The sequence below is a fragment of the Caballeronia sp. dw_276 genome (assembly GCF_018449635.1).
In the GTDB taxonomy this organism is placed as follows: domain Bacteria; phylum Pseudomonadota; class Gammaproteobacteria; order Burkholderiales; family Burkholderiaceae; genus Caballeronia.
On record NZ_JAAVUV010000002.1, the window covers coordinates 343,510 to 574,195 of the forward strand.

211 protein-coding genes and 4 pseudogenes (2 of these 215 running past the window's edge) are annotated in these 230,686 nt (G+C 60.1%); 121 read left to right on the forward strand and 94 right to left on the reverse strand.

The window, feature by feature from the left end; all coding sequences use genetic code 11:
• Together HB633_RS04510 and HB633_RS04515 are read left to right on the forward strand one after the other, a co-directional pair.
• On the forward strand, positions 1 to 614 hold the 3' portion of the coding sequence (locus tag HB633_RS04510; protein WP_213776861.1) for a glucose 1-dehydrogenase. 136 nt of this gene lie to the left of the window's left edge; the window shows 614 of its 750 coding nt (coding positions 137-750); the start codon falls outside the window, past its left edge; it ends in the stop codon at positions 612 to 614.
• Positions 615 to 700: 86 nt separating this feature from the next.
• Entirely contained in the window at positions 701 to 1,162 is a 462-nt protein-coding gene (locus HB633_RS04515) for a tautomerase family protein (RefSeq protein ID WP_213776862.1), read from the forward strand.
• Here HB633_RS04515 and HB633_RS04520 read toward each other — a convergent pair.
• Complete coding sequence (locus tag HB633_RS04520) at positions 1,152 to 1,817, reverse strand: class I SAM-dependent methyltransferase (protein ID WP_213776863.1); 666 nt, start codon at positions 1,815 to 1,817, stop codon at positions 1,152 to 1,154. The two genes, HB633_RS04515 and HB633_RS04520, sit on opposite strands and share 11 nt — an antisense overlap.
• A gap of 96 nt (positions 1,818 to 1,913) precedes the next feature.
• Here HB633_RS04520 and HB633_RS04525 point away from each other — a divergent pair, with 96 nt between their 5' ends.
• Positions 1,914 to 2,540 carry a TetR family transcriptional regulator gene (locus HB633_RS04525; protein ID WP_213776864.1) on the forward strand — a complete coding sequence of 209 codons (627 nt, stop codon included), beginning with the start codon at positions 1,914 to 1,916 and terminating at the stop codon, positions 2,538 to 2,540.
• Positions 2,541 to 2,666: 126 nt separating this feature from the next.
• On the forward strand, positions 2,667 to 3,113 hold the full coding sequence (locus tag HB633_RS04530; protein ID WP_213776865.1) for an SRPBCC family protein: 447 nt from the start codon (positions 2,667 to 2,669) through the stop codon (positions 3,111 to 3,113).
• Positions 3,114 to 3,189: 76 nt separating this feature from the next.
• Here HB633_RS04530 and HB633_RS04535 read toward each other — a convergent pair whose 3' ends face one another.
• Positions 3,190 to 3,903: a dienelactone hydrolase family protein gene (locus tag HB633_RS04535; protein WP_213776866.1), complete on the reverse strand. Its 714-nt coding sequence runs from the start codon at positions 3,901 to 3,903 to the stop codon at positions 3,190 to 3,192.
• A 221-nt stretch (positions 3,904 to 4,124) separates the two neighbouring features.
• Between HB633_RS04535 and HB633_RS04540 the strand changes: the two genes are divergently transcribed.
• Positions 4,125 to 4,847 (forward strand): ABC transporter substrate-binding protein, encoded by a 723-nt coding sequence (locus HB633_RS04540; RefSeq protein ID WP_213776867.1) that lies wholly within the window; start codon positions 4,125 to 4,127, stop codon positions 4,845 to 4,847.
• A gap of 13 nt (positions 4,848 to 4,860) precedes the next feature.
• Here HB633_RS04540 and HB633_RS04545 read toward each other — a convergent pair whose 3' ends face one another.
• Positions 4,861 to 7,275, reverse strand: coding sequence for a PAS domain-containing protein (locus tag HB633_RS04545; RefSeq protein ID WP_213776868.1), 2,415 nt, complete (start codon positions 7,273 to 7,275; stop codon positions 4,861 to 4,863).
• A 184-nt stretch (positions 7,276 to 7,459) separates the two neighbouring features.
• On the opposite strand from HB633_RS04545, the gene HB633_RS04550 reads away from it, so the two are divergent.
• Positions 7,460 to 8,077, forward strand: a complete 618-nt coding sequence (locus HB633_RS04550) for an ATP-binding cassette domain-containing protein (RefSeq protein ID WP_213776869.1) — start codon at positions 7,460 to 7,462, stop codon at positions 8,075 to 8,077.
• A 21-nt stretch (positions 8,078 to 8,098) separates the two neighbouring features.
• Here the strand turns inward: HB633_RS04550 and HB633_RS04555 are convergent, their stop codons facing one another.
• Positions 8,099 to 8,737, reverse strand: a complete 639-nt coding sequence (locus HB633_RS04555; protein WP_213776870.1) for a TetR/AcrR family transcriptional regulator — start codon at positions 8,735 to 8,737, stop codon at positions 8,099 to 8,101.
• 161 nt (positions 8,738 to 8,898) lie between these two features.
• Between HB633_RS04555 and HB633_RS04560 the strand changes: the two genes are divergently transcribed.
• Positions 8,899 to 9,189, forward strand: a complete 291-nt coding sequence (locus HB633_RS04560; protein WP_213776871.1) for a hypothetical protein — start codon at positions 8,899 to 8,901, stop codon at positions 9,187 to 9,189.
• Positions 9,190 to 9,390: 201 nt separating this feature from the next.
• Here the strand turns inward: HB633_RS04560 and HB633_RS04565 are convergent, their stop codons facing one another.
• Positions 9,391 to 10,893 carry a Dyp-type peroxidase gene (locus tag HB633_RS04565; protein WP_213776872.1) on the reverse strand — a complete coding sequence of 501 codons (1,503 nt, stop codon included), beginning with the start codon at positions 10,891 to 10,893 and terminating at the stop codon, positions 9,391 to 9,393.
• 158 nt (positions 10,894 to 11,051) lie between these two features.
• The gene (locus tag HB633_RS04570; RefSeq protein ID WP_213776873.1) at positions 11,052 to 11,825 is read right to left on the reverse strand and encodes a DUF4148 domain-containing protein; all 774 of its coding nucleotides are present in this window, start codon (positions 11,823 to 11,825) and stop codon (positions 11,052 to 11,054) included.
• Positions 11,826 to 12,297: 472 nt separating this feature from the next.
• On the opposite strand from HB633_RS04570, the gene HB633_RS04575 reads away from it, so the two are divergent.
• From HB633_RS04575 to HB633_RS04590, 4 genes are read left to right on the forward strand one after another with little or no spacing between them, the layout of a single operon-like run.
• Positions 12,298 to 13,077: an amino acid ABC transporter substrate-binding protein gene (locus tag HB633_RS04575; RefSeq protein ID WP_213776874.1), complete on the forward strand. Its 780-nt coding sequence runs from the start codon at positions 12,298 to 12,300 to the stop codon at positions 13,075 to 13,077.
• Between the two features lie 45 nt (positions 13,078 to 13,122).
• Positions 13,123 to 13,800 (forward strand): amino acid ABC transporter permease, encoded by a 678-nt coding sequence (locus HB633_RS04580; protein ID WP_213776875.1) that lies wholly within the window; start codon positions 13,123 to 13,125, stop codon positions 13,798 to 13,800.
• Positions 13,800 to 14,543, forward strand: coding sequence for an amino acid ABC transporter ATP-binding protein (locus HB633_RS04585; protein ID WP_213776876.1), 744 nt, complete (start codon positions 13,800 to 13,802; stop codon positions 14,541 to 14,543). The genes HB633_RS04580 and HB633_RS04585 overlap by 1 nt, the downstream gene beginning before the upstream one ends.
• A gap of 25 nt (positions 14,544 to 14,568) precedes the next feature.
• The gene (locus tag HB633_RS04590) at positions 14,569 to 15,936 is read left to right on the forward strand and encodes a tetratricopeptide repeat protein (protein ID WP_213776877.1); all 1,368 of its coding nucleotides are present in this window, start codon (positions 14,569 to 14,571) and stop codon (positions 15,934 to 15,936) included.
• A gap of 102 nt (positions 15,937 to 16,038) precedes the next feature.
• Here the strand turns inward: HB633_RS04590 and HB633_RS04595 are convergent, their stop codons facing one another.
• From HB633_RS04595 to HB633_RS04615, 5 genes are all read right to left on the reverse strand, one after another.
• The gene (locus HB633_RS04595) at positions 16,039 to 18,009 is read right to left on the reverse strand and encodes a family 2A encapsulin nanocompartment cargo protein cysteine desulfurase (protein WP_213776878.1); all 1,971 of its coding nucleotides are present in this window, start codon (positions 18,007 to 18,009) and stop codon (positions 16,039 to 16,041) included.
• Positions 17,984 to 18,916 carry a family 2A encapsulin nanocompartment shell protein gene (locus HB633_RS04600; RefSeq protein WP_213776879.1) on the reverse strand — a complete coding sequence of 311 codons (933 nt, stop codon included), beginning with the start codon at positions 18,914 to 18,916 and terminating at the stop codon, positions 17,984 to 17,986. Before HB633_RS04600 ends, HB633_RS04595 begins: the two co-directional genes overlap by 26 nt.
• Before the next feature lie 106 nt (positions 18,917 to 19,022).
• On the reverse strand, positions 19,023 to 19,250 hold the full coding sequence (locus tag HB633_RS04605) for a helix-turn-helix transcriptional regulator (RefSeq protein ID WP_213776880.1): 228 nt from the start codon (positions 19,248 to 19,250) through the stop codon (positions 19,023 to 19,025).
• Entirely contained in the window at positions 19,247 to 20,173 is a 927-nt protein-coding gene (gene epsC / locus HB633_RS04610; protein WP_213776881.1) for a serine O-acetyltransferase EpsC, read from the reverse strand. Before epsC ends, HB633_RS04605 begins: the two co-directional genes overlap by 4 nt.
• A gap of 41 nt (positions 20,174 to 20,214) precedes the next feature.
• Entirely contained in the window at positions 20,215 to 20,682 is a 468-nt protein-coding gene (locus tag HB633_RS04615) for a rhodanese-like domain-containing protein (RefSeq protein ID WP_213776882.1), read from the reverse strand.
• A 329-nt stretch (positions 20,683 to 21,011) separates the two neighbouring features.
• On the opposite strand from HB633_RS04615, the gene HB633_RS04620 reads away from it, so the two are divergent.
• The 7 genes from HB633_RS04620 to HB633_RS04650 all read left to right on the forward strand — a co-directional run bounded on the left by HB633_RS04620 (position 21,012) and on the right by HB633_RS04650 (position 28,203).
• Complete coding sequence (locus HB633_RS04620; RefSeq protein WP_213776883.1) at positions 21,012 to 22,427, forward strand: putative sulfate exporter family transporter; 1,416 nt, start codon at positions 21,012 to 21,014, stop codon at positions 22,425 to 22,427.
• A gap of 391 nt (positions 22,428 to 22,818) precedes the next feature.
• The gene (locus HB633_RS04625) at positions 22,819 to 23,841 is read left to right on the forward strand and encodes an aliphatic sulfonate ABC transporter substrate-binding protein (protein WP_213776884.1); all 1,023 of its coding nucleotides are present in this window, start codon (positions 22,819 to 22,821) and stop codon (positions 23,839 to 23,841) included.
• Positions 23,842 to 23,860: 19 nt separating this feature from the next.
• Positions 23,861 to 24,688, forward strand: coding sequence for an ABC transporter permease (locus HB633_RS04630; protein ID WP_213776885.1), 828 nt, complete (start codon positions 23,861 to 23,863; stop codon positions 24,686 to 24,688).
• Complete coding sequence (locus tag HB633_RS04635) at positions 24,688 to 25,452, forward strand: ABC transporter ATP-binding protein (protein ID WP_213776886.1); 765 nt, start codon at positions 24,688 to 24,690, stop codon at positions 25,450 to 25,452. The genes HB633_RS04630 and HB633_RS04635 overlap by 1 nt, the downstream gene beginning before the upstream one ends.
• Positions 25,453 to 25,828: 376 nt before the next feature.
• Positions 25,829 to 26,800: an ATP-grasp fold amidoligase family protein gene (locus HB633_RS04640; protein WP_213776887.1), complete on the forward strand. Its 972-nt coding sequence runs from the start codon at positions 25,829 to 25,831 to the stop codon at positions 26,798 to 26,800.
• A gap of 75 nt (positions 26,801 to 26,875) precedes the next feature.
• Positions 26,876 to 27,481: a DUF6875 domain-containing protein gene (locus HB633_RS04645; RefSeq protein WP_213776888.1), complete on the forward strand. Its 606-nt coding sequence runs from the start codon at positions 26,876 to 26,878 to the stop codon at positions 27,479 to 27,481.
• The gene (locus HB633_RS04650; RefSeq protein ID WP_213776889.1) at positions 27,478 to 28,203 is read left to right on the forward strand and encodes an MBL fold metallo-hydrolase; all 726 of its coding nucleotides are present in this window, start codon (positions 27,478 to 27,480) and stop codon (positions 28,201 to 28,203) included. The genes HB633_RS04645 and HB633_RS04650 overlap by 4 nt, the downstream gene beginning before the upstream one ends.
• A 22-nt stretch (positions 28,204 to 28,225) precedes the next feature.
• Here the strand turns inward: HB633_RS04650 and HB633_RS04655 are convergent.
• Positions 28,226 to 28,546: pseudogene (locus HB633_RS04655) on the reverse strand (LysR substrate-binding domain-containing protein); the annotation flags it as partial.
• Between HB633_RS04655 and HB633_RS30770 the strand changes: the two are divergent.
• Positions 28,545 to 28,673 (forward strand): annotated as a pseudogene (locus HB633_RS30770) (flavodoxin family protein); the annotation flags it as partial. The pseudogenes HB633_RS04655 and HB633_RS30770 overlap by 2 nt on opposite strands.
• On the opposite strand, the gene HB633_RS04660 reads toward HB633_RS30770, so the two are convergent.
• Entirely contained in the window at positions 28,674 to 29,579 is a 906-nt protein-coding gene (locus HB633_RS04660; protein ID WP_213776890.1) for a DUF72 domain-containing protein, read from the reverse strand.
• A 115-nt stretch (positions 29,580 to 29,694) separates the two neighbouring features.
• On the opposite strand from HB633_RS04660, the gene imuA reads away from it, so the two are divergent.
• From imuA to HB633_RS04675, 3 genes are read left to right on the forward strand one after another with little or no spacing between them, the layout of a single operon-like run.
• Positions 29,695 to 30,402, forward strand: coding sequence for a translesion DNA synthesis-associated protein ImuA (imuA, locus tag HB633_RS04665; RefSeq protein ID WP_213776891.1), 708 nt, complete (start codon positions 29,695 to 29,697; stop codon positions 30,400 to 30,402).
• Positions 30,332 to 31,822 (forward strand): DNA polymerase Y family protein, encoded by a 1,491-nt coding sequence (locus tag HB633_RS04670; protein ID WP_213776892.1) that lies wholly within the window; start codon positions 30,332 to 30,334, stop codon positions 31,820 to 31,822. Before imuA ends, HB633_RS04670 begins: the two co-directional genes overlap by 71 nt.
• A 6-nt stretch (positions 31,823 to 31,828) precedes the next feature.
• The gene (locus HB633_RS04675; protein ID WP_213776893.1) at positions 31,829 to 34,978 is read left to right on the forward strand and encodes an error-prone DNA polymerase; all 3,150 of its coding nucleotides are present in this window, start codon (positions 31,829 to 31,831) and stop codon (positions 34,976 to 34,978) included.
• Here HB633_RS04675 and HB633_RS04680 read toward each other — a convergent pair.
• Positions 34,959 to 35,141: a hypothetical protein gene (locus HB633_RS04680; RefSeq protein ID WP_213776894.1), complete on the reverse strand. Its 183-nt coding sequence runs from the start codon at positions 35,139 to 35,141 to the stop codon at positions 34,959 to 34,961. The genes HB633_RS04675 and HB633_RS04680 overlap by 20 nt on opposite strands.
• A gap of 33 nt (positions 35,142 to 35,174) precedes the next feature.
• On the opposite strand from HB633_RS04680, the gene HB633_RS04685 reads away from it, so the two are divergent.
• Positions 35,175 to 35,978 (forward strand): hypothetical protein, encoded by an 804-nt coding sequence (locus tag HB633_RS04685; RefSeq protein WP_213776895.1) that lies wholly within the window; start codon positions 35,175 to 35,177, stop codon positions 35,976 to 35,978.
• 58 nt (positions 35,979 to 36,036) lie between these two features.
• Here the strand turns inward: HB633_RS04685 and HB633_RS04690 are convergent, their stop codons facing one another.
• From HB633_RS04690 to HB633_RS04710, 5 genes are read right to left on the reverse strand one after another with little or no spacing between them, the layout of a single operon-like run.
• Positions 36,037 to 37,461: an amidohydrolase family protein gene (locus HB633_RS04690; protein ID WP_213776896.1), complete on the reverse strand. Its 1,425-nt coding sequence runs from the start codon at positions 37,459 to 37,461 to the stop codon at positions 36,037 to 36,039.
• Between the two features lie 10 nt (positions 37,462 to 37,471).
• Positions 37,472 to 38,284, reverse strand: coding sequence for an ABC transporter permease (locus tag HB633_RS04695; RefSeq protein WP_255580768.1), 813 nt, complete (start codon positions 38,282 to 38,284; stop codon positions 37,472 to 37,474).
• A 32-nt stretch (positions 38,285 to 38,316) separates the two neighbouring features.
• The gene (locus HB633_RS04700; protein ID WP_213776897.1) at positions 38,317 to 39,120 is read right to left on the reverse strand and encodes an ABC transporter ATP-binding protein; all 804 of its coding nucleotides are present in this window, start codon (positions 39,118 to 39,120) and stop codon (positions 38,317 to 38,319) included.
• Between the two features lie 3 nt (positions 39,121 to 39,123).
• Complete coding sequence (locus tag HB633_RS04705) at positions 39,124 to 40,158, reverse strand: aromatic ring-hydroxylating dioxygenase subunit alpha (protein WP_213776898.1); 1,035 nt, start codon at positions 40,156 to 40,158, stop codon at positions 39,124 to 39,126.
• A 26-nt stretch (positions 40,159 to 40,184) separates the two neighbouring features.
• Positions 40,185 to 41,165, reverse strand: a complete 981-nt coding sequence (locus tag HB633_RS04710) for an ABC transporter substrate-binding protein (RefSeq protein WP_213776899.1) — start codon at positions 41,163 to 41,165, stop codon at positions 40,185 to 40,187.
• A gap of 443 nt (positions 41,166 to 41,608) precedes the next feature.
• Here HB633_RS04710 and HB633_RS04715 point away from each other — a divergent pair, with 443 nt between their 5' ends.
• Complete coding sequence (locus HB633_RS04715; RefSeq protein ID WP_213776900.1) at positions 41,609 to 42,631, forward strand: substrate-binding domain-containing protein; 1,023 nt, start codon at positions 41,609 to 41,611, stop codon at positions 42,629 to 42,631.
• On the opposite strand, the gene HB633_RS04720 is transcribed toward HB633_RS04715, so the two are convergent.
• From HB633_RS04720 to HB633_RS04730, 3 genes are read right to left on the reverse strand one after another with little or no spacing between them, the layout of a single operon-like run.
• Positions 42,626 to 43,480, reverse strand: coding sequence for an aldo/keto reductase (locus HB633_RS04720; protein WP_255580747.1), 855 nt, complete (start codon positions 43,478 to 43,480; stop codon positions 42,626 to 42,628). The genes HB633_RS04715 and HB633_RS04720 overlap by 6 nt on opposite strands.
• Positions 43,481 to 43,491: 11 nt before the next feature.
• Entirely contained in the window at positions 43,492 to 44,718 is a 1,227-nt protein-coding gene (locus HB633_RS04725; RefSeq protein WP_213776902.1) for an MFS transporter, read from the reverse strand.
• A gap of 13 nt (positions 44,719 to 44,731) precedes the next feature.
• Positions 44,732 to 45,841 (reverse strand): alkene reductase, encoded by a 1,110-nt coding sequence (locus HB633_RS04730; RefSeq protein WP_213776903.1) that lies wholly within the window; start codon positions 45,839 to 45,841, stop codon positions 44,732 to 44,734.
• A gap of 177 nt (positions 45,842 to 46,018) precedes the next feature.
• On the opposite strand from HB633_RS04730, the gene HB633_RS04735 reads away from it, so the two are divergent.
• A complete protein-coding gene (locus tag HB633_RS04735; protein ID WP_213776904.1) occupies positions 46,019 to 46,903 on the forward strand; it encodes a LysR substrate-binding domain-containing protein in 885 nt (294 codons plus the stop codon).
• A gap of 132 nt (positions 46,904 to 47,035) precedes the next feature.
• Positions 47,036 to 48,160 (forward strand): Gfo/Idh/MocA family oxidoreductase, encoded by a 1,125-nt coding sequence (locus HB633_RS04740; RefSeq protein ID WP_346730262.1) that lies wholly within the window; start codon positions 47,036 to 47,038, stop codon positions 48,158 to 48,160.
• 136 nt (positions 48,161 to 48,296) lie between these two features.
• Here the strand turns inward: HB633_RS04740 and HB633_RS04745 are convergent, their stop codons facing one another.
• Positions 48,297 to 49,091: an SDR family oxidoreductase gene (locus HB633_RS04745; protein ID WP_213776906.1), complete on the reverse strand. Its 795-nt coding sequence runs from the start codon at positions 49,089 to 49,091 to the stop codon at positions 48,297 to 48,299.
• 106 nt (positions 49,092 to 49,197) lie between these two features.
• Between HB633_RS04745 and HB633_RS04750 the strand changes: the two genes are divergently transcribed.
• The 8 genes from HB633_RS04750 (at position 49,198) to HB633_RS04785 (ending at position 57,834) form a co-directional block, all read left to right on the forward strand.
• Complete coding sequence (locus HB633_RS04750) at positions 49,198 to 49,758, forward strand: MarR family transcriptional regulator (protein ID WP_255580748.1); 561 nt, start codon at positions 49,198 to 49,200, stop codon at positions 49,756 to 49,758.
• 224 nt (positions 49,759 to 49,982) lie between these two features.
• Positions 49,983 to 50,927: a substrate-binding domain-containing protein gene (locus HB633_RS04755; RefSeq protein WP_213776908.1), complete on the forward strand. Its 945-nt coding sequence runs from the start codon at positions 49,983 to 49,985 to the stop codon at positions 50,925 to 50,927.
• Positions 50,928 to 50,937: 10 nt separating this feature from the next.
• Complete coding sequence (locus HB633_RS04760) at positions 50,938 to 51,726, forward strand: ATP-binding cassette domain-containing protein (protein ID WP_255580749.1); 789 nt, start codon at positions 50,938 to 50,940, stop codon at positions 51,724 to 51,726.
• A 1-nt stretch (position 51,727) separates the two neighbouring features.
• The gene (locus HB633_RS04765; protein ID WP_255580750.1) at positions 51,728 to 52,729 is read left to right on the forward strand and encodes an ABC transporter permease; all 1,002 of its coding nucleotides are present in this window, start codon (positions 51,728 to 51,730) and stop codon (positions 52,727 to 52,729) included.
• Positions 52,730 to 52,732: 3 nt separating this feature from the next.
• Positions 52,733 to 53,818 (forward strand): phosphotriesterase-related protein, encoded by a 1,086-nt coding sequence (locus tag HB633_RS04770; protein ID WP_213776909.1) that lies wholly within the window; start codon positions 52,733 to 52,735, stop codon positions 53,816 to 53,818.
• A gap of 75 nt (positions 53,819 to 53,893) precedes the next feature.
• A complete protein-coding gene (locus HB633_RS04775) occupies positions 53,894 to 54,652 on the forward strand; it encodes a glutamine amidotransferase (protein ID WP_213776910.1) in 759 nt (252 codons plus the stop codon).
• A gap of 90 nt (positions 54,653 to 54,742) precedes the next feature.
• Positions 54,743 to 57,172, forward strand: coding sequence for a penicillin acylase family protein (locus HB633_RS04780; RefSeq protein ID WP_213776912.1), 2,430 nt, complete (start codon positions 54,743 to 54,745; stop codon positions 57,170 to 57,172).
• 182 nt (positions 57,173 to 57,354) lie between these two features.
• Positions 57,355 to 57,834: a DUF2501 domain-containing protein gene (locus HB633_RS04785; protein ID WP_213776914.1), complete on the forward strand. Its 480-nt coding sequence runs from the start codon at positions 57,355 to 57,357 to the stop codon at positions 57,832 to 57,834.
• An 83-nt stretch (positions 57,835 to 57,917) separates the two neighbouring features.
• Here HB633_RS04785 and HB633_RS04790 read toward each other — a convergent pair whose 3' ends face one another.
• Positions 57,918 to 59,783 carry an ABC transporter ATP-binding protein gene (locus HB633_RS04790; RefSeq protein WP_213776916.1) on the reverse strand — a complete coding sequence of 622 codons (1,866 nt, stop codon included), beginning with the start codon at positions 59,781 to 59,783 and terminating at the stop codon, positions 57,918 to 57,920.
• 477 nt (positions 59,784 to 60,260) lie between these two features.
• Between HB633_RS04790 and HB633_RS04795 the strand changes: the two genes are divergently transcribed.
• From HB633_RS04795 to HB633_RS04830, 8 genes are all read left to right on the forward strand, one after another.
• Complete coding sequence (locus HB633_RS04795; RefSeq protein ID WP_213776917.1) at positions 60,261 to 60,845, forward strand: RNA polymerase sigma factor; 585 nt, start codon at positions 60,261 to 60,263, stop codon at positions 60,843 to 60,845.
• The gene (locus tag HB633_RS04800) at positions 60,842 to 61,285 is read left to right on the forward strand and encodes a hypothetical protein (RefSeq protein ID WP_213776919.1); all 444 of its coding nucleotides are present in this window, start codon (positions 60,842 to 60,844) and stop codon (positions 61,283 to 61,285) included. The genes HB633_RS04795 and HB633_RS04800 overlap by 4 nt, the downstream gene beginning before the upstream one ends.
• Entirely contained in the window at positions 61,282 to 61,755 is a 474-nt protein-coding gene (locus HB633_RS04805; protein ID WP_255580751.1) for a periplasmic heavy metal sensor, read from the forward strand. Before HB633_RS04800 ends, HB633_RS04805 begins: the two co-directional genes overlap by 4 nt.
• A gap of 63 nt (positions 61,756 to 61,818) precedes the next feature.
• On the forward strand, positions 61,819 to 63,213 hold the full coding sequence (locus HB633_RS04810) for a DUF1800 domain-containing protein (RefSeq protein ID WP_213776921.1): 1,395 nt from the start codon (positions 61,819 to 61,821) through the stop codon (positions 63,211 to 63,213).
• A 4-nt stretch (positions 63,214 to 63,217) separates the two neighbouring features.
• Positions 63,218 to 64,366 carry a DUF1501 domain-containing protein gene (locus tag HB633_RS04815; protein ID WP_213776923.1) on the forward strand — a complete coding sequence of 383 codons (1,149 nt, stop codon included), beginning with the start codon at positions 63,218 to 63,220 and terminating at the stop codon, positions 64,364 to 64,366.
• Positions 64,367 to 64,539: 173 nt separating this feature from the next.
• The gene (locus tag HB633_RS04820) at positions 64,540 to 65,169 is read left to right on the forward strand and encodes a cysteine hydrolase (RefSeq protein ID WP_213776924.1); all 630 of its coding nucleotides are present in this window, start codon (positions 64,540 to 64,542) and stop codon (positions 65,167 to 65,169) included.
• Between the two features lie 29 nt (positions 65,170 to 65,198).
• The gene (locus HB633_RS04825) at positions 65,199 to 65,714 is read left to right on the forward strand and encodes a helix-turn-helix domain-containing protein (protein WP_213776925.1); all 516 of its coding nucleotides are present in this window, start codon (positions 65,199 to 65,201) and stop codon (positions 65,712 to 65,714) included.
• Between the two features lie 139 nt (positions 65,715 to 65,853).
• The gene (locus HB633_RS04830; protein WP_213776926.1) at positions 65,854 to 66,924 is read left to right on the forward strand and encodes a beta-eliminating lyase-related protein; all 1,071 of its coding nucleotides are present in this window, start codon (positions 65,854 to 65,856) and stop codon (positions 66,922 to 66,924) included.
• A gap of 12 nt (positions 66,925 to 66,936) precedes the next feature.
• Here HB633_RS04830 and HB633_RS04835 read toward each other — a convergent pair whose 3' ends face one another.
• Positions 66,937 to 67,746, reverse strand: coding sequence for an AraC family transcriptional regulator (locus HB633_RS04835; RefSeq protein WP_213776927.1), 810 nt, complete (start codon positions 67,744 to 67,746; stop codon positions 66,937 to 66,939).
• A 192-nt stretch (positions 67,747 to 67,938) separates the two neighbouring features.
• Here HB633_RS04835 and HB633_RS04840 point away from each other — a divergent pair, with 192 nt between their 5' ends.
• Both HB633_RS04840 and HB633_RS04845 read left to right on the forward strand, forming a co-directional pair.
• Positions 67,939 to 68,475, forward strand: a complete 537-nt coding sequence (locus tag HB633_RS04840) for a hypothetical protein (protein ID WP_255580752.1) — start codon at positions 67,939 to 67,941, stop codon at positions 68,473 to 68,475.
• A gap of 32 nt (positions 68,476 to 68,507) precedes the next feature.
• Positions 68,508 to 69,653, forward strand: coding sequence for a sensor histidine kinase (locus tag HB633_RS04845; protein ID WP_346730263.1), 1,146 nt, complete (start codon positions 68,508 to 68,510; stop codon positions 69,651 to 69,653).
• 4 nt (positions 69,654 to 69,657) lie between these two features.
• Here HB633_RS04845 and HB633_RS04850 read toward each other — a convergent pair whose 3' ends face one another.
• Entirely contained in the window at positions 69,658 to 71,151 is a 1,494-nt protein-coding gene (locus HB633_RS04850) for an MDR family MFS transporter (RefSeq protein WP_213776928.1), read from the reverse strand.
• Between the two features lie 185 nt (positions 71,152 to 71,336).
• Between HB633_RS04850 and HB633_RS04855 the strand changes: the two genes are divergently transcribed.
• Positions 71,337 to 71,762: a GFA family protein gene (locus HB633_RS04855; RefSeq protein ID WP_213776929.1), complete on the forward strand. Its 426-nt coding sequence runs from the start codon at positions 71,337 to 71,339 to the stop codon at positions 71,760 to 71,762.
• Positions 71,763 to 71,790: 28 nt separating this feature from the next.
• Here HB633_RS04855 and HB633_RS04860 read toward each other — a convergent pair whose 3' ends face one another.
• From HB633_RS04860 to HB633_RS04870, 3 genes and pseudogenes are all read right to left on the reverse strand, one after another.
• Positions 71,791 to 75,264: a response regulator gene (locus tag HB633_RS04860; protein WP_213776930.1), complete on the reverse strand. Its 3,474-nt coding sequence runs from the start codon at positions 75,262 to 75,264 to the stop codon at positions 71,791 to 71,793.
• A gap of 226 nt (positions 75,265 to 75,490) precedes the next feature.
• Positions 75,491 to 76,201, reverse strand: a pseudogene (gene mnmD / locus HB633_RS04865) (tRNA (5-methylaminomethyl-2-thiouridine)(34)-methyltransferase MnmD); the annotation flags it as partial.
• A gap of 20 nt (positions 76,202 to 76,221) precedes the next feature.
• Positions 76,222 to 77,685, reverse strand: coding sequence for a PLP-dependent aminotransferase family protein (locus HB633_RS04870; protein ID WP_213776934.1), 1,464 nt, complete (start codon positions 77,683 to 77,685; stop codon positions 76,222 to 76,224).
• 145 nt (positions 77,686 to 77,830) lie between these two features.
• On the opposite strand from HB633_RS04870, the gene HB633_RS04875 reads away from it, so the two are divergent.
• Together HB633_RS04875 and HB633_RS04880 are read left to right on the forward strand one after the other, a co-directional pair.
• Positions 77,831 to 78,541 carry a GNAT family protein gene (locus HB633_RS04875; protein WP_213776936.1) on the forward strand — a complete coding sequence of 237 codons (711 nt, stop codon included), beginning with the start codon at positions 77,831 to 77,833 and terminating at the stop codon, positions 78,539 to 78,541.
• Positions 78,542 to 79,003 (forward strand): GNAT family N-acetyltransferase, encoded by a 462-nt coding sequence (locus HB633_RS04880; protein WP_213776937.1) that lies wholly within the window; start codon positions 78,542 to 78,544, stop codon positions 79,001 to 79,003.
• Between the two features lie 52 nt (positions 79,004 to 79,055).
• Here HB633_RS04880 and HB633_RS04885 read toward each other — a convergent pair whose 3' ends face one another.
• The 6 genes from HB633_RS04885 to HB633_RS04910 form a co-directional block, all read right to left on the reverse strand.
• Complete coding sequence (locus tag HB633_RS04885; RefSeq protein WP_213776939.1) at positions 79,056 to 80,858, reverse strand: NAD(P)/FAD-dependent oxidoreductase; 1,803 nt, start codon at positions 80,856 to 80,858, stop codon at positions 79,056 to 79,058.
• An 84-nt stretch (positions 80,859 to 80,942) separates the two neighbouring features.
• A complete protein-coding gene (locus HB633_RS04890; RefSeq protein ID WP_213776941.1) occupies positions 80,943 to 82,085 on the reverse strand; it encodes a helix-turn-helix domain-containing protein in 1,143 nt (380 codons plus the stop codon).
• A 141-nt stretch (positions 82,086 to 82,226) separates the two neighbouring features.
• Positions 82,227 to 84,173: a sigma-54-dependent Fis family transcriptional regulator gene (locus HB633_RS04895; RefSeq protein ID WP_213776942.1), complete on the reverse strand. Its 1,947-nt coding sequence runs from the start codon at positions 84,171 to 84,173 to the stop codon at positions 82,227 to 82,229.
• 107 nt (positions 84,174 to 84,280) lie between these two features.
• A complete protein-coding gene (locus HB633_RS04900) occupies positions 84,281 to 84,673 on the reverse strand; it encodes a DUF779 domain-containing protein (protein ID WP_213776943.1) in 393 nt (130 codons plus the stop codon).
• Between the two features lie 78 nt (positions 84,674 to 84,751).
• Positions 84,752 to 86,272 carry an aldehyde dehydrogenase gene (gene adh / locus HB633_RS04905; RefSeq protein WP_213776944.1) on the reverse strand — a complete coding sequence of 507 codons (1,521 nt, stop codon included), beginning with the start codon at positions 86,270 to 86,272 and terminating at the stop codon, positions 84,752 to 84,754.
• Between the two features lie 201 nt (positions 86,273 to 86,473).
• Complete coding sequence (locus HB633_RS04910) at positions 86,474 to 87,823, reverse strand: hypothetical protein (RefSeq protein WP_213776945.1); 1,350 nt, start codon at positions 87,821 to 87,823, stop codon at positions 86,474 to 86,476.
• A gap of 216 nt (positions 87,824 to 88,039) precedes the next feature.
• Here HB633_RS04910 and HB633_RS04915 point away from each other — a divergent pair, with 216 nt between their 5' ends.
• From HB633_RS04915 to HB633_RS04925, 3 genes are read left to right on the forward strand one after another with little or no spacing between them, the layout of a single operon-like run.
• Entirely contained in the window at positions 88,040 to 88,588 is a 549-nt protein-coding gene (locus HB633_RS04915; protein WP_213776946.1) for a lysozyme, read from the forward strand.
• Between the two features lie 13 nt (positions 88,589 to 88,601).
• Positions 88,602 to 89,636 (forward strand): hypothetical protein, encoded by a 1,035-nt coding sequence (locus HB633_RS04920; RefSeq protein WP_213776947.1) that lies wholly within the window; start codon positions 88,602 to 88,604, stop codon positions 89,634 to 89,636.
• 36 nt (positions 89,637 to 89,672) lie between these two features.
• Positions 89,673 to 90,875: a DUF2235 domain-containing protein gene (locus tag HB633_RS04925; RefSeq protein WP_213776948.1), complete on the forward strand. Its 1,203-nt coding sequence runs from the start codon at positions 89,673 to 89,675 to the stop codon at positions 90,873 to 90,875.
• A gap of 224 nt (positions 90,876 to 91,099) precedes the next feature.
• On the opposite strand, the gene HB633_RS04930 is transcribed toward HB633_RS04925, so the two are convergent.
• The 5 genes from HB633_RS04930 to HB633_RS04950 form a co-directional block, all read right to left on the reverse strand.
• Positions 91,100 to 92,167, reverse strand: coding sequence for a LacI family DNA-binding transcriptional regulator (locus tag HB633_RS04930; protein ID WP_213776949.1), 1,068 nt, complete (start codon positions 92,165 to 92,167; stop codon positions 91,100 to 91,102).
• A 52-nt stretch (positions 92,168 to 92,219) separates the two neighbouring features.
• A complete protein-coding gene (locus HB633_RS04935) occupies positions 92,220 to 93,551 on the reverse strand; it encodes an MFS transporter (protein WP_213777199.1) in 1,332 nt (443 codons plus the stop codon).
• Positions 93,551 to 94,282 (reverse strand): ribonuclease activity regulator RraA, encoded by a 732-nt coding sequence (locus HB633_RS04940; RefSeq protein WP_213776950.1) that lies wholly within the window; start codon positions 94,280 to 94,282, stop codon positions 93,551 to 93,553. The genes HB633_RS04935 and HB633_RS04940 overlap by 1 nt, the downstream gene beginning before the upstream one ends.
• A 22-nt stretch (positions 94,283 to 94,304) precedes the next feature.
• Positions 94,305 to 96,053, reverse strand: a complete 1,749-nt coding sequence (gene araD, locus HB633_RS04945; protein WP_213776951.1) for an L-arabinonate dehydratase — start codon at positions 96,051 to 96,053, stop codon at positions 94,305 to 94,307.
• A gap of 253 nt (positions 96,054 to 96,306) precedes the next feature.
• Positions 96,307 to 96,765: a hypothetical protein gene (locus HB633_RS04950; RefSeq protein ID WP_213776952.1), complete on the reverse strand. Its 459-nt coding sequence runs from the start codon at positions 96,763 to 96,765 to the stop codon at positions 96,307 to 96,309.
• 339 nt (positions 96,766 to 97,104) lie between these two features.
• Between HB633_RS04950 and HB633_RS04955 the strand changes: the two genes are divergently transcribed.
• Positions 97,105 to 98,217, forward strand: coding sequence for an alkene reductase (locus tag HB633_RS04955; RefSeq protein ID WP_213776954.1), 1,113 nt, complete (start codon positions 97,105 to 97,107; stop codon positions 98,215 to 98,217).
• A 65-nt stretch (positions 98,218 to 98,282) separates the two neighbouring features.
• Here HB633_RS04955 and HB633_RS04960 read toward each other — a convergent pair whose 3' ends face one another.
• Complete coding sequence (locus HB633_RS04960) at positions 98,283 to 99,335, reverse strand: hypothetical protein (RefSeq protein ID WP_213776955.1); 1,053 nt, start codon at positions 99,333 to 99,335, stop codon at positions 98,283 to 98,285.
• 210 nt (positions 99,336 to 99,545) lie between these two features.
• Here HB633_RS04960 and HB633_RS04965 point away from each other — a divergent pair, with 210 nt between their 5' ends.
• Both HB633_RS04965 and HB633_RS04970 read left to right on the forward strand, forming a co-directional pair.
• On the forward strand, positions 99,546 to 99,770 hold the full coding sequence (locus tag HB633_RS04965; RefSeq protein WP_213776956.1) for a hypothetical protein: 225 nt from the start codon (positions 99,546 to 99,548) through the stop codon (positions 99,768 to 99,770).
• Between the two features lie 124 nt (positions 99,771 to 99,894).
• Complete coding sequence (locus tag HB633_RS04970; RefSeq protein ID WP_213776957.1) at positions 99,895 to 100,641, forward strand: glucose 1-dehydrogenase; 747 nt, start codon at positions 99,895 to 99,897, stop codon at positions 100,639 to 100,641.
• A gap of 307 nt (positions 100,642 to 100,948) precedes the next feature.
• Here the strand turns inward: HB633_RS04970 and HB633_RS04975 are convergent, their stop codons facing one another.
• Positions 100,949 to 101,341 (reverse strand): helix-turn-helix domain-containing protein, encoded by a 393-nt coding sequence (locus HB633_RS04975; protein ID WP_213776959.1) that lies wholly within the window; start codon positions 101,339 to 101,341, stop codon positions 100,949 to 100,951.
• Between the two features lie 53 nt (positions 101,342 to 101,394).
• On the opposite strand from HB633_RS04975, the gene HB633_RS04980 reads away from it, so the two are divergent.
• Positions 101,395 to 101,988 (forward strand): NADPH-dependent FMN reductase, encoded by a 594-nt coding sequence (locus HB633_RS04980; RefSeq protein ID WP_213776960.1) that lies wholly within the window; start codon positions 101,395 to 101,397, stop codon positions 101,986 to 101,988.
• A gap of 37 nt (positions 101,989 to 102,025) precedes the next feature.
• Positions 102,026 to 102,862: a class III extradiol ring-cleavage dioxygenase gene (locus HB633_RS04985; protein ID WP_213776962.1), complete on the forward strand. Its 837-nt coding sequence runs from the start codon at positions 102,026 to 102,028 to the stop codon at positions 102,860 to 102,862.
• 148 nt (positions 102,863 to 103,010) lie between these two features.
• Here the strand turns inward: HB633_RS04985 and HB633_RS04990 are convergent, their stop codons facing one another.
• On the reverse strand, positions 103,011 to 103,895 hold the full coding sequence (locus HB633_RS04990; RefSeq protein ID WP_213776963.1) for a LysR family transcriptional regulator: 885 nt from the start codon (positions 103,893 to 103,895) through the stop codon (positions 103,011 to 103,013).
• Positions 103,896 to 103,989: 94 nt separating this feature from the next.
• Between HB633_RS04990 and HB633_RS04995 the strand changes: the two genes are divergently transcribed.
• Positions 103,990 to 105,102 (forward strand): Gfo/Idh/MocA family oxidoreductase, encoded by a 1,113-nt coding sequence (locus tag HB633_RS04995; protein WP_213776964.1) that lies wholly within the window; start codon positions 103,990 to 103,992, stop codon positions 105,100 to 105,102.
• Positions 105,103 to 105,221: 119 nt separating this feature from the next.
• Here HB633_RS04995 and HB633_RS05000 read toward each other — a convergent pair whose 3' ends face one another.
• Positions 105,222 to 105,560 (reverse strand): hypothetical protein, encoded by a 339-nt coding sequence (locus tag HB633_RS05000; protein WP_213777214.1) that lies wholly within the window; start codon positions 105,558 to 105,560, stop codon positions 105,222 to 105,224.
• 337 nt (positions 105,561 to 105,897) lie between these two features.
• Here HB633_RS05000 and HB633_RS05005 point away from each other — a divergent pair, with 337 nt between their 5' ends.
• The 3 genes and pseudogenes from HB633_RS05005 (at position 105,898) to HB633_RS05015 (ending at position 109,330) form a co-directional block, all read left to right on the forward strand.
• Complete coding sequence (locus HB633_RS05005) at positions 105,898 to 106,158, forward strand: hypothetical protein (RefSeq protein WP_213776965.1); 261 nt, start codon at positions 105,898 to 105,900, stop codon at positions 106,156 to 106,158.
• A 215-nt stretch (positions 106,159 to 106,373) separates the two neighbouring features.
• Positions 106,374 to 107,861 carry an esterase-like activity of phytase family protein gene (locus HB633_RS05010; RefSeq protein ID WP_213776967.1) on the forward strand — a complete coding sequence of 496 codons (1,488 nt, stop codon included), beginning with the start codon at positions 106,374 to 106,376 and terminating at the stop codon, positions 107,859 to 107,861.
• A 535-nt stretch (positions 107,862 to 108,396) separates the two neighbouring features.
• Positions 108,397 to 109,330, forward strand: a pseudogene (locus HB633_RS05015) (MBL fold metallo-hydrolase).
• A gap of 218 nt (positions 109,331 to 109,548) precedes the next feature.
• Here HB633_RS05015 and HB633_RS05020 read toward each other — a convergent pair.
• On the reverse strand, positions 109,549 to 109,830 hold the full coding sequence (locus HB633_RS05020; RefSeq protein ID WP_213776968.1) for a hypothetical protein: 282 nt from the start codon (positions 109,828 to 109,830) through the stop codon (positions 109,549 to 109,551).
• A gap of 583 nt (positions 109,831 to 110,413) precedes the next feature.
• Here HB633_RS05020 and HB633_RS05025 point away from each other — a divergent pair.
• Positions 110,414 to 112,984, forward strand: a complete 2,571-nt coding sequence (locus HB633_RS05025; RefSeq protein ID WP_213776969.1) for a bifunctional diguanylate cyclase/phosphodiesterase — start codon at positions 110,414 to 110,416, stop codon at positions 112,982 to 112,984.
• Between the two features lie 176 nt (positions 112,985 to 113,160).
• Here the strand turns inward: HB633_RS05025 and HB633_RS05030 are convergent, their stop codons facing one another.
• The 3 genes from HB633_RS05030 to HB633_RS05040 all read right to left on the reverse strand — a co-directional run bounded on the left by HB633_RS05030 (position 113,161) and on the right by HB633_RS05040 (position 115,503).
• A complete protein-coding gene (locus HB633_RS05030) occupies positions 113,161 to 113,439 on the reverse strand; it encodes a hypothetical protein (protein WP_213776970.1) in 279 nt (92 codons plus the stop codon).
• Positions 113,440 to 113,679: 240 nt separating this feature from the next.
• On the reverse strand, positions 113,680 to 114,660 hold the full coding sequence (locus tag HB633_RS05035; RefSeq protein ID WP_213776972.1) for an aldo/keto reductase: 981 nt from the start codon (positions 114,658 to 114,660) through the stop codon (positions 113,680 to 113,682).
• A 165-nt stretch (positions 114,661 to 114,825) separates the two neighbouring features.
• The gene (locus HB633_RS05040; RefSeq protein ID WP_213776973.1) at positions 114,826 to 115,503 is read right to left on the reverse strand and encodes a TetR/AcrR family transcriptional regulator; all 678 of its coding nucleotides are present in this window, start codon (positions 115,501 to 115,503) and stop codon (positions 114,826 to 114,828) included.
• Between the two features lie 282 nt (positions 115,504 to 115,785).
• Between HB633_RS05040 and HB633_RS05045 the strand changes: the two genes are divergently transcribed.
• Positions 115,786 to 116,136 (forward strand): response regulator, encoded by a 351-nt coding sequence (locus HB633_RS05045; RefSeq protein WP_213776974.1) that lies wholly within the window; start codon positions 115,786 to 115,788, stop codon positions 116,134 to 116,136.
• Positions 116,137 to 116,144: 8 nt separating this feature from the next.
• Here the strand turns inward: HB633_RS05045 and HB633_RS05050 are convergent, their stop codons facing one another.
• Positions 116,145 to 116,990 (reverse strand): phytanoyl-CoA dioxygenase family protein, encoded by an 846-nt coding sequence (locus tag HB633_RS05050; protein ID WP_213777200.1) that lies wholly within the window; start codon positions 116,988 to 116,990, stop codon positions 116,145 to 116,147.
• Between the two features lie 210 nt (positions 116,991 to 117,200).
• Between HB633_RS05050 and HB633_RS05055 the strand changes: the two genes are divergently transcribed.
• The 3 genes from HB633_RS05055 to HB633_RS05065 all read left to right on the forward strand — a co-directional run bounded on the left by HB633_RS05055 (position 117,201) and on the right by HB633_RS05065 (position 119,827).
• Positions 117,201 to 118,223 (forward strand): TcdA/TcdB catalytic glycosyltransferase domain-containing protein, encoded by a 1,023-nt coding sequence (locus tag HB633_RS05055; RefSeq protein WP_213776976.1) that lies wholly within the window; start codon positions 117,201 to 117,203, stop codon positions 118,221 to 118,223.
• A gap of 118 nt (positions 118,224 to 118,341) precedes the next feature.
• Complete coding sequence (locus tag HB633_RS05060) at positions 118,342 to 118,875, forward strand: YbaK/EbsC family protein (RefSeq protein ID WP_213776977.1); 534 nt, start codon at positions 118,342 to 118,344, stop codon at positions 118,873 to 118,875.
• 97 nt (positions 118,876 to 118,972) lie between these two features.
• Positions 118,973 to 119,827, forward strand: coding sequence for a CmcJ/NvfI family oxidoreductase (locus tag HB633_RS05065; RefSeq protein WP_213776978.1), 855 nt, complete (start codon positions 118,973 to 118,975; stop codon positions 119,825 to 119,827).
• 22 nt (positions 119,828 to 119,849) lie between these two features.
• On the opposite strand, the gene HB633_RS05070 is transcribed toward HB633_RS05065, so the two are convergent.
• Positions 119,850 to 120,824 (reverse strand): sulfonate ABC transporter substrate-binding protein, encoded by a 975-nt coding sequence (locus HB633_RS05070; protein ID WP_213776979.1) that lies wholly within the window; start codon positions 120,822 to 120,824, stop codon positions 119,850 to 119,852.
• A 220-nt stretch (positions 120,825 to 121,044) separates the two neighbouring features.
• On the opposite strand from HB633_RS05070, the gene HB633_RS05075 reads away from it, so the two are divergent.
• A complete protein-coding gene (locus tag HB633_RS05075; RefSeq protein ID WP_213776980.1) occupies positions 121,045 to 121,866 on the forward strand; it encodes a MetQ/NlpA family ABC transporter substrate-binding protein in 822 nt (273 codons plus the stop codon).
• Between the two features lie 12 nt (positions 121,867 to 121,878).
• Here HB633_RS05075 and HB633_RS05080 read toward each other — a convergent pair whose 3' ends face one another.
• On the reverse strand, positions 121,879 to 122,778 hold the full coding sequence (locus HB633_RS05080; protein ID WP_213776981.1) for a LysR family transcriptional regulator: 900 nt from the start codon (positions 122,776 to 122,778) through the stop codon (positions 121,879 to 121,881).
• A gap of 108 nt (positions 122,779 to 122,886) precedes the next feature.
• Between HB633_RS05080 and HB633_RS05085 the strand changes: the two genes are divergently transcribed.
• Complete coding sequence (locus HB633_RS05085) at positions 122,887 to 123,810, forward strand: NmrA family NAD(P)-binding protein (protein ID WP_213776982.1); 924 nt, start codon at positions 122,887 to 122,889, stop codon at positions 123,808 to 123,810.
• A gap of 51 nt (positions 123,811 to 123,861) precedes the next feature.
• Here the strand turns inward: HB633_RS05085 and HB633_RS05090 are convergent, their stop codons facing one another.
• From HB633_RS05090 to HB633_RS05105, 4 genes are read right to left on the reverse strand one after another with little or no spacing between them, the layout of a single operon-like run.
• Positions 123,862 to 124,668, reverse strand: a complete 807-nt coding sequence (locus HB633_RS05090; protein WP_213776984.1) for an ABC transporter permease — start codon at positions 124,666 to 124,668, stop codon at positions 123,862 to 123,864.
• Positions 124,665 to 125,423 carry an ABC transporter ATP-binding protein gene (locus HB633_RS05095; RefSeq protein ID WP_213776985.1) on the reverse strand — a complete coding sequence of 253 codons (759 nt, stop codon included), beginning with the start codon at positions 125,421 to 125,423 and terminating at the stop codon, positions 124,665 to 124,667. Before HB633_RS05095 ends, HB633_RS05090 begins: the two co-directional genes overlap by 4 nt.
• Positions 125,420 to 126,715, reverse strand: a complete 1,296-nt coding sequence (locus HB633_RS05100; protein WP_213776987.1) for an acyl-CoA thioesterase/bile acid-CoA:amino acid N-acyltransferase family protein — start codon at positions 126,713 to 126,715, stop codon at positions 125,420 to 125,422. The genes HB633_RS05095 and HB633_RS05100 overlap by 4 nt, the downstream gene beginning before the upstream one ends.
• Entirely contained in the window at positions 126,712 to 127,815 is a 1,104-nt protein-coding gene (locus HB633_RS05105; RefSeq protein WP_346730264.1) for an ABC transporter substrate-binding protein, read from the reverse strand. The genes HB633_RS05100 and HB633_RS05105 overlap by 4 nt, the downstream gene beginning before the upstream one ends.
• Positions 127,816 to 128,008: 193 nt before the next feature.
• Here HB633_RS05105 and HB633_RS05110 point away from each other — a divergent pair, with 193 nt between their 5' ends.
• Positions 128,009 to 129,169 (forward strand): SGNH/GDSL hydrolase family protein, encoded by a 1,161-nt coding sequence (locus HB633_RS05110; RefSeq protein WP_213776989.1) that lies wholly within the window; start codon positions 128,009 to 128,011, stop codon positions 129,167 to 129,169.
• 31 nt (positions 129,170 to 129,200) lie between these two features.
• On the opposite strand, the gene HB633_RS05115 is transcribed toward HB633_RS05110, so the two are convergent.
• Positions 129,201 to 130,883: a metallophosphoesterase family protein gene (locus HB633_RS05115; protein ID WP_213776990.1), complete on the reverse strand. Its 1,683-nt coding sequence runs from the start codon at positions 130,881 to 130,883 to the stop codon at positions 129,201 to 129,203.
• Between the two features lie 111 nt (positions 130,884 to 130,994).
• On the reverse strand, positions 130,995 to 131,906 hold the full coding sequence (locus HB633_RS05120; protein ID WP_213776991.1) for an AraC family transcriptional regulator: 912 nt from the start codon (positions 131,904 to 131,906) through the stop codon (positions 130,995 to 130,997).
• A 156-nt stretch (positions 131,907 to 132,062) separates the two neighbouring features.
• Between HB633_RS05120 and HB633_RS05125 the strand changes: the two genes are divergently transcribed.
• Positions 132,063 to 132,830 carry an SDR family oxidoreductase gene (locus HB633_RS05125; RefSeq protein WP_213776992.1) on the forward strand — a complete coding sequence of 256 codons (768 nt, stop codon included), beginning with the start codon at positions 132,063 to 132,065 and terminating at the stop codon, positions 132,828 to 132,830.
• 26 nt (positions 132,831 to 132,856) lie between these two features.
• On the opposite strand, the gene HB633_RS05130 is transcribed toward HB633_RS05125, so the two are convergent.
• Complete coding sequence (locus HB633_RS05130; RefSeq protein ID WP_213776994.1) at positions 132,857 to 133,741, reverse strand: LysR substrate-binding domain-containing protein; 885 nt, start codon at positions 133,739 to 133,741, stop codon at positions 132,857 to 132,859.
• Positions 133,742 to 133,827: 86 nt separating this feature from the next.
• Between HB633_RS05130 and HB633_RS05135 the strand changes: the two genes are divergently transcribed.
• Entirely contained in the window at positions 133,828 to 135,129 is a 1,302-nt protein-coding gene (locus HB633_RS05135; protein WP_213776995.1) for an aminotransferase class III-fold pyridoxal phosphate-dependent enzyme, read from the forward strand.
• Here HB633_RS05135 and HB633_RS05140 read toward each other — a convergent pair whose 3' ends face one another.
• Complete coding sequence (locus HB633_RS05140) at positions 135,130 to 136,062, reverse strand: LysR family transcriptional regulator (protein WP_213776996.1); 933 nt, start codon at positions 136,060 to 136,062, stop codon at positions 135,130 to 135,132.
• 146 nt (positions 136,063 to 136,208) lie between these two features.
• On the opposite strand from HB633_RS05140, the gene HB633_RS05145 reads away from it, so the two are divergent.
• Positions 136,209 to 136,613, forward strand: coding sequence for a RidA family protein (locus HB633_RS05145; protein WP_213776997.1), 405 nt, complete (start codon positions 136,209 to 136,211; stop codon positions 136,611 to 136,613).
• 4 nt (positions 136,614 to 136,617) lie between these two features.
• Here the strand turns inward: HB633_RS05145 and HB633_RS05150 are convergent, their stop codons facing one another.
• Both HB633_RS05150 and HB633_RS05155 read right to left on the reverse strand, forming a co-directional pair.
• Complete coding sequence (locus HB633_RS05150) at positions 136,618 to 136,905, reverse strand: helix-turn-helix domain-containing protein (protein WP_213776998.1); 288 nt, start codon at positions 136,903 to 136,905, stop codon at positions 136,618 to 136,620.
• Positions 136,906 to 136,951: 46 nt separating this feature from the next.
• On the reverse strand, positions 136,952 to 137,701 hold the full coding sequence (locus HB633_RS05155; protein ID WP_213776999.1) for a glucose 1-dehydrogenase: 750 nt from the start codon (positions 137,699 to 137,701) through the stop codon (positions 136,952 to 136,954).
• Positions 137,702 to 137,960: 259 nt separating this feature from the next.
• Here HB633_RS05155 and HB633_RS05160 point away from each other — a divergent pair, with 259 nt between their 5' ends.
• The gene (locus HB633_RS05160) at positions 137,961 to 138,644 is read left to right on the forward strand and encodes a peroxiredoxin-like family protein (protein WP_213777000.1); all 684 of its coding nucleotides are present in this window, start codon (positions 137,961 to 137,963) and stop codon (positions 138,642 to 138,644) included.
• Here the strand turns inward: HB633_RS05160 and HB633_RS05165 are convergent.
• The 3 genes from HB633_RS05165 to lpxA form a co-directional block, all read right to left on the reverse strand.
• Entirely contained in the window at positions 138,641 to 139,552 is a 912-nt protein-coding gene (locus HB633_RS05165) for a LysR substrate-binding domain-containing protein (RefSeq protein ID WP_213777001.1), read from the reverse strand. The two genes, HB633_RS05160 and HB633_RS05165, sit on opposite strands and share 4 nt — an antisense overlap.
• Before the next feature lie 102 nt (positions 139,553 to 139,654).
• Positions 139,655 to 140,128, reverse strand: coding sequence for a VOC family protein (locus tag HB633_RS05170; protein WP_213777003.1), 474 nt, complete (start codon positions 140,126 to 140,128; stop codon positions 139,655 to 139,657).
• A gap of 140 nt (positions 140,129 to 140,268) precedes the next feature.
• Positions 140,269 to 141,057 carry an acyl-ACP--UDP-N-acetylglucosamine O-acyltransferase gene (gene lpxA, locus HB633_RS05175; protein ID WP_213777004.1) on the reverse strand — a complete coding sequence of 263 codons (789 nt, stop codon included), beginning with the start codon at positions 141,055 to 141,057 and terminating at the stop codon, positions 140,269 to 140,271.
• Between the two features lie 219 nt (positions 141,058 to 141,276).
• Between lpxA and HB633_RS05180 the strand changes: the two genes are divergently transcribed.
• The 3 genes from HB633_RS05180 (at position 141,277) to HB633_RS05190 (ending at position 143,411) form a co-directional block, all read left to right on the forward strand.
• Positions 141,277 to 141,729 (forward strand): MarR family transcriptional regulator, encoded by a 453-nt coding sequence (locus HB633_RS05180; RefSeq protein ID WP_213777005.1) that lies wholly within the window; start codon positions 141,277 to 141,279, stop codon positions 141,727 to 141,729.
• 102 nt (positions 141,730 to 141,831) lie between these two features.
• Positions 141,832 to 142,161, forward strand: coding sequence for a hypothetical protein (locus HB633_RS05185; protein WP_213777007.1), 330 nt, complete (start codon positions 141,832 to 141,834; stop codon positions 142,159 to 142,161).
• Positions 142,158 to 143,411 (forward strand): MFS transporter, encoded by a 1,254-nt coding sequence (locus HB633_RS05190; protein ID WP_213777008.1) that lies wholly within the window; start codon positions 142,158 to 142,160, stop codon positions 143,409 to 143,411. The genes HB633_RS05185 and HB633_RS05190 overlap by 4 nt, the downstream gene beginning before the upstream one ends.
• A gap of 24 nt (positions 143,412 to 143,435) precedes the next feature.
• Here the strand turns inward: HB633_RS05190 and HB633_RS05195 are convergent, their stop codons facing one another.
• Together HB633_RS05195 and alaE are read right to left on the reverse strand one after the other, a co-directional pair.
• A complete protein-coding gene (locus HB633_RS05195) occupies positions 143,436 to 144,071 on the reverse strand; it encodes a LysE family translocator (protein ID WP_213777009.1) in 636 nt (211 codons plus the stop codon).
• Positions 144,072 to 144,419: 348 nt separating this feature from the next.
• Positions 144,420 to 144,884, reverse strand: coding sequence for an L-alanine exporter AlaE (gene alaE, locus HB633_RS05200; protein WP_213777010.1), 465 nt, complete (start codon positions 144,882 to 144,884; stop codon positions 144,420 to 144,422).
• Between the two features lie 144 nt (positions 144,885 to 145,028).
• On the opposite strand from alaE, the gene HB633_RS05205 reads away from it, so the two are divergent.
• From HB633_RS05205 to HB633_RS05230, 6 genes are all read left to right on the forward strand, one after another.
• Positions 145,029 to 146,090: a catalase family peroxidase gene (locus HB633_RS05205; protein ID WP_213777011.1), complete on the forward strand. Its 1,062-nt coding sequence runs from the start codon at positions 145,029 to 145,031 to the stop codon at positions 146,088 to 146,090.
• Positions 146,087 to 146,653 carry a cytochrome b/b6 domain-containing protein gene (locus HB633_RS05210; RefSeq protein WP_213777012.1) on the forward strand — a complete coding sequence of 189 codons (567 nt, stop codon included), beginning with the start codon at positions 146,087 to 146,089 and terminating at the stop codon, positions 146,651 to 146,653. Before HB633_RS05205 ends, HB633_RS05210 begins: the two co-directional genes overlap by 4 nt.
• 159 nt (positions 146,654 to 146,812) lie before the next feature.
• Entirely contained in the window at positions 146,813 to 148,435 is a 1,623-nt protein-coding gene (locus tag HB633_RS05215; protein ID WP_346730265.1) for an ABC transporter substrate-binding protein, read from the forward strand.
• Entirely contained in the window at positions 148,428 to 149,441 is a 1,014-nt protein-coding gene (locus HB633_RS05220) for an ABC transporter permease (protein WP_213777014.1), read from the forward strand. Before HB633_RS05215 ends, HB633_RS05220 begins: the two co-directional genes overlap by 8 nt.
• Positions 149,442 to 149,511: 70 nt before the next feature.
• On the forward strand, positions 149,512 to 150,327 hold the full coding sequence (locus tag HB633_RS05225) for an ABC transporter permease (RefSeq protein WP_255580753.1): 816 nt from the start codon (positions 149,512 to 149,514) through the stop codon (positions 150,325 to 150,327).
• Positions 150,328 to 150,345: 18 nt separating this feature from the next.
• Positions 150,346 to 150,888 (forward strand): carboxymuconolactone decarboxylase family protein, encoded by a 543-nt coding sequence (locus HB633_RS05230; protein WP_213777017.1) that lies wholly within the window; start codon positions 150,346 to 150,348, stop codon positions 150,886 to 150,888.
• 5 nt (positions 150,889 to 150,893) lie between these two features.
• Here the strand turns inward: HB633_RS05230 and HB633_RS05235 are convergent, their stop codons facing one another.
• The gene (locus HB633_RS05235) at positions 150,894 to 152,609 is read right to left on the reverse strand and encodes an ABC transporter ATP-binding protein (RefSeq protein WP_213777018.1); all 1,716 of its coding nucleotides are present in this window, start codon (positions 152,607 to 152,609) and stop codon (positions 150,894 to 150,896) included.
• A gap of 202 nt (positions 152,610 to 152,811) precedes the next feature.
• On the opposite strand from HB633_RS05235, the gene HB633_RS05240 reads away from it, so the two are divergent.
• From HB633_RS05240 to HB633_RS05255, 4 genes are all read left to right on the forward strand, one after another.
• Positions 152,812 to 154,194, forward strand: a complete 1,383-nt coding sequence (locus HB633_RS05240) for an NtaA/DmoA family FMN-dependent monooxygenase (protein ID WP_213777019.1) — start codon at positions 152,812 to 152,814, stop codon at positions 154,192 to 154,194.
• Between the two features lie 127 nt (positions 154,195 to 154,321).
• Positions 154,322 to 154,615, forward strand: coding sequence for a co-chaperone GroES (locus HB633_RS05245; RefSeq protein ID WP_213777021.1), 294 nt, complete (start codon positions 154,322 to 154,324; stop codon positions 154,613 to 154,615).
• Between the two features lie 13 nt (positions 154,616 to 154,628).
• Complete coding sequence (gene groL, locus HB633_RS05250) at positions 154,629 to 156,269, forward strand: chaperonin GroEL (protein WP_213777022.1); 1,641 nt, start codon at positions 154,629 to 154,631, stop codon at positions 156,267 to 156,269.
• A gap of 138 nt (positions 156,270 to 156,407) precedes the next feature.
• Entirely contained in the window at positions 156,408 to 157,355 is a 948-nt protein-coding gene (locus tag HB633_RS05255; protein ID WP_213777023.1) for a D-isomer specific 2-hydroxyacid dehydrogenase family protein, read from the forward strand.
• Between the two features lie 5 nt (positions 157,356 to 157,360).
• On the opposite strand, the gene HB633_RS05260 is transcribed toward HB633_RS05255, so the two are convergent.
• Positions 157,361 to 158,803: an NAD(P)/FAD-dependent oxidoreductase gene (locus HB633_RS05260; RefSeq protein WP_213777025.1), complete on the reverse strand. Its 1,443-nt coding sequence runs from the start codon at positions 158,801 to 158,803 to the stop codon at positions 157,361 to 157,363.
• Positions 158,804 to 158,901: 98 nt separating this feature from the next.
• Complete coding sequence (locus HB633_RS05265; RefSeq protein ID WP_213777027.1) at positions 158,902 to 159,246, reverse strand: DUF3088 family protein; 345 nt, start codon at positions 159,244 to 159,246, stop codon at positions 158,902 to 158,904.
• Positions 159,247 to 159,489: 243 nt separating this feature from the next.
• Here HB633_RS05265 and HB633_RS05270 point away from each other — a divergent pair, with 243 nt between their 5' ends.
• On the forward strand, positions 159,490 to 160,848 hold the full coding sequence (locus HB633_RS05270) for an LLM class flavin-dependent oxidoreductase (RefSeq protein ID WP_213777029.1): 1,359 nt from the start codon (positions 159,490 to 159,492) through the stop codon (positions 160,846 to 160,848).
• Positions 160,849 to 160,907: 59 nt separating this feature from the next.
• Here the strand turns inward: HB633_RS05270 and HB633_RS05275 are convergent, their stop codons facing one another.
• From HB633_RS05275 to HB633_RS05285, 3 genes are all read right to left on the reverse strand, one after another.
• On the reverse strand, positions 160,908 to 161,564 hold the full coding sequence (locus tag HB633_RS05275) for a methionine ABC transporter permease (protein ID WP_213777031.1): 657 nt from the start codon (positions 161,562 to 161,564) through the stop codon (positions 160,908 to 160,910).
• The gene (locus HB633_RS05280; RefSeq protein ID WP_346730266.1) at positions 161,545 to 162,624 is read right to left on the reverse strand and encodes an ATP-binding cassette domain-containing protein; all 1,080 of its coding nucleotides are present in this window, start codon (positions 162,622 to 162,624) and stop codon (positions 161,545 to 161,547) included. Before HB633_RS05280 ends, HB633_RS05275 begins: the two co-directional genes overlap by 20 nt.
• Positions 162,625 to 162,736: 112 nt before the next feature.
• Complete coding sequence (locus tag HB633_RS05285) at positions 162,737 to 163,549, reverse strand: MetQ/NlpA family ABC transporter substrate-binding protein (RefSeq protein WP_213777032.1); 813 nt, start codon at positions 163,547 to 163,549, stop codon at positions 162,737 to 162,739.
• 461 nt (positions 163,550 to 164,010) lie between these two features.
• On the opposite strand from HB633_RS05285, the gene HB633_RS05290 reads away from it, so the two are divergent.
• The 12 genes from HB633_RS05290 to tolR all read left to right on the forward strand — a co-directional run bounded on the left by HB633_RS05290 (position 164,011) and on the right by tolR (position 179,314).
• Positions 164,011 to 165,267, forward strand: a complete 1,257-nt coding sequence (locus HB633_RS05290) for an acyl-CoA dehydrogenase family protein (protein ID WP_213777033.1) — start codon at positions 164,011 to 164,013, stop codon at positions 165,265 to 165,267.
• 342 nt (positions 165,268 to 165,609) lie between these two features.
• Positions 165,610 to 168,138, forward strand: a complete 2,529-nt coding sequence (locus HB633_RS05295) for a TonB-dependent receptor (protein WP_213777035.1) — start codon at positions 165,610 to 165,612, stop codon at positions 168,136 to 168,138.
• A gap of 20 nt (positions 168,139 to 168,158) precedes the next feature.
• A complete protein-coding gene (locus HB633_RS05300; RefSeq protein WP_213777036.1) occupies positions 168,159 to 169,286 on the forward strand; it encodes an LLM class flavin-dependent oxidoreductase in 1,128 nt (375 codons plus the stop codon).
• 38 nt (positions 169,287 to 169,324) lie between these two features.
• On the forward strand, positions 169,325 to 170,362 hold the full coding sequence (locus HB633_RS05305; RefSeq protein ID WP_213777037.1) for an aldo/keto reductase: 1,038 nt from the start codon (positions 169,325 to 169,327) through the stop codon (positions 170,360 to 170,362).
• A 156-nt stretch (positions 170,363 to 170,518) separates the two neighbouring features.
• Positions 170,519 to 171,610, forward strand: a complete 1,092-nt coding sequence (locus HB633_RS05310; RefSeq protein ID WP_213777038.1) for an ABC transporter substrate-binding protein — start codon at positions 170,519 to 170,521, stop codon at positions 171,608 to 171,610.
• 104 nt (positions 171,611 to 171,714) lie between these two features.
• Positions 171,715 to 173,247 carry an ABC transporter substrate-binding protein gene (locus tag HB633_RS05315; RefSeq protein WP_255580773.1) on the forward strand — a complete coding sequence of 511 codons (1,533 nt, stop codon included), beginning with the start codon at positions 171,715 to 171,717 and terminating at the stop codon, positions 173,245 to 173,247.
• Positions 173,248 to 173,262: 15 nt separating this feature from the next.
• The gene (locus HB633_RS05320) at positions 173,263 to 174,255 is read left to right on the forward strand and encodes an ABC transporter permease (protein WP_213777041.1); all 993 of its coding nucleotides are present in this window, start codon (positions 173,263 to 173,265) and stop codon (positions 174,253 to 174,255) included.
• An 11-nt stretch (positions 174,256 to 174,266) separates the two neighbouring features.
• The gene (locus HB633_RS05325; protein ID WP_213777042.1) at positions 174,267 to 175,295 is read left to right on the forward strand and encodes an ABC transporter permease; all 1,029 of its coding nucleotides are present in this window, start codon (positions 174,267 to 174,269) and stop codon (positions 175,293 to 175,295) included.
• Positions 175,292 to 177,064, forward strand: coding sequence for an ABC transporter ATP-binding protein (locus tag HB633_RS05330; RefSeq protein WP_213777043.1), 1,773 nt, complete (start codon positions 175,292 to 175,294; stop codon positions 177,062 to 177,064). Before HB633_RS05325 ends, HB633_RS05330 begins: the two co-directional genes overlap by 4 nt.
• A 196-nt stretch (positions 177,065 to 177,260) precedes the next feature.
• Positions 177,261 to 178,019, forward strand: a complete 759-nt coding sequence (locus tag HB633_RS05335; RefSeq protein ID WP_213777044.1) for a TonB family protein — start codon at positions 177,261 to 177,263, stop codon at positions 178,017 to 178,019.
• A 45-nt stretch (positions 178,020 to 178,064) separates the two neighbouring features.
• A complete protein-coding gene (gene tolQ / locus HB633_RS05340; protein ID WP_213777045.1) occupies positions 178,065 to 178,880 on the forward strand; it encodes a protein TolQ in 816 nt (271 codons plus the stop codon).
• 2 nt (positions 178,881 to 178,882) lie between these two features.
• Positions 178,883 to 179,314 carry a protein TolR gene (tolR, locus tag HB633_RS05345; RefSeq protein WP_213777047.1) on the forward strand — a complete coding sequence of 144 codons (432 nt, stop codon included), beginning with the start codon at positions 178,883 to 178,885 and terminating at the stop codon, positions 179,312 to 179,314.
• Positions 179,315 to 179,374: 60 nt separating this feature from the next.
• Here the strand turns inward: tolR and HB633_RS05350 are convergent, their stop codons facing one another.
• From HB633_RS05350 to HB633_RS05370, 5 genes are all read right to left on the reverse strand, one after another.
• Entirely contained in the window at positions 179,375 to 180,415 is a 1,041-nt protein-coding gene (locus HB633_RS05350) for an ABC transporter substrate-binding protein (RefSeq protein ID WP_213777048.1), read from the reverse strand.
• A 55-nt stretch (positions 180,416 to 180,470) separates the two neighbouring features.
• A complete protein-coding gene (locus tag HB633_RS05355; RefSeq protein WP_213777049.1) occupies positions 180,471 to 182,084 on the reverse strand; it encodes an ABC transporter substrate-binding protein in 1,614 nt (537 codons plus the stop codon).
• Between the two features lie 146 nt (positions 182,085 to 182,230).
• Positions 182,231 to 183,454 (reverse strand): cupin domain-containing protein, encoded by a 1,224-nt coding sequence (locus tag HB633_RS05360; protein WP_213777050.1) that lies wholly within the window; start codon positions 183,452 to 183,454, stop codon positions 182,231 to 182,233.
• Positions 183,447 to 183,830, reverse strand: a complete 384-nt coding sequence (locus tag HB633_RS05365; protein WP_213777051.1) for a 2Fe-2S iron-sulfur cluster-binding protein — start codon at positions 183,828 to 183,830, stop codon at positions 183,447 to 183,449. Before HB633_RS05365 ends, HB633_RS05360 begins: the two co-directional genes overlap by 8 nt.
• A gap of 17 nt (positions 183,831 to 183,847) precedes the next feature.
• The gene (locus tag HB633_RS05370) at positions 183,848 to 185,578 is read right to left on the reverse strand and encodes an FAD-dependent oxidoreductase (RefSeq protein ID WP_213777052.1); all 1,731 of its coding nucleotides are present in this window, start codon (positions 185,576 to 185,578) and stop codon (positions 183,848 to 183,850) included.
• 331 nt (positions 185,579 to 185,909) lie between these two features.
• Between HB633_RS05370 and HB633_RS05375 the strand changes: the two genes are divergently transcribed.
• Positions 185,910 to 187,037: a rhodanese-like domain-containing protein gene (locus HB633_RS05375; RefSeq protein ID WP_213777054.1), complete on the forward strand. Its 1,128-nt coding sequence runs from the start codon at positions 185,910 to 185,912 to the stop codon at positions 187,035 to 187,037.
• Between the two features lie 171 nt (positions 187,038 to 187,208).
• Positions 187,209 to 188,165, forward strand: a complete 957-nt coding sequence (locus HB633_RS05380; RefSeq protein ID WP_213777056.1) for a sulfonate ABC transporter substrate-binding protein — start codon at positions 187,209 to 187,211, stop codon at positions 188,163 to 188,165.
• A 57-nt stretch (positions 188,166 to 188,222) separates the two neighbouring features.
• Here HB633_RS05380 and HB633_RS05385 read toward each other — a convergent pair whose 3' ends face one another.
• Entirely contained in the window at positions 188,223 to 189,731 is a 1,509-nt protein-coding gene (locus HB633_RS05385) for an amidohydrolase family protein (protein ID WP_213777058.1), read from the reverse strand.
• A 419-nt stretch (positions 189,732 to 190,150) separates the two neighbouring features.
• Between HB633_RS05385 and HB633_RS05390 the strand changes: the two genes are divergently transcribed.
• Positions 190,151 to 191,887, forward strand: coding sequence for an NPCBM/NEW2 domain-containing protein (locus HB633_RS05390; protein ID WP_213777059.1), 1,737 nt, complete (start codon positions 190,151 to 190,153; stop codon positions 191,885 to 191,887).
• 227 nt (positions 191,888 to 192,114) lie between these two features.
• Entirely contained in the window at positions 192,115 to 192,756 is a 642-nt protein-coding gene (locus HB633_RS05395) for an OmpW family outer membrane protein (RefSeq protein ID WP_213777061.1), read from the forward strand.
• 398 nt (positions 192,757 to 193,154) lie between these two features.
• On the opposite strand, the gene HB633_RS05400 is transcribed toward HB633_RS05395, so the two are convergent.
• On the reverse strand, positions 193,155 to 193,862 hold the full coding sequence (locus tag HB633_RS05400) for a GntR family transcriptional regulator (protein ID WP_213777062.1): 708 nt from the start codon (positions 193,860 to 193,862) through the stop codon (positions 193,155 to 193,157).
• A 226-nt stretch (positions 193,863 to 194,088) separates the two neighbouring features.
• Between HB633_RS05400 and HB633_RS05405 the strand changes: the two genes are divergently transcribed.
• The 10 genes from HB633_RS05405 to HB633_RS05450 all read left to right on the forward strand — a co-directional run bounded on the left by HB633_RS05405 (position 194,089) and on the right by HB633_RS05450 (position 205,643).
• Complete coding sequence (locus tag HB633_RS05405; protein WP_213777063.1) at positions 194,089 to 195,573, forward strand: MmgE/PrpD family protein; 1,485 nt, start codon at positions 194,089 to 194,091, stop codon at positions 195,571 to 195,573.
• 147 nt (positions 195,574 to 195,720) lie between these two features.
• Positions 195,721 to 196,083, forward strand: coding sequence for a metalloregulator ArsR/SmtB family transcription factor (locus HB633_RS05410; RefSeq protein ID WP_213777065.1), 363 nt, complete (start codon positions 195,721 to 195,723; stop codon positions 196,081 to 196,083).
• Positions 196,080 to 197,162, forward strand: a complete 1,083-nt coding sequence (arsB, locus tag HB633_RS05415; protein WP_213777066.1) for an ACR3 family arsenite efflux transporter — start codon at positions 196,080 to 196,082, stop codon at positions 197,160 to 197,162. Before HB633_RS05410 ends, arsB begins: the two co-directional genes overlap by 4 nt.
• Positions 197,159 to 197,923: an arsenical resistance protein ArsH gene (arsH, locus tag HB633_RS05420; RefSeq protein WP_213777067.1), complete on the forward strand. Its 765-nt coding sequence runs from the start codon at positions 197,159 to 197,161 to the stop codon at positions 197,921 to 197,923. The genes arsB and arsH overlap by 4 nt, the downstream gene beginning before the upstream one ends.
• The gene (locus HB633_RS05425) at positions 197,920 to 198,162 is read left to right on the forward strand and encodes an AraC family transcriptional regulator N-terminal domain-containing protein (protein ID WP_213777069.1); all 243 of its coding nucleotides are present in this window, start codon (positions 197,920 to 197,922) and stop codon (positions 198,160 to 198,162) included. The genes arsH and HB633_RS05425 overlap by 4 nt, the downstream gene beginning before the upstream one ends.
• A gap of 46 nt (positions 198,163 to 198,208) precedes the next feature.
• On the forward strand, positions 198,209 to 198,610 hold the full coding sequence (locus HB633_RS05430) for a GFA family protein (RefSeq protein WP_213777070.1): 402 nt from the start codon (positions 198,209 to 198,211) through the stop codon (positions 198,608 to 198,610).
• A gap of 271 nt (positions 198,611 to 198,881) precedes the next feature.
• Positions 198,882 to 199,442, forward strand: a complete 561-nt coding sequence (locus HB633_RS05435; protein ID WP_213777072.1) for a DUF2760 domain-containing protein — start codon at positions 198,882 to 198,884, stop codon at positions 199,440 to 199,442.
• Positions 199,439 to 201,292, forward strand: coding sequence for an Hsp70 family protein (locus HB633_RS05440; RefSeq protein ID WP_213777074.1), 1,854 nt, complete (start codon positions 199,439 to 199,441; stop codon positions 201,290 to 201,292). The genes HB633_RS05435 and HB633_RS05440 overlap by 4 nt, the downstream gene beginning before the upstream one ends.
• Positions 201,293 to 201,298: 6 nt before the next feature.
• Complete coding sequence (locus tag HB633_RS05445; RefSeq protein ID WP_213777075.1) at positions 201,299 to 204,094, forward strand: Hsp70 family protein; 2,796 nt, start codon at positions 201,299 to 201,301, stop codon at positions 204,092 to 204,094.
• A 52-nt stretch (positions 204,095 to 204,146) separates the two neighbouring features.
• On the forward strand, positions 204,147 to 205,643 hold the full coding sequence (locus tag HB633_RS05450; RefSeq protein ID WP_213777076.1) for a lyase family protein: 1,497 nt from the start codon (positions 204,147 to 204,149) through the stop codon (positions 205,641 to 205,643).
• Here the strand turns inward: HB633_RS05450 and HB633_RS05455 are convergent.
• The gene (locus tag HB633_RS05455) at positions 205,637 to 205,930 is read right to left on the reverse strand and encodes a hypothetical protein (RefSeq protein WP_213777077.1); all 294 of its coding nucleotides are present in this window, start codon (positions 205,928 to 205,930) and stop codon (positions 205,637 to 205,639) included. The two genes, HB633_RS05450 and HB633_RS05455, sit on opposite strands and share 7 nt — an antisense overlap.
• 322 nt (positions 205,931 to 206,252) lie before the next feature.
• Between HB633_RS05455 and HB633_RS05460 the strand changes: the two genes are divergently transcribed.
• Positions 206,253 to 206,450, forward strand: coding sequence for a hypothetical protein (locus HB633_RS05460; protein ID WP_213777079.1), 198 nt, complete (start codon positions 206,253 to 206,255; stop codon positions 206,448 to 206,450).
• 21 nt (positions 206,451 to 206,471) lie between these two features.
• Here HB633_RS05460 and HB633_RS05465 read toward each other — a convergent pair whose 3' ends face one another.
• The 6 genes from HB633_RS05465 to ugpC form a co-directional block, all read right to left on the reverse strand.
• A complete protein-coding gene (locus HB633_RS05465) occupies positions 206,472 to 206,996 on the reverse strand; it encodes a DUF6622 family protein (RefSeq protein WP_213777080.1) in 525 nt (174 codons plus the stop codon).
• Between the two features lie 171 nt (positions 206,997 to 207,167).
• Positions 207,168 to 208,019 carry a carbohydrate ABC transporter permease gene (locus tag HB633_RS05470; RefSeq protein WP_056366310.1) on the reverse strand — a complete coding sequence of 284 codons (852 nt, stop codon included), beginning with the start codon at positions 208,017 to 208,019 and terminating at the stop codon, positions 207,168 to 207,170.
• 17 nt (positions 208,020 to 208,036) lie between these two features.
• A complete protein-coding gene (locus HB633_RS05475) occupies positions 208,037 to 208,945 on the reverse strand; it encodes a sugar ABC transporter permease (RefSeq protein ID WP_056366309.1) in 909 nt (302 codons plus the stop codon).
• A gap of 61 nt (positions 208,946 to 209,006) precedes the next feature.
• Positions 209,007 to 210,218 carry an ABC transporter substrate-binding protein gene (locus HB633_RS05480; RefSeq protein ID WP_255580774.1) on the reverse strand — a complete coding sequence of 404 codons (1,212 nt, stop codon included), beginning with the start codon at positions 210,216 to 210,218 and terminating at the stop codon, positions 209,007 to 209,009.
• A 43-nt stretch (positions 210,219 to 210,261) separates the two neighbouring features.
• Positions 210,262 to 212,217: a beta-galactosidase gene (locus tag HB633_RS05485; protein WP_213777083.1), complete on the reverse strand. Its 1,956-nt coding sequence runs from the start codon at positions 212,215 to 212,217 to the stop codon at positions 210,262 to 210,264.
• 11 nt (positions 212,218 to 212,228) lie between these two features.
• Entirely contained in the window at positions 212,229 to 213,371 is a 1,143-nt protein-coding gene (gene ugpC / locus HB633_RS05490) for a sn-glycerol-3-phosphate ABC transporter ATP-binding protein UgpC (RefSeq protein ID WP_213777085.1), read from the reverse strand.
• A gap of 281 nt (positions 213,372 to 213,652) precedes the next feature.
• Between ugpC and HB633_RS05495 the strand changes: the two genes are divergently transcribed.
• On the forward strand, positions 213,653 to 214,672 hold the full coding sequence (locus HB633_RS05495; RefSeq protein ID WP_213777086.1) for a LacI family DNA-binding transcriptional regulator: 1,020 nt from the start codon (positions 213,653 to 213,655) through the stop codon (positions 214,670 to 214,672).
• A 1-nt stretch (position 214,673) separates the two neighbouring features.
• Here the strand turns inward: HB633_RS05495 and HB633_RS05500 are convergent, their stop codons facing one another.
• Positions 214,674 to 216,059 carry an FAD-dependent oxidoreductase gene (locus HB633_RS05500; RefSeq protein WP_213777087.1) on the reverse strand — a complete coding sequence of 462 codons (1,386 nt, stop codon included), beginning with the start codon at positions 216,057 to 216,059 and terminating at the stop codon, positions 214,674 to 214,676.
• A 172-nt stretch (positions 216,060 to 216,231) separates the two neighbouring features.
• Here HB633_RS05500 and HB633_RS05505 point away from each other — a divergent pair, with 172 nt between their 5' ends.
• Positions 216,232 to 217,146 carry an AraC family transcriptional regulator gene (locus HB633_RS05505; protein ID WP_213777088.1) on the forward strand — a complete coding sequence of 305 codons (915 nt, stop codon included), beginning with the start codon at positions 216,232 to 216,234 and terminating at the stop codon, positions 217,144 to 217,146.
• Positions 217,147 to 217,153: 7 nt separating this feature from the next.
• Here the strand turns inward: HB633_RS05505 and HB633_RS05510 are convergent, their stop codons facing one another.
• Together HB633_RS05510 and HB633_RS05515 are read right to left on the reverse strand one after the other, a co-directional pair.
• Positions 217,154 to 217,504 carry a DOPA 4,5-dioxygenase family protein gene (locus tag HB633_RS05510; RefSeq protein WP_213777089.1) on the reverse strand — a complete coding sequence of 117 codons (351 nt, stop codon included), beginning with the start codon at positions 217,502 to 217,504 and terminating at the stop codon, positions 217,154 to 217,156.
• A 102-nt stretch (positions 217,505 to 217,606) separates the two neighbouring features.
• Positions 217,607 to 219,118 (reverse strand): CoA-acylating methylmalonate-semialdehyde dehydrogenase, encoded by a 1,512-nt coding sequence (locus HB633_RS05515; protein WP_213777090.1) that lies wholly within the window; start codon positions 219,116 to 219,118, stop codon positions 217,607 to 217,609.
• A 112-nt stretch (positions 219,119 to 219,230) separates the two neighbouring features.
• Between HB633_RS05515 and HB633_RS05520 the strand changes: the two genes are divergently transcribed.
• Positions 219,231 to 220,172, forward strand: a complete 942-nt coding sequence (locus HB633_RS05520; RefSeq protein WP_213777091.1) for a LysR family transcriptional regulator — start codon at positions 219,231 to 219,233, stop codon at positions 220,170 to 220,172.
• A gap of 27 nt (positions 220,173 to 220,199) precedes the next feature.
• On the opposite strand, the gene HB633_RS05525 is transcribed toward HB633_RS05520, so the two are convergent.
• The gene (locus HB633_RS05525) at positions 220,200 to 220,706 is read right to left on the reverse strand and encodes an Rrf2 family transcriptional regulator (protein WP_213777092.1); all 507 of its coding nucleotides are present in this window, start codon (positions 220,704 to 220,706) and stop codon (positions 220,200 to 220,202) included.
• A gap of 252 nt (positions 220,707 to 220,958) precedes the next feature.
• Here HB633_RS05525 and HB633_RS05530 point away from each other — a divergent pair, with 252 nt between their 5' ends.
• Positions 220,959 to 222,179, forward strand: a complete 1,221-nt coding sequence (locus tag HB633_RS05530) for an NAD(P)/FAD-dependent oxidoreductase (protein ID WP_213777093.1) — start codon at positions 220,959 to 220,961, stop codon at positions 222,177 to 222,179.
• Here HB633_RS05530 and HB633_RS05535 read toward each other — a convergent pair.
• Entirely contained in the window at positions 222,176 to 223,384 is a 1,209-nt protein-coding gene (locus HB633_RS05535; RefSeq protein WP_213777094.1) for a diaminopropionate ammonia-lyase, read from the reverse strand. The two genes, HB633_RS05530 and HB633_RS05535, sit on opposite strands and share 4 nt — an antisense overlap.
• Complete coding sequence (locus HB633_RS05540; protein WP_213777095.1) at positions 223,384 to 224,559, reverse strand: M20 aminoacylase family protein; 1,176 nt, start codon at positions 224,557 to 224,559, stop codon at positions 223,384 to 223,386. Before HB633_RS05540 ends, HB633_RS05535 begins: the two co-directional genes overlap by 1 nt.
• Positions 224,560 to 224,705: 146 nt before the next feature.
• Between HB633_RS05540 and HB633_RS05545 the strand changes: the two genes are divergently transcribed.
• On the forward strand, positions 224,706 to 225,185 hold the full coding sequence (locus HB633_RS05545; RefSeq protein ID WP_213777096.1) for an Lrp/AsnC family transcriptional regulator: 480 nt from the start codon (positions 224,706 to 224,708) through the stop codon (positions 225,183 to 225,185).
• Here the strand turns inward: HB633_RS05545 and HB633_RS05550 are convergent.
• Positions 225,182 to 226,360, reverse strand: coding sequence for a pyridoxal phosphate-dependent aminotransferase (locus HB633_RS05550; protein ID WP_213777097.1), 1,179 nt, complete (start codon positions 226,358 to 226,360; stop codon positions 225,182 to 225,184). The genes HB633_RS05545 and HB633_RS05550 overlap by 4 nt on opposite strands.
• 45 nt (positions 226,361 to 226,405) lie before the next feature.
• Positions 226,406 to 227,329: a LysR family transcriptional regulator gene (locus HB633_RS05555; protein WP_213777098.1), complete on the reverse strand. Its 924-nt coding sequence runs from the start codon at positions 227,327 to 227,329 to the stop codon at positions 226,406 to 226,408.
• A gap of 77 nt (positions 227,330 to 227,406) precedes the next feature.
• On the opposite strand from HB633_RS05555, the gene HB633_RS05560 reads away from it, so the two are divergent.
• From HB633_RS05560 to HB633_RS05575, 4 genes are all read left to right on the forward strand, one after another.
• Positions 227,407 to 228,078 carry an HAD-IA family hydrolase gene (locus tag HB633_RS05560; RefSeq protein WP_213777099.1) on the forward strand — a complete coding sequence of 224 codons (672 nt, stop codon included), beginning with the start codon at positions 227,407 to 227,409 and terminating at the stop codon, positions 228,076 to 228,078.
• A complete protein-coding gene (locus tag HB633_RS05565; protein WP_213777100.1) occupies positions 228,075 to 229,205 on the forward strand; it encodes a DSD1 family PLP-dependent enzyme in 1,131 nt (376 codons plus the stop codon). Before HB633_RS05560 ends, HB633_RS05565 begins: the two co-directional genes overlap by 4 nt.
• A gap of 185 nt (positions 229,206 to 229,390) precedes the next feature.
• Positions 229,391 to 230,488 (forward strand): catalase family peroxidase, encoded by a 1,098-nt coding sequence (locus tag HB633_RS05570; RefSeq protein WP_255580756.1) that lies wholly within the window; start codon positions 229,391 to 229,393, stop codon positions 230,486 to 230,488.
• 138 nt (positions 230,489 to 230,626) lie between these two features.
• Positions 230,627 to 230,686: the 5' end (the start) of an RNA polymerase sigma factor gene (locus HB633_RS05575; protein WP_213777101.1), read on the forward strand. Its footprint extends 486 nt past the window's final position; 60 of the gene's 546 nt are visible here — the first part of the coding sequence; its start codon is at positions 230,627 to 230,629; the stop codon falls past the right edge of the window.

Genomic DNA, 230,686 nt, shown 5'->3' on the forward strand with positions numbered 1-230,686 from the left:
CGGAACTCGTCGCGCTCGGTGCAGAAGCGCAATTCATTCAGGCCGATGTCCGCATTGAAGAAGACGTTCGAAAGCTGGTGGACGGCACGGTCGAGCGTTTCGGCCGGCTGGACATCGCCGTCAACTCCGCTGGTTCGGAAGGTGAATCGGCGCCGGTGATGGAACTGACGCCGGAACGCTACGCGGCCGTCTTCGATACCAACGTGCTCGGCACCCTGCTCGCCATGAAACACGAACTGCGCGTGATGTCGGCGCAGGGCGGCGGCAGCATCGTGAATATCTCTTCCACGATGGGTGCGCGCGGCGCCGCGAACGCATCGTTATATGTGGCGAGCAAGCACGCGGTCGAGGGCCTCACCAAATCGGCGGCGCTCGAAGCGGCCGCATTCGGCGTGCGCGTCAACGCGGTCGCGCCTGGTCCGGTGGAGACCGCCATGCTCGATCGGCTTACCGTGAACGCGGAGCGCAAGGCCGCTTTTCTTGCCGCCGTGCCGCTCAAGCGGGCAGGAACGCCGGATGAAATTGCTGACGCCATACAGTTTGTATCGTCCGATAAAGCGAGTTTCATGACCGGCGAGGTTTTGCGCGTCAATGGCGGCCGAACCGCTTCATGACGAATTTCGATCGATCTACGCAGCGACACCTGCAGTCAACCGGCCGACGCTGTCTCTTGAACAACGACCCAAAACTGGAGCTTCAAATGCCAACCTACATTGTGTCCACCGCGACCGGGCGGTTCAACGACGACCTCAAGCACCAAATTGCCGATGGCATCACCAAAGCGCACAGCCGCGCCACGGGCGCACAAGGTTTCTTCGCCCAGGTGATCTTCAACGAAATCCCTGCGGGCAACCACTTCATCGGCGGCGGCCTGTTAAAGGCGGAACAGGTCTTCGTTCACGGTCACATTCGCGCCGGACGAACGCCCGGGCAAAAACGGCAACTGCTGGAATCGATTGTGGCGTTAATCATCGATACCACCGCGCTCGAACGCAGGTACGTCTGGGCCTATATCTCGGAACTGCCGCCGTCGCAGATGGTTGAATACGGGCGCGTATTGCCCGAACCCGGCGCGGAGGAAGACTGGCTCAAGTCGATGGACGAAGCCGACCGTGACTACCTATTGGGGTTGGGGTCGTCACCGCTCCCACCTACAGCCTGACCGATACCTCCACGTCTTCGTGCAAGGCTTGCGAAAAGTACCTGCCGCTCGATCGCACGATTTCAAGGTACTCGGGGCTCCAGTCGGCGTTATCGGCGACGAGCACCGAGCCGGCGTGCAATCGCGATTCGAGCAGCGAGAGAACCGCCGGGTACAACGCCTTGGCGCCATCGAGCAAGACCAAATCGATGCTTTCCGGCAGTCCGCCCGCAAGCGTCTCCTGCGCGTCGCCTTCGCGTACCTCGACCAGATCGCTCAAACCGGCCGCCGCGATATTCCTGCGCGCCGCCGCAACCTTCGACGATTCGAACTCCGCGCTGATCAGCAATCCGCCGCCGTTGTCCCTCAATGCAGCGGCGAGATGCAACGTCGATACCCCGAACGATGTCCCGAACTCAACAACTGAGCGCGCCCTTGTCATGCGCGCATACATGTAGAGCAACGCGCCGGTCTTGCGCGAAACCGCGAGATGAAACGCCTTCGCGCGCGTATAGAAAGCTTGATAGTCGGCGGATCGCGCGCTCGCCATCAATGCTGCGCGTTCCTCGGATGAGAGGGCGCCCATCTGTTGCATGAGAAGGGCCTGGGACGCGTCGGCATCGGCAAATAATCGTTCCAGCACGGTCGAGACCGGAGCCTGAGTCAGTGTGTTCATGGATGAGCCTTTTTGATGAAATTTGACGTTGTTGCGCATAGATCTAGAATACGAATAATTCGTCGCATTTACTATTCGCGTTCCAAAGGCGCAACCATGAAAACCCGGCAAAGCCCCGTCGTATCAGCCCGCAAGCGCCCTCAGCAGGAACGTTCAACGCGCCTCGTAGCGGACATTCTTGAAGCGGCAGTTCGCGTTCTGGTACGGGAAGGCGCGCCTCGTTTCACGGCGGCGAGGGTCGCGGAAGCGGCTGGCGTGAGCGTCGGCTCGCTTTACCAGTACTTCCCGAACAAGGAGGCGATGCTCTTCCGGCTGCAAACCGAAGAATGGGCAAGGACGCGGGCGCTGGTAGGAAACATCCTCAACGATCAAACCCGCCCTCCTCTGGACCGCCTGCGCTCGGCCGTGGCAAAGTTTTTCGAAACCGAATATGAGGAAGCGGCGTTTCGCACGGCGCTGGAGGACGCAGCGCCGCTTTATCGAAATTCGCCGGAAGCCCAGGAACAACGAGATGCCGCGATGCGTATTGCGGTCGCATTCATGGACGAGGCGCTTCCCAAGCTCGGAGCAGAGCGCCGCTTGCTTGCCGCCGAGGTGCTGATTACAACCATGTCGAAGGTCGGGGAGACCGTTTCCATCAACGCGAAGTCACGAGCCGATGTCGACCGGTGGTCGGCTGAAGTGGGCGGCATGCTGTGCGCGTATATCCGGCAGTTGGCGTAGCGCGCGTTCGCACCCGGGTAAAATTCGTCGACGCCTACGGGTCTTCGCTCGTCCCAACATGTCGAAACCGGCTATGCCGGATCGTCGTAGGGGTATGTCCAACTTATAGTGAAAGGTGAACCCGCCATGGCTACCGGAACCGTCAACCTCCACCGCGTCCTGCGCGCCACACCTGAACGCGTTTACAGAGCGTTCCTCGAAGCCGATGCGATCGCGAAGTGGCTGCCGCCCTATGGATTCACGTGCCAGGTCCACCACATGGATGTGCGCGTTGGCGGCACGTTCAAGATGTCCTTCCGTAACTTCAGCTCCGGCAGCAGCCATTCGTTCGGCGGCGAGTACGTCGAACTCGTGCCGTTCGAGAAGATTCGCTACTGGGACAAGTTCGATGACGCCAACCTGCCCGGGCAGATGGACGTCACCATTTCGTTGCGGCAGGTTTCGTGCGGGACCGAGATCAACATCGTGCAAGCAGGCATACCCGAGGTCATTCCGGAGGAGATGTGCTACCTCGGCTGGCAGGAATCGCTTATTCAACTGGCTAAGCTGGCCGAGCCTGAAATCCCGGGCTGAGCGGAGAGCACACCCGGCGGCGGCAGCTCGGCATCATTTCGGGTAGCCCGCACAAGCTACCCGAAAGAACTCGCTTTTACTTCCGCGTCCACATCGTTTTGCCGAAGAACGTCAGCGTACGATCCCACGCCATTTGCGACCAGACGGGATCGTACTGCGTTCGCGATATACGGCCTGGCCCGACCGCTGTTTCATTGGCGAACGCGTGGTGCGCGAGGTATCGGTGAAACTCGACATCGACGTTCGCATCGCCGAGCAGCTTTTCGAGCTGATCCACCGTTTCACCCGGGAAGAACTCGTCCTGCGTGGCCCAGTGCCCGAGGACCGGAACCTTGATTTTCGATGCATCGATGTACTCCAGCGGCGGGAAGCCATACCACACCGCGCCCGCCGATACCTCCGGAATATTACTGAGCGCAAGCAGCGTCAACGCGCCGCCCATGCAATAGCCGGTCACAGCCACGCGCTCGGATTGTGTCTTCAGATATTGCACGGCGCCGCGAATGTCCTGGCCGGCAGCATCGCCGAAATCGAGTTCGGTCAGCAAGTGATTCGCCTCCGCTTCTTCAACCGTGGTCTTGCCGCGAAACAGATCCGGCACCAGCGCAATGTAGCCGGCCTGCGCGTAGCGGTCCGCGACGCCACGAATCTGGTCGTTCAAGCCCCACCATTCCTGGATCACGACAATCGCCGGCGCACCTTCGAGCTTCTGCGGCTTTGCGAGATACCCCTGGATTTCCTGCCCGTCGGGGCGCTTAAAGCTGATCATTGATCCTGGTGTCTGTTTCATGATTGGGTCCTCGGTTGGACGGGTGAACGGAACCGGTAGCATAGCGCCGGCAACGGAATATTGCGTGCGAGTCGATACCGCCAGGACGGCGATGCGGTCGTGCTGATTGCAGGCGATAGATATTCGTCTAGGTGATAAGGTAGCTTTCGATGCCGCGCCCCAAACGGCCACACATTTGATGCGCTATCCAATATCAGCAATATCCTTGAGCCTTGACGACCATGACAATCGACGCTTTCACCCCGGCCGGGCGCCTTCGTGCATCCATCAACCTGGGCAATCCGATCCTTGCCAACGCGGACCCATCGACGGGAAAACCATTTGGTGTATCGATTGATCTCGCCCATGAATTCGCCAGGCGGCTGGGCGTGGAACTCGAACTGGTCGTATTCGATACCGCCGGCAAATCAGTCGAAGCCGTCGCCGACGAGCGCGCCGATTTCGGCTTTTTTGCCATCGACCCGGTGCGCGGCGCGAACATCGCGTTCACGGCGCCGTATGTGTTGATCGAGGGGTTCTATCTTGTGCGCAATGCTTCGCCGATCCGTTCGAATGCCGATGTGGACCAGGCAACGAACCGCGTCGTGGTTGGCAAAGGCAGCGCGTACGACCTGTTTCTCACGCGCGAACTGAAGGCCGCGCAGATCGTGCGCGCGCCGTCATCACCCGCGGTGGTGCAGACGTTCATCGATCAGAATCTCGAGGTCGCGGCCGGCGTCAAGCAGCAACTCGAAGCCGATGCCGCAAAAACATCCGGCCTGCGTCTGCTCGATGAACGCTTCATGGTGATTCAGCAGGCCATGGGCACGCCGAAAAGTCGTGGTGAGGACGCCGCCAGGTTCTTGGCGGCGTTTGTGGAGGAAATGAAGGCGTCGGGGTTCGTCGCCGATGCGTTGAAACGGCACGGGATTGCAGGAGCTTCCGTGGCGCCGGGGAGTGCGTAAGAGATAACCCCGCTCAAGCCCCCAGCAACCCCTGCACCCTGTTCACGATCGCCTCGATGCTGAACGGCTTGGTGATCATCTGCATGCCCTCGCCAAGGAACCCGCCCGGCGCGACCGCCATTTCCGCATAGCCCGTCATGAAAAGGATGCGCAAATGGGGCCGCAAAAGCTTCGCGGCATCGGCCATCTGTCGGCCATTCATGCGCGGCAAACCAACGTCCGACACCAGCAGGTCGATACGCACCGAGGACCTCAGGATGTCGAGCCCGGATGGACCATCGGTTGCCTGCAAAACGCTGTAGCCGGCGTCCGAAAACACCTCCACAAGCAAACTCCGGACGTCATCCTCGTCCTCCACGACCAGAATGGTTTCGCCCGAACTTTCGTGAAGCAGCGCGGATGGGGCGAGGGCGTTATCCGAATCGTCGTCGCGGTCGGTTTCGGGCAAATACAGACGGATCGTCGTGCCCTGCCCGAGCTGGCTCGAAATGGACGCGAACCCGCCGGACTGGCCGGCAAAACCATATACCATCGATAACCCCAGCCCCGTCCCCTGCCCAAGCGGTTTGGTCGTGAAAAACGGGTCGAAGGCTTGCCTCGCGACATCAGGCGGCATGCCCTCGCCCGAATCGGTCACCGCGATGCAAATAAACCGGCCTGGCTTCAACTCGCGCTGCGCGGCGGCGTAGCTTTCATCGATCGATTCGTGCGAGGTGGCGATGGTCAATGTTCCGCCATCGGGCATGGCGTCGCGTGCGTTGATCGACAGGTTCAGCAACGCGCTTTCAAGCTGGTTGGCGTCGCAAATAGTCTTGCACGGCGCCTCGTCCAACGCGAGAACCACGTCGACCATCTCGCCGGTGGTACGCGTAAGCAAGTCTTCAAGCGATGCCACGAGCTCGTTGGCGTCGACCGGCTTCGGGTCGAGCGGCTGTCGGCGTGAAAACGCAAGCAGGCGATGCGTCAGCGCCGCAGCTTTCTGCGCCGACGACATTGCCATCGAACAATAACGATCGAGGCCGTCCGTGCGCCGCATGGACACGAGCCGCTGGATGAGCTCCAGCGGCCCCAGGATGCCCTGCAGCATGTTGTTGAAGTCGTGCGCGAGACCGCCGGTCAGTTGGCCGACCGCCTCCATTTTCTGGCTCTGGCGAAGCTGTTGCTCGAGCAGGCGCTGCTGCGTCATATCGATACCAATGCCCGTTCGCCGCAAGGGCACGCCGTCGAGATCGAAATACGTGTGGCCGCGCGACAGGACCGAGCGCACCGATCCATCGGGATGGTTGATGCGGTATTCGAGTTCCAGGTCGCCCGAGCGCAACAACCCGCCCGACATGGTGGCGCCGAGCGCTTTCAGGTCGTCCGGATGCACGTTGGCCAGGAACCACTCGCGCTTGATGCCCTTCGCCGCCTGTTTTGCGTCGATCCCGTAGACCTCGGAGATGGCTTCATCGCAGAAAAACTTGTCGCTCGCCACGTCGTACGTCCAGGCGCCGACACCGCTCACCGCCGATAACGCCAGCCGGGCAAAATCCATCGAATCACGCAGCGCGATCTCGCGCTCCATTTCCTCGGTGATGTCGCGGCCCGTGCCGATCATCCGCTCGTTGTTCGGCTCGGGCGCGAGCTTCCAGGAGACCCATCGCAAGGTTCCGTCCGACGCTATGAGCCGGTTCTGGAACTGGACCGGCGTACCGCTCGCACGCATCTTCAACAGCGCGTCCATGGACGCGCCAATGTCTTCCGGATGCGTAAGTTCGGCGTACGGGCGCGACGTCAGCTCTTCTTCCGTGTAACCGAGCAGGCGGCTCCACGCATTGCTCGCCCGATAAATGCGACCCTCGTAATCCGCGCTGACCAGCAGGTCGTCCGTCAATTCCCACAATCGATCGCGCTCGGCGGTGCGTTCGAGCACGCGTTGCTCGAGCGTTTCATTCAGCCTGACTTGGGCCGTGGTTTCAACGCCGACGTTATACAGCCCTACGATCGCGCCGGTTTCATCGCGAATGGGCGTGGCGCTGAAGTCCCACCAGGTGGTTTCCAGTACACCGTTGCGCACGAACCTGAGCTGGACGTTCTTGTTTTCGAATCCCGTGCCGTCCTGCATGGCCTGGTGAAAGTCCGGCGCGACGACATCCCACGCCGCGTCCCAGACTTCGGCAACGGGCTTGCCGAGCGCTGCCGGATGGCGATCGGCAAGCGACACCGAGTAGGCGTCGTTGTAGAACATGCACAACTGCGGTCCCCACAGCACCGTGCTTAGAAGCGGTGAATTGATGCACATGCCAACGGTCAGCCGCAGTGCTTGCGGCCACGTGCGCGGCGCGCCATGCGGCGTATTTTCCCACTGGCGAGACCGCATCAACTCCCCGACCTTGCCCCCTCCCTGCAGGAATTCGGAGCCGTCGAGGCTTAAAACCTTGGTCAAGATTCCACTCCGTTTACTCACGTTCCAGCCGGCGCGTGCGGAACACGTTGCCGACAAATACTGTACGACCCGACGTTCACGATCGCCTTCGTACCGATAATATGCATTATCAGCAGGTTCACCGCGCGATGGCGAACCTGACGCAGCATTCCACAACTTTTCGCGATTCTCCAAACTACAACTCATGCTTCGATTCGAGAACCTTGGCAAACGCTACGCCGACCGCATCATCTTCGAAGGACTGAACTATCGTGCAGGCACAGGTTGCATCGCGCTAAACGATGAAAGCGGCAGCGGCAAAACCACCTTGCTCGGCATTCTCGCCGGATCGATTCTGGCTGATCAAGGCGATGTGTGGATCAACGGGCATTCGCTGCGCGCCGCCCCGGCCCTGGCGAAGTCAGCCGTTGCGTACATACCCGATGACTGCCTGCCAGGTTCCATGCTAACCGGGCGCGCGTATCTGGAGCAGGTGGCATTCGAGAGGGACACGACCGTGGGTCATGACGCGCTCGGGCTTGCGGATCGCTTCGGACTGACGCCGCATCTGGAAAAGCGCTTCGAGCAAATGTCGTTCGGCACGCGCAAAAAGATTTGCCTGACGGCTGCCGCCATTGGCGACGTCAAGGTGGTCATCGCGGATGAGCCTGTCGCCGGCCTGGACGCACCCGCACGCGGCGTTCTGGTCGACTTGTTCAGGACGCTGGCGGAAACGCGGGTGGTGTTGTTCTCGAGTTACGACGCCGCGTTTTCAGAAGCATGCGGCGCGCAAACGATCACCTTTGCCGATCTCCGCGCATAACGCATCACGGCCTTGAGACTGTCACGTTACCGATGCTTCCCGTACCGGTAACGTGACAAGGAAAGCATCGATGGCCGAGTTCAGCTTCGCCCGGCTGGCGCCGTCGTGGGCGTGAACCGCCAGGCCCGTGAACAGAACCGCGCACATCATGGACAATCCGTCGATATCTGCCGATGCCGCGAATTCACCGTCATCGACCGCCATCGCCATGCGCTTCCTGATCAAGTCGAGGATCTGCTTCTGGCGCTTGTGCAACAGCGTACGAAGACTTTTCTGGTCCGCGCTCACGTTCATTGCGCCGAGCATCACCATGCAGCCGCGTGGTTGCGGACCACGCGTGAACATGTCGACACTACGCTTGAGCATGGCGCCGAGTGCATCGCGAATGTTGCGCGGTCCAGCCAGCGCGCGCTCGGTCGCGTCTCCCTCCAGAGCGCCATAGAGGTCAACCGCCTCGCGAAACAAGTCTTCCTTGCTACCGAACGCAGCGTAGAGACTGGGTGAATTGATGTTCATGGCCGTAGTCAGGTCGCTGATCGCGCAGCCGTCGAAACCCTTCAGCCAGAACGTTTCCATCGCGCGCGTAAGCGCGACGTGCCGGTCAAATGCCCGCGGCCTGCCCCGCCCTCTCGAAGCCGCCGCGTCAACTGAGTCATTCATCATATTTCTCCGCGTCTCCCGATCAGCCACGATCGTGATTTCTATTTTGTAACGACCATAACAAAAAACTGGACACGGGTCAATTTTGGCGCTTTAATATTTGTATCGATCGACACATATTTAAGGCATACGTCCTTCCCGAATCGAAAATGGAGTTCAAAATGAAACCTGTAATTCGCGGCTTGATTGCTGCAGCTTTAGTCGTAGGCTCCTCTGCCGCCATCGCACATACAGCTGCCGACACCGCTCAGATGGACGCTGTGGCGTCAGCGAAAGACTTCTCTGTGTTTGTAGACACGCCGACAGGCTTCACCTTCGTGAAGCTGCCGGGCGGATGGAAGTTTGCGGGCAAGGTCGGCCCGAACGAGGTGAAGCATCTGCCTTCCACCGTCTTGACGTCGATCGTTCCCGATGAGTCCGTGCAGATGGCGGACGACCATACGAGCAAGTGAGGCGGTTGCTACACGCTGCACGGGGCCGCGATCGGCAACGCGCCGCCGGAAAGAATCAGCGTTGAACCCGTAGTTATTTACGCGACGTATTCGCCGCCGGTCGTGGTGCGGTGAGCATCGTGGTGATCGCGAGGGGCAAACTTCCACGCAGGCTTTCTTTATCGAACACGATTGGCGCGTTACGGCCGGAACTCGACTTCGCTATAGGGATCTGACTGCGCTTAAGCTGGGCGCAAAGAAATATGCTCCCCCTTCCAGATGCACAAAGCTCCGGAGATTGATCGAAGGTTTGTCGGCGACATTCGTTGTTGTGGGTGCCGCGCCGAGGAACGGATTCGATGGGTTCGCCGATTGCCCGATGATCGGATCGACCCCGCTTCCCGGCTGGACGAAATTGCCGTTGTTGCACCATGTCTTTTGCACGAATTCGAACTGGTCTTCAATCGATGTGACATAGCACTTGAAAAGAAGACCTCGTTTTTTATCGTCCGACGAGTGGCCGCTCAACGCTTCGTGTTCCGTCACCTCGGGCCCAAATGCAATTCCCCGGCGCAACATCCGGTGGGACTGCGTAAAGGCTTCGGCCTTATCTGACTCCTCGTCGGTCGGTGTCGTATTGTTAATCACGTCGTCTCGCGGATAAGCCTTCCTGATATGCGCCGCGAACGGACAGGTCACGCCGGTGCGATCACCACCAAACTCGAATGCGTTGGTGACATCGGTATCTTCTGCGAAATCCAGATTGTCTTCGGTCGGGGCATTGATCAATGACGCGCCGCTTTTCCAGCGTCCGACCAGTTGTGCTCCGAACCGATCCGGCCTTGACGGATTTTCCGTTGTACTGATGCTTTCAGAAGCGGCTTTGACAGAGTGATTGAACTCCGGGACCAATTGCGCAAGCCGGCGAAAAATGAGGAACGCCCCGTTGTTCATGAACGGCGCCGGAGGCACTGCGTCCGGACCTTTTTCCGTGAACGAAGCGGCGGCTGGATTTTGACCGGCGTAGCCGAACACGAACTCTCCGGGCCAGAGCAGATCCTGCCCCTGCTGGCCTTGCGAGTCTTCGGCGCCAGGCAAGGTCGGTGTCAGCGGCGTATTTGCCGCGACAAGTCCTCTTACGCCGGGTTGCGACACGCCATCGGCATACCCAAAGTGTTCGTGACCGTTGGTCGGCGCGGGCCTTACCTGACCGACTTCGGTATGAAGCAGTTTCCAGCCATTGTCGCTTGCCGGCGAAAGGCGCAACGAGACGACGTCCACCACTTCCTCATGCGTCGCCCCCGTGACGATAAAGACGCCATGCAAGGCGCCCGAGGGACGCAGGATGCGCCATTGCGACGACGGCACATCGCTCAACGCTTGCTGGCTTTTATCCATGCCGTTTGCAAACGCCTGGACGCTGGTCGTGTCGAAGTTCGTAGTGTCCAGTTCGCTCAGACCTTCGAAAGTGAACGCGAGATTCAGTCCGGGCGCAGGAAACAGCCTCGAACTGCCTTCGGCTTTTTTCTTGTCGACGAAAGCGCGCTGTGCCAGGCATTCCTGCGCGCTGGTAAGCGATAAGGTCTTCAGAAAGTTGCGGAACCGCTGCTTGTCGACGATCTGAAAAAACATCAGGTGTTCATGCTGTTTCAACAGGCCGACGAGAATGTCCCCTTGGATGTCGTCGACTGCGAGTTGCGGCTCTACGGTCAGATCACGTGCCATTGCCATCTCCATGCGCCTCGGCGCTTTGCTTACCACATGAACCGCGTTGCGAATCGCAATCGAGCTTTGCGATACAACCGGTTCGTCCTGTGTGGTAAACGAATGGAAATTGACGGTTTTGAAAGTTAGGCTTACTAGCTGTTTCTTGCCGCCGGGCTTTATCGATTCGGCGTCGACGGCAGCGGTTTTGAGATTGTTGCCACGCCGGGGCCGGCCGGATCGGGGTTGCCGAAGCGCGGCAGGCTGCCATCCGCGCGAGCGCGTTCCAGCTCTGCGCGGACCTGCTCGCGGCTCTTTGGTCCTTGCGACGATTCGACTACAGGCGCAGGCGCGGGCCGTACCGCTTGTTGCACGACTGGAGAAGGCACGACCACAGGTGCGGGCGTATGCACAACTTCGGGGGCGGCTTCGACTACTGCGGCCTTTGGCTTCTCGATCACTTCGGGAGTTGTAGGAACGGTTTCGGCCGGCGTGTTCCCGGTGCTTGCCGCTTGGGCATCAACGCGTGCTTCGCGTGCGTGAGGCGGTGCAGGGTGGATGCGTTCGCGTATCTGCGGGGTCCGATTGACTGCGCGGCTTGCCCTTGGGATCTCACGAGATTCTGCTCGCGGAGTCGTGACCACGCCCTTCGTCGATGTCACCGGTGGTGCGCTTTGCGCGATGCGGGCATCCAGATCGTGCTGGAGCGCAATGGCTTGCGGGTTGTTGATGTCGAGCGTGCGCGCCGCCCTAAGCAGCACCTCAGCCGACGCAAGATCATTGCGCTGCAGGCTGTCGCGAACTGCCTGAAGAATGCGGGCCGGCGACTCGTCGCCGCGCGTACCAGCCGATACCGCTCCGGACACCGGCGCGCCGTCGGGCATGCCGCCGGCGGAACCGGCGTCATCGTAGGCATCGTTTGCGGACTGGTTGTGATGAAGTCCGGTTTGCATGAGTCGCGGCAAATATGAAGTAACTGCAAGCGCCGCAACGAAGATCCCTGCAAAGACCAGCCTCTTGGGATGAGTAACCATGGTGTATGCCCTGTAATGCGCGGACATCCGCGTCCGCCAGACCGCAGCAAAGCACGGTCCCAGGAAAGGCTGACAGAGGCGACGTCGATCCTGGCCCGCGAAAGGCCGGCGCCCTGCCGCGAGCAACCTAATCGAGTAACTACGCGCCCAGCCGGCGTATGGATGCGCCAACATCCAGTGACTTTCGGACAATGATGGTATGAACATTGGCGACCGAACCGCGCCGCATCCGCGTAGTCTCCCGTGCCCCTTTATTCGATTTGCGCATTACCTTCGGCTTGGATGTGCTTTGTGGAACTGCCGCTCCTTGATACAGTCGCGCCGAAGCAATTCGGCCACACTTGCCGATCCGCGAAACGACCAACAATCAAGCTTTTAAGGAGTCGCTATCATGAAAATTCTTCAGTGCCTGTTAATGGCGGGCGTCGTACAGCTGGCGGCTCTTTCAACCGCGTTCGCGGCGGGTGATCTGGCGGGCATCAAGAGCGCCGGCGTCTTCAAGATCGGCACCGAAGGCACCTATGCTCCGTTCACTTACCACGATGCATCGGGCAAGCTGACCGGCTTCGACGTCGAAATCGGTGAGGCGATCGCCAAGCGCATCGGCGTGAAGCCGGAGTTCGTGGAAGGCAAGTGGGACGGCCTGATCGCAGGACTCGATGCCAACCGCTACGACGCCGTGATCAACGAGGTGTCCATCACCGACGCCCGCAAGGCGAAGTATGATTTCTCGACGCCGTACATTGCGTCGCACGCGGCGCTGATCGTGCGTTCGGACAATACCTCCATCAAAAACTTCGATGATTTGAAGGGCAAGAAGTCCGCCAATACGCTGACCAGCAACTTCGGAAAAATTGCCAAGGATCATGGCGCCGACGTAGTGGGCGTGCAGGGTTTCAACGAGTCGATCGATCTGCTGACCTCCGGCCGCGTGGACGCGACCGTCAACGACAGCCTGTCCTTCCTGGACTTCAAAAAACACAAGCCGGACGCGAAGGTGAAGATCGCAGCCATCAGTGATTCGGCCGACGCCGAGTACTCCGGCGTCATCATCCAGAAGGGCAATCCGCAGCTGCTGGCCGCCATCGATAAAGCGCTTGCAGATATCAAGGCGGACGGCACCTACGAAAAAATCTCGCAGAAGTATTTTGGCAAGGACGTGTCGAAGTAATATCGCGATCAGCTTAAACACCGTTTCTTTTCAGAGATTCCCGATATGCCGGCGTGGCTGCACTTGATGGGCGAGTCGCTGTGGCCGCTCCTGTACGCAGGACTGGTGTTCACCGTGCCGCTCACGATTGCATCGTTTGCACTGGGCCTGGCGCTGGCGTTCGCAGTCGCACTCATCCGGCTGTTCGGTCCGCGGTGGGCCGTGAAAATCGTACGTTTTTATGTCTGGCTGATTCGCGGCTCGCCATTGCTCGTTCAGCTCTTCGTGATCTTCTACGGCCTGCCGAGCGTCGGCATCGTGCTCGATCCGCTGACCGCCGCGATCATCGGCTTCACGCTCAACGTGGGCGCATACAACTCCGAAGTAATCCGCGGCGCGATCGAATCGATTCCAACCGGACAATGGGAAGCCGCGTATTCAATGGGCATGACGCGCTCGCAAGCGCTGCGGCGAACCATCATGCCGCAGGCGTCGCGCATTGCGTTGCCTGCGCTCGCCAATGCGTTCATCGCGCTCGTCAAGGACACGTCGCTTGCCGCGGTCCTGACGGTGCCCGAGATCTTTCAGGCGGCTCAGCGCATTGCATCGGTTACGTATGAACCGCTCATCCTGTACACGGAAGCAGCTTTGATCTATCTCGTGTTCAGTTCGGTGCTGTCGTCCGCGCAGGTTCAGCTCGAAAAAAGACTCGGTCAACATGCGCTTTTCAAGCGGAGCCAGTGATGATCGCGCTCGATAAAATCCAGAAGTCCTTCGGCGCGCATCAGGTACTCAAATCGGTCGACCTGGCGATTGCACAAGGGACGGTCACGGCGCTCATCGGGCAATCGGGAAGCGGCAAGAGCACGCTTTTGCGTTGCGTGAACCTGCTTGAAGTGCCCGAGGCCGGATCGCTCACGCTCGGCGACGAGCGCATCGAATTCAGCCGCACGGAACAGCCTTCCCGCGAATCGGTGCTGAGAGTTCGCCGCAAGACAGGCATGGTGTTCCAGAACTTCCAGCTGTTCCCGCATCGCACCGTTATCCAGAACGTGATGGAAGGCCTCATTACCGTCCAACGATGGGACAAGGAGCGCGCACGTGTACGCGCGGGCGCGCTGCTGGAAAAGGTGGGCATATCGCAAAAGGCGGACGCGTGGCCTGTTACCCTGTCCGGGGGGCAACAGCAGCGGGTCGCCATTGCACGCGCGCTGGCGCCCTCTCCCGACATTCTTCTGTGTGACGAGCCGACCTCGGCGCTGGACCCCGGCCTCGCGGCCGAAGTCATCGATGTATTGAGCCAGCTCGCCCGCGAGGGCATGACCATGCTGTTCGCCACCCATGATCTGCGTCTTGCTGCAGCCATTTCGCACGAGGTCGTTTTCCTGAGCGGAGGCACGGTGATCGAGTCGGGCTTATCGGAAGAAGTTTTTGCACGGCCAAGGCATCCTGAAACAGCAGCGTTTATTTCAGTGCTTGGCCGATAGAAGCAATTGTGCTCAAGGTGACCACATGTCGTACGACGCACAAGGGCTGTTGATCTCGACCAGTACCGGTGACCGAGCGAGCGATGCGTACCGCTTCGTCATCGATGGCTACACCCACTACAAAGCCGACCTCGGTGCGCGTCTTGCAACGCTCCTCGCGGACGACCCCGGGTTCGCGATGGCGCATGTCCTGACCGGCTACTTCGCGATGATGCCGCTCAACGCCTCGCAGCTCGGCACCGCCCGGCAGGCGCTTGCACAAGCACAACGGTTCGCCGTTCACGCAACGCATCGCGAGCGTTCGCATGTTGCGGCGCTCGCGTACTGGATCGAAGGCGACCTCGACCGCGCCCTTTCGGTATGGGAGGAAATTCTTGCGGTCCATCCGCGCGATCTGCTTGCCTTGCGCGTTCACCACAACACAGCGTTCTGGTACGGGCTTCCGCAGCGCATGCTTCATCAAGTCACGAACGTCATGCCGCATTGGAGCGATCAGCTTCCCGGCAACTCAACGGTGCTGGCCTGCAGCGCATTTGCAAACGAGGAATGCGGTCAATACGATGCCGCCGAAAAAGCCGGGTGGGCGGCAATCGAGAGCGAGCCGGGCAACCTGTGGGCGACGCATGCGCTGACCCACGTGATGGAAATGCAGGGGCGGCGCGACGAGGGTATCGATTTTCTCAACGGGCTCGAGCCGCATTGGGACGCTGCGAACAATTTCAAGCATCACCTCTGGTGGCATCGTGCGATGTTTCATCTCGAACGGCGCGAATTCGATCAGGTCTTGGATCTCTACGATCAGCGTTTTCGCAACCTCGCTTCGCCGTTACTGCAAGCAGTTCCTGACTTGTATAACGATGTGCTGAACGCCACCTCCATGCTGTCACGGCTCCAGCTTCATGGCGTAGCTGCGGGGGACCGGTGGGAAGAGCTTGCGGATCTGGGCGAGGCGCGCATAGGCGACACGCTCGCGACCCTGACGCTCCCGCACTGGATGATGGCGCTCGCCGGTGCAGAACGTTGGCAAGCAGCGGAGCGATTGCTTAAGGAGATCACGGATGCCGTACCGATGCAGCGCGGCGAGCGGCAATCGATCCTGCAAGAAGCCGCGTTGCCGGTAAGCCGGGCCGTGCTGTTTCACGCGCGGCGGGACTACGCGGCAAGTGTCGATGCAATGCTTCCGGCGCTGCCCAAAATGCAGCGGCTCGGCGGCAGTCATGCCCAGCGCGATGTCTTCGAGCAGGTGTTTATCGACGCCGCCATGAAGTCAGATCAGGACGATCTTCTTCGGCATCATCTGGACCGAGCGCTCGCCACGCATCCTGTAGCGCCGGTGCATCGCATTGGTTACACCGCGGCGGCACGGCGCGTTGGCGGTTCGTACATCCAGTGATCGTGGTTTATGGCCGCTCGCCGGACGTACAAATTACGCAAAAAAGAGCTTCGTACCCGCAGATACGAAGCTCTTTCTGATGCCACTTACGTCCCGAGCTACCTACCGGCGTGACGACAGGCGTCGCACAACCGAAACCATCCGGTCGACTTCTTCCCGCGTGTTGTAGAACGCAAGCGAAGGACGCACGGTTGTCTCGACACCAAAACGCCGAAGTATCGGTTGCGCGCAGTGGTGACCCGAACGCACGGCGATCCCCTCCTCGTTCAGCGCCCGACCGACCTCTTCCGTTTCATAGCCCTTCAGTACGAACGACAACACACTCGCCTTGTCCTTTGCCGTCCCGATCAACCGGACACCCGGTACTGGCTGCAACACGCTCGTCGCGTATTCAAGCAGTTCGTGTTCATAGCGACCGATATTTTCGATACCCACCCGCGTCACGTAATCGATAGCCGCAGCCAGGCCAACCGCATCGGCTATGTTGCCCGTGCCCGCTTCAAACCGGTTTGGCGGCGGCTGGAATTCAGTGCGATCGAACGTGACATCGGCGATCATGTTGCCGCCGCCTTGCCACGGAGGCATGTCTTCGAGCAACTGACGCTTGCCGTACACAACGCCTATGCCCGTGGGTCCGAACAGTTTATGACCCGAGAACACGAAGAAATCGGCATCGATTTCCTGCACGTTCACGCGCATGTGCGAGACCGATTGCGCGCCGTCGACCAGCGCACAGGCGCCGGCGCGATGCGCCATTGCCACGATCTCGCGCACGGGAACGACCGTGCCAAGCGCATTCGATACTTGCGTCACTGAAACGATCTTCGTGCGGCTATTGAGCAGCTTCTGGTATTCATCGAGACGAACCTGACCGGAGTCATCGACTGGAATCACGCGCAGCTTTGCACCTTTTTGCGCGGCCAGTTGCTGCCACGGCACGATGTTCGCGTGATGCTCCAGATTGGACACGATGATCTCGTCGCCTTCGCCGACGTTCTGCACACCCCAGGTCTTGGCAACCAGGTTGATGCCCTCGGTCGTACCGCGAACGAAGATGATTTCATCCGGTGAACTTGCACCAATGAAGCGCTTCACCGTATCCCTCGCGCCCTCGTACGCATCCGTGGCGCGGCCCGCCAGTTCATGCGCCGCGCGATGGATGTTGGAGTTTTCGTGCGCATAGAAGTACGACAGCCTATCAATCACCGACTGCGGTTTTTGCGTCGTCGCGGCGTTGTCGAACCAGACCAGTTGCCGGCCGTTCACGCGCTCCTGCAGGATCGGAAAGTCACGGCGGATTGCGTTGACATCGAAAGGCGGGTGCGCCGAAGCAGCGTGCAATCCAGGCTCGCGATTTTTTGGCGCACTCGCGTGGTCCAGAAAATAGAACGAATCTGTTTTGCGCGATTCGTTCGATGTCTCGGCAAGACGTCTTTCCGGCGTGCGTAACTGCAGGCTTTCAACGCTTGGCAATCCGAACTGTTCCGCTGTGGTAGCGCCGGACCCTGGCAGCGGAATCTTGTCAGTTCCGTTCAGACGCGCGTCAGAATCCCGAAGGAAATAAAACGGCGACGCCTCGGTACCGGCCCCGAGCGTATGGCTGCCAAATCGCGGCTCCACTGCCGGGGCTGTTGTGACGACCGTATCGGGAAGATTGTTCTGCGCCACGGCATGAGGCGCCAGCGCCGGCACGCGATTTCCCAGCGACAACACATGCGTGGGCGATGACGGCAGCAAGTTGGCGCCGGCTACTTGCCCCTGGGGAACAGAAAGCCCCGGCACGCCAGTGCCCGCGCCCCCCGGACCCGCGAACGGCGAGCCGGGAGGTACGGGATTGGACGCGGAGGCCAGCACGGGAGCGGTGAACGGCAACGTCGCCGATAACGATTCACCTCCGCCGCTTCCAAGACTGGCCGCTGCGGGCGTCGCGCTTCCAGGGACGGCGGAGAAAAACTCCGAGGCCATCCGGGCAAGCGTCGCGACATCCGGCAAACCTGCGGGCGGCAAGCCTTGCGGCACGTCTGGAAGCGCTGCGCGATCCACGGGATTACTTGTAGGTATCTGGATAGTCATGGTACTTCGCGATCTCCACGTCATCCAGAACCGCCAGTGCGTCAGGCGAATGCACCGCGAGCGAGCAGTACAGCGAAATCAGATACGAAGCGATGGCGTGGTTGTTGATACCCATGAAGCGCACCGACAAACCCGGCCCTTGCTCACCGGCTACGCCCGGTTGAAACAGTCCGACCACGCCCTGGCGTTTGTCGCCCACGCGCAGCAAGAGGATCTTGGTCTTGCCGTCCGCAACCGGAACCTTGTCCGACGGAATCAGCGGAATGCCGCGCCACGTAAGAAACTGCGATCCGAACAGGCTGACGGTCGGCGGCGGCACACCGCGCCGCGTGCACTCGCGCCCAAACGCCGCGATGGCAAGCGGATGCGTGAGAAAGAATGCGGGCTCTTTCCAGACGCGTGTCAGCAGTTCGTCAAGGTCATCAGGCGTCGGCGCGCCGGTCAGCGGAAACACGCGCTGTTCTTCGGCTACGTTTGCAAGCAGGCCGTAGTCGGGATTGTTGATTAGCTGACTTTCCTGCAGCTCCTTGATCGTCTCGATCGTCAGGCGCAACTGCTCCTTGATCTGGTCATGCGGGCTGCTGTACAGATCGGACACGCGCGTTTGCACGTCGAGCACGGTGCTGACCGCGTTCAGGAAATACTCGCGCGGGTTTTCTTCGTAGGGCACGAAAGTGCGCGGCAGCATGCTTTCATCTTCGCGCTGCGTGCACGCCGCCTTCACGGCTTCCGGATTCTTGACCTGATTCAAACGGTAGATGCCCGCTTCGACCGGCACCCATTGCAAGAGGTGCGTCAGCCATCGTGGCGTGATGGTCGCAAGTTGCGGAACGGTCTTGGTGGCATTGGCTAGTTGCCGTGCTGCGTTATCGCCGAGCGCCGTCTGGCCGCCCACTGTTGCCGTCATGCGTAGCTCCGAGGTCTATAGAAGAAAAACGGGAATACTTAGAAGAGGAATTCATTATCAAGACCTCCCGGCGCCCGCTCAACATGCTATAGACCACTTTCGGCAATTATCGGTGAGGGAAAACGCGGCCCTCCAGTAAATTCGCCATGGGTATATCGAAAGCGCGGGCCAGCTTGTCGATGGTCACAATCGACGCCGTCACCTTGCCGCGTTCGATCTCACCCACATACGAACGGTTGAGTCCCGCCTGCTCGGCCAGTTGTTCCTGCGACCAGGCCTTCGCCTCGCGCAACTGCCTGACGGTCAAACCAAAGACATGGACGACGGTCGTCATGCCGGAACCTGCGTGAGTCGAGCCTGGCCCTCGCTGCGCGTGACGGCCTGCGTCACGTTCGCGCCCGGCGGAACATCGTGCGTGAGCCAGACGTTCCCGCCAATCACGGCGCCACGTCCCAGCGTCACGCGGCCAAGGATGGTCGCCCCGGCATAGATCACAACCTCGTCTTCCACGATCGGGTGCCTGGCAAGCCCTTTCTCCAGATGTCCTGCGGCATCGCGCGGAAAACGCTTGGCGCCAAGCGTCACCGCCTGATAGACACGCACGCGGTCGCCAATGACCGCAGTCTCGCCGATCACCACACCCGTCCCGTGATCGATGAAAAAGCCCGAGCCGATCTGCGCGCCCGGATGTATATCGATGCCCGTTTCCGAATGCGCCAGTTCAGCGACGATGCGCGCGAGCAGATGCAGGTCGAGCTTGTAGAGCTCGTGCGCAAGCCGATGATGGATCATTGCGAGGATGCCGGGATAGCACAGCAACACCTCATCCACGCTGCCCGCCGCGGGATCGCCGTGGTACGCCGCGAGCACGTCGCTGTCGAGCAGCGAGCGAATCTGCGGAAGCTTCGCCGCGAAGGCGCGCACGGCGGCGCTGGCCCGGTCTTGCACGGCGGCATCGTCACGCGCCAGATGGCGGCCGCGATACTGCAGTTCGAGCTGGGCCTGCCCGAAGAGGCCGTGCAAGGCCGAGTCGAGCGCATGGCCTACATAGAAGTTCTCGCTTTCCTGACGCAGGTCGGGCGGCCCGAGCCGCATGGGAAACAGCACGCCCTTGAGCGTCTCGACAATGCCGGCGAGCGCTTCGCGCGCCGGCAATTCGCGCCCGCCTGGTTCAAGCGAGCGCTTCTGGACTTCGCGCCATTGCTGGCGGACCGTCTGAAGCGACTGGACGATGTCGTCGATGTCAAATGCAGCCACAGTTGAATCCCTATCGGCGTTTTGCCGTGATGAACGACGACTTAATCCTGCACCCACGGAAGGCCGAGAAAACGCCAGCCGTCTTGTGTGCCGCGCCTTTGTTGTGCATCGAGTTGGCCTTCGAAACCTTCCAGAACATTGAACGCGTTCGAGAAGCCCGCTTTGGTGGCGGCCTCGGCTGCAAGCGCCGAACGGTTGCCGCTGCGGCAGAGCAACAGCACCACTGCGTCCTTGCCCGTCTTCGCCTCGAGTTCGCGCACAAAACGCGGATTGCGCGTGAGACTCGTCCCCGTCGCCCAGGGCACATGCACGCTGCCGGACACATAACCTACGAATTTGCGTTCCTCCGCCGTGCGAACATCGACCAGCACCGCATGGCCCGATTCCACCAGGGCCAGCGCATCGCGCGGCGCAATTCCGCCGGCGAAGGGCAGACCCGCGGCGGAAGCGGCGGCGCGCGCTGCATCGAGTACCGGGCTGTTGACGCGTTCTATGAGTTCCACTGTCATGCAAGCTCCTTGTTTTCCAGTCTTAAGCACTTGATGCCCTGGCAATCTGCAGGAGATTGCAACCGTCTATAGCCATCAGTTGCCACTATGCGAGAACCCCGTGGAAAGCCGAACCAATAAAAACTCATTTCTAAAGAAGGGTTGGCGAACGCCCGGAGCGCGGCACCTGAACACGTAATCCCGGTTCACTGAAATCTTTCTAATGAGATTTCGCGATATACGAATAGCGAATCGATATTGGCGCCCGCCGTTTCGATCCGCCAATAATGGTTTTCAGTAATCCATACATTGGCGAAATACAGCTTTTCTTTCCTCTTCTCAGAACTGCAATGAGCGATACACAAACAACAAACGCCCCTTACAAAGCTGAAGGCCGTTCTCAAGACTCCGCGAGCGGACCGTTCCGGACCGAAGACTGGTGGGCAGTCTGGATCGGCCTGGGAATCATCGTCGTCGCCTATCTGTTGTTCGCTTCGGGAACGAGCATCAAGTGGCTGGCCGTGGCTCCGGCCAAATGGGCGCATCTGGGACAAGCCTCCTCCGACCTCGGCCAGCATCTGCCGAACTACATCGCACTGTTCGTTCTGTTCGCCATCTTGTTCAGCGTCGCGGCCGCGGCGCTCGGGCAACGCGTCACGCAGTTCCTGCCGGGCTTTCTCGTCGTCTTCGTGGTTTCAACTCTGATCTTTGTCGCTGGGGCGTGGGTGAACTCATCGACCTATAACCTTGAACCGCCGCTAATCGCGCTGGCGTTGGGGCTGGTCGTATCGAACGTGGTGAAACTCCCTGCGTGGCTCGTACCGGCGTTGCGGGTCGAGTTCTATATCAAGGTGGGTATCGTGCTACTGGGCGCGACGCTGCCTTTCACCTTGCTCGTATGGGCGGGGCCGGTTGCGATCGGACAGGCGACCGTGGTCTCGCTCGTCACGTTTTTCGTGATCTTCCTGGTTGGCCGCGCCATCGGACTGGACAAGCGATTTGCTGCCGTGCTCGGCGTTGGCGGCGCCGTTTGCGGCGTGTCCGCGGCCATTGCCATTGCGGGCGCTGTCAGGGCGAAACGCGAACAGGCGTCGGTGGCGATCACCCTCGTTGTGGTCTGGGCGATTGTCATGGTGTTTGCATTGCCGTTCGCCTCGCGCGCGCTTGGTCTGCCGACGGGCGTGGCCGGCGCGTGGATCGGCACGTCCGAATTCGCCGATGCCGCCGGCATCGCAGCCGCACAAGCGTATGGCGATCTCGCGAAGCACGCCGGAAACGCCATCGCCGGAGCACCCGAAGCGTCGTTGCAAGCCTTCACCCTGATGAAGGTGGTCGGCCGTGATATCTGGATCGGCATCTGGGCCTTTGTGCTCGCCATAGTTGCGACCACGCGCTGGGATCGTGACGAACCCGGCGCCGTAAAAACCGAAACGACAGCAAAGGAGATCTGGACGCGTTTCCCCAAGTTCGTGTTCGGCTTTCTTGTTGCATCGGCGCTCGTCACGTGGATAGGCAGCCACTATTCCCTCGCGCAGTACCGGAGCGTCGTGACGCCCGCCTTCGTTGCGCCGATTACAGCGCTGCGGACCTGGGCGTTCACGTTCTGCTTCCTGAGTATCGGATTGACCACGCGGCTGGGACGTCTGTCGGCTACGGGCGCGAAGCCGTTTCTCGCGTTCACTGCAGGCGTCGTGGTGAATGTGGTGATCGGCTATCTGCTTTCCGTGCACGTGTTTGCAGGCTATTGGAGTTCACTCGGTCAATGAACAGGGCAGCGGTTCAAGCGCCTTCCAGCGACGCCGTCACACAGCTGTGCCGCAACTGCCGGCATTGCGCGCACGACCGCGCCTCGCTCGAATCGCTGATTCCAGGGCTCAGCTCGTTCGGATCCGCGTTCGGCGCCAGTGTCGGCGAGTCACGGCTTTGCCGGCTTCATGATCAATTGGTATCGCCACGAGACTCCTGCGCGCAATTCATCCCGGAATGAATTTGGTTGCGTGCGTGAGTCGCCCGCTAAGCCAGCCGCCACAAAAAGCTCAGATGTATTCCCGGCCATATGTTGCGGGCTGCTTTCGTTGTGAACTTTAATTGGTTCTCGCTGACGCCCACCGCCATTAGATTAATGGGCTACTCAAAAGAAGCGTCAGGGACCAATCCATGAAATTCAGCCGGGGCGCAGTACTGTTCCATTCGCTCAGCCGTTTGACGGCTTTTTGCGCCACATTGCTTGCCGCCGTGGCCGTGTCGTACCCGGCGATCGCGCAAGCTGCCGGGCCCGAGGAGATCAAGCTCGACTATGCCTATTATTCGCCCGAGAGCCTGGTGATCAGACAGCAGGGCTGGCTCGAGCAGGAGTTCGCGCCGGATCACACGAAGATCAAGTGGGTGCTGAGCCTTGGCAGCAATCGGGCGCTGGAATACCTTAACAGCGGCGCAATCGATATCGGCTCGACAGCCGGTCTCGCCGCCGTGCTCGGCCGTGCAAACGGCAATCCCATCCGCGCCGTGTACATCTTCTCGCGTCCTGAATGGACGGCGCTGGTCGTGCGCGAGGATTCGCCGCTCAAATCAGTGGCCGATCTCAAGGGCAAGAAGATCGCGGCAACCAAAGGCACCGATCCGTTTCTCTTTGCATTGCGTGCGCTGCATACCGCCGGCCTGACGCGCGATGACGTGGAGATCGTGAATCTGCAGCACCCCGATGGCCGCACCGCGCTGGCAAGCGGACAAGTCGATGCCTGGGCCGGACTCGATCCTCACATGGCCGCCGCACAGGTCGACGACGGTGCGCGCCTCTTGTACCGGAACGTTGATTTCAATACTTATGGATTCCTGAACGCGCGCGAAGACTTCATCAAGGAACACCCGGATACGCTCGCGCGCGTGTTGAAGGTGTACGAGCATGCACGCGTGTGGATCGGTACTCATCCGGATGAAACGGCGAAGATCATTTCGCAAGAATCAAAGGTGTCGCTGCCGGTTGCGAAACTGCAATTGAGCCGCAACGACTTCAGCCAGCCGCAACCGGGCGAAAAGCAGATCGATGCGCTAAAGGCCGCAGCTCCAATTCTTACCCAGGAGCAACTGGTCAAACCAGGGACGGACCTGAACCAGGTGATCGATGCCCTGATCGATACCAAGGTTGCCCAGCCGGTCATTGCTTCGGCTGGTGGCAAGTAAGCAGGCCGGGACACAGGCGATGGCATCTGATGATTCGTTAGCGCTTCCCCGGCCGCTCGCCAAGCCGGAACGCCGGCCAAGTTCTGCGCTGCAACGCTGGCGGATCGCGGGGCTGTTGCTGCCCATCGTATTCCTCGCGCTGATGGAAGTACTTGTACGTCTTCAAGTCGTTCCCGGACATCTCGTGCCGGCACCGAGCACCATCGCCGAAGCGCTCTGGCAGCTTGGCGGCGAACGGCTTGCGCGGCACATCGGCGCGAGCAGCTTGCGGGTTTTAGCAGGATTCATGATTGGGGCGGCAGCCGCTATTGCGTTCGGTGCGGCAATGGGCTTGAGCCGCCGGCTCGACGCGTTGTTCGACCCGAGCTTCCAGGCGCTGCGCTCCATTCCTTCTCTCGCGTGGGTGCCCGTCCTGCTTCTATGGATGGGTATCGACGAAGCGCCAAAGATTACGCTTATCGCCATTGGCGCGTTCTTTCCCGTTCACCTCGCAGTGGTCGCGGGTATTCGCGATGTCGACCGCAAGCTTGTCGAACTTGGCGAAGTGAACCGTCTGAGCCACGCGGAATTGTTCGTGCGCATCTTGCTGCCCGCGTCATTGCCGCAAATCTTTACGGGCTTGAGAACCGGCTTGAGCCTTGCATGGATGTTCATGGTGGCCGCCGAGCTGATCGCGGCGACACGCGGCCTAGGATATTTGCTGAGCGACGGCCGTGAAACGGGCCGTCCCGACCTTGTGTTCGGCGCGATCCTGCTGCTGGCTTTGCTGGGGAAACTCAGCGACACCGTGCTCAAGTTCGCCGAGAACCGTGTGCTTTCCTGGCGCGACACCAGCCTCTCCAACTGATGCTGACCCTACCCCGCACAGCCGACGCCTTGCTCGACGTCCGCGTTTCCGGCAAGCGCTACGACACGCGTGTTGTGCTGGACAGTATTTCGCTGACGATCAAGGCGGGCGAGATCGTCAGTCTCGTGGGTCCGAGCGGCTGCGGGAAAAGTACGCTGCTGCGTATCATCGCCGGGCTTGATCGTAATTACGACGGCGACGTCCTGCTCGACAGCCAGCGTCAGCAAGGACCGTCCAGCCGGGTGGGCGTGGTTTTCCAGGAACCGCGCCTGTTGCCCTGGCTCGATGTCGCCAACAACGTCGCATTTCCGGCGGGACCTCGCCGGGGCAGCGACCCGCGCGTTGGTGAACTGCTTGCGCAGGTTGGCCTCGCAAACGCGCGTTCTTCGCTTCCCAAGCATTTGTCCGGTGGCATGGCGCAACGTGTGGCGATCGCGCGCGGGCTGTTCACGAACCCTGATCTTCTGCTGCTCGACGAACCGTTCAGTGCTGTGGACGCCATTACCCGAATGCGTTTGCAGGACCTGCTGTTATCGCTTGTAAGCGGTGGCAAGACGGCGACGCTGCTTGTCACCCATGATCTCGATGAGGCTCTTTACCTGGCCGATCGCGTGCTGCTGATGACACCGTCGGGACATGGCGGCGCCGGCCGCATTGCCCGCGAGATTGCAATTCCGGATGGACGGCCACGCGATCGCAACGGTCCATGGCTCGCCGCCGCACGAGGCAAATTACTCGAGAGCCTCGGAGTAAGCGGTTCGTGAGGGTTCGTGACTGGCAGCGCCGGTGCTTGCTGAGCGTCCAAACCTGACAAACCATTTCAGTTAGCGAGCACTCGGCAACAGCGAAATCGCCGGTCAAACAGCACCAATATTCTGCAGCGTAACCGATAAGTGCGTCGCAACAAAAATCCGCTTTCGCAATTGCGCCAAGACCTCAAGACTTTCGGACAGGTCAGCTCCGAGGCGCATTTGATCGCCTATGCTTCATTGCAGCATAAAACAGGTTGAGAGAACGAGAGCGAACCATTCCTCGCGGCACTTCGTGCAATCTCCAGAGGAATCCTGCGTGGGGCGTTCTTCCCGCTTGGCCTGAGCGCCAGATTCATTCTCTTGTTTACCCAGGCGATGAGGCATTCCAATGAGCACTCCAAACAATCTGGCGAAGCAAACGCTTTTTCCTGCCAACGCGGTTGAAATTAAAAAGCGCCCTTCGCTCCTCAAGCGTGTGCTTCGGGGCGTGAAGTATTTTCTTCCTGATTACGTGTTCCTGCTCCTGTCGCATCGTAAAAGAGTTGGACGGTTTCCCAACCTGAGAAACGCCACGACATTCAATGAAATCATCCTCGATCGTTGCCTTCATCCTGATCCGCTGTGGACCACGTTGACCGACAAGCTCGCCGTTCGCGACTACGTGAAAAGCAAGGTCGGAGAGAAGTATCTGATCCCTCTGCTTGCAGCGCCCGATGTGTTCACGCAAGAAGTGTTCGATTCGCTTCCGGCTGCATTCGTCATGAAAGCAAACCATGGATGCGGGTTCGTCAAGGTGGTCCGGGACAAGTCTACTGTGTCGTTCGAACAACTCAGCCAGCTCGCGGATGAATGGCTGTCGACCAACTTCTACGACGCCTCACGTGAACGGCATTATCGGCCGATAAAACCGCGCATCTACTTCGAGAAGTTGCTGCTCGACAGCAGCGGCGCAGTGCCGGCTGACTTCAAGATGAATATCTTCGGGCGCAAAGATGGCGACCCTATCATCTATACGGGCGTGGTGTCCGACCGGTTCGGCAGCCCAAGACATGATTTCTACGACGCCCAGTGGAACCGGCTGGATGTCGTGCTGGGCGAATACCCTTGCAGCACGGTCCCTGCCGCGCCGTTGCCCAACTGGGATGAGGTTGTGAGGATCGCCACGTTGCTTGCCGACGGCCTCGGTTATGTTCGCGTGGACCTTTATGCACCGGACAACGAAATATTCTTCGGCGAACTGACGTTCACGCCAGGTGCGGGCGTCTCGCGCTTTTTGCCCGACCGACATGACTATGATTGGGGGCGGCTCATAAAAGAAATGCCCTCATCGACAACACCTGCTGGACGGACGAGCGCCTGACGGCTGCGCCAGATCCTGACAAGGCTTGAATCCCCTTTTTCAGTTATCCGAAATCAGCCATCGATGAGGTTGACCATGGCATCAAGCCTGTCAGATTCAGAACGTCTGTCTCTTGACGAAGCATCAGTCGACGAAGGCTTCTCCAGCGTCATCGAGTGGATCGAACGTTTTCTTTGCGCGCCCAACACCGAACTGGGAAGGCTGGGCGACGTCTGCCCGTTCGCCAAAACAGCGATGCTGAAAAGATCCGTCGAGTTCTACAGGAATCGATCCAAAAGCGTTTCATGTCTATTGGCGGACGTGGAGTTGCACATGGAGGAGTTCTTGCAAAGCGGTGCAAACCAGGACGTGTACCGGTGCAGGATTATTGTGCCGGCTAATTTCGACGATGCCGTAGCCGCAGTAGAATATGTTCAAAAGCAGCTAAAGCCGGCGTTTGTGGAACGACACTTGATGATTGGCCAATTCTTCCAGGATTGCGAGGAACCCGGGCTGTGGAACAAGAATTTTCGTCCGCTGCAAGCACCGGTTCCATTGATTGCCATCCGAAACATGGTGCCAACAGATATTGCGTTTTTGTACGGCGAAGAGAGCTACGTGCGCGCATACCTGGAGAAATTCGGAAGACGCGGAAGTATCGCCCTTCGCCAATTCGAAACTGCAATGGAGACACATAAATGAAGTCGTCGAAAGTTGATATCTTCGCGGACCAGATCTACAGACATAATATTTTTATCGAAAAACTGGATCTTGGCTTCTCGCAGTTTTTTGTCAGAACTCCATCTGGCGAAACTCTTTGTATAGAGACTGGCATGAGGGGCGATTTCCCCTTGCTGAAGTCGAACCTGCTTTCTGCGGGGATAGATGTCGGTTCGGTAAGCAGCGTCGTTGTTCCTCACTTCGAGGCCGATGAAATGGGGGCTCTTCCTGAGTTCATCGCGCACAATAAAAATCTGGTGACGTACGCACACCCCATTTGCGCCCATGCGCTTGCAGACATTTTTTCAGTCAAGACAAAACCGTTGAAGGACGAGGTGCCGATCAACATCAACGGCGAACAGGTTGTTCCGATCTTCGTTAAGCATGTGCATCAGTGGGACGCATTGGTTGTCTATCTTCCTCGCTTCAAGGCGCTTTTTTCATCCGACATTTTCATGCGATATGGACCTGTGGAAGAAAGGTCAGGCAGCCCGGTGCGGGAGATCGTGGCATCGATAGAAAACTCCGGATATCTTCCCTCCCTCGATCATCTGCATGATGCCTTGGTCAAGATCAGGAAATACGATATCGAATGGATATTCCCGATGCACGGACCGGCAATTCATAATGACGCTGCGGCAACAATCGATGGTCTCATCGAGTATTGCCAGAAGGACCGGCACAAGGAAACGGTTGAGGGGTGATAGAGACCGGACATGGGTCCGCTCAAACGCCCTGCGCAATGAACTTCCGCAACCACCTGTGCGCAGGATCCCGATGCGACCGCTCATGCCAGAGCATGGCCAGCTCGTAGCCGGGAACATCCACGGGCGGCTCGACCACGCGTAGCGTGCTCGTGTTGCGAACGAGCCGCGACGGCATCATTGCAACCAGGTCCGTGCTCGCCAGCACCTGCATCATGAAGAGGAAGTGCGGCACCGAAAGCACGACGCGCCGCGTGAGACCCGCCTCGGCAAGCGACTCATCCGTAATGCCGCGAAAGCCGCCGCCATCCGTCGATACGATCACATGTTCAAGGGCGCAAAACTAACTCTGGACCGCCGAGCCAATCGCATTTCGCCGCCAAAATGCCGGCGCGTATGACATCCCGGCACTTACGCTACGTGCCGATATCGCGCCGGACCAAGTCGGCTTTGGCGTGCATACCGAGTAATCACGCCTGATCCAGAAACCCCATCAGTTTCAACGCATTCCTCTGACCCTGGTCTTCGTAGTTGGTGTTGAAGACCACGTGGGTCATATCGACGGCTTTCGAGATTTCGATGATCTGGCTGGCGATGGGATCGAGTTCGTCGTCGTTGTACTCGTAGTTGAATCTCGACGACGACGCCACCGCGCCCTTGATATTCCACGTCTCGTGATTGCGCCCGTGCAGACGGATCAGCGCCAGCCCGGGATGCGTGGTCTCCCAAATGGCCGGAATGCTGTTGCTCGATCCTTGCGGTTCGTCGACCACCACGTTTACCAGCCCGCGCTCGCGTTCCATGGCGAGCGTGGATTCGCGGCGCTTTTCATCGAACCACGTCTGGTTGCGAAATTCGACCGCCATGGTGTAGCCGTCCATGGCGCTCATGACGTCCGCGCAGTGCTCGACATGGCGGATCCCGTGCGGATTGCAGATCACCCACGGCGCAAACTGGAAATGCACCGCACCGAGCTTGCCGGAAACACGCAATGGCTCGATGGCTTCGAAATACCGGCACCACAATTCCCGCTGCAATTCCCCCGATAAATCCTTGTAGTACAGGCTCGTCTTGCCGTTTTGCGGCAAGTGCGGCTGCATGTCCGCCGGAAACATGTCGCGCGCGGTCTGGTGCCCTGTGAACAAGCGGAACGCCTTGATATTGAACACGAATCCAGGCGGCGTTCGCTCCGCCCAGAGCACGGAATTTGCCGCATTCGGCATGGCGTAATAGCTCGAATCCACTTCCACGATAGGAAAAACGGACGCGTAATGCCGCAAGCGCGCCTCCGCGCTGGAGCACCCCGGCGGATAAAAACGCTTGCACTTGATGAGCGTGGGATCTGTCCACGAAGCCGTCCCGACCAGAATGCTCACCGCATCTACTCCCCACGTTTGTTGGCGATGATTTCCTGCCCGCGTTTAAAAAGGGGCAGTTCCCGTTGAATCAAATTCAAGTAAAGTACTGTACATCCATACAGTTAAATTTGCCATGTCAGCCCTGCCCAAAAATGTCGAAGAGATTCACCCCGCCCTGTGGCGCGGGTCGCAGCTCGCACGCTTGCACGGGCAGACGGTCGACACGGGCTATGCCGTGCTCTCCGCCGAGTTGCCGGGCGGCGGCTGGCCAGTGGGAACGCTGATCGAGTTGCTGGTACAGCAACCGGGCGTGGGCGAAGTGCGACTGCTGCGACCGGCGCTCGCCGCCGTGAGCAAACGTCCCATCGCGCTCGTGCAGCCGCCTCATATCCCGAACTCCCTTGCATTCGCCTATCTGGGCGTGCCCCTGGACAAACTGCTGCAGTTGCGCGCGGCAAAAATGGCCGATGCCCTCTGGTCGGCCGAGCAAATTCTCAAGACCGGCAGCTGTGGCGCGCTCGTTTTCTGGCAGCAACATATACGCCCCGAGTCGCTGCGGCGCCTGCATCTGGCCGCGCAATCGTCTGAAACACTGTTCCTGGTGGTGCGCCCGCTCGCCTGCGCACCGGATTCGTCGCCGGCTACGTTGCGGCTGGCGGTGCGTCCGGCGGGCAGCGGCATTGTTGTCGATGTCATCAAGCGCAAAGGCCCGATCCGTGCCGAAAGACTGTCCGTCACCCTGCAACCTTCTCCCATTTTGCTGAGCCCTCATGCCCGTGTACGTCGGCATTCATCTACCGCGGTTGTCGCTGGAAGTGTTCCGTCCACGCTGGTCGCTTAGGCCAGAACACGGCTGCGTCGTCCTCGACCACGACAAGGTCCTGATCGTGGACCCGGGCGCGCGCGAGGCCGGCGTGTGCGTGGGCATGAAGCGCGGCGGCGTGCTGACTTTATCGCCCGACACGCTCATGTTCGAGCGCGACCTGGTCAAGGAACAGGACGTGATGCGCGAGGCCGCTTTTTCGCTGATGAAATTCTCGCCCATGGTCGCGTTGTGCGACGAGGAAACCATCGTTATGGATGTGACGGCGAGCTTGCGGCTGTTTGGCGGTATCGTGAAGTTGTGTCAGCAGATGCGGAATATCGTCGATGCAATCGGCCTCACCGCGCGCGTGAGTACATCGCCTACGGGTCAGGGCGCGTGGCTGCTTGCCAAAGCTGCAGGCCGCGCCCATGTCAGACGGCGCGTGCTGAAAATGGCGTCGCTCGAACGCAAGCTCGGCACGCTGCCGTTTCAATCCGTGCAGGAAGTGCGCGCGTTCGCGGACTGGTTCGCGGGACTCGGCTGCAAGACCTTGAACGATATCCGGCGTCTGCCGCGCGCGGGCCTGAAAAAGCGCTGCGGCGTCGCACTGCTCGATTCATTGGATCGCGCGTACGGCATCGCGCCCGAACTGTACGAATGGCTCGCCGTGCCGCCGGCGTTCAGCGCGCGTATCGAATTGCCGGATCGCATCGAAAATGCGGAAGCCATGCTGTTTTCCGCGCGCCGGCTGATCGTGCAAATGTGCGGCTGGCTGAGCACGCAGCAACTCGCGCTTACCCACGCCACGCTCACGCTGGAGCATGAGCGCGGGCGCAGCGCCATCGACCCGACCGTTATCCAGATCGCGCTCGCCGAACCGACCTGGCACGAACATCATCTCGTGCGCCTTTTCAAGGAGCGGCTCGGGCGCACGGAACTCGTGGCGGCGGTCATCGCCATGCGGCTCGCCGCTGCAAAAATCCAGGCAGCCGAACCGCCAACCGAAACGCTTTTCCCCGAACCCGGCGGCTCGCCCGAAGACCACAACCGGCTGCTGGAATTGCTGGTTGCGCGGCTTGGGCCTGAGAATGTGTTGCGGGCGGCGCCGTCGTCGGATCATCGGCCGGAATGTGCGAACCGCTGGATTTCCGTCACCGATACTTCTCTTCCCGCCAAGCCCGAAGGCATGCCGTCGGATTTGCCGCGTCCCGCATGGCTGCTGGAAAAGCCGCTGCAACTGATGATGAAAAACCATCGGCCGTTTTATGGCTCGCCGCTGAAAACGGTGTCGCCGGCGGAACGCATAGAAGCCGGATGGTTCGATAACAACCTGACCAGCCGCGATTATTTCGTCGCACAGGCGAACGATCAAAGCTGCTACTGGATTTACAGAGAGCGGCCGGGCAGCGCGGAGGCCGACGACCCACGCTGGTTTCTCCACGGCCTCTTTGGATGATGCGCCGTGGATACGACCTTCTCCACGCTGCCCGCGTATGCGGAGCTATTTGCGTTTTCCAATTTCACTTTTCTTCACGGTGCGTCGCGTGGAGAAGAACTGGTCACGCGCGCCAAGCAACTGGGTTATGCCGGGATTGCGATCACCGACGAATGCTCGCTCGCGGGCGTCGTGCGCGCGCATGTGGAGGCGAAGAACCTCGACTTTCCGCTCGTGATCGGCTCGTACTTCAGGCTCGTCAACGCGGACCGGTCGCCGGCGTTCGGAATTATCTTGCTGGCGCAGAACCGCGAGGGTTATGGCAACTTGTCGGAGTTGATCACCATCGCGCGGATGCGTTCGAAGAAAGGCGAATACCTGATCACGCCGAACGATCTCGCGCGCCCCGATAAGGAATTCGCCCATCTGCGCGGCATGCCGGATTGCCTCGCGATCCTCGTGCCCGATTTCCCCGCGAAAGAAGCTGCGCTCGATGCCCAGGTCGAATGGCTCGACGCCACATTCCCGCAGCGTGCGTGGGTCGGTTTGACGCTGCATCAGCGTGCGCTCGACGATATCCATAGAGGCACCGTCGAACACGTTGCATCGCTTTATAAAGTGCCCGTGGTCGCGACCGGCAACGTGGTGATGCATGTGCGCTCGCGCAAGCCTTTGCAGGACACCATGACGGCAATTCGCATCGGCAAGCCTGTGTCCGAATGCGGTTACGATCTCGCGCCGAACGCCGAGCAGCATTTGCGCTCAAGGCTGCGGCTGGCGAATCTTTATCCCGAGCAAACCTTGCGGGAAACGCTCACCGTGCTTTCGCGCTGCACGTTTTCACTCCAGGAACTCAAATATGAATACCCCGATGAACTCGTGCCAAAAGGCTATACATCGGCTTCATATTTAAGGCAGGAAACGTATATTGGCGCGCAACGCCGCTTTCCTTCGGGCGTTCCGCATGAGGTCCAGTCTCAGATAGAACACGAACTCGACCTGATTGTCGAGCTGAAATACGAGCCGTACTTCCTCACCGTCTACGATCTCGTGCGCTTTGCGCGCAGTGAAAACATCCTGTGCCAGGGGCGTGGATCGGCGGCAAATTCTGCGGTCTGTTATTGCCTCGGCGTTACCGAAGTCGATCCGGCTAGCAGCAGCATGCTGTTCGAGCGCTTCATCAGCAAGGAGCGCGGTGAGCCGCCGGATATCGATGTCGATTTCGAGCATCAGCGGCGCGAGGAAGTGATCCAGTATATCTATCGGAAATACGGGCGGGACCGGACGGCGATTGCAGCGGCGGTATCGACCTACCGGCCGCGCGGCGCGTTGCGTGAGACGGGCAAGGCGCTCGGCGTCGATCCGCAGATTGTGGATCGCGTCGCGAAGTCGCATCAGTGGTTCGATAACAGCCAGGACTTGTTGCAGCGCTTCACGGAGTCCGGGCTCGATCCGGAGAATCCGTTGATTCAGTCGTGGGCATCGCTCGCGGCGCAATTACTGAATTTCCCCCGGCATTTATCGCAGCATTCCGGCGGGTTTGTGATCAGCCGGGACAAACTCACGCGGCTCGTTCCTGTGGAAAACGCCGCGATGGTCGATCGCAGCGTCATTCAATGGGACAAGGACGATCTGGAAGCGCTCGGGCTTTTGAAAGTCGATGTACTCGCGCTCGGCATGTTGTCCGCAATCCGGCGCACGCTCGATATCATTTCGGAAAGGCGCGGCGAGCACTTCGAGATGCAGGACATTCCGCGTGAAGATGAAGCGACCTACGACATGATCTCGCGGGCGGACACCGTCGGCGTATTCCAGATCGAATCGCGCGCGCAGATGTCAATGTTGCCTCGACTAAAGCCGAGGCAATTCTATGACCTCGTGATCGAGGTTGCGATCGTGCGTCCGGGTCCGATTCAGGGCGGTGCGGTGCATCCGTATTTACGCCGGCGTCAGGGGTTGGAGCCGGTCAATTATCCCAGCGAAGGTTTGAAAGTCGCGCTCGAAAGAACCCTCGGCGTGCCGATCTTCCAGGAACAGGTCATGCAGATCGCGATGATCGCCGCCGGTTTCACAGCCGGTGAAGCCGATGCATTGCGCCGCGCCATGGCCGCCTGGAAACGCAAAGGCGGTTTGGGGAAATATTACGACCGGATCGTAAACGGCATGACCGAGCGCGGTTATGAAAGGGCCTTTGCAGAAGGCATATTCGAGCAGATCAAGGGCTTCGGTGAGTACGGCTTTCCTGAAAGTCACGCGGCGAGTTTTGCGTTGCTCGTGTATGTCAGCAGTTGGTTGAAGTGTCATGAGCCCGCAGCATTTCTCGCCGCCATGCTCAATTCACAGCCGATGGGTTTCTATTCTCCATCGCAACTCGTGCAGGACGCGCGGCGTCATGGCGTTGCCGTGCTTCCCGTCGATGTAACCGTCAGCGGCTGGGACTCGGTGCTGGAGCGCGATGCTGCTGGTAATAAGACCGCGGTGCGGATGGGTTTATCGCTGCTGCGGGGAATGCGGGACGGTTCGGCCGAACGCATTGAAACGGCGCGGTCGGTGCGTCAGTTCGCAAGCGTCGGCGATCTTGCGCAACGGGCGCAGCTTGATCGGCACGATCTTCAGGTGCTTGCCGCGGCGAATGCGTTGACATCGCTGGCGGGAAACCGGCGGGAAGCGCTTTGGCAATCAGTTGCTGCCGTGCCTGACAAGGACATGCTGAACGACGCACGCGTGGAAGATGCAACGCCCATTCTCGGCGCGCCATCCGAAGCCGACGATATTGTCAGCGACTACAAGACGGTGGGATTATCGCTTGGGCGCCATCCGCTTGAATTGCTGCGGGCGGAATTGCTTATGCATCGATTGATGCCGGCGGCGACGTTGCACAATTATCGCAATGGCAAGCTCGCGCGAGGTTGCGGATTGGTGACCGTGCGGCAGCGGCCGGGGACCGCGAAGGGCGTGATGTTCGTCACGCTTGAGGACGAGACGGGGAATGTGAATGTGATCGTGTGGCCGAGTCTGCTGGAAAGGCAGCGGCGTGAGGCGTTGGGCGCGACGCTGCTTGCGGTGTATGGAACATGGCAGTGTGAGGGCGAGGTGAAACATCTCGTGGCGCAGCGGCTGGTGGATATGTCGCATATGCTCGGCGGATTGACGAGCGTTAGCCGGGATTTTCATTGAGGGTGGATTTCAAAGCAGGTTTTTTCAGTATCGGATTCCTCTTATAGACGGTTAAATTCAACGCCCTATATTCGATGACCAGATCATAAGCAGCATCGATATGCAATAAGACTGCTCCGATCGTTGTCGCTTCGCCCGGATTTCTCGCTCGTGGCGATTTCATCTATAGATCCGTATTCCTGAATAAAACCTGTCAATGAAACTGTTATCCGGTTCAAGATTTAATCTCGGCGCTATCTCGATCACGATGGCGAGTTCAATAATGCTGGCAGCTTGTGGCGGTGGCGGTGGAACAGACACCAGCGCATCAACAACGCCTAAACCCACGCCCGCGCCCACACCCGCCATTTCAGACAACGTCTTTTTCTCGATATCCCCGTCTGCCGGCGTCATCGCGACCATCAACAAAGCGGGTTATTTGCGTTCGTCGGACTCAAGCACCACCGGCCAACCACTAAACCTTGCACTCGGCAACACGCCAATGACAGGCACTGGTGCCTCCTCCACCGGGAACGGCTGGTTGTCAGCTTCCGGGACATTTGTTCAAAGCACGGTTTCCTTGACTTTGAATTCCGATTCAACGACTTATACGCTGAAAGCCCAAAGCTCGAACGGGCAAGTCACGAACTCCAAACTGCAACTTTCTACCTACGTTGTAACACCGACACTTGCCGCGCTCGCTGGCAATTTTGGCGTGAACCCTCAATATCTCGTGACGGTAAATGGCAATACATTCACCGGGCTATATGGTTACGAATGCAGTTGGAGCGGCACTTTGACCCCGAATGGAAAAACAATCGACGTCACCCACGTCACGTTCGAAAATACGCAAAACCCGACCGAACTCGCTTGTGCCCATACTGGAAAAGAGTTTACCGGAACGGCCTTTTTAGAAGGTCCGAGCGCTGCAAATCCAAGAGGCGCACTTGTCATAAATATAGACGATGGTGGCTCTGGTATGCCGATAATGAGCAAGCTCTATTATTTCATCCGGCCGTAATCTCGCGAATAGATGGAGACGTTCGTCCGGGGTGACGTCTCCTACGCTGATTTAAGCGTTACCCCACCTCCGCCAGCATCTCCCTGACAGCGTCCATCGATTCGCGTCTCAACGCCTGCAAATCGACGCCTTCAATGACATCCTCGCTGACGATTTTTTTACCCGCCGAAAACAGCGCCGCCAATGAAGGTCGTCCACCCGATGCAACCGGCCCTATCGCCGGATCGTGCAGGCCGAAGTAGCGTGGATCGTCCAGCCGATACACCGCCACATCCGCCGAAAAACCCACCGCTATCCGTCCCACCTCAGCCAATCCCAAAACGTTCGCGCCACCGGCCGTGCCCCAGTGCACCACTTCATCGACGGTGGCAGCATCAGCGCCGCCTTCAAAACTGCCACCCCGATAAGCCGCCTGCGCCGCCATCCCGCGCCTGGCCCGTTGCGCGAGCCACGCCATGTGCACCTCAGAAATCATGTCTGCCGCTTCATTCGATGCCGCACCGTCCACGCCAATGGACACTGGCACGCCCGCATCCGCCATCTCGCGAATCGGCGCGATGCCGCTGCCCAGGCGTCCGTTCGATTGCGGACAATGCGCGACGCCCGTGCGCGTTTGCGCGAGCATCGCAATTTCGTCGGCATCGAGCTTGACGAGATGCGCGTACCAAACATCGCTGCCAAGCCAGTCGTGCTCGCCGCAAAACGCGACCGGCGAACACGCGTGCATGGAATGCGCGCTATCCTGATACGACACGGTCTCCGACAAATGGCTATGCAAACGCAATCCAAGCCGGCGCGCGACGGCCGCCGTTTGCCGCATCTCGGCCGGTGAGATCGAATACAAAACCGTGGTCGGCGCCATCACCACGCGGCGCATCGCTCGTGGCGATGCATCGTGATAGGTGGCTGCGAGCCGCTCGATATCGGCGACGTAAGAATCGATGGACTCAGGCCGCAATGCGCTCGGCAACTCCGCTTCGAGTTGTCGCGTTTTTGTCGCGCCGCCTCGCAGCAACACGAAGCGCAGACCGAGTTTTTGAGCTTCATCGAAGAGAATGGCCGAGCTGTCGAACGGCATGCCCGGGTAATAAACGTAGTTGTGATCGGCGACAGTAGTACAGCCCGAGCGCATCAACTCGATCATCCCGATACGCGCCGCGAGCCGAAAGCGCTTTTCATCGAACGATGCACGAAAGCGATACGGCGTCGCCGCCAGCCACGGCGTCAGCGACGCGTTGAGCCCGGCTGTATCGCCCTTGAGCAACGACTGAAACAGATGATGATGCGTGTTCACCCACGCCGGGTACACGACGCAATCGGTGGCGTCGACCACGGTCTCGCCGGCATGCGGCGTAAGCGCGCCAATCGCCTGAATGATCTCGCCTTCTGTGCGGATATCGGGACCCGCCACACGCGACGGATCATTGGGACCACCCGCGCCGCCGGTCATGATGGCCGCTGCATTTCGAATCAGAATACTCATGTCATCGCGCTCAAAGTTCGCTTTCGTGCCAGCCGCGCAACCCGACGCGCGACACCCATGCCGTGATGCCGAACAGCACCACGCCAGTTACCGTGATCAGGAACAACGCAGCGAAGAGCCGCGGAATGTTCAACTGAAAACCCGCTTGCAGGATCTGATACGCAAGCCCCGCGCCGCTGCCGCCCGTTCCCGCCACGAACTCGGCCACCACCGCGCCAATCAACGATAACCCGCTCGATATCCGCAAGCCGCCGAAAAAATACGGCAGCGCACTTGGGATGCGCAAGCGTACGAGTGTTTGCCATCGTGTCGCGCGATTGATGCGGAACAGGTTGATCAGACCCGGGTTCACGCTACGCAGTCCCAGCGCCGTGTTCGAGATGATCGGGAACAAGGCCACAAGCGTAGCGCAGATCACGAGCGCAAAGGTCGTGTCCTTCACCCAGATGATGATGAGCGGCGCGATCGCGACAATCGGCGTTACCTGCAAAAGAATTGCATACGGGAAAAAGCTCGCTTCGATCAAAGGGCTTTGCACGAACAGCAATGCAATGGTCACGCCAATGAGCGTGGCAAGCGCGAACGCGAGCAACGTGATCTTGAGCGTGGCAGCAAGCGCCGCGAACAACATGGGACCGTCTTTGAACAACTGGATCGCGATGTCATGCGGCGCGGACACGAGATAAACCGGCACCTTGAACAACGCGCACCAGCCTTCCCAAATCAACAGCATCACAATGCCTACAAGCCAGGGAGCGGCGGCTTTCATTGCTCCTGGGCGCTGCAACAGCGGTCGCCGCGGAGCCTTCACCGGGCTTTCCATGGCGGTACCAGACGTAAGCGCTGGACTGGTCATCATTGCACTCCTTCAATGGCGCGATGTGCGTCGCTGATGAGATCGGAGAGCGTCTTGCAATGCTGCATGAACGGCGCGGATACGCGATACGCATCGTCGCGCACGGCCGGACCGTCGATCACCACCTCAGCGATAACTCTCCCTGGCCGTGCCTGCATCACCACCACGCGCTCCGACAGATACACCGACTCGTAGATGCTGTGCGTGACGAACACGACCGTCATGCCGCGCTTCTTCCACAGCGTGCGCAGATCGCTGTCGAGCTTGTTGCGCGTGAACTCATCGAGGGCGCCGAAGGGTTCGTCCAGCAGCAACAAATCGGGCTCGGTAACAAGCGCACGCGCAAGCGACGCCCGCATCTGCATGCCGCCCGACAACTCGCGCGGGCGCACCTTGCCGAAGTTTTCAAGGCCGACGTTTGCAAGCGCATCGGCGACGCGGGTATCGGCTTCACGTCTCGGCACGCCCGCAAGATCGAGTGGCAAACGCACGTTATCCGCGATGCTCGCCCACGGCATCAACGTTGCTTCCTGGAAGACCATCGACATGCGGCGGCCGGCCGAACCGACTGTAGCGAAAGGCTGATTCCACCAGCGCATATGTCCGTGCGTCGGTGTCTCGATACCCGCAAACATCTTCAGCAAAGTGCTTTTTCCGCAACCCGAGGGTCCGAGCAGCGAAACGAAATCGCCTTGAGGAATCGTCAACCGCACGTCTTCCAGCGCGACCGTGCCGTTTGCATAAATCTTGTCGACCCGCTGCACCGAGAGCGCAGAGGCGGCGTTAAAAGGATCGGCGTTCATGGTTCAGTCCTCCGTTGCAATGCGAAACACTTCCCTCTCCCCGTGCTCGTCGAGCAGCTTCAAGAGCATACGGCGCATCAGCAGACCCGGCTGATCCGACGCCATGTGACACTCCTGCTGACGACGTATATCGATACACGCGTCATAGTCGGTCGCTTCCAGGATCTCACGGTCTTCGTCGGTGATGGGACGGTCCCAGTCGATCAACTCCTGCGTGGAACATGCCTCTTCGCTGTCGTTTCGATAAAGCCATTGCACGAGCATCATGGTCTTGTCGTCGATAGGCGTCGCGCAGTTGTAGATGATGTGATGCACGCCGCTTGCGGGATACATGCAGCCAAAGCGCCGCGAAAAAGGCATGAACCAGCGGTTCACGAGATGCCGTTCGGTGACGTCGTCGGTCGTGCCGGTGATGCGAAAACTTGCTTGCGGATTGCGAATGGGCACATGCGTCTCAGCCTCGAAGCCCCATTCGTTGGGACGAAATTCGTACTTTGACGGTTGCGGGCTATTGAAGAGACCGAAGTTCGATTTATGCACGAAGCTGAAATGCGAGTTGTCGAACGAATTCTCCATCATGCGCAGCGGACTCGTATTCCACTGCTCGTAGAACTGCAGGATGCGTCGGTAACCCGGCGTGAATTCTTCGGGAAATTCAGGAATCGGTTGCAAAGGATCTTCGAGTGCAACCCACGCATAACCGTAACGCTCCTCGCATCGGAACGATTCGACAATGGCCCGCGACGGAATCTCACCGCCCGCGTTCTGCGGGATTTTCACGCATTGCCCGGTGCAGTCGTAAGTCCATCCGTGATATCCGCAGGCGATGTTGCCATCGGCATCCACGAAGCCTTTGGAGAGCTTCGCGGTTCTGTGACAGCACCGGTCGCGCAGTGCATGAGGCTTGCCGCCCGCGCCTTTCCACAGCACGATACCCACGCCCAGCAGCGTGAAGGGCTTGGGGCTATCGTCGAGATCCGACATGGGCATGATTGCGTACCAGAAGCGGCGCAGGACTTTTTGTCGTGTAACGAGCATGATTCGATTCCCTTTATAAACGCCGCTTACGGCATGACCTTCGCGGTCTGGATGTATTGCAGCGTGTACGCGCTCTTGTAGTCGGTGCTAGCCTTCAAAAGCTTCGCGCCGACCATGTAGTCGTAGGTCTTTTTCCAGCGGGCATCGGTCATGGCGCCAATGCCGAGCGCGCCGGCGTCACCGCCGGTGACCAGCTTGAGTTTCTTCAGTTGCGCGACGCCGAATGCGAGCTGCGCATCGGTCATATCCGGGTTGTCTTTCTTGATCAGTGCGTTGCCCGGAGCGGGATTGGCGAGATAACTTTTCCAGCCTTCCATCGATGCCTTTACGAAACGCGCGGTCACGTCAGGCCTTTCGGCGAGCGTCTTGCGCAAGCCGACAATGGTCGTGTTGTAGGGCGGATAGCCGTCGTCGGCGAAGAGGAAGAAGTGGGTCTTTACATGCGCCTGATCCGCCTGGAACGTCTCCGACGACGGATACGCCTGCATCGCCACATTCGGGTCGACGAAGAATGGCTGCAGGTTGAATGTGTAGGGGCGCGTCTGGCTATCGGTGTAACCGTATTTGGATTTTAGCCACGGCCACCAGCTCGTCCTGCCCGCACCCGCGACGAGGATCGTCTTGCCTTTGAGATCGGCGAGATTCTTTACATCGTCGTGAACGAGCATGCCTTGCGGATCGAATTGAAACGATGCCGCCACCGTCGTGACCGGAATCCCCGCCTCCACGCTCGATAACACCTGGAAGTCATAGCCAAGGATGAAATCCGCCTGCCCGCCAACAAGTAATTGCATGCCGTTGACTTGCGGGCCGCCCATCTTGATGGTGACATCGAGACCGGCTTGCTTGTAAAGCCCGGTAGCCAGCGCTTGATAAAAACCGCCGTGCTCGGCTTGTGCGTACCAGCTTGTGAGCACTGTGACGGAATCAGCGGCGTGAACGGTAGAACCAAGAATAGTGCTTGAAACAAGCACTGAAAGTTGAAGGAAGCGACGCAGGACACGCATGTTTTGACTCCGCGAGTGAACGTGGGGAGCCAGCTACAACGCTCGAACGTGACCTTGATACCCGATACGCACAACAAGGGGAGATGTCGGGGCAACAACACACACGCTCCTTGTTGAGCGAGATCGGACGATCCCGTTCAAACGTCGACGCTGGTCGACGTGGGCGCACGATGCGCCCCAAGAGCAATGCCCCATGCTGGTGGAAAACGAAGACACCAGACACTAGCCGCTTCTACTCTGTAATGTCTCTAAGCGAGTTTTATGCCAATGGTTCCACGTGGCATCGGCGTGATGAGCGCGTGATGCCAACGTGCACCACGCACCTGTGCGATGCGCGTTCGCACCGCCAGAGTGCTCACAGATGCCGTAGCAGCGAACGCCATGACGAACCCACGCGTTACACTACGCCCGAACCCAGCGCCCAACCTGCGTGGAAACCCCAAGTGGCAAAAGTCTCTACCATTCGCGATGTTGCCGAACTGGCGGATGTATCGAAAGCAACCGTTTCGCGATACCTGAACGGCAGCCTCGTGCTTCCGCCGGACACGGCCAAACGCGTCGATGACGCCGTGCTCGCACTCAACTATCGTCAGAACAGCCTCGCCCGGCGGCTCAGCCTTGGAAGCAGCGAGACCATAGGCCTCGCCATGCCGGAGGTCGCGAATCCGTTTTTCGCCGAACTCGCCGACGCCGTGGAAGAAGCTGCATCGGCAAGCGGTTATGGCCTCGCGCTGTGCATCACCCGCAACAAGCTCGAACGCGAGGCGCTCTATTTGCGCTGGCTGGACACGCGCCATCTCGACGGCCTGATCTTCGCCACGAATCGTCCGGACGATGGATCGCTGAGAAAGCTCATGGGCGAGCGCGCGAACATCGTGCTCGTGGATGAAGACGTGCCGGGCGCGGATGTGCCGCGTGTTTTCGTCGATAACGTCGAGGGCGGGTATCAGGCAACGCGCCATCTGCTCGATGCCGGGCACAAGCGGATCGCGCACGTAACCGGGCCTGAAGCGCTCTTCACCGTGCAGGAACGGCTGGAAGGATACAAGCGTGCACTCGCCGAAGCGCAAGTTCGATTCGACCCGAAGCTCGTGCATTTCGGTTCGTACGACCGCGCTTTTGGGCGCGAGATAGGCACCAGGTTGATCGCGAGCGCGAAGCCGCCGACCGCCTTGTTCGCGACCAGCGATTACATCGCGGTCGGCGTGCTCGACGCCTTGCGCGAACGCGCGCTGAGCGTGCCGGACTATATGTCGATAGTCGGCTTCGACGACATGGAGTTTGCCAACCTTCTCATGCCCGCAATTACCACGGTGCGCCAGTCGGCCGCCGAACTCGGGCGCATGAGCGTGGCGCTGCTGGTATCGATGCTGACGAGCGACGCAACGTCCAATCCTGCTGTGCATCGGCTGCCGGTGCGGCTGATCGAGCGTGCATCGGTTGCACCGCCGCGCGCGGGTTCATAGCGCTTGCCGGCGCCCTTCTGTGGCGCGATCGAGTTCACAGAACTCCTGGTCGGAAAGCTCGATCAACCTGGCGGCGACGTTATCAAGAAGATGCGCGACCTTCGATGTTCCTGGTATCGGCAGCATGACCGGACTGCGCTGCAACAGCCATGCAAGAGCAATCTGCCCGACGCGGGCGTCATGGCGACGGGCGATCGCATCAAGCAACGATCCCGGCCGGGTCAACTCCCCCGCGGCCAACGGATACCACGGAATGAAGCCAATGCCATGAGCCGTGCAAAAATCCAGCACGTCTTCGCTCCCGCGATCGCCCAGATTGAAGCGATTCTGAACCGTCGCCACCTTGAAGTGTTTGGACGCGGCCTTGATGTCGGCCACGCAGACTTCGCTCAGGCCCGCATGGCGGATCACGCCGGTATCGATGAGATGACGTACCGCGCCGAATTGTTCATCGCGCGGCACGGCGGGATCGATCCGATGCAGCTGCCACAAACCAATCTGTTCGACTCCAAGCCGGCGCAAACTGCCATGCGCCTGCCCGATCAGATGCTCGGGCCGACCTTGCGGTTCCCATCGGCCGGGACCCGTGCGCACAAGCCCGGCCTTCGTCGCGATCAGCAGCCCGGCGCAATATGGATGTAGCGCCTCGCGGATCAATTCTTCTGAAACGCCCGGGCCGTAGGAGTCGGCTGTATCGATGAAATCCACGCCGAGTTCAGGCAGGCGCCGCAGCACGCGGATGGCTTCGGCGTGATCGGCGGGCACACCCCAGACGCCCGGCCCCGTAATGCGCATGGCGCCGAATCCGAGTCGCCGGATCTCGGTCTCGCCGCCAATGCTGAATGTCATGCGCGGGTTCGTCATGCAGGGCACGCGGCCGGCGTTCCCCGCGCCTTGACCAGATACCGGCCGATACTGACCGTCAATCCCAGCGCCGCGATCTCGCAGAACGCTGCAACCCAGCCGAGGTCGCTCACCGACGCAATACTCAAAATGATAGAACCGAGCGCGGCGCCCAGCGAGAAACCAAGGTACATGAATGAAGCATTCAGCGACAGCGCGATCGGCGTGCCACGCAATCCGGCGATTCCAATCAGCCCCGCTTGCTGCGCCGGATAGAAGCACCAGTGCGCGATCCCCCACGCCACCACACCAACGATTACAGGAACCAGCGCCAGCGACGGAGACAACCAGTGCGCGCTCGCCGACATCATCGAGAAAGCAACTATCGATACCGCCAGGCAAGGAATGATCACGCGCCGCGAGCCGAGTCGATCCACCGCCTTCCCGCCGATGAACACCCCGACCGCTGCCGAGACGCCCCACGTGAACAACACGTATCCGATCTGCGCGCCATGCAGCTCCGTCGTCCTGGCAATGAATAGCGCGAGATAGGTATAGATCGTATAGGCGCCCATCGCCCACAGCGTAGTGACAAGTAAGGTCATCAGCACGACCGGCTGGCGCGCGATATCGATACGTTCACGCAAGGTGGCCGTCGGCAGTCCGGCGCCAATCGAACGTGGCAGGCCGAAAAGCAGGCCGGCGGTCGCCGCGGCGGAAAGCGCGGCAACGCCTGCAAACGTCATGCGCCAGCCGAGCCGGTCACCGATCACCGCGCCCAGCGGCACACCAAATGCCACCGCGATGGTGATCCCGCCGTTCACAATGGCGAGCGCCGTGCCGCGCCTTTCCGGACCTGCGATGGCACCCGCCAGCGCGTTTGCGCCGGGAACGTATAGGCCGGCAGCAGCCGCGAGCACGATGCGCGCCGCCATCAATTCCCAGTAATTTTGGGCGCCCCACGCAAGTATGTTCGCGACAGCAAACGCCGAGAGCGCCGCGATCATCAGCGTGCGCCGATGAAACGCGCCGGTCAGCGCCGTCAACACGGGCGAACTGAACGCGTAGGCCAGCGCAAACACCGTGACCAGCTGACCCGTCGCAACAATGCTGGTATGCAGATCGGCGGCCATATCGGGCAACAAGCCGGCGATCATGAAGCTCTCAGTGCCGACTGTGAACGTACCGAGCGCCACCCAGTAAAGCGGTGCAAGGGACGCGGAAGACGTGGATGAAGAGTTCACGATCGGCTCCCGGTTACGCGATCACGGCTTCGCCGCTATAGAACGGATAGTCGGTATAGCCAACGTCCGTGCCGCCAAAGAACGTGGGGCGGTCATACGGATTGAGCGGCAACTGAAGGCGCAGGCGTTCAGGCAAATCCGGATTGGCGATAAAGTCGCGCCCGAACGCCACGAGGTCGGCATCTCCCGCCTGAAGAACGGCTTCGGCTGTTTCGGCCTTGAAACCGCCAGCCGCGATGATCACGCCTTTGTAGTGCTTGCGGATCAGTTGTGCGGCAACCGGGTTCGGGTCCTTGCTGTCGTCATCGACATTGCCGAGCACGCGCGGCTCGATCAAATGGATGTAAGCCAGGTTCAGCTTGGCCAGTTCCTCTGCTACGTACGTGAAAAGACCTTCCGGATTGCTGTCGGACATATCGCCCCACGTGCCGCTCGGTCCAAGACGCACGGCCACGCGGTTGCTGCCCCAGACCGAAATGACCGCACGCGTGACTTCCATCAGGAAGCGCGCACGGTTTTCGAATGAACCACCGTAGATGTCCGTGCGCTTGTTGCTGCCGTCCTGAAGAAACTGATCGAAAAGATAGCCATTGGCTGCGTGCAATTCGACGCCATCGAAACCGGCCTCTTTCCCACGCGCCGCAGCGGCGCGGAATTGCTCCACCAGTTCCGCAATCTCGGGCAAGGTCAGCGCTCGGCTCGGCGTGTTCGGAATCCAGCCCGCTTCGGTATAAGCCACGCCACCGTGCAGCACGGCGGACGGCGCGACCGGCTCACCGCCGTCCGGTTGCAACTGGCTATTCGATTGACGTCCAGCGTGATAAAGCTGCAGGAACATGTGGCCGCCCTTGGCATGCACGGCGTTGGTGATGTGCTTCCAGCCGGCGATCTGGCTGTCGTCGTACAAACCGGGCGCGCCCAGATAACCGTTGCCGTTGGGTGCGGCGATGGTGGCTTCGCTGATCAGGAAACCGCCTTCCGAGGCGCGCTGGGCATAGTACTCGGCCATCAGCGGACCGGGCTTTGCGCCTTCTTCGGCACGCATGCGGGTAAGCGGCGCCAGCACGACACGATGTGAAAACTCAAAAGGACCGACTTTTACTGCGGAATGAAGTTTGGACATGACTCTCTCCAGAATGGTGGGCTGCCGGTATTGATCGACCGCGGGTGTTTCGACCTTGGATGAGAGTGTAGGAACTGAACGGAAGAAGAAAAATGGGCTAAGGTTCCGAATATATTGGACAGAAAAGTCCTTAATCGGCTTTGAGTGGTCGCCGGCAATATTTCTCGGGATACGGTTATGGACAGCCTTGGCGGTATTTCGATGTTCGTGCAGGTGGCAGACACCCGCAGCTTCACCGAGACCGGACGGCAGTTGGGGCTATCGTCGTCGGCGGTGGGCAAAAGCATTGCGCGGATGGAGGAGCGCCTTGGCGTGCGGCTTTTTCATCGCAGTACGCGCAGCATCACCCTGACCGCCGAAGGCACGCTGTTTCTTGAGCGATGCCGGCGCATTCTGGGCGAAGTCGAAGCGGCCGAAGCCGAACTGTCCGATGCCGCCGGCAGTCCGCGCGGCCGCTTGCGCATCAGCACGCCGCAGTTGTCCGGACTCATCATGCCCGCGCTGGACGGCTTCATGGCGCAGTATCCGGACATCGAACTGGATATCGATTTGTCCGATCGCATGGTCGACATCATTGAAGAAGGCTTCGATACGGTGATCCGCACCGGAGCGCAGCACGATTCGCGGCTGGTGTCGCGTCGCCTGGGTTCTTGTGGACAGGTGCTGGTCGCTTCGCCCGGTTATCTGCAGCGGCGCGGCGTGCCTTCGCATCCTTCGGAACTTCTGAATCACGCTTGCCTGCTGCATAAATTTCCCGCAACGGGCAAGCTCGAACGCTGGCCGTTTCAGCTCGCCGCATCGGAAGCGGAACCCGAGTTGCCACAGACGTTCGTGAGCAACACGATCGAAGTCCTCAGTTTTCTGGCGCTTCAGGACAAGGGCATTACCTTCCTGCCAACCTTCATTGTTCGCGACGCCCTTGCCAGCGGCGCGCTACAGGTCGTGCTCGACGATTACATCAACCAGACCGTCACCTTCTGGATCCTGTGGCCGGCGAGCCGTTATGCGTCGCCGAAGCTGCGGGTGTTCATCGATTACATCAGTCAAAATCTGAAGATCTAGCCCGCCACGCGCGCTTCGGACACCGATGTCCGCAATGTTCGGAATCGCAGCCCGTTTATCTTTAATCCCATCGCTCCTACGATGCCTCCTGTCGCCACGCAGTGTCTGCGCGGCCTAACGCAGGAGTTTCTCGTGAACGATAGAAAGATTGGCGTAGGTGTCATCGGCCTTGGCCATTGGTCGGAATATGGGCATCTGCCTTCGCTCAAGCAGCTCCCCGATTACCAACTAATCGCCATCCATAGCCGCAGCGCCGACAAGGCAGCACATCTCGCCGAACGGCACGGCTTCAAATACACGGCGGCTTCGGTGCATGAGCTGGTATCGAATCCGAAAGTCGATCTGGTGCTCGTGCTCACGCCTGCGTTCCAGCACGAAGAAGGTGTGCGCGCCGCCATCGAGGCAGGCAAGGACGTCTACTGCGAGTGGCCGCTTACGCCGGACGCGGGTTTATCGAAGGAGTTGCTTGAGCTCGCCGATAAAGCCGGCGTCCGTACGATCGTCGGCTTGCAGCGGCGGCTGAATCCGGGTTATCGCTACGTGCGTGATCTGCTGGATCGCGGGGATATCGGCCATATACGTTCCGTGCGCCTTCATGTCAGCGTGGAGTACTTCCAGCGCGAACGCCCCGCTTCGATTTACTACACCATCCCCGAAAAAAACTTCTCGAGCCTGCTGCCAATCTATGGCGGTCACTTCCTTGATGCGTTGTTCACGACGATAACCGGCTTTCCAACAAGCCTCTCTGCGCTCACCGTCAATCAGTTCAAGGAGGTCACGCTGGTGGAAACCGGCGAAACCTTGCCGCACACGAATGAAGATCAGGTCGTGCTCGCGGGAACGTTCGCAAACGGCGCCGTGCTGAGCGTTCATCTAGAGGCTGGCAAACGCAACAACTATGGCGTGCAGCTCGACATCACGGGCAGCAAAGGCGATTTGAAGATCACGAACACGTCCAGCTTCGGCGATACGTTCAACCGCATCGAAATTGCACGAGGCGATAGCCAGCCGATGACTACGCTTGTGGTTCCTTCCGAGTACGAGTGGTTGCCTTCAGGCGAACTGGGAGGAAGCGTGGTCGAGCTGGCGAGCTTGTACGCGGCTCACGCCCGCGACGTGAAAACGGGGTCAACGCTCGCGCCGGCGTTCGCTGACGCAATCCGGATGCACGAGTTGATTGAACAGATCACTGAATCCAATCGGACCGGCAAACGGGTTGACTTGTCGTTCAGTAATCCAATGGATTCTTCTCGCTAGAGATTTTTTCTATCAAGAAAGCCAGCAACGGAATTACTCCCGTTCGCAGTAATCGCGCTGCTGCGAACGCGCTGCGCCCTTCGCCCCGAAACTTCGATAAAGCACCGGAGCGAAGCGTCACGTACAGCGGACGCGGTCAACCGATCTTGTAGCGCGGCGCCGGTTTGCCGACCTGCGTTGCGGCAAACAATGCGGCGCGGGCGGCATCGTATTTGTCCCACAGACCTGCATCGGCAACCGAAGGCCAGGTCACGGATTCGCCTTGGTCCAAACCGGCCAGCGCTGCATCGACCAGGTTTTCAGTCGTCATCACCGACTCCTTTTGCAGCGCCGAAAGCGGGATGCCCGACTCATCCCAGATTTCCGTTGCCGTCGATGCAGGAAGGACAAGCTGAACCTTCACGCCGGTTTCCGCAAGCTCCAGCTGTAGTCCGCGTGTGTATTGCAGAACGAAAGCCTTGGTGCCGCTGTAGACCGAGCTGACGGGCAGCGAATGGATGGCCAGCACAGAAGCAATGTTGACAATCACGCCTTCATTTCGCGACACGAACGCCGGCAACACCGCCTGGGTCAATCTGGTAAGCGCGGTGATGTTGAGCGCGATTTGCGCACCGGTGTCGTCTGCGGAGGACTGGGCGACAGGACGCAGCCGCGCGAGGCCCGCATTGTTGATCAAAATATGAACCGCGGGATTCGTGGCGAGCATCGTTTCAACTTTTGCGAGATCGATGTCTTTCGTCAGGTCCGCAACGATTGAATGGACCTTGACGCCATGTGCCGCCGATATCTTCGAGGCAAGTGTTTCGAGCCGGTCGGCGCGCCGCGCAACCAGAACAAGGTCATAGCCGCGCGCAGCGAGGCGCTCGGCATAGACCGCGCCAATACCGGACGACGCGCCGGTTACCACCGCAACTTTCCGAGAAATAGTCATGTGACGCTCCTTTAGTTTGGTACTCAACTATAATAATTGAGGGCTCAAGTATATAGCCAGACGTCTGCCTCTTGTCAATAGTGCAGTACTCAACCATCCTATGGGTATGCGAAAAAAACTTGATTCGCCGGCGATCGCAGACGATCTGGACCGGCCAGCTACAGACGAACTCGATATCCTCGGCGTGCTCGCCTGCACGAACACGGCGCTGCGGCGCGCTGCTCGCAGGTTGGGCCAGCTTTACGACGATGCGTTAGCGCCGCTGAATCTCAAAGCCACCCAGATTGGTCTGATGGCGGAAATAGCGCGGCTTTCGGCGAGCGGCAGCGAAACGGGACCGACATTGCAAGACCTCGCGGCGAAACTGGCAATCCAGATCTCGGCGCTGACGCACGCGCTCAGGCCGCTTGTGCGGGATGGGCTTGTTGAATTGCAACCGGACGCCGAAGACAGGCGCATCAAACATGGCGTTCTCACTCGCCTTGGGAAGAAGCGCCTATCGGAAGCGTTGGTGTACTGGTCGGAAGCCAACAATCGCGTGGAAGTCGTCCTGGGAAGCGGCACAGCCGCAATGCTGCGAGCGCTCGCGGACAACGTGGCGTCCGACGAGTTTCTAGCTGCCTACAACGGCGAAGACCTCGTTCAAAACGATACCGGCCATCGGTAGGTCAAGAGTCGTAATCGCTGAACACCAGTACCTCCCCGTACTTTCCCGCATCTTTTTTTGAAAAGATTGACAGCCCAATACTCGCGGTTTAATTTTTATAAACCGGTTTACAAGCGGGCGGCGCAATGTCGGTTGCGCCCACGAAGTCTTCCTTTAATTCACCGGCCGCGCGGCTTTCAATGACCGTACAGAAAACGGCCGGATCAACCAGGAAAGGGATTCCGATGAGCGCAGCACTGCATTTCCGCCGCATGACCGCCGTCCTTGTGGGCGCTTCCCTGCTCGCCTTCGCTGGCGTGGCCGCGGCCGCCGGCAAAAAGATCGCCATGGTGCAGATCAACCAGGAGGCGCTCTTCTTCACGCAGATGGACCAGGGCGCGCAAGCCGCCGCGAAAGCCGCGGGCGTCGAACTTGCCATTTTCAATTCGAACAATGATCCGAGCGCGCAGAACAGCGCCATCGAAACATATATCCAGCAGAAGGTCGATGCGATCTTGGTCGTCGCCATCGACGTGAACGGGATCAAACCCGCGATTACCGAAGCCAAGAAAGCGGGCATTCCGGTGGTGACCATCGACGCAATCGTCGATGGCGACAACGCGGTGCAAGTCGGTGTCGATAACAAGAAGGTCGGCGAGGACATCGGTAAGTACACGGCGAATTACATCAAGACGAACTTGGGCGGAAAGGCGACCATCGGCGTAGTGGGTGCGCTTAATTCGTTCATTCAGAACGTGCGGCTGGACGGCTTCAAGGCGGGCATAGCGTCGGTGCCGGGCGCGAAGATCGTTTCCACCGTCGATGGACAAAACGTGCAGGACACGGCTCAAACCGCCGCCGAAAACCTGATCTCCGCAAACCCGAATCTGCAGATCGTTTATGCAACCGGCGAACCCGCGTTGATCGGCCTCGTTGCGGCGACATCGGCGCAAGATGCAACCAGCCGCGTGAAGATCGTCGGATGGGATTTGAGCGCGCAGGCCATCAAAGGTATTGATGCGGGTTTTGTCGCGGCCGTCGTGCAGCAGGACCCCGAAAGCGAAGGCCGCGTCGCCGTGAACTCCGCGCTGAAACTCATCAACAAGCAGCCGGTCGAGAAAAACATCTCGGTGCCGGTGACGATCGTGACGAAGGCGAACGTCGGCAAATACCGCGCGGTGTTCAAGTAAGGAGAAGTCGATGCAAACCGATGCCGCCATCCCACGCGTACGCATGGAAAACATCACCAAGAGCTACGGCGCCGTGCAGTCACTGCGCGGCGTCAACCTGCACGTCATGCCGGGCGAAGTGCTCGGCCTCGTTGGTGACAACGGCGCGGGTAAATCAACGGTATCGAAGGTATTGTCGGGCGCTGTGGTTCCGGACGGCGGCAGCATCGAAATCGACGGCAAGCGGGTGCATTTCACCGATCCCGGCGACGCCCGCGCGCATCACATCGAGATGGTCTATCAGGACTTGTCGCTGTGCAATACCGTCGATGTCGCCGGCAATCTCTTCCTCGGCCGTGAACCGATGCGACGCATCTGCGGCGTGTCCGTACTCGATCATCGCAAGATGCATTATGAAGCGCGCGACATGCTGAACAACCTCGGCATTCGCATTCCGAGCACGAAGCTCGATGTCGAAAACCTCTCGGGCGGACAGCGTCAGGCCATCGCGATTTCGCGGGCGGTATCGTTCGATCCGAAAGTGCTGATCATGGACGAACCCACCGCCGCGCTCGCCGTCGCCGAAGTCGAAGCGGTGCTCGACCTCGTGCGCACGATCAGCGCGCGTGGCGTGAGCGTGATCCTGATCAGTCATCGGCTGCAGGATCTGTTTCTGGTGTGCGACCGTATCAGCGTGATGTACGAAGGGCAGAACGTGGCGGACCGGAAGATCGGCGAAACGAATCTGGAAGAGATCGTCGATCTGATCGTCGGCCACAAATTCAGCGCGCGCTCGGCTCGTGCGCTTGCGGAGAATTGACATGGAACTCGCCATGCACGACAAGTCCAAGGCGCCGCGCCTGCCGCTCAAACACATGCTCGGCCGCAATGCGGGCGTGGCGAGTATCGCGGCGTTTTTTCTTGTCTGCGCCCTCGCCTTCACGTTCACCACGAACACGTTTCTCACGACCGGCAACCTGCTCAACGTGCTGCGTCAAAGCGCGCCGCTTCTGATCGTCGCCACGACAATGACGCTGGTCATCACAACGGGCGGCATCGATCTGTCGATAGGGTCAACGCTTGCGCTTGTCGGCGCGGTATCCGCGATTGCGTTGCGCGCGGGCGTGCCGGGGATCGTCGTGCTGCTCGGCGGTCTTTCGCTCGGCGCGATCATCGGCGCGATCAACGGGTACTTCATTGCGTTCGCGGGCATGCCGGCGTTTATCGTGACGCTGGGGACGTTGTCTGTGGTGCGCGGCATTGCATTGCTCATCACACAAGGCTTCTCCGTACCGATAGAAAACGACGGCTGGTTCGTCGAACTCGGACGCGGGAGGATTCTCGGCATGCCGACGCCCGCGGTGATCGCGATCGTCACGTTGCTTGCAGGGTTCGTCACGCTTCGGCATACGCGTTTCGGTCGGTACGTGACAGGCATCGGTACGAATGCGGAAGGCGTGCGTCGCGCGGGCGTCAACGTGCGCAGCGTCACCATGAAGGTGTATGTGCTGAGCGGCGCGGCGGCGGCGCTTGCCGGACTTATCACCACGGCGCGCCTGGGCAGCGGTTCATCGAATCAAGGCGTGGGCTTCGAGCTTGCGGTAATCGCCGCCGTCGTGCTTGGCAGCACCGACCTCTTCGGCGGACGAGGGACGATCCTCGGCACGGTGCTCGGTGCATTGACCATCGCCGTGCTTGGCAACGGGCTGATCCTCATCAACGTCTCGCCGTTCTATACGCAGATCATTCAAGGCGCGATCATGCTGCTCGCGATCTGGCTCAACACGCGGATCTTTTCGCCGCAACGGCGCAAGAAAGGCTAAACGATGAGTTCGATTTTTCGCCACGACGGCTCATTGCCGATAGGCACGCGAAGCGGCCACGTGATGACCGTGCTCGGACCATTGCCGGTTTCGAAGATGGGCGTCACGCTGATGCACGAACATATCTTGCTGGATGCATCGGGCAAATGGGTACCGCCCGCCTGCTGCGGCGACAGGTTTATCGGCGAGCAGAAAGTGCACATCGGCATACTCGGCGCGCTGCGCATGAACCCGCTGATGAACCGCGACAACTGCCAGCTTTTCGATGCCGATGTCGCCGTCGAGGAACTCATGCGCTTTCGCGAACTCGGCGGCGAGACGGTGATCGATCCGACCAATCTCGGGCTTGGCCGCGATCCCGCCGCGCTGCAAAAGATTGCGCGGCGCACGGGGTTGAACATCGTGATGTCGACGGGTTTTTATCTCGAGCCTTCGCATCCGGAATATGTGAAGCACAAGTCCATCGATGAACTCGCGGCGCAACTGATTTTCGATGTCGGCGGCGCCGATGAAAAACCCGACGTCCTCGCGGGCATGATTGGCGAGAATGGGGTCTCGGCCGCGTTTACTGCCAGCGAGGAAAAGTCGTTACGCGCCGCCGCACGCGCCAGCGCCGCAACGCACGTGCCTTTGTCCGTGCATCTCCCGGGCTGGGTGCGGCATGGGCATCGCGTGCTCGACATCGTGGAAGAGGAAGGCGCGGACCTGAACCACACGGTTCTGTGTCACATGAACCCGAGTCATATGGATGTCGATTACCAGCACACGCTCGCCAGACGGGGTGCATGGCTCGAATACGACATGATCGGCATGGAGTATTTCTATGCCGATGAAAACGCTCAATCACCATCCGACGAAGAGAACGCGCGCGCGATCAAGGCGTTGATCGATGCAGGTTTCATCGACCGGATTCTGATGTCTCAGGACGTGTTCATGAAGATCATGCTCACGCGTTTCGGCGGTCATGGCTATGGTTACATCCTCAAGTATTTCGTGCCTCGTTTGCGGCGTCACGGTGTGACGAACACGCAAATCGAAACCATGATGATCACCAATCCGACGCGAGTTTTTTCGGCAGATAACCAATAGCAAAACGTTGTGGACCGGTTCCACCTGCGCTGCATGCCGCCGACACGGCCTGCAGCGCGTTCAAGGAGCAAACGCATGACCAAGTCTGTTCTGCTCGCCGGTGAAAGCTGGGCGAGCATGTCGATGCACGTCAAGGGCTTCGACCAGTTTCCGACCGCGACGTATCACAACGGCGCGACGATCTTCCTCGATATATTCAAGGACAGTGACTATACGATCACGCATATGCCAAGTCACGAAGCGCAGGAGATGTTCCCTTCCACGCTCGAAGGCCTGCTTGCTTATGACGCGATCATCCTGTCGGACATCGGCGCAAATACGCTGTTGCTGCATCCGAACACGTGGATCAAGAGCGAACGCACGCCGAACCGTCTCAAGCTGTTGCGCGATTATGTTGCGTCGGGCCGCGGCCTGATGATGATCGGTGGATACCTGAGTTTTCAGGGCATCAACGGCAGCGCGCGGTTTCGCAACACGCCGGTGGAAGAAGTGCTGCCCGTCACGTGCCTTCCCTACGATGACCGCGTGGAGGTTCCCGAAGGCTTCAACGCTGAAGTCGTCGCGTCGCATCCTGTGGTCGAAGGACTCGGAACGCAATGGCCGCACTTGCTCGGCTACAACGAAGTGCAGCTCAAGCCCGGCGCAACGTTGATCGCGTCCGTTCCTGAGACCGGACATCCGTTACTTGTTGCCGGCACGCATGTAAAAGGCCGCACGCTGGCATGGACAAGCGATATGTCGAGTCACTGGTTGCCACCCGAGTTTTCCGCATGGGAAGGCAACGCGCGCTTGTGGACGAATTGCCTCGACTGGCTGACATCGGGCGATCGCTGACCGGCGCGCTTCACGCCGCTGCAACTATAGCCGTGCTATGGTCTTTCGTCGTCTATCCGATCGTGACGGCGATAATTCATACCATGTGCAATGAACCGTCCGAGCCTAACTCTGAAGAGACGCTGTTTCGTCTCGCTGATCGCATTTTTTTGCCTCCTGCTGCTGACGATCGTGGTGGCGGGAGTCGCAGGCTGGGTCACTTTACGCGGCAGCCTCGCGCAACTCGACGGCTCGCACGCAACGTCGGCTTTGTCCGCGCCGGTCAGCATCGAACGTGATGGGCTCGGCGTGCCGACCATCAAAGGCAGCACGCGCGATGACGTCGCTTTCGGCACGGGCTTCGTGCAAGCGCAGGATCGCTATTTCCAGATGGATCTGCTGCGCCGCGTGGCCGCCGGCGAGATGTCGGAGCTTGTTGGACCCGGGGCGCTCGAACTGGACCGGCGCAACCGGCCGCATCGATTTCGCGAACGTGCGCGCAAGGCGTTCAACGCCCTGCCCGCCCTACAGCGCCGACTGATCGAGCATTACACGGCCGGCGTCAATGAAGGGCTTGCGGCGCTGACATCGCGTCCGTTCGAGTACTGGGTGCTGCGCACGCCGCCCGCGCCATGGCGTCCGGAAGACACGCTCCTGGTGGTGTACGCGATGTACTTCGATCTTCAATCCGACGAAGTCCGCCACATCCTGTCGCGCGCCGCGTTGCGCGAACGCGTGCCGGCCGACCTGTTTGCGTTCCTGCTGCCCGCAACGAGCCATTGGGACGCACCTTTCGACCTGGCCACGCCTTCCAGCGATCCACTCCCCACGCCGCCCGCAACGCGTCCGGGCTGGTTGCAGGTACCGAAGGACTCCCAGCACAGCAGCATCACGCTCACGGATTCCATGATCGGCAGCAACGGCTGGGCAGTCGATGCCGCCCACAGCGCGCATGGCGGCGCGATCCTCGCAAGCGACATGCATCTCGGTTTGTCGTTGCCGAACATCTGGTACAGGATGTCGTTGACCTGGCCCACAGCCACTGGCCAGTCGCGCCACATCACGGGCGTCAGTTTTCCCGGCGCGCCGCTCGTGATCGCCGGGAGCAACGGACAGATCGCGTGGGGATTCACGAACAGCTACGGCCGTTTCATCGATCTGATTGCGTTGCAGCGCGATCCCGCCGATCCGCTCGCATATCGCGTTGCAGGCGGCACGTCGGCGCGTGCGACCGTTGTTCATGAGCGCATTCTGGTAAAGGGTGGAACGCCCGTGGACTTGCCGGTCGTGGAAACGCAATGGGGCCCGCAGATCGTCGTGGACTCAAAAGCCTATGCGCTGCGTTGGGCCGCGCACAATCCCGAAGCCGTCAACCTGAACCTTCAGCAACTGGAAGACGCCACGAACGTCGCGGACGCGCTCCACGCCGCGCAAATCAGCGGCATTCCCACGCAGAACTTCATGGTCGCGGATTCGCGCGGCGAGATTGGGTGGACGCTGGCCGGACCGCTGCCCAAACGCGATACAACGATCGACCCGTCCACGGGCCCCTTGAGCGACTTGCCGTTCGATTCGGCGACCTATCGCGGATGGCAAGGCTACCTCGCCCCCGATGCCTATCCGTCGCGCGTCAGCCCGCCGCTTGGGCGGCTCTGGAGCGCGAACAACCGGACCTTGCCGCTCGAACAGGCCGCAATCGCAGGCGATGCCGGCGCCGACCTCGGCGCGCGTGCATCGCAGATTCGCGATGACCTGTTCGCGCTTTCACACGCCACGGAACGCGACATGCTCGCCATCCAGACCGATGACCGCGCGCGATGGATCGAGATCTGGCGCGGCATCGCCCTCTCGGCGCTCGATGCCGACGCGCTGAACAATCATCCGCAACGCGCGGAATTCCGTCGGCTGGTCGAGACATGGAACGGTCGCGCAGACGCCGATGCAAGCGGCTACCGCCTCCTGCGCGCGTTCTACTTTTCTCTCTACGATGCCTGGTTCGGAAAGCTCGACACGGACCTCGCCGCAGCCGGTCCGCAACTCGGCTATCGCGCCGCGAGTTCGCGTTATGACGCCGTGATGGAGGCGCTCGCCACCCATCGTGCATGGGTGCCGGATGGTTTTGCCGACTGGCGCGCTTTCGTGCTCGACCGGATCGATCGCGCGATCGCGCAACTGCCGCCAGACACAAAACTCGCCGATGCAACCTGGGGCGAGCGCAATCGCGCGGTTATCGAGCATCCGTTCGCACGGCTCGTGCCGGCGTGGCTTCCGTGGGTGCGCGACTGGCTCGGCGCACCGCACGACGGCTTGCCGGGCGACTTCAACATGCCGCGCGTGCAAGCGCCGTCATTCGGCGCGTCGGAGCGGATGATCGTGTCGCCGGGACGCGAACGGGACGGCATCTTCGAGATGCCCGGCGGCCAGTCGGGCAATCCGTTGTCACCTTTTTTTCTGGCAGGGCATGAAGCCTGGGTTCATGGCGAAACAACACCGTTCTTGCCTGGAAAAACGCTGCATCGGCTTGAACTGATACGACATTAGAAATTGCGCACAGCTTTACTTCGGACTATGTACCTGTATTTCTGGAAGTGTCATGCGGAACCAATGCACCGATTACGTCCTCTGAACCCTGCGTGAGCGCAAACAAGCCGCGTTCTGATCGGGCTTCGCACACGAAAGGCACTATATTAGAGGTTCGTTTTTGTTATCTGAAGGAGTACCGCATGAAATTCCGCACAACCCGAAGCACCATTGCAGGCATCGCAATCGCGCTGTCATTGCCTTTGTTATCGATGTCCGCCGCGAACGCGCAGCTTGGCAACCTGCTCAAGGGAGGCGGCGGTTCTGACGGTTCATCGAGCGGACTCAGCAGCTTAGGCAGCATGGGCAGCGCGCTCACCGGCCAATCGGTGACATCCGGCAGCACCAGCAACGTGGCGGGCGTGCTGCAGTTCTGCATCAAGAACAACTATGTCAACGCCAACAGCGCGTCGACCGTCAAGGATTCGTTGATGAGCAAGCTGGGCGGCACGTCGGCGGCATCGCAGGACAGCGGTTATACCGACGGCGCGAACGGTCTGCTGAAAAGCAGCAACGGCAAGCAAGTCGACCTGAGCGGCGGCGGTTTGAAAGAACAGGTCACCAAGCAGGTTTGCGACAAGATTCTCTCGCAAGGCAAGTCGCTGATCGGCATGGGCAAGTAAGTAACGTAAGGTTTAAAAGCGCTGACGGCTAATGGCAAAAAAACGGTCCCGATTTTCTCGGGACCGTTTTTTTTTGCTTTACCTCATTCGCCTAACGCCAGCGTTGGATCGCCAATATAACCGCTCTCCTTGACCAGCACGGGTTCATCGAACTCCTTCATCAAGCCGAGCGCCTGGCGTTCATACAGCCGCCGATACAACCCGTTGTCAATCTGGATCAGCTTGTCGTGGCTGCCCTCTTCGGCAATGCGGCCTTTGTCGAGCACGAGCAGCCGGTCCAGCGCGCGCACCGTCGAGAGCCGGTGCGCCACTACCAGCGTGGTCCGGCCAACCATCAGCCGTTCCATGGCTTGCTGGATCAGCACTTCGCTTTCGCTATCGAGGCTCGACGTTGCTTCATCGAGGATCAGCACGGGCGCATCCGCGAGGAAGGCGCGCGCTATTGCCACGCGCTGACGCTCACCGCCCGACAGCTTGATGCCGCGCTCGCCCACCAGCGTGTCGTAACCCTGCGGCAACCTGGCGATGAAATCATGCGCGCTCGCAAGTCTTGCCGCACGTTCGATTTCAGCGCGCGTCGCGCCCGGCTTCGCATACGCGATGTTCTCCGCAAGCGACCGGTGAAACAGCACCGGCTCCTGCTGCACGATCGCGATCTGACCACGCAGCGACGCTTGCCGCACATCGGCAATATTCTGCCCGTCAATGGTGATCTTCCCACCAGAGACATCGTAAAGACGTTGGATGAGCTTGATCAGCGTGGTCTTGCCCGAGCCCGAATGCCCAACCAGTCCAACGCGCTCTCCCGGCGTGATATGCACCGAGAAATCGTCGTAAAGCGGCGTTGTGTGGCCGTCGTAGCAGAACGTCACATGATCGAAACGAATCTCGCCCTTGCTGATCGCAATCGGTCCCGCACCCGGCTTGTCTTCGATACCCAAAGGTTGCGCCTCCAGCGACACGAGCTCTTCCATGTCGTTCACCGAACGCTGCAAGTTGCGCACATGCATGCCGATTTCGCGCAAATAGCCCTGCAGCATGAAGAACATGGTGAGCGTGAACGTGATGTCGCCGACGCTCGCCTTGTCGGCATTCCAGAGCAGCAAGGCCGCGCCGAGAATGGCCACCTGCATGAGCACCAGCATGCCGCCCTGCACGCCGCCGTTGATCGTGCCGCGCGCCCACGTGCGTTTCGTGCGATGCCGCCACTTGCCGATCACCCGCGCAAGCCGCGCCTCTTCACGCGTTTCCGCGCCGAAGGCCTTGACCACCGTATTGCAGCTCACCGCGTCCGCCAGCGCGCCGCCCATGCGCGTGTCCCACGCGTTGCCGAGCCGTGCGGCAGGCGCGACAAATCCCAGCGACAACGCCACCGTCACGCCGATATAAACCAGCGACCCGATCCCCACCACCACGCCCATCACGGTCCAGTGCGCGCCGAGCAGCGCTGTTGCGCCGACCAGCATGACCACCGAAGGCAACAGCGCAATCAACAATGTGTCATTAAGCAAGTCGAGCGCCCACATGCCGCGCGTGATCTTGCGCACGGTCGATCCGGCGAAGCTGTTGCCGTGCCAGTCGGTGGAAAAGCGCTGCACGCGATGAAACGCATTGGCGGCAATCTCGCTCATCATCCGCAACGTCAACGCAATGATGTTCATGAACACGAGCTGGCGCAAAAGCGTGGCGCTCAAGCCCAGCGCGGCCAGCGTGCAGAACGCGGTAACGGCTGCTTCCCATGCGAGCGCCTTGCCACTCGCGCCGGCGGCGAGTGCATCGACAAGACGTCCCGCGAAAAGCGGCGTCAGCACGTCCGCAAGCGCCGCCAGCAACGCGAGCGTGACGATTGCAACAATCCGCCAGGGCTGGTTGCCCCAATGAACCACGGTGAAACCAAGAACGTCCTTGAACGCCCGGCCGCCGAAATCGAGTTTTTTTGTATAGGCCATTTGCCACAGCTCGTGGCGCGAAACGCCGCGAAGCTATCCAGTCGAAATGAAAATAGAGCGACAGCCAAAGCGCGCCTATGTACAAGGCGAACTGATCAGGGACTGTCTGGAATTGGCGCGGGCTTCAATGCCTGCGCGGACGGCGACTCAGATACGTCGCTGCGTCGAGGAAAAGACAGCGCAAGGGAGAGCGATAGCCATTGGGTACATATGGTGCCTCCCTTTGAGAGATGAACTGCGGTGAAGGATTGAACTCGGGGGTCCAACTAAGTCCCGATTTTATCAGGCGTATGCGATCCTTGCCAACACCCGCGACGAACTTTCGGCCGGGTCCTCCAGCCCGTAAAAAAGTAAAAACTGCGCGACAGATTTTCGATGCACGCACGTTTAACGATCCGAAAAGACGTTAACGTATCGGGCGCGCCATGCTCCGTGCCCGGCGCCGGCTGTCCAACATGTGGGGCGGGATTCAGCACATTGAACGAAGAAGATCCGGACGCGGGCCTCCTGGCCCGCATAGACGACGAAGAACCGGGCGCAGTTCGCGAGATGGTCGCGCGCAAGCTGCCGCGCCTGCTCGCGCTCGCGACGCGCATGCTGGGCGACCGTGACGAGGCGAGCGACGTGGCGCAGGAAGTGTTCATCCGCATCTGGAAGCAGGCATCGAGCTGGCAGCGCGGGCAGGCGCGTTTTGATACGTGGTTGCATCGCGTGGCGCTGAATCTTTGTTATGACCGCTTGCGCCGCCGCCACGAAGTTCCGCTCGACGACGACATTCCGGAGCCCGCCGATCACGCGCCGCTCCCGGAAGATCAACTCGACGATACCGCCCGCAGCGCGCGCATCGCCGCCGCGCTCGCGGGGCTGCCGGCGCGCCAGCGCGAGGCGTTGGTATTGCAGTACTACCAGGAACTACCGAATGTCGAAGCCGCTGCCGTGATGGGCATCAGCGTGGACGCGCTGGAAAGCCTCCTCGCGCGGGCACGCCGCACCTTGCGCAGCCGTCTTGCCGCCGAGCGCGACAACCGCGGCGAGCATGTATTTGGAAAGGAACGCCGATGACCCCCGAACGTTTTCGCCACCTCACCGATGCCTATGGCGCAATCCCCGAGCATTGGCCGGAAGCCGAACGCGCCGAGGCGCAGGCGCTGGTCGCGCAACGCGACCCCGAAACGCTGGCCGCGCTCGCCGATGCCAGTTCGCTCGATATGCTGTTATCGGCACACGGCGTTGCGGCGCCCGGAAACGACCTGATCCGGCGCATCGTGGAATCGTCGCCGGCGGGTTCGTCGACGAGAAAACCAGTATGGAAAAAACCGAACTGGTGGCTTTCGGGCGCGGGATTCGTCGGCGTGGGCGTGGCGGGAATTGCGGCCGGCGTCCTGGTCATCTCGCTGGCCACCTCTTTTTCGGGCGCGGCCGGCGGTCAGCCAAGTTTCTTCGATCAAACCGGTGAAAGCACCGTTTTCAGCAGCAACACGTCCGACTGGAGCGATCAATGACCATGCCGGTTAAAAGGCTCAAGACGCTGCTGGTCGTATCGGCGGTGCTCAATATTTTCTTGCTCGGCACAATTGCCGGCGGCACGTACCGGTGGATAGAAAAGCAGAAAGCCGATGCAATCGCACAGCAACGCGGCCTGCGTTTCGCCGCCGCCGAATTGCCTCAGGAACGCCGCGACCAACTACGCGACGCGCTCAAACAGACGCGTCGCGAAAGCCTGCCGCTGATTCTCAACGCGCGATCGGGACGCATAGATGTCGTACAGGCGCTTCAATCGCCGCAGTTCGATCGCACGGCGCTCGATGCCGCCCTCGCCCGCACGCGTGACGCCGACATGAGCGTGCGCGCGCGCGTGGAAGGCACGGTGGCTGATTTCGCCGCCACGCTTACCGCCGACGAACGGCTGAAACTCGTCGATGCATTGCAGCGTCACGGACCGCTGCACGTCGGACCCGCACCGAAAAAATAAATCGACGGATTCACGCGTGTCGCAGCGTTCAAGCAGCATGACAATTCCCAACGTGGGGACCCCATGACCGACGTCACACCGGCTGCGATCGCGATGAATCGCTTCGGGCTCGGCGCCCGTGCGGGTGAAACGGCGCCCGCCGATCCGAAACAATGGCTCGCCGCACAGCTCACCGGCGCCACGTATCAGCCCGTGCCGCAGGCGCTTGCAAACCAGCCATCGAGCATTGAACTCGCCGCGGATTTCGCCGAGCGTCAGAGCGCGATCCGCGCGGCCGGCGCCGACGATAAAAAAGGCGTGCGCAAGGCCTACAACGACAAACTACGCGATACATATCGTGCCGCCGTCAATGCACGCTTCACGAGCGCGTTGCAGACGCAGGCGCCGTTTGTCGAACGACTGGTTGCGTTCTGGGCGAACCACTTTGCGGTATCGGTGGAGAAACCCGCCGTCGCAATGCTCGCCGGGTCATTCGAAACCGAGGCCATTCGTCCACATGTGCTTGGCCGCTTCGAGGACATGCTGGTTGCCGCCGAACGTCATCCGGCCATGCAGATTTTTCTCGATCAGGCGCGCTCCGTCGGTCCAGACAGTCCTGCTGCCGAGCGCGCCGCCGCGCGTCATCCGGAGAACAAGCCTGGCCTCAACGAGAACCTCGCGCGCGAAATCATGGAACTGCATACGCTCGGCGTGCGCAGCGGGTACGCACAGGACGATGTCACGGAATTCGCGCGGGCGCTGACAGGCTGGAGTATTGGCGGGATGGGCGGCGGTGCGCGCCGCAACGACGTCGCGCCCGGGCAGTTCGTATTTCGCGAGCCGCAGCACGAGCCGGGAACGCGCACGATCATGGGCCGCCAATACGATCAACCCGGCGAGCAACAGGCACTTGCCGTGCTGCGCGATCTGGCCGCGTCACCGGCGACGGCGCAGCATATTGCCGGAAAACTCGCACGGCATTTTGTCGCCGATAACCCGCCGCAATCTCTCGTCGAACGGCTGGCCGGCGTATTCAGCGCGACGAACGGAGATCTGCCGAGCGTGTACCAGGTGCTGATCGACTCGCCGGAAGCGTGGGCGCCCGTCGACGCCAAGTTCAAGACGCCATGGGACTGGACCGTTTCGTCGATGCGCGGTCTCGGTCATGACGATCCAGGCAACATGCAGATCGCGCCCTTGCTCACGCAACTCGGCCAGCCTGTGTGGCGCCCGGGTTCCCCCGCCGGTTACGACGATATCGCCGCGAGTTGGGCCGCCCCCGATGCGCTCGTGCGCCGCGTGGAAATAGCCCAGCGTCTTGCAGCGCGGGTGGGCGATACGCTCGACGCCCGCACGCTCGGCAACCAGTTGCTTGCGGGATCGCTGAGCGATGCTACGGCATCCGAACTATCTCGTGCCGAGAGCGCGCCGACCGCGCTTGCGCTTTTGCTTGTTTCCCCCGATTTTCAAAGGAGATGACACCATGATCACGCGTCGGAATTTCTTGTGGTGCGCCGGTGCGGGCGTGGGTGCAATGCTGGTGGGATCGCGCATGGCATTCGCATCGGTGGAATCGGACCGGCGTTTTGTATTCGTGATCCAGCGTGGCGCGGCCGACGGACTCAACATCGTCGTGCCTTATGCCGATCCCGCTTACGCGAAGTTGCGCGGCGCGCTTGCGATAGACCCGGCATCCGCCACGAAGCTCGACGGCACGTTCGCGCTGCATCCATCGCTGGTTGAAACCGCGAAGATGTACGCAGCGCAGCAGGCCTTGTTCGTGCATGCGGTTGCCTCGCCGTACAGGGACCGTTCGCACTTCGACGGGCAGAACGTGCTCGAAACCGGCGGGACCGCGCCGTACCAGATGAAGGACGGATGGCTGAACCGGCTGGTTTCCATGCTGCCGGCATCCAAAGCTAATGCCATTGCGCTCGCGCCTACCGTGCCGCTCGCACTGCGCGGGCATGCCGACGTGACGTCATATGCGCCTTCCGGACTCCCGCAAGCGCCCGACGATCTGCTAGTGCGTGTCACGCAACTCTATTCCGGCGATGCCCAGCTTCACGCGCTCTGGACTTCCGCTATGGACGCCCGCGGTCTCGCCGCCGATGCCGGTGCGCGTCAGGACCCGGCGAGCCTCGGCAAGCTTGCGGCGAGCTTCCTGGGCCGCGCCGACGGACCTCGCATTGCGATGATCGAAACCGGTGGATGGGACACGCACACGGCGCAGAATCAGCGGCTCGGCGCGCAACTCAAGGCGCTCGACACCATGATGGCGGCCATGCGCGACGGGCTTGGCGAGCATTGGGCGAACACGACCGTGCTGGTCGCCACTGAGTTCGGGCGCATGGCGGCGGCGAACGGCACGGGCGGGACTGACCACGGGACGGCATCGGCGGCGATGTTGCTGGGCGGCGCCGTGCAAGGCGGCCGCATTCTCGCGGACTGGCCGGGGCTCGCGCCTTCCGCGCTTTATCAAGGACGTGACGTTCGGCCAACGCTTGGACTCGATTCGTTGATTGCGGCCGCCGCCGGCGAGACGTTCGGCCTTGACCCCGCCCGGGTCCGGGCAACCCTGTTCAATCAAAAAGCTGCGAGCCCGATGTCAACGCGCTTACTTCGAACCTGACCTCTTCCAGTCATCTAAATCTTCCTAAGTTCTTAATGAACATTTAGGGCCGTGTCACGGGCGAAGCGTATCGCCGGCGACACGGTTTATTTTTTTATTGTCCCTTCATTTTTTGAAGTAATATTCGATCACGCTTGCCAGATTCACCCTGCCTACCTATTCCCGGAGTCACCATGTCTGCATCGAATTATGAGCAACACAACACCGCGCTCCTGATCGTCGATCCGTATAACGACTTCATGAGCGAGGGAGGCAAACTCTTCAACGCAATCAAGGAGACCGCCGACGCATCGCACATGTTCGATAACCTCCGCCGGATCATCCCCACGGTGCGTTCAGCGGGCATACAGGTTTTTATCGTTCCGCATCATCGGTCGCATCCGGGCGACTTCGATCATTGGCAGCACATCAACATGTTCCAGCAGGCGGGCCTTCCGACCAAAGCGTTCGAGGTGGGCAGCTGGGGTGGCGAGTTCAATCCCGAATTCGGCCCGCAACCAGGCGATGTAGTCGTCAAGGAACATTGGGCGCAAAGCGGCTTTGCAAACACCGATCTCGATCTGCAACTCAAGCAACATGGCATTCAGAAGATCATACTTGTTGGACTGATTGCGAACAGCTGCATTGAATCCACGGGTCGTTTCGGCATGGAGCTGGGCTATCATGTGACGCTCGTAAAGGACGCGACCGCCGCGTTCAGCCATGCCGGAATGGTCGCGGCTGAGACCAACGGCCCCATGTTCGCGCACGCGATTCTGACAACCGAAGAGTTATTGTCGAAGCTGCCGGCACACGTCGCGTGAGCTGATTTGTTGACTAACGGAGTGCATCGATGAGCTGGGACGAGGTTTGCGAAAGTGTCTGCCCGATCGCGCGATCGTTGAGCGTTGTAGGCGACCGGTGGACACTGCTCATTCTTCGTGAGCTGAGCATGGGCTCACGGCGCTTCGAGGAAATTCAGGCGCAAACGGGCATGTCGTCGTTCTTGTTATCGACTCGACTGAAGCGTCTTGAGAAAGATGGCGTCATAGAGCGGCGCCTTTACAACGAACGTCCGCCGCGTTACGAGTATCACACGACGGCCAAGGGCAAGGACCTCGATGAGGTTCTGCTCCTGCTTCGAGCGTGGCAGATGAAGTGGGATGATCCGCAGGGCAAGGAAGAGCCGGCGGTACATCTGGTGCATAAGCGCAGCAAGAAGGTTATTGATGCGTCGTGGCGGCCGTCGCCGGGCAGCAAGACCTTCTCTTTCGACGATACCCACGCGACCATCAGCCCCGCCTTCGCCGCAGAAAGAGAAGAACGGCGCGCGGCGTTTTTGGCGGCGACACGGCGTGGCGACTCATAGGTTGCCCTTGCGTTCATGTGACCTTCTGCTCGCGGAATCAAAGTTGTCCAGGCCGATCAATTTTATACAAGCGCGCCTCATCGCTTTTCACTAAGCTCACGCTTGGATCGGCAAATTCCGCCGCAGAAAGGACAGACTCGTGAACCAGCAAGCTGCATCGACACACAAGAAACCCGCGCTCGGCTTCTCGAGTGACAACATCGCAGGCGCGTCGCCAGAAGTCATCGAGGCCATGGTGGCCTGCAACGACGGCCAATCCGCGCCATACGGCGGCGATGCGCTCACCGCGCGCGTGGAACGCAAGCTTGCCGAGGTGTTCGAGCGCGACGTGGACGTGTTCCTCGTGCCCACCGGAACGACCGCCAATGCGTTGTGCCTCGCGGCCATGACGCCGCCTTGGGGCAGCGTCTTCTGCCATCCGTCGAGCCACGTCAACAACGACGAATGCGGCGCGCCCGAGTTCTATACGAACGGCGCAAAGCTCGTTTCCGTCGATGGACCATCGGCGAAGATCGATCCCGCGAAGCTGCGCCGGGCCGCGAACGTCAAGGTCGGCGATGTCCACGTGACGCAACCTTCGTGCGCCACCATCACGCAAGCCACGGAAGTCGGCAGCGTCTACAGCATCGACGAAATCCGCGAAATCGGCGAGTTGTGCCGCGCGTCGAACATTGGCTTGCACATGGATGGTTCGCGCTTCGCGAATGCCCTTGTATCGATCGATTGCACACCTGCTGAAATGACGTGGAAGGCGGGTGTCGATGCGCTCTCTTTCGGGGCGACGAAGAACGGTGTTCCGTGCGCCGAAGCCATCGTTTTATTCGATAAAAAGCTGGCCGCCGAAATGGGTTATCGACGCAAACGCGCCGGCCATCTGTTCTCCAAAATGCGCTTTCTTTCGGCGCAAATGGACGCGTATCTAACGAACGATTTGTGGCTACGCAACGCGCGCCAGGCGAACACTACTGCCAGGCGTCTTCAGGACGGCATCCGGCATTTGCAGGGCGTCGAGATATTCGGCGCGCCGCAAGCGAACATCCTTTTTTGCCGCTTGCCGGCAGCGGTTATCGAAGGGCTGTTGGCGGCGGGATTCGTGTTCTATCACGACAGATGGGAGCCGGGCGTGGTGCGCTTTGTGACGTCGTTTGCGACCACCACTGACGATGTCGATCACCTGATTGCCAATGTCGCACGCCTCGCAGCGCAATGAGTCGAAGCCGCTTCAATACCGCGATGGCGCCACGCCAAAGGCACGCCGGAACGCGCGATTGAAGTGGCTCTGATCATAGAAGCCGACGTCCTGTGCTACGTCGGCAATGCTTTGCGAAGTGCGATGCAAAATCGTTGCTGCCCGCTCCAGCCGCAAGCGCACCAGCCACGCATGCGGCGTCATGCCAACGGTTTGCTTGAACAGCTTGAGGAAATGAAAGCGCTCTAATCCACAGAGCGCGGCCAACTCGTCCAGCGAGATCTTTTGCGCCAGATGCGCGTGGCAATAATCCTTAATACGATTCCAGTCTTCAGCAGGCAATGTACCTTTGACAGACTGCAGCTCAACCACGCGCGACTGCGTAAACAAGCGTTCGAACAACGTCAACCATTCCGATTGCAACGCCAGCGGCGAAGCTTCAACGCTTGTCTGCATCGTGCTGTGCAATTTGATCAGACGCGCGGCAAGGCTCGCGTTTTCGAGCAGCACTCCGGCGAGCATCGGTTCAGCATTTGAGCCTGCGATTTCTGCAGTCACGGTGCCGAGAAGTTCGGGCGACAGCCGAAAAGTCTTGAGCGTGTAGGCGCCGTCGCCATCGCGAACCCCGTCGTGTATTTCGCCTGGCGGCATGAGCGAGATGCGTCCGGGCGCGAGGAATTCTGTATTGCCACGATGCCGCTGCCGTTGAACACCCTCGGTCACCATGCCCACGTGATAATCGAGGTGGTAATGACGATCGAAGCGAAAATCCGAAAATTGCGCCTCTCCGAGCACAAGGCCCGGGGTCGTGGCGCTGCGATGGTAGGCAACAAAATCAGGCATGTTTTGGCGGTTGCGCATGAGCTTCGAGAAGCAATTTTAGCGTTGATTCGCGCTCGTTAATGCATCGACTCTGGATCTCGCCAAGAACCGCTGTTTAGAGAATCTCCGTCCGGCGCGATATGATCGGGAAATGCGAGCGATGCTCGAATGCCATCGTTATCGATTTTTAAACGACAAATAAGCGCGCCAGTCATGCCCAGCCGGGCGGAAGCCAATTTCCGGCGGCGACTGGTGCATACGAGCAACTACAGGAACAACGGGTCACACGCTTTGGATATTTTCTATTACTGGAAGGATTATGCGTCGGATATCAAGGAAGGACGCATTGGAACGCTGGGTTCAAACGGCGACAAGCTGGAGGGAATGAAGGAACGTCTCCCCCGCAAGGTCTGGACGTTTCTGACCCCAAAGACAATGAAGGGCAAGCTCCAGCTGATCGGGTCGTTTTTGGTGACAGATACGAAGCCCGAGAACTTTGTACCCAAGTGGAAGCACAATCTTTTCTTCGATGCCGCGTCGCCAAAGTCGGTTCTTTATCCTGATTCGGGGTCGATCGAGCATATTGACGAAATAAGCGACTTCATCAACACGCGTTTTCACCCGGCGGTTCGCGCGCGATTCCAGGGCGACAAGGCTTTGCTCGAAATGGAAGCCGACGTGGTGCGCGCTCTGGAAAAACTCGTCCAGAACTACGAGACCATTCAGTTGATGGACGGCCTGAAGAAGTGATCGGCTGATCTCTTAAGACGCGGGGTAAGCACGTGCCGGCTGATCAATCAGATGATCCACTTTCCCCGCGCCAGCCGGTGCCGGCGAACGATGAGTCGTCAACGAGCGGCTTTCCGCACGCGTTGAGCGATGTCCACTTCCGGATGCTTGTGGACTCAGTGCAGGATTACGCGATCTTCATGCTCGATCCGCGCGGTCATGTCGCGAGCTGGAATCGCGGCGCGCAAAGCATCAAAGGCTACACCGCCGGCGAAATCGTGGGCCAGCACTTTTCCGTGTTCTATACGCCCGATGACATCGCGATCCGCAAGCCCGAGACCGAACTGGCGCATGCGGTGGCCGAGGATCGTATAGAGGACGAAGGCTGGCGCGTGCGAAAGGACGGCTCGCGTTTTTGGGCAAACGTCACGATTACCGCGATCCGCGCGCCCGATGGCGCGCTCCAAGGCTTCGCAAAGGTAACGCGCGACATGACCGACCGCTTGCGCCTCATGGAGCTGCAGCACGCGCGGGCCTTGTCCACTCATGTGCAAAACGCCCGCGAGGAAGAAAGGTCGCGGCTCGCGCGTGAGCTTCACGACGATCTTGGTCAGCAGCTGATCGCACTCAAGATGGATGTCGCCTCGCTGGATCACGCGTCATCGCGGAATGACAAAGACGTGCATCGCGTCGAAACGCGCACGCTGCTTTTGCAAGGCAAGATCGATACGATCATCGCATCGGCGCGCCGCTTGGCCGGCGGCTTGAGACCGCCGATGCTTGACGATCTGGGGCTGGAGGCTGCACTCGAATGGCTTGCAGAGGAGTTTCGCAGCCGCTTCAAACTCGTTGTGACAGTGAGCAACCAGGCGGGTGCGCTTGATCTGACGGCGTCGGCCGCGACCGCCGTTTTCCGGCTGGTGCAGGAAGCGCTGACCAATGTCACACGCCATGCCGAGGCCACGTGGGTTCGCATCGAAATACGCCAGACACCACAGTCGCTCCAGCTCCATATTGAAGACAACGGCCAAGGAACGGCGCTCGACGGCAACCGGAGCAAGGACAGCTTCGGGCTACTCGGCATGCAGGAACGCGTGCATGAACTAGAGGGACGAATTGGTTTTGAAAGCGCACCGGCCGATGGCTTTCGCATTCAGATCGAACTGCCTTTGGAGGTTGTCAGGCGCAGGACGCCATGAGGTCTCAGTCCTCCAGCGGCGCGAGAGCCTCCACCGGCATCTTCCGCTCGCCGCCTATGTCGACCTTCGGCACGAACAACAAGAAGCCCACCGAGAATATCGCGATCACGAAGATCGATATGAACGTCAAATGCAGCGAATCGTGCAGCACCTGACGTATTGCGTCGCCGCTGCCAATGCTCGCCGCCTGGTTCTGCAGCAACGCTTTCAACTGATCCGATGTCACCGCGGCCACGTCTTTCGAATGGCTCAGCCCGAAATTCAGAACCGCGCCGAACAACGTCGCGCCGAGCGTGCTCCCCAGGTTCCGCGAGAACAAATTCGATGCAGTCGCGCTGCCGCGCTGCGCGACATCCACGATCTCCTGGATCAGCATGAGCGAGCTGACACTGGACGTTCCCATGCCGAACCCCATGATCAGCGAGCCGAACGCGGCAATCAGCGGCGAACTTCCCGGCGCAAGCATCAGCAGCAACACCGCGCCGATCGGAATGAACGCGCTGCCGCCAATCAGGATGGGCCGCAATCCAAATCGATGCAGCGACTTCGCTGCAAAGGTGGCGCCCACGGGCCAACCGACCATCATCATGGTGAGGGCGAGGCCTGCGATCACCGGGGAACGATGCAGCACGCCCTGCACATACATCGGCAGGAAAGTAGTCGATCCCATCAGGATCATGCCGGACAGGACAGTCGCGCCGTTGCACGCGGCGATCGGCCGGCGGCTCCAGAGCGCAAATGAAATCATCGGCTCAGCCGCGCGTTTTTCCTGCATCAGGAAGAACAACAGGCAGACCACGAAGGCGCCGCCGGCCATGGATGCTTTCGCAATATCGTCATCGCCTGCATAGGTCAGCGCCATCATTAACGAAGCGATCGTGACCATGAAGAGCCCCGCACCCGCGAAGTCGATGGATGGTCGCGCATGCCTTTCGGACTCGCGCAGGAACATAATGAATCCCGCCGCCGACAACAATCCGATAGGCACGTTCATCCAGAAGATCCATGCCCATGAAAAATCGCGAATGATCAGACCGCCGACCATGGGTCCGACCACCGCCGAAATAGCCCAGACGCTTGCAAGATAGCCCTGCACCTTGCCGCGTTCGCGCGCCGGATAAAGATCCGCGACAATCGTCAGCGTGACCGGCTGGATCGCGCCTGCGCCCACGCCCTGAATTAGGCGGAACACGATCATGGCGGGCATGGACCACGCGAAACCCGCGAGCACCGACCCGATCAGAAAGATTGCAATGCCAATAAGCGCAATCGGCTTGCGGCCATAGAGATCGGCTAATTTGCCGAAGATGACGGTCATTGCGGTCTGCGTCAGCAGGAACGACGAGAAGACCCAGCTATACAAATGCAAGTCGCCGAGTTGCGCGACGATCTGCGGCATGGCGGTGGAAACAATGGTGGCTTCAATGGCGACCATTGCCATTGATGCCATCACCGATGCAATGACTAACGGACGCGACGTCTGCTGGTTGCGGGGCATGAAATTATTGTAATGGGGGACGTGGAGCCGGCGCGGGGTCGTTGCCGCCGCGACGCGTGAAACGGTCGCAGCAAGGCGGCCAGCCGTTAGTATGAACCCTGCAAAGGATATTCGCTCGACGGGAAACGCCGGGCAGGTCGTCCCGAATACACTACGGGCATACGACACTTTTTCATCCATCGATCATGAATTCATCGAACCAGGTTCAGGCGAGCGCATTACTTGGCGGGACGTGCCTGTGCGGTGCAGTCCGCTACGCGGTGAAGGACGAATTCGTTTATGCGTTGAATTGCCATTGCTCGAATTGCCGGCGTGCAACCGGTTCGGCTTTCAAGCCGTTTGCGGGCATCGAGCGTCATAAGCTCACGCTTACGCAAGGCGAGGACGCGCTGATGATTTACGGCGATCCACATGCCGCGCACGACGTCCATTGCAGCCATTGCGGCTCGCTGATGTATTCGGTCGTGCGTGAAGGCGCGTTCGCTCACGTCACCATGGGCACGCTTACGGATAGTCCGGGCATTCGTCCCACGGCGCATATTTTTGTCGGGTCCAAAGCGCCGTGGTACACCATCAACGACTCGTTGCCGCAATACGAAGAGTTCGATTGAAGCATCGGGCACAGAACTCCGACACTCCCTAAGCCCGAATCCTCTCCAACCCCGGCAACCACACACGCAACAGCGAATAGAGCCTGTCCAGATCAATCGGCTTCGCCAGATAATCCGTCATGCCGGCCGCGCGTGCCTGCTCCTGATCGTCCTTCATGGCCTTCGCCGTAATCGCGATGATCGGCAGAGTCTTGAAGCGGGCATCGGTGCGAATGCGGCGCGTGGCCTCGAGCCCGTCCATCGCCGGCATCATCACGTCCATCAGCACCAGATCGATATCCGGCACTTCGTTGAGCTTGTCGATGGCCTCAAAACCATTGCGTGCGATATCGACCGTCATGCCTTTATGCTCCAGCGCGCTGCTGAGCGAAAAGATATTCCGGATATCGTCATCGACAAGAAGAATGCGGCGCCCTTCAAACGCGCGATCACGGCCGCGCACGGTTTTCAGCATGGTTTGCCGCTCGGTAGACAGATCGGTCTCCACCTTGTGCAGGAACAGCGTGACTTCATCCAGCAAGCGCTCAGGCGACCGCGCGCCCTTGATGATGATCGAGCGCGAGTACTTGAGCAGATCAGCCTCTTCCGCGTGCGTCAGATTGCGTCCCGTGTAGACGATCACGGGCGGGAACGAATACATGTTCTCGCCCGACATGCGCTGAAGCAACTCGCCGCCCTGCATGTCGGGCAGTTTCAGGTCGATGATCATGCAGTCGAAAATGGTCGTGCGCAGCAACGCGAGCGCTTCTTCGCCGAACTCGACGGCGGTGATGTCGATGTCGTCATCGCCAATAAGCTGCACGATGCTCTCACGCTGGCGGGCATCGTCTTCGACCAGCAACACGCGCTTGACCTTCTGCGTGAACTTGTCCTCCAGCTTACGGAAGATGTCCTTGAGCTGGTCGCGCGTGGTCGGCTTGATTGCATATCCAATGGCGCCGAGATGCAGCGCGGCTTCGCCACTGTCGTTGGCCGAAACCACGTGCACGGGGATATGTCGCGTCTGCGGCCCGTCCTTCAGTTGCTGCAGGACCATGAGACCCGAACGGTCAGGCAAGCCGATATCGAGCAGGATGGCATCCGGCAAATGCTGCGCGACGAGTTGCATCGCCTCGGCCGCGGTCTGCGCAACCAGACAGCGATAACGCATTTCATGCGCGAGGTTGTACAGGATGCCCGCGAATTCCAGGTCGTCTTCAATCACCAGCACGGAGCGCGCGCCCGTCTTGGGGTCGTGCCGGTCGTCGTCATACGCGGCGATGGCTACGGAAGCGGCTTCCGGTAGCGGCGTCTGGATAATCTCGACGGGTGCGGGCGGCGGCGCCACGGCAAGCGCAACTTCCGCCGCTTCGCCGCTATCCGTCCAGCGGGCCGGCAAGATGAGTTCGAACGTGCTGCCGGCGCCCAGCGCGCTCGTCACGCGGATCGTGCCGCCGAGCAGCTTCGCGAGATCGCGCGAGATGGAAAGGCCGAGTCCCGTGCCGCCGTATCGGCGGCTTGTGGTGCCGTCGGCCTGACGGAAAGCTTCGAAGATCGTCTGCTGGTTTTCGGGCGCAATGCCGATACCCGAATCCTTCACCGCGAAGCGCACGCGCCCCCCGCTGGTGCTGCTCAATGTGAGCGAGATCGCGCCCGTATCGGTGAACTTCAACGCATTCGATATCAGGTTCTTCAAGATCTGTTCGAGCCGCCGCGAGTCGGTGAAAATGGACGGCGGCATGCCAGGTTCGATACCCACCGTGAACGCCAGACGCTTCTGCCCGGCAAGCGGTTCGAACGTCCTCAGCAACGACTCGGCCAGGCGTGACAACGAAACATCTTCCGGCGCGAGTTCGAGCTTGCCCGCCTCGACCTTGGAAATGTCGAGAATGTCGTTGATGAGATTGAGCAGGTCGTTGCCTGCCGAGTAGATGGTGTTCGCGAACTTCACCTGTTCATCGCTGAGATTGCCGTTGTGATTTTCGGACAGCAGCTTCGCGAGAATCAGTGAGCTGTTCAGCGGCGTGCGCAACTCGTGCGACATGTTCGCGAGGAACTCGGACTTGTAGCGGCTCGCGCGCTGTAAGTCTTCGGCGCGCGCCTCGAGTTCGGTCTGCGCCTTGTTGAGTGCCTCGTTTTTTTCATCGAGCGTCAACGCCTGGAACGTGAGCTGCTCATTGATGGTTTCGAGTTCGGCCTTTTGATTGTTGAGGTTGGATTGCGACTCCTCGAGCGCGGCAGTCTGCTCTTCGAGTTCCTCGTTCGCTGACCGCAGTTCCTCTTGCTGGACCTGCAACTCTTCATTCAATTGCTGCGTTTCCGCCAGCACGTCCTGCAAGCGTTCACGATACAAGGCCGCTTCCACCGACGCCCCCACGCTCGCCGATATCAGCCTCAGGAAATCGAGTTCCCGAGCCGATGCCGGCTGCATCAAGCCAAGTTCGATCACGCCATTCACGGCGCCGTCGTTGTCGATGGGCGTCATCACCACGCTCTTCGGCGGGCTTGTTCCGAGACCCGAGGTGACCTTCAGATAGTTGTCGGGCACGTCGTCGAGCTCGATCAGGCGACGGCTTTCCGCCACTTGCCCAACGAGTGTCTCCGCGTTCTCGAAGGATTGTTCGCGCTCCTCGTTCTCGCGGCTGAAGCCATAAGCGGCGACGCGGCGCAGTTTGCCGCTGTCATCGCGCACATAAAGCGCCGCGACCACCACGCCTAGATATTGCGAAAGGAAGTCGAGCATCGCCCGGCCGAGGCGCGGCAATGTCTGCTGCCCGACAAGGCTCTCTGCAAGCTGGCTCTGCCCGGTTCGCAGCCACGCCTGCTGATGCAGGACCTCATTGTGTTCGGCCTGGGCCTGCAGCGCGTTGTCGTAGGTTTCGGACAACTTCATCAGCTCACGGCGTCCGAACACGGCAAGCATCGCGCTCAGCGAAAGACTGATCACGAGAAAAATGGCGACGGCCGTGATCGTGACCTGCCTGGCCGTCGCGGCGCGCTCCCAGCGCAGGTTCAGCTCCACGTCCATGAAGTCCTTGAACTCGCGGCGAGTCTCGTCAAACTCGAGCTTGCCGCGCCCCGTGCGCAGGATCCCCACGACATCCTGATTCGCTCGCCGCATTGCAATGGTTTGTTCCGCAAAGCGATCCCATTGCGCTTGCAACGCTTCAATGCGCTTCAGGCGTTCGACTTGTGGCGGGTTGTCACCGACAAGCTCCATCAACGTCGTAAGCTTCGCGTTGAAGCTCGCCTTGCCGAGCTGGTACGGCGCGAGAAAACTGTCGTCGCCGGTGAGCAGATAACCGCGCTGGCCGGATTCGCGATCGACCGCGAGCTTGACGAGGTCGTTGCCGTCGCCAATCACGCGCTCGGAATGCTCGAGCCAGTTCATGGCCGAGAGCAGATAGAAAAGCAGCGCCACGAACACGGCCGCCGTGGCGATTCCCGCGCCCAGAGGCAAGGCGATATTGCGTCGAATGATGCGGCGAAAGCTGTTCTGATCAACAGCGCCGTGATCGGGCATTGCGTTATCCCTGTTATTGAATTGAGCGCATCGAGCGCGTGGTTCCAGCCCGTAAATTGAGTCCGCGGCGGCCTCCCAGATCGGGACTGCCGCGTGCGCTGGCGCAGATCATACATTTTCTCCGCCCTGCTGTCGGCGATGAAAAGCATTACGCCTTTCAGCCAAATTTCATTCGGGGCCAGCACCAGGAAATCGGCAATTTTTGGTGACCGGGTCGAGATTACCCCGGTAAATATTTCCCGATCAGCATTGCTCTTTTCCACCCGAAACCCGGCACTTTCTTGTATTCGAAACCTGCATGCAGGAGCGCGCGTTTGACGTCGCCGGCACTCGTATATGTTGAGAACGTTGCGCCTTCGTTCGCCAGCGCGCCAAGCGACTCGAACACCGAAGGCGTCCAGAGTTCCGGGTTTTTGGCGGGCGCAAACCCGTCGAGGTAAAAAGCATCGGCGCGAAGATCCAGCGCGGGCAGGATGGTGACTGCGTCGCCGAAGATCAGCGTCAGGGTGACCTGGCCGTTATCGAAGGCGAGCGTGTGCGTGCCGGGCGTGAGCGCGGGCCAGGCGTCGGCGAGCGTATGCGCAAGCACTGCGACCGGCGCGTCGTCGATGGTCGCAGCGTGCGTGAGACGCAGGTCGCTGGCCGCGAACGGATGTTTTTCTATCGATACAAAATGCAGATGGCCGCCACGCGATGAATCCGCGCGCCATGCGGCCCACGTCGAGAGGAAGTTGATGCCCATGCCGAAGCCGGTTTCGAGCACGGTGAAAACCGGGCGTCCCTGCCATCGAGCGGGAAGGCTGTTGCCTTGCAAGAACACGTATTGCGCCTGGGCGACGCTGCCTACGACGCTGTGATAGATATCGCCGTATATCGGCGAATAAGGCGAGCCGTTCGGGCGGAATGCAACGGTTGCAGGGATCAGCAGTTCGGACATGGATGATTGTTGATGAATGTTCAAGGCAGCATCGATCTTACGATCCGTGCAAGCTTTTCCACGGCGGCATCAGCCTCGTTCACGGGCACGCTTGCGTAACCGAGCACGAGGCCGTTATACGCTGCGATGTTTGTATCGGCGAGGCAGAATTCACTGACCGGCACCGCCCACAAGCCTTCCGAACGTGCCGCGCTGCAGACGTCCACATCGCGCAAAGGCGCGTTCAGCCGCGCGGTCAGATGCATTCCACCTGCCCCGCCGGACACCGTCAGCAACTCGCCAAAATGCTGTTCGAGCGCGACTTGCAACGCAACACGCCTGCGCGAATACAACCCGCGCATGCGTCGCAAATGTCGTGTGTACGCGCCGCTTCGCATGAAGTCCGCGAGCGCGAGTTGATCGGCGGCGCGGCCTTGCCGCGATATTTCGCCGAGCGTGCGCGCGAACTCGCGTGAGAGGCCGGGCGGCACGACCATGAAGCCGATACGCAACGCGGGAAACATGGTCTTGCTGAATGTGCCGAGATAGATCACGGGGGTATCGCCGGCGAGTCCCTGCATGGCCGCGAACGGCGAACCGGTATGACGGAACTCGCTGTCGTAATCGTCCTCGATCACCCATGCACCGTGCGCGCGAGCCTCCTCGATGATCTGCATGCGCCGCGCGATACTCAACACGCTCCCAAGCGGATACTGATGCGACGGCGTCACGTAGATCAGTCTGGGCGGCGACTGCGTCCAGTGTGAACGCGCAGGCGCGATGCCGTCGGCGTCCACCGGTATGGAAACAAGCGATAGATTGGCCCCTTTGAACGCCGCCCGCGCGCCGGCATAGCCGGGATCTTCCACCCACACGCGGTCCCCGGCATCCGCCAGGATTCGCGCGCACAGGTCGAGGCTCGTTTGCGTGCCATCGGTGATGAAGACCTGATCGATGTCGCAACGCACGCCCCGCGATACCTTGAGGTAATCGACGAGCGCCTGGCGAAGCTCCGGCACACCGGCGCTGTTTGCGTAGCCCAGGTCGGTTGCTTCGAGCTTTCGCCATGCACGCGCAATGGCCGCACGCCATTGTGTCATCGGGAATTCATCGAGGGCCGGCAAGCCTGGACGAAACGACACCGCGATGGGATGCGTCGGCTGCTCGCGCCTCAATCCATCAATACGCCGCGAAAGTTGCGCTGATTGCGGCCTTCTCTCAACAGGTTTCGACTTCGTCTGAGCACCGACGGAAGCCACGATTGATCCTCGCCGGCTGACGTGCAGGAATCCCTCCTCGGCAAGTTGCTCGTAAGCGAACATGGCCGAGTTGCGCGCAATGCGAAGCTCGTTCGCAAGCACGCGTGTTGCGGGCAAGCGCGTTGCGGCGGGAAGCAGACCCTCAAGAATCGCGTCGCGCAATGCTTCATACAGCATGCGTTGCTGTGTAATCTTCCTGCCATTCAGGCGGTTTGCAAACGACGAAAAGAGTAAAGCGAGGTCCATGCGGCGAGAAAGCGTTCGAAGGTGTGGCTCTAAATAAATCGAGGTTATTGGGTCTATCATTGGCGCCATCGCCATTTTATTCTTATACCAGAAGCAGGAACCGCACAGACGCACGTTTCAACCATCCACCTCGACGGAGAATCGATTGAACACGTTTCAGAATGAATTTGCACAGCCCATTGGCGCGCCGCTCGCCAGCTGGAAGGGCGCCACGCCGCCGTCACGCATCACGCTCGAAGGCCGCTATTGCCGCCTGATTCCGGCCAATCCCCACACGCATCTCGATGATCTCGCCGAGGCTTACGACACAGCCGCCGACGGCCGCGACTGGACGTATCTTGCAACGGGACCGTTCAGCAGCCGTGAGGCTTATCGAGCGCATCTGGAAAAGCTTGCTTCGACTTCGGACCCATTGCACTTTGCAGTTGCCGATACCGCCAGCGGCAAGGCACTCGGCACGCTCGCGCTGATGCGCATCGACCCGGCGAACGGCGTGATCGAAGTCGGGTTTATTGCGTTCTCGCCGCTCCTGAAAAAGACGCGCATCGCGACGGAAGCCATCTTCCTGCTGATGCGCCATGTCTTCGATGACCTCGGCTACCGGCGTTTCGAGTGGAAATGCGACTCGCTCAACGCGCCGTCGCGCGCTGCCGCCAAGCGCTTCGGCTTCACGTTTGAGGGCATCTTCCGGCAAGCCATCGTGTACCGGTCACGCAACCGCGACACCGCGTGGTTTTCGATCATCGATCCGGAATGGCCGGCGCTCAAATCTCAATACGAACGCTGGCTCGATCCAAAAAATTTCGACGCCGACGGCAAGCAAATCGAACGCCTTTCCACCGCTGCAGAGCAATAAATGACCGATTCCGTTCACATTCGAGCGGTCGAACAGACCGACTACGCCGCATGGAAGCCGCTATGGGACGGCTACAACGCGTTCTACGGACGTGCAAAAGAGACCGCGTTGCCTCAGGAAATAACCGACGCGACCTGGGCGCGATTTTTCGATGCCAACGAGCCTGTGCATGCCCTGGTCGCGGAACGGGACGGCAAGCTGATTGGCCTCGTGCATTTCATTTATCACCGCAGCACGACCTTGCTTGGTCCGATTTGCTATCTGCAGGATTTGTTTACTGCCGAAGCCGCGCGAGGACGCGGCGTGGGCCGCAAGCTGATCAACGGGGTCTATGCAAGCGCGAAGAGCGCTGGGTCGGAGCGCGTGTATTGGCATACCCATGAGACCAACGCCACGGCCATGAAGCTCTATGACAAGGTCGCGGACAAGCCCGGCTTCGTGATGTACCGGCAAGCTGTTTGAACGGTTCAGAGCATGCGATGCTTCTCTCCGGCATCGCACGCCCGCTAACGCATCAAGACAAGTGATGCACTTCCTGCAAGCCATACACCGGCGTTTCGATGCCTTCCATGCGCGCCTTCAATTGCAGCGATAGATACTGCGAGTAATGCCGCGACTGATGCAGGTTGCCACCATGAAACCACAACGCCTGCTGCTGCGTAGGTTTCCACATGTTGCGCTGCTCGCCCTCCCACGGCCCCGGGTCCTTGGTCGTATTCGAACCCAGACCCCACACCTTGCCGACCTTATCCGCCACCTCTCGCGAGATCAGGTCCGCGGCCCAGCCGTTCATCGAACCATAGCCGGTTGCATAGACAACGAGATCAGCCGGAAGCTCGCTGCCGTCGCTCAGCACGACCGAATGCTCCTTCAGTTCGACCACGTCCACGCCGCTCTTCAACTTGATCTTGCCGTCCGCAACGAGATCCGACGCGCCAACGTCGATGTAATAACCCGATCCACGCCGCAGATATTTCATGAAGAGGCCCGATCCGTCATCGCCGAAATCGAGCATGAAGCCTCTTTTCTCGAGGCGATCGTAGAACTCGGCATCGCGTTTCTTGATGGCGTCGTAGACCGGTATCTGGAACTCATGCAAGATCTTGTACGGAACCGATGCAAACGTCAGGTCGGCTTTTATCGTCGTCATGCCCGATGCCACCGCGCGCTCCGAGTAGAGGTCGCCGAGCGCGAGATCCATCAGCGAGTCGGACCTCACAATATGCGTGGACGAACGCTGCACCATGGTCACGTCAACGCCGGCTTCCCACAACGCCGCGCAGATATCGTGCGATGAATTGTTCGCGCCGATCACAACGACCTTCTTCCCTTTGTACGCGTCGGGTCCGGGATGTTGCGACGAATGATGCTGTTCACCCTTGAACACATCCATGCCCTTGAACTTCGGCACATTCGCTTTTCCCGACATGCCCGTGGCAAGCACGAGTTGCTTTGGCCGCAGCGTCACCGACTCGCCGTTACGTTCGACTTCCACGATCCACTCGCCCGCGGCCTCGTCGTAGCGCGCGGATGTGCATGTCGTCGAGCCCCAGTAGTTCAGCTCCATTACTTTCGTGTACATCTCAAGCCAGTCGCCGACCTTGTCCTTCGGCGAAAACACAGGCCAGTTATCGGGGAACGGCAAGTACGGCATGTGGTCGTACCAGACCGGATCGTGCAGGCACAGCGTCTTGTATCGCGCACGCCAGGCATCGCCAGGCTTCTCGTTCCTGTCCACGATGATGGTCGGCACGCCCAGTTGGCGCATCCGCGCGCCAAGCGCAATACCGCCTTGCCCGCCCCCGACGATCAGGCAATACGGCTGCTTTTCGTAACCCAGCGTCTCCTGTTCGGCCGCGCGTTTTTCCGTCCAGCTCGTACGATCGGTGCGCGCGCCGTGCTCGGCGCCCATCGGACGCCTCTGGCCCTTGGGTTCCTCATGTCCCTTGAGTTCGGTCATGGTGGTGAGCAGCGTCCAGATCAATCCGTCTTTCACGCGGATAAAACCCGTCCCGCGAGCGACGCCCGTTTCAAACGTGATCCACGATTGCGTCACGCCATCGGCTTCTGTCGCCGTTTCGTTATCGGCGATCTTGAGCTTCGACGGCTTGACTGCGTTCAGTTGTGCGTCGAGCATCGCAGCGATCTGCTCGCGCCCTTCCATTGTCTTGATGTTCCAGGTGAACGCGACGAGATCGCGCCAGTAGCCGTCGGGCTGGAACAGGGCCGCGGCGGCTGTCGAGTCATTACTTCTCAGCGCGGCTTCGAAAGACTCCAGCAGTTGGGAGATCATCTGGTTCGGATTACTGTCAGGCATGGTCGCTCCTCCATTAGATACGGATCACTAAACATTGGTTGAATTACGCGGGTTCTTTGCCCGCTGGAAAAAATGCTGCTTACGCTAACGCCTGTGGGGCGCAACGATTCCGAACTTTGCGATACGTCTGTAAAGCGTCGCGCGCGAGACGCCCAGCGTTTGTGCGGCCAGAGCCGGGCGCCACTTGGCATCGGTCATTGCCGCCACGATGCAGTTGCGCTCAAGCGCTTCATCCTCCGATAGCGATAACTGCGGCGCTTCCTTCGTCTGCAGCTTCGGTGTGCTTCTCGTCGCGCGTGCAATCGGCGGCCGCACGCGCGCATGCAACGGCGCGCCGGAGCCGAGCAGCCGGAATGAAATGAGGTTGCGGCCGGGGCGTGCGTCGAGCAAGCGTTCTGCGCGGATATCGAAGAGTTCGCTGACGTGGCGCGGCAACGCGTCCAGTCCCGGCACGCATTCCTTCGCGCGCCGGTTTGCGGCGATTGCAAAACCGCGTGCATCGAATGCGATAAGAATTTCCGGCTGCGCCTCAACGTAGTGGCGGCTGCGATGCGCGAGCAACACCCAGCAATGCATGGTCTCGTTGAGGAAGAAACCATCCTCGATCAATAACGCGCTTTGACGCACGATATGGTTCACGAGCCGCTGGCTTTCGCGCTCTTCCGGCGAACGCACGGCAGATGCATCCAGTACGCCGATCAACTCGCCGTGCACACCAAATATAGGTGACGCGCTGCATGTGAGCGCGGTGAACGCCGCGCGAAAGTGATCGGTCTTGTGCACGGTGATGGGTTCGGCATCGAGCAGCACCGACGCGACGCCGCACGTGCCTTCCTCGCGTTCGGACCAGCATGAGCCAAGATACAAACCTGCACGCTTGAATTCGTGGCGCCGGTCGCGATCGACCCGGTAGTCGATGGTCACGCCCTGGGCATCGGTCAGCATCACGCAGTAATCCGCCTCGCGCACGGTCTCGTGCAAGCGCGACAAACACTGACCCGAGGCGCGCAATACCGTTTCCTCGCGCTGCTGGACGTAACGCAATTCGGGCACCGTCAGAATCCGCGGACCAATGGTCGCGCCGGGATCAAGATGATATTGCTCCAGCGATCTTCTGTACGACGACGCCAGCCTGATCGAATCAGCACCTGCGCCTGCATTCAGCACGCGCCCTTCAATCACGCTGCGCACGCGGTCGATGTGTCTGGTCGGCGATACATACGGCATGAAAGATCTCCGGCGGATTCGGCTGTGCTCGAAGGTTCACTGAATATCAACGCATGACGACGTTTTAACACGCGTGTTCCGAGAGATCACACCGCAGCGCACCATCGTCGTGAATGAGACGTTTGTCTCAACAGATACAAATCAACGGCGCCGCGTTTCCCCGAGCGCGGCGATCTTCCGGTATAGCGTATTCCGCGATACACCCAGCGTGCGCGCCGCAGCCGAGACGTTGCCGCCATGCTGGTCGAGCGCAGCGGAGACAGCCGAGAGCGCGAGATCGTCCAGACGTACGCTCTCTTTCGGACGCGGCTGTAACGACGCGTCTTCCGGTTCGGCGAAATCTTCCGGAAGATGGTCGATGCGGACCACGGTTTCGTCGTCATCGAGCATTGCGCAGGCAGTCCTGAGCACGTTTGCAAGTTGACGAAAGTTGCCCGGCCACGAATGGCGTGTGAACGCTTCGAGAACCTCCGGTGAAACCCTGATAGCGGGACCGGTCGAGCGCTCGGCCCGCAGGATCTTCTCGACCGTCACCGCGAGATCCGTGCGCCGGCGCAGCGGCGGCAAGGTCACGAGAAGGCCGTTGATCCGGTAATACAGGTCCTCGCGAAACTCGCCGCTGTTCACGCGTTCACGCAAGTTGCGATTGGTCGCGCAGATCAGCGCAAAGTCGACGGGCACCGAACGCGAACTTCCCAGCGGCGTCACCGTGCGTTCCTGTAGTACACGCAGCAGACGGCTTTGCAACGCGAGTGGCATGTCGCCGATTTCATCGAGGAACAACGTGCCGCCATCCGCTTGCAGAATCTTGCCTGGCGCACCTCGTTTCGATGCCCCCGTGAACGCGCCTTCCTCATAACCGAACAACTCGGACTCGATCAATGTGTCGGGAATGGACGCGCAATCCACCGCGACGAACGGCCCGTCGCTTTGCGGCGAATCGCGATGCACGGCGCTCGCAAGCACCTCCTTCCCCGTCCCCGTTTCCCCGCCGATAAGGATCGGAATGTTTTTGCCGATGACTTTGCGCACACGCTCGACCAGCGCCGCAATCTGCGGGTCGCCCGTCATCAGGTAGCGCAGGCCGGACAGCTTGGCAGGCGGTTCGGGAACGCGTTTGCGTGTGGTGACGTCGGTGATATCGCTTGCATCGGTTGCAAACGCGACCGATGCGGCGCGCCTGAAGTCCACGTTCGCGAACACGTTCACGCCGCTTGGCAAGCGTAACGAAATCAGCCGGTCTCCCGGCGCGGTCATGCCGCTGCGCATCAGATCGATCAGCTCGCCGCACGACACGTTGAACAACGACGACAGGCTATGCGCCTGCAACGAGGCCAGCGGCAAACCAAACTGGAATTGCGCGCTGCGATTCGCCGAGAGAAAACGTCCATCGGCGCGAAACGCTGCGATGCCTTCCATCAACGTGCCGATAAACTCGGGACGCCCGTGGAAATGGATGCGCAACGCTTCCGGAAACGCGCTTGTGAACAGATGGTTCTCGATCATTTGCGCGGACATCTTGGCGAGCGCCATCGTGTGACGGCTATGACCGCGACAATCGCCGGAGACATCGAGTACGCCAAGCAACTCGCCGAAGGGATCGAGTATCGGCACGCTGGAACAGGCGAGGAACTGGTTGGCGCGCAGATAATGCTGGTCGCCCAGGATCATGGTGGCGTCACCGGATGCGATGGTCGTGCCCACCGCGTTGGTGCCTTGCTGCTGTTCGCTCCACAACGCGCCGGCGCGCAACGCAACGCGATCCGCGCGCGCGAGGAAATCGTCGTCGCCGAGGGAATGGAGAATCAGGCCTTGCGAATCTGTGAGCACGACCATGCTGTGCGTGCTCGCGATCTGCCCATAGAGTGTTTCGATGACCGGCAACGCATGCGTGCATAGCGTGCGGTTTTGCTCTCGCTTGAGCAGAAGATCGGGGTCGCCAAGCACGCTGTAGTCGGGGCGCATGGTTTCCGAGAGGCCATAATTTCGCGACCTTTCGTGAGACTGCCGGATGATCTCGAGTACTTCGATACGGCCGGCGTGATCGCTTGCCAGCGCACTGGTGCGGCCTAAAGAAACCGGGGTCATAACCATTGTCTCCTCCGCCAGCATTCGCCGAGGGAGTCGGTTTTAAGCTCCGCCCGTCGCGTGGTCGATCAAGACAATGTACCACTACATAGGGCGTCTTTTCGGCTTCAACCTGTTACATGCTCGACCGGATGTTCGTCGAGCCACGCAGATTCCGTGTCGTCGAAGAGGCGTGATCGCGTGAGGAAACGCAGACCGCTCGGCCGCTCCAGCGAAAACATGCCGCCGTTACCCGGCACGCAATCAATGATCAGCTGGGTGTGCTGCCAGTATTCGAACTGCGAATCGCTCATGTAGAACGGCACGCCGCCGATCTCCCCGAGCTTGACGTCGGACGAACCAACCATGAATTCAGCGACCGGGAAGCACATGGGTGCGCTGCCGTCGCAACATCCGCCGGACTGGTGAAACAATACTTGCCCGTGTTCGGCCTTGAGCTTTTCGATCAGTTCGATTGCCGCCGGCGTTGCGGTCACGCGCGAAACTTCGTCTTGGCTCATCAGGGTTTCCACTTAAAAAGTCGAGGAGCGAGCCGCATTGAATTTCTTTAATGCGGCCCGCCATTCAGACTACCCGCTTTAGAAGAAGCCGAGCGGTTTGTCGCTGTAACTTACCAGCAGGTTTTTCGTCTGCTGATAATGATCGAGCATCATCTTGTGGTTCTCGCGGCCAATGCCCGATTGCTTGTAACCACCGAACGCCGCATGCGCCGGATACGCGTGATAGCAGTTCGTCCATACCCGGCCAGCTTGAATATCGCGGCCGAATCGGTAAGCCCGCGTGCCATCGCGCGTCCACACGCCGGCACCGAGACCATAGAGTGTGTCGTTGGCGATCTCGAGCGCTTGTGCTTCGTCCTTGAAGGTCGTCACGGACACCACTGGCCCGAAGATTTCCTCCTGGAAAATGCGCATCTTGTTGTGGCCTTTGAAGACGGTCGGCTTGATGTAATAACCGTTCTTCAATTCGCCATCCAGTGTATTGCGCTCGCCGCCAATCAGGCATTCCGCACCTTCCTGCTTGCCTAGATCGATGTACGACAGGATCTTTTCAAGCTGCTCTTGCGAAGCTTGCGCGCCGATCATGGTGCTGGAATTGAGCGGATGTCCCTGGCTGATCGCGGCCACGCGCTTGAGCGCGCGTTCGATGAACTTGTCGTAGATACTCTCTTCAATCAGCACGCGCGACGGACATGTACAGACTTCGCCCTGGTTCAGCGCGAACATGGCAAAGCCTTCGAGTGCCTTGTCGAAGAAGCTGTCGTCGGCATTCATCACGTCGGCGAAGAAAATGTTCGGGCTCTTGCCGCCGAGTTCGAGTGTCACCGGAATCAGGTTCTGGCTGGCGTACTGCATGATCAGGCGGCCAGTCGTGGTTTCGCCAGTGAACGCAATTTTGGAAATGCGTTTGTTCGATGCCAGCGGTTTGCCCGCCTCGAGCCCGAAGCCGTTGACCACGTTCAGCACGCCGGCGGGCAGCAAGTCTTCGATGACCTCGAGGAACACGAGGATGGACGCCGGCGTCTGCTCCGCCGGTTTGAGCACCACGCAATTGCCGGCAGCCAATGCCGGCGCGAGCTTCCACACCGCCATCAGGATCGGGAAATTCCACGGAATGATCTGCCCGACCACGCCTAGCGGCTCGTGGAAATGATAGGCGACCGTGTCGTTATCGATTTGAGAAATCCCGCCTTCCTGCGCACGCACGGCGCCGGCGAAATAGCGGAAGTGATCGATAGCAAGCGGAATATCGGCCGCCATGGTTTCGCGTAGCGGCTTGCCGTTATCGATTGTTTCAGCCACGGCGATGCGCGTCAGATTCGCTTCCATCCGGTCCGCGATCTTGTTCAGGATGTTGGCGCGTTCCGTGGGCGAGGTCTTGCCCCAAGCGGTTTTTGCCTTGTGCGCTGCATCAAGCGCAAGTTCGATATCGGCTTCGCGCGACCGCGGGATGGACGTGAACGCTTCGCCGGTGATTGGCGAGATGTTGTCGAAGTATTCACCGCCTACGGGCTTGACCCATTGTCCACCGATGAAATTGCCATACTGCTTTTTGTACGGGAAGTCGGTGTTCAGGAACTGCATCTCAGCGTGATTCATGTGCGTGCTCCTCGCATGTCGGTGAGTGTGACCGTCGCGGCGAACAACGCCGTGACCGGTGGAGAGACTGCACGCGAGATGCATGCCAACTCTTTCGTGCCGCGCAGGAGCGGCATTGAGCAATTCAGTGCAGTTCTAATTGCTCCGTTTCGGAACACTTGCGCCAGACACACTGTGACCAAACAGAACAACGCCGCGCAACTACTTGGGCGCGGCGTGCCTGTCCTGACTGCTCAAGTTGAAGACCCGGTTGGTCAGCGTGTCGAGCATCCGGAAGAATCCATCCGCGGCATAGCCGGCGAGAAACGCGAGGCCCGAGGCGGTCAGCGTCATGACCCCCGCGCCGGCGCTCACCTGCGTTGCAACGGACGACGGGCTGAAGAACAAACCCACTGCAACGCCCGCCATCAAGCCCAGTGGCACGCGCATCAACGCAAGCGTTTCGTCCCTGGGGGCAAGCAGGTTGTCGGTAATCTTGTTGCCTATATCGCGCAGCAGCGAGGCGACCGTGCCCACCAAGGCAAAGAGGATCGGCAGGACATAGCTTGCGTAGGCGGACAACACCAGCGTGATCGACTGAATCGCTTCCTGCGGCGCCTTTTGTTCTTCGGCGGGCGACGCTCCATTGCGCGCCTTGCCGTTCTCCCATTCGCCCCTTCCGAACGCCGTGGGAAACATCCACATGAGGACCTTCGAGGGGAAGCTGTTGGCGAACGTCCCGGCGTCTGCGATCGACATCTCATAGCGCGCTTGCATGTACGACCAGTCGTTGCACAAAAGGCGGACTGCATTTGTCTGGTCTTCTATGTTCGATGCATCGCATCGTTCAGGTACCGTCTTGCGATTCGTGACGACCCTTTGACCGGCGAAGCCGGATGCGTTTTCCTTATCGACTTCAGCATAGATCTGCTGTGTGATCCCGGCGGCCGCCCTGCCGTCGGTTTCGAAACGCGCGGTGATCTGCACGCCGTACGTGACGAGCCACAACAGCACCGCGGCAAACACCGTCACGCATACGCCAATGACCGTATTGAATTTGTGAATCCAGCGAAACCGGCGAGCGCTTCCAACGAGCCCCGGATACGCCTCACGCGCGACCGACGCACGAGTCTGCGTTTCACGATCAGGATCGTGCATCCCCTGGATGGGACGTTGCTCTTCCACAAATATATAGGTGTACGCGATGCTCAATCCCGTCGCTGGATACGCGAGGCTGTTGAGCCGGTCTTTTACGTAGAACAGCAAAGTGGCGTCGTAGGCCTTGTCGGTTGAAGGCGATGTTGGCGGATAGCGCAGCTTGCAAATCCGCTTGATGGTTTCGAATGCGTCGAGCGTATTGTCATGCGCCTTGCAGGCGCTTTTTTCTCCAGGCGGCGTATCCGTGGAGTCCGAAGGTGATCGCGGCACCTTTCCGTCCAGGTCCCATATATGAGCGTTCGGCCGGCCCGATATGAAATCGAGCAGCAGATGCACTTCGTTCAGCTCGCGGCGAAAGATGAGTTCGTCGAATGTGCCGGGATGGTGATGGTTGTTCTGGTCCGATGGCGCCATCGATTACCTCGAGTTTTAAGGAAGGGTCCTGCAGTCATCGAGAAGACGATTTGAAAAGTCTGAGATTTCAAACCAGAACGTGAACAAGACGCGTTATGTGGTCCAGCGCACGCCGGTTTCTTTTCAAAACGTCCTCCCTCGCTCGTTCTTCACATAGCGCCGGGGCGGCTGCACGCCCTGCGCCGAGGATATCGCGAGAGAATCAAGGAGAACGTCATGACCCCTCGCACTGTTTGCGATGCCGCCGTCAACCTCGTAAAGCAATATGAGGGCATCCCGGGCTTCGGTGATGGCACCGGGACTATTCGCCCCTATCTCGATCCGGTGGGTATCTGGACCATCGGCTGGGGACACGCCATTTCGAGCGGCGGCCATTTTCTGCGCGGCAATGCGGCGCTTGCCGAGGTCAAGGCGCTCTACCCCGCCGGCCTCACTGTCGCGCAGGCAGAAACGTTGCTGCAAAGCGATCTCATGCAGGCAGGGGCCGGTGTGCTGGCGTTGGTGACCGTTGCGCTCAACGACAACCAGTACGGTGCGCTGACCAGCTTTGCGTTCAATCTCGGCATCGCGAATCTTCGATCGTCCACGTTGCTGAACATGCTCAACGCAGGCAACTTTGCCGGCGCGGCGGACCAGTTTCTTCGCTGGTGCCATGCCAACGGACAGGCATTGCCGGGCTTGCTGAAACGCAGGAATGCGGAGCGCAGCTTGTTTCTGGAGCGCGTTGCTTCGGCGCCTGCGGTCGTTGTCGCGCATGCCAGTTGATGCCGGAGGCCTTATGAAACGACTTTGCCGCGCTGCGCTCCTGGTGCTTGCATGCGTATTGCCGTGCGCCGTCTCGCACGCCGAGCCTGCCTTCATACAAGGGGCACTCGGCGACGTCGTCCTCGTTCCGATAGCGGCCGACTGCCCGGCGCAGTCCGTTGTCCGGCAATACACGCTGATCGTCGATGGCAGCAACACCGGTATCACGGCGCAAGGATGCGCGGGCGACCCGCATGCCGTGTCGTTTCTGCTGGGCGGAACAAGCGGTGCGGTGCCGGCCGAGAACGCCGCGGCCTGGCATCGCCTGACCGGCTTTCCGTGGCAAGGCAACGGCTCTGCATTCGTTCGGGAGCTGTCCGCGAGTGTCGCCGATGCCGACGGCAAACCTGTTCCGGGGCCAGGCACGACGCTCAAATTTACGTGGTCGAAAGGATGGCGTATTGCGGTGGCCGCTGCCATTGCCATCGCGACAGTAGCGCTTTTTCTCTTCCTGGGCGCGAAAACGGCGTTGCTACGGGACGTGGGCGCCGAGACCGACGTACCGTTCCAGGACCGCACGTTCAGCCTCGCCCGCACGCAGATGGCGTGGTGGACAGCAATCATCCTCGTGTCCTACGTCTTCGAGTGGCTTGCGCTTGGCGGCGTACCGGCGCTGTCCGCGCAGCCGCTCGTTCTGATGGGTTTTTATAGCGTCCTCGGCGTAACAGCGCGTGGGGTGGACCTGTCGAGGCACACGCAATTCCCACCCACCACACCGCATTTCTTCAAGGACTTGACGAGCGATGAAGGCGGCGTCGCTGTGCATCGCGTGCAGATGCTCATCTTCACGATCGTAGTCGGTCTGATGTTCCTCAATCAGGTGTTCACGACCTGCAGCATGCCGCGATTCGATATCAATACGCTCCTGCTGCTTGGCATCAGCGGCGCGACCTATATCGGCTTCAAGACTACCGAAGCACAACCGAAACCCGATGGCTCCGCAACATCCGCCGATATCGCGGGCGACGCTTTCAAGTCGGGGTATCCCACCGGAGACGCTCACCCCTGATTCGCTCAACGCACAATCAAATAAAAAAGGATCGTTATGCCAAAGAATATTGTGTTCTGCGCCGACGGCACCTGGAACGGCCCCAATTCCGGCGAGGATGACGACACGCCCAAGACCACGAACGTATGGAAGCTGTTTCTGAACCTTGCCAGCGACCCGCATTCAGGCGCTGTGGTCTATGCAACCGAACAAGAATCGTCGCTCACTGCCGATGGAAAATGCCTGCAGGTAGCCAAATATCTTCACGGAGTCGGCGACTCCAACAACGCCATCATCAGAATGCTGGGCGGCGTCTTCGGTTGGGGATTGATCGCACGAATCGTTCGCGGTTATACATTCATCTCGCGCAATTACGAAGATGGCGACCGTATCTTCATCGTCGGCTTCAGTCGGGGTTCCTACACGGCACGAGCGCTTGGCGGACTTATCGCGGACCAAGGTGTGCTCAATGCGAAGACGCTTGATCTGGCCGATCCGATTGTCGGCTATCGCAACGGCGTTGCTGCGTGGCGTGCGCATCGTTCGAACCGGGTGACGGCCATATCGAAGACATGGAATGCGTCCGTCGTTTCATTGTTCAGGGACGTAACGAGCAAGCTGACGCTAAATCCGCCCATCGACCCAAAGGATCTGATTCCCGGCGTCAAGATCCAGGCAATTGGCGTGTGGGACACGGTTGGCGCCTTGGGCATTCCGCTCTATGTGGAATCAAGCGATAGCCGTGTGGATGTGTTCCGTTTCGCCGATACAGCGCTCAGCCCCGCCGTCAAGTACGGATTGCACGCGATCAGCGTGGACGAACAGCGCGGCGACTTCACGCCAACGCTGTGGGACAAACGCGCGAACGTCACGCAAGTGCTCTTCCCCGGCGCGCATTCCGATGTCGGCGGCGGTTACCCTTCAACAGACAACGAATGCGGATTGTCCGATGGTTCGCTAGCGTGGATGACAAAGAGCCTGGCCACAATCGAAAACGGCATCATCTTCCAGAACCCCTTCCTGCCGATGTCGCCAAGTGCACTCGGTGTTGCGCATCAACCATGGGCGAATGGTGTGTTCGTCGGTCTTCCGCACGGTCCGCGCGATTTCGTGAAGTACCTTCCGCTCGGCGCGCATTACTCGATTCGTGATCGCCTCGCTGAACAGCGGGTGCTTGGCGACCCGACAGGCGCACCCGGTCCCTACGCACCTTCCACGCTTGCGGACTATTTCAAATCGATCACCACATGGGTCGAATGACAAGGCAAGCGTGTGTGGAGCATCGGGCCGGCCAGCCGCCCGACGCTCCACGTCCCGCCTTATTGGCACCTGTATCAATCAAGCCAACCACATCGACCGGCCCGGTTGATCCAGAGATGATTGTTTTCGATCGATGACCGTAGTGTCGCCGGCAAACGGCGTTGCCGAAACCATGCATAGGAAGGAGCTCGAAGGAGCCCGCCGGAAGGAGGGATACGTGGGCCTCAGACCGTCTCGCGTTCAACGATCTGAAAGCCCACATCAGTCACGCTCGCGTGCTGAACGCCTTTCAGGCGTGCGAGCAAACACTGCGCGGCGTTGAGTCCTATGTGTGTGCCGTCCACGCGTACGGTCGTAAGCGTGGGGGTTGTCTCCGACGCGAATTCGAGGTCGCCAAATCCGCAGATGGCCAGTTGCAATGGGACGTCGATACCCAGCCGTTTTGCTTCGCCAAGCACGCCGATGGCAAGCAGATCCGAGCCGCAAAACACGGCATCGAGACGAGGCATGCGTGCAAGCAATTCCGGCAACGCGGCTTTGCCAACGGATACCGAACTCGGCGGCGCGACGATCACTTCGGCTATGTCGTGAATTCCCTCACTCGCGAGGCGCGCGCGAAAACCGGTAATGCGCGCGATCGCGCGGTCGTCGTTGGCGGATACGAGGCCTGGATGCCGGGCGCCTCGCGCAATGAAGCGTTCGGCCACCGCAACGCCCACCTGATAATGCGAGAACCCCACCAGCATATCGATGGGCGTGTCCGTCATGTCCCATGTCTCGACAATCGGAATGCCGACGTTGCGCAACCGTTCCCGCAACGAATCCGTATGCGCGACGCCCGTGAGCAACACACCTTCGGGACGCCGGCTCAGCACGGCGTCGAGCAGCGTTTCTTCGCTGGTGTCGCTATAGCCGCTCAGCGCCAGAAGCACCTGATAGCCGGCCTTCGACATCGTCTCGCTGAAGACCTGAATCGTCTCCGAGAATAACGAATGCGCGATAGTCGGCACGATGGCCGCGATCAGCCGGGACTTTGATGAAGACAATCCACCCGCAAGCCGGTTCGGCACATAGCCCAGCTTCTGCACGACTTGCCGCACACGCTCGAGCGTTTCGGGCGCGACCGTTTCAGGACTGTTGAATACGCGCGAAACGGTGATGGGCGACACGCCCGCGGCCGTGGCGACATCGGTGATCCGCAATCCCTTCGGGCCGCCGCGAGTTCGCTTGACGCGTGTCGCGTCACTGGCGGCGCTATCGATGTAAAGTGCGGCGGGCTTGTCGTTCGGCATGATTCACTGGAGCTGAAAAGTTCGATGCCGCCATTGTAGTTTGACCCCGACGCTAAGCCACTTCGGCGCGCCGCTCGCGGTGGCCGTCCACTTGATCGCGACGCTCACGCCGCATCAGGATCAGCGTGACAATACCGAACGTAAAGAGACAGGCAGCCGGAATCAGCATGGGCGCTTTTGTGCTGCCGCTCGCCTGCCTGACCCAAGGCACGAGATTCTGCGCAATAAAACCACCCACGTTCCCCAGCGAATTGATCGCTGCAATCCCGGCCGCCGCACGCGCGCCGGTCAGGAACTTGGGCGGTAGCGTCCAGAAGCACGGCAACAGCAAGTACATGCAAGGCGCGCCCAGGCTCAATGCAACGAAACGCAGCGTGTTCGTCGGCAGGAAAACACTGGCGAGGAAAAAGACGACGCCGAGCACCGCCGCGCACAACATGGCGGTCATTGTACGGTTGGTTGCGCGCAGTTTCGACGGCAGCCACATCAGCACGAGCGTGGCGAGCAGCCAGGGGATGATGTTGATCAGGCCGTTGACCGTGTTGCTTACGCCGAAGCCCTTGACCAGCGTCGGCAACCAGTAGCTCACGCCGTAGACGGACATAGAAAGCATCATGTAGTAGAGCGCCATGCCGATTACCCGCGGTTCGGTCACTACGCTCAGAAAACTGCTCTTCCCGGACTCGGATTGCGCGGCCAATGCACGTTCCTTTTCCAGCGTATCAGCAAGCCATTTCTTTTCGGCATCCGTAATAAATTTTGCTTTGAGCGGCGACTCGGGCAAATACAACAACACGACGGCGGTGAGCAGTATCGACGGAATGCCCGTGACAATGAATACGAGCTGCCACCCTTGCAAACCGAACAAGCCACCTTTGTCGAGCAGCCAGCCGCAGATCGGCGCACCCACCATGTTGCCGAGGCTGCTTCCGATTGTGAAGTAACCGAGCATGCGCACGCGATGCCGCGATGGAAACCACAGCGTCAGGTAATAGATCACGCCGGGATAAAGCCCTGCTTCCGATGCACCCAGAAGGAAACGCAGCACATAAAACGAGGTCGCGTTTTTCGTGAATGCGAGCAGCACGGTCACGACGCCCCACGTCAGCATGATCCGTGCGATCCAGCGCGGCGCGCCGTATTTATGCAGCAACAAATTGCTCGGCACTTCAAAGATCAGATAGCCGATAAAAAACAGCGATGCGCCCAGCCCATACGCCACTTCGCTCAGGCCGAGACTGCCGAGCATCTGCAACTTCGCAAAGCTGATATTCGACCGGTCTATATACGCAATCAGATAAAGCAGGCCCAACAGCGGCATCAGCCTGAGCGCGAGACGGTTGATCAGCGGCGTTTCATCGATTGGAGGCTGAGCGAGATTCATCATTTTTGCGCGCGCCACTGCGCATAAGCGGCAAGCGTTTCTTCGTTCGGCGGATACGTGCCACGCAAGGGCCTGCCTTCATCGATGCGCTGCGAGATAAAAATTTCCAGTTGCTCCTGTTCGGTCGCATCGCGCGCAACCTCTTGCGCCATTTCGTGCGGCACGATCACTACGCCGTCCACGTCCGCGACCACGATGTCGCCTGGATAAACCGCCACGCCGCCGCATGCAATCGGCACGTTCATATCGACGGCGTGATGCTTTGCGAGATTGAGCGGTGCGCTCGCACCCGCGCACCACAGCGGCAGACCGAGGCCGGAAATCGTGCCGCTGTCGCGCACGGCGCCATCCGACACCATGCCCGCCACGCCGCGCTTCGCAAGCCGCGACGCGAGGATCGATCCCACCGATGCAACCGATCGATCGCCACGGCAATCCTGCACAAGCACGCTCCCCGGTGGCGCGCTCTCGACCGCCTTGCGTTGCGGATGATCCGGGTCCTGAAACACGCCCACATGATCGATATCCTCGCGTGCCGGGATATTGCGCAGCGTGAACGCAGGGCCAACGAGATTCGGCGCGCCCGGTTCAGGCTTGACCAAAGGCGCGACACCTTGCAGGAAAACGTTGCGCAAACCCCGCTTGAACAATTGCGTGGTGAGCGTCGCCGTGCTGACGTGGCGCAACAGTTCGAGCGCTTCAGCGCTGACGGCGGTAATAGATGGAGTCATTTGGTCAGTACTCTGAATTGAATCAATGGATCTCGGGTTCATCGCGATCGGCGTTTGTCACCGCCGTCAGCGGTTCTTCCAGAAAGTCGAAATCGCAGCCCTTGTTCGCCTGCGTGACGTGAAGCTGGTGCATCACGCCAAAGCCGCGTTCGAAAGGACGCTTCGGCGCTTTCCATGCCGCCTTGCGCGCGACGAGTTCATCGTCGCTGACATCGAGATGAAGGCGGCGGCCGGGCACATCGAGTTCGATCATGTCGCCGTCACGCACCAACGCAAGCGGACCGCCAACGAACGATTCAGGCGCCACGTGCAGCACGCACGCGCCGTAGCTGGTGCCGCTCATGCGTGCGTCGGAGATGCGAACCATGTCGCGCACGCCTTGTTTCAAGAGCTTTTGCGGGATCGGCAACTGGCCCCACTCGGGCATGCCCGGCGCGCCCACGGGGCCCGCGTGCTGCAACACGATCACGGACTCGGCGGTGATGTCGAGTTCTTCGCTGTCGATACGCGCCGCCATGTCCGCGTAATCCTTGAACACCACGGCTGGACCACGCGCTTTCAATAGATGCTGTTCCATGGCGGCGGGCTTGATCACGGCGCCGTCGGGCGCAAGATTGCCGGTCAGGACGGCAAGGCCGTCGCGTTCCACAAGCGGGTTGTCGAATTTGCGGATGACATCGGTATCGAAGATTTCCGCGCCCTCTATGTTTTCCGCGAGCGTGGTTCCGCTCACCGTCATTTGCGAACCGTCGATCAGCTTGCCCAATTCGACCAGCAGCGCGCGCAGACCGCCTGCGTAGAAGAAGTCTTCCATCAGGTACTTGCCGGCCGGGCGCAGGTTGGCGAGCACGGGCGTGATGCGCGCGAGTTCATCGAACCGCGCTGTTGTCAGGTCGATGCCCGCGCGCCGCGCCACCGCGACCAGATGCACGATCGCGTTCGTCGATCCCGACATGGAAAGCACGGTTGTGACGGCGTTATCGAAGGATTTCGCGGTCAGGATGTCCGACGGCTTCTGGTCCGTCCAGACCATCTCCACGATCCGCTGGCCCGTGAGCGAGGCGAACTGCGCATGGCGTGAGTCGACAGCGGGTATCGATGAAAACCCCGGCAGGATCAGCCCGAGCGCCTCGGTTGCGGAGGTCATGGTCGATGCCGTGCCCATGGTCATGCAATGGCCCGGCGAGCGCGCAATGCCGCTTTCGATGCCCTTCCATTCCTCTTCCGTGATTTTTCCGGCCCGAAGTTCGGCCCAGTATTTCCAGGTATCGGAGCCGCTGCCGAGCGTCCGGCCGTTCCAGTTGCCGCGCAACATGGGGCCGGCGGGCAGGAAGATGCTCGGCAGATTCATGCTGATGGCGCCCATCAGCAGGCCGGGTGTGGTCTTGTCGCAACCACCCATCAGCACGCAGCCGTCGAACTGATATGACTTCAGCAGTTCCTCGGATTCCATCGCGAGGAAGTTGCGGTAGAGCATGGTCGTCGGCTTCTGGAACGGCTCGGCGAGCGTCATGACCGGCATCTCGACGGGAAAACCGCCGGCTTGCCAGACGCCGCGCTTGACCTCCTCCACGCGTTGCTTGAAGTGCGTGTGGCACGAGTTGATTTCGCTCCACGTGTTCACGACCGCGATGACGGGCTTGCCCATGTAGTCGGACGGGTGATAGCCCATCTGCGCAGTACGCGAGCGGTGGCCGAAGGATCGCAGGTCGTTCACGCCATACCATCGAAAGCTTCGGAGTTCTTCTTGGGTTTTGCGTTTTGGAGCCAAGCTTTTTCTCCGGGCCGGGGTGTATCGTGAGCGAATGGTAACGCTATCATTCCCGTCCGTCCGTAGGGGCTTTTACGGACAAACAAATTGAGCGCCGGACGAAACGATTCCTCGAATCTCGCGCTAAACCCGCTTCCATATGAACGGTGAGCGCCGCGTCATTCCTTGGCCCCAAGATATTGGAACTGGTGCGCTGGGGCCGCGAACGAGGATCGCACCCAATAAAGCGGCTTTGCCGCTGTCTCCATAAACGTTAGCGCTGCCGCTTCGCAGCGAGGGCTGCAAGTGCAAGCCCTGCACCGAGCGCTGCATAGATCGGGACGAACGAACGAGGCGGCACATGTGCCTCAAATCCTGGCGTAAATCGTTCGGGCACAAGATGGTAATCCACAACATATGCTGTGACCGCAGTGATCCCAGCGGCCCGGACGATCGCTGCTGGTGACGCCCGGCGACCACGTAGTGCCTCGAACATCACACCCCAGAACACGCCGGCTCCCCAGTGGATGAACGCGCCTGTCCCTGTGAGCCGAATACTCGCTCGCTCGTCCAGCATGGCTTCTGCGGGCCACACACAGTGAGCGACGGCGTTGATCGGCGCTGCGGCGCTTGATCCGTGTATGACACCTTCCCGCGATGCAACCGCCGCAGAGGCGATAGCAGCGCCGGTGCCAGACGCAAGCGCGCGGGCGAGCAATTCGATAATCCGCATGTTTTTCTCCTTTCAATAACTCGATCCGCCGCAAGGTTCGTTCTCGGCCGTCAATCGATCCGACCCGGCGCGGCCGCGTATGTCCTGCGGGATGCCATCGCGGCAACGAAAAACCGACAGGAACTGTCTCCATCCGCGCCCTGGTCACATCCCGCGTCTGGGACAGGAGTGTCGACATGAGGCCTGACGACGAGCCGCTCGGCCAGAGCCCGGGGCTTTTGGTGTCTATTAGCTTGGTCGACAGGACCTCGTGCGCGAGCGAGGAGCGATTATTGCAAGGCAACAAAGACCACGGCGACTAATCGCGCCGGCTCCCCTCACGAACAAAAGGAATCTCATATGTCGCCAGACAAGCTTTTATCGCCGATCAAAGTCGGCTCGGTCGAACTCAAGAACCGCATGGTCATGGCGCCGCTCACGCGCAATCGTGCTTCTCAACCCGGCGATGTCCCAACCAATATGAACGCGCGCTATTACGCTCAACGTGCCGGCGCAGGGTTGATCGTGTCAGAAGCAACACAGATATCGAAGCAGGGACAAGGCTATTTCGCGGCCCCGGGCATCTATACGGACGAACAGGAAGCTGGCTGGACCGACGTGGTGAAAGCCGTTCACGAAAAAGGCGGCAGGATTGCCCTTCAGTTGTGGCACGTCGGGCGTGTGTCGCATCATCTCGTGCAGGCCGACAATAATCAGCCGGTGGCGCCATCGGCCATTCGTGCCGAGAACACGACCGCGTTCGTCAAGCACAAGGACGGTTCGCTCGGACCCATTCCGGCCGATACCCCGCGCGCGCTGGAGACGCGGGAGTTGCCGGGCATCGTCGAGCAATACGTGAGCGCTGCCAAGCGCGCGAAACGCGCCGGTTTCGACATGGTTGAGGTCCACGCCGCCAATGGTTACCTGCTGCAACAATTCATGTCGACGAACACCAATCATCGCACCGATGAATACGGCGGCAGCATAGAAAACCGTGTTCGGCTCGTGGTGGAAGTGCTCGAAGCAGTGGTGGCCGTGTTCGGCGCAGATCGCGTGGGCGTCCGAATTTCGCCGAATTTCGTCGGCTTCGACCTGAAGGACACGGAGGCGGAAGCGTCGTCGCTTTACTTGGCGAAACAGTTGACGCGCCTAGGCGTGGCGTACATGCATATTGCCGAACCGGACTGGGCCGGCGGGGAGCCATTGTCAGACCTGTTCCGACAAAAGCTTCGCGCAGCGTTCAGCGGAAAAATTATCGTGTGCGGGCAGTACACAGCGCAAAGCGGCGAGAAGCGCCTTGAACGCGGTCAGGCGGATTTGATCGCCTTCGGCCGTGCGTATCTGGCTAATCCCGACCTCGATGTGCGGTTCCGTGAAAATGCGCCACTCAACAAGCCGAACGAAGCGACGTTTTATGGCGGCGCTGATGAAGGCTACACCGACTATCCAGCACTCGATGGCAGCACACGTTAAGCCTCCAGGACTTGTGTGCGGTTTTTACAAAGCCGTCGTTGCCGCAAGGAGCCGGATAGCCGCGGCTATGCGAATGAAGGACGCAAAGGACCAAGCTGCGAGATCAATCGCACTCCCGACGGAGCGGCTATGACGTCGGGGATGCGGTTCACCATGCATGCAGCCGAGGTGTGCACTCCGTCCGCGCGATCGACCCGGATTTTCGATGGCGGTCTTCCGTCAACTGTCCACATCATGTGTTCGGCCTCGCCCTCTGCCAGGATGCGCAATTCGATATGCGCGCTTGCCGTTGGCCCTTCAGCGGTTTCGACTGACGCGACAATCCTTAGGCCAAGCGAGGTGCCGGGGTCCAGCCACCTATTCAGGATGCGGCACCACACCGGTTGATCGGAGAGCACGGGCTCGCGCCGTTCAGTCACGTTCGTGATGGTAAAGCCGAGCGCGTGCATTACGTGGTGCGGAATGCCCTTGTACAACTCACCTAGTTGGCCAGGCACCCTGCTCACCTTTTGCGCGAACTCGGCTTGCGTCATGTCTACGCCATAGGCTCGCATCATGCGCTCATTCGCTAGCTCTGCGTTTGTGAGGCTGCGATGATCGAGCGAGCGAAGTTCACTGCAAGGCCCTGCGATCAGGATGCCCGGCCAGATACGCGAGAAGTCCCAGATGCCCGTGCCCGTGAACGTGACGCTGCCCTGTTTGGCCAAGGCGTCGATCTTCCCGGCCAACTCCGGATCAGCGCCTTGTGGGAAGTAGGACTCGGAACCGTGGCAGATAACGTTGATGCCAGCCCCTAGAAGACGTTGGTAGGCTTTCAAGTTCAGACTCAGCCTTTCAGTCTGAACAACGAGCGCGATGTCCGCCCCCAAGGAAGCATAGTCAGCAGTTTCGCAATCCTTGACAATAACCCCTAGATCTTCGTCCAGACCAGCAAGGCGTCCTAGATCCTGCCCGATTTTGGGACCTGCGCGATTCACGGCTGCGACGATCGGCCAGCCTTTTTTAGCCAGGATGCGCACGGCCTCCAAGCCATAGAAGCCGACGCCATAAATCATGACCCGGGGCTTATGTCGAACATGGTCTTGAGCGTCGCTGTTCCCATGCGCGGTCAGGTTCATAAAGGGCACCCTCGGAATCTTCGGTTAAGTTGTCGGACTTGAAATCCGTCGCTCGATTGCAATACTGCCGCTAAGATTGCCCTTATTTTCGCTCTTACAGCTGCAAACGACTCGAAAATTTCCGCATCGAATCAGTGAGCGCCAATTTGCCTGCTTGAATCGGCCAGACTCGGACACTCGCCCGATCGCGGCCCGGGACTCGCGCGTGACATGCGAGTTCGCTGGGCGCTGGAAGAAGTGGGCCAGCCTTACGACGTTCGCCTTGTTTCGTTCGGCGGATTGAAGCAGCCGGCTTATCAGCGTGCGTTCGCCGCCCAGCTGGCGGTGTTCGTTGGTGCGCAATCGCCCGACCGACAATCCGCAGCGCATAGTCCGCGACGCAAGATCGAAACAAACACACACCGGTCTACGCTCCCGAATCGGCAGTGTTCGTGATAAACGAATGGTCAATTCGGACTCAAGGTCTTTTTCGTTCTGATGGTTACTTGTACCTTGCTCGTCACCGCGAAAGCGTTTTAGTTTTCGGCCGCTGGGCCGACCGACAAACAGAGGAAGCATCATGAGCAAGCTACAAGGCAAAGTCGCGCTGGTCACGGGCGCATCGAAGGGCATCGGCGCGGCAATCGCCAAGGCGTTGGCAGCCGAAGGCGCTGCGATTGTGGTGGCCTATTCGAGCAGCCAGTCAGGCGCGCAAGCTGTGGTATCGGATATCGAGAAAAGCGGCGGGCGCGCGGTCGTTGCGGGCGGCGACGTTACGAAGGCAAACGACGCAGCCAGCCTGGTGCAAACGGCAATCGATAAATTCGGCCGCCTCGATATCCTGGTCAACAACTCGGGCGTCTACGCCTTCGCGCCGCTAGAGGAAATCACGGCGGAAGAATTCCATCGCCAGTTCGGTACCAACGTGCTCGGCACGCTGCTGGTGACGCAAGCCGCGGCCAAACATCTCGGCGAAGGCGCGAGCGTAATCAACATCGGCTCGGCAATTACGTCGCTGACCCCGGCGGCGACTGCGGTGTACACGGGCACGAAAAGCGCCATCGACGGAATCACCAGCGTGCTTGCCAAAGAACTCGCGCCGAAAGGGATTCGCGTCAACGCCATTCGTCCCGGCTACACGGAGACCGAAGGCACGCACAGCAGCGGCATCACCGGCTCGGACATGGAGAAGGGCATGGTCTCGATGACACCGCTTGGCCGCGCCGGGCAACCCGATGACATCGCGCGCGTCGCCGTTTTTCTTGCATCGGACGACGCAGGCTGGATCACCGGCGATCATTTGAACGTTGCAGGCGGTCTGCAGTAAAGCCAACGCTTCAATTGTCGAGCAAGGGCCTGTCGGCCTTCTATAGGAACCTGGACGTAATTGAGCGAGGCTGGCCTGACGGGATCAGACTGGCACTCGCAAAGATCCTTGGACTCCTTGGCGCCGAGAGCGCTGTCCAATGCTGCAAGTGCAGGTTGCGTCTTATCCTTCTGTCATTGGATTTGTAGGGCGCCTCGTTGGCCGAGGCGGCCGCTGTAGGGTAGTCTCAGAACGTCCGGTCAGAGGAGACGAAAACCTTATCTGAAAAGCCTGCAAGCGCCCTGCATTCGCACGTCCGCCTGCTTGCTCACCTTAGCCCGGCCGCGTAGGCCGTTCGCGCCGCCGTTATACGCTCAGAATTTACCGCGACCCATCCTGCAAGACCGCGCACCGGAGACAGGAAATCCTCACCCAGCGCGGTCAGCGCGTACTCGACCTGAGGTGGCTTGGTGGGCGTGACCGTTCGCGTGACGAAGCCATTCTCCTCAAGCTCCTTCAGTGTTTGCGTCAACATTTTCTGACTAATCGCCCCGATGTCTCTGCGCAGCGCATTGAACCTACGGGGCCCGCGCCCAAGTGTCCTGACCACGAGTAAGGTCCATTTGTCACAGATACGCGCGAGCATCCGGCTGATGTGCTCGCATGTAGCAGGATCCTTTTGGACACTTGGTTTCGAAATGGTGCCTTCTTGCGTGCTCATGGGAATCCTCGTAATCTGGGTTTCGATTAGTGACTACCTTACACGAGGAAACCATGACTGTTAAGCCCCGTATCGCCCTCATCGTTGGCTCTACCCGCCCCACTAGATTCGCTGACAAGCCGGCGCAGTGGATGCTCAAGCAGGCCAAGGCGCGCGACGACATGGAGGTCGAGGTGGTCGATCTCCGCGACCATCCGCTGCCTTTCTTCTCCGAGGTGGCGTCGAATCTACGCGCGCCGAGCCAGGATCCCGAGGCCGTTCGGTGGCAACAAACCATCGGCAAATTTGATGGCTACATTTTCGTTGTCGCTGAGTACAACCATTCGATCACCGGCGTACTCAAAAACGCGTTGGATCAGGCCTACAAGGAATGGAACCGCAAGCCCTTCACTGCGATCGGCTACGGCGGTCTGGGTGGAGGACGCGCTGTCGAGCATCTGCGCGGAATCGGCGTTGAATTGCAGATGGTCTCGACGCGAAGCGCTGTCCACATCGGCGGTAGCGACTTCATGGCGGTGTTCCCGATGGGCGGCAACAAGGCGATCGAGGAAATCGAGGCTAGTCTCCTGCCGGCGGCCAAAGCTGCCCTTGATGAACTGGTCTGGTGGGCCAAAGCGACGATGGCCGCCCGTGCGGCATCGACCTGACTTTCCGTTACGCCAAGCCACGCTCAAGGACTATGTAATGACGCAATTGCGCATCCCGACTTATTTTCTCTCTCATGGGGGCGGACCCTGGCCGTGGCTAAAAGCTGAACGGGGTGCCATGTACGACCAGCTCGAGGCCTCGCTTCATGACGTTCGGCGTGAACTCGGCCATGCACCTCGTGCCGTGCTGATGATCTCCGCCCATTGGGAGTCGGACCGCTTCCTGTTGTCATCGGCTGCCCGCCCGCCGATGGAGTACGACTACGGCGGCTTCCCCGAGCACACTTACCGCATTCACTACGACGCGCCCGGCGCTCCGGCACTCGCCGAGTCCGTACGCGAGATGCTGAAGCGCGGTGGTTTTGCTTCAGACCTGGATGCAGAGCGGGGTTTCGATCACGGCACGTTTACCGTGATGCACACGATGTATCCTGAGGCTGATATACCGCTGGTGCAGCTTTCGCTAAGAGCTGACTACGATGTCGCCGATCACATCAAGGTGGGCGAGTTGATCGCTCCGCTGCGGGATGAGGGGGTGCTCATCATCGGCAGCGGATTCAGCTACCACGATACTCGCGCAATGAGGAGCGGCGCCGGTGCCGAGGTGTCGGCCACTTTCGACCGATGGCTGAACGACACGTTGGTGGTGGCGCCTCCAGCTGAGCGGCGGCGCCACCTGGTGAATTGGTCTGCTGCGCCGGGCGCCCGTGCCGCGCACCCGCGTGAGGATCATCTGATTCCGCTCATGGTCGCGGTTGGCGCTGCGGGGAACGAAGCCGGCGCGCGCGTCTATCATCAGAGCGACTTTATGGGGGAGATCACAGTATCGAGTTACCGCTTCGGCGCGCCCGTCGTCGAGCGGTCCGGAGAATAATCGTGGACATGGAGTGACGCAATTGAATTCTGAGGTCCCGACGTTCGGGCTTAGGGTCGGCAAACCGACATCAGTGATCTAAGTAAAATTGTGCGATGGGTTGTAGAGACCTCGCTACGCATGGGTCACAACCCGGCTCTGGCTGCCGTCATTGCATTTCCGAGACAGAAGCCATGGCTTCCGAACTGCAATAGTCGAGGTACGCACGCACGATGCTTGATGGATTGCGGTGCGAGAGGTACAGAAGATAAAGGGTTGCTGTGGGAAATGGGAAATCTGGTAATAGTTCCTGTAGGCGGCCGTCTCCGAGTGCAGTCCGCGCGAGGAATTCTGGCAGTTCGGTCACCACCTCGCCTGCCTCGGCACATCTTCGAAGGTGGCTGTAGTCGTTGGTAGAAAGCACAGGATCCAATTCGATTTGCTCATTTCCAAGCATCCAGTTCGCCGGCCAACTGGAATTGGGTGCCCACGTTGCGCAAGGAAAGGCTTTTAACTGTGCGGCCGAAGCCGGCAAACCCAATCGGCCGATCAAGCTCGGCGAGGCCACCAGCACATGTCGAAACGTGAGTAATCGACGGGCGATGAACGATTCATCGATGATTTTCCCGACGCGGAGAGCGACATCGATCCCGTCTTGCACCAGGTCCATTCGACGCTCAGTGACATGGACTTTCAAATGTATTCCTGGATACTTTTTCTGAAAGCCGCTCAAGATATTCCACCAGGGCTCGAACGTCGGAGGCATTGATATCCTGAGTCGGCCCCGAAGCTCCAACTGATCACTACGTATTGCGGCCTCCCCGTCCCTAAGTAATTCAAGGCCCTTGGCGGCGTGGTCATATAGCCGAGTTCCAGGCTCGGTCAGCTTGATTCCGCGAGCCGAACGCTCCAGCAACTGCACACGCAGATCGGACTCTAACTGACGGATGCGCCGGCTCAAAGTTGCCAGTGGAATCCCAAGAGCGGCTGCGCCTGCCGATAAACTCCCCGCGCGCACCGTCGCGACAAACATCGATGCAGCATTCAAATCCATTGATTCCTCCCAAATCTGAGAGGAATGATGCCACTTTTAGGTCTTCCCTCCCATTTATTCTGTCTCTAAAGTAAGCAGACTATAGGAGAGCGACATGACCCATCCCCGTCTTAAAGTAGGTATCGTCGGATTGCAACCGGGCCGCAGTTGGGCCGCTCGGGCCCACGTTCCCGCACTCCGTGCGCTGCCCGAAAGCTATGAAATCGTTGGAATCGCCAACACCAGCTTAGCTAGCGCTGAATCGGCCGCAGCCGCGACGAGCGTGCCGAACGCGTTCAACAATGTTGCTGAATTGCTGGCGACGCCGGAAATCGACATCGTCACAGTTACGGTGAAGGTTCCGCATCACTTCGAGGTGGTGAAGGCAGCGATCGAAGCAGGAAAGCATGTCTACTGCGAATGGCCTCTTGGTAGTAACCTGGCCGAAGCCGAGGAGCTCGCGGAGCTCGCCCGGGCCAAGAAAGTTCAAGGCGTAATCGGAACTCAAGCACGCCTGGCCCCGGAAATCAAACACCTGCGTCACCTGATAGCAGACGGATTTGTGGGCGAGGTGCTGTCGACCACGCTAATCGCGCGAGGCGGGGGCTGGGGTGGGGCCATCCCCGATAAGAAAAATTTCGCATATACGCTCGATAGCGCGAGCGGTGCGACCATGCTAACGATACCGTTAGGCCATACGCTGGCTGCACTTCGAGACGTGCTTGGCGAGGTCGCAGAAGTCTCGGCGGTCCTTGCGACCCGACGCAACACAGCGGTTTCACTTGATACCGGTGAAACCCTGCCGGTGTCAGCGCCGGACCAAGTGTTGATCAGCGGGATCATGGCGAGCGGTGCGCCCATCTCCATCCATTACCGTGGCGGGATGGCGAGGCAAGGCGACGGATTTTTGTGGGAAATTAACGGAACAGAAGGGGACATCCGCGTTTCTGCTGCTTTCGGTCATCCCCAGTTGCTTCAGCTCTCGCTCAGTGGCGCGCAGGGCGACGAACGGTCGTTCAAGCCTCTCGAGATTCCGGACCACTACAATTTGGGCTATCCGACGGACGTCGTTCCCGGCAACGTTGCGCGCGTTTACGCACAGGTGGCACAGGACCTACGCGAAGGAACTACAACTGCGCCCAATTTCGACGACGCGGTGGCGTTGCACCGCATCATCGCTGCGATTGAAGAAGCGTCGCAGAGCGGGGGCCGCGTAAAGGTAAGCTAACGCGCCAGATCAAAGTACGAGCGTGCTTTGATATCGTGTGCCTTGGGCGCCGTGCTAGCTGGTGCGAGAGCAAATCAAAAAGTCTGATGTCCGCTAGGGCTTTTATTATCTTTTCCCAGTCAAGCATGCTGATTTGGGTGAATGCGTAGTGATCGTAGGTCGGCTCGCAGCGAACCATCGTTCCAGCATCGATTCGTGTAGGCGCCCGCCATGACTTCGACATAGGCAGTACCTTCCAGCAATGAGCGGTCTGCTATCGCCCGGATGTAGCAAGCCGAACTCATTGATCCGACCTCTTCGTCAGTCAGGCTTCCAATGTGCGGTTCGCCCGGCGTCACAAGCGCAGCATAAAGCCCCGCAAAAGCAGCTTCGAGCTTCACCTCCCATGAGCACTTCCGGCTTGAGCGAAGCGACTGCTTGCCGATCAGGTACAGCGGCCTTTCGAGCACACTCAGCAACGATACGTTTCGGGTTCGTCATTGTGTCGATGGGGTGGCATTCGTGGTTGTCTCGACAACGTATTTCGAAGATGCGGCCCGATAGTCGGCCGTGCTCGGCAAGAAACTGGTAGTGGGAAGCCACGCAAACACTGCCGCGTCAAAGCTTACCGGCATATTTCCATGATGACGGGTCGCGGGCCGATGATCCTGAACACGGAAATCGCATTCGGGATTGCAAATGGATGCTTTACAGTGCAGCCAATTAGCAGAAACCAGCCTTCCGCGATCTCAACCTTACCGACATGGTCGACCCTGCAGTGCTAGTCGACCACAGCGGCTCAACTCAGGATGCCCGATGGACGATGTATTTACACCGGCGGATGCAATGCGCGCCGATTACTTCTATGAATTTTACAAGGCCGACGCGGCCGTCCCTTCAACGCCGCTCGCGCAGGTGGTCAAACGAGTGCCCATTCCGCATTTAGACAGTGGCACGATCGTGACACTTGGGATCGATGAGGCCGGCAGGCGGTTTGTGGTGGATCGGGTGGAACTCGACTTGTGGAGCGGGGACGACAGCTCCCTGTATTTCGAAGTTTATGTCACCCCAATCTGAGCGATGGCGGTTCGCAGTCAGCGCCACTTTACAGACTTGTGGTGCAGACCTCATCAACCAGGCGGTCTCCGAACGAACTTGGCCCTTCAGACGACGCGACGCCTCTGTCCCTTTGCTGGACCAATGCCTGCCATCAGCTCCTGCCACAAACTTTTCATTTATCAAATATAAACTTTACGTTTTCAAGCAGCTCAACACAAAAAGGAGACGGGGCAATGCTGAACAAAAAGACGTGCGTGGGCCTGACTTTGACACTGGCGCTCGGCGCCTGCGGCGGCGACGATGCCCCCGCGAATTCGGACAGCAATGCGCCGCAGGTTCAACAAGGTACGCAGCTTTTCACCGAATCCATCGCTCCGTACACGAACTGGGGCAATGTGCCCATTGTCGGCACAGGCTACGGCTCAGCGATGACGCCCGCGCCCAACCAGGCCGGCTTTTTCTATGGTATGACTGATCGCGGCCCCAACGTCACCGCGCCCGACGGCACCAACAAGATTGAGCCGGACCTGACATTTCAACCGGCAATCGCGCTGTTTCAGCTCGCCAACGGCAAGGCTAATGTATCCAAGGTCATCGGTCTTTCACTGGCCGACGGCACGCCCATGAATGGCCGCGTCAACCCCGAAGCAACCACTGCCGAGATCATCTACGACGTGAACGGAAAAGCGCTGGCTCCAAGCGTCGCCGGGCTCGACCCCGAGGGTCTGGTCGCCATGCCGGACGGCACCTTCTGGGTCTCCGACGAGTACGGTCCTTATATTGTTCATTTCGACGCGACCGGCAAGGAAATCTCCCGCCTCAACCCCTACTCCACCGCGTCTTCGGGCAACGACCTGCCGCTGCCGGGCGAACTGAAGAAGCGAAAGCCAAACAAGGGCATGGAAGGTCTCACCCTCACGCCTGACGGCAAGTACCTCGTTGGCATCATGCAGTCACCCCTGGACAAGAACGGCTCGGCAGCCGTCGCCTCCGGCAAGGGTGCGATCACACGCGTCGTTAAGGTCTCACTATCCGATCCGATCAACGACGTCCATGAATACCTGTATTCCCTGCACACCAATGGCGCCGGCAATCCCGAGGGCCAGGCTGTGAGCGAGATTACAGCGCTCGCAGACGGGACGTTCATTGTTGACGAGCGCGACGGCAACTTCGAGGGCACCAGTGACGGCACGGCGAGCGGCAAGGCCAAGGCCGACAAGAACTTGTGGAAACTCGACCTGAGCAAAGCCACCGATGTCGGTCCGAAATCTCCCCTCATCGGGACCGCCATCGCTGGCGGGGCCGTGGCCTACACCTCGACCAATGGTCTCACGGTAGGTGGCAAGACCATCGAGGACCTCGCCGGAACGGTTGACGCGCCTGCCGCTATTCAGGCGTTAAGCGCGGCGGGCATCACGGTGGGCACCGAGGCAATGTTCCTCAACTATGCCGCGCTCTTTACTGCCATTGATCCGAAAGGCATGTACTTTGGCCACGACAAGGTCGAGGGCGTGGCGATCGACCCAGCGGATCCGACCAAGATCTACCTGTCGAACGACTCGGACTTCGGCATCACCGACGAACCGAGCACGGTGCCGATGGCCACGGCATCAAGCCCCTTCCCACCCAGTGAGAAGTTCCTGCCGGACGGCAAAACCCAGGACTTCGGCGAGATCGTCAAGATCGACATGACCCAGGTGCCTGCCAAGTTCAAACAGTAAGTTGGCAAGAATCGCGGAGAAAGGCATCTCGGGGAAATCTCCGGATGCCTTTTTTTCCGGATCCCAGCACCCTCAATGTTGATTGCACCGAGAACTGACCGACCCAACATGGTGATCCTGGATCGGTTTTCAAAGCAAACCATCACCTTCACGGCGCAGCGCTGCATTGATCCGCGGTCATCGATGCTCGAGTTGCCAGCGCAATACGGGTGGGTTGCTCATCTACGCGCTAGTAGGCTCGTTCGACGCCGGCAGGATGCCGCCGCTCGACGATTGTTTCGTTGTCCCTGCGTCCCAAAAGACGTCGTTTACTAGACCACTGCAACTGGCGCAGTTGCCACTTTCCGTCACCGATTGTTGCCCTTCGGTCAACACGATGTGTGCAATCGCGACGCTTCTGGCGCGCGCCGCTCCTAAATAAACTCTGTCACACCATCGGCCGAAATGCGAGCACAACGAAGCGCGCAGGTCGTGGTCACTCACGACATGCGCCGCGCGGCGTGGTTAACCCGCTTGATTAATAGGACTATTGAAGATGAAACAGATAACCCGCAATGTGCAGCCAGTGATCAACAAGCTCGGCAAAAACGATTCAGGCGAACTCGTATCTTCTCGCTACGCCGTGCGCGTGGGTGATGTCGACGTCGTGCTGATCAGCGATGGCGTTCTGCCGCTGCCGACCTCCACCATGTCCACTAACGTGAGCGAAGCAGATCGCAATGAATGGTTCGATGGTCGTTTCCTGCAACGAGACATGTTCGACTGGGCACTGAATATCGCACTCGTGCGTAGTGGCGAACGTTTAATCCTGATCGATTCGGGCGTAGGTGACGGTTTTGAATACTTCACGCGTGCAGGTCGGTCGATGATGCGTCTGGAGACTGCTGGTATCGATCTGGCGGCGATCACCGATATCGTGATTACGCACATGCACATGGATCACGTTGGCGGTCTGAACGTTGACGGCATCAAGGCCAAACTGCGCCCGGACGTGCGCATTCACGTGTCAGCCAGAGAGGTGAATTTCTGGAAAAAATCCGGACTTCAGCAAGACTGTAATGCCAGAAACAGTTCCTCCTGCGCTTCGTAAGGCTGCTGCGACGTTTGTAGAGATCTATAGCGAAAACATCGTGCAGTTCGACCAGACAGTGGAAGTCGCAACGGGTGTGAAGGCGCGCGTGACGGGTGGGCACACGCCAGGGCACTGTGTCGTGGACATCGCATCAAACGGCGAAAAGCTAACGTTCGTAGGCGACGCAATCTTCGAAGTCAACTTCGACAATCCAGATTGGCAAAATGGCTTCGAGCACGATCCTGAGGGGGCTGTGGACGTGCGCATCGCGCTGTTCAACGAAGCCGCTGAAACCGGCGCCCTGTTGGCTGCAGCGCATGTCGCGTTTCCTTCCATTGGTCACGTTGTAAAGAGCGCTGAAGGCTTCCGTTTCGTACCGGTCCTGTGGGATTACTAATCAATATTGAATTACGGCCGACTGCCCAAGCATGTGAATGGCGGCTATTGGCCGATTTTTTATTCCGAGCTATCGCGAGAAAAAAATCGGCCCGCTACCGTCTGTCGGCACGGGCTCGCAACGATGACCTCTTTCGATGCACGGCCGTAAGCTTTGCAGCTAGGTGGCGACAGATGCGTGGGTAAAGCGCCAGTCTGCAGGGACCGTCAGTCCCGGCTTTAAACCACTAAAGGTATAAGCCGATAGACGTTGTTCCTGCCTTGCAACTCGATTGTCACTAAATCGTTTTTTCTAAGAATGTCCAGTGCTGACCGAGTTGTCTCGACGCTTTTGCCCATGAGTTCGGCAATCTTCTCAATGGGCATCCGCACTGGCCCTCCGGTATCCGACTCCGCCGCCGCAATGATGGACAGTACCGCGTATGCGGGCAAGCCAATCCTAGCTATCAATCCCTGAAGTATTTCTTCCGAGAAATATTCACTGCATGGATCGATTGGCATCATTCTCTCGATTTTTAAAGTTTTAAGGCTGCGCGCAGCATAGCACTCAGCACACAGGCATCAATCTCAGATGGACCGCGCCATCGCAAGAAAGAAACAGGTGTTTTGCCCAGCACATGCTACTTGGGGCGACCCCACCATCATGGCAGATTGTCTTTTGACGTCGCCATCCGTTAGATCTGTTGTTAAACCGCAGCCGTACTGTTTTATGAAGTCGGATTGCTACGGGGCATGTTACGTTACAGCACCGCCCAAACCAATCGAATTCGACGCTGGGCTTGTTTCTCCATTGCCACCACGGATCGTATCAACTTCCTCGGCACGGCACGAAACTCGCTTAAGGTAGCCCACACTCGATCCTGATGGAATTGCTCAACTCGCGGACATGATGCATGTTGACTTGAACGTTTAGTATCAACGTCAAATCCAAAAACATAAAAGCACCTGAGAGGTTGTCCGCATGGTCAGCAGTACTTGGTCGCCAATGAGGCGATGGCTACGCACGTCCCGACGCAACGTCACTGCGGCCGCGATAGCGTTTGGGGGTGTACTGCTGGGGCTTGGGATCTTTTTTAATCGACACTTGCTGAGTTCGATCGAGGAATCGCCGTCTATTCCAGGCCGCGACACCTTGCTGCTACTGGTCTTGGGTGGCTTAATCGGCTGCACGATCTACCAGTTGGTCTCAGTCCTGCCGCGTGATCTTCCCAAGATAATGTTCAGGCGGTATTTCATCGGTCATCCGCTTCCGATGCTTGTCTATGACGTAGACACGACGCGCATCCTCGCCGCGAATCGCGCTGCGTGCAATCTGTACGGGTACACCCGTACGGAACTCAAGCGATTGTCGATGGATAACCTACGACTTGCCCGAGACATCGAGCCGTTCAGAAAAAAATTGCGCGAAATTGCGACAGCGCACGCTACGGCCGGTTCTGCCGGTGACTGGACGCACCTGCGAAAGGACGGCACCGAACTGACCATCAACGTCTCATACCACGTCTCTGAATTTCAGCGGAGGACGTCGTGCTACATCATTTGCCTGGACGTCTCGAATCGCAGGCAAGCCGAGCTTGAAGTGGCTACCGCGAAGTCCATGCTTGAAACCGTTCTCAACAGCGTCCCGCAACGCATTTATTGGAAAAACGGAAATTCGGAATACATAGGCTGCAACGCGTCTTTCGCGAAGGAAGCAGGCTTGGCGCATGCGAAGGATGTTGAAGGCCTGACGGATTTCGACTTGCCGTGGCGCCTGGATGCAACAGACGCCCGCAGGCGCGACAATCAAGCGATGTTCTCGAAAAACGGTCATATTGCTTATGAGCATCCGGCTTACTTCGAGCCCGCCCGTGAAATCCGCTGGTATGCCAAAACAAAAGTGCCTTTGCTCGGGCCCAAGGGCGAAGTCATGGGCGTGCTGGCCCTGCACGAGGACATCACTACGCGCAAGGCCGCGGAGCTGGCGCTGCGCCTGCGAAGCCGCGCCCTCGACGCGTGTGTCAACGCGGTTGTCATGACGCGATCCCATGGCAAGCAATACCTGATCGACTATGTCAATCCTGCGTTCGAGCGCATTACCGGTTATTCCGCCGCGCAAGTCATAGGTCGCGATTGCCGGATTCTGCAAGGCGATGACCGGGAACAGGACGGCCTGCGGGAAGTCAGGAACGCGTTGAAAACGGACGCTGAAGTGAGCACCATCTTGCGGAACTACCGGGCGGACGGCCAGATGTTCTGGAATCAGTTGCTCATTGCTCCCGTGCTCGACGACACCGGCGTTGCCACGCATCACATTGCGATCGTGAACGACGTGACGGAGCTGATCGAGTCGCGCAACCGGCTCGCGCATCAGGCGAGCTACGACTCGCTAACGCGTCTGCCCAACCGCGTTTTGTTGAACGAACGACTTCGACAGGCGATCAGTGCTTCTATCCTCGCCGGAACTCAGGTTGCTGTTGTGTTCCTTGACATGGACCACTTCAAGGATGTGAATGATTCCCTCGGCCACAGCGTGGGCGACCGGCTCTTGCAGCAAGTTGCCGCCCGCCTTGTCGACGCGTCTCCCTCAACCACGACGGTTGCCCGGTATGGCGGCGACGAGTTCGTCATCCTCCTGCCAAATATCGTCGGCTATGGCTCGGTGGACGTACTGGTAGGCAGACTCAAAGCCGCCCTTGCGACATCGATAAAAATCGAGGAGCACGAGTTCATTATTGATTGCAGCATGGGCGTGAGCCTTTTCCCGCGCGATGGCCACGACGTCGAGACGTTGGTCAAACGCGCGGATGCCGCCATGTATGAAGCGAAGGCACTCGGCCGCAACACGGTCCGGCATTATGACTATGCGACAGGCTCCCGCGCGGAAGAGCGTCTGTCTATAGCGCAGAATCTGCGACGCGCCATTCGCGACCACGAATTCTGTCTGTATTTCCAGCCTCAGGTCAACGTCCTGACAGGTCACGTGGCTGCGGTGGAAGCCCTGATTCGATGGTTCGATCCAGCGCTCGGCCCGATCTCTCCGGCCGAATTCATCCCGCTTGCCGAGGAGTCCGGCCTGATCGTTCCGATCGGCGAATGGGTGATTACTGAAGTTTGCCGCACTGCGGTGGATCTGTCAGCGCGTTACGACGGATTGCGCGTCGCCTTCAACCTTTCGCCACGTCAGTTCACGCAGGGCAATGTCGTCGACTTTCTCAACCGGACAATCGCGGCAACAGGTGCCAATCCGTCAATGCTTGAGCTGGAGATCACAGAAAGCACGCTCGCTGCGCCTTGCACCGGGGTCGAACTGAAAATGCTCGCGACGCGCGGTGCAATCATCGCCATCGACGATTTTGGGACCGGCTATTCCAATCTTTCGTCATTGAAATCGCTTGGACCGGACCGTTTGAAAATCGATAAATCGTTGGTCAGCGGCATTGGAGCTTCTGTCCAGGACGAAGCGCTGGTACTGGCGGTACTGGCATTGGGCGTCGCATTTGGCGCGCAGGTAATCGCAGAAGGGGTCGAGACAATAGAGCAGCGCGATTTTTTGTCAGAAAACGGATGCTGCGACATGCAGGGTTTTCTGTTCGCAAGGCCTATGCCGATTGAGCAATTGCATGCCTTCTTGCGTCGAAATCAACGTCATAAAAACGAGAACAGGATCACATGACAAGGAGGTTGCCTGACTATTCATGTTAGTCGGCAGACTTATAGGCTCCAGACAAACAAAAAACAATTTATCCGACGGACGTTCGTCAGCGCCGTGCCCTCGCTTCACAAGCATTTATATTGACGCTGGAATGACGCTTGGCAACGCATGCCAGTCCAATATATTCGTGCAAAGTCCTAAGCTGATTTTGCGGTCGTGAGCGTAGGCCCTGACTTGAGCGTTGGCGCTGCAGGCAAGGGGTCGCGTCGCAGGTCACTTACCTGCTCGATTCCATTTTTCAATACCGATTCGCAGAACGCCAGCCGAGATCGATAGTATTCGGCCTGCACCTGCGCGTCGAGAATACGCTGCTCTGCCTGATATAGCGCCATCCGCAATTCAGGCATGGCCCGTTGGGCTTGCTCTTCTACTGTGGGCGCGTGACGGGCGGCCCAATTTGCAATCCATCGCATCATTTCGGTTCCCCTGCCCACCTAGTTGCGGCGCGCTGGTAGTTGAGTCGCCCTTTTAGCGCTACGCTCTAAACATACCAAAGACTTAGTTAGACACCATGAAAAACAAGAGTAGTGTTGCGCAAATGTCAAAACACCATTTTTTTAATTACTGTTGAAGTGGGCAGCCAACGTCCGCAGCCAACATTGTCATAAGTCGTTTGGGTCGCGTCGCCTGAGATCTCAGGTCGGGCGACCGAGAGTTTATTTAAATCCCGTTACCGCATGTGGCACGTATCGCTCTTCGAGCAATTGGATCTCGTCCATCGTCAGCTTGAGCGAGAGGGCGTCGACTGCATCGTTCAGGTGATGCAGCTTGGTAGCGCCGACGATTGGCGCCGTGACCGGCTTTTTCTGCAGAACCCACGCAAGCGCAACCTGGGCCCGAGGCACGCCCCGCTTCGTCGCAATCTCGCTCACGCGTTCGACGACCTGACGGTCTGCCTCTTCGGTAGTCGCATACAGTGTGCGGCCGAATGCGTCGGTTTCCGAGCGCGCGCTGCTGCTGTCCCAATCACGAGTCAAACGGCCCCGCGCGAGCGGGCTCCACGGTATCACCCCAATGCCTTCGCTTTCGCACAGCGGCAACATCTCACGTTCTTCTTCGCGATACAGCAGGTTCACGTAGTTCTGCATGGTCACAAAGCGCGTCCAGCCATGTCGTTCGGAGACATGCAGTGCCTTGGCAAATTGCCACGCATACATTGTCGATGCGCCGATATAACGTGCTTTTCCAGCTTTGACGACATCGTGCAATGCTTCCATTGTTTCTTCGATTGGCGTCGTGTCATCCCAGCGGTGGATTTGATACAGATCCACGTAGTCGGTGCCGAGGCGCCTCAGGCTCGCGTCGACCTCCGCCATGATCGCCTTGCGTGATAACCCCGCCCCGTTCGGCCCCGGACGCATCCGGCTATTTACTTTAGTGGCGAGAACGATTTCGTCCCGGTTCGCAAATTCCTTTAACGCGCGTCCAACAATCTCTTCGCTTGTGCCGTCTGAATAAACGTTGGCCGTATCGAAGAAATTAATACCGAGATCAAGCGCCTGTTTGATAAACGGGCGTGCGGCGTCGTTGTCCAGCGACCACGGGTGCGGGCCGCGTTCTGGCACACCATAGCTCATACATCCAAGGCATATACGTGATACATCGAGACCTGTGCGGCCAAGCTTCACATATTCCATCGTGCAACTCCTGTTGAAGTGCAGAACGAATCTGACAAACATTCAGGTTGTTTCTGCCTTTTGGCGAGACAAATGGAGAAAGCCGGTTGAAGCATTTTTACTTTGGCATTCCCTCCGGTGACGCTTAAATACTAACAGGCGTCTTCAATCCCGGTGCTGCGCCGCCTACCCAATCCGCATCTGTTCGATGGTCGCATCGACCAGTGCGTCGGCGTTTTCCACGCCGTCGGCTGCGAGCGCGAGGCCGTTCAGCCGGCCATCGATAAGCAGGGTGGCCAAGCCGTGCACATAGGCCCACGCCGCAGTCATGGCGACTGCGCGGGCGGCGTCGAGTCTTGGCGGCGGCTGCGGGGCGTCCAGGGTGTCATCGGTGACATCGGACAAAGCCATCGCCGACGCACGCCGCGCCTCGACCAGCATTGGCCGCGCGTTGTCGAGCATTTCCGCCCGCGACATGAGCCTGAACAGATCCGGGTTCGCCACCGCAAAACTCACGTATCCACGCGCGATTGCGCGCCGCCGCTCTGGTCCGGGCTGCAAGCCGTGCGCGTGTTTTGCCATGGCCTCGGTGAGGCGAAGGTGACCGATCGCCGCAAGCTCGCTCAGGACGCCGGCGGTGTCGCCGAAATGGTGTTGCGGCGCCGTGTGCGACACGCCGGCTTCTCGCGCGATAGAGCGCAGGCTCAGGCCGCTGATGCCTTCGGTGCGCAGCACGGTTTCAGCCGCCGCAAGGAGAGCGTTAGGGAGCGAGCCATGGTGATAGGGTTTTTGCGCCGACGTCGTGACGGAAGCCTGCGTTTTCCTCGACCGGGAAACCGCAACGGGTTTTCGGCGTTCATTCATAGATAACGGCTGACAAGGAGGTGAGAGGACTCGGATAACTTTCCAACGGAAACATGCTCCCGGCCCGCATCGCGTTTGTCAACTGCATTTCTCGCGTTTGTAACAATGACCCGTACGAGATAGACAAATGCGCTGCACCCAAGCCGCCGCAGGGCTCGATCAACCTGGCATTGTCGTTGCATAGGTTGTCTATGAACGCGCGATCTCATTATCGTTCACTTCACCTACCTGCCAGCCGGACGAAAAATCCAAGCAGAAACCCGCCTAAATTCCGAGGGAATCGTGCACATCCTTTTTATCGACGACCATAAAGATTCGGCCGATGCGTTTGGCGAAATTGCCTTGGGCCTTGGACACAAAGTGCAGGTTGCGTACGACGGCCGCGCCGCGCTGGAGCTGACGCAGGCGCAAAGCTTCGACGTGGTTTTCTTCGACATCGAATTGCCCGACGCGGACGGCCGGGAGCTTTGCCGGCAGGTGCGCGAAGAAGGTGCATCGCGAGATGCATGCGTGATTGCGGTGACCGGGCGCACCGATCTGCGCGACGATGACCTCGAACCGTTCGACGGCTATCTTCACAAACCGATCAGCCCGGCCGCTCTGGAACGCGCGCTGCGGTTCTCCGAAGGGTAATAACCCCCTTAGCGCACGGCGTTCGTGCGGCCTTCGGCGTTCGTCGCGACAGCGACGGCGTCGAGATTCTGCGGATACGGAAAATTCAGGCCGAGCAGTTGACGCATGGTCGGACTGGCGTTTTTCACAAACGCCTCGCCGGCCATCGCGCGCAGATCTTCCATGGGCTTGACGAACTTCGGCAGGTATTGGATCAGCACGGCGCTGCGGTCCTGCGCGCTGTGATTGGGCATCGCGCAATGCCAGGTTGCGCCGAAAAACACGATTGCGTCGCCCGGCGCTGCTTCCATGCGCTCGCAGCGCTCGAAGAAGGCATCGCCTTCGCCCGGATAACGCAATTCGTGCTGGGTGTGCGGCACGAACGCGGTCGCGCCGGTCAGCGGCGTGAACGGATCGAGCGGAATGGTGACTTGCGCATTGAGGGGAAAGCTCGTGTTGATGCCGATTGGAAACGTGCCGGGCGCATGAAAATCCCAATACGGATAATCGATGTGTGGTTCCTGTCCCGGGCCGTCCGGCAAGATCCGGTTGGCGGCAATCGATCCCATGATGAAGTCATCACCGAGAAAAAGCCGCATTGCCTGCACGATTACGGGATGTTCGGCCATCTCTGAAAACACGCTGCCTTTGGCCAGGAGATTCCACACGCGCCGCTGTAAATGCAGACGCTGCTCCTGCGCCGCCTGCCCCTGGAAATGCGTGACGGTTTGAGCGCGATCCTCCGAATGCGTCATCACGATCCGGCGCGCCTCCGCGACCTGCGCCGGACTGAACGCGCCTTTTATACGCAACGCACCGGGACCGCGCAGAAGGGCCTCGACCACGACATCGGGCGTTACTGCATCGGCTTGCATACTGTCCACGGCTGTCTCCTCGCTCATGTACGGCGCTACGGCCGCCAGTACTGACAAGAATAGAAGAGCGACGCCACCGGTGCAACGATATTTTCACATTTAACTCTCGTGGAATTTCCATTCCATTTCATCAATATCCTTCCCGACCGCAATGGAATAGTCCAATGGGCCTGAGTGTTGTCCTCCAATGACAGACCTCAGGAATCCGACGTGAAAGCCATACCCAAGAAGCTGCATATCATCTGGATCGGTAACGACATTCCGCAGCGCAATCGTGACTGCATCGCAAGTTTTCCCGCTAAAAATCCTGACTGGGAAGTCAATCTCTGGATCGACGCAAAACAGCTGCTGACCGGCGTACGGCGGCGCGCCGCCACCGATCACTACACGGCACAAAACAATGGCGCGGGCGTCAGCAAGGATCAGTGGAAAACGGTTGCCGAGCGCGTAGGAAAAGACGGCGACGATCGCGCCACGATGAAGTATCTCGAGGAATTCCTGAACTATCGCGGCGAGGCGCTGCAGGGCATGCGCGTGCAGAAGATCAATTCGATCATGGCCTTCTGCAACAGCAACCGCATCAAGCTGCGCGAGGTGGAGCGCGACCTCAACATGGGAAAGACCGCGCCGATCTATCGCAAGGAACTGGTTGAACGCGGCGGCAATTTCGGCGCGGCAAGCGACATCCTTAGGATCGAAATCCTTCTGCAGTACGGCGGCGTTTATGTCGATACCGACGTCTCATGCGCAAACCCGCTTGGATCGATCATTTGCCACGAATCGTATCCGCGGTTTTCCGCCGTCAATTACGCGTGGAAAGACGGCGTCAGCCAAAGCGACTGGGAATCGGCCGCCTGGTGGGAAAGCAAAGTGGGAAGCCAGACGCCGGCCATCAGCAATTCGGTCATCGCTTCTCACCCGAAGTGCAAGGGCATGAAGACGTACAAGGCGATGATCCAGAGCAATTTCAAGTCGCTGAAAAGCGATACCGCGCGGCGCGACCTCTATTTCAGCGATGTCCGCAAAAGCACGATCCAGATGACCGGCCCGACGGCGGCATCGCAGGGATCGGGATTTGCCAAGGCCAAGGAAAAGCTGGAACAAGGGGGAGCCGGGATCACGACCCAGGCCGAGCTGACGGCCAAACAGGAAAGCGACAAGCGGTTCATGCGGGAGAACTGGTATTTCCCGATGTACACGGTCGTCGACCGGTATTTCCACGACTGGTTGTAGACATGCACAGCGCTGGACGTCGTACATGATTTCCGGCCGGCCACCGAGCACGGCTTCGCGGTTTGCGCTACCCTGACGGCCGGATAAATCCCTTCCGTCACGCGACTTCTGCAAGCAAATGAACCTGTACGAAATCAACGCTTCAACCGATGTCATCCCCAGCGACCAGCTGAACGCGCACCTTCCGGCGCACGTGGCGGCCGCCATCGAAGGCCGAGACGTGGTCGTGTTCGCCGTGGCCGACGACGCCTCGGACACGGCCGACTGCAGCGCACGCTATGGCATCCCGCTCGAGGATTGCGCGAACACCATCGTGCTTCGATACAAAAAAGACGGCGACGAACATTTCGCGGCGGTCGTGACCCTCGGGTCTCATCGGCTGGATGTGAACGGCGCCGTGCGGCAAACGCTCGGTGCGAAGAAGGTCTCGTTCGCGCCGCGCGAGGCGGCCGTGGAGCACAGCGCGATGGAATTCGGCGGGATCACCGCGTTCGGCCTGCCTGCCGACTGGCGCGTGCTGATCGAGTCCGCGGTCATGGCGCGCGCGCAAATCGTGATGGGCGCCGGCATCCGCACGGCAAAGCTGGTTCTGCCGCCCGCGGTCCTCGCGGCGCTGCCGGGGGCGGAAGTTGCGTCCATGACCGTCGCCTGAAGCACGCGCGTGCATAACCTTATAGCGTTTCCTTCGTTCAGGTTCGGCGCACGCAGGTATAGCTTTGAAAGTCCTGACCATGGTCACGAGGAACGACATGAGCACGACATTCGAAGAACGCCCGCAGGCGCAGGCACTACGCGCCGTCAAAGCCGAGTTGAATTATCTGAAGGCCGGTGAAGGTCGCCCGGTCAACTACACGTTCGAGCCGCCACCCGGCGTGCCCTGGACCACGGGAGAACTGGAAGCTCGGCAAGTGCCTATCCATGACGCGCGCTCGCTCGCCGAAGCAGGTGAATTGTCCCTGGATAGAAGCGGTTTCCAGCACGTCCGTCACGCAAGCGCTCTGACCGATTTCAGCGATGAAAGCGCCATCCGCTCGACCTATTATCCCGAAGCGGAAAAGTTGCTGATCAAGGCGACGGGCGCTGAAAAGATCGTCATCTTCGATCACACCATCCGCGACAGCGAAAGTGGCTCGCGCAGCACCGCATACCTTCGCGAACCTGTGCGGCGCGTACATAACGATCAGACGTTTGTATCGGGTCCACGGCGCGTGCGCGACCATCTCCCCGCCGATGAAGCCGCGCGCCGCCTGCAACAGCGGTTCGCGATCATCAACCTGTGGCGCCCGCTCAGTGTCGTGGAGCAATTGCCGCTCGCCTTATGCGACGCCCGTTCGATTGCCGCCGCCGACGTGGTGGCGGGCGACCTGGTGTATCCGGACAAGGTCGGCGAGACCTTCTCGTTCACGTATAACCCCGCGCATCGCTGGTACTACTTCCCCAAGCTTCGTCCCGACGAGGCCTTGCTGCTGAAGATCTACGACTCGCGCGAGGACGGCACCGCGCGCCTGACCGCGCACACCGCGTTCGAAGATCCGACGACATCAGAAAACGCAGCGCCACGCAGGAGTATCGAATTGCGGGCGCTGGTTTTCTGGAAGGACTGAGCGAACGCTGGCCTGACGATGCTCAGGCCAGTGTTCGCGGCGCTGCCGCCGTTACATCGATTTGCGCCGGCAGCAGCTTGAGCTTGTAGAACGCATCCGCAATGCGCTGCTGGTTCGCCAGCGCATCGCGCGAAATGGGCTCGGTGCCGTATTTGAGCCGCGTGAGCGCGGTGGTGACGATCGGCTGCGGTATCCCCCACAGCCGCGAAAATTCGGCGGCCGCCTGCTCGCGATTCGCCGAGATCCAATGGTCGATGCCACCAATCTCTTCGAGCACGGCGCGCAGCACATCGTCGTTCTTCTGCACGTAGGTACGCGACGTGAAATAGAACGCGCGATTCTGCACCACGCCGCTGCCGTCGGCGATGATCCGCGCATTGCCCGTCGACTGGACGACTGCAAGGAACGGGTCCCAGATCACCCATGCATCGACTGCTTTTTGCTCGAATGCCGCGCGGGCATCGGCGGGGGACAGGAAGACCGGCGTGACATCGGCGTAATCGATGTTCGCGCTTTCCAGCAAGCGCAGCAGCAGGAAATGCGTGTTCGAACCCTTGGTGAACGCAATGCGCTTGCCCTTCAATTGTGCGAGCGATTTCACCGGCGAGTCTTGCGGCACCACGAGCGCCTCGCTCGCGGGCCGCTGCGCTGTCTGACCGTAATAGACAAACGGCGCCCCTGCAGCCTGGGCAAAAACGGGCGGCGCTTCGCCTACATCGCCGAAATCGATGGACCCCACGTTCAGCGCTTCGAGCTGCGGCGGCCCGGATGGAAACTCAGTCCATTCGACGCGCACGCCCAGCGGCGTCAGCCGATGTTCCAGAGTTCCACGGCCCTTGAGAATGCTCAGCAAACCCTTCTGATAACCGATGCGCAACGACCTGGTGGTCTGGGCGGCATTGGCTTGTGCATGGGCAAGTGGCAACGCGCCAGAGGCCGCCAGCGCAAGGCCACTTGCCACAAAACGACGGCGGCTTGAAGAATGAAAACGATTCATGGATCTATGGAGATTGATGCCGGTTGACGCGGGCGGTCGCCGGCGCATCGTCAGGATACGGTCGGCGGATCAACAGGCAAACCAACTAGAAGCGCAATGCTTATTCGTCCGTGCCGGACCAACATATCGATATCGAATTTGCTTCGTTCTCAAGCGCCGATCAAACGTTTAAGTTGGCAGACGTTCAGCTTCCCTTTCCTACCTTTCCTGATCCTGGCCCATGTCTCAATGGAAATCCCTTGCTGCCGCCATTGCGCTCGGCCTGACGTTTGCGTCGCTGGCGAGCCATGCCGGGCAGACGAACGAACTGCGCATCGGCTTCGTTCCCGGACCCTATGCCGATGAATTCAAACTGGGCGTGGAACCGGTTTTGCGCCAGAAAGGCTACTCGATCAAGTACGTCGAATTCAGTACCGGACTTGAGGCGAATCAGGCTGTGTATCGCGGGGAGATAGCCGCCGACGTCATGCAGCACGAGGTCTACCTGAAGTCCTACAACGACCGCAACGGCACTGATCTGGTTGCCGTAGTGCAAGTCCCGACTCCGCCGATGGGCCTCTATTCCAAGAAGCATCACGCGCTCACCGAAGTCAAGGCGGGCACGACCGTCGCGGTCCCGAACGACCCCGTCAATCTGGAACGCGCGCTGAAAATCCTCCAGCGCATTGGCTGGATCAGGATCAAGCCGAATGCAAATCCCGTGGATGTGACCGAACGCGATGTGATCGCCAACCCGGCAGGAATCAAGATCGTGCCGCTGGAATCTGCGCAAGCGCCGCGCGCGCTTGACGACGTGGACTTCGCCGCGATCCAGGGGAATTTCGCGATCTTCAGCGGCTACAAGCTGACCGATGCCCTCGCGCTCGAACAGATGACGCCGCCCTATATCAATCAGGTCGTGGTCAAGGCCGCGAACAAGACCGCGCCCGTGACGCAGGCGATCGTCAGCGCGTACCAGTCGCCATCGTTTCAGCAGGCGATCCTGAGCAACCACTTCTACGATGGCTTCCGCCTCCCTGAATACTTCGCGCGCAAGCAATAAGCAAAGGCCTGCTCAAGAAACGTTTCCCGCGCGCTGCGAGAGGTGTTCGAGCAGCGCCTCGATAAACACCCGGCTTTTCGCGGCAAGACTGCGCCGGCTGGTGTACATCACATGCACATCGACCGTGTCCGATACGAGCCTGGGCAGCAACCGGACAAGCTCGCCACGCGCGACGGCCGGCGCCGCGAGAAAATCGGGAAGGCGGCCCACGCCGCCTCCGTCCACCAGCACGGACTGCATGACGGTCGGCTCCGGGATCACCGTTGCGGGCAAGACTTCGAGGTCCTGTTCCTCGCCGCTTTCCGTCCGATAACCCCAGCGGGAAATGCGGTTTTCGCGGCTCAATAACGTGTGGCCGGCAAGGTCCTTGACCGAGCGTGGCATGCCACGCTTCTCAAGGTAGGCCGGGCTTGCGCAAGTCCACAACGCGATGGTCGTGAGCCGCCGTGCCACGAGATCCGAATCGGGCAATGCGCCAATGCGAATCGCCAGATCGACCTCCTCCGCGGCGACATCGATCACCTTGTTGTCGACCTCGAGCACCAGCTGGACCTCGGGATAGCGCTGCATGAAATCTGCCAGCATGGGCCCGAGCAGCCCGACTGCAAACGTGTAGGGCGCGTTGACCTTCAATCGCCCGCGGGGCGCCTCGGCGAATCCGTCCACCGCCGACTGCGCTTCCTCCGCGGCGGCCAGCAACAATTTCGCGTGCGGGTACAAGGTCGTTCCGGCATCGGTCAGGCGTATGTGACGCGTGCCGCGGTCGATCAGAAGCGCGCCGACTTCGCCTTCGAGCCGTGCAAGCGCTCGGCTGATAGATGACTTCGGCTGTTCCAGCATTCTGGCGGTCGCCGAGATGCTTTTCAGCTCGGCAATGCGCAGGAAGACGCGCAGATCGGCAAGTTCCATCATGATTTTTTTGTTCCAATTTGGGAACGAGACGTTCCGATCATGCCGCTATGGAAGCGTTTGTGCAACGCGTATTGTGAAGGCTCTTCCACGAAAAAAAGGCGCAACATCATGAGCAAGATCATCGCCGTAGCCGGTGCAACCGGGAATATTGGTACGCGCGTGGTGCGCGCGCTTGGCCAGCAGGGAGCGACCGTGCGCGCGCTCGTCCGGGCGTCGACGAAAGCCGAAGCACGCACGGAACTCGAACGCCTTGGCGCAGAGGTGGTATCAGTCGATATGAACAACGCCGCCGCGCTTTCCGCCGCGCTGGAAGGTTCGGAGAGCGTGGTATCGACACTTTCGGGATTGCGCGACGTCATAGTCGATACACAATCGAAACTTCTCGACGCGGCCGTCGCTGCCGGCGTTCCGCGCTTTATCGCGTCTGACTTCGCCTGCGACTTCACGCGGCTCGACGACGGAGAAAACCGCAACTTCGATCTGCGGCGCGAATTCAACCAGCGGCTCGACAAGGCGCCAATAGCGGGCACGTCGATCTTCAATGGCGGTTTTGCCGACATGCTGCTGTCGGGACAAGGACCTTTCTTCGACATCTCCAACCGGAGGGTCCAGTACTGGGAATCGCCGGATCAGGCCATGGACTTCACGACCATGAACGATGTCGCCCATTACACTGCGCTGGCCGCGCTGGACCCGTCGGCGCCACGCGCGCTGAGGATCGCAGGAGACGTGGTCAGCGCACGCGATATGGCAGCGCTGGCCACGGAGATATCGGGCGTGGAATTCAGCTTGTTCAGGTTGGGGACGGCGGACGAACTGGCCCGGAAAATTCGCGACGCGCGCGCGGCTGACCCTGAAAGCGAGAATCAGGTTTTCCCCGTCTTCCAGCAGATGCAGTACATGCACAACATGTTCAGCGGGCGCGCGAAGATGCTTCATCTGGACAACGCGCGTTATCCGTCGATGCAATGGACAACGCTACGCGACCTGCTGGCCAGCAACGCGGCGTTGAAAGGACTGTCTGCGCGCTAGGAATTGCCAAGCCGGTGACGTGTTTGCGGCTTGGCGCATGTTGGCCGAGCCCTAGCCACCACTCACATCGGCAACTGTGCGCGTTACCTGCTGTTCCCAGAACACCACGCGCCGCTGCACCACGCGCACGATCTGCGCGCCGCATACGCCGATCACGGCAAGCAGCACCACGCCGGCAAACATTGTCGCCACGCTCATGTTCACCGACGCCGAGCTGATCAGATATCCAAGCCCGCGCTGCGACGAAAGAAACTCGCCGACAACCGCGCCAATCAACGCAAGCGAGATCCCGATCTGCAGACCGCTGAATATCTCGGAAGCCGCCGACGGCAACTTCACGTGCAGAAACAGGTACGCGCGCGAAGCAGAAAATGCGCGGCAGGCATCGAGGAGATCCGGATCGGCGCGCCGTAACCCGTTGACCGTATTGATGAACAACGGGAAAAAACACACCAGCACCACAAGCACGATCTTCGATGCACTGCCGTATCCGCACCAGACCAGGATGATCGGGCCGAGCGCGACCTTGGGCATTGCCTGCAGGCCGGCCAGCAGCGGAAACACGAAACGCTCGAACAAACGCGACTCGGCGAGCATCGCGCCGAGCAGCACCGCCAGCACTGAACCGATCGCGTAACCCGCCAGCGTTTCGAACAAGGTCGCGCCGATGTGCGGCCACAAGGTGCCATCGGCGAAACCGCCGGCGAGGGCATTGAAGACCTGCTTCGGCGCGGGCAAAACGTAGTCGGGTATTGCAAACAGCCTGACCGCGGCCTGCCACACGGCGATCACCACGATCAGGCTCACCAGCGGATAAACAAACGCGGGCACCGTGAAGTTCGTGCGTTGCGTGGTCATTGAAAATGCCCTCTCAGGTAACGGCAGGCATCGACGAATGCGGTGGTCGCCATGGTGTCGGCGGTGCGCGGCCGATCGAGCGGAACCGCGAAGTCATCGATAATGCGACCCGGCCGCGCCGACATCACCACCACGCGGTCGGCCAGGAAAACGGCCTCAGGAATGCTGTGCGTGATGAACAGCACCGACTTGCGTTGCGCGAGCCAGATGCGCTGCAATTCGAGCGTGAGCGATTCGCGGGTCATGGCATCGAGCGCGGCGAACGGCTCGTCCATCAACAGGAGTTCCGGGTCGTGCAGCAACATGCGAGCAAGTCCAACGCGCTGCTGCATTCCACCAGATAACTCCGACGGATAGTTATCCGCGAACGCGGCGAGCCCGACGAGTTCCAGCAGCTCCCGCGCGCGCGTCAACGCAGGCGCCTTGGGCAAGCGCAGCGTCTGAGCAGGCAGCATCACGTTGTGGAGCACGGTTTTCCACGGCAGCAGGTTCGGCTTCTGGAACGCGACGCCCACATCCCTGCCCGGCTTATCAAGCTGTTTCCCCCCGATACTCGCGCGCCCTTGCGTCGGCGAAATCAAACCGGCGGCCACTTTCAGCAACGTGGACTTTCCGCAACCGGATGGTCCGAGCAGCGCGACGAACTCGCCCTCTTCAATGCGCAGGTCGATGTCGCGCAATGCGTCGATTACACCGCTGCGCGTCTGGTATCGAACCGAGATCTGTTCCGCGATGAACGCGGCGGTCGCGCTCATAGGGAACCGCTTGCTGCTTCGATAAACCGCAACACCCGCGGCCACGAAGCGTCATTCGCGTAAGCGTTGGCGGCGGCCGTTCCGCCTGCCGTGATGCGCACGCCCGCGACCGGATGCGGCCGCGCGACGAGCGTGGTCGGCACGTGCGGAAACAGGATCGAGTGACCGGCGCCCTCATAGCGCAGATGCTCGACTGAATGCGCGAAGCCGCGCTGCTTCAGGTCGTCGACAATCATGCCGGCGTATTGGCTGGATGGCCAGAAGCCGTCGTCCGTTCCCGAGATCAGAAGAATTGGCCCGGCAATCCGCTCGACCTCGATGCGCGATCGCGCGACCGCATCCGCATCCTCGAGCGCCGATACAAACGCGGGCGCCTGACGGATCGGTTCATCAGGCGCGGGCGGATTTCTGAACGCGCTCCAGTCGGCGTGCCGGTTGTTTTGCCAGACGTGAGGCAGTGCCTTGCCGCCGAGCGTCCACGCGATGGAATCAGGCGCTTCGCCGGCGGCGCCCGCGCGCAACGTGCCGTGCAGCACCGCGCTCGGCACATAACCGATCACCGCCGATACGCGTTCCGGATACGTCGCGCCGAGCAGCAACGCCAGCTCGGCGCCGCGCGATTGTCCGGCGATCGCGACGAAACCGTTTTTAGGTTGCACGGTCTGCCGCAACCAGTCGAGCGCCCTGGCGAAATATTCGAGCGGCGTACGGGAAATAGCCGGTGGCAAACCCGGCGCCTTGAAGTAGCCAAGCGCGAACGCCGCGATGCCATGCGCGGCATACAGCGCCGCGCGCGGTTCATTGATGCCGCCGCCCGAACCGTTCAGCACGATCACCGCCGGATGCGGCCCGGGTGTCGAAGGGATAAACAGCGTGCCCACGATGCCCTGCTCGCGGACTTCGCGGCGCGTCACGCCATCGGCTATGAACTGCTGGATCAACGAGGCATGTGCCGTCGTGCCGTGCGCATCGCGGGCCTCGATTTCGATATGCAATGGCTCGATGCTGTCCACGCCCGGCACTTCCTTGACGCAGCGCATCGACCACACGATGCCCATCGCCTCCGCCCCGCTCGCCGCGTAGTCGCCGGACACCGGCGCGGCGGTGCGCAGATCGACACGACCGGTTTCATCGGCAATAAAGCGATTGAGGCTTTCCCATTCGCTGCCGTCGTGCTGGCTCTGCCGCGCGATGACATCGATCTCCGCGCGCGGCGCGAAGCCCGACAGCACGATGTCCCTTGCCACATCGATCAACGCCGAATGCGGCGTCACTTCAATCCGCGCGCTCATTGTTGCCTCGCGCGTGCGTGAAGCGCCGCGGCGTCGAAGCGGCTGAACTCGGGCACGAACTGATTCGAGAAGATCTGCTCGATCGGAACATCGCCCTTCGGAAACTCGCCGACCTTCTGCATCTCGGCCAAGTTTGCACGCACGGCGGGCAGGTTGTAGGCGCCCGCTTGCCGCGGTTTGCCATCGGACGTCAGCAACACGCGGTCAAGGCGGCGCTTGACCAGTTCGACCGCTTCGCGCAGGTTCTTTGTTTCGTCGCCTTGCGGTTTAGATTCCGGATGCTCGGCCCAGAACGCCTTGACGCAGAATGCGGGGTTCGCCTGACACACGATCTGCGCCTTCGTGTAGGCACGCCCGAATCGCGCGATGAGATCCGGATGCTCGGTAAAGGTATCGCGATGCGCGATAAACCCATTGCCCGCGGTTTCATCGAAGACCGACGGGTAGCGGATCCGCCGGATCGGCGTACCCGAGAGTTCCAGCATGTCGTCCCAGCTGCTGTTGAAATTGAGGGCATCGACAGCGCCGGTTTTCAGCGCATGAAAGCCCGCGCCCAGCGCGCCCACCGCCACGTATTCCACGTTCTCGCCAGGCTTGAGTCCCGCTTCGCGCAGCGCCGCGCGGCCGCCAGGAATCGTTCCCCAACTGAGCGCGCCGACGCCTATCTTCTTGTCCTTCAGATCGCCGAGCGTCTTCACCGGCGATGTTGCGAGCACCGCGAACTCCATCGTGTTGGCGGGTACGCCGTTATAGAAATAGCGCACGGGTACAGGCGTCCCGCCATTCAGATAACTCGATAAAACCGGCTCCGCGGTCGGATATCCAAACGTGATCCGCTTGCTCGCCACTTGCGGGATCAGCGCGCCCGCGCCCTGGAAAACGATCAGTTTGACGTCGAGCCCTTCTTCCTTGAAAAGCCCGAGTTTATCGGCGGCTGCGTACGGCGCGCCGTCATGCACGGCCGGCGGGATCGCGAGACCGACGGTGACTGCGTCGAGCGCGTGTGCGTTGATGGCGCCGAAAAGCAGCATGGCAGCGAAGATGCCTTTGAGCGGGATGGCGCGGAAGTTTTTCATGGCGTGTTGTTGTGAGCTGCTCACATGCTCTCCTTGGAAGACCAACGGGCTATCGTAGGCGTTCGTCAGGGAATATATAACGAACAAAAGACGCAATAGATTTGCCGGGGGTTGCTAGCGTGAGCGGCTCAACGAATGGCGGGCGGCGTTTGAAGCGTAGAAGCCGGGGCCTACCCATTGTTGTTAAGATCAGGCTCTTTGTCGCCATCTCGACAACATGGTCAAGACGCCCATCACCCCGGAGCTGTTACGCGGCGCCATCGAATACGAACGGACCGCACGAGGCCTGAAGCCGCACCGCTTGCCCGCCCGGGCTCGCGCTCAATGCGCGGACCCTCAGCTGGCCATGGCCGAGTCGCAGCCCTCGGGCGTGAGGCTCGCGTTCCGCACGCGCGCGACCGATATCGAACTCGATGTCGTGCCTACACGTTACACGTATGCCGGCGTTCCGCCACGGCCAGCCGGCATCTACGACGTGCTTGTCGATGGCAAGCTCACGCAGCAAACCAGCGCGGCCGGTGGAGACACCGTGACGATCGACATGGCGAGCGGTGCGGCATCGAAGCAATCGGGTCCGGTCGCGACCCTGCGCTTCACCGGTCTGCCCGGCCACGACAAGAAGGTTGAAGTCTGGCTGCCGTACAACGAGATTACGGAGCTCGTCGCGCTGCGTACCAACGCGCAAGTCGAACCTGCCGCCGACAACGATGGAAAGATCTGGCTGCATCACGGAAGCTCGATCAGCCATGGCTCGAACGGCGACAGCCCCACGTCGATATGGCCCGCTCTTGCCGCCTCACTCGGCGGCTTGGAGCTGATCAATCTCGGCTTTGCCGGCAGCGCTCTGCTCGACCCGTTCACCGCACGAACCATGCGCGACACGCCCGCCGATCTGATCAGCGTGAAAATCGGCATCAACCTCGTCAACACCGACCTGATGCGCCTGCGTGCCTTCACGCCGGCGGTGCACGGTTTTATCGATACGATCCGCGATGGTCATCCCGCCACGCCGCTGCTTGTCGTCTCGCCGATCTACTGCCCGATCCACGAAGATACGCCCGGTCCCGGCGCGTTCGATCTCACCGCGCTGGCGAGCGGCAAAGTATTGTTTCGCGCGACGGGCGATCCCGCCAGCGTCAAAGCCGGAAAGTTGACGCTGAGCGTTATCCGGGCGGAATTGCGGCGCATCGTAGAACAACGCGGCGTGGAGGATCGCCATCTGCACTATCTCGATGGACTCGCGCTTTACGGTCAAGCCGATTTCGCCGAGTTGCCGCTTCCCGATCAGTTGCATCCGGATGGCGCCGCGCATAGGCGGATCGGGGAACGGTTCGCAAAGCTCGCCTTCGGGCGTGACGGATTGTTCGGCGGCGAGTGATCGACCATCCGCAAGCACCCAAGCGTGTGATCTACCCGCGCCGCTTCTTCGACAACACAATGGTCTCGAAGAGCTCGTATCCCGCGGTCGGCGTCTGGTCGGCGCCGGGCGCGTGATAGTAGTTCATCGTGATCGTGGTGTTGCCATGCCGTGTGCCGGGATCGTGATCGAACACGGCAATACCGTAGCCCGTTCCCGTGTCGCGCTGCGCCGACCAGATTGCGTCTTCAACGGCATCGGCCGGGCGGCGCAGAAAAGTATTCGCCGACGTGCCCGGAACCGGCCGGTTCGGTTTGGTGAAGACCTGCGCCTGCGGATTGCCCGTGCCGGCGTTGAGGCCGTAGACATCGAGCGGCGCACTCGTGCCGCCGCCGCCGAGAATCAGATGAACGGTGCCGTGCGATGTATCGATCGGTTCGTTCGCGCGATGCGAGGTCATGACCGGCTTCGGTTGCAGCGTATCGACACGCTCGCCGGTAACGGCATCGAATCCAGCATGATGATTGCAGCCGCGCACCGGATGGCTGCGTTCGTAGTCGTGATCGTGCCCGCACAGCACGAGGTCGACGCCATAGCGATCGAACAGCGGCAGCCATGTTTCGCGAATGCCTTTATCCGACCCGTTGCCGGTCTTCGATGAACTCAGCGCATCTTGATGCATCTGCACGATGATCCAGTCGATATCGTCGTCCTCCGCCGCGCGGCGCAAGGTCTTCTCGAGCCAGCGGGTCTGCTCGCCCTTGCTGTAGCCGCGTATGTAGAACGAAGTGCCGGGTTCGATGGGCGGATGGCCGGTGCTCGCGGCCGGCACGAGCGCAGCCGGCCCGGCGACAAAAGCGGCGGCATCCTGATACACGACATCGTCCGCATCCAGCGATACAAACAGGATCGAGCTCACGCGAAAGCTATACCAGCGGCCCCGGAAACGCGTGCCGTTGTCGGGCAGCGTATAACGCGTCAGATACGAATCGAAGCCCTGCTCGCCGTTATGAAACTCGACCTCATGATTGCCGGGACACGGCATCCACGGCCGGTTGGCCGCCGATGTCTGCGCGTTGTTGCCAAAGTCGCGCCACACTTCCGGCTGATGCGTGGGGTTGAGGTTGGCGTAGCAAAGATCGCCGTTGAGCAGATGAAACAGCGGCTGGAAGCGTTCGACGGCTTGCACGGCAAAGCGGCTTTGCGGCGACGACAGCACCCAGCCCGTATTGGGCGTCGCGAGGTCCCCGTAGCTCGTGAAGCGGAACGGCGCGCGGCCGCGCGGCGCGGTACGGAACGAGGCGCTGAATGGCTGTGCGGTGTGGCTGTCGTTATCGGCGGTGACTTCGTATTGATAGGCCGTGTCCGGCTCCAGACCCTGAATCTGCGCGTGGTACGTGCAGACAATCTCGCCATTCAATCCGTCGGTATAAGTGCGCTGAACGCCGTGCACGACCCGCGCGTGGCCGTTGCCCGCCGTGCTGATCCGCACGCGCGGGTTCGCGGCCGGTGCGAGCGATGCCCAGCTCACGACAACTTCCTTCGATGGATCGTCGCCCCAGGTCAGATGGATCTGCTCGGGCGTGCCATCCGGGGCCGTGTCTGCGGCACGCGCCGCGCCGGTCATGGTGGTGGCGGCACCGGCCAGCGACGAAGCGCCCGCCAGCTTGAGGAAGTTGCGCCTTGAAACGGTGGAAACGGTGGCACTTGAATCGGGCTTGGTCTTGTTCGGCATGGTCAGGGTCTCGCTCCGGGGATTTTTGGGCCGACAACTGAACCCATTATTACGAGCGGTATTACCCTGTTGTGACATTTCCCGACGCCTTCCGGATCGGCGACGTTTCTTTTAACCCGCTGCTGTCCTCAACGTGACCACATCGCGCCGCGGCGGCGCGCCAAACATGCGCGCATATTCGCGGCTGAACTGCGATGCGCTTTCATACCCGACCTGGAATGCGGCTGTCTCGGCATTGGCCGCGTCGGTCAGCATCAGCCGCCGCGCTTCGAGCAGGCGCAACTGCTTCTGGTACTGCAGCGGGGTCATCGATGTCAGCGTCTTGAACTGGCGATGAAACGCCGACGGACTCATCTGCGCCTGCAGCGCAAGCTCCTCGATGCGCACCGCTTCAGCGAACCGGTTTCGCAACGAATGAATCACGCTGACCACGCGATGCGCATGACTGTTGCCGAGCACGATGGCCGCGACATCAGCGGCGCGAGGGCCCGTGAGCAGCCAGTAGCAGATCTCCCGCATGATCGACGGATAAAGCATCGGGATGGCTTGCGGCGTGCCGAGGAGGCGCATCAGCCGCAATGCGCAATCGGCGAGCGGCCCGTCGAAGTCGGTGACAAAGACGCCGTGCGCAGATTCGCCGTTCGCGCCAGGCAGTTGCCTTGCGCCGTCAGTCGCGGCCAGACTTTCGAGCACGTCGCGCATCACGGCCAGATCGAATTCGATCACGATGCCAAGAAACGGCTCCGTTCTGCTCGCTTCCACCACACGCCCGACCGCCGGCATCTCCACGCTGACAACAAGCGCCTGACCCGCGCGATAGTAAAACCGCTCGTTGCCGAACACCGTCCATTTCGCCCCTTGCACAACGATGCACAACGCCGGCTTGAAGATGAGGTGCGACGGCTGCTTTTCGCGATTGGAGCGCAGGATCATCACGCCCTTGACAGGCGTCAGATAGGGGCCGTCGCCGGACTGCGCGTCGGTGTAACGAGTGACGGCTTCGAGCAGGGCATCATCGGACATAAGCGAAACTCCTTCGGCGCTGGAACCCCGATGATATAGGCGTTTCCAGGAAAAAACGCGTGACAGGAATAGGCAAGAAGTGTCCAAGTTCGGGCATTCAGCTCTTGATTTCCAAGGCGTATCGTTGGCCGGACACGAACACCAACGGAGCCATCCATGCCTCAAGAAAACACCCGCAAGATCGCAATCGTCACCGGCGGCAGCCGCGGTCTCGGCCGCAATACGGTGCTGAACCTGGCGAAGCGCGGTATCGATTCGATCTTTACGTATCACTCGAATCGCGCCGAAGCGGATCAGGTCGTCGCCGCAGTGCGCGAGACAGGGCGCAACGCGCTCGCCATTCAACTCGATACCGCCAACACCGCTTCCTTCGATACCTTCATGCAAAACGTGCGCAGCGCCCTTGCCGATCTGGGCGCGGATCGCTTCGATTTTCTTGTGAACAACGCGGGGACGTCGCTTCACAAGGCATTCCACGAAACCACCGAAGCCGAACTGGACGCCGTCTATGCGGTCCATTTCAAGGGCGTGTTTTTCCTCACGCAAAAGCTGCTGCCGATCATCAACGACGGCGGCCGTATCGTGAATATCTCGTCGGGTCTTGCGCGCTTTTCGTTTCCCGGCAGCAGCGCGTACGCGTGCATGAAGGGCGCGGTCGAGGTGCTCACGCGCTACCTCGCGAAAGAACTCGGCGAGCGCCGCATTACCGTCAACACGGTGGCGCCCGGTGCGATCGCGACGGACTTCAGCGGCGGCATGGTCCGCGACAATCCCGACTTGAACAAGCTCATCGCCGGCATGACGGCGCTTGGCCGAGTGGGTCATCCCGACGATATCGGCCCGATGATCGCGGCGCTGCTGTCCGACGATAATCGCTGGGTCAACGCGCAGCGCATCGAGGTATCGGGCGGCATGATCATCTGATCTGATGCAATCTGCGGCCGCGCGCATCAAAGCAAGGGCAGCGTGAGCCTGATGTGTTCGGCGAATACCTTGATCAGATGCGATGGGCGCGCGCGCTCGAACTTGAGCGTGATGCCAATGCTGGGCAAGGCAGGCAGCGCGGGATCGCCATTGAGAATGCATAGATCCGGCGCAACGGCCGTCTGCGTGATGACGGCCACGGCCTGCCCCGAGCGGACCAGTGCCGTGAGGCCGGCAAGACTGCTGCTTGCATACGCGATCCGATACGCCCTGCCCGCGCGCTGCAGCGCCTCGCAGGCGGCGACATGATCGAGCGTGTCCGGATCGGAAAGCGCCAGCGGCAGCGGGTCGAAGTGCGACGCATCCAGCCCGGGATAACCCACCCAGACCAGCGGTTCTCGGCGAATGATGCCGTCGTTCGCCACGTTGTCCGGCAACGAGATCATCGCAAGGTCCAGCGCATGCATTTCCAGTTGTTCGAGCAACCGCGGAGTGGGCGCGCAAACGACCTCGACCAGCGCGTGCGGATGCTGGCTCGAAAACTGACGCAGCAAATGCGGCAGGAAAACGGCGGCGTAGTCGTCGGGGCAGCCAAAACGGATCGTCCCGGACAGCCCTTTGCCGGACAGATCGGCCATTGCTTCGTCGTGCAATCGCAGAATGCGCTGGGCGTGGATCAACAAGCGTTCGCCGGGATTGGTCAGCACCACACCTCGACCCGTGCGCTGGAACAGCGGTTGATCGACGATTTCTTCAAGGCGCTTCATCTGCTGGCTCAGCGCGGACTGGGTCCGGCCAATCCGGCTGGCCGCGCGGCTGAACGCCCGGACCTCGGCAATGACCGTAAAGGAACGCAGCAGATCGATTTCGAGTGAAAGGCTCAAGGTATAAGACTCGCTTCTATCTTCCATAAGAACTATTCGATTCTATGAAACCAGAGAGCGAACTAGACTGCAAGCTATTCCCCTCGATTTGTCATCCGCCAAGGAGCAGCCAGGTGTCCCGAAACGACGATGCAACCTTCTGGCATAACGCCAGACATCACCTCATCCGCTACGGTGGCACCTTCGAGCCGATGATCATCGAACGCGCCAAAGGCAGTTTCGTCTATGACGCCGACGACCGCGCGATCCTCGATTTCACATCGGGACAGATGAGCGCGGTGCTCGGGCATAGCCATCCGGAAATCGTGTCGGTCATCAATGAATACGCCGGCAAGCTCGACCATCTTTTCAGCGGCATGCTGTCGCGGCCGGTGGTCGATCTGGCCAAGCGCCTCGCCGATATCACACCCGACGGCCTCGACCGCGCGCTGTTGCTGAGCACGGGCGCGGAATCGAACGAAGCCGCCATCCGCATGGCCAAGCTGGTCACGGGCAAGTATGAAATTGTGGGGTTTGCGCAATCCTGGCACGGCATGACGGGAAACGCGGCGTCCGCAACCTACAGCGCGGGCCGCAAGGGTGTCGGTCCGGCGGCCGTCGGCTCGTACGCAATTCCGGCGCCGTTTTTGTATCGGCCGCGTTTTGAGCGCAATGGCGAATATGACTACCTGGCCGAACTGGACTACGCGTTCGATCTCATCGATTGCCAGTCCAGCGGCAATCTCGCGGCGTTTATCGCAGAGCCGATTCTTAGTTCGGGCGGGATCATCGAACTGCCACCCGGCTATATGGCCGCGCTGAAACGCAAATGCGAGGAGCGCGGCATGCTGCTGATCCTCGATGAAGCGCAAACCGGCGTCGGCCGGACGGGCACCATGTTCGCTTGCGAGCGCGATGGCATCACGCCCGACATCCTCACGTTATCGAAGACGCTCGGCGCCGGTCTGCCGCTCGCGGCCGTCGTGACGTCCGCGGCGATCGAGGAACGCGCGCACGAACTCGGCTACCTGTTCTATACAACCCACGTGTCCGATCCGCTGCCGGCTGCCATCGGGCTGCGCGTGCTGGACGTGGTCGAGCGTGAAGGACTGGTTGCGCGCGCGAACGTGATGGGCGATCGGCTCAGACATGGCCTTTCGGGCTTGATGGAACGCTTTGATTGCATCGGCGATATTCGCGGGCGCGGGCTGCTGCTTGGCATGGAGATCGTCAAGGATCGCCGCACGAAGGAACCGGCCGATGGGCTGGGCGCCAAGATCACGCGCGAGTGCATGAATCTGGGGCTCAGCATGAACATTGTGCAACTGCCCGGTATGGGCGGCGTGTTCCGGATCGCGCCGCCGCTGACCGTGAGTGAGGATGAGATCGACCTCGGGCTGGATCTGCTCGGCAAGGCGATCGAGCGTTCGCTGTAATCACGAATCGGGCGGGTCGGCGAGAGGCGCATGGTGCGCCATCAACTCGACGACCCAATCGATGAAAACGCGCAGCTTGGTGCTGACGTGCCGGTTCGGCGGGAACGCGATGTATAGCGGCATTGGATCGAGCCGCCAGTCTTCGAACAGCGGCACCAGTTCGCCGCGCGCCACGTGTTCCTTCGACATGTAGTCCGGCAGCCAAAGCACGCCCATGCCGGCCAGGCCTGCTGAGAGGTATGCATTGCCGTCATCGACCGCCAGCACGTAGCGGCCTTGAACCTTGATCTTTTCATCCCCCCCTATGCAGCGCATGGCGTACGGAAACGCTTTGCCGGTCCGCGCCCACAGAAATCCCACAATACGGTGATGCGTATCTTCCAGTTCCCGAGGATGCGACGGCGTACCCGCGCGTTCCAGATAGGCCGGCGCTGCAAAAACGCCAAGCTGCAGGTCGCCCACGCGCCGCGCCACCAGGGACTGATCCAGGATCTCGCCGCCGCGCACGACGCAATCCACGGTCTCGCCGATCAGGTCCACCGTGCGATCGCTTACGCCCATGTCGAGCTGGATATCGGGGTACTGGGCGTGGAACGCGGGCATGGCCGGCATCAGGATCATGCGTGCGAGCGGACTGGGCACGTCCACCCGCAACCGGCCTCTCGGAGACACCGACGCGCTCGACAGGCCCGTTTCGGCGTCGTCCATATCGGCAAGCAGGCGCACTACGCGCTCGTAGTAGACGGCGCCGTCGGCCGTGACATTGACCCGGCGTGTGGTCCGGTTGAGCAGCCTCACGCGCAGCCGCGCTTCCAGTTGCTGTACGAGCTGTGTCACGCTGGTCTTGCTGATGTGAAGCGTCTCGGCAGCTTTCGTGAAGCTGCCTGATTCCACCACCCGGGCGAATGCCTGCATTGCATCGAAACGGTCCATCTAATTCACGCTCCAGAGTGTTCGACGATTGTTTGCATTCTACAAACAGTGATGGACAGACATGTCTGTTTATCTACCAAGCGCGATTCCTTAAAGTTCTTTCATTGTGATTACGGGTCGATTCCGACCCACTAATGGAGGTACTCATGGCAACGCGCAACGTGGTTTTTCCCGCCGGGCGTCAGGCGCTCTATGAACGCAATCGCTATTCGCCCGCGATCCGGTCCAATGGTTTTCTGTTCGTGTCGGGCCAAGTTGGCAGCCGCGAAGACGGCTCGCCCGAGCCCGATCTAGCGACACAGGTCCGGCGCGCCTTCGACAACCTGAACGCAGTTCTGGCGGCCGCAAGCTGCACGTTCGACGACGTGGTTGACGTGACGGTCTTCATGGTCGATCCCGAATTGAACTTCGAGACGATCTGGAAGGTCGTGCCCGAGTATTGGGGCGACGCGCCGCACCCGACGCTCACCGCAGTCGGCGTGACCTGGCTGTATGGATTTCACTTCGAGATCAAGGTGATCGCGAAGTTGCCGGAAGGCGCTGGAAGCTGACCGGTCATGTCCCGGCGAGGCAATTTTCGCTTAGAAAATCGATGACCTCACGGATCGCGCCGGGGCTCGCCGAGTAGAAGATGAACGTTCGCTCGCGGCGCGCGAACACGAGATTCGCGCGCAACATGTCTTTTAAATGGAAAGACAGGCTGGACGGAACGATCCCCAGCTTTTCGGAAACCTCACCGGCGGACATTCCGCGCGGCCCCGCCGTCATCAGTACTTTGAAAACAGCCAATCGCGACCTGTGCGCTATGGCGCTCAACGCGAGCATCCTGGCATCTGCGTCCATTAGTGTTGCTCGTCGTAGTCGATTGGCCGGCCTGTCAGTGCGTTGCTCAAATCTGCGCCATGCCGCCGTCGACGGGAAGATCGATTCCCGCAACAAAGCTGCTGTCATCTGACGCGAGGAACAGCGCTGCGGCGGCAAGCTCCTCCGGGCGCCCCATGCGGCCAAGCGGAATGGCCTGCGCAAAGGTTTCCCGCAACTTGTCCGACTCTTCCTTCGTCTCGAATTGCGAGTCGATAATCGGCGTATCGACCGGTCCCGGGCTCAACGTATTCACGCGAATTCCGCGGTCCTTGAGTTCGAGCGTCCAGGTCCGCGCAAACGAGCGGACCGCCGCTTTGGACGCACTGTACGCAGCATAGGACGCAATCGCCTTCAAATTGGCTATAGACGAAGCGAGGATGATCGACCCGCCTTGGCCCATCAACGGCAACGCTTTTTGCACTGTGAACAACAGGCCTTTCGTGTTGATGCCGAAGGTTTTATCGAAATGTTCCGGGCTGATCTGATCGATGGTCTGAAGTTCGATAAACCCCGAGTTCGCAAACAGCACGTCGATCACGCCTTTGGTTTCCTTGACCTTGGCATACAGGCGATCGAGATCGCCCTGGTCCGTGACGTCGCCCTGAACCGCAACGACATTGCGGCCAATTGCTTCAACGGCTTTATCGAGTTCCGCCTGTCGCCGTCCCGTAATGAAGACGAATGCGCCTTCTTCCACAAACCGCTTCGCCGTCGCGAAACCAATACCGCTGCTGCCGCCCGTGATGACCGCTACCTTGCCTTCTAACCTGGACATGATGATTCCCAATGAGAACGTTGTATGTGTGTCGAGCAGTGATGCCCGACCCCGAGACAAAGTTATCGGGATCGTTTGGGAACGGCTACGGACGCTTTCGAATAACGCGAATTCCACGCAGGAATAAATGACCCTTGATGGATGCATTCCTTCCCGGAATAAGCGTTATGTGCTTGAGATCCCTTCCGGATCGAATGACCACGGAAGATGATTCGATCCGTCGCAAGCAGATCGTCAACTCATACAGCAAGGGGTATTTATGTCGCTTCAGGAAAAACTGGACGCTTTCAAGGCTGACTTCAAGGGCGGGAAAGCGCCCTACTTCGCGCCGCCGGAAATTCATCCGGTAATGGAACGGGCCACTGCCGAACTCGTCGCATCCGGCCAGGCACGCAATGCATTGAAAGCCGGCGACATTGCGCCGGAATTCACACTCAATGATTCGGATGGCGAACTGATTTCATCGGCCGCGTTGCTTGAGAAAGGGCCCTTGGTGATCAGTTTTTATCGCGGAGCGTGGTGTCCTTACTGCAACCTCGAATTGCAGGCACTGGAGACATCGCTGACAGCTTTCAAGGAGTACGGCGCCAGTCTGGTCGCCATTTCGCCCCAGAACGCAGTCAATAGCCGCAAGTCGATTCGCACCAATAATCTGAGCTTCCCGATCCTGATCGATACCCATAACGACTTAGCCGATGCATTCGGAATCCGGTTCGAGCTTCCCGGCTATCTGGTGGATCTATACAAGGCACTGAAGAACGATCTCCCCGCGTTCAATGGCGACGGTAGCTGGACTTTGCCGATGCCCGCGCGTTACATAATCGGACAGGACGGCACGATTCTTTATGCGGAGGTCAACCCGGACTATACGCATCGGCCTGAACCCGAGGACATGCTTCCGGTGCTTCGCCAGCATGCCGTCACGGCAGGCAAGTTGGACTAGGACTTTGTGGCCACGCGCGACTCCACACCGGCTAGCGTTTCTTCGACAAAAGCAACGAACGCCCTCGCTTTGGCGCTCGCCATGCGTCCGGTCGGAAAGAGCGCCCACAGATCAACGCCGGGAAGGCTCCAGTCGTCGAGCACGGTTATGACTTCGCCACTTGCAAGCTCCGGCGCCAGCATCCACTCGGAGGTGACGGCTAGGCCCATACCGGCAAGCACGGCCGCACGCACGCCCTCCGCGGCGGTAACCCGCACGCGCCCGGAAACCACCACGGAAGTCTGCGCCGCGTCGCGAACAAACGACCATGCCGATCCGCCGCCACCTTGTTCGTAAATGACCGCCTGATGAGACGACAAGTCCGCCGGCGTCCGTGGTGTGCCCGCTTTGGCGAAATATGCGGGCGTACCGAACACTCCTCGCGGGCTCGTGCCAATCTTGCGCGCGGTCATGGATGAGTCGTCCAGTGCACCCATTCTCAGGGCGACATCGACGCCGCGTTCAAGCAGGTCGACGTTTTCATCGTCGAGAATGATGTCGATGCTCAGCTCCGGATTGGCGTCCAGGAACACCGGCAGCCTAGGGACGACGTGCAGCCGGGCAAAGGTGACCGCCGCCGATACCCTGAGACGCCCGGCCAGCCTGCTGGCGGCGCCCTTTGCTGCGAAGTCGGCTTCATCGGCTTGTTCGATTGCGCGTCTCGCGTGCTCGTAATAGGCCTGGCCGGCCTCTGTGGGGGTGAGGCCGCGAGTGGACCGGAGCAACAATCTCACGCCCAGGCGATCTTCGAGCTGCGCAATCGCCTTCGATACAGCCGGCTGCCCGATGTCGAGCAGCCTCGCCGCCGCCGAAAACGATCCGGATTCGACCACGGACACAAACGTCTCCATTCCGGTCATTCGGTCCACCGCGCGCTCCTTTTTGTCATGTAACGCTCGCAAAGCAATCTGGAACTTGCCATGCTATCAGGAGCGATTCATAAAGGCCGCCGGGATGTCCAGTTCGTTCCGCTAACCCGCCGTTCCCGAATACGCGGCTCTCAGCGCGGCAGCGTCGAACTTGATCATTTTCATCATGGCTTCGGCAACGCGCGTGGCCTTCACGTGATCCGTGTCGGCCATCATTTCGATAAGATCGGCCGGAATGATCTGCCACGAAACGCCGAAGCGGTCTTTCAGCCAGCCGCACGCTTCGGGTGAACCACCGCCCTCGAGGAGCGCGTCCCAGTAGCGGTCGAGTTCTTCCTGGCTGTCACAAGTGACCACCAAGGAGACGGAGTGATTGAACGGGTCGCCTCCGCCGGAGCTCATGGCAAAAAAGGGTTGCCCAAACAGAACAAACTCGACGAGCTTCGTGGAACCCGCGCTCGTCACCGCTGTTTTCCGGACGACGCGCGAGTCCGGAAAAATCCCGGCATAGAAAGCGGCGGCCTCTTCAGCGTCGTTCGAATACCAGAGAAAAGGCGTGATCTTTTGAATCGTCATTGCAATCTCCTGTCAGTGTTGGCGGAATGCGGGGTGAACCGCATGCCACCAAAGAGACGACGAACGAAGAGCATCGAAATCGACATGCAGAACGGAAAAATCAAATTTCTGCTTATTTTCAAATGGTTTCCGGTTCGTGCTTATCGGATCAAACCGCGAGTCGAGCGGACGAGAAAGTCATAGAACGGCTTGACTTCGGCGTGGGCGTTTGCAATCTCGGCGATCTCCGGCTTCGCTTCCTCAAGCGTATTTCCGCTTCTATAAAGCACCTTGTAGGCATTGCGGATGGCGTGTATTGCTTCCTTGCTGAAGCCGCGGCGCTGCAGACCCGTTGTGTTCACGCCGTTCGGTGAAGCGTGATTGCCCTGGGCGATGATGAATGGCGGCACATCCTGCGCAACGCCGGAACAGCCGCCGACCATGACGTGTGCTCCGATCACACAGAATTGATGAACCGCGCACATGCCGCCGATGATCACGTAATCGTCTACGATCACATGGCCGCCCAGCGTTGCATTATTTGCCAGAATGCAATGATTGCTGACAACGCAATCGTGCGCGATATGGGCGTTGACCATCAGCAGGTTGTCGTTGCCGACCTTGGTGATGCCGCCACCCTGAACCGTGCCTCGATGGATCGTGACGCTCTCGCGAATCCTGTTTCGGTCGCCTATTTCCACCAGCGTCGGCTCTCCGGCGTATTTCAGGTCCTGATTGTCTTCGCCAATCGTGGCGAAGGGGTAAATCGTATTATCCCGGCCAATACGGGTATGACCGCTCACAACGACATGGGACTTGAGAATCGTTCCCGCACCGATCTCGGCATCGCCGCCGATAACGCAGTACGGGCCAATGCGAACACCGGCGCCGATAACAGCTCCGTCCTCAATGACCGCGGTGGGATGGATGACAGCTGTTGCATCAATCATCAAAATTGCCTCATGAAAACGCCGCCCTCGGTCTCGTGGCACAGAGTGCATTGATGGCGGCTGGATATGCGCGATTATATTGGGCCGCCGCAAGCACGTGCCGATGACCTTTCGCCTCAGTATCGCGGAGGGAAACCAAAAACACGGAAAACCCGCTCGGCGAAAACATACATACAGTTAAACTGTACAGTTTGACTGTATGTATGTTAGTCTCGGCTCATGGCCAAACAAGCACCCACGTCAGAAACCCCAGAATTGACCGCTCTTGCTGGTGAGCTGCGTATTTCCGTCGGCAAGCTGATTCGGCGGCTGCGGGAGCAGGCGCATCCCGGCGACTTCACCTCCGCCCAGAAGTCGGTTCTCCTGCGTCTCGATCGCGACGGGCCCGCAACCGTCTCCACGCTCGCCCGGGCCGAGAGCGTGCGTCCGCAATCCATGCGCATCACGGTGGCCGGCCTGGAATCCATTGGGGCGATCAGTGGCGAGCCAGACCCAGCCGATGGCCGGAAAACGCTCATCGCCCTGACGCCCACTTTCCGAAAGTCCATCAAGGCCAGCCGCGCCGCCAAAGAAGATTGGCTCTTCCGCGCCCTGCAAGCGCAACTGTCGCCCCAGGAACAGGACGAGCTCGCTTCGGCAGTGAAACTGCTGCAGCGCCTCGCCGACTTCTGAGCCATTTCCAGACCCTTTCAGGATAACCATGGCCCTCTCCACGCTCGATCCGAACACCGCGCTTATCGTTATCGATCTGCTCAAAACAGGGAGCGCCTGAAAATGAACTTGATGCATCTCGTGTCGTACTTCTTCGGTGGCGTCTTTTTCACGAACGCCGTGCCGCATTTTGTCAGCGGCGTGAGGGGGGAACCGTTTCAGAGCCCGTTCGCCAAGCCGCGGGGACAAGGGCTTTCGTCGTCGATGGTGAATGTGCTCTGGGGCTTTTTTAATATCGTAGTCAGCTACATGCTGGTCTGCCGCGTCGGCGATTTCGGATTGAAGATCACGGGCGATGCCGTTGCGTTCGGGCTTGGCATCCTGGCCATGGGACTGCTGTGCGCGCGGCTGTTTGGCCGCTTCCATGGCGGTGACAAGCCAGGACATTCATGAGCGCAGCGGCCACAGGCATGTTTCGTTCGCTGAAAAGCTACAACTATCGGGTGTGGGCAGCCGGCGCGCTGGTGTCCAACATCGGAACCTGGATGCAGCGCACGGCCCAGGACTGGCTTGTGCTCACGCAGCTTACCCATCACAACGCATCGGCTGTGGGGGTGGTCATGTCCCTCCAGTTCGGCCCGCAGTTTCTGCTGCTGCCTTTTACGGGCTACGCGGCCGACCATTACAACCAACGCAGGCTCCTGATCGCTACGCAGGCAGCAATGGGCGCGCTTGCCTTGGCGTTGGGCGTGCTCACTGTTACCGGCGTCGTCCGTCTGTGGCACGTCTATGTCTTTGCCTTTTTGTCCGGCAGCGCTGCAGCATTCGATGCCCCCGTGCGCCAGACCTTCGTCGCAGAACTGGTCGGCGACGAGGACCTGGCGAATGCGGTCGCGCTCAATTCGACCTCGTTCAATGGCGCGCGGATGATCGGACCGGCGGTTGCCGGTATGGTCATCGCTTCGGTCGGGACCGGCTGGGCGTTCATGATCAACGGCGTCAGTTTTATCGCGGTCCTCGCCTCCTTGTCGTTGTTCCGCGTCTCCGAACTGCGTGCGAACGTGAGGGCTCGCCGCACCAAAGGCAGCTTCACCGAAGGATTTCGCTACGTTTGGTCCCGGCCCGACCTCAAGGCGATCCTGGTCATGCTGTTCCTGATCGGCACCTTCGGACTGAACTTCCCGATCTTCATCTCGACCATGGCCGTCGGCGTCTTTCATACCGATGCGCGCGGTTATGGGCTGTTGTCATCGATCATGGCCATCGGCACGATCTCGGGCGCGCTGCTTGCGGCCGGCCGTGGCACGCCTCGGTTTGTTTCGCTGTTGATCGGCGCCCTGACGTTCGGACTAGGCTGCACGCTTGCCGCCATCGCGCCGAACTACTGGCTGTTCGCAGGTGCGCTGGTTGTCATCGGCGTGGCGGCCCTGACCATCACCAACGCGACCAACACGCTGATGCAGCTCTCGACCGAACCCGCCATGCGAGGACGCGTGATGGCATTGCGCCTTGGCATCGCGCTCGGTGGCACGCCGATTGGCGCGCCGATCGTGGGCTGGATCGCCGACCATCCCGGCCCGCGCTGGTCACTTGGCGTAGGTGCTGCATCGGGTTTTCTCGCGGCCGCTGTGGCCGCTTACGCGATGACGCAGCGGGTTCATCGACCTCGCCAGTGTGGAGCGGACGCGTCCAACCTTCGTTGACGAAGGACGGACGCTTTTCGATACTCACTTCAGCGGCAGCATGGTCACGCCCACGATGATCAGCACCGCTCCGCCACAACGTTTGATCAGAAGCATGCGGTCATGCGCGCAGATTTTCCGGTGAAGCAGATGCGTTGCGACCGCGTACACCGACATGACCAGCACGACGACCGCCGCATCGATTGCCAGAAGAGTGCCGAGTTGAGGGAGCAAGGCGGAGCGTACATCGACGAGGCCGGGAATCACGGCGGCAAAGAATCCGAGCGTATTCGGATTCGCAGCCGACACCGCCGATGCCTCCAGGAACAACGCCATACGCCGTTTGCGCGCGCTTGCGGCCGGCTGCGGCAACGTCCCTGGCTTGCGCCGCACCACGAAAGCCTTGATGCCGAGATAGATCAGATAAGCCGCGCCGGCAGCCCTGAGCACGATCAACAACAGCGGCGATGCACTCAGCAACGCACTAAGTCCAAGCATGATGCCGGTCGCCATCGCGATGCGCGCGCTCAGGTTTCCAGACAGCGTGAACGCCGCCGATGACAAGCCGTATCGCGATGTGTTGCGAACCATCAGCAATGCATTCGGACCGGGCGAGCCGGTGGCCGCGAGCGTCGCGGTGGCGAAGGCGATCCACGCTCCGGCCGGCATCTCAGGATTCACGCGCGGTTGAAGGAGCCGAAAAAATTCGGGCAAGGCGGCATGACAAGCGGATTGACATCGCGGCTCCTCGTGAGTCGATGCGGTGTGCGGATTTCCAGCGTTGCATCAATGGAATCGCCTGACCGGGACTTCATTGTTCTTGATTGGCTCGGGCGGTCACAGCCTCATTGCGCAGCCCTCCGATGGGAGGGACTCAGGCACGATCAAAGCGCCGCCTGTACATAGAACTGGCCGGACTCCGAATTTATTCCCGGTCGATGAAAGAAAGAACGCGGGGGGGACGCCGACAAGGGCGATTGCGCTGCCGCGCATTTGTCTGGAGTGAAAGGCGGGCCAAACCTAACGGGATCAGGTGTTGAGGCTCATCGGTCGAGCGCCGCCGGGAGGCAGGCCAAACAGCCTTCTTACTGCGTTCAGAAAGGCGCCATAAGGACGCCCCAGGACGAGCATCATGACTGTCGCGCCCAGAATGCCGAGCCACAAGCCGCGCCCCGAAGCGCCGCTTACCGCGATGATCGCGGCATAGATCGGGACCTGGAAGCTCACGAGCGCAATGCTGTCCCAAAGAACCTGCGATAGCCGGTTATCGGCTTGGGCGCGTCGCATGACATAGTCGCGCCAGAGGCCATAGGGTCGACCGACGGGAACCATCAAAGCCGCGCCGAGGATTCGCGCATGAAGCACCTGATCCCAGCTCATCCCCGCGATAAACCGCTCGTTGATCAAACCCGTCGTCGTAAAAAACAGAATCAGGGCGGTCGTGTCGGCAAAAAAGGCGCGTCGGCGATGAGACTTGTCGGTGAGATCGGGCATATCGGGTTTTGGCGGCAACGTTCTTCAAACGATACCAGTCCCGGCCGAGGCGCGCGGCTACTTGGCACGCCCCTCCGATCAATGGCACTATGTCGCCACTCTGCTTGATAACTGCCCAGCCGAATCATTGATCGGGAGAGATCGATGGCCGACACACCGACTTCCAGTTCGTCCGCAGTCCGTTCGCTGGTCCTGATTGCAATCGTCGTGGTTGCGCTGGTCGCGGCCTTCGCCTTCACGGCCGGCTGGCTCACGCCAGGGCGGCTGACACCTTCGAAGATAGTCAATGGCCTGGCACCCCCAGGCGGACCGGTGCTTGGGTTCAGGCGCAATCACGCCAAGGGCATCTGCTTTACCGGCAGCTTCGAGTCGAATGGCGCGGCGGTCGCGTTGTCCAAGGCGCCGATGTTCGCACCCGGCTCGTATGCGGTCACAGGACGATTCAACCTGGCCACGCCCGATCCCAAAGCGCAGGACCCGATGGTCCGCGTACGTGGACTCAGCCTGCGCATCGTCGCGCCGGGCGGCAGCGAATGGCGCACGGCGATGATCGACGCACCCTTCTTCCCGGTCGCCACGCCACAGGCCTTCTATGGCCTGCTTCAGGCTTCGGCCAAAACGAACGATCCCGACGCGATGAAGAATTTTGCGGCCGCGCACCCGGAGCTCGGCCATTTTGGAGCGTGGGCCGGCAGTGCGCCGTGGACGGCCTCCTATGCGCAAGAGCAGTACAACAGCCTGAACAGCTTTGTCTTCACCAATGCCGAGGGTCAGGATCAAACCGTGCGCTGGTCCTTCGTGCCGGCCGCCAAGCCCGAGGCGGTGTCCCCCGATCAATTGAAGGCGCGCGGCGCCGACTTCCTCGCCGCGGACATCACGCAGCGCGTACAAGGCGGGCCACAAAACTGGGCGCTCGTCGTCACCGTCGCCAATCCCGGGGACCCGACCGCCGACCCGAGCAAAGCGTGGCCGGAAGATCGACGCAAGGTGGAAGCAGGAACGCTCGTGGTCAAGGCGGTCGAACCCGAGGCTGACGGGCCGTGCCGCGATCTGAACTTCGACCCGACCGTCCTGCCGAGCGGCATGCATGTCTCGGACGACCCGTTTCCCGCAGCGCGCTCGGCCGCCTATTCGGTTTCGTTCAACCGGCGCACTGCCGAGGACAAGGACTATCCGCGCCATCCGGCGGGAGGAGCCACGCCATGACCCCGAACAACGGTCGCTTCACTGCGCTGCAGCGCGCGCTTCACTGGCTCATGGCAATCTGCATTCTGGCGATGCTTTTCATTGGTGTCGGGATGGTGTCCACCGTTCGTCCTGATTATCTTTCGCTGGTGTCCATCCATAAGCCGCTGGGTATCGTGATTCTGGTGCTGGCCTTGATTCGCCTGGTAGTGAGATTGACACGCGGCGCACCGCCGCTGCCGGCTTCCATGCCTGAACCGATGAAACTCGCCGCCCACCTGTCACATCTTGCGTTCTACCTGCTGATGATCGGGCTTCCGCTGCTCGGTTGGGGCATGCTCTCGGCCGCTGACTATCCCGTGGTGGTGTTCGGGATACATCTGCCGTCCATCCTTCCGCACAGCAATGGTTTGCACACGGTGCTGTGGAACCTGCACCGTGCGCTCGCGCTGTGCTTTTTTGCGCTGATCGTGCTTCATCTGGCCGCCGCGCTTTTGCACGCGCTGGTGAGGCGCGACGGCGTCTTCGAAGCAATGGCGCCATGGCGTTCCGGCCGTGAGAGGCGCGCTTCTGGCGACCGATAAACGCGCCGCCATCGACCCTTTCATTTCCACGCGATAACGACATTCCGATTTGTTGGTTCGCCTCGCGTTTTTCTGCTGATAGTGTATGCGGCCTCCAAGGGCCACGCGTGTCCCTTGAGCCAGTCATTCGCAAACGCAGTCAAGCAGAGGAAATCAACGGTGTCGATACAGATAAAAACGTCCGCATGGGGCAAGCTCGGGCGTAGCGTGATGATCGTCGCCCTGTTAGCTCAGGGATTGATCGCTCATGCACAAACTCCCAAACGCGGAGGCACGCTGACTGTCATCGCGCAGCCTGAACCCGTCATCCTCACGGCGGCACTGAGCACGTCGTCGCCCACGGGAACGTTCAGCACGAATGTGTTCGACGGTCTGATCGAGTACGACAACGACTTTCACCTGAAGCCGGGCCTCGCGGAAAAGTGGGATCTCTCGAAAGACGGCAAGACGCTCACACTCAACCTGCGTCATGGCGTGAAATGGCACGACGGCAAGCCTTTCACTTCCGCCGATGTCAAATGGACCCTCGAAAACGTCTGGAAGAAATATCATCCGCGTAATCAGGCCTTGTTTGCCAACGCCAATCAGGTCGATACCCCCGACGACTACACCGTCATCATCCACTTCACCAAACCTTCGCTTGCCGTGCTGAGCTCGCTCAACAGCAACGGCGCGCAAGTGCTTCCAAAGCATTTATATGAAGGCACGGACATTCTCAACAACCCGTACAACAACAAGCCTGTCGGCACCGGGCCGTTCATCTTCAAGCAGTGGGTCAAAGGCAACTACATCCTGCTTGAACGCAATCCGGATTACTGGGACAAAGGCAAGCCGTATCTGGACAAGGTGATTTACCGGGTGATTCCGGACGGCGGCGCGCGTACCGCGGCGCTCGAAAAAGGCGATGTGCAATATGCGTCGCTGAGTCCGGTGCCGGCGCGCGATGCACAACGTCTGGCGAAGCTGCCGGGCCTGCGCATCCAGACCAAAGGCTATGAATGGCTTTCGCCGTGGCTTTTCCTCGATACCAACGTCGACCGTCCCTATCTAAAAGATGTGAAGGTGCGCGAAGCGCTCTACCGCGCAATCGATCGCGATGCCTACATTCGCGTGGTCTGGTCGGGGTTCGGCAAAGCGGCGGTCAGCCCGGTTGTTTCCACGCTGACGGAGTTCTTCGAACCGAACGTACCGAAGTATCCGTATGACGTGAAGCAAGCCAACGCGTTGCTCGATGCCGCCGGTTACAAGGCTGGCCCGGACGGTACGCGCTTCAAGATCGTGATCGACTACCTGCCTTATGGCGACGAGTTCCGGCGCAGCGCCGAGTTCATCAAGCAGGCGTTCAAGAAGGTCGGCGTGGACGCGGAGATCCGCAATCAGGATGTGCCCACGTACACGCATCGCATTTATGGCGACCGCGATTACGACGTCACCATCCAGTGGTACGCAGGCTTTTCCGATCCGCAAGTCGGCGTGACGCGTAATTACCTCTCGGACAGCATCGGCAAGAATATTCCGTTCAGCAATGGCCCGGGCTATCGCAACGCGAAGGTCGACCAGCTGATCCGCGATGCACAAGGTTCGGGGGATCAGGCCGAACGCGTGAAGCTGTTCAAGGAATTCCAGCGTCAGGTTCAAACGGATCTGCCTTCCCTGCCGCTGCTTGAAATGCACTTCTTCACCATCGAAGCCTCCGACCTGCACGACACAGTCAGCGGCGTAGACCAGGTGTATGGCTCGTTCAAGAATTTCTGGTACACCGACCCTTCGAAGCATGAGTGACAGTCAAGCGACTCACGCATCGCGGTTTCAAGCGCTGATTGCGTCGAGATGGCTGAAGAAGTTGTGGCAGCTCGCGGGCGTCGTCCTTGGCGTTGCTGTCGTCAACTTCTTCTTGCTGCGCCTCGCACCTGGGGACGCGGTTCAGGTCATTGCAGGCGAGGCCGGATCGGCATCGCCGGAATACATCGCGGCGTTGAGGCAGCAGTTCGGTCTCGACCAGCCGCTTTACATTCAGTTCGCCAAGTATCTCGGCCACCTCGCTCAATTCGACCTCGGCTATTCGTATCGGCAAGGCATGTCGGTCGCGCATCTGATTGGTACGCGGCTGCCTGCCACGCTGCTCCTGATGGGGAGCGCCGTGCTGCTCGCGGCTGTGATCGGCGTGACGCTGGGCGCGCTCGCCGCGTACCATGCAGGACGCTTCATCGACGTGGTGGTGTCGACGCTCGCATTGCTGTGTTTCGCGACGCCATTGTTCTGGGTCGGCATGATGCTGGTCGTGGTGTTTTCGGTCTGGCTCGACTGGTTGCCGGTCGACGGCATGGCGACAGTTTCATCGGGCCTGACCGGCCTTCGATATGCCGCCGATGTCTTGCATCACCTGGTTCTTCCGAGCGTGACGCTCGCCCTCTTCTACGTGGCGATCTATACGCGGCTGATCCGGGCAAGCGTGATCGATGTAAGGCGCCAGGCTTACGTGAGGACCGCCGTTGCGCGTGGCGTGCGTCCCGCCAGATTGTTTCGCGTGCATGTGCTGCGCAATGCGCTGATTCCGTTCATCACCATGCTCGGCATGCAGATTGGTTCGATCATCGGCGGCGCGGTCGTGGTCGAGACTGTGTTCTCCTGGCCGGGCCTCGGACGGCTTGCTTTCGATGCACTCGTGCAGCGCGACCTGAACGTGCTGCTCGGCATTCTGTTGTGCAGCTCGATCCTGGTCGTGCTCGTCAACTGGGCGACTGATTTCGTCAATCGCCGGCTTGACCCGCGCATCGCGAAGGACTGACATGTCGAGCTCTATCGAACAACTTGCTTCCCGTTCCGCAACAACTACGCGCAAAAGGCGTTCGTGGCCGATGCGCCTGTTACGCTCGCCGTCCTGTGTGATCGGCGGCGGCCTGCTGCTGGCCATTCTTCTCATGGCGGTGGCGGCCGGCTGGCTGTGTCCCGGCGACCCGCTCGAACTCGTCGCCGATCCGTTCCTGCGGCCCGGACAAGACCCCGCCTACCTCCTCGGCACCGACATGCTCGGGCGCGACATACTGGCGGGCATTGTTCATGGCTCGCGCGCGTCGCTGGTCATCGCGAGTGTCGCGACCTTGATCGCCGCCGCGCTGGGCATTGCGGGTGGACTTGCGGGTGGCTACTTCGGCGGGCGCGTGGATCGCGAAATCAGCCGCATCACCGTGTTTTTCCAGACGATGCCACCCTTCCTGTTCGCGCTTGCCATCGTGGCGATCGTGCGCCCTTCGGTCGCGACCATTGCGATCGCAATCGGCGTGACGTCGTGGCCGAACCTCGCGCGCCTCGTCAGGTCCGAGGCGCAGAAGCTGCGCAACAGCGAGATGGTGCAGGCAAGCATTGCGCTTGGTGCGAGCGACTGGCGCATCATTATTCGCGACATCCTTCCGAATACGCTGACGCCCATCCTGGTCTCGACATCGCTGCTGGTCGCAACGGCGATCCTGACCGAGTCCGCCCTCGCGTTCCTGGGGCTGGGCGATCCGAACGTGGCGAGCTGGGGCAACATGGTCGGCTCGGGGCGGCAGGTTCTGCGCACGGACTGGTATATCGCGACGATTCCAGGGCTCGCCATCGTGGTCACGATGCTCGCGCTCAATCTTCTTAGCGACGGGCTGGCCAAAGTGCTCGACCCGCGCGGCAACGAATAATTCTTGAGGGGTACTGACATGAGCCGTATCGACAATATTGGCAAGCAAGGACTCGAAGGACGCGCGCTCGAAGTGTTCGAGATCGTCGAGCGCGACTATGGCGCGTTTGGGAACATGCTTGGCGTGCTTGCGCATCGGCCGGCTTCCATCGAGCATATTTATGGATTGCTGCTGCAGTCGGCCAAGGACGCGCTGATCACGCGGCGGCATCTGGAAATCGTGCTCGTCACTGCATCGCGCGAGAACCAGTGCCAGTATTGCGTCTCGCATCATGCGCCGAAGCTTGGCGCGCTCGGTATCGATGCCCACACCGTCGACAACATTCTCGATCCCGACGTACCCGGTCTCGACCCCGTCGAGCGGCTGGTGCGTGACTACGCGTCGGCCGTCACGCGGCAGCGCGTAACAGACCGGCTTGTCGAACGTATGCGCGAACATTTTTCGCAGGAACAAGTGGTCGAGCTGACCTTGCGTGCTTCACTTTGCGCATTCTTCGCGCGCTTCAACGAGGCGCTGGAAATCGAAGTTGAAGAAGATGTGGCAGGCACGCCCGCTCATTGACCCGCTTAGCTGAGTACGCTATCCGGGGCGAATTCTACCGCGCGCCTGTGCCCCGGCGCCGAAGCAATCAGTGAACGCGTATAGGCGTGTACCGGATGCGCCCAGATGGCATCGTGATCGCCGCTTTCCACAATGCGTCCGGAGTGCATCACCAGCACACGGTCCGCGATGTAACGCACCACGGCAAGGTCGTGCGAGATGAACAACATGGACAGATTGAACTCGGCTTTCAAGTCCACCAACAGGTTCAGGATCTGCGCCTGAACCGATACATCGAGTGCGGAAACCGGTTCGTCGCAGATCAGCATGGCGGGCTTGAGCACCAGCGCCCGGGCGATGCCAATGCGCTGGCGCTGCCCGCCCGAAAACTCATGCGGATACCGATGCCTTGCATCGGCCGGTAATCCGACCGCATCCAGTATGCGGCCGATCCTCGCCTGCCTTTCGCTCCTGGCTAAGCCACCCTGCACGGTCAGCGCAAACTGCAGGATTTCATCGACCGTCTGCCGGGGATTGAGCGATGCAAACGGATCCTGGAAGATCATCTGCAGATTGCGTCTATGAGGCAGCAGCGCCTTGCGTGACAGTCCCGATATGTCCTCTCCGTTCAACAAGATCCGGCCGGACGCAGGATCGACCAGTCGCATGATGGTGCGTGACAAAGACGTCTTGCCGCAACCGGATTCGCCCACGAGCCCAACTGTCTCCCCGCGATTCACGGTGAGGCTGACATCGCGCACGGCATGCCGTGGACCTTCAGCCGTCTCGTAGATCGTATTGATCTTATCGACAACGAGCACGGGCGATGCGTCCACCGGACCGGTTCGGTTGCCGGCCCTTGCTGACGGCGTTTCGAGCGAGAACGTCAACTCGCCCTCTTGCGTTTCTTTCACACGCACTTCGGCGAGCCGCGAACTCCGGTAATGGCGATCCGCGCCCAGATGCAGCGACGCACCCTGCAATCCGCGCGAATAGGCATGCCCAGGGTTCGCCATGAAGGCCTGCGTTGCTTGCTGCTCCATCTCGCGGCCGCCATACATCACCACCACGCGATCCGACCAGTCGGCGACCACGCCGAGATCATGCGTGATCAGAAGCAAACCCATCGACAAATCGCGCCGCAGCTTGTCCAGCAGCGCGAGGATTTCCGACTGGATGGTGACATCGAGCGCTGTCGTGGGTTCATCGGCGATAAGCAATTTCGGCTCGCATGCGATCGCGGCGGCGATCATCGCGCGTTGCCGCTGACCGCCGGAGAATTGATGCGGATAGTCGTCAATGCGCTTCGCGGGATCGGGAATCTGCACAAGATCGAGCAATTCGAGCGTGCGTGCGCGCGCGGCGCGCGCGGACATGCCAAGGTGCAGCCGCAACGCCTCGCCGACCTGGTCCCCGATCGTGAGGACAGGGTTCAGGGACGTCATGGGTTCCTGGAAAATCATCGATATCCGATGACCCCGTATGGCGGAAAGGCGCGCCTCCGTGAGCGCCAGCAGGTCCACGCCTTCAAACCGCACTTCGCCTCCAACACGTGCCGCGGGCGGCAGCAGGCGCAGCAGCGCCATGGCAGTGGTGGATTTACCGCACCCGGATTCGCCGACCAGCGCGAGAACCTCGCCGGCGTCGATGTGCAAGTCTAGATCCGTGACGGCCGGATGCGCGCCGTAGGACACGTTGAGCTTGCGAACGTCCAGAAGACGCGATGGGGCGGCAGGAGGCATGGAGATGGAGAGTCCTTCGCAAACGCTCGAAGTTAGCAGATCCAGCCCGGCCGGCAAACCAACAATACGAGCTATCGACCTGCATTTTCCTGCGCAGGGAAACGCCGATACCACGCACACATATAAGCAAAGCGTCCATCGCGATTTGCGATCGGATTGGCGAACCCTAAACTCGACGCTTTCACTTTTGCGGAACCATCCTGTGACCAGACCGATCCGGCTCAATGCCTTCCTGATGAACTGCGTCGGACATCTCGCGCCCGGGCGATGGACCGCCGCGGGCGATCGCGCGGTCGATTATCTAAGCGCGGCGTACTGGACCGACCTTGCACGTCTTCTCGAGAAAGGACTTTTCGAAGGCGTATTCCTGGGCGATGTCCTCGGCGCTTATGACGTCTACGGTTCGAGCGCCGATGCAGCGCTGCGTCACGCCGCGCAGGTTCCCATGAACGATCCCCTGGCCGTCATTCCGCTGATGTCCCAGGTAACCGAGCACCTGTGCTTCGGCGTGACATGCTCGCTCTCATACGAGCATCCGTACACCTTCGCCCGCCGCATGAGTACGCTCGATCACCTGACGAACGGGCGCATTGGCTGGAATATCGTCACGGGTTACCTGGATAGCGCGGCGCGCAATATCGGCCTTGACCGGCAGTTGTCCCACGACGAACGCTACGACCTCGCCGATGAATACATGGAGGTCTGCTACAAGCTATGGGAGGGAAGCTGGGAGGACGGCGCGGTCATCCGTGACCGCGAGCGCGGCATCTACACCGATCCTTCGAAGGTGCATGGCATTGCCCACGAGGGCCGCTATTTCAAGGTACCGGGCTTTCATATGTGCGAGCCGTCAGTACAACGCACGCCGGTGCTGTTCCAGGCAGGCAGTTCAGGCCGAGGGAAACAGTTCGCCGCGCAGCACGCCGAGTGCGTGTTTGTTGCTGCGCCCACGCGTGGCATCGTCAAACGCAATGTGGCGGATATCCGCGCAGCGGCAAATACAAATGGCCGCGACGGCAGCAAGCAAGTGCTGATCTTTGCGATGTTCACCGTCGTGCTTGGCCGCACCGAGGAAGAGGCGCAAGCCAAGCTTCGCGAATACGAGCAACACGCGAGCACCGAAGGCGCAGCGGCGTTGCTGTCGGGATGGACGGGAATCGACCTGTCGACTTATAAACCGGAAGACGAGCTGACTTACGTTGACACCAACGCGGGACGCTCCGCGCTTGCGTCGTTTTCATCGGCGGACCCGTCGCGCGTATGGACGGTCGCCGAGGCCGTCGAATACGTATCGATAGGCGGACGCGGACCTGTGATTGCCGGCACACCGCGACAAGTAGCCGATGAAATGCAGGCATGGATGGATGAAACCGACCTCGACGGCTTCAACCTGACTTACGTTTCCGCGCACGGCACCTTCCAGGACGTGGTGGAACTGCTCGTGCCCGAGCTGCAGCGACGCGGCGTCTACCGGGAACGGTACGGGCCAGGGTCTTATCGGGAAAAACTGTTTGAGGACGCAGCGCGTCTTCCATCGAATCATCCGGGCGCCCTTCATAAAAGAAACACCACAGCCGTCGGCTGATCTTCGCTTCTCTCATAACGATCCATGTATTCGTTATTGGATCGCGTCAGGACGTATTCCTATACTCGGTTTTCGTTAGCACCCCGCACCTGCGAGTGCTACTCATCCAACATTACGGAAACCAGATATGAGCCTACGTCCGCTCCACGACCGCGTCATCATCAAGCGCCTCGACCAGGAAACCAAAACCGCATCGGGCATCGTGATTCCGGAAAGCGCCGCTGAAAAACCGGATCAGGGCGAAGTCATCGCTGTCGGCCCAGGCAAGCGTGACAGCGACGGCAAGCGTATCGAGCCCGATCTGAAGGTCGGCGAGCGCGTGCTGTTCGGCAAGTATTCGGGTCAGCAGGTCAAGGTCGACGGCAACGAACTGCTCGTGCTGCGCGAAGAAGACATCGTCGCCGTAGTCTCTCAACAATAACGGAGCTTAAGAAATGGCAGCCAAAGAAATTGTCTTTAGCGACAACGCGCGTTCGAAACTGGTCGAAGGCGTCAACATCCTCGCCAATGCAGTGAAAGTAACGCTGGGTCCGAAAGGCCGTAACGTCGTGCTTGAACGCAGCTTCGGATCGCCTGTTGTGACGAAGGACGGCGTGTCGGTAGCCAAGGAAATCGAACTGGCCGACAAGCTGCAAAACATCGGCGCGCAACTGGTGAAGGAAGTTGCGTCGCGCACCAGCGACAACGCCGGTGACGGCACCACTACAGCCACCGTGCTTGCGCAGGCTATCGTGCGCGAAGGGCTGAAATACGTTGCAGCAGGCCTCAATCCGCTCGACTTGAAGCGCGGTATCGACAAAGCCGTGCTCGCCGCTGTCGAAGAACTGAAGAAGATCAGCAAGCCGACCACGACCAGCAAGGAGATCGCGCAGGTCGCGACAATCTCGGCGAATGGTGAGGAATCGATCGGACAGCGGATTGCCGAAGCGATCGACCGTGTCGGCAAAGAAGGCGTGATCACGGTTGAAGACGGCAAGTCGCTCGACGACGAACTCGATGTAGTCGAAGGCCTTCAGTTCGATCGCGGCTACCTGTCGCCGTATTTCATCAACGATCAGGACAAGCAAGTCGCCGTTCTCGACGATCCGTTCATTTTGCTGCACGACAAGAAGGTCTCGAATATCCGCGACCTGCTGCCGGTGTTGGAACTCGTCGCGAAGGCGGGACGGCCGCTCCTGATCATTGCGGAAGACATCGAAGGCGAAGCGCTTGCGACACTCGTGGTCAACAACATTCGCGGCATTCTGAAGACGGTGGCGGTCAAGGCGCCGGGCTTTGGCGACCGGCGCAAGGCGCTGCTCGAAGACATTGCGATCCTGACCGGTGGTCAGGTGATCGCTGAAGAAACCGGACTCTCGCTGGAAAAGGCGACGCTCGCCGAACTCGGTCAGGCGAAGCGCATCGAGGTGGGCAAGGAAAACACCATCGTGATCGATGGCGCCGGCGACACCACGAACATCCAGGCCCGCGTCAAGCAGATCCGGGTGCAGATCGAAGAAGCGAGCTCCGACTACGATCGTGAAAAGCTGCAGGAGCGCGTGGCGAAACTGGCTGGCGGCGTGGCGGTGATCAAGGTGGGCGGCGCAACCGAGATCGAAGTCAAGGAGAAGAAAGACCGCGTTGACGACGCGTTGCATGCAACGCGGGCCGCAGTTGAAGAAGGCATCGTGCCCGGCGGCGGCGTTGCGCTGATTCGCGTGAAGCAGGCAATCAGCGGTCTTAAGGGCGCCAATGCGGACCAGGACGCCGGCGTGAAGATCGTGCTGCGCGCACTGGAAGAGCCGTTGCGCCAGATCGTCACGAACGCAGGCGAAGAAGCGAGCGTGGTCGTCGCGAAGGTCGCCGCGGGTACGGGCAACTTCGGCTACAACGCGCAGACCGGCGAGTACGGCGACCTGGTTGAATCCGGCGTGCTCGACCCGACCAAAGTCACCCGGACCGCATTGCAAAACGCGGCATCGATTGCGGGCCTCTTGCTTACGACCGATGCCACCGTCACCGAAGCGCCCAAGGACGCAGCCGCTGCGACACCGGCGGGCGGCCCGGGCGCGGGCGGCCCAGGCTACGATTTCTAAAGTTTGAATAAGCGGCACTGCAGGTCGGCGTGGTCCGTTCAGGACACGCCGATTTGCTTTATGGATCCACATAATCACGCCATCCTTCGTTCGGCTCGCAATGCAAGAGCGAACTCTCAATCCCCTTCCGATGATTCCATGGTCACGATCGCCAGTCAGCTCGCCGAGCCCTTCAACGATGCAGTGCGCACCTTGTTGCCCGATGTCCGCGTCCTGGGCATACCGCGCGGCGTACCCGCAGAATTGCCTGAGGAGGCTTCAGTCCTAATTGCAGCACCGATCATCATCCGCGGCGCGAAGGCGCCGGAACATGCTCCCGCTGGGTGGCCGTTCGGACTTCAGTGGGTCCAGCTCGGCTCATCGGGCATCGACTTTTATCCGCGATGGTTTTTCGATGGCTTGCCCGTCACTACAGCACGCGGCACCGCGTCGGCGGCGATAGCGGAATTCGCCGTGGCTGCGATCTTTGCCCACGCAAAACGCCTGCCGGACATCTGGATTCACGACGCAAAACAATGGGCGCTGACGCCGCTTGCAACAGTGCAAGGCAGCACGGTTGCCGTGTTCGGCTTCGGTTCGATTGGTCAGGCGGTTGCGCAAAAGGCCTTGGCGCTCGGCGCGCGGGTGGTCACCGTGCGGCGCAAGAGTTCTGCCGCGGCAGAATTTCCTGGCGTGACCTTCGTGGACGATATCAACGCACTCGTGCGCGAAGCCGACCACTTGGTGCTCGCCGCGCCCGCTACCGATGCAACGCGTCATATCGTGAATCGCGAGTTGCTTGCAGAAGCGAAACCGGGATTGCACGTCATCAACATCGCGCGCGGCTCGCTGATCGATAACGACGCGTTGCTCGACGCGCTTGCCGATGGCCGTCTCGGCGGAGCCTCGCTCGACGTTACCGAACCCGAGCCGCTCCCGGCGGGGCATCCGTTTTACCAGCATCCGCGTATTCGCCTGTCGCCGCATACATCGGCGATCGGACCGCACAACACGGCCGAACTCGCCCGCAAGTTCGTGCGCAACTTCAGCGCCTTCACACAGGGTACGGCGCTGGAAGATCTCGTCGATCTTCGAAGAGGATACTAAGCACTTCAAGCGACGTCCGCCCGCTCCCCTTTCCACACACTTGCCGAATAAAGTTCTGGAGAGAAATCAGGCGGCACGTCGCCGGTCATGCGTTGCTCATGCTGTTCCAGATCCGCGATGAACAAATCCCGGCTGATCCGGCTCACCACAGCGGGGATATCCCGTTTCATGCTCGGCACGTCGCCAACCGGCAACCCGAAGCTGACAAAACCGGCAGGATTGTAGACGTGCAAATTCGCCAGATAGGGCGCAGCTCCCGGTGTTTTCTCAAGGTATTCGTGTCCCGCGCCAAGGTAGGGATGCGCGCCGAGATAATCGTCGCGCTCGCCTTCGCCGGGAACGTAACGGTCGCGCCACAGCAGGATGTCACGCGATAACGCGCTGAGTTCGGGACGCACCACGGGGTCGACGTAATACCCCGTACCGGCAATCGCGAAGTCGAACTGAAACGTCTCTTCCCCCACCCTCGCGGCAATGCGGCCGCCCTCCACGCCGGCATGATCCCAGCTCGCACCCAGGTGCAGATGAAAGTTCGGATGCTCGGTCACACGTTTCACGGCATCGACTGGAGCGGTCGATCCGGCGCGGCGAAATCGCAACGCCTGACGCCATCGGAAAGCATCGGGCAAGTGGGGATAGTTGTCGTAAGCGCCGGGGTATGCACGCGCGCGCGTGACCGGAATGGCGGGCAAGGCGCTGCGGCGAACGAACAGATGCACGTCCCGCGCGCCCGCTTCGAGCGCGGTGCCGGCCGCATCGAAGGCCGATGCTGCGCCTCCGATCACGGCAACGGCTTTTCCGCGCAAGGCAGCGAAGTCGATTGCACTCGATGTATGTGCGTACGCGCTTGCCGGCAGATGTTCGCTCAACACCGCCGGTATGAAAGGCGCACCATTGCCGGCAACGCCATTGCTCAAAATGACTTTGCGAGCGGTCTCTACGTGTTCCTGGCCTGATGCATCCACGAGACGCAAGCGGAAAAACGAGCCGGCGGGTTCTATGCGCGCGAGGCGCACGCCGTATCGAACCGGGATCTCCAGGAAATGGCGGTACCACGCAAGATATTCGGCCCACCGCGTGCGTTCGATCCGGTCGATCGCGTCATACTCCGCGGCCCCGAAACGTGCTTCGAACCACGCCTGGAAGCTCAGCGCGGAGACACCGAGCTCCGGACCAACGAGCGTTTTTGGCGTGCGCAGCTTGTTCATGCGCGCACGGTTCAGCCATACGCCCGCGCTCGCTTCATCGGCTGCGGCATCGATGACCGTGACCTTGCCCACGCCCGCGCGCCGCAACGCAAACGCGAAGGCGGCGCCCGTCTGGCCGCCTCCCACGATCACGACGTTATGGTCGATGCCCGGCCGATCCGGCACCCAGTTGTCGGGATCGGGACCGAGGAGGCGCAGCGCGGCTCGCGCGTTTGCATCGAATTTTTCTGCAGCGTTCATGGCAATGTTCCAGGGAGGACGATCTCCGAGATATTGGAAATGAACGTGCGTGTCGGCAACCAAGCAATTCGAATTTGCTTAGGCGCTTTTTCGATACATCAATGAACCTTCGGAAAACCGTGACGCTCCGCAAGAAGATCCAGGATGCGGCGCGTGTCGGTCACGAAGCGTTTGTTGCCTAGCGTCTGGGCATCGTCGGGAACCGGATGTTCATCTCCCAGCACCAGCACAGGCAGGCCTTGGTGATCGGCATCGAGCGCGGCAATTGCGGCCTCGCGCGGACGCGCAAACGGCAGACGACGAATTTCAAGGGCGGCCGTCTTGGACGGGTCGCTTGCGAGCAAACCTTCGATAGGCGCGCCATCGGGGCAAATGAAACGCTCGCCAGGATATTTGGGATCTGCAAACCCTGGTTCCAGCAGCAGCAACAGGTCTTGGCTCACGGTATGAATGTCCTCTCAGGAAATTACCTCACAGCGTGACAATGTAGTCGCGGGCGGAAGACATCGCTCTATCGATTTCAGCTTTGCATACGCACCTTGATGCAAAGGCGGCGGGGGAAAACACTTACAAAGCTTGCGCTGAATATGCATAGCAAAAATCGTTGATTGTTGAAATCGTGTATGCGACGAAGAATATGGATCCACCTCAGTCCAACGATCCAGAACAACCAAGCGGAGCACACAATGAGCAATGCCAAGCGGCAGATCAAGCTAGGTGCATTCCTGATGGAGACGGGGCACCATATCGCCGCCTGGCGTCACCCCGAGACGCACCTGACAGGCGGACTCGACTTCCCGCACTACGCTGAACTCGCGCAGATCGCCGAGCGCGCCAAATTCGATGCTGTATTTTTCGCGGACAGCGTCGGCATCCGCGATACGAATCTTGCATCGCTTTCACGTACAGCACGCGCCGATCACTTCGAACCCCTGACCTTGCTTGCTGCGTTATCCGTGGTCACGAAGAACATCGGCCTGATTGCCACGGTATCCACTACGTTCAATGAACCGTTCAACGTGGCACGCAAGTTTGCTTCGCTCGACCACCTGAGCGGCGGACGCTCGGGTTGGAATCTGGTTACGTCGAGCAGTGAAACTGAAGCGCTCAACTTCGGCTTCGAGCAACATCCGGCGCATGCCGTCCGATATGAACGCGCACGTGAATTCCTGGACGTCGTCACGGGCCTTTGGGACAGCTGGGAGGACGACGCTTTTATTCGCGACCGGGAAAGCGGGGTCTATTTCTATTCCGACAAACTGCATGTCCTGAACCATCGCGGCCCGCATTTCAAGGTGCGCGGTCCGCTCAATGTCGCACGCTCTCCGCAGGGCTGGCCCGTCGTGGTACAGGCCGGAGCGTCGGATGCCGGCCGCGAGCTTGCCGCACGGACCGCCGAAGTGATCTTCGTCGCGCACCAGACACTCGAAGAAGCGAAAGCTTTCTACAGTGACGTAAAAAGCAGGCTCGTTCGATACGGCCGGCGGCCTGAAGACTTGAAGATCATGCCGGGAATCTTTCCGGTCATCGGAAGGACGCAGGACGAAGCACGCGAAAAGTTCGACGCACTGCAGAACTTGATTCATCCCGACGTCGGGCTTGCTTTGTTATCGAAAATGACCGGGGGTGTCGATCTGTCGGCCTATCCTATCGATGGCCCGTTGCCCGACCTGCCCGAGACGAATGGCGGCAAGAGCCGGCAGCAATTGCTGTTCGATCTTGCGCGGCGCGAGAACCTGAGCATCCGCGACCTCTACTTGCGCATTGCAGGCGCGCGTGGCCACCAGCAGGTCGTGGGCACGCCCGAGAGCATTGCAGATCAGCTGCAGCAGTGGTTTGAAGAAGAAGGTGCGGACGGGTTCAACATCATGTCGCCATGGTTGCCGGGCGGCCTGACCGAATTCGCCGAGCTGGTCGTGCCCGAGTTGCAGCGCCGAGGTCTCTTTCGCACCGAATATGAAGGTACGACGCTACGCGAGAACCTCGGGCTGTCACGACCGGAAAATCGTTACGCCCATGCTGAAAGAGAACGCCTCGCGAGCTGAAACGCGTTAAAGGGCTCCGCGCTCGCTGCTAACGCGGGCCGAGCCTTTAAGCGAAACCCTCACCGCTTATGGTCGGTACGACGCGCAAGCCATTCGCCGGCAATCTGCACCATGGAAACCAGCGCAATCAGAATGATGATGACCATGAACATCACTTGCGTCTCGTATCGCTCATAGCCGTATCGAATGGCCATGTCTCCAAGGCCTCCTCCGCCCACTGCGCCCGCCATTGCAGAGGTGTCGATCATTGCGATGGCGGTCACCGTCATGCCGCCCAGAATGCTGGGAAGCGCTTCGGGCAGTAACACGTGCCGCACGATATGCCAGCGCCGGCAACCCATCGCGCGCGCCGCCTCTATCAAACCTGGCTCGACGCTGTTGAGGCTCACCTGTGCAATCCGCGCAAAAAACGGTATGAGGTTCGCGCTCAAAGGCACGACCGCTGCCCAGGTACCGAGCGTCGTTCCCACAATGAAACGTGTCACGGGCAACAGCGCCACCAGCAAAATGATGAAGGGAATGGCGCGAAACATATTGATGATGATCGAAAGCGTCTTGTTCAAACGCGGCTTTGGATAAAGGCCGTCGACAGCGGTAGCAGTGAGGACAACGGCAATGACCAAACCCGCCACTATCGCAATCGCCATCGAAACACTTACCATGAGCAGCGTCTGGAGCAGCGCATGGATATACCGGTCAAGTAGCGGCGTGGACATAACCTAATACCTCGATGTGTGCAGCTGGCAGCGCCTCGCGCGCCCGATCTTCATTCCAACCTTGCACGGGGACCGATATCAGCAGGCTTCCCTGCGCGTGTCCACGTATGCGATCGAGCCCTCCGTGCAGCAGATTCGTACCCTCGCCCAATGCGGCAAGCGCTGCGAACGGGACGCCGCCGGGAAGGCTGTTACCCGGAAATTTGATCTTGAGAATTGCATCACCGGCGTGCCCGTTTAAATCGGGTACAAGCCGTTCGGCGAGATCGGGCGGGATATCGTGCAGCAGCGGCCGCAGCAAGGCCCGGGTCGCATCGGCTTGCGGATTACCAAAGACAGCCCAGACCTCCCCGTGTTCCACAATCTGTCCGCGATCCAAGACGAGCACCTTGTGGCAGATCTCGCGGATGACCGACATGTCGTGCGTGATCAGCACGATCGTCAAGCCCAGCTTGCGATTGATGTCCCCTAGCAAATCCAGTATGGATTGCGTTGTTTCGGGATCGAGCGCGGAAGTGGCTTCGTCGCAGAGAAGGATTTGTGGATCGTGGACAAGCGCGCGGGCAATACCCACTCGCTGCTTTTGTCCTCCCGATAACTTCGCCGGGTAGACATCCGCCTTGTCCCGCAGGCCTACGAGTTCGAGCAGTGCATCGACACGTTCTCGCGCGAGCTTTGCCTTGACCCCCGCCACGCGCAATGGCAAGCCAACATTCTCCCTGACCGTCTTGGCAGACAGCAGGTTGAAATGCTGGAAGATCATGCCGATACGACGGCGCAACGCAACGAGCCCGTCTTCGTCCAGGGTGCCTACGTCGGTATCGTCTACGCTAACCCGACCCGCCGTGGGCGACTCGAGCATGTTGATTGCGCGCAGCAGCGTGGATTTGCCCGCGCCGCTGCGCCCGATAATGCCGAAGATCTCGCCGCGCTCCACATTGAAAGAGACGCCCTTGAGTGCGACGACTGTTCCGGTGCGTGTCGAGTAGCTTTTCTGCACGCCCTCGAACGCAATATGGACATCGGCCGGCAGCACGCTTTGGGGCGGCTCGCGAACCACGCGGGGAACCGCGCGGGAATCCGATTCGTAAACGTCGTTGATAAACAGACCTCGTAAAAAATCACTTCAAGCCAAACGCGTGCGGCACTGCACGCCCGTAAGGAACCCTCCCTCAGAACGCAGGAATGACAGACCCGTTGAAATGCGTCTCGATGTAGGTGCGTACTTCCGGTGACTGATAAGCCTTCACCAGGTTCTTGACCCACGGCGCGTTCTTGTCCTGTTCGCGGACCGCAATGACGTTGACGTAGGGGTTGTGGTCTTTCTTCTCGACCGCGATTCCATCGCGCGTTGCGAATAGACCCGCCTCGGACGCAAAGTTATTCACGATTGCCGCGGCGTCCACGTCCGGAAGTGAACGCACTTGCACGACGTCCGCCGCCTCTACGAATTTAAGGTTTTTGGGGTTTGAAGTCACATCCTGCAGCGTCGCGGTTCCCGTGAATGGATCAAATCCATCACGCAGCGTGATCAGTTTGTGATCGCGCAGAATGACCAGCGCGCGCGTCTGGTTGCTGGGATCGCTTGGAATGCTGACAGTCGCGCCGGACGGCAGGGTCTCCAACGACTTGTACTTCTTCGAGTAGAACGCGATCGGCGAGATGTACGTATTTCCCACCGGCACGATCTTGTAACCCCGCTGCTTGACCTGGTCTCGCAAGAACGGAATGTGCTGGAATGAATTGGCATTCAGGTCGCCGTTGTTAAGGGCTTCGTTAGGGCTCGCCGTTCCTGTAATCACAATGGACTCCACGGGCACGCTATTCTTTTTGGCAACCTGCGTAACGACTTCCCAGATCTGTTCATCGACACCTCCGCGCACGCCTACTTTCAAGGGCACTGATTCGGCTGCGAACGCGCCGCCATGCAACAGCGCGAGGGTCGCAGCGATAACAGCCAACAAGCGAAACGGACGACGAACCATGGCGACTCTCTCTCGGTGTGAATTAATGTTCGGCGATTATAGGGATGGGTTTTTCAAAGGCCTAAGAATTGTTAGTCGAATGCTAATCACCGTCCAGCGCCTGGATTTTTTCGGAAGCTCACAAGATTGGAATACCTAACTAGGCGTGAGGGAACTGGCTTGCACAATGCATGGATTCTGCTTGTTGAGCGCCACTCACCGACGTCACACCAGCTTCATCGATGCACACACGAAACAAGCACAGATGCAAAGGCTATCCGCGCACCGCTGATAACCGCCCGAACATTTTCATGCAAAGAAAATTCCGATAGCTTCGTTGCGGCGTCATGCATGCGATGCTTCAATCTAGCGCTCCAAGCGCCAAGGGTTTACTTAAACGGCCACATCCTCCCCCTTACGTTTATCAACCCGCAACGCCAGCTTCCAGATTCGCAACATCAAAAGCCAAGGAACGCGAGCCAATGTCCGTCCAGCTTGTGCAAGACACGTCCGCCGTCAAACCGCCGCCCGATCGGACTCGCTCACGCCGCAGCCGCGAGGAGATCCTCGCGGACCTTCCGTCCATTGCGAAGGAGATCGCCAAAGGCGCGGTCGCACGTGAACTCGGCAGGGAATTACCATTCGAAATTTTCCGCACACTGCGCCACACCGGCCTGACATCGCTGCGCGTGCCTGAACAGTTGGGCGGTCCCGGCGGAACCCTCGCCGATCAGGTGGAGGTCATCTGCACGCTTGCTGCCGCCGATTCAAACGTGGCGCACGCGCTGCGCAGCCATTTCGGTTTTCTCGAATCCATTGCGGTCGACCCTGGCGCACCGGTCAGCCGCAAGTATGTACAGGAAGTACTCGACGGCAAACTCTTTGGCGGCGCGCACATGGAAATCAATACGCCACGTCCGAACATGCTGCGCACGAAACTGGTCAGGCATGGCGACAGGTACCTCCTGACGGGCAAGAAATACTATGCGACAGGCGCGGCGTTCTGCGATTACACGAGCTTCACGGCCCTCGATGAAGACGGCCGCGTAACCGGCGCGCTGGTGCCTGCGAACCGCAAAGGCGTGCACATTCTCGATGACTGGGACGGCATGGGCCAGCGCCTGACGGCGAGCGGCGGAGTTGATCTTGACGACGTGGAAGTGTTTCCGGACGAGATCACCTCGCGACTCGACGGCGATCCATTCGTGCGCCGTCACAATGCAACGCGCGCGCAGTTGCACCTTGTGGCGTGCATCGCGGGCATCGTCCGAAACGTTTTCAGTGATGCCGTAGGATACGCGCAGAAGCAGGCCCGCTCGGCGAAACACAGCCATTCCGAAACTGCGCGAGGCGACCATTTCGTGCAGCAGGTGATCGGCGATATTGCCGCCGCGTCTCACGCAATCGACGTGATCATCGCCGACGTGGCAAGAACACTCGATGCCGCGGCCGCCGGCATTGTCGCGGGGGCGCCGAACCTTGACGATCTCGTCATGGCGAGTGCGCTTGCAAACTCGAAGGCGCAAATCGTGGTCGGCAAGCTCGCCATTCGCGCGGCTGAAAAACTCTTCGATACCGGCGGCGGATCAGCGACCTCACGAAAGTACGATTTCGACCGCCACTGGCGCAACATCCGTACGATCCTCAATCACAATCCCCTGCTTCTGAAGGGTCGCGTAATTGGCGACTACTACTTGAACGGCGAGCGTGCCGATTTCGATGAAGGCCGCGTGTTCTGATTGTCTAACGCGGCCGCCTCGTCACGAGAACCGCCAATCATGCGAACGCCGATGACGCATTTGCAAGTACATCCGCAAGCAACCGGAAATTGAAAAAATAATACACAACGAAATAAGAAATAGTTCGTTAGGAATGGGAACTATTTTTGATATTGTTTTGTTGCACATCAGTAAATGACTTTCCCAATTAGATCAGTTTCCGCCTCCCGGTTCCGGAGGAACGGGTGACTTTGCACGCCTGTTCCACTACTCCGGATCGATTGAGAACGCACTGTCAATTCCATTTAATCGCCCTTCCCCGCAAACCCAGGCAAGCGGACGAGGAGGGCATCAAGGATCAATATGTCTCGGCCTTATAGACGAAACGCTCGTATTTCGAAGCGCAGTACGCCGCGGCTGGCCGCCATTTCTGTGGCGCTCGGAAGTTTATATAGCGCCGGTGCGTGGGCGCAAACGGTCACCGCTGGAAGTGACGTCGCCAAGGTCCAGGACGTGGTGGTCACCACCGGTTCCCGTGGCGATACCAAAACCGTTGCCGACAGCCTCGCGCCAATTTCCGTCATCAGCGACGCCGAGCTTGCGAAGACCGGCAAGCAGAATCTCCGCGATGCACTCGCGTCGCTCGATCCCACGTATGCCAACGTGCCCGGTTTCAAAGGCCAGCAGGGGATTGGCGTGAACACCGCCAGCTTGCGCGGATTGAGCGGCAACGAAGTGCTGGTGCTGGTCAACGGCAAGCGGCGTCATTCGTCGGCGGTCGTGATTGCGGGTATTGGCGGAACCGGAACCGATCTCGACTTGATACCGATCAGCGCGATCGACCATATCGAAATCCTGAAGGACGGCGCCGCCGCGCAATACGGGTCCGACGCGATCGCGGGCGTGATCAACATCATTCTCAAGTCCGACGCAAGCGGTGGCAGCTTCAGCGGCGAATACGGGCAGAACGCCAACGCGAATGTAGGCGGCCTCGGGCAAAACGGGAAGACCGGAAATTTTTCGTTGAATCAGGGCATCGCGTTACCGCATGGCGGCTCGTTGAATTTGAGCGCTGCTGTTGTCACTTCGAAAGACACGAACGTGGCCGGCCCGGTCCCGAACAACACCAACATCTATCCGCTGCTTCCAGGTGGCGCCAGGGACCCGCGAGAGACCACCAATTCACGGTATCGGCAGATCATGGGCCTGCCCAACACGCAGACACAAAACTTCTCTTATAACTTCAACCTGCCGATCAACGACTCCATTCAGGTCTATTCGAACGCCACGTATAGCCATCGGTTTTCGCAAGGTTTCGGGACTTACCGGTCGGCCAGTTCCTCGCAGAACAACCTCGCGTTTTATCCCGAGGGTTTTCTGCCGCAATTCGCGGTGCAGGACAATGACTATCAGGTCGTCGCAGGCGTGAAGGGAACCAACCTGCTCGGATGGGACTGGGACCTGAGCACATCGTATGGGCGTGACGACGCGCGGGTCGAAAACAACAATGCGCTAAGCCCATCGTTCGGTGCTGCGAGCGCGACCAACTTCTATCTGGGCAGCCTCGTTGCGAGCGAATGGACGACCAACCTCGACTTGACCCGCAAGTTCAACACTGGCCTCTTCGACAAGCCGCTGCAAGTCTCATTCGGTTTCGAGCATCGATACGATGAGTTCCAGCAGACCACCGGCGACTATCAGTCGTATGCGCAAGGCGGCTACATACCAGCAACCGGCGCGTTTGCAGGCCAGCCCATCTCACCGGGTTCGGCCGGCATGGGCGGCTTCTCGCCGGCTGCGGCAGGCTCCTACGGCCGCACCAACGACGCCGCGTATATAGACCTGGCCCAGGCAATCACCAACAAGTGGACGGTCGATCTCGCCGGGCGCTTCGAGCATTACAACCAGGGCGTAGGGAACGTAGCAAGCGGCAAGCTTTCTACCCGCTACGAGTTCTCCCCTACGCTTGCCGTTCGCGGCACCGTCAGCAACGGTTTCGCGGCGCCATCGCTGCAGGACACGTATTTCACGAACATCAGCTCAAGCTATAACCGCGACGTTTTCACCGGCGCGTGGATCCAGCAGATTTCGAAGCTCGTGCCCGCTTCGAATCCGGCGGCGCAGGCGCTGGGCGCGACCGCATTGAAGCCGGAAAAATCGACCAGCTTCAGCTTGGGCTTCGTGCTCAAGCCTATCGAACGTCTTAATGTTTCCGTCGATGCCTATCAGATCGTGATCCAAGACCGCATTGTCCAGTCGACGGCTTTGCAAGGCAGCGCGGTTCAGTCCTTGTTGGCCGCGGCCGGACAAAGCGCGAATCAGACAGTCTCGTATTTTGCCAATGCAGGCACGACGGTGACGCAAGGTGTCGACGTCATCGCCGACTATTTCACGCCGTTCGGCAAATACGGCGATGTGAAATGGACCTTCATGAGCACGCAGCAGAACCAGCAGATCCGCAGCTTGAACAATCCGGGCGTGCTGAGCGCGAACGGCATTCAGTTGATCGGACGTGACGCGCAGGGACGCCTGACCGTGGCGAATCCGAAGAACATCACGTCGCTTTCCGCCGACTGGACTTACGGCAAGTTTGGTGTCTTCGTCAAGGAAACGCGCTATTCGAGCGTCACCGGTCTGAACGCGATTTCCGCCGATCGCGATGAACACGTACCGGCCGCTTTCATCACCGATCTCAACCTGAGTTATTGGCTCACGAAGAAATCACGGCTTTCCATTGGCGCGAACAACCTGTTCAACAAGAAGCCGCCTAATCTTCCAGATGCCGCGATCCAATACTTCGGCTTTCCGGTTTCCACACCTAATCCGAGCTGGTACTCGCCCTACGGCGTGAACGGAGGCTTCTATTACGCGCGCCTCGACGTTGTCTGGTGATCCGGGCTTAAGGGAATTCGATGACATACGAAACAGTTTCTCCCGCTGACATTCCAGGCAGTCCGCTTGCCAATGCGTTCAAGCAGCCCTTGATGCTGGGGGTCTTCCTGAATCTGCAGGACATCCGGCTGTCCTCCTTGCCGACGACATCGACATGGACTTTCGACTACAACGCCGAGGTCGTGCGCAAATCGGATGAACTCGGGTTCGAACTCGCCTTCAGCCGTACGCAATGGCTGCCGAAAGGCGGCTACGACGGCGAAGCCTCGCTCGATGCTTTCATCGCGCTCGGCGCCATGGCTGCGATCACAAAGAATATCTTGCTGATCTCGACCATCCACGTGCTTTATGGCCCGATCCATCCGCTGCATCTGGCCAAGTACGGCGCCACGCTCGATCATATTTCCAAGGGACGCTGGGGCATCAACATCGTGACCGGGCATCGCGCGGTCGAGCATGAGATGTTCGGCTGGGATCGCATCGAGCACGACACACGCTACGAACTGGCCGGCGAACTCTTCGATGTCGTCCAGCGTCTCTGGACCGATACCGAAAACTTCTCGTTCGAAGGCAAGTCGCCCTGGAAGGTACGCAACGGCTACATCACACCGAAACCGCTGTTCGGACGTCCGGTGCTGGTCAACGCAACCGGCTCCGAAGCGGGTATTGCATTCGCCGCGAAGTATTCGGACATCGTGTTCATTACGAGCCCCGGTGGCGCGCATATAGACAGCGCGCTTGAAACCTTGCCCGCGCATATTGCCAATATCAAGGCGCAAGCGGCACGCGTAGGGCGCGCGGTACGCACCGTGATCAACCCGGTGATTGTCAGCCGCGATACCGAGCGCGAAGCCAACGAATATGCCAACGCGATCTCGCGCAACACCATCAAGGGCGTATTCGGCGGTTTCGACAGCGATGCGCACGCATGGCGCGGACGTCAGGATGCATCGCACAAACAGGGGCTTGGCCTTGGCGGCAACATCGAGATCGTGGGTACCCCCGAGCAAGTTGTCGAACAGCTTGTCGCCCTGAAAAAGACCGGCATAGACGGCGTGCAACTCGGCTTCTATGACTTCCTCCCCGATCTCGAATACTTCGGCGAACGCATCCTGCCCCTGCTCAAACAAGCCGGCCTCCGGCTCTGATCCAACGCATTTTTCGCCAACACCACGGAGACAATCCAATGACCACGTATCGCAATCTTGGCCGCAGCGGAATCAAAGTGTCACCGCTGTGCCTCGGCACCATGATGTTCGGCGGCCAGACCGACGAGCAAACCGCGCGGCGCATCACTGACAAGGCCTTCGAGCAAGGCGTCAATTTCATCGATACCGCCGACGGCTACGCCGGAGGCGCTTCCGAGCAGGTCGTCGGCCGGCTGATCGCAGAACGCCGCTACAGTTGGGTGCTTGCCACCAAGATCGCGAGCCCGCGCGGCGACGGTCCGAACGATCGAGGCGCATCGCGCAAATACATTATCGAAGCAGTGGATCGCAGTTTGAAACGGCTCGGCGGCGGGTATATCGACTTGTTGTATCTGCATCGCGAGGATCATGACACGCCGATCGTGGAAACCGTCCGTGCGCTCGACGACCTGATTCGCGCCGGCAAGATCCGTCATTACGGGCTGTCGAACCATCGTGCATGGAAGATCGCCGAATTCAGCCGCACCGCCGACGCTCTCGGCGTAGACCGGCCGATTGCGTCGCAGCCGCTTTATAACCTCGCGAACCGTCAAGTCGAAATCGAACAGCTCGAAGCAGCTGATTATTACGGCCTCGGCGTCGTTCCCTACAGCCCGCTTGCGCGTGGTGTGCTAACAGCGAAGTATCAACCGGATCAGGCCCCGGAAGCCGGTACCCGCGCCGGCCGCCAGGACAAACGCCTGCAACAGACGGAATGGCGTCCCGAATCGCTGACGCTCGCGCAGCAGGTCAAGCGTCACGCCGAGGAGCGCGGCATCACGCCAGGGCAGTTCGCGCTTGCATGGGTGTTGAACAACAAGCTGATTACGGCGGCCATCACCGGGCCGCGCACCGAAGCGCAATGGGACGATTATTTGCCCGCGATCGAGTACCGCTTTACTGCGGAGGACGAAGCGTTCGTGGATTCGCTGGTGACCCCGGGTCATGCATCCACGCCAGGCTTCAACGATCCCGGTCACCCGTTCTTCGGCCGTCAACCGAGAACGACGGCAAGCGAGAAACCCGCGTCGCGATGACTTCGGATATCAGCACGCGCCTCATATATTTACGACGAATGCTTCGTATGCGCGGGCATCGTGACTCACTAAGATCGAAATCCAGGGTGCATCGCCCAGGCCCCGAGAGCGAAGCGTTGCCCTCTTCGCTTCGACCCCACATCCTATGGATACGCCATGACCCATTCGACCGGCACACAAGCTGTCAAACGTCTCTGGTACACGCGTTGTCCCGCGCCCACGCCGTTTGGCATCGCCATCCAGCAGGGATGGTTGCAGGACGAGTTCGCCGCCGATGGCATCGACATCAAGGCGTTGCAGGATTCAAGCGATCCCGTGATCCGGCAATCTCACTTCACGCATTCACAAGCGCATTCGTTTCGGCAGGGCGGCAACATCCCTGCGCTCTGGGCGCGCGCGCAAGGTGCGGACACGCGGGTGATCGGCTTGTCGTGGGTGGATGAGTTCCAGGGCCTGATCGCGCTTCCATCCACGGGAATAGAGGACCCGGCCAACTTGCGCGGACGACGCTTCGGCCTGCCGCGCAACACGCGTGCGAAGGTGATCGATTTTCATCGTGCGACTGCGCTGCGCGGCTTTGTCTCGCTCCTCGGCGCGGTCGGCCTGACGCTCGACGATGTGCAGCTCGTCGATCTTCCCACCGCGCCACGTGGTCTCGCCGATGAACCCCCGGTAGGCGATGCGGGCGCAGCGCGATTGCTCGCCACCGAACGCGGCCAGGAATTCAGTTTCGAAGCCCTGGCGCTGGTGCGCGACGAAGTCGACGTGGTGTTCGTCAAGGGTGCGAGCGGACTTGAAGCGGCGAATCTGATTGGCGCCCGCGCAATTGTCGACCTGAGCGACCAGCCGGACCGGCTTGCGCATGCCAACAATGGCACGCCGCGCCCCTTGACGGTCGATGCAGCCCTGCTACGCGAGCGCCCCGATCTTGTCGCCCGTGTCCTGTCACGCGCAATAGAAGCGGGCGAATGGGCGAGCGTGCATCCGCAGGCCGCGGTCGCTTATGTGGCGCGCGAGACGCGTTCGGCCGAACATTGGGCGCGTCACGCTTACGGCGCGCAACTTGGATCGCAATTGCAGATCGGCCTCGATCGCGACGCAATCGCAGCGCTCGATGACTTCAAGCATTTCCTCTTCAAGCACGAATTCATCAAGCAAGACTTCGACATCGCGAGCTGGATCGACCCTGTCCCGCTCGCCGCCGCCCGCGCGTTGCTGGCGGAGCGGCGCCTGAAAGTCCCAGCATAAGCAACCGGTTCACTTCACGCACCAGGATTTCCCCGATGAGATTTGCCTTGCCGCCACGGCGGTTCCTTGTTGCCTACGCGGCATTGCTGATCGCTGGTTCGCCGATGTTCGCAAACGCCGCCGATGCTGCATCGCCAACGCGCGGCGGCACGCTGAACTTCGTGGTCGATCCCGAGCCGCCTACGCTCGTAGACCTGACCAATACCGCTGTTCCCACGCTCAAGGTCAGCGCGAAAGTCACCGAAGGCCTGCTTACTTATGACTTCGCGTTGCGTCCAGGGCCACAACTCGCCACGTCCTGGTCGGTGAGTCCGGACGGACTGCAATATACGTTCAACTTGCGGCACGGCGTAAAGTGGCACGACGGACAAGACTTCACGTCAGCCGATGTCGCCTACTCCATCGAGTTGCTCAAGCGGGTGCATCCGCGTGGCAAGAGCACCTTTGCGAACGTGACGCAAATCAAAACGCCCGATGCATTCACGGCGATTCTCGTGCTGTCCAAGCCGTCGCCTTTTCTCATCAAGGCGTTTTCGGCGAGTGAATCGCCGATCGTGCCCAAGCACGTCTATGAGGGAACCGACCCGTTTTCAAACCAGAACAACAACGCGCCGATTGGCACGGGACCATTCAAGTTCGTGAAATGGGTGCGTGGAAGCTACATTGAATACGATCGCAATCCGGACTACTGGGACAAGCCGAAGCGCTATCTCGACAAGATCATCGTCAAGCTGATTCCGGATGCGCCGGCCCGATCCATTGCGTTCGAAACCGGCTCGGCCGATCTAGGCGGCAACACGCCCGTTCCACTTTCCGACATCGCGCGGTTGAAGCAGAACCCGAAGCTCGGCATCGAAACACGGGGTTATGAATTCGAGGCGGGCGTCGTGCGTGTCGAATTCAATCTTGGCAATCGCTACCTCAAGGTACCGGCGGTGCGTCAAGCGATCGCTGAGGCAATCGATCGCAACGTGATTGCAAAGACGATCTACTACGGCTACGCAAGCGTGCTCAGCAGCCCGATCATTCCCGAAAGCCCGTATCACGACGCAACGCCCACACCGTATCCCTTCGACGTAATCAAGGCCAACGCCTTGCTCGATTCGGCGGGCCTTACGCGCAACAGCGATGGCGTTCGTTTTACGATCATCATCGACCCGCTTCCGATCAGCGATATCCCCCAACGCACCGCTGCCTACCTGCGCTCCTCACTCGCAAAGATCGGCATCGCGGTGACGATCCGCAATCAGGATTTGCCGTCCTATCTGCGACGCGTTTATTCGGACCGCGACTTCGATATCGCCGTCAACGGCATGAGCAATCTCTTCGATCCAACGGTTGGCGTGCAGCGCCTTTACTGGTCGCAAAGCATTCGCAAAGGCGTGCCGTTCACAAATGCGTCCGGCTATAGCAATCCGGAAGTGGACCGTTTGCTCGAACAAGCCGCGGTCGAACCCGACGAGGCAAAGCGCGTGCAACTGTTCAAGCAGTTCCAGCAGATCGTCGAACGCGATTTACCAGACATTAACCTCGTCGAGCAAAAGCAGGTGACCGTCTACAACAAACGGGTACACGATCACACCACATCGCCCGATGGTCTCGATTCGAATTTCGCCAACGTGTACCTGAGTCCCTGAACCGGAACCTACGGCATGACTTCCTCTCATCTGAAGCGCGTGGCGCTGCGCCTGCGCCGCACCGGGGCGCAGGCCATACCAACGATCATCGCGGTCGTGGTGCTCAATTTCGCGCTACTGCAACTCGTGCCCGGCGACGCCGCTGATGTACTTGCGGGAGAATCCGGCTCGGCCACCGCCGAGACCATGGCCATGATGCGTCACCACTTCGGTCTCGACCTGACCTTGTGGCAACAGCTTCTCGCGTATCTGAATCACCTTGCACACTTCAGCCTGGGCTTCTCCCCGCGCTTCAACACGCCGGTGATGACGCTGATCATGAGCCGCCTGCCCAATACGCTGATACTCATGGTCAGCGCGCTCGTGTTCGCGATCGTGGCCGGCATGATCATTGGCGTGGCGATGGCGAACTGGGTCGGCAAATGGCCGGACCGAATCCTGTCCTTTTTTGCGCTGCTGCTTTATTCGATGCCCGGTTTCTGGCTCGCGCTGATGGCGATCGTGTTGTTCTCGGTAAAGCTCGGATGGCTGCCAAGCGGCGGCGACATGACGCTCGGTGTCAACCTGACTGGCTGGAACTGGCTGGCGGACCGGGTCAGTCATGCCGTGCTGCCGGCACTCGCGCTGGCGAGCTTCTTTGTCGCGATCTATGCGCGCCTGACGCGCGTTGCGATGCTCGAAGTCCAGCGGCAGGACTACGTCCGCACAGCGCACGCTAAAGGACTCCATCCGCTTTTTGTGACCGTGCGCCATGTGCTGCGCAACGCGCTCCTTCCCATCACAACGGTGGCCGGCATGCATCTCGGTAATCTGCTGGGCGGGGCCGCCGTGATCGAAACCGTCTTCAGCTGGCCGGGCCTCGGGCGGCTCGCACTGGAAGCTGTTCAGGGCCGCGACTACAACGTGCTGCTCGGCGTGCTGCTGCTTTCGTCGATGCTCGTGATCGTCGCCAATGTACTGGTGGATCTGTTGCACGCATGGCTCGACCCGCGCATCGCGCTTCATTGAAAAAGCCCCCTATGTCATCCAATCATTCGTCTCTCGAACAAGCCGAAAGCGCCCCCGTGCATTCCGGTGCCAACCGGATCTTGCGGGATACCGTCGCAACGCCCGAAGCCAGCAGCGCGCGCCGTTCGGTCCTGAGCGCGTGGCTTCTGCGTTTCAGCCGCAAGCGGCGCGAGCCGGTGCCGGGACAATCGGAAGCGCTTGGATGGCCAGTGCTCAAAGCGCTCGCGCGCAATCCCGCGGCAATGAGCGGCGCCGTGTTGTTGCTCGCTCTGGTCCTGCTCGCATTTTTCGCAGGCACTCTCTTCCCCGGCGATCCGCTCGATATCGTCGCGCAGCCCATGCTTACGCCCGGACAAGACCCGCAATACTGGCTCGGCACGGACTCCCTGGGACGCAATGTGCTTGCGGAGCTGGCGCACGGCAGCCGGGCGTCGCTCGCGATCGGCGTCACGGCCGCGCTGATCGGCGTGGTGATCGGCACGCTGGTCGGCGCGCTCGCCGGATACTTCGGCGGCTGGGTCGACGACATCCTCATGCGCGTGACAGAACTGTTCCAGACCACGCCGTCGTTCCTGTTCGTGATCGTGATCGTATCGATAGGACACCCCTCCATGACCGTCATCTCGCTCGCGATCGGCGTCACGTCGTGGCCCACCATCACGCGCCTGGTGCGGGCGGAATTCCGCTCGCTCGCGCAGAGCGACTTCGTGATGGCTGCGCGCAGCCTCGGCTTCGGCCATGCGCGCATCATCTGGCGCGAGATGCTGCCCAATGCGCTGCCGCCAATCATCGTGACCACTTCCGTAATGGTCGCCACCGCGATCCTGATGGAGTCCGCGCTGTCGTTCCTTGGCATGGGGGACCCGAACGTGGTGAGCTGGGGCAGCATGATTGGTGACGGCCGTGAAATGCTGCGCACGGCGTGGTACCTGACCGCACTGCCGGGAGGGGCGCTCGTCCTGACCGTACTCGCGCTGAACCTGCTTGGCGACGGTCTCAACGACGCCCTCAACCCGCGCCTCGCCGAGCGTTCCTCATGAAATCGATACTCGAAGTCGACCGTCTCGCCGTACGTTTCGGCGCACAGCATGCAGTAAGAAACCTGAGTTTCAAGGTGCACGAGAACGAGATGCTCGCGCTCGTGGGTGAATCCGGATGCGGGAAGTCCACCACGGCGCTGGCTGTCATGCGGCTGCTGCCATCGAGCGCCACGCTGGAAGGCAAGATCGAGTTCGAAGGGAGGGATCTCGTTGGCCTCTCGAAGCAGACCATGCGCTCGATCCGCGGGAACGCGATCTCCATGATCTTCCAGGAGCCGATGACAAGCCTGAACCCGGTCATGACCGTCGGCCAGCAGATTGTCGAAGTGCTGCGGCGGCACGAGCCGCTCTCGGCTGGCGCCGCATGGCAACGTGCCGTCGAGTTGCTCGATCTGGTCAGGCTGCCGGAACCGGCGAGCCGCGCGAACGATTATCCGCACAACCTCTCGGGCGGCCAGCGCCAGCGCGTGATGATCGCAATGGCCGTGGCGTGCCGTCCACGGCTGCTGATTGCCGATGAACCCACCACCGCGCTCGACGTCACCATCCAGGCGCAGATCCTGCAATTGCTGGATTCGCTGCGCCGCGATCTTTCAATGGCCGTGCTGCTCATCACGCATGACCTCGGCGTGGTCGGGCAGTATGCAAACCGGGTCGCGGTCATGTATAGCGGCGAAACGGTGGAGGATGGCACGACCCAGCGCATTTTCACCCACCCGCGTCACCCGTACACCAAGGGATTGCTAGGGGCGTCGCTCACGCTCGACCAGAACCTGCATTACCGCACGCGCCGTCTCACCGAGATTCGCAGTCACATCGATACTGACACCGGCCTGCGCGACTTTTCGCTCAGCGACGAACGCATTGCAAGCGCACCCAACATCGTGTTCACGCGCAGTCCGTATGTCAGGCCGCCCGCGGCCGACAAGCGGCCGCCGCTCTTGAGCGTGCGCGACCTGGTGACGAGCTACCCCGGCAAAGGCAATGCAGTAGACGGCGTGTCCTTCGATGTCGGGCACGACGAAACCGTTGGCCTGGTCGGAGAATCGGGATGCGGAAAATCCACGCTGTCACGGACCATCCTGCGGCTGATTCCATCGGCGAGCGGCACGATCAATCTCGACGACCAGGACATCACGCATCTTGGCGGCAGCAAGCTGCGCGCGATTCGCCCGAAGATCCAGATGATCTTTCAGGACCCGTATGCATCGCTGAATCCGCGTCAGCGGGTGCTCGACATTCTCGACGCCGCGCTGATCGTTCATGGCGTCAGCGACAAACACGAACGCCGCCGGCATATTGCGGACATCACCGATCGCGTCGGGCTTGCATCGAAATCTCTGCAACGTTTTGCGCACGAGTTTTCGGGCGGACAGCGCCAGCGCATAGGCATTGCGCGCGCACTCGTGTTGCAGCCGAAGCTCGTGATTTGCGACGAACCCGTGTCCGCACTCGATGTCTCCATCCGCGCGCAAGTGCTGAATCTGCTTGTCGAACTGAAGCAGTCGCTCGGGCTTTCATATCTGTTCATCTCGCACGATTTGTCCGTGGTGCGGTATATCGCCGATCGCGTTCTGGTGATGAACAGCGGCAAGATTGTCGAGTCGGGAGATCATGAAAGCATCTGGTCGCGTCCCGCGCATGCCTACACACGCAGTCTGATCGATGCGGTGCCCAAACCGGCGTTCGCGCGGCGCGTGAATGATAAAACCGCGCCGTTCCAAGACGACGTGGACCTGCCTTTTTCGTTTTATCGATTTGCGATTTGAACCTTTGAGCAAATGCATGATTGCCGATAGCTCCGTTCGCGCGTCATATCTTCACAGCGAGAAACATCATCAACAATTATCGTTTCGTATTCCTATATTAAGTTGCTAATGTTGACATCGCGGATGGAGCAAGACGGTCCGCGACTGACTCATTCGAATCAACTCACGGACGCGCCCTCAAACCGCGTCATACCCGATGAACGCCATAGCCCTTTCCCATCCAAGCGACCTGCTCGTCAAGTCCTCGCAAATGAGCGAACGCTGGTGGGCGCGTCCCGGCGCGGTCGTATCGGTCGCGCTGCATGTTGCCGCCGCAGTTGCGCTGATTGCAGTGTCGGGACATCGCGATGAACCCAAGCCCGTCGATCACGCCATCCAGTTGGTGCTGGCGCCGCCCGAACCGCCCAAGGCGATCGTGCCACCGCCGCCCGTTCCGCCGCCTCCGAAGGCGCCGCCAGTGAAGCTCCAGCCGCCGAAGCCGGCGCCGGTGCAACGTCCAACGCCTGTCGCAAGACGTCTGACAGTGCCGACGACAGCGGAGAAAGCAGAGGTTGCCGCGCCGCCGGCACCGCCTGTGGATAACACGGCCAAGACGACCGCCGAACCGGTAGCGCCGCCCGCGCCTCCCGCACGGCCGGCGCCGCAAAACATCGGCATGGAAGGGATTCCGACGGACTACGTAAACCAGGTCTATGCCCGCATCAACAGCAGCGCGGCGGGTCACTATCCGCGCGCCGCGAAGATGCGTCATCTGGAAGGACGGATTGCTTACAAGATCACGCTCAGCCCCGAAGGCAAGCTGTTGAAGCTCGATCTGCAGTCATCGGGGGAAAGCGTTCTCGACGATGCAGCCGGAGAAGCCATCCGTGCCGCGGCGCCCTTTCCTCATCTGCCCGATCTGGGCGGCTCGTCATATCAGCTTACCGGTGCAATCGTCTACAAGTTCGGCGATTGATCGTCAGGCGTTGCCTTATTACTCTTTTATTGCGGAGTCGCAAACATGAACGCAGCAAATCTCGCGGCGCATCTGTCGCCGTGGCATCTCTTCATCAACGCGGATGTAGTGGTCAAGGCCATCATGGTGTTTCTCGCGTTGGCGTCCGTCAGCAGCTGGGCTGTCATCGCCGAAAAAATTTCCCGGTTTCGCAGCCTGCGCCGGCGTGCGGCTGTCTGGCTCGATCTGCTTGGCAGCGGCCGTTCACTCGTCAAACTCTCGGCTTCCGTGCAGCAGCATCCGAAGGATCCGTTCTCGCGTATCTACGCCGCCGTGCTCGGGGAGTGGCGCCAGACGCATGACCAGAACCTGCAATCGACGCACCGGGGCGCCGACGGGCTCAAGGAGCGTGTAAATCGTGTGGCGGGGATTGCGACGAACATCGAAATCGGCAAGTTGCAGCGTGGCTTGTCCATCCTTGCCACCGTGGGTTCCGTGTCTCCGTTCGTGGGGTTGTTCGGCACGGTATGGGGCATCATGAATTCGTTCCAGGGGATTGCGGCATCGAACAATACGAGTCTGTCAGTCGTGGCGCCAGGGATTGCCGAAGCGCTGTTTGCAACGGCGCTCGGGCTCGTGGCGGCCATCCCTGCCGTGATCGCGTACAACCGGGCATCGGGCGATCTGAACGACTATGCAAGCACGCTGAGCACGCTTACCGGAATCGTGGAAGTGCAACTGTCGCGTCAAATCGATGCAGGCGATGCAACCGTCGACGCCGCGGACAGCGATACCCGTTCGAGGCAGGACAAGCAGCATGACAAGGGCCTGCAGACGGCGAGCAGCGCGGACGTGCGGTCCATCGCTACTCAGGGAGCCTGATCATGGCCGTGAAGTTATCGAACAACAGGGGCATTGGAGGCGGCGTGCCGCCGGTCAGCGAGATCAACGTGACGCCGCTCGTCGATGTAATGCTCGTATTGCTTATCGTGTTCATGGTTGCCGCGCCGCTCATGGCATCCGGGGTGAAAGTGGATCTGCCCACCAGCAACGCGAAGCCTTTGACGGAAGAGAAACCGCCGATCGCGGTGAGTTTGAACGCAGCGGGCAAGCTGTATGTGGACAAGACCGAAGTCACGAATGCGACGCTGGTCGGTGCGCTGTCCACTGCCACGGAAGGAGACAAGGCGCGGCGCATCAATATTCGCGGCGACAAGGGGCTGGCCTACGGCAAGGTGATCGAAACGATGGGCGAGATCAACAACGCGGGGTTCTCGAAGATTGCGCTCGTTTCGGAACCTCCGCAGAACAATTGAGCGGTTGCCGGACTGGCGGCGGGATGAAGCGGTCCCGACCGCCAAACCATTATTTCCAATTCATGCAGCGCGGGAAAATTCGATATCCTTCGCCAGCTCCTGAGCTAACTCAAGCGGCTCGCGCAAGAACCACTGCTCATAGTCAAAGTCCGCCACAAGAAAACCTTCCCGCAAAAGAAACGCCTTCTGCTGGCGCAAACCCTCCACGTAGATGTCCGAAAGCGACGGCGTGAACTGCCGGTGAAGATGCGGACCAAATCCTCGCCGCACAGCATCGACCGTGCTTCCCGTTTCCGCGGCAATGGCCCCGACCACTTCGTCGGGATGCTCCAAAGCCCACTGCGCAGTCCGCAACAACACCGCCAGATAACGCGCGACCACATCCGGATACTCCAGAGCGAGCGTTCTGTCCACCGTGATTGGCCGCGGCGTGCCGGCGTTGACCCGCACCAGGGGATCCGGATTGACATTGATGTCGAAGATCGGCCGCAGGCCACCCTCGGCGATCAGCGTCGCGCTGACCGCCCCTTTCGCATAAATCGCATCGACGGCGCGATCGAGCAGCGCAGCCGCCGTGACGTGGGTCCGGCGTGGTGCGTTCGCGTCCTGCTCACGCAGGTCGAAACCATCCGCAGGGATATCGACCAAATCCACTTGTTCGCGTGTAAGCCCGCCCAGCTCTAGCGCCGTGAGAAGACCGCGCAGGTCCTGCGCGCGGCCGACATCCACGATCGGCGTCGCATGCAGCGGCAATCCGAGCCGGCGTCCCTTCAGGCCAGCCAGATCCCGGATGTCGCTGTCGTCGCGCACGAGAATCAGTTGCTCCTCGTCGACCCACGTGATGCCGACCACGGCCGTGTCACGGCCATTCGCTCTTGCCCAGATAGGTGGCACATTTCCGCCTTCCCGAAACATGCCTGGATGCGTGTGATCGAAATGCGAATTGCGGACAGCTTGATCATCGGCTGCGCGAATCGATTTGAGCGCAATACCCTTGCTCTCGAATTCACGATGCAACCAGCGGAAATGCTGCGCAATACCCGATGTAGTCGGCACCGGGCAGCGCGTGTACCACAACTCCGAGATTGAATTCTGACTCATGGTTTTACCCTCGTTTTGAAGCATTGCACGAAACGGATTAGATGAACTGCAAGCGTCACGCAGGTTTTTTATCGAGCGCGATGTTTGCGAAGTTGGCGTAGAGCGCCTGGTTGCCACCGAAGTTCAGCACCTCGCGGCGGGCGAGCGTGACAACATGCGGCGAGATCAGCGGAATCCGCGCCACATCCGTCTGCACCTTTTGCTGGAAGCGGTTATAAATGTCCTTGCGCTTAACCGGATCAATCTCCGCCTGACCGGTTTCCAGCAACTGGTCGACTTCCGGGCTGTTGTAATCGGCCGCGTTCGAGAACGCCACCCCCGGTTTGAAATTCTTCGACCAATAGAAGCGCTGCGTGCCGATGGCCGGATCGGGTCCGGCGTTGGCTGAATAAAAGATGGTGTCGAAATCGCGCCGCGTGTAGACGCGGTTCACGAATTCCCCGAAGTCCGATGAGCGGATGTTCAGGCGCACGCCAATCTTTTGCAGGTTGCTGCGAAGATGCTGCGCGATAGGCGCAAGCGGGCCGGTCGGCGCGGGGTCGTTGGTGAGGGTGAGCCGCACGCCCTTTGCATCGCGCTTCAGACCGGCTGCATCGAGCAGCGCTTCGGCCTTCGCGAGATCGAGCGGGTACGTGGGTACGTCAGCGGTGAAGAATGCAGGAAAGGCCTTTGGAATGGGCGCTTCAACTTTATCCGCGTAGCCCAGCCAGATATTCTTAACGATGAAATCGCGATCGAACGCGTGCGCAAATGCCTGCCGCACGCGAGGGTCACGAAACTGCGGACGGTCGAGATTGAATTCGAACGCGGCAGTACCCGTGATATAGGTCGAGGGATAATCCTTCACCACGATCTCCGGATTGCGCGACAGCCGCACGATGTCGGTCAGCGCCACACCGTAGTTATCGGCAAGATGCACTTCGCCGGTTTCCAGTGCGCTCGCGCCGCCGCTTCTGTCTGCAATGAATCTGAACAGCACCTTGTCCACGTATGGACGCGGCGCGTCCCAGTAATCCGGATTGCGTTCGAGCAACACGTAGTTGCCCTGTTCCCACTTCACGAATTTGAACGGACCGTTTCCAATGGGCGCATTGTTCAACGGATTCGAAAGCACGTCGCGACCGGAATAAAGATGTTGCGGCAGGATTTGCGCTTCCACCGAAGACATCAGCGCGCTCAAAAGATATGGCGCCGGCTTGCTGAGCCGAAGGGTTGCCGTCAGTGCATCGGGTGTATCGACTGCAATGACGTTGGCAAAGGTCGTGCGTCCGCGGCTATGGTATTTCTTCCATATCTCCAGCACCGAATACGCAACGTCCTTCGACGTAAAAGGCTGGCCGTCGTGCCATCTCACGTTGGGCCGCAAGTGAAACGTCAGCGACAGGCCATCCTTCGCGGCTTCCCATCGTGTGGCGAGTTGCGGCTTCGGATTGAATTGTTCGTCGAAGGTAAGGAGGCCGTCGAAGATCTTTCCGGAGACCAGCTGCGCGGTTCCTGCCGAAGTGATGGCGCTCGTGAGGCCGCTGGTGGCTTCCGGTCCGGAGCCTATGACAAGCGTACCGCCGCGCGGCAACGACTGCGCCGCTCTTGCACTCAGCGGCAACGAGAGATCGGTTGCCATGCCGGCGAGTGCGGCGTATCCAAGAAAACTTCTGCGACTGACAGCCATGATCGGGTCCCGGGAGAATTCATATCCCGACGATGGTACTGACCCGCGACACCGGGAATAACCAATTATTTAGGTTATCTATATTATTTCCCGGATAGTCTTCCAAGTCGTGATGATAGCGCTGCGCCAGCGAATGCCAGCGAGGCTCAAGCTGCCGGAAAGTCAAGAAGACGAAGGTATTGCGCACGCGCAAGCAAGCCGAGCAACTGGCGCAGATCCACGCTGCGAACAGACGGAAACTCACGTTCCACCTCCGTAAAAGTGAACTCCGAATTGCGCTCATCCAGCCATCGAATGACGCGCTCAAGCGACGCAGGCGCATCGGTTTCAAGTGTGGTCCGGGTTACCCAGTCGCGGTCCCATGCGGTGACCGTCAGCCCCATTGCGATACGGTTTCTTGGTGCAGTCTGCACACGCGAGGTCGGGATGCGCCTGAAGCGCGATGATTGATCGATTGCAGCGGCTCGTTCCTCCGTCGACCGAGGCATCAAGTCCAGAGCACGCAGCCGGCTCAAGCTGTCCGGCAACGCGGCGAGCAATTGTGCAGCGGCGTCATGCGCCGCAGTGGCGCCCGCGTGATCGTCGCGCGAACCATATAAGGGCGCGCGCCACCCCGCATGCTGCAGCAGCAGACCATTCAACTGTTGCTGCAGGGTATCGAGTAAGGTCGGCGGCCGAAGCACGATACTGATTGAATAGGAATCTTGGGTTGCCTCGGTCTTGTGCCATGTGCCGCGCGGCAGAAAAATAACTGAGCCAGGGGTCATTGGGACGGCGTCGAAAGCAACCCGCGACGCGTCGGGAAATGCCTCGCGCGTTTGCGCATACATGTCGTCCGACGCCGCCATGCCAGGGCCGAATTGCGAGCCGTACGGCTGCGGGATTTCGCCCATGCGCGCAACGTGGAAGGTCTTGCTGCCTTCCATCTGGATCGAGATGACTTCCTCGGCGTCGTAATGACATGCGACGCCGTCATCGTAAGGCGACGAGAAAGCCGTCAGACGCGCGCTTCCCTGTGCAATACCGAGTTCTGTTTCCAGCTCGCGCAGAAAAGCATGGCCGCCGACTGCATATGGCGCGATGTCGCGCAAATACACCGTCAGGCCCGACTGGCGAAGATTGAATGCGTTCGCATTGGCATCGAATACCTGGGGAAAACGCAGGCCGCGCCCGAACGCAATAGGCCCGCGATAAGCACGCGACAACGCACCGAAGTTGGCGAGTTGCGGCTGCCTGAGCACCTCGGGCAAGCGATCCAGCGTGCCATGTGTAGCCGCGGCATCGGCGGGCACGATGCCGCGACGAAAGCTGTCCGCAAGTTCCGGCGACAAGAGCCGGTCGAGATGTCGCGTGGACAGCGATTCAGGCATCGCGTTCGTCCGCGTGTGTTGCGACGACTGCATCAAGGCGTGAGCGGCGGACCAGGCTGAGTTCGACAACCGTGTCGCGCAGCAGCAAGGTGCTACGGGCCGGTTCGATAAGGATGCCGTCGTGCATCGGCGTAGTGCAGGCGGTAGTTACCACGCCGTCGATTCGCATCGCGCACACATTGCACAGGCCGCGCCGGCAGGACAGTGAGAACGCAAGCGCGGGATCCACAGCGCGCTGCAGGTATTGCAATGCGCTCGATACGCTTACGCCCGACCAATCGCTCGCGCCAATGCCGGCTTCTTCCGGACGCGGCAGGACGTAGGTGCTGGCGGTGTCGTCGCCGGGCGTACGGTGGAGATGGATGACCATTGTCATCGTTGCGTTTTCTTCTTTCATGCGGGAGCGAGAAACGGATGTAGAACGGGTTCCGTTCGATGAACCAGCGCGTTCGAATCCGCCTTCCGTGAGATCAGCCCATGCTCAAGCACGTTCGTCGCAGGCTGTGCTTTTCCATCGTGCCGGCGATGCGCACCGAGCGAGTCCTTGCGCGCGAGCGCGGACAGCAGCGCGCTTTCAATCACGGGCAGCGCCGACACGCATTCAAGGGCGTCGCTCCAGTCGCGATTCCAGCCTGGATCGCGATTACGGCACGCGAGCCGTGACACGTCATCGCGGGATATCGTGCACAGTTCTTCCAGCGCCTTCGCGAGTCCCGCTCCGTCGCGAACAGCACCGAGCGCAGCGTCGACGAGCTGACCCAGCCGACGCTTCATATCGAAAGGCGCGATGCCGTCTGCCCGTTCGAAGGGCGCCTTGATCCGCGCCTGAACTGAACGCCACTGTTCTTGATCGACGAGCGCCGCCGCCTCACCGGAGCGGCCGCGTGCCAGCGCTGCGGCAGAACGCCCCGCAGCTTTGCCCTGCACCAGTACCTGCGCACCTGCGTTGCCAGACAGACGGTTACCGCCATGAACACCGCCGGTCGCTTCGCCGCACGCATACAAGTTTGGCACGCCGGTTGATCCCTCGGCATCGACACGAATGCCGCCCAGCGAGAAATGCGCCGCTGGCGCAACCTCGATTGCGTGTCCCGCGCGAATGCGTTCGACTAGCGGCGTCATGTCGAAACCTTCCCAGCGCCAGTCCGCGGAAAACGAGCGCGACCATTGCGGGAAGTTGTCGACGATATCCCGTGGCAGATGTGCCCACGACAGATACACGCCGCCGTTCGGACTGCCACGTCCTTCGAACACCTCGGCGGCGCTCGCCGCAGCGACGATATCGCGGGTAGCCAGTTCCATGCGCTCAGGGTCCCAGCGGGCCATGAACCGCTCGCCATAACGGTTGAGCAGCCATGCGCGCACGCCGCTTTGCGGGCCGAGGATCCACGGAAATTGCAGGCCGCGCCACATTTCCGGAGCAACGAGACAGCATGGCAGGAATTGCAGCATCTCCATCTCGATCAACTCGGCGCCGGCTGCGAGCGCCATCGCGTGGCCGTCGCCGGACAGCTCCTCGGGAGCCGTACGCAAGCTCCAGTTGGACGTGGCGCCGCCGGTTGCAATCACAATCGCGCGTGCATGCAGCGCTTCGACTACACCCGAGCGTCTGTCGAGACCCGCAACGCCGACCACGGCGCCATCGCGCGTCAGGAGATCGGTCGATTGAAAGTCTTCCCGAAAACGAACGCCGGCATGCAAGGCGGCCGTGGTGACAACGCGTTGCATCGATGGTCCCGGGATGCGCACACCGCGTCCGCTGCTATGTCCTGGCGCATGCTTCGGAGCACTGACTTTAGCGCCATCTGCAATCAGCCGGCGCAGTTCGTCGCCGACGCCTTCCACCATAGCCGCGACCAGCCGCTGGTCGCTCAGGAAAGAGCCCGAGCGGATGGTATCGGCGAAGAAAAGTTCGTCGGTGTCGTCGGGGTTGGCGTCGAAGCCGAGGCCGATCGCCGTGCGTCCCGACACCGATACACCGCCGCCCGACGTGATAGTCGCACCGCTACGGCCGACCAGGCTCTTGTTGACCACAAGCACGCTCGCGCCCGCCGCGCGCGCATGCCAGGCGGCAACCAGTCCGGCTGCGCCGCTGCCAATCACGATGACATCCCAGGAGTCCATGCCGAGTTTCCCGCTGCTGAATATGGCCGGCCAAACGCCGGCCGCGAACAGTAAAGCACTTCATGAAACTCAAGCAAAGCAAGCAATCAAGATATCTAAATCACGAGCAAGGCGGACTGCGGCTTTAAACGATTGCAGTACCAATCATAACGATCCCGCAATCCCTTCGTTGAGTCGGTCGCCCGTTCGCTCTTACTCTATGCGGGCTCTATCGTCATCGCTGTAACCGGACTTACGCCGTGCGCTTCGCGCAACGGACATCGCATTCAGCGCGATCGCATCTTCCATTCGCGTTCGAACGTCGTTCAAGACAACTTGACAAGGGATCACCATGAGCATTCGACACATTCATCGCGCGACGCTGCAAACCTGGTTGACGGAAAGTGGTCTTGGCAGCGGCGAGGAACTCGCGTTGCTGGATCTGCGATCAGTGGAAGCGTTCGCCAAGGGACACCCGCTTTTCGCGACCAACCTGCCGGCCGAAAATCTGGAACGCGATGCACTGCGCTTCGTTCCACGCAAATCGGTACGGCTCGTGCTCGTTGACAACGGCGACGGTGCAGCCGCGAAAGGCGCAGCTGTACTGGAAGGCCTTGGTTATACCGACATCAATGTACTCACCGGCGGGATTCCGGCGTGGACGGCAGACGGCGTCAACGGACTGCCTACCTTCGACATCCCTGGCATCATTTTTACGGAAAGCGTGCGCGATCTGCGCGGCACGCCTTCAATCGAAGCCGCGCAGCTCAAGAAACTGTACGACGCAAAGGAGGATGTCATCGTTATCGATACCCGGACCCGCGAGGAGTTTGCACGCGGTCACGTACCGGGCGCGGTGAACGCGCCGGGCGAGGAGATCTTGTATCGGTTTCTCGATCAGGTTCCCAACCCGGACACGTTTGTAGTGGTGTCGTGCGCGGGCCTTCCGCGAGCGATCATAGGCGCACAGACGCTCATCGATGCACACGTGCCCAACCGCGTCGCTTTCCTCGAGGATGGCACGGCCGGCTGGACACGTGCAACGCTCGAACTGGCCACTGGCGGTGAAAAGCGCGGGTCCGCCAGTGCTGCTGCAACTGCCTTCGGCGTAAAGCACGCGCACGAACTTGCCAAGCGTGCGCGCGTCAGGACCGTGGACCAGCAAAGCGTTGCAGATTGGCTCGCCGACACCACGAAGCGCACGACTTACCTGCTCGATATCCGTTCCACAGAGGAATACGAAGCCGGCCACGTTCCAGGCTCCATCTCGGCGCCGGGAGGCCAGTTGCTCGCCGTGTCCCATCGTACGGTTGCGACCCGTGGTGCGCGCCTCGTGCTGATCGACGATGACGGTACGCGCGCCGTCACGAGCGCCTACTGGTTACAGCAGCGCGGATGGGAAGTTCATCTGTTGGAGAATGCGTTGACAAGTGCGGGCGCCGCACCTGCTGCACGAGTGCCGGAACTGTTGAACTCATGAGCGGCCCTCAGCCAACACCGGCGCGCAGCTATATGCATATTTCCATTGCTTCGTTGTAGTTGCCGGTCCTGCGTTCTATTGTTGCGCGACCTTTGATCTAGCGCATCGCGGCGGGTCTCGACGCTACGCCAGTCCAGCACGCGATGCGCGACCACTTCCGGACGCCTGGCAATGAATGATTCGAAACAACTTGGACGCAGGACTTTTATCGCCGCATTGGGCGCAACCATGGCGGGCATCGCCTTGCCGTCGTGGGCCAAATACCAGCCGGATCAATTCAGGATCGGTTATCAGAAAGCCGCCAGCACGCTGGTACTTCTGAAGGCGCATGGCGCGCTGGAAAAGCGTCTTGCACCGCTGGGCGTCAAGGTGACATGGAACGAATTTCCCGCAGGACCGCAATTGCTCGAAGGGCTCAATGTGGGCGCAATCGACTTCGGCTATGTGGGCGAAGCGCCGCCGGTGTTCGCGCAGGCAGCCGGTGCCGATTTTGTCTATACCGCCTACGAGATTCCCACGCCGCATGCCGAGGGCGTGGTCGTTGCGCAGGATTCGCCCATCAAGAGCGTCGCGGATCTGAAGGGCAAGAAAGTAGCGTTCAACAAAGGCTCGGACGTGCACTGGTTTATCGTAGCGTTGCTGCGCAAGCACGGCCTCGACTTTCCGGATATTCAGCCGGTCTATCTCGCGCCCGCTGACGCCCGCGCCGCGCTGGAACAGCACGCCGTCGATGCGTGGGCGATCTGGGACCCGTTTCTCGCCGCCGTGCAAGGACAAAGCAAGGCACGTCTCATAGCCGATGCCGAAGGCGTTGCGAGCCATCACCAGTTCTTCCTGAGTCAGCGCGAGTTTGCGGAAAAACGCAAGGACGTGATCGCGATCGCCCTGGAAGAAGTTGGCAAGGAAGGACAATGGGTGAAAGGCAACGTTTCCGCTGCGGCGGCGCAGCTTGCGCCCATTCAAGGACTGGATGCCGGGATCATCGAGGCAGGCCTGCGCCACTACGCGCACGTCTATAAACCAATCGATGACACCGTGCTCGCCGAACAGCAAAAAATCGCCGATACCTTCTTCGAATTGAAGCTGATTCCCCGCAAGATCGTGACGAAGCAAGCGGTGCTGGCGTAAGCAAGACGCCACCGGCGTGCGACCGGAAAGACGCACGCCATCCCCTTCAATCCACGCTCAAGCATTCCCGGCCAGTGCACGTTCCACGGCCGTGCCCTTGAAGAAATCGGGATTGGCCTGTGTGTAAAGCCGATAAGGATTATCGAAAACGAAGGCCTTGAAATCCGTTTCGCTGATCACGCCCTGCTCCACGAGATGCCAGCTCTCCGCCAGCGCCTCGGTCAGATCCGGCACGTCCCAGTGCCCCACATCCGACGAATAGATCGCGTTGATCTTTGCACCAAGGGGATTCGCGCGATCATTGAACGCGGCCGCGACCGTCCTGTCGTCCGACTCGGAGCCGAAATAGAAATTGTCGACCCAGCGCGCGCGGATGTCTTCGACCTTCTCGATACCCGCAGCAGCAAAGTCTTCGAGTTCGTGCTCGGCGGGACGACCCGCATCGCTTAGATACGACGCGCCGAGCGTGTCGCGGACGATCGACTCCTCATCCAGCCGCTGACCCTTGGTGAGGCCGCCGCCATAGCGTTCGAACAATTCGAGCAGCAGCTTGCGATTGATTTCGCGCGGATCGTAATGCCGCAGCCCTTCGCGGCTGCGCTTCGAAAAGCGATCGGCAAGATGAATATAGACATTCGCGCCCCATGCGGCGCCGCCCTCGAGCAGAGCCACACGCAGCGCCGGAAAACGGCGCGTCACCCCGCCGAAAAACAGCGCTTTCGCAAACGCTTCCGACGCGTCCGCGAAATGTCCAATGTGGTTGTACATGTAGTTGCTGATCGAAGAACGTCCGGTCCAGCCCTGACTGCCATAGTGCGTAGTCACTGGAACTCCGAGTTCCACGACTCTCGCCCAGAACGGGTCGTAGTCGTATTGGCTGTCGATGCCGTAGAAATCGACGTAAGACGCGTGCCTGGCGATGTCGGGATATTGCGCTGGAGGATATTTCTCGGCGAGCGCACGAATCGGGCGGCGCACGCCGCCGCTGATGTTGATTACCTTGAGCCCCAACGTCTTGACCGCGAACTCAAGCTCTTCTATCCCCTCTTGCGGTGTATGCAGCGGAATGCCGGCGACCGGAGTCAAGTGGTCGGCGAACGGCCTGTACAGGTCGGCGTGGTAGTGGTTGATCGCTCGCTGCAACGCCTGGCGGTCGTCGCCCGCAGCCAGCGCCGCAAGGGCGTTATTGGGAAACAGCACCGAGTAGTCCGAACCCTGCTCGGCCTGACGCTCATAAAGCAATGCAGGAAGATGGTAGGTCGCCACATCAAGCGTGTTACGCGTGACGCGCGCCCACCAAGGCAACCTGATCGTGCGATGCTGCTGGCGCTCCTCCGGGGATTGCTCGTACCAGTCCCGCCCATCGCGCAACGTCGCATTGCGACGCGCTCCCGATGCACGCCGCAACGCATCCACCAGGCCAACGCCGCCGTAATTTGCTACGTAATCCTCAAGGGCTGGTGTGTAGTCGTTGGTGTGGACGTCGGTGTCGATCACCGGGTAACCGAGTTGATGGCGAATCGCCGCTGAGGGCGAAGCCTGGAGGGCGGCAGTACGGTCGTTCATGGGGCGCTCCGAAATAATTGATCCGGCGTTTGTCGAATGACATGGGCGGAGCGTCGACCGCTTCATAAGCAGCGCGCCCCGCAAACGATAGCCTTGAATTCAGCGTCTACATTACCGAAGATTTGCGTCCGCGCAGACGCGCATCGATCTAACAAATTTCGATACCAATATGACTCCGCGCAGGGTACGTATATGCGTTTTGCAGACAACGTGGATGCGAAATGAAAGCATGCGCGTAAGGGTCCGTTAATCTTCGCGATGTCGCATCCGAACGGAAGCGAATCCTAGTATGTGGTTTCGCTGCGCCGCGTCTTGCATCTGTTTAGCGAAAAGACCTAATCTTGGTCCACAACATCGGGACCGGGTCGGCTACGAACTGGTTGCCACTAGTTAGGAAACCAAAGTAGTAGGAGACGACCATGACAATGCGTTCATTTGGCCTAGTACAAGTTCTACTTGCTCTCGTCTTGCTGGCGAGTTGCGGAGGCAACAGTTCGGATGGAGGCGCAGTTTCTTCCGGCACTCCGGATGCGGGCGTCGCAAAAGCTACCGTACGCTATGCGTTGCCTCCCATGGGATGGAACTCGTGGAATACGTTTGCGTGCAAGGTCAACGAAACCGTCATCAAGTCCGTTGCGGACACGATCGCCGCAAGCGGCATGGCCGCAGCCGGTTATCAATACGTGACGCAAGACGATTGCTGGGTCGGCGGACGCGATCCCGCCACCGGTCAGCTCTACGCCAATCCGACCACGTTCCCAAGCGGCATCAAGGCGCTGGCCGACTATGTCCATAGCAAGGGATTGAAGTTCGGCCTCTACACGTCCGGCGGCGCCAACACCTGCGCCGCGCTTGCACACGGCACACGTCCGCCGACCTATCCGCAAGGAGTGGGCGCCGGAAGCCTGGGCCACGAAAGTGTCGATGCCGCGACCTTCGCAAGCTGGGGCGTGGACTACATCAAGCTCGACTATTGCGGCGGCAATCTAAGCGCATTCCCGGCCATGCGCGCCGGCATCGCCGCGACCGGCCGGCCGATGTACCTCAGCATCAACCCCTACAGCGCGAACCAGACCCTGCCGACCAACTTCGCCTCGGACGGCAGCTTGTACGTGCCCGCATACGCCGATACCTCTCGCATCTCGCAGGACATCACAAATACGTTTGCTTCGGTGACATCGATCATCGATATCAGCGCAAAAGACGCGTCGTGGACAATTCCTGGTTACTTCAATGACATGGACATGCTGGAAGTCGGCCGCGGCATGACGCCGGATCAGGACACGGCGCACTTCGCGATGTGGTCAATGATGTCGAGCCCGCTCAACGCCGGCAACGATGTCCGCAGCCAGAGCGCAAGCACGCTCGCATTGCTAACCAATGCCGGGGCGATCTCGGTGAGTCAGGATGCGCTGGCCTTGCAAGCGGTGCCAGATGCCGCCGATAGTTCCGCTACGCTGCAAGTCTGGACCAAGCCGTTGCAAACAAGCGGCACGCGCGCCGTAGCCATTCTCAATCGCGGATCGGCTGCTGCCACTGCCACAGTCAACTTTGCCAACCTCGCGTTGAGCGGGCCGGTACAAGTGACGAATCTTTTAACAGGAGAGGTATTGTCACCGGGTGTATCGGCGGGAAGTTTCAGTGCGAGCGTGCCCGCAACCGGCGTGGTTCTGTTGAAGCTGACAGGTACCGACCCGCTCGCGCTCAACGCCCCGCTCGCGCTTCAGAACTGGATCTGGGCAAGCACGCAGTCCGGTCAGGTCGCGGCCAAGGTGTGGCCGAGCAACGATGCCTTGCCGGTCGGCGCGGCCGCGGCGGCTTCGGTCATCGTCAATGGAACGTCGTATCGCGACGGCCTGACAGTGAACGCGCCGGCGCAGATGGTTTATCGTCTCGGCGGGCACTGCAGTTCGTTCCAGAGCGATATCGGCCTGGACGCCGCAGCGAAAGGCGCGGGGACCGTGGACTTCCAGGTCTGGGCCGACAACGTCATGCTCTATGACAGCGGCGTCATCAATGGATCGTCTCCGACAAAAACCGTGCATGTGAGCCTGAACGGCTATCAGACTCTTCGGCTGGTCGTGACCGATGCACAAGACGGTGTCGCCAACGACGTGGCCGATTGGGCTGACCCCACGCTTGTTTGCGGGTCGTAAAAGGACAGGCCGATCACCGCCGGTAATTGGCGCGATGTGGCCGAGGTCGTATCGAAGCGTGGCGTCGACTTCTCATCATACATATCTACGATATGCGCAAGTATTGCGATTTGCCGCCATGCGCGAAACGATCGGTGCAAGCTTCATGTGATCAACACCTCGGCTGATCCAAATCAAATAGCGCGTTTTCGTCCCGATCGAAAATCTTGCGACGGCACTCGCATTCGATGCCGCGACAAGATACGGGGCACATTTTGAACAAGTATTTATCGGTCGCAATCCCGCTGGTCTTCTCGATCCTTTCCACCACGACGGTGACTGCAAACGCGGATCAGGGCGATATCCTCGCCCGGGTCAGAGCGATCAGCATCCAGCCCGATGTATCGGCGGGCGGCGCATTGGGCATCCTCGGAACAGGCGTCAAGAATGCCGTGGTTCCCGAACTGGATTTTGTTTATATGGTGCGTCCGAGCATTGGGCTGGAGCTCATTCTTGCAACCTCGCGCCATCAGGTGACATCGAATGCAGGCGCGCTTGGCGGCGTCAATGTGCTGCCTCCAACGCTGTTGCTTCAGTATTACTTCAATGCAGCAGGCAAGGTACGTCCTTATGTGGGCGCGGGCCTGAACTACACGCTCTTCTATAACAACGGGTTGCATGCGGGCGATACACCCGTCTCGATCAAGAACTCGAGCTTCGGGCCAGCTCTTCAGATCGGCATGGACGTGCAGGTAGCACGCAATCTGTTCGTGAATGCCGACATCAAGAAGATCTGGATGCGCACCGATGCGTCCGCTGGAGGCGCATCGCTCGGGTCGCTGAAGATCGACCCACTGGTAGCGGGTATGGGTGTTGGCATGCGTTTTTGATTCAACGATGGATCAAAAAGAAAGCATCGGCTCAATGAACTGCAGATAGCGGTTCTCGCGTGGCCGATGTTGTTTTTTCTATATGTGATGCAGCGAACAGAACTGTGGGGAGGAGTGAAGCATTAAGGAGTGGCGAATATTTTCTCGGACCGATGCGATGGACGAGAACTCTTGGAAAGCAGGATTCAAAGCGGGCCGTCTCGGGCACTCTCTGGACGCATGCCCCGACTATGCGGACGCTGAATTCTGGAACTGGTATTGCGGGTTCATCAGCGGACGGTCAAAGCCTTTACGCCTTGTCGTCGAGAAAACAGATGCGTCGAACGCGGCGGAGATTTCACTCCACGATATTCCAGCGTCCTGACTTTTGGATCAAGGACGGCCCGGTGCACCGGGCGTCACTGCGCGACTCCATTGCCGCCTACAGGTACGTCATCCCATGCCTGCTCGATTGCCTGAAGCGCGCTCAAAACAATCGACCGGTTCAGCGCTGCAGCAAGCACGCCATCGCGCTCCGCATACGCCTCGCAAAGTCGCTGATGATCGGCGCAAGAACGCTGCAGACGTCCAGGCAGGGACGTACTCAGCCGCCGCAACCGGTTTGTGCGCATACGCATTGAATCGAGCACCTCCTTGAAAATGCCGTTGCCGCACACCCGCAGCTCTTCGTCGCGAAACGCCACGTTCGCCCAGAAATAGCCGTCTACATCGCCCTGCGCTGCAACTTTCGCGAGGCGGCCATGCGCCGCCCAGAGCGATTCGATATCAGCCCCGGTCGCGTTCTCGACTATTGCGGCGGCAACCTGCGCGTAGAGAATCCCACGCAACTGATAGATCTCCCGCACGTCCTTCAGCTTGACCGCCGACACGCGTGGACGATGACGCGGCGGCCAATCGACCAGTCCTTCGCGACTCAGGACGAACAGCGCTTCGCGCACCGGCGTGCGGCTTACGTTGAACCGCTTCGAGAGATCGACAGAGTTCAGGTCGGCGCCCGGCAACAGCCGCCCCTCGATAATGCCGCGCGCCACCCAGTCGACGATCTCCGCGACGGGCGTCGATTCGCCATCCCCTTCGATCGCGCTTCTGTCGACATTCTGGTTCATCGCGGTTCCTCTTTGGGTTCTGTTTCGCGGGCGCGCAACCCGCCGATTCTAGCAATCAACCGTCGCGACCCCGGTACTGCGGGCTTCGGACATTATCCTGAGTCAGACCAAAGTGTGTACATTTTGGCTCTTAAATCTTGCAATTTGGCGATCAGCTTCTATAGACTGACATGATATGTCGACACTTTGGTCGGCAAAATGCCACAAACATTCAGGAGACGGGCTCATGTCCATGATCGACCGGCGTCACTTTTTGAAGACCAGTGCTGCGAGTGCGCTGGTATCGGCGACTGCCAGCAAAACGGTTTTTGCTCAAACGCCGGACGCAAGCAGCGCAGCCTCGGCGCCCGCGAGCGGCATCAACGCGCGCCCGCCGAAAGTCACACGCATCCTTGCGGAATTCATCGTCAAAACCGGTTATTCAGACCTGCCCGCGCCGGCTCGCAAGGAAGGCGTGCGGACGTTGATGAACTGGGTCGGCGTCGCGGTCGGTGGGTCCCATGACGAGACAGTGAACCGGGCGGTCGCGGCACTCACGCCGTTTTCGGGACCTCCGCAGGCAAACCTGCTCGGGCGCACCGAGCGCTTCGACATCATGAATGCGGCATTCATCAACGGTGTCAGCAGTCATATCTTCGATTACGACGATACACATCTGAAGACGATCATCCATCCCGCCGGTCCGGTCGTCTCCGCGATTCTGGCGTTTTCGCAATATCGTCCGGTGTCGGGCAAGGACTTTCTGAACGCGCTCGTGCTCGGCGTGGAAACGGAATTGCGCATAGGCAATGCCGTGTACCCGAATCATTACGATGTCGGTTGGCATATCACCGGCACGTGCGGCGTGTTCGGTGCGGCTGCGGCGACCGGCAAGCTGATGGGTCTGACTGTTCAGCAAATGGTGTGGGCGTTGGGCCTCGCCGCATCGCAGCCTGTCGGCTTGCGTGAGTCGTTTGGCTCGATGAACAAGAGCTTCAACCCTGGACGCGCCGCCGCGAACGGGATCTTCGCCGCGCTGTTGGCGGAGAAGAACTACACCAGTTCCGATGGCATGATCGAAGCGAAACGGGGATGGGCGAACACCATCAGCACCAAACAGGATTATCGTGAAATCACCGAAGGCCTCGGCTCGCATTACGAGTCGACACTGAACACATACAAGCCATTTGCGTGCGGTATCGTGATTCACCCGGCCATTGACGCCGCGATCCAGCTTCGCAATCAAAATCATCTGACGGCTGATCAGATCGATCGTATCGATCTTCGGGTCCATCCTCTCGTCATTGAACTGACCGGCAAGAAGACGCCGCAGATCGGACTCGAGGGCAAGTTCAGCATCTATCACGCGGTGGCGGTCGCCGTGATCGATGGCGCTGCCGGCGAGAAGCAGTTCAGCGACGCGAAGGTGCGTGACCCGGTGACGGTCGCGCTGCGCGACAAGGTGAACGCCATCATTGACCCGTCGATCAAACCAGAACAGGTCGACATGACGATCACGCTAAAGGACGGCCGGAAGCTGCATAAGTTTATCCAGCATGCAATTGGCAGCACCGAGGTGCCTATGACGGATCAACAGCTAGAGAAGAAATTCTCGGATCTGGCCGAAGGTATTCTTTCGCCTGATCGAACGCGCAAATTGATGGATACGTGCTGGCATGTGGAGCAACTGGATAACGCCGGTGACATCGCGCTTGCTGCGCTACCGCAATAGTGATTCGTGAACCACAACTTTGCGCTTTTTCTGGCCGATCAACTGTTTTGGACGTAGAGGGCGCCCGATGCCCGCCACGTGGCCAGATTCCCCATTTCATTTCAACAATACTTGAAATATCGAATCGAATGCCTTATCGTTCGGTGCATGAATTCCGATCTCGTTGTACGCGCCCTGAGTGCGCTCGCACATGAATCGCGCCTCGCGATTTTCCGCTTGCTGGTTGTAGCCGGCCCGGATGGCATGGCCGCTGGCGAAATAGCGAAGCAACTCGGGCTTTCCCCGTCAAGCCTGTCGTTTCATCTCAAGGATCTGTCACATGCGGACCTGGTGAAGCCACGGCAAGAAAGCCGCTTCATCATCTACACCGCGAATTTCGACGCCATGACGGGCCTGATCGGCTTTCTGACGGAAAATTGCTGCGCCGGCGCGACGTGCGCGGCGAGCGCCCCTCCTGACTGCTGCGCCACTTCCGATGATGCGCGTGAAGCCGGCAGGGAAATCGAATGAGCAGTACTGATACAGCGGTTAGCCCCCCACGGTTGGAAATCGCGTTTTTCGAACGCTATCTGACAGTCTGGGTCGCGCTCTGCATCGTGGGCGGCATTCTGCTTGGGCAGCTCCTTCCGCATCTCTTTCAGGCGATTGGCCGCATGGAAGTGGCGCAGGTCAATCTCCCGGTTGGCGTGCTCATCTGGGTGATGATCATTCCGATGCTGGTCAAGATCGATTTTTCCGCGATGACTCAGGTCAAGCGTCAGTGGCGAGGCATCGGCGTCACGCTGTTTGTGAACTGGTTCGTCAAACCGTTTTCAATGGCGCTGCTCGGCTGGATCTTCATCCGCCATGTGTTCGCGCCGTGGCTTCCCGCCGGTCAGCTCGACAGCTATATCGCAGGCCTGATCCTGCTGGCGGCTGCCCCCTGCACGGCGATGGTGTTCGTCTGGTCACAGCTCTGCAAGGGCGATCCTTATTTCACGTTATCGCAAGTGGCGCTGAACGACGCAATCATGATCGTGGCCTTCGCGCCGCTCGTCGCATTGTTGCTGGGTTTGTCGGCCATTACGGTGCCTTGGGACACGCTGATTATTTCCGTCGGCCTTTACATCATCATTCCAGTCATCCTTGCTCAGTTATTGCGTCGAATTCTGATGGCGAAGGGCGAGGCGCATTTTCGGAAGACCATCGCTCGTCTCGGCCCCTATTCGATCTGCGCGCTGCTCGCAACCCTGGTGCTGCTCTTCGCCTTCCAGGGGCAGGCGATCGTCAAGGAACCGCTGGTCATTGCAATGCTGGCCGTGCCGATCCTCATCCAGGTGTTTTTCAACTCCAGCCTCGCCTACTTGCTGAACCGGCGCCTCGGTGTCGCGCATTGCGTGGCGGGCCCGTCGAGCCTGATCGGCGCGAGCAATTTCTTCGAGCTTTCGGTCGCCACTGCAATCAGCCTGTTCGGGTTTCACTCAGGCGCGGCGCTTGCCACCGTGGTCGGGGTGCTGATCGAGGTGCCGGTAATGCTGCTCGTTGTCAGCATCGTCAATCGATCGCAACATTGGTACGAAGCGAAACACAGCATCAGGAATGCCGAATGACACAGGATCTTCCAAACATCAGCATGCCGCACCTCGACACAGCGGATCTGCGCAAGCTCGAACCGTGCGCGGTTTCGCAGCACGCCCCACGAATCCTGCTGCTGTATGGCTCGTTGCGCCCTACGTCATACAGCCGCCTCATGACGCTCGAAGCCGAACGCATCCTGCGCCATTTCGGCGCGGAAACGCGAGTGTTCGATCCGCACGGCTTGCCGATAACCGACAGCGTCGCTGCCGATCATCCGAAAGTGGCCGAACTACGCGCACTCTCGGAGTGGTCGGAAGGACAGGTGTGGTGCAGCCCGGAGCGTCACGGCACGTTGACCGCCGTCTTCAAGAACCAGATCGACTGGCTACCGCTCGAAAGCGGCGGCGTCCGTCCAACACAAGGGCGAACGCTCGCCGTGATGCAGGTATGCGGCGGATCACAATCGTTCAACGCGGTCAACGCGTTGCGCGTGCTCGGCCGCTGGATGCGCATGGTGACCATTCCGAACCAGTCGTCGGTGGCGAAGGCCTGGCAGGAATTCGATGCAAGCGGGCGGATGAAACCATCGGCTTATTACGATCGCGTCGTCGACGTGATGGAGGAGCTGTACAAGTTCACGCTGCTCGTGCGCGATCGCTCGGATTACCTGACCGATCGTTACAGCGAGCGCAAAGAAGCGCATCCGGAGCGTGCAACGACGCTGGCGAGCGCCGCGATGAACCATGAGGCAGTAAGCGTGAATGCTGATACCGACGAAAGCGAAACCGAGTGACGGCGCCCGCAGCGCTATCGGGCCGTTGGCACCAGAGATCATCCATTCTCAAACTATACGATTCGATCCTGAGGCTCGTCGACCTGCTGGAAAAACCAAACGATCTGCAACATCCAGGCGCGCTGATTCAACGAGAGATCATCTATCGCAGTCACGAGACCGGCGTGCGCGCGTTTCAGGCACGCCGTATCCTCCTGGGAGAAAATCTGGATGCGGCGACGGCCGCAGCGCGCAGTTGAAAACCGATCATGTGTGATGGGACCTTTGGAATCGAGGAGACAAAAAATGAAAGTAGAAGGCCGTTGCCATTGCGGTGCGATCGCTTACGAAGCCATTGTCGATCCCCAAAAGGCGGGCTTGTGTCACTGCACCGATTGTCAGACGCTCTCCGGCGCACCCTTTCGCGCGAGCGTTCCCGCAATGGCCGGCGACTTCACGATTTTGCGCGGCCAGCCGAAGGTCTACATCAAGACTGCGGAGTCCGGTACAAAACGCGCCCAGGCTTTTTGCGCCGACTGCGGCACGCCCATCTACGCCTCTGCCGCCGATAACCCCACCCAGTTCAATCTCCGCCTTGGCGCAATAGCGCAGCGCGCGCAGATACCCGCGCTCAAGCAAGGCTGGTGCAGCTCGGCGCTTGCGTGGGCCAGGGACATCGAAGATCTGCCGGAATCTTCGCAACGCTGAGTTCGGGCGATTGCGAGCGAAACAAACATCAAATAACCGGTCCGCGCCGCCCTCCCTTTCGCACCCAAATAACGCTCATCGAACGCCCGATGCCCGCCTCAGGGCAAAATACGGGTTTCGCGGCCGTTGCGCGCCCCTCCCTTCGTGGTGGCGCGCGGCTTGCAACCACGGCTTGCAATCACATTACCGAATTATGGAAACTCCGCCGGGCGCTTGTCCCGCCGGTGTCAAAGGACAGTTTGTCCTCGAAAAAGTACATCAGGAGTCGTTTATGAGTGATTCGAATGCGTCGTTCCTCAGCAGATTTTCGCTGGCCGTAGGAACGTTCTTCGCCATCCTGGGCGACCGCGAAGTCGCTGCCGGCGTGCGCCGCGTGCGCAACGGCGAAGCCGCGGCCCCCGAGCCATCGCCGGCCCCTACACCTGCTCCCGTCGTCCGGACGATAAAAGAAGCCACCCCCGACGCCGCCCTTCAACTGCTCGGGCTGCTGCAGCGCGATGCCCGCTTTATCGATTTCATCGAGGAAGACGTGGCGGCCTATTCCGATGCCGAGATCGGCGCCGCCGCCCGCCTCGTTCACGACGGCTGCCGCACGACCCTGCGCGAACATTTCACCATTCGCCCGGTGCGCACGGAAGCCGAGGGCAGCCGCGTCACGCTGGAAGATGGTTTCGACGCCAGCGCCAATCGCCTCACCGGCAATGTGGTCGGGCAAGCACCGTTCACCGGCAACCTGAGCCATCGCGGCTGGAAAGTCGAACAGGTCCGCCTGCCGAAGCTGACGGAAAGCCACGATGCAACGGTGATCGCGCCGGCCGAGGTGGAACTATGAGCGACGCGCGCTATTCCATTGGCATCGACCTGGGCACGACGCATTGCGCGCTTTCCTACGTCGATCTCACCGCAAGCGATGGCGAGAAAAGCACGCAAAGCGTCTTGCCGGTCACCCAACTCACTGGGCCGGGCGCGATCGAGGAACTTGAGTTGCTGCCGTCGTTTCTCTACCTGCCGCATCCGAGCGAATTCAGTCCCGGCGACCTGAACCTGCCGTGGACGGCCGAACGTGATTTCGCGGTCGGCGAACTCGCGCGCAATCGCGGGGCGGCGACGCCTATCCGCCTGGTATCGAGTGCGAAAAGCTGGCTCTGTCATCCGGGCGTCGACCGGCGCGCGGCGATCTTGCCGAACGACGCGCCGCCCGAAGTCACGCGCGTTTCGCCGCTCGAAAGCTCGGTGCGTTATCTGACGCATTTGCGCGAGGCGTGGAATCACGCGCATCCGGAGGCGCCGTTCAGCGAGCAGGAAGTCACTGTCACGATCCCCGCTTCCTTCGATCCCGCCGCGCGCGATCTCACCGCCGAAGCAGCCGAAGCGGCGGGTTTCAGCCGCATGACCTTGCTGGAAGAACCGCAGGCCGCGCTGTATAGCTGGATCGAGATGAGCAGCGGCCAGTGGCGCAAGCAGGTCCGGGTCGGCGACGTGATCCTCGTCGTCGATGTCGGCGGCGGCACCACGGACTTCTCGCTGATCGCGGTGATCGAACGCGAAGGGAATCTGGAGTTGCATCGGATTGCGGTGGGCGAGCACATCCTGCTTGGCGGCGACAACATGGACCTCGCGCTCGCCTACGTGGTCGCGCGCAAACTCGCGACGCAAGGCACGCAGCCCGACGCGTGGCAGCTTCGCGCGCTGACCTACGCGTGCCGATCGGCGAAGGAAACCCTTCTCACCGATCCGGCTACGCAAACCGTTCCGCTCGTCGTGCCGAGCCGGGGATCGAAGTTGATCGGCGGTTCGATCCGCACCGAACTCACGCGCGCGGAACTCACGCAGACCATCCTGGACGGCTTCTTCCCGCAAGCCGATCGTGCCGACCGGCCGGTGAGCCGCGCACGCGTGGGCCTTACGCAACTCGGCCTGCCGTACGCGCAGGACGCGGCCATTCCGCGTCATCTCGCGGCCTTCCTTGGCCGTCAAGTGAATGCGCTGAACGAGATCGAAGGCCTGCAAAACACGCTCCCCGAAGGCGCCAGTTTCCTGCATCCCACCGCCGTGCTGTTCAACGGCGGCGTGTTCAAGTCGGACCTGCTGGCCAATCGCATTCTCGATACCGTCAACGGCTGGCTCGCAACCGAAAACGCGCCGCCCGCTCGTCTGCTTGCGGGCGGCGACCTGGACCGCGCTGTCGCGCGCGGCGCGGCGTATTACGGCTATGTACGGCGCGGCAAAGGCGTGCGGATTCGCGGCGGCACGGCGCGTTCGTACTACGTCGCAATCGAATCGGCGATGCCCGCCGTACCCGGCATCGAACCGCCTGTTCAGGCGCTTTGTCTTGCGCCCTTCGGCATGGAAGAAGGCACCGAAGCCGCATTGCCGCCGCAGGAATTCGGGCTTGTCGTGGGCGAGCCGGTACATTTCCGGTTCTTTGGTTCATCGGTGAGAAGGCAGGATCAGGTCGGCACGTTGCTCGACTTCTGGGGACCCGAGGAGTTGCAGGAACTCGAAGAAATCCAGGCGACGCTCCCGACCGTTGGCCGCACTCCCGGCGAAGTCGTGCCTGTGAAGCTGCACGCGCGGATCACCGAAGCCGGGACGCTCGAACTGGAAGCCTTGCCGCGCGATTCGGGCGAGCGCTGGAAAGTCGAGTTCGATGTCCGCGCGAATGCAAACGCGAACGGCTAAGCGCCAATGAAGCAATACATCGTCGGGATCGATCTCGGCACGAGCAACACGGTCGTGGCGTACGCGGACGCGGGCTCGAAAGAGATCCGCGTCTTCGATATCGACCAGCTCGTGAGTCCCGGCGAAGTCGCGGGCCGGCCGCTGCTGCCGTCCGCGCGTTATCACCCGGCACCGGGAGAACTGAATCCCGGCGACCTTCAACTGCCTTGGGCCGACGCCAATCCCGTCGAAGGTCCGCAAGCGGTGATCGGCCGCCTTGCGCGAACGCTCGGCGCGCAAGTGCCGGGCCGGCTCGTTGCGAGCGCGAAAAGCTGGTTGTCGCATGCATCGGTGGATCGCGTTGCGCCGATCCTGCCGTGGGGCGCGCCGGATGATATCGGCAAGGTCTCGCCCGTGACGGCGAGCGCGAGTTATCTCGCGCACGTGCGCGCGGCGTGGAATGCGCATTTCCCGCACGCGCGTCTCGAAACGCAGGACGTGGTGCTGACTGTGCCCGCTTCCTTCGACGACGGCGCCCGCGCCCTCACGCTCGAAGCCGCGCGCATGGCCGGCCTGCCGCAATTGCGCCTGCTTGAAGAACCGCAAGCGGCGTTCTACGACTGGTTGTTCCAGCACCGCGCCACGCTCGATTCAGAGTTGTCGCAAACCCGCCTCGTCCTGATTTGCGATGTCGGCGGCGGCACGACCGATCTCACGTTGATCAAGGTCGAGCTGAAAGATGGCGAGCCCGAGCTGACCCGGATCGGCGTCGGCAATCATTTGATGCTCGGCGGCGACAACATGGATCTGGCGCTCGCGCATCTCGTCGAAGCGCGGCTGACGACGTCGTCTGCGAGGTTATCGGCGGGGAGTTTGTCGCAACTGGTCGAAAGATGCCGCGCCGCCAAGGAACAGCTTCTCGGCGCAAACGCGCCTGAAAGCATGTCGATCACGCTGCTGGGCGCAGGCTCGCGGATGATCGGCGGCGCGCGTTCGGTCGAAGTGACGCGGCGCGAAGTGGAACAGATCATCGTCGATGGATTTTTTCCGCTGGTTGCATCGGGCGACCGGCCTCGGCGTTCGCGCAGCGCGATCGTCGAGTTCGGTTTGCCCTATGCCGCCGATGCCGGCATCACGCGGCACATCGCGGCGTTCCTGAATCAGCACACGGCGCAATCGCGCGAGGCTTTGGGAACGTCTGAAGCCGAAGCCGATGCCGCCACGTTGCCGGTCCCCGACACCCTGCTGCTCAACGGCGGCGTGTTCCGCGCCGAAGCGCTCGTCGAGCGTCTCGCCAATACGCTCGGCTCATGGCGCGGGAATGCGCTGCACGCGCTGCACAACGACAACCCGGATGTTGCGGTGGCACGCGGCGCGGTCGCGTATGGCCTTGCGCGCGGCGGGCTCGGGCCGCGCATTGGCGGCGGCGCAGCGCGCAACTACTTCCTCGTGCTCGAAGATGAAGGCAGCGGCGACAACAAAAACCAGCAAGGCATCTGTCTCCTGCCGCGCGGCACGGAAGAAGGCCGCGAAGTGTTCTTGCAGGATCGCGTGTTCACGCTGCTGCTTGGACATCCGGTGCGGTTCCATCTGGTTTCATCGACGGGGGACAGGGCTTATCAACCCGGCGAGCTCGTCGATCTTTCCGGGGGCGACTTCGTTCGCCTGCCGCCCATAGCCACCGTCGTGCAGCCACGCTCGGCCAAAGGTCCACGCGAAACGCCGGTGCAGCTTTCGGCGTCGTTGACGGAGGTGGGGACGCTGGAAGTGCATTGCATCGATCAAGCCGATCCATCCAAGCGATGGCAGCTCGAATTCCAGTTGCGCCGCGAAGCCGCGGCCGACTCCTCGGCTGCGCATGTGCTCCATCCATCGTATGACAAGGCACTTGAGCAGATCGATCGCGCATTCGGCGACCGCGCGCATGGTGTCGACCCGAAGGAAGTCAAGCGCCTGCGCGCGCAACTCGAACATCTGCTCGGCCCGCGCGATACATGGGACAGCGCGCTGCTTCGCGAACTGTTCGGCGCGCTATGGGAACGCGCGCGCCGGCGCCGGCGCTCGGCGGATCACGAGCGCCTGTGGCTGAATCTCGCCGGTTATTGCCTGCGCCCGGGTTTCGGTTATCCGCTCGATGAATGGCGTGTCGAACAACTCTGGTCGCTGTTCGACGACGGCATCCAGTACGTGAACGACGCCCAAGTCTGGTCCGAATGGTGGACCCTATGGCGGCGCGCGGCGGGCGGCTTGCACGAGGCTCAACAAACCGCCGTGCTGGATGCCGTGGACTACGTGCAATCCATCGCCACGTCGCGCACGAAAACGAAGGCGCCCTTCGATGCATCGAAAACCGGTTATGCCGATATGGTGCGGCTCGCGGCATCGCTTGAACGCGTGCCTGTAGAGCGCAAGATCGACGCCGCGCAAAAGCTGTTCGCGCGGCTGGCGAAGCCGTCGGAGAATCATCATGGATGGTGGGCGATCGGGCGCCTCGGTGCGCGCCGGCCGTTCTACGGCAGCGCGCATGGCGTTGTGCCGCCGGATATCGCGGCGCAATGGCTCGATGAAATTTTCGCGCTCGACTGGAAGAAGGTCGAACCCGCCGCGTTCGCCGCTGCGCAGATCGCGCGTCTGACCGGCGATCGTTCGCGCGATCTGCCCGATGACGTTCGCGCGCGTGTGGTTCATCGGCTGGAAAATGCGGCCGCGCCGAAAAGCTGGATCGAGATGGTGCGCGAAGTCGTGGAACTCGATAAAGCCGACGAAGGCCGGGTATTCGGCGAATCGTTGCCGCCGGGGTTAAAACTCGTCACGAGTACGTGAAGAGAGCAGCGCTTCTATAATCGCGGCTTCCCAACCCGCGACCATTCCTATCATGAGACTGCCTGGCTGGGCGTTGCCCGCGACCGCTCTGCTTTGCGCATCGCCGGCGTTTGCGCAACAAAACCCGTCCCACGATGAGTTCTTCTGGCTCGGCGAAATCAACAAGGCGACCGTTGTCATCAATACGGACGAAGGCCTGCTCGACAAATCCATGGCGCCTCGTCTGGCGGCAGGGGTAGCCAAAGTCATCGCGGATGGAAACCAGCCGGGCGCCAAACGTCCGAAGACGGTGATCACGTTCGAGCCGCTTTTGATCAAAGCCGCCGGCGAAGACATCACGTTGCTGCACGCCGGGCGTTCGAGCCAGGACATGCACGCCACGTACCGCTCCGCCGTTCTGCGTGACGATCTGCTCGACCTCGCCGATCAGCTCAACCAGACGACCGCGACCATCGTGCGTCTCGCCGATAAATACAAAGCCACCGTCGTGCCGAATTACACGAACGGCGTGGCGGCGCAGCCCAACAGTTACGGTCACTACTTGCTCGGCTACGTTGCGGGCCTCGATCGCGATGCACAGCGAATCCGCGAGGCATACCAGCGCGTGGACCGTTCATCGATGGGCACAACAGTGCTTAATGGCACAAGCTGGCCGCTCGATCGCGAACGCATGGCGAAGTATCTCGGCTTCAACGCAATCGTCGATAACGCATACGACGCATCGCAAATTTCCTCTGTCGATGAACCCGTGGAAGCTGGCGCTATCGTCACGAGCGTCGGGTTGCATACCGGCAGTTTCATCCAGGACGTGATGACGCAATACGCCGAATCGCGCCCGTGGATCCTGTTGCAGGAAGGCGGCGCGAACACGTATGTATCGAGCGCGATGCCGCAAAAGCGCAATCCGGGATTATTGATCCGCACGCGCACGGATGCATCGACCGCGATATCGCAGGCCGAAGGCGTTGTCATGCAGGCGCACAACCTGCCGCCCGGCATGAGCGACCCGAAGGATGTGAAAGCCAACACGGAAATGATCGAAAGCGGCATTGCCGCGTTGAAGGGCTGGAACGAAGTGATGAACTCGCTCGTGATCAACCCGGAACGCGCGCTCGAAGAACTCAACAGCGACTGGACCGCATCGCAGGAAGTCGCCGATGTACTCATGCGCAAATACAAGTTGCCATTCCGTGTCGGGCACCATTTCGCATCGAACATGGTGGAATTTGCGCGGCAAAAGGACATCAAGCCGCTCGACTTTCCTTACGCCGACGCGCAGCGCATTTACACGCAGACGGTCGCCGGCACGCCCTACGCGGGCGATCTGCCGATGAATGAAGCCGAATTCCGCTCGACGCTGAACCCGGTCGCGATCGTCAACAACCGCGCGACAACGGGCGGCCCACAACCGGCCGAGATGGCGCGGATGCTAAACGAAGCGAACAGACGCGTGGCCGATCAGGACAAATGGATCAAGGACCATCGCGCGCACATTTCAAGTTCGCTCGCACGACTCGATACCGACTTTAGCAAAGTGTCAGGTCAGTGACCGAAGAAAACATCGCATTGCACTGAACCGCCGACGCATTGCCGCGGGCGCGACATGTTGCTCGTGGCGCTGCGTGTATCGGCCGCGCCGCCATACGAAGTATCGGACGTGGCCTGCGCCGATGTGTTGGCGTCGTGCACGACGCCGGCTTGTCCGCTCGGACGGACTTGAAGCTGCGCTTGTGACTGCGCTTGTGACTGCATCTCCTGCTGACTTTCCTGCGCAATCGCGCTTCCCGCCATTGCAACCAGCAGCGCGCCACCCACAAACAAGAAACGGGTTTTCATTTCGATACTCCTCGAAACCCGGCGTGTCACCCGTAAGCTTTCTATGAGCGGCTCGCCACTTTTCTGTACGTGCTTTGCAAACACGTGGCAGGGCCGGACAGGCATGAGGCGATCGGTCCGCCCTGTACCTTCAGTTATAGGCCGTGCGCGGCCGATTTCACAGGGATTCGGGCGGCGCCCCGCCCGCTGCGGCACCCTGCTTCCAGTCCCCGCGTAAGTAGGGCTGCGCAAAGCGCCGGGCCGGTCTAATCTGAAGATGTCGTCGCGGCCCGCTCATTGCTAGATGTCTCGGAGCGCCTGAACCTGATCCCGGAGAAAACCCATGATTCACGTCACTACATGGCTGGCATCCATACTGATTGCCATGCTGGCGGTTTTCTTCATCTCGATTGCGTTGCCGAATTCAGCGTCGGAAGAGCTGAACCGCGCGTCGGCGGCCCAGGCAATCTTCACCGGCACGGGCGCGAGCGTGCCGTCAAAGCATGGACTTCCGGTTCCGGTACGGCGCAAAGCCGACTGAAACCGGCGCGTTTGCTCCTGCTCAAATGCGCTTACCCATCGACTCCGCCGTTGCCGATGCCGGCCGAAACGCCAGGCAATAAACCAGAAAACGTCCCGCAAAGATCCCGGCCACGAGGCCTGACACCAGGCCATCGAGCACCACATAAAGCGCATCTGTTCCGGCATGTGTGATCGCCAGTTCGACGCCAAGCCAGAATTTCGATGCAAAAGTCAGCAAGATCAGCGCAAGCGGCACGATAGACCCCGGCAGTGTCACCGTCTTCTGCACACGATCCACCGTCAGCCCCGAGCGGCGGGCAAGCAAAACGCCAGTCCCGATTCCGAGCGCCGCGCCGACGACCCAGGCTAGCCCGGTATTCCACCCGGCGGCCGGTTCTTTCACCAGATGCAGCAAACCCCAGGCAGTGAACACGGCCGGCACGATCGCGAGTTTGCCGAGGGGCGCGGTTCCGCCTTGCATCGCCTTGAAACCGCGCGAAAGCAGATAGGCCAACAAGAACCAGACCCATATCGGCGTGCCGCGCAGAATTGCTTCGATCGACATGGCCATCTCCTTGAATCAATTAATCTTTACAGTGGAAATATTTTGACGTTCAGGGAGATCTTCGTCAACACATCTTTCCATCGTAAAAATTAATGAAAACCGGTGAATCCATTCCTATGCAGAACCGCCGGCAAAAGCCGGCGGCGAATACTGGCGGCGGCGTGAAAAGCGTCAGCCTTTCGTTGCCCCGAAGGTCAGGCCGGCCACGAAATGCCGTTGCATCGCGAAGAACATCAGCACTGAAGGCAGCGCGGCCAGAATCGACCCCGCTGACACCAGGTTCCACGCTGTCACCCATTGGCCCTTGAGCGCGGCCACGCCGACCGTGATGGGCGCGGCTTCATCGCCTTGCGTGAGACACAGGGCCCAGAAGTAATCGTTCCAGACAAACGTGAAGACGAGGATGGCGAGCGCCGCCAACGCCGGACGAATCAGCGGCAGCACGATCCGGAAGAAGACCGTCCACTCGTTCGCGCCTTCAATGCGCGCCGCCTCGACCAATTCGAACGGCAACTGCTTGATGAAGTTGCGCAGGAAAAGCGCGCAAAAACCGGTCTGGAACGAGATATGAAACAGGATCAGCGCGCCGACCGTGTTGAAGATGCCAAGCTGCAATGACAGATCGCGCACGGGAATCATCAGGATCTGGATCGGCACGAAGTTGCCCGCCACGAACGTTGCGAACAACGCCGTGTTGCCGCGAAAGTTGTAGATGGCCAGCGCGAAGCCGGCCATCGATGCAAGCACAATCGATCCAATCACCGCCGGCACCGTGATCAGCACGCTGTTCCACAAGTAGTGAAGCATGGGCGACGTGGTCAGTGCATCGCTGTAATTCGCGATCAGCGAAAAGTGCCGTGGCCAGCCCCAGTAATTGCCTTCGACGAGTTCATCGGAGGAACGAATGGAGGTGACCATCACCGCGATCAACGGCAACAGCCAGATGACCAGCGCGACCGGCAGCGACAGCTTGTAAAGCGCCCGGTTGACGGGCTTCCATTTGGCGACGGGCATCGGAAACATAGTGCGCTCCTGACTTCTTAACGTTCGGTCCGCAGCATTCTGCGCAAGTGATAAACGATGTACACCATCATGATGGCGAACAGCACGACGGCAATCGCGGCCGAATAACCAATGCGGTAGTACTTGATCGCCTGGTCGTACATGTAATAGGCGAGCACGGTCGAACTTTCGTACGGACCGCCTCCGCTCATCACGGAGATCAAATCGAAACTGCGCAACGCGCCGATGATGGTCACCACGATCGCCATGAACGTGGTCGGGCGCAGTTGCGGCAGGATCACATGCCACAACATTGTCCAGCCCTTCGCGCCTTCCATGCGCGCGGCCTCGATCTGCTCCGAATTCAGCGATGTCAGCCCCGTGAGGTACAGAATCATGCAGTAGGCGGTCTGCGGCCAGAGCGCGGCGAAGATGATGCCGAAGGTGACGTATCGTGCGTCGCCGAGTACGGGGACGCCATGGCCGAGAATCACCTTCAGCAAGCCGAAGGTCGGGTCGTAGAACCAGCTGAACATCAGGCCGACCACAACGCCCGACAACACGAACGGCGCAAAGAACAGCGACTTCACCACGCGTATGCCGCGCACCGCCTGATTCAGGTACAGCGCGACGGCGAGGCCCATCGGCGGTGCGAGCAGGAACAGGATCAGCCAGAGTACGTTGTTCTTGAGCGCGGTATAAAACGTCGGGGCCTGAAACAATTCGATGTAGTTATCGAAGCCCGCGAAGGTCTTCTCCGTCATCCCGTCCCAGTTGTAGAAACTGAGCGTGACGCTGGAAATGATCGGCCAGATCACGTAGATCGCGACCATGATGCAAGCAGGCGCCAGGAACAGGAACGCGGCCAGCCGCTGTTGCCGGGCGGTCGCAGACATCCGCTTGCGCCGCTTCGGCTTGAGCTCTGCAACGCTGAGTGTTTCAGACATACGGTGCTCCCTGGTCCTTCAAAAAAGAGCGTCCCTTCGCGCGAAGGGACACCGTCCCGCGTTACTTCTTGTAAATGCGCTTACGCGTGGCTTCGAGTTGCGCCAGGATCGCATCCAGTTTGGTCGGATCGGAGACGAACTGCTGCATGCCCTTCATGCCTTCATCGGCCATTTCCTTGGTCATGTCGCGATCATAGAACTGCGCGATACCGCCCTTCGTCTGCGACAGGATCTGGAAGCCGATCTTCGAGATGGGATCTTCCGGCTCAGGCGCCTTGCTGTTCGCCGGCAACGATCCAAGACCCTTCGCAAGCTGCGCGCTGATCTCAGGCGTTTCCACGAAAGCCAGGAACGTATGTGCGTCCGCCTTGTTCTTCGCCTTCGACGGAATATGCAGCGACTCCACCGGACCATCTTCGGCGGTCGGCACGTTGCTGTCGATGATCGGGAACTGGAAGTAGCCCATCTGCGGCTTGATGTTCTGCGGGAAGCCGGCGGTAATGAAGGTGCCCATCAGCATCATTGCGGCCTTGCCCTGGAACAGGAACGGCTGCACGGCGTCGAGATCGTAGGAAAGCGAGTTGTCGATAAAGACCTTGCTGTCGATCAGTTCCTTCCATGCGGTGTAGACCTTCTTCACGCGCGGATCGGTATAAGGCACATCGCCTGCCATGAGCTTCTGGTGGAACGCGTTGCCGTTGATGCGCAAGTCGAGGTAATCGAACCATCCGGCAAGCGTCCACGCATCGCGGCCGGCAACCGCGACCGGCGCAATGCCCGCGGCCTGAAGCTTCTTGCAGGCATCGAGGAATTCAGGCCATGTCTTCGGCTCGGCGGTGATACCGGCCTTCTGGAACAGGTCCTTCCTGTAGAACATGCCCCACGAGTAGTACACGGTCGGCGCGGCGTACTGTTTGCCGTTGTACGTGGACGATTCTTTCGTCGACGCGTACATGGAATCCCAGTTGTTCTTCTTCCAGTCGGGTGTCAGGTCTTCGAACAGGCCGCGTTTCGCGTAGTACGCCATGCGCTCGCCGTTGTGCCAGTTCACGATATCCGGCGCGACGGTCGAGAGCCAGCCGGGAAGCTGGACCTTGTACGCTTCTTCATCGACGAACGAAACCTTCACGTCGATATCCGGATGCGCTTTTTTGAATGCATCGAAGGTCTGCTGCCAGACCGTGCGCTGGCTAGCACCCTTGAACGCGATGTTCACCGTCAGCGTGCCCGCTTGCGCAAGGCTTGCTGTCGTCAACGCGACGGCTAACGCCATGCCGGTCAAGCCATGTCGAATCGAAATTTTCATAATTGTCTCCTCATCGATGAGTGTTGTTTGCTTTGTAAATCGCGACGCCTTGCGGTTCTACATCCTCCTGCCCGACTATGAAACTGGCTGCATCAGTGATTCTGTGGACCGTCGCGTTGTAGTTGAAGACGTAAGTCAGCGGGCCGCGCCGGCTGATACGTATGCCTTCGGGCAACGGTTCTGCGTCGAGCCCTGCAGCTTTTGCGGATTCTCGAAAGATGGCTTGCGTCAGGGCGTCGTCGAAGAGACTTGCGAGGTAGCGGATCGATCCGTGACGCAGGATGGCGGGATGACCATCGGCGAAGTTGCTTTCGATCTGCACGCCCTCGCCCGCTTCAATCAGGTCACGCCAGTGACGGCCTTCGCCGCGTTGCCCGACCTTCTCGGTCACGTTGGGACGCATCGATTCAACGCGCCAGACGCGCATTGGGATCAACTGGGCGAGTTCCGCGCCTGGCGGCAACGTTTCAGGAATGGTCAGGTTTTGCGTTTTCGATCCCGTGCGTGGTCCGAGCACGACTTGCGCGCCGCTTGCGGCAAGCCTCGCGGCAAAGTCATCCGGCACGACGGGCAGCGGCGGCACCACAATGAGCTTGTACTTGTCCAGTGGCGCGTCCACCGGAACGATGTCGACGTCGAGCCCGAGGCTGCGCAAGGCGCTGTAGTACTCGAACGCGAAACGCGGATAGTGAAAGTCGACGCCTTGCGGATGAATCTCGAACAGCCACTTGGCTTCATAGTCCCAGACGAGTGCAACTTTCGTGGCAACAGGCAACTCGCCGTCTTCCAGCACGACCCGATCGATCTCCTTTGCCACCAGCGACGCTTCCTTGCCGCCCAGATCGAGCTGGTTATCGGGCGTATTCAAACCTGCATGCATTTGCTCCTGCGCGAACGGCGCCTGCCGCCAGCGGAAATACGAAACGCATCCCGCGCCATGCGCGAACGCTTCCCAACTCCAGAGCTTCACCATGCCCGGCAGCGGCGCGGGATTCCAATGCGCCCAGTTCACGGGTCCGGGCTGCTGCTCCATGACCCAGAACGGCAGCTTCGACATGCCGCGATACACATCGTGATTAAACGATGCAAAGTCCGGATGCCCTGTACGCAGCCACTTTGCCTTGATGGACGGATCGAACCATTGCTCTTCGAGCGCGCCGAGCGGATAGCTATCCCATGTCGCAATATCCAGGTCTGCCGCAACCTTGTAGTGATCGAATTCGGTGAAAAGCTGCATGAAGTTGTGCGCGACTGGACGCTCCGGCGAATGCGCGCGGATGATGTCGGTCTGCATGCGATTAAAGCGCACGACTTCGTCGGAAGAGAAACGGCGGAAATCCAGCCGATGCGACGGATGCGCCTCCGTCACGGTCGCGACCGGCAGGTCGATCTCGTCGAAACTGCGATATTCCATGCTCCAGAAAACCGTGCCCCACGCGGTGTTGAGCGAATCGATGCTTTTATAGCGCTGCTTGAGCCACGCCCGAAAGCGCTGCAATGCAGCCGGCGAATAACTCACCACCGTGTTGTGGCAGCCGAACTCGTTGTCCGTTTGCCAAAACGCGACGGCGGGATGTTTGCCGTATCGTTCGGCAACCGCCGTACAGATTTTCTGCGATGCCTCGAAGTATGAAGGCGACGAAAAATCGTAATGACGGCGGGAACCGAACGCGCGCGGACGGCCGTCCGCGCCGATGGGCAAGATGTCCGGATGACGATCGATCAGCCACTTTGGCGGCGTCGCGGTCGGCGTGCACATGACGACTTTGAGGCCAGCGCGGCCAAGCGTGTCGATCGCGCGATCGAGCCAGTCCCACTGATATTCACCCGGCGACGGTTCAATCCGGCTCCACGCGAATTCCGCAATCCGGACGCGGTCGATGCCAAGCGCCTTCATGCGCGCCGCATCGTCTTCCCACATCGATTCCGACCAGTGTTCCGGGTAATAACAGACTCCAAGACGCATACGAAGCGCTCCTACGCAAAGTGAGGAATGGCGGCCGACGTGACGGCGAAACCGTCTTCGGTGAAGAGATGACAGGAAGCGGGCGGCACGTTGAACGCGACGCTTTCGCCTTGTTTCGGCGTCCTGTCGCCCGGCGCCTTGGCGATGAGAACCGCGCCGCCGGGTTGTTCCAGGTGCAGATAGCTGTGCTCGCCGAGTTGCTCGACAAGCGACACCGTGCGCGTGATTTGCTGTTGTGACGCGTTGCTTGCGATCGGTTCGAGGTGCTCGGGGCGAATGCCGAGCGTCACGATTTGATTCGGCGTCAACGCATCGCCGTTTGCTTGAACTTCGAGTTGTTCGTTGGTGCCATCGAGTGATATCAACACGTCTTCGACATTGGCGGATATCACGCGCGCGGGCAGGAAATTCATCCGCGGTGAGCCGATAAACCCGGCCACGAAGCGGCTCTTCGGCCGGTGATACAACTCGAGCGGCGCGCCGACTTGCGCGATGCTGCCGTACTTGGCGGTATCGGCGCCGGCGTGCAGCAACACGATCTTGTCCGCAAGCGTCATGGCTTCGATCTGGTCGTGGGTCACGTAGACGACGCTGGCTTTATCGAATTGCTTGTGCAGGCGCGCGATCTCGACGCGCGTTTGTCCGCGCAGCGTGGCGTCGAGATTGGAGAGCGGTTCGTCGAAGAGGAACACGCTCGGGCTGCGCACGATCGCCCGTCCGATTGCAACCCGCTGGCGTTGTCCGCCGGACAACTCCTTCGGCCTTCTTTCGAGCAAGGCTTCGAGCTGCAGAACGCGGGCGGCTTCCCTGACCTTTTGATCGATGACATCTTTCGGCGTCTTCGCCAGCGTCAACCCGAACGCCATGTTCTGGTAGACGGTCATGTGCGGAAAGAGCGCGTAGCTCTGGAACACCATCGCCACGCCGCGTTGGGCGGCGGGTACTTCGTTCACGAGTTTTCCGTCGATATACAGATCGCCGTCGGTGATGTCTTCAAGACCGGCGATCATGCGCAAAAGCGTGGATTTTCCGCAACCCGATGGACCGAGGAACACACAAAACTCGTGCGCGCCGATTTCCAGATCGACGTCGCGAATCACCGGCGCGTGGTCGCCGTACGCTTTCTGAACTGATCGTAAAGAGATGCTCGCCATGCCGACGTCTCCGTGTTTTACCGAGGAGACAAACGAAGGTTAAGCGCTTAACCTTCTGCCGGTGAAAAAACGATCCACCGAAAGGATCGCTTCGTCTGGCTGTCTCCGTCTTGTGTTTTTGAATTGCCTTGGATGCAAATCTAGCCGTCTCCGCAGATTTACACAAATGCCGGGAAGCCATCCCAAAATATGAGAACAAGCAGCGATACTTGCACATGGCAGCGTGATCGCAGACCTTAGGCGACGTTCCGGACCGCGTTAACCCTTCCCACAGAGATTCGATGACCACATTGGCCGAAGTCGCCGCGCGCGCGGGCGTTACGCCCGCCACCGTTTCCAACGTGCTGAGGAAACGCGGCAAGGTTGGCGAAGCGACGCGGCAGCGTGTGCTCGAAGCGGTGGACGCGCTTGGGTATCGGCCGCACCTGACTGCTCGCGCACTCGCCGAAGGCAGCGCGCCGACGCTCGCGCTGATGGTGTCGAGCATCGCGAATCCGTTTTATCCCGAGTTCGCGCTCGCCGCCGAGCGCGCGGCGCGCAAGAATGGCCGCTTCCTGATCGTCTGCAACACCAACGAAGATCCCGTGATCGCGCGTGCGTATCTCGATCAGATTGCGGGGACGTTATCGGAAGGCGTACTTGTGATGAACGCGCGGCTCGACTTCGAAGACCTCGAAAAGACCCTCGCGCGCGGCACGCCGATCGTGCTGTGCATGTGGGAACGGCCGGATGTATCGCCGGGATTGCCGTGCGTGGCCGTCGATTTTTTTGCAGCGGGGACGCTCGCCGCGCAGCATTTGCTGGACCTCGGACATACGCGGATAGGTGCGATCGTCGGGAGCAAGCGCGACGGAGTACAGGCGGCCCGTTACGAAGGCTTTTGCCACACATTGCAAGCGGCCGGCGTTGCTCATCTGGAGCACGACGTGCGCTTTACGCGTGATGAAGTACAACGCGGCTACGAAGCTGCATCCGAATTGCTGAGCGCCCGCCCGGACCTCACGGCCATTTTCGCGACCAACGACCTGCCGGCACTGGGCGCAATGCACGCGGCGGCCGATCGCGGCATGCGCATTCCGCAAGACCTTTCGGTGATCGGCATCACCGATATTCAGCTCGCCCGGGAATCGCGGCCGGGTTTATCGACGATTGCCGTGCCTACCGATGCCGCCGCCGCAATGGCCGTCGAGCTGCTCGAAGCGCTGATCGAAAACGGCGGCCGCGACGCGGAAGCGCCAATGCGCGTTGCGCCCCAGCCGGTGCTGGTGCAACGCGCATCGACGGGGCGCGTGCGCGGTTGATTTACGCGCGTTCCGGCACCTTTGCAAACAACAGATTCAACCCTTCCGCGATGGTCGGATGCGCGAGGATCGCGTCCCTCAACGCGGTGTACGGAAGCTTGCCGAGCATCGCCATTTGCACCACTGCCACGACTTCGCCAGCGTTCGAGCCGAACATCGTGAAGCCGAGAATGCGGTCCGAATCCGCCGCGACAATCGCCTTCATGAAGCCGTGTGTATCGCCCGTCGTGCGAGCGCGCGGGACGCCGGTCATCGGCAACTTCGCGACACGTACGGCAATGCCTTGGCGTTGTGCATCGGTTTCATTGAGGCCGACACGCGCCAGTTCCGGTTCGATGAACAATGCGTACGGAATTACGCGGTCGCGCGTGGTCAGCGTGCCGCCGGCGAGCTGCGATTTCTGCACGCGATAGTCATCGAACGATGCATGCGTGAACATCGGCGTACCGGCCACCTCGCCGATCGCCCAGGTATTCGGCGCGGAGGTCGCAAGACGCTCGTCGACCTTGATGAAACCACGGGCATCGAGTTCGACGCCCGCAACATCCAGCCCGATGTTCGCCGTGCGCGGCACGCGTCCCGTCGCGACGAGAATATGCGTACCGTTGAGGCTCGAACCATCGTTGAGATCCAACGTTACGGATTCACCCGAGCGACCGCTCACGCGCAGCGTCTTCACGGAAACACGCACATCGATTCCTTCTTTTGCGAATGCGGATTCAATGGCATCGGTTACGTCCGCATCTTCGCGCACTGCAACGCGCGGCGCTTCCTGAACGACCGTCACCTTGCTGCCAAGCCGGCGAAACGCTTGCGCCATTTCCAGCCCGATATAACCACCGCCGATCACGATCAAATGTTCCGGCAAGGTGTCGAGCGCAAGCGCTTCGACGTGCGTCATCGGGTTCGCATCGCGCAGACCGGGGACATCGGGAACCGCTGCGTACGTGCCCGTGTTGATGAACACATGATCGCCTTCCACCACCCGTTCCTGCCCATCGTTCATTGCCACCTGAATGCGGCGCGGCGCCACGAAACGTCCTGAACCGAGGATCAGGTCGAAGCCCGATGCGGCGAACGCTTTTGCGTTGATATCGACCATGCCGTCCACCACTTCACGTACCCGGCGATGCACTTTCGTCATATCCACTTTGTTGTCATGCGCGCCGCCTTGCAGGATGTCTGCTGATTGAACCGCGTGCATGATTCGTGCGCTTTGAATCAGCGCCTTGCTCGGGATACACGCAATGTTGATACACGACCCGCCGATCATGCCTTCTTCCACTACGGCCACGCGCTTGCCTGCTTTCGCGAGTTCCATCGCGAGGGTCTTTCCGCCTTTTCCGCCGCCCAGAAATACGTACTCGAACTTTTCGACTGTAGACATTTCAGCTCCTTTGAAGTTGGATGCGGGCCGTGCCCGTGCCGTGACTGAAATGTAGACCCGGGGACGTGAAATGCCTATGTCGTATCGGCTCGATTCACTGCTCGCGCGTCTCATGAGCTTTGGACATGCGCTGGTAAGATCGTGACGCCGTTGCTCTCAACTTGCGAAATGTATGGATGCACTCGACCGGCTGATCCAGTTGTCACGCCTGCAAGGCGCGCTTGATTTGCGTTGCCTCTTGAGCGGCGAGTGGGCGCTCGACCATCCGCCGGCGCCCCCGAGCGAGGCCGTGTATCACGTCGTGCTCGAAGGAACTTGTCTGCTCAAGTTTCGCGGACAGGAAGATGTAAGGCTGGAAACTGGCGATATCGTGATGCTGCCGCGCGGGGACGCGCATGTGCTGCAAGGTGAGGAATCGTCGGATCAATCCGTGCCGCGCGCGATGGAAAGCCAGTACAACGGCGCGGTCACCGTACGCACGAACTGTGGACCGAATGCGGCGAGCCTTGATTTGCTATGCGGAAGATTCACTTACGCCCCGAACGCGTTGCTTATCGATGTCTTGCCTGACGTCGTGAAGATGTCGTTCGCGCGCGATGACGTGCCTGATCTGACGCGCATGGTCGGCATGATGCGGCGCGAATCGGCCGAAGCTGAACCGGGCGCGCACTCGATCATATCGGCGTTATCGACTGCGCTTTTCACTATGCTGTTGCGCGCGCATTTGGCGCAACAGCCGTCGAAGGCCGATGTGCTGGCGTTGCTTGCCCATCCGCGCCTGGGGTCGTCGGTCATTGCAATGCTGGAGCGCCCTGCCGAGAAGTGGACGATCGAAATGCTGGCGCAGCAATCGGCGATGTCGCGCGCGACCTACGCGCGAGCGTTCGGCGCGCTGACCGACGACTCGCCGATGATCCTGCTAACGCGCATCCGCATGCAACTTGCGGGTACCTTGCTGATGCGAACGACGAAGAGCATTGCTGAAATAGCCAACGACGTGGGATACCAATCGGAATCGGCGTTCAGCAAGAAGTTCAGGGATACGTATGGCGTGGGTCCGGGTGCATATAGGCAAGCGCGCGGCTGACTAGCGATTACATCAAGCTGCTGAGCACCAGCTCGTGCGAGTGTCCGATCCAGACGGCCGCATCACGATGATCGCGAAGGGCATCGCCGGTATTGGGATGGAGGAAGACATCGAGGGAACCGTGATTAAGCGTGAGCCATTCCACGATAACGGCAAATTGCGCAGGTTCGAAAGCGAGCTGATACGACCATTGCGGATGCGGACCGACGGGTTTTTCGTGGAAGCGCCCGAGTTGGAGGATGTCGCTGAAGCGGCTACCGATTTCCTCGCGAAGTTGCCATGCGGCGTCGCGGGTAGATGCGCTGAAGTAGACGTGGGCGTGCCACGATTTGACAGGGGAAACGGCGGGTGAATTCATGGTTGGCATGCACTCAGGAAGGCTGATTGCCGCGACGGGGCGATTCCTGAGTGTAGCCAAAACAAGTCATGGGCGCTTGGGGTTGCCCAAGCGCCAACGAATTTACTTGCTCGTAGGCATCGCGAACTCGGCGCCCTTCTCCGTGCTTTCCGGCCACCGCTGCATGATCGATTTCTGACGCGTATAGAACCGCACGCCTTCCTCGCCATAAGCGTGCATATCGCCGAAAAGGCTACGCTTCCAGCCACCAAAACCATGCCAGGCCATCGGCACCGGAATCGGTACATTGATCCCGACCATCCCGACTTCGATGCGCCGCCCAAACTCGCGTGCAACGTGGCCATCGCGCGTATAGCAGGCCACGCCGTTGCCAAACTCGTGCGCGTTGATCAAATCGACGGCTTCGGTAAAGTCCTTGACCCGCACGCAAGCCAGCACCGGGCCAAAGATTTCTTCCTTGTAGATGCGCATTTCAGGCGTCACGTTATCGAACAGCGTACCGCCGGTGAAGAAGCCTTCCTCGTGCCCGGGCACCTTGAAACCACGTCCGTCGACAACGAGCGAAGCGCCCTCTTCCACGCCCAGCGCGATATACCCTTCAATACGTTCCAGCGCCTGACGCGTCACGATCGGGCCCATCTCGGCATCGGCTTCCATGCCGTTCTTCACGATCAGCGTTCGCGCGCGCTCGGCAAGCCGCGGAATCAGTTTGTCCGCGACATCGCCCACGAGCACCGCGACCGAGATGGCCATGCAACGCTCGCCGGCCGACCCATAACCCGCGCCAACCAATGCGTCGATAGCCTGATCCAGATCGGCGTCGGGCATCACGACCATATGATTCTTTGCGCCGCCGAGCGCCTGCACGCGCTTGCCGTGTTGCGCGCCGGTCTGATAGATGTAATTCGCGATCGGCGTGGAACCGACGAAGCTGATGGCCTTCACATCGGGATGCACGAGCAGCGCGTCGACCACGACCTTGTCGCCCTGCACGACGCTGAACACGCCATCCGGCAAGCCGGCTTCCTGCAGCAACCCAGCCATGAAAAGCGACGCCGACGGGTCGCGTTCGCTCGGCTTCAATATGAAGCAATTGCCCGCCGCGATCGCGACCGGGAACATCCAGCACGGCACCATGCACGGGAAGTTGAACGGCGTGATGCCGGCGACCACGCCAAGCGCCTGACGCGTGGTCCAGTTATCGATACCTGTCGACACCTGCTCCGTGAAATCGCCCTTCAGCAGTTGCGGAATGCCGCAAGCAAACTCGATCACATCGATACCGCGCGACACCTCGCCTTGTGCATCGCTGAATACCTTGCCGTGCTCGGCCGTGATGATCGCGGCGAGTTCATCGCGATGCTTGTTCATCAATTCGAGGAAACGCAGCATCACGCGTGCACGGCGGATCGGCGGCGTTTCGCTCCAGCCGGCAAACGCTTTCTTCGCACTGACGACGGCGGCATCGACATCGGCAACATCGCCCAGATGCAGCGTGCGCGCTTCGGCGCCGGTCGCCGGGTTGAAGATCGGCTGGGTACGCGTGCCCGTGCCGGGTACGCGACGTCCCTGAATGAAATGGCCGACGTCCGCGCGATCGCTGAAGCTTTGCATGATGAGGCACCTGATTTGATTGAAGGAAAGTCTGTTGAGTGTAAGAACCCCGGAGGCACCTGCAAAGGCGCTATGATTGAAATGATTGTTTTCTATGGCGAACAATGGGTATATGGAAACGCAACGAGTCGAGTCTCTCTGGACCCACCTGTATTGGCTGACAATCCTCGCTCAGCAAGGCAGCTACACGCGCGCAGCCACGCGGCTCGGCGTAAGCAAGGCGGCCATGAGTCAGAGAATAGTCGAACTGGAGCGCGCTGCGGGTGTATCGCTGGTGCAGCGCACCACGCGCAGCGTGCGGCTGACGGAGGCGGGACAACGTCTTGTCGATCAAACGCGCGGGCAGTACGAGGGCATTGCAGAAAGCTTTGCGGGTGTGCGCGATTCGGCGGGGATTGCGCGCGGCGAATTGCGCGTGACGGCGCCAGTCGCGTTTGCTCGGCAGCAGCTTGTGCCGCATTTATCGGCATTTCTAAGGGCAAACCCTGAGGTGCGCGTGCAACTGGAAGTATCGGACCGCATCAGTTCGCTCGCGAGCGAAGGTTTCGATCTCGCGATTCGGCATAGCGCCGTCGCGCCCGAAACGCATGTTGCCTGGACGCTTTGCAAGACGCGCTCCGTGATCGTGGCGACGCGCGCTTACTTGAAGCGACGCGGGACGCCTTCAACACCGCAAGAACTTGCCGCGCACGATTGCCTTTTCTACCCGCGCGCGCAGGAAGCGCCTGCGTGGACCTTCGAGCGCACGACCGGGCGCAAGTCGGCTGCGGGGCGCATCACCGTGCCGATCAGCGGGCCGTTCTCGGCGAACAATAGTGAAACTCTGCGCGATGCTGCCCTCGACGACCTAGGCATTGCGCTGGTTCCTGATTTCAGCGCGCAGGCCGCGCTGCGTGCGGGCCAGCTCGTGCGGCTGTTGCCCGAATGGCAACCTACGGGCGTTTTCGCGGAACAGCTTTATGTGGTTCGTCCATATGCGTCACATGTGCCGCGTGCGGTAACAGCATTTGTCTCGTACCTGCGCAAGACGTTCGAGAACGGATTTTCGGATTAACGTCTGCGTTCGCGAACTCCGCGCTTTCTAGCTCGCCGCGCGCTTGTCGATCCATTTGACGATCTCGGCGTGATACGTGCGCGGTGCTTTCGCCACCGTGCGCGCCGCGAGTCCCGCCAGCGTCTGCGCCTCAAGCACTTCCTGCATGCGCTTCTCGGCTTCGATCATGACCGCGTGAATAGAGCACGTGCCGCTTGTCGCCCACTTCGGCGCGGTATCGCCGAAAATTGCGCAACGGGCGCGAATCTCGCGGCAATCGAACAACGGCTTAGGGCCGTCGACAGCCTGCACCACGTCAAGGACGGTAATACGTTCCGCCGGACGCGCGAGCGTGAATCCTCCGCGCGCGCCCTCGGTGGCAACGGTCAAGCCAGCCTTGTGAAGCTTGGTGAAGAGCTTGGCGACGTAATCCACCGATAGTCCCTGCAATTCCGCCAGATCCCGCACGCTCGCCTCGCTGACGCCAGCCGGCGCGTCCGTCAGGTATAGCAGGCAATGCAGCGCGTATTCGACGCCTGAGCTGATGTGACTCATTCCTACTCCGACACATTTGATCCTAGTTTCAGCATTCTAGGCGTTTCGGCGATGTCAGGCAACGCTCGTCTTTTCATCATCGGAAATTGTGTTTTTTTTGCGATTTCCGAGAGCCATCGTTCCATATAGCTGCCTTTCGGATTCGAACCGGGATGCGACATCTGCGCACTTGCACATTCTATCTACGACTTGTACAGTCGTAGTTATCGCAGCAGATTAAAGCGACAACCGATTAACGAATGGAACGTGCAAATGACTCATAGTCCCAAGAGAATTCTGGTAGTTGGCGCCGGCTTCGCCGGCATGTGGAGTGCGCTCGGCGCAGCTCGCCTGATAGACGGCGCAAACATCCAAGGCGAATCAATCGAAGTCGCGCTGATCGCACCCGAACCGCAGCTGCACGTACGCCCGCGTCTTCACGAAATCAATCCGCTTGGCCTGAAAGCGCCCTTGCTGCCGCTCTTCAATGCAACCGGGATTCGTTTTATCGAAGGCAGCGTGCGCGACATCAAGGCAGCGGATCATGTAGTCGAAGCAGTGGACGCTGACGGCAACATGTTCACCGTGCAATACGACAAGCTCGTGCTCGCCAGCGGCAGCGCGCTGTTTCGCCCGCGTGTTCCGGGCCTGGACACGGCGGCTTTCAGCATCGATCAGATCGATGACGCTGCGCTTCTCGAAGCACATCTCCGCGGCCTCGCCGATCAACCGGACACACCCTCGCGTAATACGGTCGTCGTGGTGGGCGCGGGATTCACCGGCATTGAAATAGCCACAGAACTGCCCGAGCGCCTGCGTTCGTTTATTGGCGCGAACACCGCGGTCAAGGTGATCGTGATCGAGCAAGCCAATGCCGTGGGGCCGGATCTTGGAAGCGGGCCGCGACCAGTTATCGAGCAAGCGTTGACTGAACTCGGCGTCGAAGTGCGTCTGAACGTTGCGGTGAAGAGTATCGATAAGGATGGGATCGTTACGTCGAACGGTGAGCGCATCGATGCAAAGACGGTGATATGGACAGCGGGCATGCGCGCCAACTCGCTGACGAAACAGTTCAACGCCGAGCGCGACTCGCTCGGGCGTCTGCATGTCGACGCGAACTTGCGCGTGCTCGGATTGAACGATGTATTCGCCGCTGGCGACGTCGCGTTTGCGGCCACCGATGACGCCGGCAATCACGCGCTCATGTCATGCCAGCACGCAATGAACATGGGCCGCTTCGCCGGACATAACGTGGCCGCCGATATGATCGGTGGCGAGATTTTGCCGTATCGTCAGCCTGTTTATGTGACTTGCCTCGACCTCGGATCGTGGGGCGCGGTCTTCACTGAAGGATGGGACAGGCAGATCAAGCTGGTCGGCGATGAAGCGAAGGCGTTGAAGCGCCAGATCTGCACCGAGTGGATCTATCCGCCGGCGGCGGATCGCAAAGCCGCATTCGAGGCCGCCGATCCTAACGTCACCGTCGTAGCCTAAGGCTTTTCCCACATGCGTTGCGCGCGGAGCACGTCCTCTGCGCGCAGCGCCGTCAAGTCCCGGTACAAAGCCGGCGCCGTAGCCCCCTCAGTATTCAGCAACAGCACATGCGCTTGTTCGTCGAGTTCAAGCGCGCTGCGTTGTTCCGCGTTGCTCGCAGCTTGCATCAATCCGGCAAGACCCGCCGCTCCGGACTCACCCGAAACGACAGGAATATCACGCGTAGAACCGGCCGCAAGAATCCGCATTGCTTCGATAGCGGCTTCGTCCGGGATGGTCATGTACGCATCGGCGAGGACGTTCAAAAAGCGCCAGGCCAAGGGCGACGTCTCTCCGCATGCCAGCCCGGCCATGATCGAATCGACAGAACCTCTCGCGTTGGCCGCCGCTCCTTGCAGCGCGCTTTGATAAAGGCAATCCGCCTGTACAGGTTCCACGATCACGAAGCGCGGCCGCCGCTCGCCATCATGCTCGGCGAAATAACTGATCACGCCTGCAGCCAGACCACCCACGCCGCCTTGAATGAACACATGCGTGTAGGGGCGGCCATCGCTTTGCTCAAGCGCTTCCGCGGCAATCGTCCCGTAGCCTTGCATCACATCACGCGGAATTGCTTCATAGCCGTCATAAGAGGTATCGGAGACGACGTGCCACACGTGTTCCCTCGCAAGCCGCGCGGCCTCCTTCACAGACTCGTCATAGTTGCCCTCGATCTGCACGATCTCCGCGCCGAGCGCTTCAATGGCGATCCGGCGTTCATCGTTCACATGCTTGTGCAAGACGATCACACACCGGCAGCCGATACTGCGCGCAGCCGCCGCCAACGCGCGACCATGATTGCCATCGGTTGCGCTGATGACGGTGAAGTCATGCAACAAGGCCTTGTAACCTCCAAGGATCATCTTCGTTGTGTCGAGGTCGTGGTCCTCGAAGAGCCTTCGAATCAACCGTATCAACGCGATCGGCGCACCCAGCGCCTTGAAGCTGCCCAGAGGCGAACGGTGACCTTCGTCCTTCATGCGAATCGATGCCACTCCAAGTTTTGAAGCAAGGTCCGGCAAGTTCCAAAGCGGCGTGGATCCAGCGTTCAAACCATCCCACACCGATAACCACGCGCGACTTTCATCGGCGGCGTGGATGTTGAGAATCTGGCGAAGCGAATCATCGTAATTGCCGCGTCGCGCATTGACGTTAATGTGAAGCATCAAACTTTCCTCTGGATTTCTTCAACTGGTAATTTCAAGCGCACGATCTCCGCGAAATAGCGCGCGCCTATGGACAAGATGGCGTCGTTGAAGTCGTACCTGCCGTTGTGAAGCGGGGTCGCGCCAGCTTCGCCATTGGCGCCATTGCCTATGAACGCAAAGTTGCCCGGCACCACTTCGAGGAATGCGCCGAAGTCTTCGGAGATCATCATCGGGGCGACGTTGCCGTCCACGTTATCTGCGCCCACCACAGCCGTCGCCGCCGCAACCGCGGTCGCTACGCAGGAAGGCGTGTTGACCGTCGGTACGAACTCGTGCGTGTATTCGAACGTGCATTGCGCGCCGTGCGCGGCGCTTATGCCTTCGCACAAGACGCGCATGCGCTGTTCGAGCAGTTGCTGAACCGCTGGCGCATAGCTGCGTGTATCGCCCTTGATCACGACCTCACCGGGGATTGCGTTGCGTATGCCGTCGGTGAAAAGCTCGGTGCACGATACGACTGCGGGCACACCCGGCTCCACGCTTCTCGATACAACCGTCTGCAACGCCAGCACTATTTCCGCCGCAATCACAATCGGATCGATGGTCATGTGCGGCCGCGCCGCATGTCCTCCGCGTCCATTGATACGGATAACGAAGTTATCTTCACTCGCCATGATTCCGTCGGCGCGTGTCGAAATCGTGCCTGCGCGAAGACCTGGAATGTTATGCACGCCGTAGATTTCATCGACAGGAAAACGCTCGAAAAGCTTGTCGGCAATCATCGCCTTTGCGCCTTTGCCGTATTCTTCCGCCGGCTGGAAAATGAAGCGCACCGTGCCGTTGAAATCGCGCCGGTCGCATAGCAACTTTGCGGCGCCTAGCACCATGCTCATGTGGCCATCGTGCCCGCATGCATGCGACTTCCCCGCATGCACCGATGCATGGCTGCGCTCAGGGGCATGCTCGTGGATATTCAGCGCGTCCATTTCGGCGCGCAGGCCGATCACCCCGGGTCCATCGCCGCAAACGAGATTCGCGACAAAACCCGTCCCGCCGATACCCCGCGTCACATCCAGCCCAAGACCTTCCAGCACATCAGCCGCGAATGCGCTGGTCTTGTGTTCCTCGAACCCCGTTTCGGGCACACGATGAAACCAGTGCCGCCACTGCGTCAATTGCTGCTCGAATTCCATTGCGCGTCTCCTCTGCGTTGTACTGACTCCAGTATAAGAACGCAGCGTGATAAAAAATCCCGCAAAAATGCGGATCGCTGATAATTCGATTCAATTTATGCCGCTTACACTCGATGAATACCGCATCGCTCAACCGGAACACACGCATGGCACTCGATCGGCTCGACGTCCGCATCCTCAACTTGCTGCAGGAAAACGCGGCCACGCCGTTGCGCGTGATCGCGACCGAAGCCAATGCGTCGGTCGCAACCTGCCAGCGCAGGATCGCGCAACTCAAAGCGGACGGTGTGTTGCTGAAGGAAGTTGCGATTGTTGACCGCATGCGCGTGGGGCGGCCGCTGACCATCTTTGTATCAGTGGAACTGGACAAGCAGAACGATTCGCTGCTGCGCGCGTTCGAGCGACGCATGATGAACGAAGCCGATGTGATGGCGTGCTACGAGGTATCGGGGGAATTTGACTTTCTGCTGATTGTGAATTCCGCGTCTATGGAGACGTATCACGCATTCACGCGAAGGCTCTTTTCATCGAACAACAATGTGCGCAACTTCAAGAGCAACTTCGCAATGAACTGCTCGAAGTTCGAGACGAAGATTCCTCTGGATGATCCAGAGGAATCAGCTTAACGCTTGATGCTGGCTACGAACGTCGCAATGCGGTCGCATGCTTCGGCAAGACGGGCTTCGTCGAGTACAAACCCCAGCCGCACGAAACCCGCGGCGGTGTCGCCGAACGCGCTGGCGTCGAGCACCGACACACCTTGTGCGCGAAACAATTGCCAACTGAAGTCGTAGGCATTCAGGCCCGTACCGGTGACGTCGACCATCATGAACATGCCGGCCTCAGGCAACAGGCAATGCAAGCCGGGCACATCGCGCAAACGGTCGAACACAATATCGCGACGACGCCGGTAAATCTCGCGCATGTCCGCAACGATCTGCGGACGGTTCTCGAGCGCCGTCATTGCGGCTTGCTGGATGAACCCCGGCAAGCCGTAAAGCATGCATAAAGCCAGCCGCCCAAGATGTTCGATAAGCGTCTTCGGACCGATCACCCAGCCCACGCGCCACCCCGGCATTGCGTGCGATTTCGACAAGCTGCCAATCGTGACGGTGCGCTCGGCCATGCCCTCCAGCGAAGCAATGCTGACATGCTCGCGATCGAACGTGAGATCGGCGTAGACCTCATCGGACACGATCCACAGATCGTGTTTTCTCGCAAATGCAGCAATGCACTCAAGATCGGCGCGCGGCATGACGACACCGGTCGGATTGCAAGGCGTCGCGAAGAAAATGGCTTTCGTGCGCGGCGTGATCGCGGCTTCGAGCGCGTCGCAATCGAGATGAAATGCCTTCGCCGGATCCACGGCTACCGGCACGAGCGTCGCGCCGGTGACGCGCACGCTTGCCTCGTAGGTCAGGTACATGGGTTCGGGCACGATGATTTCATCGCCCGCTTCACACAAGCACAACGATGTCGCGAACAGTCCGTTCTGTGCGCCCGCGACGACGATCACGTTGGTTTCATCTGTACCTTCGTTGCCGGTCTGCCGCACATGATCGCGCGCGATGGAAGCACGAAGCGGCGCACGTCCCACCACTTCCGCGTAATGCGTATCGCCGTCGCGCAGCGCATTGACCGCGCGATCGACGATCACTTCAGGCGTTGCGAAATCCGGATCGCCGACGCTCAGAATGATCACGTCTTCACCTTTATTGAAGGCTTGTTGCGCCGCGTGATGAATTTCCCACGCAGCCGTGCGTTTGCCTTGCAGACGCTCGACGAGATTCGAATACTTCATGCGGCCACTCCTTTGAACGCGTTTCGTTTGATTATAGCGACGGTCTTATCGGTTATTCATGGCCGCAGCGCCGAGGTTCGTCGCGAGAAAATTCAGCAACGCCTGCACGCGCGGAGAGCGGCCTTTGCGCGATGGCGCGAGCGCCGTGACTGGCGCGCTGCCGAAGTCCCATTCGCCAAGCAGCCGCACGAGATTGCCCGACGCAACCGCATCCGCCACGTCCCATTGCGAACGCAGCACGAGCCCAAGACCATCCTCGGCCCATCGGCGCGCGACACTGCCGTCGTTCGTGCTGAATGCCGCGGTGACGCGAAGCGCAAGCGGCGTCGAATGCTTCGTGCCGGCTTGCAATCGCCTCCGGCGCATGCGCCAGAGCGTCACGTCTTCATCGTTTTCACGGATGCAGATGCAATCATGGTCCAGGATCTCGCGCGGTTCACGCGGATACCCGCGCGCCGCGACATAACCCGGACTTGCGCATAACCATCGCTCGTTGGCGAGCAATGGCCGCGCGGTCCACGACGTATCGCGCACCGTGCCGATCTGGATCACGACGTCGGCGTCGTGGCTATGCGGCCAGGGCGTTTCCAGCAGGTCGAGTTGCAGCCGGATCTCCGGGTTCTCGCGCGCGAAACGCGCGAGCAAGGGCGCGACGTGCACGCGGCCAAAGCCGAACGGCGCGGCGATCCGGATATGACCTGCGAGCCGCGCGGTCTGGTCGCGGAAGGTATCGGGGAGTGCTTCGATGGCGGCGAGCAAGCCTTGTGCTTCGCGCGCGAGGCGGGCGCCGTCGGCAGTCAGCGACATGTTTCGTGCATCGCGCGTGGCAAGCGTTACGCCCAGCGTTTCTTCCAGCTTCTTGAGCCGCATGGAAAGCGCCGATGTCGTCACGTTGAGCACGCGCGCCGCCGCGCTGAGCGATTCCGATCGCGCGAGCGTGGTGACGAGCCTGAGGTCCGCGAGTTCCATCGTTCAATTTTACTTAAGGATAGATATGCTTGAATTTAACCATAGCTTAATGTTTTGTGAGTAGAGTTGCGTCCATCATGCCAAATCAATCTGCCTCGACTTATCCGAAAGCGGTGCTGTTCGACCTGCTGACTGCGCTGCTGGATTCATGGACCTTGTGGAACCGCGCGGCCGGGAACGAAGCCGCGGGACGCACATGGCGCGCGGAATATCTGCGCCTGACTTACAACTGCGGCGCATATGTGCCTTACGAAGAACTCGTGCGTCAGGCCGCGTTGCGAGTTGGCTTGAACGACTCGGCGCCCCGCACGCTCGAAGCGCAATGGCTGCAACTCGCGCCATGGAGCGGCGCCCGCGACACGCTGCGCAAGCTCGTTCCACACTGCAAGCTGGCGATTGTCACCAACTGCTCGAACCGCCTGGGCCAGCAAGCCGCCGGACTATTCGATATCGATTGGGATGTCATCGTGACAGCGGAAAACGCGGGCTTCTATAAACCCGATCCGCGTCCTTATCAACGCGCGCTGGATCAGCTGAACGTCGGGGCGCACGATGCTGCCTTCGTTGCCGGATCGAGCTATGACATGTTCGGCACCGCGAAGCTCGGCTTGCGTACTTACTGGCATAACCGCGTGGGCCTCGATCTCGTCGATGGTGCGCAGGCGCCCGAAATCGAAGCGCCCACATTCGACGCGCTGCTGCCGTGGCTGCGCGATTTCGGTTTATCGAAGGAAGGCTCTGCAGAATGACGCTCGACCAGATAGAAACACCCGCCGCGTTGATCGACCGGCCGCGCATGATGCGCAATATCGAACGCATGCAGGCACATATGGACGCGCTCGGCGTGGCGTTCAGGCCGCATGTGAAGACTTCGAAGTGCGTGCATGTCGCGCGCGCACAGCGCGATGCAGGCGCGCGCGGCATCACGGTGTCCACGCTCAAGGAAGCGGAACAGTTCTTCGCGGCCGGTTTCGGCGACATTCTGTATGCGGTGGGAATGGTTGCATCGAAATTGCCGCGCGCGCTGGCGTTGAAGCAAGCCGGTTGCGATTTGAAACTGATCGTCGATAACCTCGAATCCGCGCAAGCCGTTGCGGAATTCGGCGGGCTGCATGGCGAGACGTTCGAGGTATGGATCGAAATCGATACCGATGGCCATCGCTCCGGCGTCAAGCCTGATGAACCTCGCTTGATCGATATCGGTCGTGCGCTGAATGGCAACGGCGCGCGCCTGGGCGGCGTGCTGACACACGCCGGATCGAGCTACGAATTGAACACGCCCGATGCCCTCGCAGCGCTCGCCGAACAGGAACGCGCCGGCTGCGTGCACGCGGCCGAGCGCTTGCGCAATGCGGGCTTGCCGTGCGATGTCGTCAGCGTCGGTTCCACGCCGACCGCGCTTGCCGCGCGTCATCTTGAAGGCGTGACCGAGGTTCGCGCGGGCGTCTATGTGTTCTTCGATCTGGTGATGCGCAACGTCGGCGTTTGCGATACCACCAATCTGGCGCTGAGCGTGCTGACAACGGTCATTGGTCATCAGGCGGACAAAGGCTGGGCCATTCTCGATGCCGGCTGGATGGCGATGAGCCGCGATCGTGGCACGGCGAAGCAGACGCACGATTATGGTTATGGCCAGCCTTGCACGTTCGACGGTTCACCGCTCGAAGGCTACACGTTGACCGGCGCGAATCAGGAACATGGGATTCTCGCGAACACGGGTGATCCGGATACGGACATCGCCGCGCATTTGCCGGTCGGCACGCGGCTTTTGATCTTGCCGAACCACGCCTGCGCGACTGGCGCGCAATACCCCGCTTATCACGCGCGCTCGGGGGAAGACGAGATCGAAGTGTGGAATCGGTTTTACGGCTGGTAATCGAACACAACTCGTCAGACAACAAATCGCGCAAACACCCGCTAAACAACGCTCAGCGGTCAAACTCACCTTCAAATTTGTGTCAAAGGGTCAACAGACAACTTTTTTGTCGGACTATAATTACCGCCTTCTGACTTCCTGGCTTGCCGGCATCGCCGATCAAAGGCCGATTCCACGTGGCAGCAATGAAGCCAAGCATCGCCATGAATGAAACGCGCCGCCATTCCAGCCTGATATCCCGCTACGCCCTGATCGCTGTATCGATTGGCGCTATCGCGGGCTTGTTTGCCTGGACCGGCGGATGGATTCGTTGGCCGTCAACTCAACAAGCGCTTACTCCAGCTCGGCTGATCGATGCATTCGAAGCCGATACCAGTCCGCACCCTGGCTTCCGGCGCAATCATGCGAAGGGCGTGTGCGTGAGCGGCCATTTCGAAAGCAACGGCAACGGTGCGCAGCTTTCGCGGGCGAGCGTTTTCAAGGCGGGCGTCGTGCCTTTGGTCGGGCGCTTGTCGGCGCCGGGTTTCGACCCGACGCAAGAAGACGATACCGCCATGGTCCGCAGTTTCGCGCTGCGCTTCACGACAAGCGATGGCGAACAATGGCGCATGGCGATGAACTCCGTGCCGATCTTCGCCGTCCGCACGCCCGAAGCGCTGTATCAGCAATTGGCCGCATTGCGGCCGGACGCCGCGAGCGGCCGCGTGGACCCCGCGAAGATGGAGATGTTCCTGGAAAAACACCCGGAAACAAAGGCGTTTCACGAATGGCTGGCGAGTCACCCGGCGTCATCGAACTTTTATAACGCCAGTTACTTCAGCATCAACGCGTTCAGGTTTACCAACGCTCAAGGCAACACGCGTTTTGTCCGATGGAGCGTCGTGCCCGACGCAACGTACCAGCCGGTCAGTGCAGCCATGACACGCGATCCGGATTTTCTCGCTCACGACCTGAGCAAGCGGCTCGAGCGCGGTCCGGTGCGCTGGAATTTGATGATCACGCCGGCCGCGCCCGGAGATCCCACGAACGACGCCACGCGCGTCTGGCCGCAAGAGCGGGAGTTGCATCGCGTGGACGCGGGGGTTTTGGTAATCGACAAAGCGGAATCGCAAATCGATGGCGCCTGTCGCGACATCAACTTCGACCCGCTGGTTTTGCCGGCTGGGATCGAGCCATCGGACGATCCGCTGCTGGCTGCGCGTTCGTCGGCTTATGCGGTTTCTTTCAACCGTCGTACACGCGAAGAAGCACAGGCGGCGCAATCGGCAAATACACGGCGCTAGGCCCCTCGCATGCTGCGGCCCGTGCGCGGCAAAATGTCCGATCTCAAGTTAAACTACGCGGTTCGTTTTACGCAGCGCTCACGTGCATGCTGCCAGCAGCACTCGGACAAGACACTGGTACCAGGAGATATTCGTTCGATGAACGGTGCAGACTTACCAAGCATGCTTCCCGAGATGCTGCCGCGCTTGTGGGCCTTC

Coding starts and splice junctions, on each gene's coding strand:
- HB633_RS04585 (WP_213776876.1), top strand. CDS start 13,800: ATGATCGCGCTCGATAAAATCCAGAAGTCCTTCGGCGCGCATCAGGTA.
- HB633_RS05150 (WP_213776998.1), bottom strand. CDS start 136,905: ATGGACGCAGATGCCAGGATGCTCGCGTTGAGCGCCATAGCGCACAGG.
- HB633_RS05570 (WP_255580756.1), top strand. CDS start 229,391: ATGAAGCCAAGCATCGCCATGAATGAAACGCGCCGCCATTCCAGCCTG.
- imuA (WP_213776891.1), top strand. CDS start 29,695: ATGTCAGCCCTGCCCAAAAATGTCGAAGAGATTCACCCCGCCCTGTGG.
- HB633_RS05100 (WP_213776987.1), bottom strand. CDS start 126,715: ATGAGCGCGCGGATTGAAGTGACGCCGCATTCGGCGTTGATCGATGTG.
- HB633_RS04575 (WP_213776874.1), top strand. CDS start 12,298: ATGAAAATTCTTCAGTGCCTGTTAATGGCGGGCGTCGTACAGCTGGCG.
- HB633_RS05500 (WP_213777087.1), bottom strand. CDS start 216,059: ATGTCTACAGTCGAAAAGTTCGAGTACGTATTTCTGGGCGGCGGAAAA.
- HB633_RS04925 (WP_213776948.1), top strand. CDS start 89,673: ATGCCAAAGAATATTGTGTTCTGCGCCGACGGCACCTGGAACGGCCCC.
- HB633_RS04680 (WP_213776894.1), bottom strand. CDS start 35,141: ATGAAATCGCCACGAGCGAGAAATCCGGGCGAAGCGACAACGATCGGA.
- HB633_RS05375 (WP_213777054.1), top strand. CDS start 185,910: ATGAGCATTCGACACATTCATCGCGCGACGCTGCAAACCTGGTTGACG.
- arsB (WP_213777066.1), top strand. CDS start 196,080: ATGAGCAGTACTGATACAGCGGTTAGCCCCCCACGGTTGGAAATCGCG.
- HB633_RS04605 (WP_213776880.1), bottom strand. CDS start 19,250: ATGACGACCGTCGTCCATGTCTTTGGTTTGACCGTCAGGCAGTTGCGC.
- HB633_RS04995 (WP_213776964.1), top strand. CDS start 103,990: ATGACCCATCCCCGTCTTAAAGTAGGTATCGTCGGATTGCAACCGGGC.
- HB633_RS04520 (WP_213776863.1), bottom strand. CDS start 1,817: ATGAACACACTGACTCAGGCTCCGGTCTCGACCGTGCTGGAACGATTA.
- HB633_RS04850 (WP_213776928.1), bottom strand. CDS start 71,151: ATGCCCCGCAACCAGCAGACGTCGCGTCCGTTAGTCATTGCATCGGTG.
- HB633_RS04815 (WP_213776923.1), top strand. CDS start 63,218: ATGATCACGCGTCGGAATTTCTTGTGGTGCGCCGGTGCGGGCGTGGGT.
- HB633_RS04565 (WP_213776872.1), bottom strand. CDS start 10,893: ATGGCACGTGATCTGACCGTAGAGCCGCAACTCGCAGTCGACGACATC.
- HB633_RS05540 (WP_213777095.1), bottom strand. CDS start 224,559: ATGGAATTCGAGCAGCAATTGACGCAGTGGCGGCACTGGTTTCATCGT.
- HB633_RS05555 (WP_213777098.1), bottom strand. CDS start 227,329: ATGGAACTCGCGGACCTCAGGCTCGTCACCACGCTCGCGCGATCGGAA.
- HB633_RS04810 (WP_213776921.1), top strand. CDS start 61,819: ATGACCGACGTCACACCGGCTGCGATCGCGATGAATCGCTTCGGGCTC.
- HB633_RS04765 (WP_255580750.1), top strand. CDS start 51,728: ATGGAACTCGCCATGCACGACAAGTCCAAGGCGCCGCGCCTGCCGCTC.
- HB633_RS04860 (WP_213776930.1), bottom strand. CDS start 75,264: ATGCCCGATCACGGCGCTGTTGATCAGAACAGCTTTCGCCGCATCATT.
- HB633_RS05535 (WP_213777094.1), bottom strand. CDS start 223,384: ATGCTTCACATTAACGTCAATGCGCGACGCGGCAATTACGATGATTCG.
- HB633_RS04895 (WP_213776942.1), bottom strand. CDS start 84,173: ATGACCCCGGTTTCTTTAGGCCGCACCAGTGCGCTGGCAAGCGATCAC.
- HB633_RS05210 (WP_213777012.1), top strand. CDS start 146,087: ATGACCCCGAACAACGGTCGCTTCACTGCGCTGCAGCGCGCGCTTCAC.
- HB633_RS04620 (WP_213776883.1), top strand. CDS start 21,012: ATGAGCGATACACAAACAACAAACGCCCCTTACAAAGCTGAAGGCCGT.
- HB633_RS05145 (WP_213776997.1), top strand. CDS start 136,209: ATGGCAACGCGCAACGTGGTTTTTCCCGCCGGGCGTCAGGCGCTCTAT.
- HB633_RS04580 (WP_213776875.1), top strand. CDS start 13,123: ATGCCGGCGTGGCTGCACTTGATGGGCGAGTCGCTGTGGCCGCTCCTG.
- HB633_RS05080 (WP_213776981.1), bottom strand. CDS start 122,778: ATGATGGAACTTGCCGATCTGCGCGTCTTCCTGCGCATTGCCGAGCTG.
- HB633_RS05005 (WP_213776965.1), top strand. CDS start 105,898: ATGGACGATGTATTTACACCGGCGGATGCAATGCGCGCCGATTACTTC.
- HB633_RS04690 (WP_213776896.1), bottom strand. CDS start 37,461: ATGAGTATTCTGATTCGAAATGCAGCGGCCATCATGACCGGCGGCGCG.
- HB633_RS05470 (WP_056366310.1), bottom strand. CDS start 208,019: ATGTTTCCGATGCCCGTCGCCAAATGGAAGCCCGTCAACCGGGCGCTT.
- HB633_RS05565 (WP_213777100.1), top strand. CDS start 228,075: ATGACGCTCGACCAGATAGAAACACCCGCCGCGTTGATCGACCGGCCG.
- HB633_RS05040 (WP_213776973.1), bottom strand. CDS start 115,503: ATGAATGAACGCCGAAAACCCGTTGCGGTTTCCCGGTCGAGGAAAACG.
- HB633_RS04805 (WP_255580751.1), top strand. CDS start 61,282: ATGACCATGCCGGTTAAAAGGCTCAAGACGCTGCTGGTCGTATCGGCG.
- HB633_RS05455 (WP_213777077.1), bottom strand. CDS start 205,930: ATGAAAACCCGTTTCTTGTTTGTGGGTGGCGCGCTGCTGGTTGCAATG.
- HB633_RS04890 (WP_213776941.1), bottom strand. CDS start 82,085: ATGCCGTATGTATCGCCGACCAGACACATCGACCGCGTGCGCAGCGTG.
- HB633_RS05075 (WP_213776980.1), top strand. CDS start 121,045: ATGTCTCAATGGAAATCCCTTGCTGCCGCCATTGCGCTCGGCCTGACG.
- HB633_RS04595 (WP_213776878.1), bottom strand. CDS start 18,009: ATGACTATCCAGATACCTACAAGTAATCCCGTGGATCGCGCAGCGCTT.
- HB633_RS05430 (WP_213777070.1), top strand. CDS start 198,209: ATGAAAGTAGAAGGCCGTTGCCATTGCGGTGCGATCGCTTACGAAGCC.
- HB633_RS05320 (WP_213777041.1), top strand. CDS start 173,263: ATGACTTCCTCTCATCTGAAGCGCGTGGCGCTGCGCCTGCGCCGCACC.
- HB633_RS05185 (WP_213777007.1), top strand. CDS start 141,832: ATGAACTTGATGCATCTCGTGTCGTACTTCTTCGGTGGCGTCTTTTTC.
- HB633_RS05530 (WP_213777093.1), top strand. CDS start 220,959: ATGACTCATAGTCCCAAGAGAATTCTGGTAGTTGGCGCCGGCTTCGCC.
- HB633_RS04990 (WP_213776963.1), bottom strand. CDS start 103,895: ATGGATTTGAATGCTGCATCGATGTTTGTCGCGACGGTGCGCGCGGGG.
- HB633_RS04640 (WP_213776887.1), top strand. CDS start 25,829: ATGAGCACTCCAAACAATCTGGCGAAGCAAACGCTTTTTCCTGCCAAC.
- HB633_RS04970 (WP_213776957.1), top strand. CDS start 99,895: ATGAGCAAGCTACAAGGCAAAGTCGCGCTGGTCACGGGCGCATCGAAG.
- HB633_RS05125 (WP_213776992.1), top strand. CDS start 132,063: ATGCCTCAAGAAAACACCCGCAAGATCGCAATCGTCACCGGCGGCAGC.
- ugpC (WP_213777085.1), bottom strand. CDS start 213,371: ATGGCGAGCATCTCTTTACGATCAGTTCAGAAAGCGTACGGCGACCAC.
- HB633_RS04980 (WP_213776960.1), top strand. CDS start 101,395: ATGACTGTTAAGCCCCGTATCGCCCTCATCGTTGGCTCTACCCGCCCC.
- HB633_RS05370 (WP_213777052.1), bottom strand. CDS start 185,578: ATGGACTCCTGGGATGTCATCGTGATTGGCAGCGGCGCAGCCGGACTG.
- HB633_RS05095 (WP_213776985.1), bottom strand. CDS start 125,423: ATGAGCGCGACCGCCGCGTTCATCGCGGAACAGATCTCGGTTCGATAC.
- tolR (WP_213777047.1), top strand. CDS start 178,883: ATGGCCGTGAAGTTATCGAACAACAGGGGCATTGGAGGCGGCGTGCCG.
- HB633_RS05110 (WP_213776989.1), top strand. CDS start 128,009: ATGGTCAAGACGCCCATCACCCCGGAGCTGTTACGCGGCGCCATCGAA.
- HB633_RS04790 (WP_213776916.1), bottom strand. CDS start 59,783: ATGGCCTATACAAAAAAACTCGATTTCGGCGGCCGGGCGTTCAAGGAC.
- HB633_RS05460 (WP_213777079.1), top strand. CDS start 206,253: ATGATTCACGTCACTACATGGCTGGCATCCATACTGATTGCCATGCTG.
- HB633_RS05390 (WP_213777059.1), top strand. CDS start 190,151: ATGACAATGCGTTCATTTGGCCTAGTACAAGTTCTACTTGCTCTCGTC.
- HB633_RS05310 (WP_213777038.1), top strand. CDS start 170,519: ATGACCCATTCGACCGGCACACAAGCTGTCAAACGTCTCTGGTACACG.
- HB633_RS05285 (WP_213777032.1), bottom strand. CDS start 163,549: ATGGTTCGTCGTCCGTTTCGCTTGTTGGCTGTTATCGCTGCGACCCTC.
- HB633_RS05220 (WP_213777014.1), top strand. CDS start 148,428: ATGAGTGACAGTCAAGCGACTCACGCATCGCGGTTTCAAGCGCTGATT.
- HB633_RS04855 (WP_213776929.1), top strand. CDS start 71,337: ATGAATTCATCGAACCAGGTTCAGGCGAGCGCATTACTTGGCGGGACG.
- HB633_RS04600 (WP_213776879.1), bottom strand. CDS start 18,916: ATGACGGCAACAGTGGGCGGCCAGACGGCGCTCGGCGATAACGCAGCA.
- alaE (WP_213777010.1), bottom strand. CDS start 144,884: ATGCCCGATCTCACCGACAAGTCTCATCGCCGACGCGCCTTTTTTGCC.
- HB633_RS04935 (WP_213777199.1), bottom strand. CDS start 93,551: ATGAATCTCGCTCAGCCTCCAATCGATGAAACGCCGCTGATCAACCGT.
- HB633_RS05225 (WP_255580753.1), top strand. CDS start 149,512: ATGCGCCTGTTACGCTCGCCGTCCTGTGTGATCGGCGGCGGCCTGCTG.
- HB633_RS05385 (WP_213777058.1), bottom strand. CDS start 189,731: ATGAACGACCGTACTGCCGCCCTCCAGGCTTCGCCCTCAGCGGCGATT.
- HB633_RS04780 (WP_213776912.1), top strand. CDS start 54,743: ATGAACCGTCCGAGCCTAACTCTGAAGAGACGCTGTTTCGTCTCGCTG.
- HB633_RS05190 (WP_213777008.1), top strand. CDS start 142,158: ATGAGCGCAGCGGCCACAGGCATGTTTCGTTCGCTGAAAAGCTACAAC.
- HB633_RS05295 (WP_213777035.1), top strand. CDS start 165,610: ATGTCTCGGCCTTATAGACGAAACGCTCGTATTTCGAAGCGCAGTACG.
- HB633_RS05305 (WP_213777037.1), top strand. CDS start 169,325: ATGACCACGTATCGCAATCTTGGCCGCAGCGGAATCAAAGTGTCACCG.
- HB633_RS05010 (WP_213776967.1), top strand. CDS start 106,374: ATGCTGAACAAAAAGACGTGCGTGGGCCTGACTTTGACACTGGCGCTC.
- HB633_RS05350 (WP_213777048.1), bottom strand. CDS start 180,415: ATGAGTCAGAATTCAATCTCGGAGTTGTGGTACACGCGCTGCCCGGTG.
- HB633_RS04775 (WP_213776910.1), top strand. CDS start 53,894: ATGACCAAGTCTGTTCTGCTCGCCGGTGAAAGCTGGGCGAGCATGTCG.
- HB633_RS05260 (WP_213777025.1), bottom strand. CDS start 158,803: ATGAACGCTGCAGAAAAATTCGATGCAAACGCGCGAGCCGCGCTGCGC.
- HB633_RS05235 (WP_213777018.1), bottom strand. CDS start 152,609: ATGCCTCCTGCCGCCCCATCGCGTCTTCTGGACGTTCGCAAGCTCAAC.
- HB633_RS05330 (WP_213777043.1), top strand. CDS start 175,292: ATGAAATCGATACTCGAAGTCGACCGTCTCGCCGTACGTTTCGGCGCA.
- HB633_RS05495 (WP_213777086.1), top strand. CDS start 213,653: ATGACCACATTGGCCGAAGTCGCCGCGCGCGCGGGCGTTACGCCCGCC.
- HB633_RS05395 (WP_213777061.1), top strand. CDS start 192,115: ATGCCGCGACAAGATACGGGGCACATTTTGAACAAGTATTTATCGGTC.
- HB633_RS05020 (WP_213776968.1), bottom strand. CDS start 109,830: ATGCCAATCGATCCATGCAGTGAATATTTCTCGGAAGAAATACTTCAG.
- HB633_RS04885 (WP_213776939.1), bottom strand. CDS start 80,858: ATGCCTGACAGTAATCCGAACCAGATGATCTCCCAACTGCTGGAGTCT.
- HB633_RS04645 (WP_213776888.1), top strand. CDS start 26,876: ATGGCATCAAGCCTGTCAGATTCAGAACGTCTGTCTCTTGACGAAGCA.
- HB633_RS05290 (WP_213777033.1), top strand. CDS start 164,011: ATGTCCGTCCAGCTTGTGCAAGACACGTCCGCCGTCAAACCGCCGCCC.
- HB633_RS05050 (WP_213777200.1), bottom strand. CDS start 116,990: ATGCAAGCCGATGCAGTAACGCCCGATGTCGTGGTCGAGGCCCTTCTG.
- lpxA (WP_213777004.1), bottom strand. CDS start 141,057: ATGATTGATGCAACAGCTGTCATCCATCCCACCGCGGTCATTGAGGAC.
- HB633_RS05505 (WP_213777088.1), top strand. CDS start 216,232: ATGGATGCACTCGACCGGCTGATCCAGTTGTCACGCCTGCAAGGCGCG.
- HB633_RS04720 (WP_255580747.1), bottom strand. CDS start 43,480: ATGACATTCAGCATTGGCGGCGAGACCGAGATCCGGCGACTCGGATTC.
- HB633_RS04960 (WP_213776955.1), bottom strand. CDS start 99,335: ATGAACCTGACCGCGCATGGGAACAGCGACGCTCAAGACCATGTTCGA.
- HB633_RS04625 (WP_213776884.1), top strand. CDS start 22,819: ATGAAATTCAGCCGGGGCGCAGTACTGTTCCATTCGCTCAGCCGTTTG.
- HB633_RS04915 (WP_213776946.1), top strand. CDS start 88,040: ATGACCCCTCGCACTGTTTGCGATGCCGCCGTCAACCTCGTAAAGCAA.
- HB633_RS04630 (WP_213776885.1), top strand. CDS start 23,861: ATGGCATCTGATGATTCGTTAGCGCTTCCCCGGCCGCTCGCCAAGCCG.
- HB633_RS05060 (WP_213776977.1), top strand. CDS start 118,342: ATGAACCTGTACGAAATCAACGCTTCAACCGATGTCATCCCCAGCGAC.
- HB633_RS05465 (WP_213777080.1), bottom strand. CDS start 206,996: ATGTCGATCGAAGCAATTCTGCGCGGCACGCCGATATGGGTCTGGTTC.
- HB633_RS05275 (WP_213777031.1), bottom strand. CDS start 161,564: ATGTCCACGCCGCTACTTGACCGGTATATCCATGCGCTGCTCCAGACG.
- HB633_RS05205 (WP_213777011.1), top strand. CDS start 145,029: ATGGCCGACACACCGACTTCCAGTTCGTCCGCAGTCCGTTCGCTGGTC.
- HB633_RS05380 (WP_213777056.1), top strand. CDS start 187,209: ATGAATGATTCGAAACAACTTGGACGCAGGACTTTTATCGCCGCATTG.
- HB633_RS05160 (WP_213777000.1), top strand. CDS start 137,961: ATGTCGCTTCAGGAAAAACTGGACGCTTTCAAGGCTGACTTCAAGGGC.
- HB633_RS05400 (WP_213777062.1), bottom strand. CDS start 193,862: ATGAACCAGAATGTCGACAGAAGCGCGATCGAAGGGGATGGCGAATCG.
- HB633_RS05335 (WP_213777044.1), top strand. CDS start 177,261: ATGAACGCCATAGCCCTTTCCCATCCAAGCGACCTGCTCGTCAAGTCC.
- HB633_RS05550 (WP_213777097.1), bottom strand. CDS start 226,360: ATGAAGTATTCGAATCTCGTCGAGCGTCTGCAAGGCAAACGCACGGCT.
- HB633_RS05035 (WP_213776972.1), bottom strand. CDS start 114,660: ATGGAATATGTGAAGCTTGGCCGCACAGGTCTCGATGTATCACGTATA.
- HB633_RS04840 (WP_255580752.1), top strand. CDS start 67,939: ATGCCCAGCCGGGCGGAAGCCAATTTCCGGCGGCGACTGGTGCATACG.
- HB633_RS04955 (WP_213776954.1), top strand. CDS start 97,105: ATGTCGCCAGACAAGCTTTTATCGCCGATCAAAGTCGGCTCGGTCGAA.
- HB633_RS04835 (WP_213776927.1), bottom strand. CDS start 67,746: ATGCCTGATTTTGTTGCCTACCATCGCAGCGCCACGACCCCGGGCCTT.
- HB633_RS05090 (WP_213776984.1), bottom strand. CDS start 124,668: ATGACCACGCAACGCACGAACTTCACGGTGCCCGCGTTTGTTTATCCG.
- HB633_RS04615 (WP_213776882.1), bottom strand. CDS start 20,682: ATGACAGTGGAACTCATAGAACGCGTCAACAGCCCGGTACTCGATGCA.
- HB633_RS05115 (WP_213776990.1), bottom strand. CDS start 130,883: ATGCCGAACAAGACCAAGCCCGATTCAAGTGCCACCGTTTCCACCGTT.
- HB633_RS05230 (WP_213777017.1), top strand. CDS start 150,346: ATGAGCCGTATCGACAATATTGGCAAGCAAGGACTCGAAGGACGCGCG.
- HB633_RS05130 (WP_213776994.1), bottom strand. CDS start 133,741: ATGGAAGATAGAAGCGAGTCTTATACCTTGAGCCTTTCACTCGAAATC.
- HB633_RS04900 (WP_213776943.1), bottom strand. CDS start 84,673: ATGAGCCAAGACGAAGTTTCGCGCGTGACCGCAACGCCGGCGGCAATC.
- HB633_RS05245 (WP_213777021.1), top strand. CDS start 154,322: ATGAGCCTACGTCCGCTCCACGACCGCGTCATCATCAAGCGCCTCGAC.
- HB633_RS05410 (WP_213777065.1), top strand. CDS start 195,721: ATGAATTCCGATCTCGTTGTACGCGCCCTGAGTGCGCTCGCACATGAA.
- HB633_RS04590 (WP_213776877.1), top strand. CDS start 14,569: ATGTCGTACGACGCACAAGGGCTGTTGATCTCGACCAGTACCGGTGAC.
- HB633_RS05445 (WP_213777075.1), top strand. CDS start 201,299: ATGAAGCAATACATCGTCGGGATCGATCTCGGCACGAGCAACACGGTC.
- HB633_RS04525 (WP_213776864.1), top strand. CDS start 1,914: ATGAAAACCCGGCAAAGCCCCGTCGTATCAGCCCGCAAGCGCCCTCAG.
- HB633_RS04940 (WP_213776950.1), bottom strand. CDS start 94,282: ATGACTCCATCTATTACCGCCGTCAGCGCTGAAGCGCTCGAACTGTTG.
- HB633_RS04570 (WP_213776873.1), bottom strand. CDS start 11,825: ATGCAAACCGGACTTCATCACAACCAGTCCGCAAACGATGCCTACGAT.
- HB633_RS04550 (WP_213776869.1), top strand. CDS start 7,460: ATGCTTCGATTCGAGAACCTTGGCAAACGCTACGCCGACCGCATCATC.
- HB633_RS04705 (WP_213776898.1), bottom strand. CDS start 40,158: ATGCTCGTTACACGACAAAAAGTCCTGCGCCGCTTCTGGTACGCAATC.
- HB633_RS04730 (WP_213776903.1), bottom strand. CDS start 45,841: ATGTCCAAACTTCATTCCGCAGTAAAAGTCGGTCCTTTTGAGTTTTCA.
- groL (WP_213777022.1), top strand. CDS start 154,629: ATGGCAGCCAAAGAAATTGTCTTTAGCGACAACGCGCGTTCGAAACTG.
- HB633_RS05355 (WP_213777049.1), bottom strand. CDS start 182,084: ATGGCTGTCAGTCGCAGAAGTTTTCTTGGATACGCCGCACTCGCCGGC.
- HB633_RS05365 (WP_213777051.1), bottom strand. CDS start 183,830: ATGACAATGGTCATCCATCTCCACCGTACGCCCGGCGACGACACCGCC.
- HB633_RS05140 (WP_213776996.1), bottom strand. CDS start 136,062: ATGGACCGTTTCGATGCAATGCAGGCATTCGCCCGGGTGGTGGAATCA.
- HB633_RS05180 (WP_213777005.1), top strand. CDS start 141,277: ATGGCCAAACAAGCACCCACGTCAGAAACCCCAGAATTGACCGCTCTT.
- HB633_RS04825 (WP_213776925.1), top strand. CDS start 65,199: ATGAGCTGGGACGAGGTTTGCGAAAGTGTCTGCCCGATCGCGCGATCG.
- HB633_RS05560 (WP_213777099.1), top strand. CDS start 227,407: ATGCCAAATCAATCTGCCTCGACTTATCCGAAAGCGGTGCTGTTCGAC.
- HB633_RS04760 (WP_255580749.1), top strand. CDS start 50,938: ATGCAAACCGATGCCGCCATCCCACGCGTACGCATGGAAAACATCACC.
- HB633_RS04820 (WP_213776924.1), top strand. CDS start 64,540: ATGTCTGCATCGAATTATGAGCAACACAACACCGCGCTCCTGATCGTC.
- HB633_RS04770 (WP_213776909.1), top strand. CDS start 52,733: ATGAGTTCGATTTTTCGCCACGACGGCTCATTGCCGATAGGCACGCGA.
- HB633_RS05525 (WP_213777092.1), bottom strand. CDS start 220,706: ATGAGTCACATCAGCTCAGGCGTCGAATACGCGCTGCATTGCCTGCTA.
- HB633_RS05300 (WP_213777036.1), top strand. CDS start 168,159: ATGACATACGAAACAGTTTCTCCCGCTGACATTCCAGGCAGTCCGCTT.
- HB633_RS04920 (WP_213776947.1), top strand. CDS start 88,602: ATGAAACGACTTTGCCGCGCTGCGCTCCTGGTGCTTGCATGCGTATTG.
- HB633_RS05510 (WP_213777089.1), bottom strand. CDS start 217,504: ATGAATTCACCCGCCGTTTCCCCTGTCAAATCGTGGCACGCCCACGTC.
- HB633_RS04695 (WP_255580768.1), bottom strand. CDS start 38,284: ATGGAAAGCCCGGTGAAGGCTCCGCGGCGACCGCTGTTGCAGCGCCCA.
- HB633_RS05315 (WP_255580773.1), top strand. CDS start 171,715: ATGTTCGCAAACGCCGCCGATGCTGCATCGCCAACGCGCGGCGGCACG.
- HB633_RS05070 (WP_213776979.1), bottom strand. CDS start 120,824: ATGAATCGTTTTCATTCTTCAAGCCGCCGTCGTTTTGTGGCAAGTGGC.
- HB633_RS04555 (WP_213776870.1), bottom strand. CDS start 8,737: ATGAATGACTCAGTTGACGCGGCGGCTTCGAGAGGGCGGGGCAGGCCG.
- HB633_RS05170 (WP_213777003.1), bottom strand. CDS start 140,128: ATGACGATTCAAAAGATCACGCCTTTTCTCTGGTATTCGAACGACGCT.
- HB633_RS05255 (WP_213777023.1), top strand. CDS start 156,408: ATGGTCACGATCGCCAGTCAGCTCGCCGAGCCCTTCAACGATGCAGTG.
- HB633_RS05325 (WP_213777042.1), top strand. CDS start 174,267: ATGTCATCCAATCATTCGTCTCTCGAACAAGCCGAAAGCGCCCCCGTG.
- adh (WP_213776944.1), bottom strand. CDS start 86,272: ATGAATCACGCTGAGATGCAGTTCCTGAACACCGACTTCCCGTACAAA.
- HB633_RS04700 (WP_213776897.1), bottom strand. CDS start 39,120: ATGAACGCCGATCCTTTTAACGCCGCCTCTGCGCTCTCGGTGCAGCGG.
- HB633_RS05065 (WP_213776978.1), top strand. CDS start 118,973: ATGAGCACGACATTCGAAGAACGCCCGCAGGCGCAGGCACTACGCGCC.
- HB633_RS04975 (WP_213776959.1), bottom strand. CDS start 101,341: ATGAGCACGCAAGAAGGCACCATTTCGAAACCAAGTGTCCAAAAGGAT.
- HB633_RS05485 (WP_213777083.1), bottom strand. CDS start 212,217: ATGCGTCTTGGAGTCTGTTATTACCCGGAACACTGGTCGGAATCGATG.
- HB633_RS04750 (WP_255580748.1), top strand. CDS start 49,198: ATGCGAAAAAAACTTGATTCGCCGGCGATCGCAGACGATCTGGACCGG.
- HB633_RS05475 (WP_056366309.1), bottom strand. CDS start 208,945: ATGTCTGAAACACTCAGCGTTGCAGAGCTCAAGCCGAAGCGGCGCAAG.
- HB633_RS04800 (WP_213776919.1), top strand. CDS start 60,842: ATGACCCCCGAACGTTTTCGCCACCTCACCGATGCCTATGGCGCAATC.
- HB633_RS05270 (WP_213777029.1), top strand. CDS start 159,490: ATGAGCAATGCCAAGCGGCAGATCAAGCTAGGTGCATTCCTGATGGAG.
- HB633_RS05435 (WP_213777072.1), top strand. CDS start 198,882: ATGAGTGATTCGAATGCGTCGTTCCTCAGCAGATTTTCGCTGGCCGTA.
- HB633_RS05360 (WP_213777050.1), bottom strand. CDS start 183,454: ATGCCTGAATCGCTGTCCACGCGACATCTCGACCGGCTCTTGTCGCCG.
- HB633_RS05405 (WP_213777063.1), top strand. CDS start 194,089: ATGTCCATGATCGACCGGCGTCACTTTTTGAAGACCAGTGCTGCGAGT.
- HB633_RS04560 (WP_213776871.1), top strand. CDS start 8,899: ATGAAACCTGTAATTCGCGGCTTGATTGCTGCAGCTTTAGTCGTAGGC.
- HB633_RS04685 (WP_213776895.1), top strand. CDS start 35,175: ATGAAACTGTTATCCGGTTCAAGATTTAATCTCGGCGCTATCTCGATC.
- HB633_RS04985 (WP_213776962.1), top strand. CDS start 102,026: ATGACGCAATTGCGCATCCCGACTTATTTTCTCTCTCATGGGGGCGGA.
- HB633_RS04880 (WP_213776937.1), top strand. CDS start 78,542: ATGACCGATTCCGTTCACATTCGAGCGGTCGAACAGACCGACTACGCC.
- HB633_RS04755 (WP_213776908.1), top strand. CDS start 49,983: ATGAGCGCAGCACTGCATTTCCGCCGCATGACCGCCGTCCTTGTGGGC.
- HB633_RS04965 (WP_213776956.1), top strand. CDS start 99,546: ATGCGAGTTCGCTGGGCGCTGGAAGAAGTGGGCCAGCCTTACGACGTT.
- HB633_RS04535 (WP_213776866.1), bottom strand. CDS start 3,903: ATGAAACAGACACCAGGATCAATGATCAGCTTTAAGCGCCCCGACGGG.
- arsH (WP_213777067.1), top strand. CDS start 197,159: ATGACACAGGATCTTCCAAACATCAGCATGCCGCACCTCGACACAGCG.
- HB633_RS04950 (WP_213776952.1), bottom strand. CDS start 96,765: ATGCGGATTATCGAATTGCTCGCCCGCGCGCTTGCGTCTGGCACCGGC.
- HB633_RS04870 (WP_213776934.1), bottom strand. CDS start 77,685: ATGGACCTCGCTTTACTCTTTTCGTCGTTTGCAAACCGCCTGAATGGC.
- HB633_RS05480 (WP_255580774.1), bottom strand. CDS start 210,218: ATGGCGTTAGCCGTCGCGTTGACGACAGCAAGCCTTGCGCAAGCGGGC.
- HB633_RS04710 (WP_213776899.1), bottom strand. CDS start 41,165: ATGCGTGTCCTGCGTCGCTTCCTTCAACTTTCAGTGCTTGTTTCAAGC.
- HB633_RS04910 (WP_213776945.1), bottom strand. CDS start 87,823: ATGGCGCCATCGGACCAGAACAACCATCACCATCCCGGCACATTCGAC.
- tolQ (WP_213777045.1), top strand. CDS start 178,065: ATGAACGCAGCAAATCTCGCGGCGCATCTGTCGCCGTGGCATCTCTTC.
- HB633_RS05515 (WP_213777090.1), bottom strand. CDS start 219,118: ATGCAAAGCTTCAGCGATCGCGCGGACGTCGGCCATTTCATTCAGGGA.
- HB633_RS04670 (WP_213776892.1), top strand. CDS start 30,332: ATGCCCGTGTACGTCGGCATTCATCTACCGCGGTTGTCGCTGGAAGTG.
- HB633_RS04650 (WP_213776889.1), top strand. CDS start 27,478: ATGAAGTCGTCGAAAGTTGATATCTTCGCGGACCAGATCTACAGACAT.
- HB633_RS05155 (WP_213776999.1), bottom strand. CDS start 137,701: ATGTCCAGGTTAGAAGGCAAGGTAGCGGTCATCACGGGCGGCAGCAGC.
- HB633_RS04530 (WP_213776865.1), top strand. CDS start 2,667: ATGGCTACCGGAACCGTCAACCTCCACCGCGTCCTGCGCGCCACACCT.
- HB633_RS05545 (WP_213777096.1), top strand. CDS start 224,706: ATGGCACTCGATCGGCTCGACGTCCGCATCCTCAACTTGCTGCAGGAA.
- HB633_RS05440 (WP_213777074.1), top strand. CDS start 199,439: ATGAGCGACGCGCGCTATTCCATTGGCATCGACCTGGGCACGACGCAT.
- HB633_RS04785 (WP_213776914.1), top strand. CDS start 57,355: ATGAAATTCCGCACAACCCGAAGCACCATTGCAGGCATCGCAATCGCG.
- HB633_RS05450 (WP_213777076.1), top strand. CDS start 204,147: ATGAGACTGCCTGGCTGGGCGTTGCCCGCGACCGCTCTGCTTTGCGCA.
- HB633_RS04635 (WP_213776886.1), top strand. CDS start 24,688: ATGCTGACCCTACCCCGCACAGCCGACGCCTTGCTCGACGTCCGCGTT.
- HB633_RS05030 (WP_213776970.1), bottom strand. CDS start 113,439: ATGATGCGATGGATTGCAAATTGGGCCGCCCGTCACGCGCCCACAGTA.
- HB633_RS04540 (WP_213776867.1), top strand. CDS start 4,125: ATGACAATCGACGCTTTCACCCCGGCCGGGCGCCTTCGTGCATCCATC.
- HB633_RS04745 (WP_213776906.1), bottom strand. CDS start 49,091: ATGACTATTTCTCGGAAAGTTGCGGTGGTAACCGGCGCGTCGTCCGGT.
- HB633_RS04515 (WP_213776862.1), top strand. CDS start 701: ATGCCAACCTACATTGTGTCCACCGCGACCGGGCGGTTCAACGACGAC.
- HB633_RS04735 (WP_213776904.1), top strand. CDS start 46,019: ATGGACAGCCTTGGCGGTATTTCGATGTTCGTGCAGGTGGCAGACACC.
- HB633_RS05120 (WP_213776991.1), bottom strand. CDS start 131,906: ATGTCCGATGATGCCCTGCTCGAAGCCGTCACTCGTTACACCGACGCG.
- HB633_RS05520 (WP_213777091.1), top strand. CDS start 219,231: ATGGAAACGCAACGAGTCGAGTCTCTCTGGACCCACCTGTATTGGCTG.
- HB633_RS04930 (WP_213776949.1), bottom strand. CDS start 92,167: ATGCCGAACGACAAGCCCGCCGCACTTTACATCGATAGCGCCGCCAGT.
- HB633_RS05085 (WP_213776982.1), top strand. CDS start 122,887: ATGAGCAAGATCATCGCCGTAGCCGGTGCAACCGGGAATATTGGTACG.